Origin of the sequence: Hyphomonas sediminis (assembly GCF_019679475.1) — a bacterium.
In the GTDB taxonomy this organism is placed as follows: Bacteria; Pseudomonadota; Alphaproteobacteria; order Caulobacterales; family Hyphomonadaceae; genus Hyphomonas; species Hyphomonas sediminis.
The window spans coordinates 1,000,453-1,218,835 of record NZ_JAIEZP010000001.1; the positions used below are offsets into that span (position 1 = coordinate 1,000,453).

General features: G+C 61.6%; 231 protein-coding genes, 3 tRNA genes, 1 pseudogene and 1 riboswitch (2 of these 236 running past the window's edge). Of the genes and pseudogenes, 128 read left to right on the forward strand and 107 right to left on the reverse strand.

The features are described from left to right. Positions 1-1,402 carry the 5' portion of a formate--tetrahydrofolate ligase gene (locus K1X12_RS05075; RefSeq protein WP_220986544.1) on the reverse strand. 269 nt of this gene lie to the left of the window's left edge, so the window shows 1,402 of its 1,671 coding nt (coding positions 1-1,402); it begins with the start codon at positions 1,400-1,402; its stop codon lies beyond the left edge, outside the window. A gap of 88 nt (positions 1,403-1,490) precedes the next feature. Between K1X12_RS05075 and rph the strand changes: the two genes are divergently transcribed. Further along, positions 1,491-2,219: a ribonuclease PH gene (gene rph / locus K1X12_RS05080; protein ID WP_220986545.1), complete on the forward strand. Its 729-nt coding sequence runs from the start codon at positions 1,491-1,493 to the stop codon at positions 2,217-2,219. Positions 2,220-2,222: 3 nt separating this feature from the next. On the opposite strand, the gene K1X12_RS05085 is transcribed toward rph, so the two are convergent. Next, positions 2,223-2,462 (reverse strand): helix-turn-helix domain-containing protein, encoded by a 240-nt coding sequence (locus tag K1X12_RS05085; protein WP_220986546.1) that lies wholly within the window; start codon positions 2,460-2,462, stop codon positions 2,223-2,225. Between the two features lie 14 nt (positions 2,463-2,476). Continuing rightward, positions 2,477-3,007, reverse strand: a complete 531-nt coding sequence (locus tag K1X12_RS05090; RefSeq protein WP_225907877.1) for a DUF2975 domain-containing protein — start codon at positions 3,005-3,007, stop codon at positions 2,477-2,479. 143 nt (positions 3,008-3,150) lie between these two features. On the opposite strand from K1X12_RS05090, the gene rdgB reads away from it, so the two are divergent. After that, positions 3,151-3,750, forward strand: a complete 600-nt coding sequence (gene rdgB / locus K1X12_RS05095; protein ID WP_220986547.1) for an RdgB/HAM1 family non-canonical purine NTP pyrophosphatase — start codon at positions 3,151-3,153, stop codon at positions 3,748-3,750. Further along, positions 3,747-4,919 (forward strand): radical SAM family heme chaperone HemW, encoded by a 1,173-nt coding sequence (gene hemW / locus K1X12_RS05100; RefSeq protein WP_220986548.1) that lies wholly within the window; start codon positions 3,747-3,749, stop codon positions 4,917-4,919. Before rdgB ends, hemW begins: the two co-directional genes overlap by 4 nt. A gap of 6 nt (positions 4,920-4,925) precedes the next feature. Here hemW and K1X12_RS05105 read toward each other — a convergent pair whose 3' ends face one another. The 9 genes from K1X12_RS05105 to K1X12_RS05145 all read right to left on the reverse strand — a co-directional run bounded on the left by K1X12_RS05105 (position 4,926) and on the right by K1X12_RS05145 (position 8,993). After that, positions 4,926-5,825: a tyrosine recombinase XerC gene (locus tag K1X12_RS05105; protein WP_220986549.1), complete on the reverse strand. Its 900-nt coding sequence runs from the start codon at positions 5,823-5,825 to the stop codon at positions 4,926-4,928. A 43-nt stretch (positions 5,826-5,868) separates the two neighbouring features. Then, on the reverse strand, positions 5,869-6,279 hold the full coding sequence (locus K1X12_RS05110) for an SRPBCC family protein (protein ID WP_220986550.1): 411 nt from the start codon (positions 6,277-6,279) through the stop codon (positions 5,869-5,871). Further along, the gene (locus K1X12_RS05115) at positions 6,276-6,677 is read right to left on the reverse strand and encodes a DUF1801 domain-containing protein (protein ID WP_220986551.1); all 402 of its coding nucleotides are present in this window, start codon (positions 6,675-6,677) and stop codon (positions 6,276-6,278) included. The genes K1X12_RS05110 and K1X12_RS05115 overlap by 4 nt, the downstream gene beginning before the upstream one ends. Further along, a complete protein-coding gene (locus tag K1X12_RS05120; RefSeq protein ID WP_220988798.1) occupies positions 6,678-7,112 on the reverse strand; it encodes a DUF1801 domain-containing protein in 435 nt (144 codons plus the stop codon). Between the two features lie 217 nt (positions 7,113-7,329). Beyond that, positions 7,330-7,647 carry an ArsR/SmtB family transcription factor gene (locus K1X12_RS05125; protein WP_220986552.1) on the reverse strand — a complete coding sequence of 106 codons (318 nt, stop codon included), beginning with the start codon at positions 7,645-7,647 and terminating at the stop codon, positions 7,330-7,332. A gap of 56 nt (positions 7,648-7,703) precedes the next feature. Next, positions 7,704-8,156 (reverse strand): YcgN family cysteine cluster protein, encoded by a 453-nt coding sequence (locus tag K1X12_RS05130; protein WP_220986553.1) that lies wholly within the window; start codon positions 8,154-8,156, stop codon positions 7,704-7,706. Positions 8,157-8,163: 7 nt separating this feature from the next. After that, a complete protein-coding gene (locus K1X12_RS05135; protein WP_220986554.1) occupies positions 8,164-8,442 on the reverse strand; it encodes a GNAT family N-acetyltransferase in 279 nt (92 codons plus the stop codon). Continuing rightward, entirely contained in the window at positions 8,439-8,681 is a 243-nt protein-coding gene (locus tag K1X12_RS05140; RefSeq protein ID WP_220986555.1) for a hypothetical protein, read from the reverse strand. The genes K1X12_RS05135 and K1X12_RS05140 overlap by 4 nt, the downstream gene beginning before the upstream one ends. Before the next feature lie 24 nt (positions 8,682-8,705). After that, the gene (locus tag K1X12_RS05145) at positions 8,706-8,993 is read right to left on the reverse strand and encodes a GNAT family N-acetyltransferase (RefSeq protein WP_220986556.1); all 288 of its coding nucleotides are present in this window, start codon (positions 8,991-8,993) and stop codon (positions 8,706-8,708) included. Between the two features lie 105 nt (positions 8,994-9,098). Between K1X12_RS05145 and mnmC the strand changes: the two genes are divergently transcribed. Continuing rightward, entirely contained in the window at positions 9,099-10,910 is a 1,812-nt protein-coding gene (gene mnmC / locus K1X12_RS05150; RefSeq protein WP_220986557.1) for a bifunctional tRNA (5-methylaminomethyl-2-thiouridine)(34)-methyltransferase MnmC2/FAD-dependent 5-carboxymethylaminomethyl-2-thiouridine(34) oxidoreductase MnmC1, read from the forward strand. Between the two features lie 5 nt (positions 10,911-10,915). Here the strand turns inward: mnmC and K1X12_RS05155 are convergent, their stop codons facing one another. From K1X12_RS05155 to K1X12_RS17050, 5 genes are all read right to left on the reverse strand, one after another. Further along, entirely contained in the window at positions 10,916-11,101 is a 186-nt protein-coding gene (locus K1X12_RS05155; protein WP_220986558.1) for a hypothetical protein, read from the reverse strand. Between the two features lie 48 nt (positions 11,102-11,149). Continuing rightward, positions 11,150-11,569: an envelope stress response membrane protein PspC gene (gene pspC, locus K1X12_RS05160; RefSeq protein ID WP_220986559.1), complete on the reverse strand. Its 420-nt coding sequence runs from the start codon at positions 11,567-11,569 to the stop codon at positions 11,150-11,152. Positions 11,570-11,582: 13 nt separating this feature from the next. Next, positions 11,583-11,840 carry an envelope stress response membrane protein PspB gene (gene pspB, locus K1X12_RS05165; protein ID WP_220986560.1) on the reverse strand — a complete coding sequence of 86 codons (258 nt, stop codon included), beginning with the start codon at positions 11,838-11,840 and terminating at the stop codon, positions 11,583-11,585. A 122-nt stretch (positions 11,841-11,962) separates the two neighbouring features. Beyond that, complete coding sequence (gene pspA, locus K1X12_RS05170; RefSeq protein ID WP_220986561.1) at positions 11,963-12,643, reverse strand: phage shock protein PspA; 681 nt, start codon at positions 12,641-12,643, stop codon at positions 11,963-11,965. A gap of 26 nt (positions 12,644-12,669) precedes the next feature. Then, positions 12,670-12,801 carry a hypothetical protein gene (locus K1X12_RS17050; RefSeq protein ID WP_255563915.1) on the reverse strand — a complete coding sequence of 44 codons (132 nt, stop codon included), beginning with the start codon at positions 12,799-12,801 and terminating at the stop codon, positions 12,670-12,672. A gap of 211 nt (positions 12,802-13,012) precedes the next feature. On the opposite strand from K1X12_RS17050, the gene pspF reads away from it, so the two are divergent. After that, complete coding sequence (gene pspF, locus K1X12_RS05175) at positions 13,013-14,125, forward strand: phage shock protein operon transcriptional activator (RefSeq protein ID WP_220986562.1); 1,113 nt, start codon at positions 13,013-13,015, stop codon at positions 14,123-14,125. 9 nt (positions 14,126-14,134) lie between these two features. On the opposite strand, the gene K1X12_RS05180 is transcribed toward pspF, so the two are convergent. Next, a complete protein-coding gene (locus K1X12_RS05180) occupies positions 14,135-14,335 on the reverse strand; it encodes a VOC family protein (protein ID WP_220986563.1) in 201 nt (66 codons plus the stop codon). Positions 14,336-14,716: 381 nt separating this feature from the next. Between K1X12_RS05180 and hpf the strand changes: the two genes are divergently transcribed. Next, a complete protein-coding gene (gene hpf / locus K1X12_RS05185; protein ID WP_220986564.1) occupies positions 14,717-15,316 on the forward strand; it encodes a ribosome hibernation-promoting factor, HPF/YfiA family in 600 nt (199 codons plus the stop codon). 26 nt (positions 15,317-15,342) lie between these two features. Further along, positions 15,343-15,810 (forward strand): PTS sugar transporter subunit IIA, encoded by a 468-nt coding sequence (locus tag K1X12_RS05190; RefSeq protein ID WP_220986565.1) that lies wholly within the window; start codon positions 15,343-15,345, stop codon positions 15,808-15,810. Between the two features lie 115 nt (positions 15,811-15,925). On the opposite strand, the gene K1X12_RS05195 is transcribed toward K1X12_RS05190, so the two are convergent. The 5 genes from K1X12_RS05195 to K1X12_RS05215 form a co-directional block, all read right to left on the reverse strand. Then, positions 15,926-18,103 carry a M3 family metallopeptidase gene (locus tag K1X12_RS05195; RefSeq protein WP_220986566.1) on the reverse strand — a complete coding sequence of 726 codons (2,178 nt, stop codon included), beginning with the start codon at positions 18,101-18,103 and terminating at the stop codon, positions 15,926-15,928. A 128-nt stretch (positions 18,104-18,231) separates the two neighbouring features. Beyond that, positions 18,232-19,170 carry an NAD(P)H-dependent flavin oxidoreductase gene (locus K1X12_RS05200; RefSeq protein WP_220986567.1) on the reverse strand — a complete coding sequence of 313 codons (939 nt, stop codon included), beginning with the start codon at positions 19,168-19,170 and terminating at the stop codon, positions 18,232-18,234. 87 nt (positions 19,171-19,257) lie between these two features. Then, a complete protein-coding gene (locus tag K1X12_RS05205; RefSeq protein ID WP_220986568.1) occupies positions 19,258-19,605 on the reverse strand; it encodes a DUF3088 family protein in 348 nt (115 codons plus the stop codon). Positions 19,606-19,645: 40 nt separating this feature from the next. Continuing rightward, complete coding sequence (locus tag K1X12_RS05210; RefSeq protein ID WP_220986569.1) at positions 19,646-20,083, reverse strand: CBS domain-containing protein; 438 nt, start codon at positions 20,081-20,083, stop codon at positions 19,646-19,648. 292 nt (positions 20,084-20,375) lie between these two features. Next, entirely contained in the window at positions 20,376-21,014 is a 639-nt protein-coding gene (locus K1X12_RS05215; RefSeq protein ID WP_220986570.1) for an exopolysaccharide biosynthesis protein, read from the reverse strand. Positions 21,015-21,146: 132 nt separating this feature from the next. On the opposite strand from K1X12_RS05215, the gene K1X12_RS05220 reads away from it, so the two are divergent. From K1X12_RS05220 to K1X12_RS05265, 10 genes are all read left to right on the forward strand, one after another. Then, the gene (locus K1X12_RS05220; protein WP_220986571.1) at positions 21,147-21,959 is read left to right on the forward strand and encodes an enoyl-CoA hydratase/isomerase family protein; all 813 of its coding nucleotides are present in this window, start codon (positions 21,147-21,149) and stop codon (positions 21,957-21,959) included. 54 nt (positions 21,960-22,013) lie between these two features. Next, positions 22,014-22,091, forward strand: a riboswitch (SAM riboswitch). A gap of 81 nt (positions 22,092-22,172) precedes the next feature. Continuing rightward, on the forward strand, positions 22,173-23,090 hold the full coding sequence (locus K1X12_RS05225; RefSeq protein WP_220986572.1) for a homoserine O-succinyltransferase: 918 nt from the start codon (positions 22,173-22,175) through the stop codon (positions 23,088-23,090). A gap of 14 nt (positions 23,091-23,104) precedes the next feature. Next, on the forward strand, positions 23,105-24,265 hold the full coding sequence (locus tag K1X12_RS05230; protein WP_220986573.1) for an acyl-CoA dehydrogenase family protein: 1,161 nt from the start codon (positions 23,105-23,107) through the stop codon (positions 24,263-24,265). Next, positions 24,265-25,152, forward strand: coding sequence for a lysophospholipid acyltransferase family protein (locus tag K1X12_RS05235; RefSeq protein WP_220986574.1), 888 nt, complete (start codon positions 24,265-24,267; stop codon positions 25,150-25,152). The genes K1X12_RS05230 and K1X12_RS05235 overlap by 1 nt, the downstream gene beginning before the upstream one ends. A gap of 16 nt (positions 25,153-25,168) precedes the next feature. Then, entirely contained in the window at positions 25,169-26,272 is a 1,104-nt protein-coding gene (locus K1X12_RS05240; protein ID WP_220986575.1) for a DUF3667 domain-containing protein, read from the forward strand. Then, entirely contained in the window at positions 26,269-26,616 is a 348-nt protein-coding gene (locus tag K1X12_RS05245) for an MmcQ/YjbR family DNA-binding protein (RefSeq protein WP_220986576.1), read from the forward strand. Before K1X12_RS05240 ends, K1X12_RS05245 begins: the two co-directional genes overlap by 4 nt. A gap of 142 nt (positions 26,617-26,758) precedes the next feature. Beyond that, positions 26,759-28,435: an amidohydrolase gene (locus tag K1X12_RS05250; protein ID WP_225907879.1), complete on the forward strand. Its 1,677-nt coding sequence runs from the start codon at positions 26,759-26,761 to the stop codon at positions 28,433-28,435. Continuing rightward, on the forward strand, positions 28,432-29,598 hold the full coding sequence (locus K1X12_RS05255; protein WP_225907880.1) for an acyl-CoA dehydrogenase family protein: 1,167 nt from the start codon (positions 28,432-28,434) through the stop codon (positions 29,596-29,598). Before K1X12_RS05250 ends, K1X12_RS05255 begins: the two co-directional genes overlap by 4 nt. Positions 29,599-29,671: 73 nt before the next feature. After that, positions 29,672-30,649, forward strand: a complete 978-nt coding sequence (locus K1X12_RS05260; protein ID WP_220986577.1) for a retropepsin-like aspartic protease — start codon at positions 29,672-29,674, stop codon at positions 30,647-30,649. A 68-nt stretch (positions 30,650-30,717) separates the two neighbouring features. Next, the gene (locus K1X12_RS05265) at positions 30,718-31,920 is read left to right on the forward strand and encodes an FAD-dependent oxidoreductase (protein ID WP_220986578.1); all 1,203 of its coding nucleotides are present in this window, start codon (positions 30,718-30,720) and stop codon (positions 31,918-31,920) included. Here K1X12_RS05265 and mutM read toward each other — a convergent pair. Next, a complete protein-coding gene (gene mutM, locus K1X12_RS05270) occupies positions 31,911-32,756 on the reverse strand; it encodes a bifunctional DNA-formamidopyrimidine glycosylase/DNA-(apurinic or apyrimidinic site) lyase (RefSeq protein WP_225907881.1) in 846 nt (281 codons plus the stop codon). The genes K1X12_RS05265 and mutM overlap by 10 nt on opposite strands. 46 nt (positions 32,757-32,802) lie before the next feature. Between mutM and K1X12_RS05275 the strand changes: the two genes are divergently transcribed. Beyond that, complete coding sequence (locus K1X12_RS05275) at positions 32,803-33,591, forward strand: class I SAM-dependent methyltransferase (protein WP_220986580.1); 789 nt, start codon at positions 32,803-32,805, stop codon at positions 33,589-33,591. Between the two features lie 11 nt (positions 33,592-33,602). Here K1X12_RS05275 and K1X12_RS05280 read toward each other — a convergent pair whose 3' ends face one another. After that, the gene (locus K1X12_RS05280) at positions 33,603-33,779 is read right to left on the reverse strand and encodes a hypothetical protein (RefSeq protein ID WP_220986581.1); all 177 of its coding nucleotides are present in this window, start codon (positions 33,777-33,779) and stop codon (positions 33,603-33,605) included. A 113-nt stretch (positions 33,780-33,892) separates the two neighbouring features. On the opposite strand from K1X12_RS05280, the gene K1X12_RS05285 reads away from it, so the two are divergent. From K1X12_RS05285 to K1X12_RS05315, 7 genes are all read left to right on the forward strand, one after another. Continuing rightward, positions 33,893-35,386, forward strand: a complete 1,494-nt coding sequence (locus tag K1X12_RS05285) for an AarF/UbiB family protein (RefSeq protein WP_225908057.1) — start codon at positions 33,893-33,895, stop codon at positions 35,384-35,386. 56 nt (positions 35,387-35,442) lie between these two features. Continuing rightward, positions 35,443-35,886, forward strand: coding sequence for a GFA family protein (locus tag K1X12_RS05290; protein ID WP_220986582.1), 444 nt, complete (start codon positions 35,443-35,445; stop codon positions 35,884-35,886). 128 nt (positions 35,887-36,014) lie between these two features. Continuing rightward, a complete protein-coding gene (locus K1X12_RS05295; RefSeq protein WP_220986583.1) occupies positions 36,015-36,344 on the forward strand; it encodes a hypothetical protein in 330 nt (109 codons plus the stop codon). Between the two features lie 117 nt (positions 36,345-36,461). Further along, the gene (coaBC, locus tag K1X12_RS05300) at positions 36,462-37,694 is read left to right on the forward strand and encodes a bifunctional phosphopantothenoylcysteine decarboxylase/phosphopantothenate--cysteine ligase CoaBC (protein WP_220986584.1); all 1,233 of its coding nucleotides are present in this window, start codon (positions 36,462-36,464) and stop codon (positions 37,692-37,694) included. Positions 37,695-37,735: 41 nt separating this feature from the next. Next, entirely contained in the window at positions 37,736-38,191 is a 456-nt protein-coding gene (dut, locus tag K1X12_RS05305; protein ID WP_220986585.1) for a dUTP diphosphatase, read from the forward strand. A 110-nt stretch (positions 38,192-38,301) separates the two neighbouring features. Next, positions 38,302-38,505 carry a hypothetical protein gene (locus K1X12_RS05310; protein WP_220986586.1) on the forward strand — a complete coding sequence of 68 codons (204 nt, stop codon included), beginning with the start codon at positions 38,302-38,304 and terminating at the stop codon, positions 38,503-38,505. Between the two features lie 60 nt (positions 38,506-38,565). Continuing rightward, on the forward strand, positions 38,566-38,796 hold the full coding sequence (locus tag K1X12_RS05315) for a hypothetical protein (RefSeq protein ID WP_220986587.1): 231 nt from the start codon (positions 38,566-38,568) through the stop codon (positions 38,794-38,796). A 12-nt stretch (positions 38,797-38,808) separates the two neighbouring features. Here the strand turns inward: K1X12_RS05315 and K1X12_RS05320 are convergent, their stop codons facing one another. The 5 genes from K1X12_RS05320 to K1X12_RS05340 form a co-directional block, all read right to left on the reverse strand. Continuing rightward, complete coding sequence (locus K1X12_RS05320; RefSeq protein ID WP_220986588.1) at positions 38,809-40,146, reverse strand: ATP-dependent DNA helicase; 1,338 nt, start codon at positions 40,144-40,146, stop codon at positions 38,809-38,811. Between the two features lie 4 nt (positions 40,147-40,150). After that, positions 40,151-40,570, reverse strand: a complete 420-nt coding sequence (locus tag K1X12_RS05325) for a GNAT family N-acetyltransferase (protein ID WP_220986589.1) — start codon at positions 40,568-40,570, stop codon at positions 40,151-40,153. Positions 40,571-40,733: 163 nt separating this feature from the next. Next, positions 40,734-42,137: a dihydrolipoyl dehydrogenase gene (gene lpdA, locus K1X12_RS05330; RefSeq protein WP_220986590.1), complete on the reverse strand. Its 1,404-nt coding sequence runs from the start codon at positions 42,135-42,137 to the stop codon at positions 40,734-40,736. Positions 42,138-42,230: 93 nt separating this feature from the next. After that, positions 42,231-42,593, reverse strand: coding sequence for a hypothetical protein (locus tag K1X12_RS05335; RefSeq protein WP_220986591.1), 363 nt, complete (start codon positions 42,591-42,593; stop codon positions 42,231-42,233). A gap of 80 nt (positions 42,594-42,673) precedes the next feature. Then, positions 42,674-43,345: a hypothetical protein gene (locus tag K1X12_RS05340; RefSeq protein WP_220986592.1), complete on the reverse strand. Its 672-nt coding sequence runs from the start codon at positions 43,343-43,345 to the stop codon at positions 42,674-42,676. 154 nt (positions 43,346-43,499) lie between these two features. Between K1X12_RS05340 and K1X12_RS05345 the strand changes: the two genes are divergently transcribed. After that, positions 43,500-44,273, forward strand: coding sequence for an SDR family oxidoreductase (locus tag K1X12_RS05345; protein ID WP_220986593.1), 774 nt, complete (start codon positions 43,500-43,502; stop codon positions 44,271-44,273). Between the two features lie 147 nt (positions 44,274-44,420). Further along, a complete protein-coding gene (locus K1X12_RS05350; protein WP_220986594.1) occupies positions 44,421-45,152 on the forward strand; it encodes a hypothetical protein in 732 nt (243 codons plus the stop codon). A 6-nt stretch (positions 45,153-45,158) separates the two neighbouring features. On the opposite strand, the gene K1X12_RS05355 is transcribed toward K1X12_RS05350, so the two are convergent. Further along, positions 45,159-46,406 (reverse strand): MFS transporter, encoded by a 1,248-nt coding sequence (locus K1X12_RS05355; RefSeq protein ID WP_225907882.1) that lies wholly within the window; start codon positions 46,404-46,406, stop codon positions 45,159-45,161. 159 nt (positions 46,407-46,565) lie between these two features. On the opposite strand from K1X12_RS05355, the gene K1X12_RS05360 reads away from it, so the two are divergent. From K1X12_RS05360 to K1X12_RS16895, 4 genes are all read left to right on the forward strand, one after another. Next, positions 46,566-46,859: a YggT family protein gene (locus K1X12_RS05360; protein ID WP_220986595.1), complete on the forward strand. Its 294-nt coding sequence runs from the start codon at positions 46,566-46,568 to the stop codon at positions 46,857-46,859. 31 nt (positions 46,860-46,890) lie between these two features. Then, entirely contained in the window at positions 46,891-47,196 is a 306-nt protein-coding gene (locus tag K1X12_RS05365) for a DUF167 family protein (protein WP_220986596.1), read from the forward strand. Continuing rightward, positions 47,177-48,064, forward strand: coding sequence for a bifunctional methylenetetrahydrofolate dehydrogenase/methenyltetrahydrofolate cyclohydrolase FolD (gene folD, locus K1X12_RS05370; protein ID WP_220986597.1), 888 nt, complete (start codon positions 47,177-47,179; stop codon positions 48,062-48,064). The genes K1X12_RS05365 and folD overlap by 20 nt, the downstream gene beginning before the upstream one ends. A gap of 86 nt (positions 48,065-48,150) precedes the next feature. Then, on the forward strand, positions 48,151-48,309 hold the full coding sequence (locus K1X12_RS16895) for an HNH endonuclease (protein ID WP_225907883.1): 159 nt from the start codon (positions 48,151-48,153) through the stop codon (positions 48,307-48,309). Positions 48,310-48,389: 80 nt separating this feature from the next. Here the strand turns inward: K1X12_RS16895 and K1X12_RS05380 are convergent, their stop codons facing one another. From K1X12_RS05380 to sdhC, 5 genes are read right to left on the reverse strand one after another with little or no spacing between them, the layout of a single operon-like run. Beyond that, the gene (locus K1X12_RS05380; RefSeq protein WP_220986599.1) at positions 48,390-49,172 is read right to left on the reverse strand and encodes a succinate dehydrogenase iron-sulfur subunit; all 783 of its coding nucleotides are present in this window, start codon (positions 49,170-49,172) and stop codon (positions 48,390-48,392) included. A 4-nt stretch (positions 49,173-49,176) separates the two neighbouring features. Next, positions 49,177-49,506 carry a hypothetical protein gene (locus tag K1X12_RS05385; protein WP_220986600.1) on the reverse strand — a complete coding sequence of 110 codons (330 nt, stop codon included), beginning with the start codon at positions 49,504-49,506 and terminating at the stop codon, positions 49,177-49,179. A gap of 31 nt (positions 49,507-49,537) precedes the next feature. Next, the gene (gene sdhA, locus K1X12_RS05390) at positions 49,538-51,325 is read right to left on the reverse strand and encodes a succinate dehydrogenase flavoprotein subunit (protein WP_220986601.1); all 1,788 of its coding nucleotides are present in this window, start codon (positions 51,323-51,325) and stop codon (positions 49,538-49,540) included. A gap of 25 nt (positions 51,326-51,350) precedes the next feature. Beyond that, the gene (gene sdhD / locus K1X12_RS05395; protein WP_220986602.1) at positions 51,351-51,743 is read right to left on the reverse strand and encodes a succinate dehydrogenase, hydrophobic membrane anchor protein; all 393 of its coding nucleotides are present in this window, start codon (positions 51,741-51,743) and stop codon (positions 51,351-51,353) included. 15 nt (positions 51,744-51,758) lie between these two features. Further along, positions 51,759-52,157, reverse strand: coding sequence for a succinate dehydrogenase, cytochrome b556 subunit (gene sdhC, locus K1X12_RS05400; protein ID WP_220986603.1), 399 nt, complete (start codon positions 52,155-52,157; stop codon positions 51,759-51,761). A gap of 96 nt (positions 52,158-52,253) precedes the next feature. Here sdhC and K1X12_RS05405 point away from each other — a divergent pair, with 96 nt between their 5' ends. From K1X12_RS05405 to K1X12_RS05420, 4 genes are all read left to right on the forward strand, one after another. After that, a complete protein-coding gene (locus K1X12_RS05405) occupies positions 52,254-54,002 on the forward strand; it encodes a DUF885 domain-containing protein (protein ID WP_225907884.1) in 1,749 nt (582 codons plus the stop codon). A gap of 59 nt (positions 54,003-54,061) precedes the next feature. Continuing rightward, positions 54,062-55,930, forward strand: coding sequence for an ABC transporter ATP-binding protein (locus tag K1X12_RS05410; RefSeq protein WP_220986604.1), 1,869 nt, complete (start codon positions 54,062-54,064; stop codon positions 55,928-55,930). Further along, on the forward strand, positions 55,930-56,643 hold the full coding sequence (locus tag K1X12_RS05415) for a glutamine amidotransferase-related protein (RefSeq protein ID WP_220986605.1): 714 nt from the start codon (positions 55,930-55,932) through the stop codon (positions 56,641-56,643). The genes K1X12_RS05410 and K1X12_RS05415 overlap by 1 nt, the downstream gene beginning before the upstream one ends. Positions 56,644-56,782: 139 nt before the next feature. Continuing rightward, positions 56,783-58,300, forward strand: coding sequence for a phosphomannomutase/phosphoglucomutase (locus K1X12_RS05420; protein ID WP_220986606.1), 1,518 nt, complete (start codon positions 56,783-56,785; stop codon positions 58,298-58,300). A 15-nt stretch (positions 58,301-58,315) separates the two neighbouring features. On the opposite strand, the gene K1X12_RS05425 is transcribed toward K1X12_RS05420, so the two are convergent. Further along, complete coding sequence (locus tag K1X12_RS05425) at positions 58,316-58,939, reverse strand: glutathione S-transferase family protein (RefSeq protein ID WP_220986607.1); 624 nt, start codon at positions 58,937-58,939, stop codon at positions 58,316-58,318. Between the two features lie 152 nt (positions 58,940-59,091). Between K1X12_RS05425 and K1X12_RS05430 the strand changes: the two genes are divergently transcribed. The 4 genes from K1X12_RS05430 to K1X12_RS05445 all read left to right on the forward strand — a co-directional run bounded on the left by K1X12_RS05430 (position 59,092) and on the right by K1X12_RS05445 (position 62,820). Continuing rightward, a complete protein-coding gene (locus tag K1X12_RS05430) occupies positions 59,092-60,402 on the forward strand; it encodes a UDP-glucose dehydrogenase family protein (RefSeq protein ID WP_220986608.1) in 1,311 nt (436 codons plus the stop codon). Positions 60,403-60,434: 32 nt separating this feature from the next. Beyond that, positions 60,435-61,085, forward strand: a complete 651-nt coding sequence (gene fsa / locus K1X12_RS05435; protein ID WP_220986609.1) for a fructose-6-phosphate aldolase — start codon at positions 60,435-60,437, stop codon at positions 61,083-61,085. A gap of 7 nt (positions 61,086-61,092) precedes the next feature. Next, positions 61,093-61,911: a bifunctional hydroxymethylpyrimidine kinase/phosphomethylpyrimidine kinase gene (gene thiD / locus K1X12_RS05440; protein ID WP_220986610.1), complete on the forward strand. Its 819-nt coding sequence runs from the start codon at positions 61,093-61,095 to the stop codon at positions 61,909-61,911. Between the two features lie 87 nt (positions 61,912-61,998). Next, on the forward strand, positions 61,999-62,820 hold the full coding sequence (locus K1X12_RS05445; RefSeq protein ID WP_220986611.1) for a PhzF family phenazine biosynthesis protein: 822 nt from the start codon (positions 61,999-62,001) through the stop codon (positions 62,818-62,820). A gap of 43 nt (positions 62,821-62,863) precedes the next feature. Here K1X12_RS05445 and K1X12_RS05450 read toward each other — a convergent pair. The 5 genes from K1X12_RS05450 to hemC form a co-directional block, all read right to left on the reverse strand. Further along, positions 62,864-62,939: transfer RNA gene (locus K1X12_RS05450), tRNA-Thr, on the reverse strand. Between the two features lie 70 nt (positions 62,940-63,009). Then, entirely contained in the window at positions 63,010-64,446 is a 1,437-nt protein-coding gene (locus tag K1X12_RS05455; RefSeq protein ID WP_220986612.1) for a heme biosynthesis protein HemY, read from the reverse strand. 4 nt (positions 64,447-64,450) lie between these two features. Beyond that, on the reverse strand, positions 64,451-65,527 hold the full coding sequence (locus K1X12_RS05460) for a COG4223 family protein (protein ID WP_220986613.1): 1,077 nt from the start codon (positions 65,525-65,527) through the stop codon (positions 64,451-64,453). 69 nt (positions 65,528-65,596) lie between these two features. Next, a complete protein-coding gene (locus K1X12_RS05465) occupies positions 65,597-66,310 on the reverse strand; it encodes a uroporphyrinogen-III synthase (RefSeq protein WP_220986614.1) in 714 nt (237 codons plus the stop codon). Beyond that, positions 66,307-67,272, reverse strand: a complete 966-nt coding sequence (hemC, locus tag K1X12_RS05470) for a hydroxymethylbilane synthase (RefSeq protein ID WP_220986615.1) — start codon at positions 67,270-67,272, stop codon at positions 66,307-66,309. The genes K1X12_RS05465 and hemC overlap by 4 nt, the downstream gene beginning before the upstream one ends. Positions 67,273-67,374: 102 nt before the next feature. Between hemC and K1X12_RS05475 the strand changes: the two genes are divergently transcribed. Both K1X12_RS05475 and K1X12_RS05480 read left to right on the forward strand, forming a co-directional pair. Continuing rightward, positions 67,375-69,243: a DUF885 domain-containing protein gene (locus K1X12_RS05475; RefSeq protein WP_220986616.1), complete on the forward strand. Its 1,869-nt coding sequence runs from the start codon at positions 67,375-67,377 to the stop codon at positions 69,241-69,243. Positions 69,244-69,388: 145 nt separating this feature from the next. Next, on the forward strand, positions 69,389-70,552 hold the full coding sequence (locus K1X12_RS05480) for an acyl-CoA dehydrogenase family protein (RefSeq protein WP_220986617.1): 1,164 nt from the start codon (positions 69,389-69,391) through the stop codon (positions 70,550-70,552). Positions 70,553-70,556: 4 nt separating this feature from the next. Here the strand turns inward: K1X12_RS05480 and K1X12_RS05485 are convergent, their stop codons facing one another. Together K1X12_RS05485 and K1X12_RS05490 are read right to left on the reverse strand one after the other, a co-directional pair. Beyond that, positions 70,557-71,075: a disulfide bond formation protein B gene (locus K1X12_RS05485; RefSeq protein ID WP_220986618.1), complete on the reverse strand. Its 519-nt coding sequence runs from the start codon at positions 71,073-71,075 to the stop codon at positions 70,557-70,559. Between the two features lie 49 nt (positions 71,076-71,124). Then, positions 71,125-71,766, reverse strand: coding sequence for an exopolysaccharide biosynthesis protein (locus K1X12_RS05490; RefSeq protein WP_220986619.1), 642 nt, complete (start codon positions 71,764-71,766; stop codon positions 71,125-71,127). 76 nt (positions 71,767-71,842) lie between these two features. Between K1X12_RS05490 and K1X12_RS05495 the strand changes: the two genes are divergently transcribed. The 3 genes and pseudogenes from K1X12_RS05495 to K1X12_RS17280 form a co-directional block, all read left to right on the forward strand. Then, positions 71,843-71,926 (forward strand) — tRNA-Leu (locus K1X12_RS05495). A gap of 204 nt (positions 71,927-72,130) precedes the next feature. Next, the gene (locus K1X12_RS17160; RefSeq protein WP_225908058.1) at positions 72,131-72,331 is read left to right on the forward strand and encodes a helix-turn-helix transcriptional regulator; all 201 of its coding nucleotides are present in this window, start codon (positions 72,131-72,133) and stop codon (positions 72,329-72,331) included. Between the two features lie 159 nt (positions 72,332-72,490). Beyond that, positions 72,491-73,888 (forward strand): annotated as a pseudogene (locus K1X12_RS17280) (SNF2-related protein); the annotation flags it as partial. Here K1X12_RS17280 and K1X12_RS17170 read toward each other — a convergent pair. From K1X12_RS17170 to K1X12_RS05515, 3 genes are all read right to left on the reverse strand, one after another. Beyond that, positions 73,781-74,272 (reverse strand): Arm DNA-binding domain-containing protein, encoded by a 492-nt coding sequence (locus K1X12_RS17170; RefSeq protein ID WP_369426153.1) that lies wholly within the window; start codon positions 74,270-74,272, stop codon positions 73,781-73,783. The pseudogene K1X12_RS17280 and the gene K1X12_RS17170 overlap by 108 nt on opposite strands. Positions 74,273-74,440: 168 nt before the next feature. Further along, on the reverse strand, positions 74,441-75,001 hold the full coding sequence (gene thpR, locus K1X12_RS05510) for an RNA 2',3'-cyclic phosphodiesterase (protein WP_220986622.1): 561 nt from the start codon (positions 74,999-75,001) through the stop codon (positions 74,441-74,443). Between the two features lie 74 nt (positions 75,002-75,075). Then, complete coding sequence (locus tag K1X12_RS05515; RefSeq protein ID WP_220986623.1) at positions 75,076-75,408, reverse strand: DUF2853 family protein; 333 nt, start codon at positions 75,406-75,408, stop codon at positions 75,076-75,078. Positions 75,409-75,785: 377 nt separating this feature from the next. Between K1X12_RS05515 and K1X12_RS05520 the strand changes: the two genes are divergently transcribed. From K1X12_RS05520 to K1X12_RS05545, 6 genes are all read left to right on the forward strand, one after another. Continuing rightward, a complete protein-coding gene (locus K1X12_RS05520; RefSeq protein WP_220986624.1) occupies positions 75,786-76,553 on the forward strand; it encodes a Bax inhibitor-1/YccA family protein in 768 nt (255 codons plus the stop codon). A 198-nt stretch (positions 76,554-76,751) separates the two neighbouring features. Further along, positions 76,752-77,714, forward strand: a complete 963-nt coding sequence (gene mdh / locus K1X12_RS05525; protein WP_220986625.1) for a malate dehydrogenase — start codon at positions 76,752-76,754, stop codon at positions 77,712-77,714. Positions 77,715-77,723: 9 nt separating this feature from the next. Next, entirely contained in the window at positions 77,724-78,026 is a 303-nt protein-coding gene (locus K1X12_RS05530; protein ID WP_220986626.1) for a putative quinol monooxygenase, read from the forward strand. 88 nt (positions 78,027-78,114) lie between these two features. Beyond that, positions 78,115-78,567, forward strand: a complete 453-nt coding sequence (locus tag K1X12_RS05535; protein WP_220986627.1) for a hypothetical protein — start codon at positions 78,115-78,117, stop codon at positions 78,565-78,567. Beyond that, positions 78,567-79,136: a GNAT family N-acetyltransferase gene (locus tag K1X12_RS05540; protein ID WP_225907886.1), complete on the forward strand. Its 570-nt coding sequence runs from the start codon at positions 78,567-78,569 to the stop codon at positions 79,134-79,136. Before K1X12_RS05535 ends, K1X12_RS05540 begins: the two co-directional genes overlap by 1 nt. 69 nt (positions 79,137-79,205) lie before the next feature. Then, complete coding sequence (locus tag K1X12_RS05545) at positions 79,206-79,829, forward strand: hypothetical protein (protein WP_220986628.1); 624 nt, start codon at positions 79,206-79,208, stop codon at positions 79,827-79,829. A 60-nt stretch (positions 79,830-79,889) separates the two neighbouring features. Here the strand turns inward: K1X12_RS05545 and K1X12_RS05550 are convergent, their stop codons facing one another. Next, entirely contained in the window at positions 79,890-80,210 is a 321-nt protein-coding gene (locus K1X12_RS05550) for a PepSY domain-containing protein (protein ID WP_220986629.1), read from the reverse strand. 179 nt (positions 80,211-80,389) lie between these two features. Between K1X12_RS05550 and K1X12_RS05555 the strand changes: the two genes are divergently transcribed. From K1X12_RS05555 to K1X12_RS05580, 6 genes are all read left to right on the forward strand, one after another. Then, on the forward strand, positions 80,390-80,947 hold the full coding sequence (locus K1X12_RS05555) for a hypothetical protein (protein WP_220986630.1): 558 nt from the start codon (positions 80,390-80,392) through the stop codon (positions 80,945-80,947). A gap of 39 nt (positions 80,948-80,986) precedes the next feature. Further along, positions 80,987-82,204, forward strand: a complete 1,218-nt coding sequence (locus tag K1X12_RS05560; protein ID WP_220986631.1) for a murein hydrolase activator EnvC family protein — start codon at positions 80,987-80,989, stop codon at positions 82,202-82,204. 32 nt (positions 82,205-82,236) lie between these two features. After that, positions 82,237-83,583, forward strand: a complete 1,347-nt coding sequence (locus tag K1X12_RS05565) for a S41 family peptidase (protein WP_220986632.1) — start codon at positions 82,237-82,239, stop codon at positions 83,581-83,583. A gap of 125 nt (positions 83,584-83,708) precedes the next feature. After that, complete coding sequence (locus K1X12_RS05570; protein ID WP_220986633.1) at positions 83,709-84,983, forward strand: divergent polysaccharide deacetylase family protein; 1,275 nt, start codon at positions 83,709-83,711, stop codon at positions 84,981-84,983. Further along, on the forward strand, positions 84,980-85,495 hold the full coding sequence (locus K1X12_RS05575) for an RNA pyrophosphohydrolase (RefSeq protein WP_220986634.1): 516 nt from the start codon (positions 84,980-84,982) through the stop codon (positions 85,493-85,495). Before K1X12_RS05570 ends, K1X12_RS05575 begins: the two co-directional genes overlap by 4 nt. 20 nt (positions 85,496-85,515) lie before the next feature. Beyond that, entirely contained in the window at positions 85,516-86,268 is a 753-nt protein-coding gene (locus K1X12_RS05580; RefSeq protein WP_220986635.1) for an alpha/beta hydrolase, read from the forward strand. A gap of 70 nt (positions 86,269-86,338) precedes the next feature. Here K1X12_RS05580 and folE read toward each other — a convergent pair whose 3' ends face one another. Next, on the reverse strand, positions 86,339-86,956 hold the full coding sequence (gene folE / locus K1X12_RS05585) for a GTP cyclohydrolase I FolE (RefSeq protein ID WP_220986636.1): 618 nt from the start codon (positions 86,954-86,956) through the stop codon (positions 86,339-86,341). 361 nt (positions 86,957-87,317) lie between these two features. On the opposite strand from folE, the gene cysS reads away from it, so the two are divergent. The 8 genes from cysS (at position 87,318) to K1X12_RS05625 (ending at position 95,164) form a co-directional block, all read left to right on the forward strand. Next, the gene (gene cysS, locus K1X12_RS05590) at positions 87,318-88,703 is read left to right on the forward strand and encodes a cysteine--tRNA ligase (protein ID WP_220986637.1); all 1,386 of its coding nucleotides are present in this window, start codon (positions 87,318-87,320) and stop codon (positions 88,701-88,703) included. Next, a complete protein-coding gene (locus tag K1X12_RS05595; protein WP_220986638.1) occupies positions 88,688-89,266 on the forward strand; it encodes a SixA phosphatase family protein in 579 nt (192 codons plus the stop codon). Before cysS ends, K1X12_RS05595 begins: the two co-directional genes overlap by 16 nt. Continuing rightward, positions 89,263-89,883 (forward strand): exopolysaccharide biosynthesis protein, encoded by a 621-nt coding sequence (locus tag K1X12_RS05600; RefSeq protein WP_220986639.1) that lies wholly within the window; start codon positions 89,263-89,265, stop codon positions 89,881-89,883. Before K1X12_RS05595 ends, K1X12_RS05600 begins: the two co-directional genes overlap by 4 nt. Before the next feature lie 184 nt (positions 89,884-90,067). After that, entirely contained in the window at positions 90,068-90,511 is a 444-nt protein-coding gene (locus tag K1X12_RS05605; protein ID WP_220986640.1) for an iron-sulfur cluster assembly scaffold protein, read from the forward strand. Then, complete coding sequence (gene yidD, locus K1X12_RS05610; RefSeq protein WP_220986641.1) at positions 90,511-90,831, forward strand: membrane protein insertion efficiency factor YidD; 321 nt, start codon at positions 90,511-90,513, stop codon at positions 90,829-90,831. The genes K1X12_RS05605 and yidD overlap by 1 nt, the downstream gene beginning before the upstream one ends. 273 nt (positions 90,832-91,104) lie before the next feature. Then, positions 91,105-93,087: a threonine--tRNA ligase gene (gene thrS, locus K1X12_RS05615; RefSeq protein WP_220986642.1), complete on the forward strand. Its 1,983-nt coding sequence runs from the start codon at positions 91,105-91,107 to the stop codon at positions 93,085-93,087. Between the two features lie 42 nt (positions 93,088-93,129). Further along, complete coding sequence (locus K1X12_RS05620; RefSeq protein ID WP_220986643.1) at positions 93,130-94,365, forward strand: O-antigen ligase family protein; 1,236 nt, start codon at positions 93,130-93,132, stop codon at positions 94,363-94,365. Next, positions 94,358-95,164, forward strand: a complete 807-nt coding sequence (locus tag K1X12_RS05625) for a glycosyltransferase family 2 protein (protein WP_220986644.1) — start codon at positions 94,358-94,360, stop codon at positions 95,162-95,164. Before K1X12_RS05620 ends, K1X12_RS05625 begins: the two co-directional genes overlap by 8 nt. Positions 95,165-95,240: 76 nt before the next feature. On the opposite strand, the gene rpmE is transcribed toward K1X12_RS05625, so the two are convergent. Beyond that, on the reverse strand, positions 95,241-95,459 hold the full coding sequence (rpmE, locus tag K1X12_RS05630) for a 50S ribosomal protein L31 (RefSeq protein WP_011648164.1): 219 nt from the start codon (positions 95,457-95,459) through the stop codon (positions 95,241-95,243). Positions 95,460-95,633: 174 nt separating this feature from the next. Between rpmE and K1X12_RS05635 the strand changes: the two genes are divergently transcribed. Further along, positions 95,634-97,466, forward strand: a complete 1,833-nt coding sequence (locus K1X12_RS05635) for an ABC transporter transmembrane domain-containing protein (RefSeq protein ID WP_220986645.1) — start codon at positions 95,634-95,636, stop codon at positions 97,464-97,466. Between the two features lie 6 nt (positions 97,467-97,472). Here K1X12_RS05635 and K1X12_RS05640 read toward each other — a convergent pair whose 3' ends face one another. The 3 genes from K1X12_RS05640 to K1X12_RS05650 form a co-directional block, all read right to left on the reverse strand. After that, complete coding sequence (locus K1X12_RS05640) at positions 97,473-97,634, reverse strand: hypothetical protein (RefSeq protein WP_220986646.1); 162 nt, start codon at positions 97,632-97,634, stop codon at positions 97,473-97,475. Positions 97,635-97,911: 277 nt separating this feature from the next. After that, the gene (locus K1X12_RS05645) at positions 97,912-98,475 is read right to left on the reverse strand and encodes a hypothetical protein (protein ID WP_220986647.1); all 564 of its coding nucleotides are present in this window, start codon (positions 98,473-98,475) and stop codon (positions 97,912-97,914) included. A 244-nt stretch (positions 98,476-98,719) separates the two neighbouring features. Continuing rightward, complete coding sequence (locus K1X12_RS05650; RefSeq protein ID WP_220986648.1) at positions 98,720-100,219, reverse strand: flavin-containing monooxygenase; 1,500 nt, start codon at positions 100,217-100,219, stop codon at positions 98,720-98,722. A 159-nt stretch (positions 100,220-100,378) separates the two neighbouring features. Here K1X12_RS05650 and K1X12_RS05655 point away from each other — a divergent pair, with 159 nt between their 5' ends. Together K1X12_RS05655 and K1X12_RS05660 are read left to right on the forward strand one after the other, a co-directional pair. Further along, a complete protein-coding gene (locus tag K1X12_RS05655; RefSeq protein WP_220986649.1) occupies positions 100,379-100,861 on the forward strand; it encodes a hypothetical protein in 483 nt (160 codons plus the stop codon). Beyond that, on the forward strand, positions 100,861-101,106 hold the full coding sequence (locus K1X12_RS05660) for a helix-turn-helix domain-containing protein (RefSeq protein ID WP_220986650.1): 246 nt from the start codon (positions 100,861-100,863) through the stop codon (positions 101,104-101,106). Before K1X12_RS05655 ends, K1X12_RS05660 begins: the two co-directional genes overlap by 1 nt. On the opposite strand, the gene K1X12_RS05665 is transcribed toward K1X12_RS05660, so the two are convergent. Next, entirely contained in the window at positions 101,103-101,924 is an 822-nt protein-coding gene (locus K1X12_RS05665; protein WP_220986651.1) for an inositol monophosphatase family protein, read from the reverse strand. The genes K1X12_RS05660 and K1X12_RS05665 overlap by 4 nt on opposite strands. 171 nt (positions 101,925-102,095) lie before the next feature. Between K1X12_RS05665 and K1X12_RS05670 the strand changes: the two genes are divergently transcribed. Beyond that, a complete protein-coding gene (locus K1X12_RS05670) occupies positions 102,096-102,395 on the forward strand; it encodes a DUF4282 domain-containing protein (RefSeq protein ID WP_220986652.1) in 300 nt (99 codons plus the stop codon). Between the two features lie 9 nt (positions 102,396-102,404). Here K1X12_RS05670 and thiE read toward each other — a convergent pair whose 3' ends face one another. Beyond that, positions 102,405-103,082 carry a thiamine phosphate synthase gene (gene thiE, locus K1X12_RS05675; RefSeq protein ID WP_220986653.1) on the reverse strand — a complete coding sequence of 226 codons (678 nt, stop codon included), beginning with the start codon at positions 103,080-103,082 and terminating at the stop codon, positions 102,405-102,407. 108 nt (positions 103,083-103,190) lie between these two features. On the opposite strand from thiE, the gene K1X12_RS05680 reads away from it, so the two are divergent. Next, positions 103,191-103,463, forward strand: a complete 273-nt coding sequence (locus K1X12_RS05680) for a DUF2798 domain-containing protein (protein WP_220986654.1) — start codon at positions 103,191-103,193, stop codon at positions 103,461-103,463. 19 nt (positions 103,464-103,482) lie between these two features. Here K1X12_RS05680 and K1X12_RS05685 read toward each other — a convergent pair whose 3' ends face one another. The 6 genes from K1X12_RS05685 to gap all read right to left on the reverse strand — a co-directional run bounded on the left by K1X12_RS05685 (position 103,483) and on the right by gap (position 109,652). Further along, positions 103,483-103,713: a DUF1272 domain-containing protein gene (locus K1X12_RS05685; RefSeq protein WP_220986655.1), complete on the reverse strand. Its 231-nt coding sequence runs from the start codon at positions 103,711-103,713 to the stop codon at positions 103,483-103,485. A gap of 6 nt (positions 103,714-103,719) precedes the next feature. Beyond that, a complete protein-coding gene (locus K1X12_RS05690; RefSeq protein ID WP_220986656.1) occupies positions 103,720-105,810 on the reverse strand; it encodes a M3 family metallopeptidase in 2,091 nt (696 codons plus the stop codon). 132 nt (positions 105,811-105,942) lie between these two features. Beyond that, positions 105,943-106,236, reverse strand: a complete 294-nt coding sequence (locus K1X12_RS05695) for a TFIIB-type zinc ribbon-containing protein (protein ID WP_220986657.1) — start codon at positions 106,234-106,236, stop codon at positions 105,943-105,945. 109 nt (positions 106,237-106,345) lie between these two features. After that, on the reverse strand, positions 106,346-107,239 hold the full coding sequence (locus tag K1X12_RS05700; protein WP_220986658.1) for a fructose bisphosphate aldolase: 894 nt from the start codon (positions 107,237-107,239) through the stop codon (positions 106,346-106,348). A gap of 91 nt (positions 107,240-107,330) precedes the next feature. Further along, the gene (locus K1X12_RS05705; RefSeq protein WP_220986659.1) at positions 107,331-108,527 is read right to left on the reverse strand and encodes a phosphoglycerate kinase; all 1,197 of its coding nucleotides are present in this window, start codon (positions 108,525-108,527) and stop codon (positions 107,331-107,333) included. A gap of 114 nt (positions 108,528-108,641) precedes the next feature. Further along, the gene (gap, locus tag K1X12_RS05710) at positions 108,642-109,652 is read right to left on the reverse strand and encodes a type I glyceraldehyde-3-phosphate dehydrogenase (RefSeq protein ID WP_220986660.1); all 1,011 of its coding nucleotides are present in this window, start codon (positions 109,650-109,652) and stop codon (positions 108,642-108,644) included. A 196-nt stretch (positions 109,653-109,848) separates the two neighbouring features. Between gap and K1X12_RS05715 the strand changes: the two genes are divergently transcribed. Then, entirely contained in the window at positions 109,849-110,790 is a 942-nt protein-coding gene (locus K1X12_RS05715; protein WP_220986661.1) for a DMT family transporter, read from the forward strand. A 128-nt stretch (positions 110,791-110,918) separates the two neighbouring features. On the opposite strand, the gene K1X12_RS05720 is transcribed toward K1X12_RS05715, so the two are convergent. Continuing rightward, positions 110,919-111,320, reverse strand: a complete 402-nt coding sequence (locus tag K1X12_RS05720) for a hypothetical protein (RefSeq protein ID WP_220986662.1) — start codon at positions 111,318-111,320, stop codon at positions 110,919-110,921. Between the two features lie 116 nt (positions 111,321-111,436). Continuing rightward, a complete protein-coding gene (secA, locus tag K1X12_RS05725) occupies positions 111,437-114,190 on the reverse strand; it encodes a preprotein translocase subunit SecA (protein WP_220986663.1) in 2,754 nt (917 codons plus the stop codon). Positions 114,191-114,370: 180 nt separating this feature from the next. Between secA and K1X12_RS05730 the strand changes: the two genes are divergently transcribed. Genes K1X12_RS05730 through K1X12_RS05745 form a run of 4 tightly spaced genes read left to right on the forward strand, consistent with a single transcriptional unit; the run spans position 114,371 to position 117,120 of the window. Beyond that, a complete protein-coding gene (locus tag K1X12_RS05730; RefSeq protein WP_220986664.1) occupies positions 114,371-115,282 on the forward strand; it encodes a peptidylprolyl isomerase in 912 nt (303 codons plus the stop codon). Beyond that, the gene (gene argJ, locus K1X12_RS05735) at positions 115,279-116,529 is read left to right on the forward strand and encodes a bifunctional glutamate N-acetyltransferase/amino-acid acetyltransferase ArgJ (RefSeq protein ID WP_220986665.1); all 1,251 of its coding nucleotides are present in this window, start codon (positions 115,279-115,281) and stop codon (positions 116,527-116,529) included. Before K1X12_RS05730 ends, argJ begins: the two co-directional genes overlap by 4 nt. Continuing rightward, positions 116,526-116,984 carry an 8-oxo-dGTP diphosphatase MutT gene (gene mutT / locus K1X12_RS05740; protein ID WP_220986666.1) on the forward strand — a complete coding sequence of 153 codons (459 nt, stop codon included), beginning with the start codon at positions 116,526-116,528 and terminating at the stop codon, positions 116,982-116,984. The genes argJ and mutT overlap by 4 nt, the downstream gene beginning before the upstream one ends. Next, a complete protein-coding gene (locus tag K1X12_RS05745) occupies positions 116,941-117,120 on the forward strand; it encodes a Flp family type IVb pilin (RefSeq protein ID WP_220986667.1) in 180 nt (59 codons plus the stop codon). Before mutT ends, K1X12_RS05745 begins: the two co-directional genes overlap by 44 nt. A 5-nt stretch (positions 117,121-117,125) precedes the next feature. Here the strand turns inward: K1X12_RS05745 and K1X12_RS05750 are convergent, their stop codons facing one another. Continuing rightward, positions 117,126-118,049 (reverse strand): methyltransferase domain-containing protein, encoded by a 924-nt coding sequence (locus K1X12_RS05750; RefSeq protein ID WP_220986668.1) that lies wholly within the window; start codon positions 118,047-118,049, stop codon positions 117,126-117,128. Here K1X12_RS05750 and K1X12_RS05755 point away from each other — a divergent pair. From K1X12_RS05755 to K1X12_RS05780, 6 genes are all read left to right on the forward strand, one after another. Beyond that, a complete protein-coding gene (locus K1X12_RS05755; RefSeq protein WP_225907887.1) occupies positions 118,048-118,818 on the forward strand; it encodes a ComF family protein in 771 nt (256 codons plus the stop codon). The genes K1X12_RS05750 and K1X12_RS05755 overlap by 2 nt on opposite strands. Before the next feature lie 68 nt (positions 118,819-118,886). Then, positions 118,887-119,147, forward strand: a complete 261-nt coding sequence (gene grxC / locus K1X12_RS05760) for a glutaredoxin 3 (protein ID WP_220986669.1) — start codon at positions 118,887-118,889, stop codon at positions 119,145-119,147. Positions 119,148-119,162: 15 nt separating this feature from the next. Beyond that, a complete protein-coding gene (locus tag K1X12_RS05765; protein ID WP_220986670.1) occupies positions 119,163-119,615 on the forward strand; it encodes a DUF1178 family protein in 453 nt (150 codons plus the stop codon). Positions 119,616-119,703: 88 nt separating this feature from the next. Then, positions 119,704-120,006: an aa3-type cytochrome c oxidase subunit IV gene (locus K1X12_RS05770; RefSeq protein ID WP_220986671.1), complete on the forward strand. Its 303-nt coding sequence runs from the start codon at positions 119,704-119,706 to the stop codon at positions 120,004-120,006. A 109-nt stretch (positions 120,007-120,115) separates the two neighbouring features. Continuing rightward, positions 120,116-121,084: an ABC transporter ATP-binding protein gene (locus K1X12_RS05775; RefSeq protein ID WP_220986672.1), complete on the forward strand. Its 969-nt coding sequence runs from the start codon at positions 120,116-120,118 to the stop codon at positions 121,082-121,084. Then, positions 121,084-122,487, forward strand: coding sequence for an ABC transporter permease (locus K1X12_RS05780; RefSeq protein WP_220986673.1), 1,404 nt, complete (start codon positions 121,084-121,086; stop codon positions 122,485-122,487). The genes K1X12_RS05775 and K1X12_RS05780 overlap by 1 nt, the downstream gene beginning before the upstream one ends. On the opposite strand, the gene K1X12_RS05785 is transcribed toward K1X12_RS05780, so the two are convergent. Both K1X12_RS05785 and rpsU read right to left on the reverse strand, forming a co-directional pair. Continuing rightward, positions 122,484-124,196 carry a M61 metallopeptidase family protein gene (locus tag K1X12_RS05785; protein WP_220986674.1) on the reverse strand — a complete coding sequence of 571 codons (1,713 nt, stop codon included), beginning with the start codon at positions 124,194-124,196 and terminating at the stop codon, positions 122,484-122,486. The genes K1X12_RS05780 and K1X12_RS05785 overlap by 4 nt on opposite strands. Positions 124,197-124,267: 71 nt before the next feature. Then, on the reverse strand, positions 124,268-124,522 hold the full coding sequence (rpsU, locus tag K1X12_RS05790) for a 30S ribosomal protein S21 (RefSeq protein WP_367179257.1): 255 nt from the start codon (positions 124,520-124,522) through the stop codon (positions 124,268-124,270). Between the two features lie 90 nt (positions 124,523-124,612). On the opposite strand from rpsU, the gene K1X12_RS05795 reads away from it, so the two are divergent. The 3 genes from K1X12_RS05795 to K1X12_RS05805 all read left to right on the forward strand — a co-directional run bounded on the left by K1X12_RS05795 (position 124,613) and on the right by K1X12_RS05805 (position 126,328). Then, on the forward strand, positions 124,613-125,230 hold the full coding sequence (locus tag K1X12_RS05795) for a COQ9 family protein (RefSeq protein ID WP_220986675.1): 618 nt from the start codon (positions 124,613-124,615) through the stop codon (positions 125,228-125,230). Positions 125,231-125,497: 267 nt separating this feature from the next. Continuing rightward, on the forward strand, positions 125,498-125,833 hold the full coding sequence (locus tag K1X12_RS05800; RefSeq protein ID WP_220986676.1) for a DUF2794 domain-containing protein: 336 nt from the start codon (positions 125,498-125,500) through the stop codon (positions 125,831-125,833). Between the two features lie 153 nt (positions 125,834-125,986). Then, a complete protein-coding gene (locus K1X12_RS05805) occupies positions 125,987-126,328 on the forward strand; it encodes a hypothetical protein (RefSeq protein ID WP_220986677.1) in 342 nt (113 codons plus the stop codon). Between the two features lie 43 nt (positions 126,329-126,371). Here the strand turns inward: K1X12_RS05805 and K1X12_RS05810 are convergent, their stop codons facing one another. Continuing rightward, entirely contained in the window at positions 126,372-128,195 is a 1,824-nt protein-coding gene (locus K1X12_RS05810; protein WP_220986678.1) for a DUF885 domain-containing protein, read from the reverse strand. A 166-nt stretch (positions 128,196-128,361) separates the two neighbouring features. Here K1X12_RS05810 and K1X12_RS05815 point away from each other — a divergent pair, with 166 nt between their 5' ends. From K1X12_RS05815 to K1X12_RS05835, 5 genes are all read left to right on the forward strand, one after another. Further along, on the forward strand, positions 128,362-129,150 hold the full coding sequence (locus K1X12_RS05815) for a SapC family protein (protein ID WP_220986679.1): 789 nt from the start codon (positions 128,362-128,364) through the stop codon (positions 129,148-129,150). 169 nt (positions 129,151-129,319) lie between these two features. Next, a complete protein-coding gene (locus K1X12_RS05820; protein WP_220986680.1) occupies positions 129,320-131,461 on the forward strand; it encodes a protein-disulfide reductase DsbD family protein in 2,142 nt (713 codons plus the stop codon). A 49-nt stretch (positions 131,462-131,510) separates the two neighbouring features. Then, the gene (locus K1X12_RS05825; protein ID WP_220986681.1) at positions 131,511-132,158 is read left to right on the forward strand and encodes a redoxin domain-containing protein; all 648 of its coding nucleotides are present in this window, start codon (positions 131,511-131,513) and stop codon (positions 132,156-132,158) included. 132 nt (positions 132,159-132,290) lie between these two features. Then, the gene (locus tag K1X12_RS05830) at positions 132,291-133,280 is read left to right on the forward strand and encodes an alpha/beta fold hydrolase (protein ID WP_220986682.1); all 990 of its coding nucleotides are present in this window, start codon (positions 132,291-132,293) and stop codon (positions 133,278-133,280) included. Between the two features lie 97 nt (positions 133,281-133,377). Beyond that, a complete protein-coding gene (locus K1X12_RS05835) occupies positions 133,378-134,232 on the forward strand; it encodes an ion transporter (RefSeq protein WP_220986683.1) in 855 nt (284 codons plus the stop codon). On the opposite strand, the gene K1X12_RS05840 is transcribed toward K1X12_RS05835, so the two are convergent. The 4 genes from K1X12_RS05840 to ggt form a co-directional block, all read right to left on the reverse strand. Then, entirely contained in the window at positions 134,233-135,054 is an 822-nt protein-coding gene (locus K1X12_RS05840; RefSeq protein WP_220986684.1) for a ferredoxin--NADP reductase, read from the reverse strand. It abuts the gene before it with no gap. A gap of 91 nt (positions 135,055-135,145) precedes the next feature. Beyond that, a complete protein-coding gene (locus tag K1X12_RS05845) occupies positions 135,146-135,694 on the reverse strand; it encodes a rhodanese-like domain-containing protein (protein ID WP_220986685.1) in 549 nt (182 codons plus the stop codon). 111 nt (positions 135,695-135,805) lie between these two features. Continuing rightward, the gene (locus K1X12_RS05850; protein WP_220986686.1) at positions 135,806-136,393 is read right to left on the reverse strand and encodes a thymidine kinase; all 588 of its coding nucleotides are present in this window, start codon (positions 136,391-136,393) and stop codon (positions 135,806-135,808) included. A gap of 28 nt (positions 136,394-136,421) precedes the next feature. Then, complete coding sequence (ggt, locus tag K1X12_RS05855; RefSeq protein ID WP_220986687.1) at positions 136,422-138,203, reverse strand: gamma-glutamyltransferase; 1,782 nt, start codon at positions 138,201-138,203, stop codon at positions 136,422-136,424. Positions 138,204-138,361: 158 nt separating this feature from the next. Here ggt and K1X12_RS05860 point away from each other — a divergent pair, with 158 nt between their 5' ends. From K1X12_RS05860 to K1X12_RS05880, 5 genes are all read left to right on the forward strand, one after another. Beyond that, positions 138,362-139,345 carry a P1 family peptidase gene (locus K1X12_RS05860; RefSeq protein WP_220986688.1) on the forward strand — a complete coding sequence of 328 codons (984 nt, stop codon included), beginning with the start codon at positions 138,362-138,364 and terminating at the stop codon, positions 139,343-139,345. 12 nt (positions 139,346-139,357) lie between these two features. Continuing rightward, positions 139,358-140,482: a serine protease gene (locus K1X12_RS05865; RefSeq protein ID WP_220986689.1), complete on the forward strand. Its 1,125-nt coding sequence runs from the start codon at positions 139,358-139,360 to the stop codon at positions 140,480-140,482. 54 nt (positions 140,483-140,536) lie between these two features. Then, positions 140,537-140,613, forward strand: a tRNA-Arg gene (locus K1X12_RS05870). Between the two features lie 108 nt (positions 140,614-140,721). Beyond that, a complete protein-coding gene (locus K1X12_RS05875; protein WP_220986690.1) occupies positions 140,722-141,492 on the forward strand; it encodes an SDR family NAD(P)-dependent oxidoreductase in 771 nt (256 codons plus the stop codon). Between the two features lie 168 nt (positions 141,493-141,660). After that, positions 141,661-142,197: a hypothetical protein gene (locus K1X12_RS05880; RefSeq protein WP_220986691.1), complete on the forward strand. Its 537-nt coding sequence runs from the start codon at positions 141,661-141,663 to the stop codon at positions 142,195-142,197. Between the two features lie 403 nt (positions 142,198-142,600). Here K1X12_RS05880 and K1X12_RS05885 read toward each other — a convergent pair whose 3' ends face one another. Continuing rightward, positions 142,601-143,152: a sigma-70 family RNA polymerase sigma factor gene (locus K1X12_RS05885; RefSeq protein WP_220986692.1), complete on the reverse strand. Its 552-nt coding sequence runs from the start codon at positions 143,150-143,152 to the stop codon at positions 142,601-142,603. A 348-nt stretch (positions 143,153-143,500) separates the two neighbouring features. Next, positions 143,501-144,073: an elongation factor P gene (gene efp / locus K1X12_RS05890; protein WP_220986693.1), complete on the reverse strand. Its 573-nt coding sequence runs from the start codon at positions 144,071-144,073 to the stop codon at positions 143,501-143,503. Between the two features lie 135 nt (positions 144,074-144,208). Here efp and epmA point away from each other — a divergent pair, with 135 nt between their 5' ends. After that, complete coding sequence (gene epmA, locus K1X12_RS05895; protein WP_225908065.1) at positions 144,209-145,246, forward strand: EF-P lysine aminoacylase EpmA; 1,038 nt, start codon at positions 144,209-144,211, stop codon at positions 145,244-145,246. Then, on the forward strand, positions 145,243-146,292 hold the full coding sequence (locus K1X12_RS05900) for a lysine-2,3-aminomutase-like protein (RefSeq protein WP_220986695.1): 1,050 nt from the start codon (positions 145,243-145,245) through the stop codon (positions 146,290-146,292). Before epmA ends, K1X12_RS05900 begins: the two co-directional genes overlap by 4 nt. A 13-nt stretch (positions 146,293-146,305) precedes the next feature. Here K1X12_RS05900 and K1X12_RS05905 read toward each other — a convergent pair whose 3' ends face one another. Beyond that, positions 146,306-147,511 (reverse strand): hypothetical protein, encoded by a 1,206-nt coding sequence (locus K1X12_RS05905; protein ID WP_220986696.1) that lies wholly within the window; start codon positions 147,509-147,511, stop codon positions 146,306-146,308. A 232-nt stretch (positions 147,512-147,743) separates the two neighbouring features. Between K1X12_RS05905 and K1X12_RS05910 the strand changes: the two genes are divergently transcribed. The 5 genes from K1X12_RS05910 to K1X12_RS05930 all read left to right on the forward strand — a co-directional run bounded on the left by K1X12_RS05910 (position 147,744) and on the right by K1X12_RS05930 (position 152,312). Then, positions 147,744-148,634, forward strand: coding sequence for an acyl-CoA desaturase (locus K1X12_RS05910; RefSeq protein WP_220986697.1), 891 nt, complete (start codon positions 147,744-147,746; stop codon positions 148,632-148,634). A 124-nt stretch (positions 148,635-148,758) separates the two neighbouring features. After that, positions 148,759-149,451: a vWA domain-containing protein gene (locus tag K1X12_RS05915; protein ID WP_220986698.1), complete on the forward strand. Its 693-nt coding sequence runs from the start codon at positions 148,759-148,761 to the stop codon at positions 149,449-149,451. Positions 149,452-149,611: 160 nt separating this feature from the next. After that, positions 149,612-150,370, forward strand: a complete 759-nt coding sequence (locus K1X12_RS05920; protein ID WP_220986699.1) for a vWA domain-containing protein — start codon at positions 149,612-149,614, stop codon at positions 150,368-150,370. A 180-nt stretch (positions 150,371-150,550) separates the two neighbouring features. Beyond that, a complete protein-coding gene (locus K1X12_RS05925; RefSeq protein ID WP_220986700.1) occupies positions 150,551-151,018 on the forward strand; it encodes a MaoC family dehydratase in 468 nt (155 codons plus the stop codon). A gap of 250 nt (positions 151,019-151,268) precedes the next feature. After that, positions 151,269-152,312: an aspartate-semialdehyde dehydrogenase gene (locus K1X12_RS05930; protein WP_220986701.1), complete on the forward strand. Its 1,044-nt coding sequence runs from the start codon at positions 151,269-151,271 to the stop codon at positions 152,310-152,312. A gap of 72 nt (positions 152,313-152,384) precedes the next feature. On the opposite strand, the gene K1X12_RS05935 is transcribed toward K1X12_RS05930, so the two are convergent. From K1X12_RS05935 to K1X12_RS05945, 3 genes are all read right to left on the reverse strand, one after another. After that, entirely contained in the window at positions 152,385-153,560 is a 1,176-nt protein-coding gene (locus K1X12_RS05935; protein WP_220986702.1) for an acetyl-CoA C-acetyltransferase, read from the reverse strand. A gap of 101 nt (positions 153,561-153,661) precedes the next feature. Next, positions 153,662-154,339: a nitroreductase gene (locus K1X12_RS05940; protein WP_220986703.1), complete on the reverse strand. Its 678-nt coding sequence runs from the start codon at positions 154,337-154,339 to the stop codon at positions 153,662-153,664. A gap of 135 nt (positions 154,340-154,474) precedes the next feature. Then, complete coding sequence (locus K1X12_RS05945) at positions 154,475-155,257, reverse strand: SDR family NAD(P)-dependent oxidoreductase (RefSeq protein ID WP_220986704.1); 783 nt, start codon at positions 155,255-155,257, stop codon at positions 154,475-154,477. A gap of 67 nt (positions 155,258-155,324) precedes the next feature. Here K1X12_RS05945 and K1X12_RS05950 point away from each other — a divergent pair, with 67 nt between their 5' ends. The 7 genes from K1X12_RS05950 to K1X12_RS17115 all read left to right on the forward strand — a co-directional run bounded on the left by K1X12_RS05950 (position 155,325) and on the right by K1X12_RS17115 (position 163,366). Continuing rightward, on the forward strand, positions 155,325-155,726 hold the full coding sequence (locus K1X12_RS05950; RefSeq protein ID WP_220986705.1) for a YkvA family protein: 402 nt from the start codon (positions 155,325-155,327) through the stop codon (positions 155,724-155,726). A gap of 5 nt (positions 155,727-155,731) precedes the next feature. Beyond that, complete coding sequence (locus K1X12_RS05955; RefSeq protein WP_220986706.1) at positions 155,732-156,385, forward strand: lysoplasmalogenase family protein; 654 nt, start codon at positions 155,732-155,734, stop codon at positions 156,383-156,385. 153 nt (positions 156,386-156,538) lie between these two features. After that, on the forward strand, positions 156,539-157,699 hold the full coding sequence (locus tag K1X12_RS05960; protein WP_369426154.1) for a phosphoserine transaminase: 1,161 nt from the start codon (positions 156,539-156,541) through the stop codon (positions 157,697-157,699). Positions 157,700-157,794: 95 nt separating this feature from the next. Further along, a complete protein-coding gene (gene serA / locus K1X12_RS05965) occupies positions 157,795-159,390 on the forward strand; it encodes a phosphoglycerate dehydrogenase (protein ID WP_220986708.1) in 1,596 nt (531 codons plus the stop codon). A gap of 95 nt (positions 159,391-159,485) precedes the next feature. Then, complete coding sequence (locus K1X12_RS05970; RefSeq protein WP_220986709.1) at positions 159,486-160,064, forward strand: acyloxyacyl hydrolase; 579 nt, start codon at positions 159,486-159,488, stop codon at positions 160,062-160,064. 87 nt (positions 160,065-160,151) lie between these two features. Next, positions 160,152-161,444 (forward strand): adenylosuccinate synthase, encoded by a 1,293-nt coding sequence (locus tag K1X12_RS05975; protein ID WP_220986710.1) that lies wholly within the window; start codon positions 160,152-160,154, stop codon positions 161,442-161,444. A gap of 251 nt (positions 161,445-161,695) precedes the next feature. Then, positions 161,696-163,366, forward strand: a complete 1,671-nt coding sequence (locus K1X12_RS17115) for an OmpA family protein (protein WP_304608253.1) — start codon at positions 161,696-161,698, stop codon at positions 163,364-163,366. Between the two features lie 24 nt (positions 163,367-163,390). Here the strand turns inward: K1X12_RS17115 and K1X12_RS05985 are convergent, their stop codons facing one another. Together K1X12_RS05985 and ccrA are read right to left on the reverse strand one after the other, a co-directional pair. Further along, positions 163,391-163,753 carry a nuclear transport factor 2 family protein gene (locus tag K1X12_RS05985; protein WP_225907888.1) on the reverse strand — a complete coding sequence of 121 codons (363 nt, stop codon included), beginning with the start codon at positions 163,751-163,753 and terminating at the stop codon, positions 163,391-163,393. Beyond that, positions 163,753-165,024: a crotonyl-CoA carboxylase/reductase gene (ccrA, locus tag K1X12_RS05990; RefSeq protein WP_220986711.1), complete on the reverse strand. Its 1,272-nt coding sequence runs from the start codon at positions 165,022-165,024 to the stop codon at positions 163,753-163,755. The genes K1X12_RS05985 and ccrA overlap by 1 nt, the downstream gene beginning before the upstream one ends. Positions 165,025-165,178: 154 nt before the next feature. On the opposite strand from ccrA, the gene K1X12_RS05995 reads away from it, so the two are divergent. Further along, entirely contained in the window at positions 165,179-166,069 is an 891-nt protein-coding gene (locus K1X12_RS05995) for an aminotransferase class IV (protein ID WP_220986712.1), read from the forward strand. On the opposite strand, the gene K1X12_RS06000 is transcribed toward K1X12_RS05995, so the two are convergent. After that, positions 166,009-166,407, reverse strand: coding sequence for a SemiSWEET transporter (locus K1X12_RS06000; protein ID WP_225907889.1), 399 nt, complete (start codon positions 166,405-166,407; stop codon positions 166,009-166,011). The genes K1X12_RS05995 and K1X12_RS06000 overlap by 61 nt on opposite strands. After that, positions 166,388-166,894: a hypothetical protein gene (locus tag K1X12_RS06005; protein ID WP_220986713.1), complete on the reverse strand. Its 507-nt coding sequence runs from the start codon at positions 166,892-166,894 to the stop codon at positions 166,388-166,390. Before K1X12_RS06005 ends, K1X12_RS06000 begins: the two co-directional genes overlap by 20 nt. 163 nt (positions 166,895-167,057) lie before the next feature. Between K1X12_RS06005 and K1X12_RS06010 the strand changes: the two genes are divergently transcribed. After that, a complete protein-coding gene (locus K1X12_RS06010; protein WP_220986714.1) occupies positions 167,058-169,052 on the forward strand; it encodes a methylmalonyl-CoA mutase family protein in 1,995 nt (664 codons plus the stop codon). Positions 169,053-169,120: 68 nt separating this feature from the next. Here K1X12_RS06010 and K1X12_RS06015 read toward each other — a convergent pair whose 3' ends face one another. Next, entirely contained in the window at positions 169,121-169,768 is a 648-nt protein-coding gene (locus tag K1X12_RS06015) for a hypothetical protein (RefSeq protein WP_220986715.1), read from the reverse strand. A gap of 90 nt (positions 169,769-169,858) precedes the next feature. Next, positions 169,859-171,115 carry a multidrug effflux MFS transporter gene (locus K1X12_RS06020; protein ID WP_225907890.1) on the reverse strand — a complete coding sequence of 419 codons (1,257 nt, stop codon included), beginning with the start codon at positions 171,113-171,115 and terminating at the stop codon, positions 169,859-169,861. Positions 171,116-171,325: 210 nt separating this feature from the next. On the opposite strand from K1X12_RS06020, the gene K1X12_RS06025 reads away from it, so the two are divergent. Next, entirely contained in the window at positions 171,326-172,912 is a 1,587-nt protein-coding gene (locus K1X12_RS06025) for a PQQ-dependent sugar dehydrogenase (protein WP_220986716.1), read from the forward strand. A 29-nt stretch (positions 172,913-172,941) separates the two neighbouring features. Here the strand turns inward: K1X12_RS06025 and K1X12_RS06030 are convergent, their stop codons facing one another. From K1X12_RS06030 to K1X12_RS06050, 5 genes are all read right to left on the reverse strand, one after another. Then, positions 172,942-173,505 carry a CC0125/CC1285 family lipoprotein gene (locus K1X12_RS06030; protein WP_220986717.1) on the reverse strand — a complete coding sequence of 188 codons (564 nt, stop codon included), beginning with the start codon at positions 173,503-173,505 and terminating at the stop codon, positions 172,942-172,944. A gap of 130 nt (positions 173,506-173,635) precedes the next feature. Beyond that, positions 173,636-174,625: a tetratricopeptide repeat protein gene (locus K1X12_RS06035; RefSeq protein ID WP_220986718.1), complete on the reverse strand. Its 990-nt coding sequence runs from the start codon at positions 174,623-174,625 to the stop codon at positions 173,636-173,638. Between the two features lie 95 nt (positions 174,626-174,720). After that, on the reverse strand, positions 174,721-176,151 hold the full coding sequence (locus tag K1X12_RS06040; protein ID WP_220986719.1) for an aldehyde dehydrogenase family protein: 1,431 nt from the start codon (positions 176,149-176,151) through the stop codon (positions 174,721-174,723). Between the two features lie 130 nt (positions 176,152-176,281). Further along, the gene (locus K1X12_RS06045; protein ID WP_220986720.1) at positions 176,282-176,485 is read right to left on the reverse strand and encodes a hypothetical protein; all 204 of its coding nucleotides are present in this window, start codon (positions 176,483-176,485) and stop codon (positions 176,282-176,284) included. Further along, the gene (locus tag K1X12_RS06050; RefSeq protein ID WP_220986721.1) at positions 176,482-178,008 is read right to left on the reverse strand and encodes a helicase HerA-like domain-containing protein; all 1,527 of its coding nucleotides are present in this window, start codon (positions 178,006-178,008) and stop codon (positions 176,482-176,484) included. The genes K1X12_RS06045 and K1X12_RS06050 overlap by 4 nt, the downstream gene beginning before the upstream one ends. A 167-nt stretch (positions 178,009-178,175) precedes the next feature. Between K1X12_RS06050 and K1X12_RS06055 the strand changes: the two genes are divergently transcribed. From K1X12_RS06055 to K1X12_RS06065, 3 genes are all read left to right on the forward strand, one after another. Further along, entirely contained in the window at positions 178,176-179,264 is a 1,089-nt protein-coding gene (locus K1X12_RS06055; protein ID WP_220986722.1) for an AI-2E family transporter, read from the forward strand. Positions 179,265-179,642: 378 nt separating this feature from the next. After that, positions 179,643-184,367: an NAD-glutamate dehydrogenase gene (locus tag K1X12_RS06060; protein ID WP_220986723.1), complete on the forward strand. Its 4,725-nt coding sequence runs from the start codon at positions 179,643-179,645 to the stop codon at positions 184,365-184,367. Between the two features lie 65 nt (positions 184,368-184,432). Further along, positions 184,433-184,891 (forward strand): hypothetical protein, encoded by a 459-nt coding sequence (locus tag K1X12_RS06065; protein ID WP_220986724.1) that lies wholly within the window; start codon positions 184,433-184,435, stop codon positions 184,889-184,891. A gap of 8 nt (positions 184,892-184,899) precedes the next feature. Here the strand turns inward: K1X12_RS06065 and K1X12_RS06070 are convergent, their stop codons facing one another. Beyond that, the gene (locus K1X12_RS06070) at positions 184,900-187,635 is read right to left on the reverse strand and encodes a M1 family metallopeptidase (protein ID WP_220986725.1); all 2,736 of its coding nucleotides are present in this window, start codon (positions 187,633-187,635) and stop codon (positions 184,900-184,902) included. Between the two features lie 115 nt (positions 187,636-187,750). Between K1X12_RS06070 and fzlA the strand changes: the two genes are divergently transcribed. The 5 genes from fzlA to K1X12_RS06095 all read left to right on the forward strand — a co-directional run bounded on the left by fzlA (position 187,751) and on the right by K1X12_RS06095 (position 191,907). Continuing rightward, positions 187,751-188,434 (forward strand): FtsZ-binding protein FzlA, encoded by a 684-nt coding sequence (fzlA, locus tag K1X12_RS06075; RefSeq protein ID WP_225907891.1) that lies wholly within the window; start codon positions 187,751-187,753, stop codon positions 188,432-188,434. After that, a complete protein-coding gene (gene queG / locus K1X12_RS06080) occupies positions 188,415-189,557 on the forward strand; it encodes a tRNA epoxyqueuosine(34) reductase QueG (protein ID WP_220986726.1) in 1,143 nt (380 codons plus the stop codon). The genes fzlA and queG overlap by 20 nt, the downstream gene beginning before the upstream one ends. Next, positions 189,554-190,672, forward strand: coding sequence for a monofunctional biosynthetic peptidoglycan transglycosylase (gene mtgA, locus K1X12_RS06085; protein ID WP_220986727.1), 1,119 nt, complete (start codon positions 189,554-189,556; stop codon positions 190,670-190,672). The genes queG and mtgA overlap by 4 nt, the downstream gene beginning before the upstream one ends. A gap of 75 nt (positions 190,673-190,747) precedes the next feature. After that, positions 190,748-191,191 (forward strand): hypothetical protein, encoded by a 444-nt coding sequence (locus K1X12_RS06090; RefSeq protein WP_220986728.1) that lies wholly within the window; start codon positions 190,748-190,750, stop codon positions 191,189-191,191. 302 nt (positions 191,192-191,493) lie between these two features. Further along, positions 191,494-191,907, forward strand: a complete 414-nt coding sequence (locus K1X12_RS06095) for a hypothetical protein (RefSeq protein WP_220986729.1) — start codon at positions 191,494-191,496, stop codon at positions 191,905-191,907. Between the two features lie 81 nt (positions 191,908-191,988). Here K1X12_RS06095 and K1X12_RS06100 read toward each other — a convergent pair whose 3' ends face one another. Next, positions 191,989-192,906, reverse strand: coding sequence for an SDR family NAD(P)-dependent oxidoreductase (locus K1X12_RS06100; RefSeq protein ID WP_220986730.1), 918 nt, complete (start codon positions 192,904-192,906; stop codon positions 191,989-191,991). 111 nt (positions 192,907-193,017) lie between these two features. Here K1X12_RS06100 and K1X12_RS06105 point away from each other — a divergent pair, with 111 nt between their 5' ends. From K1X12_RS06105 to K1X12_RS06115, 3 genes are read left to right on the forward strand one after another with little or no spacing between them, the layout of a single operon-like run. Continuing rightward, complete coding sequence (locus K1X12_RS06105; RefSeq protein WP_220986731.1) at positions 193,018-193,668, forward strand: HAD-IA family hydrolase; 651 nt, start codon at positions 193,018-193,020, stop codon at positions 193,666-193,668. After that, positions 193,655-194,248 (forward strand): hypothetical protein, encoded by a 594-nt coding sequence (locus K1X12_RS06110; protein WP_220986732.1) that lies wholly within the window; start codon positions 193,655-193,657, stop codon positions 194,246-194,248. The genes K1X12_RS06105 and K1X12_RS06110 overlap by 14 nt, the downstream gene beginning before the upstream one ends. Beyond that, positions 194,249-194,542 (forward strand): 4a-hydroxytetrahydrobiopterin dehydratase, encoded by a 294-nt coding sequence (locus tag K1X12_RS06115; RefSeq protein ID WP_220986733.1) that lies wholly within the window; start codon positions 194,249-194,251, stop codon positions 194,540-194,542. Positions 194,543-194,545: 3 nt separating this feature from the next. On the opposite strand, the gene K1X12_RS06120 is transcribed toward K1X12_RS06115, so the two are convergent. Genes K1X12_RS06120 through K1X12_RS06135 form a run of 4 tightly spaced genes read right to left on the reverse strand, consistent with a single transcriptional unit; the run spans position 194,546 to position 198,585 of the window. Further along, a complete protein-coding gene (locus K1X12_RS06120) occupies positions 194,546-196,087 on the reverse strand; it encodes a carbon-nitrogen hydrolase family protein (RefSeq protein WP_220986734.1) in 1,542 nt (513 codons plus the stop codon). Positions 196,088-196,118: 31 nt separating this feature from the next. Next, positions 196,119-197,414, reverse strand: coding sequence for an ATP-binding protein (locus tag K1X12_RS17175; protein WP_220986735.1), 1,296 nt, complete (start codon positions 197,412-197,414; stop codon positions 196,119-196,121). A gap of 6 nt (positions 197,415-197,420) precedes the next feature. Beyond that, complete coding sequence (locus K1X12_RS06130) at positions 197,421-198,110, reverse strand: response regulator (protein ID WP_220986736.1); 690 nt, start codon at positions 198,108-198,110, stop codon at positions 197,421-197,423. A gap of 10 nt (positions 198,111-198,120) precedes the next feature. Continuing rightward, positions 198,121-198,585: a MarR family winged helix-turn-helix transcriptional regulator gene (locus K1X12_RS06135; protein WP_220986737.1), complete on the reverse strand. Its 465-nt coding sequence runs from the start codon at positions 198,583-198,585 to the stop codon at positions 198,121-198,123. A 53-nt stretch (positions 198,586-198,638) separates the two neighbouring features. Here K1X12_RS06135 and K1X12_RS06140 point away from each other — a divergent pair, with 53 nt between their 5' ends. After that, entirely contained in the window at positions 198,639-199,523 is an 885-nt protein-coding gene (locus K1X12_RS06140) for a branched-chain amino acid aminotransferase (RefSeq protein WP_220986738.1), read from the forward strand. A gap of 16 nt (positions 199,524-199,539) precedes the next feature. Here the strand turns inward: K1X12_RS06140 and K1X12_RS06145 are convergent, their stop codons facing one another. From K1X12_RS06145 to K1X12_RS06155, 3 genes are all read right to left on the reverse strand, one after another. Then, positions 199,540-200,454: a DMT family transporter gene (locus tag K1X12_RS06145; protein ID WP_220986739.1), complete on the reverse strand. Its 915-nt coding sequence runs from the start codon at positions 200,452-200,454 to the stop codon at positions 199,540-199,542. A 4-nt stretch (positions 200,455-200,458) separates the two neighbouring features. Further along, complete coding sequence (locus tag K1X12_RS06150) at positions 200,459-201,415, reverse strand: calcium/sodium antiporter (protein WP_220986740.1); 957 nt, start codon at positions 201,413-201,415, stop codon at positions 200,459-200,461. Between the two features lie 112 nt (positions 201,416-201,527). Continuing rightward, a complete protein-coding gene (locus K1X12_RS06155) occupies positions 201,528-202,169 on the reverse strand; it encodes a peroxiredoxin (protein ID WP_220986741.1) in 642 nt (213 codons plus the stop codon). A gap of 122 nt (positions 202,170-202,291) precedes the next feature. Here K1X12_RS06155 and K1X12_RS06160 point away from each other — a divergent pair, with 122 nt between their 5' ends. Then, positions 202,292-202,813, forward strand: coding sequence for a SixA phosphatase family protein (locus K1X12_RS06160; protein ID WP_220986742.1), 522 nt, complete (start codon positions 202,292-202,294; stop codon positions 202,811-202,813). 108 nt (positions 202,814-202,921) lie between these two features. Here the strand turns inward: K1X12_RS06160 and K1X12_RS06165 are convergent, their stop codons facing one another. From K1X12_RS06165 to K1X12_RS06175, 3 genes are all read right to left on the reverse strand, one after another. Beyond that, a complete protein-coding gene (locus tag K1X12_RS06165; RefSeq protein WP_220986743.1) occupies positions 202,922-203,227 on the reverse strand; it encodes a UrcA family protein in 306 nt (101 codons plus the stop codon). Positions 203,228-203,302: 75 nt separating this feature from the next. Then, positions 203,303-203,488: a hypothetical protein gene (locus K1X12_RS06170; RefSeq protein ID WP_220986744.1), complete on the reverse strand. Its 186-nt coding sequence runs from the start codon at positions 203,486-203,488 to the stop codon at positions 203,303-203,305. 281 nt (positions 203,489-203,769) lie between these two features. Further along, positions 203,770-205,377 (reverse strand): FAD-binding domain-containing protein, encoded by a 1,608-nt coding sequence (locus K1X12_RS06175; RefSeq protein WP_220986745.1) that lies wholly within the window; start codon positions 205,375-205,377, stop codon positions 203,770-203,772. A 332-nt stretch (positions 205,378-205,709) separates the two neighbouring features. Between K1X12_RS06175 and K1X12_RS06180 the strand changes: the two genes are divergently transcribed. The 3 genes from K1X12_RS06180 to K1X12_RS06190 all read left to right on the forward strand — a co-directional run bounded on the left by K1X12_RS06180 (position 205,710) and on the right by K1X12_RS06190 (position 209,613). Continuing rightward, the gene (locus tag K1X12_RS06180; protein WP_220986746.1) at positions 205,710-207,050 is read left to right on the forward strand and encodes a glycosyltransferase family 2 protein; all 1,341 of its coding nucleotides are present in this window, start codon (positions 205,710-205,712) and stop codon (positions 207,048-207,050) included. 151 nt (positions 207,051-207,201) lie between these two features. After that, positions 207,202-208,416 carry an acyl-CoA dehydrogenase family protein gene (locus tag K1X12_RS06185; protein WP_220986747.1) on the forward strand — a complete coding sequence of 405 codons (1,215 nt, stop codon included), beginning with the start codon at positions 207,202-207,204 and terminating at the stop codon, positions 208,414-208,416. Positions 208,417-208,476: 60 nt separating this feature from the next. Further along, entirely contained in the window at positions 208,477-209,613 is a 1,137-nt protein-coding gene (locus K1X12_RS06190) for an acyl-CoA dehydrogenase family protein (protein WP_220986748.1), read from the forward strand. 83 nt (positions 209,614-209,696) lie between these two features. On the opposite strand, the gene K1X12_RS06195 is transcribed toward K1X12_RS06190, so the two are convergent. The 6 genes from K1X12_RS06195 to K1X12_RS06220 all read right to left on the reverse strand — a co-directional run bounded on the left by K1X12_RS06195 (position 209,697) and on the right by K1X12_RS06220 (position 212,836). Further along, positions 209,697-210,071, reverse strand: a complete 375-nt coding sequence (locus K1X12_RS06195; RefSeq protein ID WP_220986749.1) for a DUF2853 family protein — start codon at positions 210,069-210,071, stop codon at positions 209,697-209,699. Between the two features lie 173 nt (positions 210,072-210,244). Further along, entirely contained in the window at positions 210,245-211,117 is an 873-nt protein-coding gene (locus K1X12_RS06200) for an SIMPL domain-containing protein (RefSeq protein WP_220986750.1), read from the reverse strand. A 98-nt stretch (positions 211,118-211,215) separates the two neighbouring features. Beyond that, the gene (gene bfr / locus K1X12_RS06205) at positions 211,216-211,701 is read right to left on the reverse strand and encodes a bacterioferritin (RefSeq protein ID WP_220986751.1); all 486 of its coding nucleotides are present in this window, start codon (positions 211,699-211,701) and stop codon (positions 211,216-211,218) included. 195 nt (positions 211,702-211,896) lie between these two features. Next, complete coding sequence (locus K1X12_RS06210; RefSeq protein ID WP_220986752.1) at positions 211,897-212,097, reverse strand: (2Fe-2S)-binding protein; 201 nt, start codon at positions 212,095-212,097, stop codon at positions 211,897-211,899. Between the two features lie 58 nt (positions 212,098-212,155). After that, positions 212,156-212,383 (reverse strand): helix-turn-helix transcriptional regulator, encoded by a 228-nt coding sequence (locus tag K1X12_RS06215; protein WP_220986753.1) that lies wholly within the window; start codon positions 212,381-212,383, stop codon positions 212,156-212,158. 3 nt (positions 212,384-212,386) lie between these two features. After that, positions 212,387-212,836, reverse strand: a complete 450-nt coding sequence (locus K1X12_RS06220) for a hypothetical protein (RefSeq protein ID WP_220986754.1) — start codon at positions 212,834-212,836, stop codon at positions 212,387-212,389. Between the two features lie 159 nt (positions 212,837-212,995). Between K1X12_RS06220 and K1X12_RS06225 the strand changes: the two genes are divergently transcribed. Then, a complete protein-coding gene (locus K1X12_RS06225) occupies positions 212,996-214,588 on the forward strand; it encodes a lysine--tRNA ligase (protein ID WP_220988811.1) in 1,593 nt (530 codons plus the stop codon). A gap of 62 nt (positions 214,589-214,650) precedes the next feature. Further along, complete coding sequence (locus K1X12_RS06230) at positions 214,651-214,983, forward strand: DUF6726 family protein (RefSeq protein WP_220986755.1); 333 nt, start codon at positions 214,651-214,653, stop codon at positions 214,981-214,983. An 85-nt stretch (positions 214,984-215,068) separates the two neighbouring features. Here the strand turns inward: K1X12_RS06230 and K1X12_RS06235 are convergent, their stop codons facing one another. Further along, a protein-coding gene (locus tag K1X12_RS06235; protein WP_220986756.1) for an indolepyruvate ferredoxin oxidoreductase family protein crosses the window boundary here: on the reverse strand, positions 215,069-218,383 show its 3' portion. The gene runs 147 nt beyond the window's last position; only the last 3,315 of its 3,462 coding nucleotides appear in the window; the start codon falls outside the window, past its right edge; its stop codon occupies positions 215,069-215,071.

Genomic DNA, 218,383 nt, shown 5'->3' on the forward strand with positions numbered 1-218,383 from the left:
TTACGGCGCGCGTGGCCTCTACACGGTCTGCCCGGTAGATGGACTTTGCCACTGTCTCGATCTTTTCCAGCAGAGAGAGATTGTCCGGGTAGAGAGGTTTGAAGGCGGCCGTGCCCTGTTCGATCAGCTGGACAACGCCGCGGGCGAGATCCTCAGTGCCCTCGCCGCCCTCTGCCCAATGCGTGCAGAGAGAGACCGGAACGGCGAGCTTTTCGCAATATGCCTGAAGGGCGTGGACTTCGCCTTCTGTATCCGTGTTGAAGCGGTTGATGCCCACGATGACGGGCAGGCCATAGCTGCGCAGATTCTCGATATGGCGAGCAAGGTTAGCAAGGCCCTTTTCGAGCGCCTCATAGCTGACCTTGCCGAGTTCGTCCTTGGCCAGGCCGCCATGCATCTTCAGGGCACGGATCGTGGCAACCAGGACGACGGCATCGGGCGCAAGGCCCGCCTGGCGGCATTTGATGTCCAGGAATTTCTCTGCGCCAAGGTCTGCGCCGAAGCCGGCTTCGGTGACGACATAATCCGACATTTTCAGCGCCGAGGCCGTGGCGATGACGGAGTTGCAGCCATGAGCGATGTTGGCGAAAGGGCCGCCATGCACGAGGCAGGGGTTGTTTTCCAGCGTCTGGACAAGGTTTGGCAGCATCGCGTCGCGCAGGAGGGCCATCATGGCGCCGGTGGCTTTGATGTCAGCAGCGGTGACGGCAACCTTTTCGCGCGTATAGCCGACGATGATGCGGGAGAGGCGGGCTTCCAGATCCTCAGCATCGGCGGCGAGGCAGAGGATGGCCATGACCTCGGAGGCGACGGTGATGTCGAAGCCGGTTTCCGACGGAGATCCATTACCGGGGCCGCCGAGGCCGGAGACGATATTCCTCAGGCTACGGTCGTTCATGTCCATGACGCGGCGCCAGCTGGTGCGCACGGTTTCGAGCCGGGGCTCGCCGCCCCAATGGATGTGATTGTCCACCATGGCGGAGAGGAGATTGTGGGCCGAAGTGATGGCGTGGAAATCGCCCGTGAAATGCAGGTTGATGTCTTCCATCGGCACGATCTGGGCGAGGCCGCCGCCGGTGGCGCCGCCCTTCATGCCGAAGCAGGGACCAAGGGAGGGTTCGCGCAGGCAGAGCAGGGTCTTTGCGCCGATCCGGTTCATCGCATCGGCCAGGCCGATGGAGGTGGTGGTTTTGCCTTCGCCCGCCGGGGTAGGGTTGATCGCGGTGACGAGGATCAGCTTGCCATTTGGCCGGGCTGCCTGACGGGCAAGGAAAGTCGCCGACAGCTTGGCCTTGTCATGGCCATAGGGAATGATGTCTTCGGCGCCCGCGCCGATCCGTTCGGCAATCTTCTGGATCGGGAGTTTCTTCGCCGCGCGGGCAATCTCGATATCGCTGGCCATACGTGTCGTTTCTCCCCTTGGCAGCACCGGTGTAGACAGCCAGCGCAAAACCCGCAAATCAGGCCCTCAGCTAGAAGGATTCCCGAAGATGCCAAATCTTGTTCGCCCCTCGGGCCGCGCTTTTGACGAGCTGCGCCCGCTTTCAATGGAAACCGGTGTGACGCGCTATGCCGAAGGCTCCTGCCTGGTCAAGTTCGGCCACACCCATGTGCTGTGCACCGCCAGCTGGGAGAAGGGCGTGCCTGGCTGGATGAAGGGCAAGGGCGAGGGCTGGGTGACAGGGGAGTACGGCATGCTGCCGCGCGCCACCCATACGCGTGGCCGCCGGGAAGCGGCCGCCGGCAAGCAATCTGGCCGCACGCAGGAAATCCAGCGCCTGATCGGGCGCTCCATGCGCTCGGTGGTGAACCTGGCGGCGTTGGGCGAAAACACGCTCACCATCGACTGCGATGTGCTGCAGGCCGATGGCGGCACGCGCACCGCGTCGATCACTGGCGGTTTCGTCGCCCTGGCGCTCGCCTGCCGTTATCTGCAGACCGAAGGCGTCATCAAGGCCGATCCGATCATGAAACAGGCGGCGGCTATTTCCGTCGGTCTCTTCCAGAACGCGCCGGTGCTGGACGTTGACTATCCTGAGGATTCGTCGGGCGAAGCCGACATGAATGTCGTGATGAGCTCCGATGGCGGCTTCATCGAAGTGCAGGGCACGGGCGAAGCCCGCCCGATCGCGCGTGATGAGCTGAGCGAGATGATGCGCCTGGCCGAGAAAGGCTGCACGGAGCTGTTCGCCGCGCAGCGGGCTGCGCTGGGGCTTTGAAGGCTATTCAGCCGCGACCTTGCGTTCGTCTTCTTCGCCTTCGGTGTCGAAGACGAGCAGGTCGCCCGGCTGGCATTTGAGTTCGCGGCAGAGCGCTTCCAGCGTGGAGAAGCGGATCGCCTTGGCCTTGCCGGTCTTGAGGATCGACAGGTTGGCAAGGGTTACCCCGACACGTTCGGAAAGCTCTGTCAGCGACATGCGCCTTTCCAGCAGAACTCGGTCGAGGGTCACGCGAATGGTCATGTCCGGATGGCTCCTCAAATCGTCATCTTCTCTTCGTCGCGCAGGCGCGTGCCTTCCCGGAAGACTTGGGAAAGGATGAACAGCGCCGCCACGGAAATCCACAGTATTAGCTGCGTCGACAGTTTGGGTGGGGCATCGCCAACGAGGCTGGGCAGGGCCCGCACAACAAGAAGCGTCGCGATGCGAATAAGTTCCATCACGGCAATGGCAATGCCGATGCGCGACAGGCGGCCGGCATTTTCCGGCACGAAGGGGTCGCCCTCAACCAGCGTCAGCAGGATGCGCCGCATCTGGATGCAAATGAAGATCACGCCAGGCACAATCACGCAAAGCAGACCGAGCGCGATCACGAAGCTGCCAGGGGAAACGCCTTCTGCCAGCGCTTCAATCCCGGGCAGGGACGCAGCGCCATTCGAGAGGCTGGCGATGAGGCCAAGCGAGAGAACAGGGATGCCGATGATGCCGAACGCGCCAGCAATCCACATCGCGACAGTGACCAGCACTGTCATCGCTTCTGCCATGGAATTCCGGCCTGTCTTTGTCATACTCGGCCTTTTCACCCTGCTTGGTTGATGGTTTATGAAGCGGAACTTTGCCAGCGCGCTGTCCCGTTATTACCGAATAACGATATATAACTTTGCACACAAAGCAAGATTGGAGCCACATACCTGTGACGAATGCGTCAGCCATGCCCCGCCTTGAGCCCGGTAAACTCGTGGCAGCTACACACAACAGAGGCAAGGTCTCTGAACTCAAGGATCTCTTCGAACCCCACGGTTTCGAGGTTATTTCAGCCCTCGAGCTCGGTCTGGATGAACCTGATGAAACCGAAGATAGCTTTTCGGGCAACGCACTGCTGAAAGCGCGCGCTGCAGCGCGTGCTACAGGCGCGCCGGCGCTGTCCGATGATTCGGGCCTGTCGGTGACGGCTCTTGGGGGTCAGCCTGGCATCTATTCGGCGCGTTGGGCTGGAGAGCCGCGTGACTTCTACAAGGCAATGGAGCGGGTCGAAGCGGAACTGAAATCCTCAGGCTCGACCGACCGGTCTGCGAAATTTGTCTGCGCCCTGGCAGTCGTCTGGCCGGATGGTACAGAGGCTGTCTATGAAGGCGAAGTCCATGGCGAGCTGGTCTGGCCGCCGCGCGGCGAGAAAGGGTTTGGTTATGACCCGGTTTTCGTCGCCGATGGTGAAACGCTCACCTTCGGGGAGATGGACCCAGCGCGCAAACATGGCATGAGCCACCGGGCTAGGGCGGTTGAAAAACTGCGCGCGGCGCTGCTGCCATGACCCAGGTTTTTGCGCCGTTCGGCCCGCATTTCGGTTTTGGCCTGTATGTGCACTGGCCCTATTGCACGCGGGTTTGCCCGTATTGCGATTTCAACGTCTATGCCGCGAAGGATCGGGTGACCGAGCCGCTGGTCTCCGCCATCGCTGACGATATTCGCGCACATCGCCGCAAGCTGCCCCAGCACGGCACGTTGGACACTGTTTATTTCGGCGGCGGTACGCCGGCGCTGCTGCGGCCTGAACAGGTGGCGGAAATCCTCAAAGCTGCGTCTGAAACTTTCGGGATCAGCGAAGGGGCCGAAATAACACTGGAAGCAAATCCCAACGATGTTCTGAGGGCGGATATTGCCGGCCTGCGGAGCGCGGGCGTAACGCGACTGTCGGTGGGTGTCCAATCTTTGCGGGACGCCGCGCTGGCCTTCCTCGGCCGCGACCATGACGCCGATGCGGGCGCCGAGGCCGTGCGTCGCGCGATGCGTGTTTTCGATTCGGTCTCGATGGATCTGATCTATGCCCGACCGGGCCAGTCCCCGGCGAACTGGGAAGCGGAGCTGGCCGATGCATTGGCGCTCGGAGCGCCGCACCTGTCGCTCTACGAGCTGACATTTGAGCCCGCGACAGCTTTTGGAAAGGCTGCGGCGCGTGGCGATATCACTCCGATGCCAGACGATTCGCAGGCTGATCTTTACGAGCTAACGCAACAGATGACATCCCGCGCCGGACTCCCCGCCTATGAGGTTTCCAATCATGCGGTTTCTCCCGCCCATCAATCGCGGCACAATCTCGTCTATTGGCGGGGCGGGGACTGGATCGGGGTTGGGCCCGGCGCGCATGGACGGCTCACAGTTTCGGGCAACCGTTACGCAACCGAAGCCGAGCGCCGGCCGGAAGCCTATATTGCCGGCGTGCAGATGCTGCAGGAAGGCTGGGCCGATGCGGGCAAGCTGGAGCCAGTCGAGGTTGCGCGCGAAATCCTGGCGATGGGTCTGCGTGCCGCCGAGGGTGTGGATCTGCGCCGGGTGGAGCTGGTTTCAGGCAAGTCCATATCGCGCGACAAGATCGGCGTCTTTGCCGAGCAGGGTTGGGTGAAGATGCAGGGATCGGAGCTCTCGCTTACCGAGAGCGGCCGATTGCTGGCGGACGCTTTGACGGCGCAGCTCGCCCCCTGAGGCTCTTCAGGCGCGCGGGTGAGCGGCGGCATGGGCCTCGCGCAAGCGCGACGCGTCAATGCCGGTATAGACCTGCGTAGTGGACAGGGAGGCATGACCCAGCAGCGTCTGGATCGCGCGCAGGTCGGCCCCGTTTGCCAGCAGGTGCGTCGCGAAGGCGTGGCGCAGGGCGTGGGGTGTCGCGGTGTCCGGCAGGCCGAGATAGCCGCGCATTTTCTGCATCAGCCCCTGAATGAGGCGCGGATTGAGCGCGCCGCCCTTGGCGCCCCGGAAGAGCGGTTGATCCCGCGTGAGCGCCCAGGGGCAAATTTCCGCATACGAATTGATGGCGTCGCGCACCGCCGGGATCAGCGGCACGAGGCGCACCTTGCCGCCCTTGCCCTTGATGCGCAGACGGTCGGGCGCGGGCTGGTCTGCGCCGGTCAGGCTGAGCGCTTCGGAGATACGCAGGCCTGCGCCATAGAGCAGGGAGAGGACGGCCGCGTCTCGCGCGTTGATCCAGGGCTCCTGATCGGGCTCGTTTTCGGCTTCGGAAATCAGGTCGCGCGCCGCATCGATGGAGACGGGCCGGGGCAGGCGCTGGGGCCGGCGGGGGCCTTGAAGGTAGCCGACCTCGGCATTGTTGATGCCATGGGCGCGGTCAGCCCAACGATAAAGCGCCTTGATCGAGGACAAAACGCGCGCGACGGAAGCGTCCGACAGGCCTTCCCGGCGGCGCTCGGCGAGATAGGCGCGGATGTCGCGCGCGCGCACATCGCCCAGAATCTTTAGCGACGGCTCGCCGCCCATATGCACGCGCAGGAAGGCAAGAAAAAACGAGAGGTCGCTGCCATACGCTTCCACCGTTTTGGCCGCCATGCGGCGCTCACGAGTCAGGTGGTCAAGGAAAGCGGGCAGAACGTCCATAGGCTGCAGGGTGCCACGGCGCCGTTAAGGATGGCTGAAAGGATCAGGCCGCGCGGGCGGCGACAGCCTCAAGCGCATCTATCATGCGCGGCCAGCCTGCCATGGCGCCGCCATAATAATGCGGCTGGCCTTTCCGGAAGCCGCTTTGTTCCATGCGCAGGCGGGTGCCGGTCGGCGTTGGCGCGAGGGTCCAGATGACGGTGCTGCGCAGGCCGGTCGCGTCGTCGCCAGCATTCCAGCTATAGGCGAGCGTGCGGCCTGGCTCGACGGTCAGAACTTCGCAATCAACGGTGCCCCAGTCGGCGCGCAACTGGAACCGGTGGCCGGTGATGGGTGCAAACTCGTTCTTCATCAGCCAATCCTCGATCAGGTGGGGCGTTGTCAGCGCGCGCCAGATTTTTTCGGGCGGGTGGGCAATATCGCGTTCGATGACGATGGAGCGTGTTTGAGTCATTTCTTCTTTCCGGAGGCGTTCAAATCTGCGGCAGCCCGGATGAGCGCGGTGAAGGCTTTGGCGTTCAGATTGTCGTCCTTGTAGAGATCAATGGCGCGGCGCGCATTTCCTTCCAGGCTGGCATTGAAGAGGCCCTGCGGATCTGGCAGCGCCGCGCCCTTGGCGAAGGTCAGTTTGACCTTGTCCTTGTAAGTCTCGCCTGTGCAGAGGAGGCCGCCCTTTTCCCAGACTGGCACACCACGCCATTTCCATGCTTCGGTGACGCCCGGCAGGGCAGCATGGATCAGACGGCGGGCCTCGGCGAGCTTTTCCCCGCGCCAGTCTGCCAATTCGGCAATCCGTGCGTCAATCCGTTCGGAGGCTGTGGCCTCATCGTTGTTGTTCTTTGAGTTCGGCATCTAGAGCTTTTCTCCGGGCAGGCGGCTCGCCTGTCTGACCCAATCTGTGAACTGATCTTCGTCAAGTTCGTCTTCATATATGTCCAGATAGCGCACTTCGGGGTGTTTGGAGGTGCCCTTCGGGACGGGGACGAGCGATGTGCCGCGGAAGAAGGTGACTTTGATGTATTTGGTGAAGCAATGATAGCTGAGAAACCAACTGTCTTTCTCCAGTCCGTAGAAGGGCGAATTCCATTTCACCGCCTTCTCAACACCGGGCACGGCCCGTTCGATTAGCGCGTCCAGCCGGTCGCCGGTCTCGCTTTTCCAGCACGGCATGGCGGCGATATAGGCCTTGACTGGGGCGTCGCCATATCCCTTCGGAATCTGGGGGTTGCCGCCTGACAACAGCTTTGGTGATGCCTTTTCCGAGGATGACGACGGTTTGCCTGGCATGTTCACGCCTTTCTTCTGGCTGACCACCGCGCCGTATGGGGCAACGCGAAGAGGTATAGCCCGGAGAGTATCAGCAGCAGAAGCGGCAGCAGGGGTGTGAAGAATGCCCATTCGGGTGGTTCATGGCCGAGGCCCTGACTCAGGAGCAGGCCAGAGATAAGCAGTACAAAGAAAATTGATACCCAGCGGTGACCCTGACGGACAAATCTGCTCCAGTTCATTGGTCCATCCTGTTCAAGAGATCTTCGAGACTGTCGAGGCGGCGCTCCCAGAAGGCGCGCATTTCCTGGGTCCAGTCGATCAGCGGTATCAGCGCTGTGATCTCGGCATGGTAACGAGTTTCGCGGCCTTCCTGGTGGCCAGAGACAAGGCCGGCCTGCCTTAGAATGCCGAGATGCTTCGAAACTGCGGGCTGGGAAATGCCCGCCTCCGCTGTCAGCGCATGAACCGATTGATCGCCCTGCCGGCAGAGGCGTTCGAACAGCGCCCTGCGGGTTGGGTCTGACAAGGCCCGGAAGATGTCGCTGTGTTCCATCACGGGAAACCCATAACCGGATGGATATGGGTTGTCAATGATTTATAACTGATTGGTTATGGTTCGGTGCCTTCCCAGTCGATCACCCAATCGATCTCATCTTCCTCGAAGACGGTGTCTTCCGAAACCGTTTGTCCCTGGACGGAGTGTCCAAGCTCGTGAATGCGATGGCGGTCGCCGCAGACAAGATGGTGCCAGGCGGGAAGGGGTTTGCCCTCGTCGATGAGGCGATAAGCACAGGTGCGCGGCAGCCAGTCGACCTGCTCAACCACCACTGGGGTAAGCTGCACGCAGTCCGGCACGTGTGTCTTGCGGTTTGCGTAATCCGAACACTGGCAGGTGGCGCCATCGAACAATTTGCAGTGAAGGCGGGTGTAGGCAAGCGCGCCGGTCTCTTCGTCCTCGAGCTTTACGATACAGCATTTGCCGCAGCCATCGCAGAGGCTTTCCCACTCTTCGGGGGTCATCTCTTCGAGTGTCTTGGTTTCCCAGAAGGGCTTCTTTTTCATCGCGCTTTCAGGCCTTCAGCGAGGCCCATTCGGGGGTCTTGTCGATCAGGGCGCTAGCGTACCAGCAGGAGGAGAGTACACGCTCGCCGCTCGCTTTGATGTCGTCGATTGCGCGGGCAACGAGGCGTTTGCCAAGGCCGCGCCCACCGATCGCGTCCGGAACGATCGTGTGGGTGATTTTGCGGATGCCGGGGCTTGGGCGTTCATAGGTGAGGTAGGCTTCGACGCCCTCGACGATCAGACTGTAGCGCTGACGGGTGGCGTCGTGGGTAATTTCGGAACTCATGAAAAAATATCCGTTTTGTGCGAGCTGAGCTGTTTACGGATCCAGCCCGGCAACAGGAAGAAGGCAATGCCAGTGAGCCACACGGGCGTAAGCACCAGTCCGGCGCCAATGACTGTGCCGATGTTGTAGGCGGTGCTGGCTGTGCTGTTGGCCGCGATAGCGCCAAGGGCGGCGGCTGCCGTGACCAGCAGTCCGCCAAGTATCCAGAGAATGCCGACAATTCTCAAAAGGATGCCCATTGGTCTGTCTCCTGTGTGCCGCGATCAGGCGAGCACGTCTTGCCATTCGGGATGTTTGGCGATTTGCGCCTTGGCGAAGGGGCAGAGCGGGATGATCTTGATGCCGGCTGCGCGTGCCTCTTCCACTGCCTGCTTGACCATTGCCTGGCCGGCGCCCTTGCCGCGCAGGGCATCTGGAACGCCGGTATGGTCGATGATGAGGCGGCTGGTGCCCGCCTTGGAGTAGGTCATTTCGGCCGTCTGGCCATCAATGGTCACAAGGTAGCGTCCGCCCGTCGGACCATCCTCGCGCTTCACTTTCAGATCGCTCATGACTGGCTTCCTCTTGGCAGTGGTTCCTGAAAGTGGGGCAGGCGCGGCAAAAGCGCAATGCCCGGCCCGGTTCCCATTTCTGTGGCGGCAGGCTAGGGCAGGCACATGACACGGCTGCTGACCCATCCTGAGATCGAGTGGCGGGAGGATGGCACTCCCGTCGCGAAGGCTTTTGGGGATGTTTATTTCTCCGTCGAGGATGGGCTTTCGGAGACGCGGACAGTTTTCCTCAAGGGCTGCGGACTGCCGGAAGCCTGGGCCGGGCGGCGCCAGTTCACGGTGGCGGAAACAGGTTTCGGGACGGGGCTGAACTTTCTGGCGTTGTGGCAGATGTGGCGCAGCCACCGCCCAGGCCCGGCGGCGCGGCTCAGTTTTGTCAGCTTTGAAGCTTTCCCTTTGAGGGCTGAAGATGCGGCCCGGGCGTTTGAAGCCTGGCCGGAACTTCGTCCGTTCTCGGATCAGCTTCTCGCGCGCTGGCCGGGGCCGGTCCGGGGTGTGCGCCATATTGCATTCGATGAAGACGGGATCGAGCTGATCCTGCATCTGGGCGATATTGCTGAGACGTTGCCCGCCTCCCGCTTTGCGGCGGACGCCTGGTTTCTGGATGGTTTCAGCCCGGCGAAGAATACCGGGATGTGGGCGGGCGACATCTTTCCGCTGATCGCGGCGCGGTCTGCGCCGGGTGCGCGGGCCGCAACGTTTACGGTCGCCGGTGATGTGCGCCGGGGGCTGGCTGCGGCTGGTTTCGATGTGCGCAAAGCAGAAGGGCATGGCCGGAAGCGGCAGCGACTGGAAGCTGTGTTGCCGGGTGAGGGGCAGCAGGCGGGTGCTACTTCACGGGTTGCCATACTCGGCGCCGGCATAGCAGGGGCGACGATTGCGGCGCGGCTTGCGCGCGCGGGCATTGAAGCCGTCGTGTTTGATCCGGCGCCAGGGGTGGCCAGTGGCGCAAGTGGCAATCCACTCGCCCTGATGATGCCGCGACTGGATGTTGGGGAAACGGCGGAAGCAAAGCTGTTGATTGATGCTTATCTCGCTGCGCGGGAATTCTATGCCGGCATGCCAGGCGCCGAGATGACAGATGTTCGCCAGGCGCCGCGCAATGAAGCGGAGGTGAAGCGGTTTGCAAAACTGCTTGCTGATCCGCCGCTACCCTTGGAAGACCTCGAGGCGATTTCCGGCGGCGGACTTTTGCACAAGCGGGCGCTGATCCTCCGCCCAAGGCAGATTGTTGAGGGCTTGCTACAAGGCGCGAACCTTCGCCTTGGTTCGGGTGTGACGGTCGATCTGGCGCAAAGGCGGGTGAATGGCGAAGCTTTTGACGCAATCGTGCTTTCGGGCGGGATGGCGATCCGGAACCTGCTTCCCGGAGTTGAGCTGACTGGCCGGCAGGGGCAGGTGGAGCACCTGACGGGCGCGGTGACTGCGCCGCCCTCGGCGATGGCGTCGGGCACCTATGCGATTGCTTTGGGAGAGGAGCGCCTGTGGGGCGCAACGTTTGAGCCCGCAGGCCCTGAAGATTCCAGCGAAGTTTCGGATGCTGCCCGAGCAGAAAATCTGAAAGGGCTTGAAATGCTGAACCCCTGGTGGGTGCATGAAGCCCGACGTGGAGAAGCAGTGTCGCGTGCATCTGTGAGGGCGACGACGCCGGACCGCCTGCCGCTGATCGGACAGGCGCCGGATGCCGGCGCAATTGAAAATCTGTGGGATGGAAAATCAGAACGGGACGTCTGGCCGGCCCTGCCGAATGTGTATGTCGCTGGCGGTTATGGAAGCCGGGGCTTTACCTGGGCGCCCTGGGCCGCTGGCGCCATATTGGCGGAGCTGTTGGGGGCTCCGTTGCCGGCCGATCTGCCATCCTTGCGGGCTGTTGATCCCGCGCGGCAGATCCTCCGGCGACTGAGGAAGGGACGGTAGGCGCCTCAGGGCGCCTGCACGAAGAAGACGCGGAGCCCGCCATTCTCATGGCGTTCGAGGCTCATGGAGACTCCAGCGACTTCCATCGAGACATTGCCAGCAATGGTGCTGAAGATTGCGGTGACTGCCAAGACCATGACGGCAAGTCCGCCGAGTAGCCAATTGTTGTTCACGAGATGCCCCTGTTTCATCTGTCCGGTCCTTTGAGCGGAGTTTGGTGTTGGTGGGCGGTTGCCCGGTCAGTTGCCTTTTTCGAGGTCGCGGAATTCCTGGCGCAGGCGCCATTCGTCGGAAGTGACGGCTCGTTCCAGATTCTTCAGGCGCTCGTCGAGGTCCATGAAGGTGTATTTGATGGTGCCGAAAGTCGCGCGTGGGCGATCCTGAACACCGCGCCAGAAGGCGTCCTCATCGGCGCTCATTGTTCCAAAGCCCAAAGGGGTCCGGGGGGTAATCATCCATACGACCATATAAGTCACAATGGCGATCGGTCCGAGGCCGAAGAGCGTTGCCAGAACCAGCAGCACACGGACGAGGATGGGTTCCCAGCCGAAGCGTTCGGCGAGGCCGCCGCAAATGCCGGCGATGACGCTGTCCTGGCGCGAACGGTAGAAACGCTTGGGGTTTGGGGAATGGTAGGGGTCGTAAGAACTGCGGGACATGGGGGTAGTGTCCTTATTCGTCAAATGTGGAGCGGTGCGGGCGGGGCGGGCGGCGGTGTGCCTCCGCATCGCGCGCTTCGAGGAGGGATTCGAGGGTCTCTATGCGGCGCTCCATGGCTTTCGCGGAGCGCCAGAGATCCTCCAGCATCCGCTCATCGTCCGGCTGCAGCGTCTTCTGGCGGCGCCAGAGCGTGATGTAGTGAAACACCATGCCTGGCAGCACCACGAAGAGCGACAAGATTGCGATGAGCGGAATAAGCGCGTCGGACATGATTACTCCTTGCCGGAAGCGATGGCCGCTGCGGCGCGCTCTTCACGCGCTTGTGCAATCAGGCCTGGCGTGCAGATCACGGCGAGGAAGCCCAGCAGGCAGATCAGCGAGAATACCATGGATCAGCCCTCCGACTTCTTCGTGGCCGGCTTCGCCTTGCGGGCTTTCAGCGCGGCAAGTTCCTGCTCGATGGCATCGTTCTGCTCAAGCTCTGCGAATTCCTGCTCCAGGCTCGGCTCGCGGCCGCGGATGGCGTCAGCATAAGCTTCCATCTCGTCGACCTTGCGCTCGAGGTTTGCGTAGCGGGCAATCGCTTCGTCTGCGCGGCCATCATACATTTGCGTCCGCATGCGGATGCGTTGTTCGGCGGCTTCGCGGCGCATGACGAGGGCGCGATGCTTGGCTTTGGCTTCGTCGAGCTTGGCTTGGAGTTTTGTCAGGTCGTCCTGACGGCGCTCGAAGGCTTCTTCAGCGACGGTCATCGCGTGCTTGCGGCGTTCGATTTCCGTGTCCGCCTTTTGCTTGGCGATCAGGGCGCCGCGGGCAAGATCCTCGCGGCCCTTGTCTATGGCCAGCTCTGCCTTGGCGGCCCAGTCGTCACGGCTGGTGGTGAAATGGACGATTTCGCGCTCCATCTCTTTTTTGTCAGCCATGGCGCGGGCGGCAGCCGTGCGCACTTCAACCAGCGTGTCTTCCATTTCCTGGATGATCAGGCGGGCAATTTTTTCTGGGTTTTCAGCGCTGTCCAGCATCGCGTTGATGTTGGAGTTGATGATGTCGCCGAGACGGGAGAAGAGACCCATGGGGTTTGTCCTTTCGTAACTGGAGATCAGAAGAAGAAGCCGCCGAGGAAGACGCCCACGGCGAAGAACATCCACGTCTCCGCCCGGCGCGTCTTGAGCCAGCGGCCAAAGCGGCCAGCGTCCGTGCGGGGGCTGTAGTGATCGTCCTGGTAGCTCATTTTCTGTTTCGTCCTTGGTTCAGTTGGTTGGCAACGCCCGTCGCCCTGATGGCAACTAGATTTCAAGACCCGTGCCAGTTCGAAATTAATTTCATACCACCTTGTAAAATAACAATAAAAAAGTTTTTCCAGGCGATTCGTTAAGGAGTTGCAGGCTAATACAGCCAAAAGATTGATGGATTTGGCCAATCAAATTGGCTAAAAATGCTTCATGGAACAGAGGGCAACTCAACTGATTGGGGAATCTGCGGCCTGGCTCAGCGCGCTGGAGCAGGCGAGCCGGCTCGCGCCGCTCGACCGTTCGGTGCTGGTGATCGGGGAGCGGGGGACGGGTAAGGAGCTGGTGGGCGAGCGGCTGCACTTCCTGTCAAAGCGGTGGGAAGGCCCGTTCGTGAAGGTCAATTGCGCGGCCCTCTCCGAAACCCTTCTGGATTCAGAATTGTTCGGCCATGAGCGCGGCGCCTTCACCGGGGCGACCGAGATGCGCCGGGGCCGGTTCGAGCTGGCCGACGGGGGCACGATCTTTCTCGACGAGATCGCAACCGCGTCCCAGCAGGTGCAGGAAAAGCTGCTGCGGGTCGTAGAATACGGGGAATTTCAAAGGGTTGGCGGCTCCAAAGTGCTGACCACCAATGTTCGCATCGTGGCGGCAACGAATGGCGATCTGCCGTCGATGGCGGACGCCGGGGCGTTCCGGTGGGACTTGCTGGACCGGCTGTCCTTCGATGTGATCACGCTGCCGCCGCTCCGCGCCCGGCATGGCGACAAGACCCTGCTGGCGCAGTTCTTTGCGCGGCGTATGGCCGTTGAAATGGCTCAGGATTTTCCCGGATTTGCGCCTTCGGCGCTGGAGGCGATCGAAGCCTATCACTGGCCGGGCAATGTCCGCGAGCTGCGCAATTTCGCCGAAAGGCTCGCCCATCGCGCGCTGCTGTCTGCGCCCTATGAACCGGTCCGGTTCGAGCCGGCGGCGCTTGATCCGTTCGCCTCTCCCTGGCGCCCGAAAAGTGGCCTGAAAGGGGGCGCAAAAAACTCCAACCATTCCTCCAACGAGCCGGGCAAAAACTCCAACGGCGCATCCATTCCGGTGGCCCTATCTGCGCCGCCGGAGCCGCCTGCGCTTGAGCCGGCCGACCGGCCCGCCGGCCCGGCCCGGACGTTCGAGGAAGCGATCCGGCTGACCGAGATGCAAATGATCGACGACGCGCTGGCGCGCGCCGCCGGCCATCAGGGCCGGGCGGCCGAAGCCCTTGGCCTCACCTACCACCAGCTCCGCGGCCTCCTCAAAAAGCATGGCTATTCGAAGAGGGCGGAGGAGGCGTAGGGCGACCGCCTAAAGGGCGAAGCTGGCGTGGCCTTCGGCATTGATCTGCCAGGCTGGGTTCCAGGTGCCCATCACATGCCCGTTCATCTGATAGAGGAGGATCTTCTCACTCTCGAAGGCCGGCTGCCGGCCAAAGCCTTCGGCATAAAAGCGGCGTGAACGGAAAATATCGGCAATGCCGAGTGTGATAACGGAAATCTGAAGTTGCATGGTGTGACCTTTCGCAGGCGCCGGCGCGGATTTGCGGCGGCGTGACAAGGTCGTGACAAGGTTACGGGACACAAGGATCACCAGAAGTGACGGTCAGGACCCGCGTTCGCGGGGGCCGGGCTAACCCGCCACAGCCTCTCCTTTTCTGACCCGGCAATGCTAATCAATCGCCCGGTCGCAATCAACCGAATTTGGCCCGCTTGCCGGGAACCGACTCCGCCCTTCCGGATTACTGCGTATGGCCGGGCGCGGGGCCATTAACACATTAGGTTTCAGACACATCGGACAACTTCGATCGGATTAGAGTCGCCACTGGAAGGTTCCTGAGGCATACTTATCTCAAAGAAGGGGTCCTAAAGGCTAACCGCAAAGGAGACGTCCATGCAGATTCAGATCACCGGCAAGCATATGGTACTGGGTGAGGCGCTGAGAGGGCGGATCGAGACGGGTCTCGAAGCCGCCGTATCGAAGTATTTCAGCCGCACGGGAGACGCGAACGTTTTTGTATCCCAGCAGGGTCCGTTCGTCGAAGTCGACTGTAATGTCCATTTGCCGTCCGGGATCATTCTCCAGTCGACTGGCAAGGCGGACGACCCCTATGCCGCGCTGGAGGCAAGTCTCGACAAGATGGAAAAACGGGTGCGCCGCTATAAGCGCCGCCTGAAGGACCATCATACCAATGGCCAGCCCGTCCTGCCGGCAGAGTTTGCCGCAGAAACCCTTATCCGGGCCACAGATGACGAGGAAGCAGACGATTCTGTTGATACGGGCGTGGAGGTCGGCGACGCTCCCCTTACGGTTGCCGAAACCCAGGTCCAGATCCGGACGATGTCCGTTTCCGAGGCGGTGATGCAGCTGGAATTGCAGGATGTTCCGGCACTGATGTTCAGAAACGCTAGCCATGATGGCCTGAATATGGTCTACCGCCGCCCCGATGGGCATATTGGCTGGGTTGACCCTGCCAATACCCCCCGGAATTAATGCGACGCGCTACGGAAAGTAGTTTGATGGCCACCGATTTGAGTGCTCTGCTGCAAGGTGGAGTCATTATCCCCTACCATGAGGCAACCAGCCGGAAGCAAGCCATTCATGTGCTTTGCGAGGCCCTCAGCGAGGCGACCCGGATTGGTGCGCGCACGATTGAGGATGCTGTCATGGAGCGGGAACGGCTCGGCTCAACCGGCGTCGGGGAGGGGGTTGCGATCCCGCATGCCCGCCTCGCCGGTCTGAGTGCGCCGGTTGGCGGCTTCCTGCGCCTGGCTCATGGCGTAGACTTCGAAGCCATCGATGACCGCCCCTGCGATCTCATCTTCATGCTGCTGGCGCCAGATGGCGCCGGGGCGGACCACCTGCGGGCCCTGGCCCAGGTCAGCCGTTTCTTCCGCCAGACCGCCGTGCGCGAAGGCCTGCGGAAGGCGCGCAATGAAGACGAAATTCGTGCGCTGATCTGCAAGGACCCGGTTGTCGGCGGCTAAGCCCCCGATACGGAGCTTCCGGATACAGAAAACCCCGCCTCGGCCGAGGCGGGGTTTTTTGTTTGGCCAAAGAGCCGACTGCCCTCTCCCGCATGGCGGAAGAGGGCGCGCCAGATCAGCCTTCTGCCGGCGAGGGCTCGGCGAAGCCGCGATTGCGCAGCAGTGGCTCAATGCCGGGGTCAGAACCGCGGAAGTTGCGGTAGAGCTCATCGGTCTCGCGCAGGCCGCCGGATTCGAAGACCCATTGTTTCAGCTTCGCAGCGACTTCCGGATTGAAGATGTCGCCGGTCTGCTTGAAGGCGTCGAAGCCGTCTGCATCGAGGATCTCCGCCCACAGATAGGCGTAGTAGCCGGCTGCATAGCCGCCCGCAAAGATGTGGGAGAAATAGGTCGAGCGATAACGCGGCTCGATGATCTCCGGAATGCCGTACTTTTCGAGGACGGATTTTTCGAAGGCGCGCGCATCGGTGATCTTCGCGGCTTCTTCAGAGGAGAGCATGTGCCAGTGCAGGTCGATCAGGGAGGCGGCGATGTATTCGGTCGTCTTGAAGCCCTGATTGAAGGTTGAGGCCTTGTTCATCTTGTCGACAAGATCCTGCGGCAGCGGCGCGCCGGTTTCGTAATGCTTGGCATACATTGCCAGCACCTGCGGCTCGGTTACCCAGTGTTCCATGATCTGCGAGGGCAGCTCAACATAGTCCGGGCCGCCATAGACGCCGGAGAAGCTGGCGTAGCGGATCTGCGTCAGCAGGCCGTGCAGACCGTGGCCGAACTCGTGGAAGAGGGTTTCCACTTCGGTCGGCGAGAGCAGGGCCGGCTGGCCGGCGGCCGGCGTGACCAGGTTCATGTTGTTGGTGATGATCGGGCGGATGCGCTCGCCATCAACATCGGACGCCGACTGATAGGTGCTCATCCAGGCGCCGCCGCGCTTCGTTTCGCGGGCGAAGTTGTCGATCATCAGAAGACCAAGATGCTCGCCGGTGGCGTTGTCGGTCACTTCATAGGATTTCACGACCGGGTTCCAGCCATCGACCGGAACTTCCTTGAAGGAGATGTTGAAGAGGCGGGAAGCCACTTCGAATGCACCTTCCGTGGACGCACCAAGTTCGAAATAGGGGCGCAGCTGGTTTTCATCGAAAGCGTAGCGGTCGGCACGGACTTTTTCAGAGTAGAACCACCAGTCATGTCCGAGGATCTCGTGACCGGCGATCTTTTCCATGTCTGCCTGCTCTTCAGCGGCGCGTTCCAGGGCAGGCTTAAGAACCTTTTCCAGGAATTCGACGGCAGCTTCCGGCGTGTGGGCCATGCGCTGCTCAAGCACATAATGCGCATGGCTCTTATAGCCCATCAGTTCGGCGCGCTTGGCCCGAAGCTGGGCGAGCTTGATGGCGAGCGGGCCGTTGTCATACTCGCCGGAAGAGGCAACCAGGCGGTAGCCGTCGAAGAGTTGCGAGCGCAGATCGCGGTCTTCCGCGCTGGACATGAAGCCTTCGAAGAAGGAGCGGCTGATGCCGACGCGCCATTTGTCTTCACCGTCCACCTTGATGGCGTTCTTGAAGTCGTCCGACAGGCCGCCGAGGCGGGCCGCATCGTTGATTTCCAGTTTGAAGGCGTTGGTGGCGTTGAGCAGGTTCTGTCCGTACTCGGTCGTCAGGCCGGAGATTTCAGCGTTGAGCTTGGCGACTTCCGCCTGAACATCCGGCGAGAGGTTTGCACCAGCACGGACGAAGTTGCGGTGGGTCAACTCCAGCAGGCGTGCGTCCTGCTCGTCGAGGCCGAGGCGGTCTTTCTGGTCGTAGACAGCCTGCACGCGGGCGAAGAGTTTCGGGTTGAAGGTGATCGCATCCTGCTCACGGGTGAGCATCGGATAGATTTCGCCTTCCAGGGCGTTCAGCGCGTCATTGGTGTCGGTATTGGTGATATTGCCGAACACGCGGACTGCCTTGTCGAGCGACTTGCCCGAAGCCTCCATCGCCAGGATGGTGTTCTCGAAGGTCGGCTCTTCAGGATTGTTGACGATGGCGTCGATCTCGGCGCGCATCTCGAGGATGCCCTTCTTGACCGCCGGCATGTAGTGCTCGTTCTTGATCTCGGCGAAGGGCGGAACGCCATACTCGCCGGTCCATTCGGCGCGGAAGGGGTTTCCTTCGAGCTCTGCATCGGAAACGGTGATTTCGGGCAGTTCGATCTGGCTGGTGACTTCCGATTCAGGCTTGGCCGCTTCCGGAGCGCCGCAGGCGGCTGTGGCGGCAAGAACAAGAGCGGCGGCGCCGCCCTTCAGGGCTTCGGTCATTTTCATCATGCTTCCTCTGGCAACGAAGATTGCAGAGGGTTTAGACAGCTGAGGCGGAGATTTCCAGAGAAACGGGCAGGAAGGGGCGATTTCGTGCGAGAATTGCCCCGAATGCCGGAAATTTCCGTTCAGCGGGGCAGGCGGGAGACCACCTGGTGGTATTCTGCAAGCGTTTCCTCGAAGACCTGGGCGACCGGTTTGACCTCCTTGATCCGCCCGGCGACCTGACCTGTAAGGGCGATGCCGGCCTCCAGGTCTCCCTTGAAGTAGACCGCCTGCGTGCCGGCGAATTCGCCGAAGATGTTGGGGCTGCCTTCTTTCTCGAGGCGCGTGGTGCGTTCGGTACGCAGGGCGCGCAGGGCCGGGCCGGGGCCTTGCCGGTTAAGGAACACGGTGTCGGTCGCGTCGGCGCCCACGATGGCGTCTTTCCAGTTCGGATGGACCGGGCTTTCGGCGGAAGAGAGAATGCGCGTGCCCATCAGCACGCCTTCAGCGCCGAGGGCGAAGGCGGCTGCCATGCTGCGTCCATCCGTGATGCCGCCGGCAGCGACGACGGGCACATCGACCGCTTCGCAGACCTGCGGGATCAGGACCATCGAGGCGACATCCTTGGCATTCTTGAAGCCGCCGCCTTCGCCGCCCTCCACGATCAACCCGTCGACACCTGCCTCAATGGCGCGCAGCGCGCCGGACAGGGAAGGGACCACATGGAAGACCGTTAGCCCGGCTTCTTTCAGGGTTGCGGTGTATTTCATCGGGTCGCCCGCCGAAGTGGTGACGAATTTGATGCCCTGATCGATGATGAAGGGGATGATATCCGGATCGCGCACGAAGGCCTGGGCGACGTTCACGCCGAAGGGCTTGTCCGTCAGGGTTTTCATTTTCCGGATTTCGTCTCGGATCGCGTCCAGCTCGCCCGAAGACGTTTCGATGATGCCCATGCCGCCGGCATTGGAAACAGCCGAAGAGAGCTGCGAGCGGGCGATCCAGCCCATGGCCGCCTGGATGATTGGCTTCTCGATGCCGAGCATTTCAGTGATGCGGGTCTTGATGGGCGGGGCGGGCATGGCGGTTTCCTCCGGTCGGTGTCTTGTTATCGCGGGAAAGATAGGGGCTGCTGACGCAGCGGGAGGCAAGGGCCGCTGCGCGTCCGGTCAGCTGCCGCGCGGATGGGCGGTGCCGTGGAGGGCGGCAAAGTGCCGGGCGATCAGGCGGGCGGAGGGCAGGTAGGCATGGCCGCCGGCTTCGGAATAGGGAATGCCGGGCGCGCGCGGGCTGGCGGCGGCCAGCACGAGGGTCGGCGCATTGTGATTGCCAGGGCCAAGTAGATCCACGATGGGCGCGCGCGGATGGTCGATGCCGACATATTCAATGTCGAGCGCCTCTTTCAATGCAGGATACCAGGCGAGCACGCCCCAGATCTCAGCGCATTCGGGGCAGAACTCCCGCCGCCCATTGGCTTCGAAACCGGGCGGCAGGATGAAAAGCGTGTCTCGGGTCATCGGCGGAAACTCCTCGTTTCCGCGAGCCCTAGCGGGTTTCCTAGCGTCTGGCGACGGCCATGTCCCGAAGGACGTGGATTTCCATCTCCTTGATTTCCTGCAGCTTGGCGAGGATGGCGCGCACGCCGACCACGGCGAGCGGTTTGCCGTTCTCATCCGTCACGATGACGTGGCGAATGCGGTGGTGGCCCATCATGCCGAGTGCGTTGGAGAGGCTTGTGTCTGGCGTGACGGTGACCACGGGGCGGGTCATCCAGTCTTCGGCGCGCGCTTTGCCAAGTGATCCGTGTCCAGCATTTATGGCGCGCACGATATCGTGATCCGTCAGGATACCGACGAGTTGGCCGGAGGGACCGGTGACGGCAACGGCGTTGGACGCGGCGCCGATAAGAAGATGAACGGCAGTGGTCAGCAGGTCGTCGGGTTTGCAGGAAAGCAGCGCGGTTTCACCGCTGCTCAACAGGGACTGGATGGACATAGGCAGAGTGCCTCCTTCAGGTGCAGGTTCGCATGGGCCGTGACTGGCCGCAGGCGTGGCTGGCGAAGGAGATGTGAGGATCGCAGTAAACGGCTTGGCCGCCCATATGGGCCCCGCGCCGACCTGTCCTGTGCGGTCCTGCGCGCCTTGGCTTTCACCTTGCGCGCTCACCATTTCTGGCGCTCATCTCCGCGGAGGGAGGCTGGCGTCCCGACGGCTGTGCCGGGGGATCTGCGCGGGCCTTTCCGCTACCCTCAAAGCTGCCACCAGTGGGACGTGCTGGCAAGGGGGATCAGCTGCCGAGGAGGCCGGAGACACCCTGGCCTGCCTGGACCATCAGCCAGACCAGAATGCCAAGATAGATCAGCGTAGCAACAATCAGCAGATAGGAAACGATGACGACGAGCCCGTCGCGCTGGGTCATGCCGATGGACATCAGAAGGATGGCAAAGGCGGGCAGCGTGTTGGAAAATGGGATCAGGCCGAACGGCGCCATCAGCAGGATCGCCGCGAAGATCAGGGCCGCGCCATTGATCCGCGAAGGGATGCCAGCCGCAGTCAGGCCCTTGAAGCGGGGACGTATGAACCGTTCGATCCGCCCGACAAGGCCGAGGCCGCGCGACAGGGTCTGTTTGATCTTTTCGGCATCAAGCTCCTTCCGCATCAGCCGCTTCGGCAACCAGGGGAGGCGGTTGGCCGTGATGCCAGCCGCGATCAGGATGATGGCGGGGCCGAAGATGGAGCTGAGCCCCGGAATCGAGATTGGCAGCAGGAACGGGATCGCCAGCATCGCGCACAGGAACAATAAACCCTGCTCACCAATCAGATCGAACAGATGGCGCAGCGTGATCTTCGGCGTGTCGATTTCCGCCAGCGTCTGCCGGAGGGTTTCGCTCAACGAGCCGGATGTGTCTTCAAAGTCTGTGATCACGAAAAAACTGAACGCCTGCGCGGTGACTTGGTTCCAACGCTCGGGGGTGTGGCGGGGCGCTGGGGCGGATTTATGGCCTTGCGGGGAAGGGGGCGGCAGATAGGGTGCAGGGCAAAGAATTCAGGAGGAAACATGAGCGCGGCCTATGACATTACCCAGGACAAATGGGAACGCTTCACATTCGAGCGGAAGGGCCGCGTGCTGACGGCGTATATCACGTCCGACCATCCGGTGAATGGCGTGGACGAGCAGATGCATACCGAGCTGGCACTGGTGTTCAATTGCCTGCAGCGGGACGCAGAAAGCGACCTTATCATTCTTTCGGCCAAGGGGCGCGCCTTTTGCGCGGGTGGGGATTTTGACTGGTTCGAGGAGCAGATTGCCCATCCCGAACGTTTCCGCGCCATCGGCTGGGACGCAAAGCAGATCGTCGTGACGCTGCTGCAGATGGAAAAGCCGATCCTCTGCCGGATGAATGGCGCTGCCGCCGGGCTCGGCGCGACGATTGCGCTGCTGTGCGATGTGATCATTGCCGACGAAACGGCAAAGATCGGCGACCCGCATGTGAAGGTGGGCCTGGTGGCCGGGGATGGCGGCGCGGTGATCTGGCCGCAGCTGATCGGCTTTGCCAAGGCGAAGGAACTGCTGATGACGGGCGACCTGCTGAGCGCGCCGGAAGCCAAGGCGCTCGGCCTGATCAATTATGCCGTGCCTGCCGCCGAACTCGACGCAAAGGTGGACGAAATCGCCGGCAAGATCATGGCCAACCCGAAATGGGCCGTGCGGTGGACGAAGACCGCCGCGAACATTCCGCTGCGCGCGCTGGCCGCGCAGATGATGGATGCCAGCATCGGCTGGGAAAGCGTTTCCAACTATCTGGGCGACCGGAAAGAAGCCGTGGCCGCCTTCAAGGAGCGCCGCCCGCCGAAGCTGACGGGGGAGTGAGACGCGCTTTGCCGAAAGGGCTGACCGTTTGACGCCGCCGCCAAGGCGTACTAAATCCCCCTCCGTGGTGATTTGGCCGGCCGGCTTGCAGCCACGTTAAACAAGTCGCTAAAGGGCCGAGAAGCAGGAACACCCCGCCCTTCGGGCCTGCCTTCCCCCCTTTTTCGGCATTGTTTATTGGACCTGAAGCGGGCCGAAGAGGACGTTTGAGCCATGCCGATCCGTATTCCAGATACGCTGCCCGCGCGCGAAACCCTGTTGAAAGAGGGCGTTGCGGTGATGCGCGAGTCTGACGCTGTGCGTCAGGACATCCGCCCGCTGCAGATCGGCCTTCTGAACCTGATGCCCAACAAGATCCGCACGGAAACGCAGATTGCGCGCCTTCTGGGCGCCTCGCCGCTGCAGATCGAGCTGACGCTGGTGCGCGTGGGCGGACACACGCCGAAGAATACTTCGCAGGAACACCTGATCAGCTTCTACCAGACCTGGGAAGAGCTCCGGGAGCGGAAGTTTGACGGCTTTATCGTGACTGGCGCGCCGGTCGAAACGCTGCCCTTTGAAGAGGTAACCTATTGGGAAGAGCTGGCGCAGATATTCGACTGGACGAAGACGCATGTCCATTCCCCGCTCTATATCTGCTGGGGCGCGATGGCGGCGGCCTGGCATTTCCATGGCCTGCCGAAATATGAGCTGGAGGCCAAGGCCTTCGGCGTGTTCCGGCACCGCAACCTTGATCCGGCCTCGCCTTATCTCTCCGGCTTTTCCGATGATTTCTCCATTCCCGTTTCCCGCTGGACCGAGGTGCGCCGCCCCGATGTGCTGGAGCGGCCTGCGCTCCGCCTGCTGATCGACAGCGATGCAACTGGCCCCTGCCTGCTGGAGCATAAGGAGAGCCGCAGCCTCTTCATGTTCAACCATGTTGAATATGATTCCTTCTCCCTGAAGGAAGAGTTTGACCGCGACCGCAGCCAGGGCAAACAGATCCAGGTGCCGTTCGGCTATTATCCCGAGGACGATCCGAACCGTCAGCCGCTTAACCGCTGGCGCAGCCATGCCCATCTGCTGTTTGGCAACTGGATCAACCAGACTTACCAATCCACCCCGTTCAGCCTTGACGAAATCGGCGGATAGAAGAGAACTGCGGCATGACCAGTTTTGCCGCAGAGCCCGATCACGTTACTGAAATCCGCCGACAGCTTTCCCGCTGGGTGGCGGAGAAGATGCCGCGCGAGAAGCGCCGGCAATGGGACCGGGAGGCGACCTGGGACCGCGCGCTGTTCCGCGAGATTGCGGAGATGGGCCTCATAGGCCTGACTATTCCGGAAGAATATGGTGGGCAGGGCGAGGATATTTACGCCGCCGCCGCTGTCATCGAAGAGCTGTGCCAGGGCGGGCCGTCGATGGCCGGACCTTTTATTCACGCGGCCTTTTATGGTGGGCTCAACATCTCCGAGAACGGATCGAAAGCGCAGAAGGAAGAGTTGCTACCAAAGCTCGCGCGCGGGGAGCTCTTCCTCGCCTATGGCCTGTCCGAGCCGAATGTGGGCGGGGATTTGCCGAGTGTTGAAACGCGCGTGGAACGCCAGGGCGGCGAGATTGTCATCAAGGGTGCCAAGCGCTGGTGCACGGGCGCAGATTGGGCGGACTATATCTACTGCCTCTGCCGATCGGGCGAGCCGGGCGCGCGTCATGGAAACCTCACTTTCGTCCTTGTGCCCACAAAGGCGGAAGGCGTCACCATGGCGCCGATCGAGCATGCCAATCTGCGCTACACCCATTCGATGGATGTGTTCCTCGATGATGTGCGCCTGCCGGAAAGCGCCATCGTCGGCGGGCCGGAGAAATGGAACAAGGGCTGGGAGGCGCTCGCCGGCCGCGCGCTGGACGTGGAGAAGATCGAGATTACGGCGGTCGCCTTCGGCCTTGCCCGCGCGGCACTGGAAGAGGCCTGGCGCTATGCCGGGGAGCGCGAGCAGTTTGGCAAGCGCATTGGCCAACATCAGGCGATTGCCCATAAGCTTGTGAACGCGCGCACCAAGCTCGCCGCCTGCCGCCACATGCTGTATCACGCCGCCTGGCTGGCGGGCACGGGCCAGCCCTGCTCAGCAGAGACGGCGATGGCAAAGCTATATGTGGCCGATACGGGCGTGGAGATCGGCCTTGCCTGCCAGCAGGTGATCGGCGCCTATGGCCTGTCGGATGCCTATGACATCGAGCGCAATCTGCGAGATCTTCTGGGCATGCCGATCGTGGGCGGATCATCCGACATGCAGAAGAACAACCTCGCGCGGATGTGGCGGCTCTGATGGACACTGTCGCCGCGCCGGAACTTTCCTATGCGGCGTATTTCCACGACCCGCTGAAGCGGGCGCTGGTGCGCGCGGTGGAGCGGGCGACAGGGCAGCCGAAACTGGCGCGCCTTTATGAGCGCTACCGCGCCGGGGAGCTGGGCGAGACGGGGTTTTTCGATGCGGCGATCCGGCTGCTGGATCTGACCGTGCTGTTTGATAGCGCGCGGCTGGCCGATCTGCCGGCAGAGGGGCCGCTGGTGATCGTGGCGAACCATCCTTTCGGCGTGCTCGATGGGCTCGTCATCAGCTGGCTGGTGGGCCAGCGGCGGCGTGACTTTCGGGTGCTGACGAATTCGGTGCTTGATGCGGTGCCTGAGGCGAGGCCGTTTCTTTTGCCGGTAGACTTTGCGGCCACGCGGGAGGCGGTGTCGGCCAACATTGCCATGCGCAAGGCGGCGCTGGCGCATGTGAAGGCGGGCGGCTGTGTGATCGTGTTTCCGGCGGGCGGGGTCTCCACCACGCCGGGGCCGTTCGATCCGCTGGCGGTGGATGACGACTGGAAACCGTTTGCGGCCAAGCTTATCACGCATGGCCGAGCGGCAGTGACCCCCATCTTCTTTGAGGGGCAGAACTCCCGCCTCTTCCAGATCGCTTCGCATCTGTCGCTGGAGCTGCGGCTGGCGCTGGTGTTCCGGGAGGTGCGGCGCCGGATGGGTAGGCCTTTAAGGGTCGGGATTGGTGAAACTTTGAGCCCGGCGATGCTGGAAGCGGCCGGAAAACGGCACGATCTGATGGCGTATCTGCGGGGGCGAACCTATGGGCTTGCGCCGGAGGGGCGCGCTTTGCGATACCACGAAGCGACGCGGCGTTTCATGGCGAGGAAGCCGAGAATATTCCGCTGACTCAATGGGAGGGACTATGAGCGATTCATTCGGAGATGCTGCGGGGGCCGCGATGGAGCATGCGGCAGCCGATGCGGCCGCCGGACTTGCCGGGCCGAAAGGTGGCAGCAGTCCCGATACCCATTGCCGAAATTGCGGGGCCGAACTGGCAGGCGAGTTTTGTCAGCATTGCGGGCAAAGCGCCAAAAGCATGCGGCGGCCTTTCTGGTCGCTGATCGGCGAGGGGGTGGAAACGCTGTTTTCGGTTGATGGCCGCATCGCGCGCACATTGCCCGCCCTGCTGATCCGTCCGGGGCGGATGACCAAGGCTTATCTTGATGGCCAGCGGGCGCGGTTCATTCCGCCCTTCCGCCTGTATGTTCTGGCGTCGCTGATTTTCTTCGTCGTGCTGCCGCTGGTGACCGGGCAGGGGTTCAATATCGTGCCGGATGGCGCGCAGAATTTCGGGGAAGCGCGCGCGGAAATCGAAAGAGCCTATGCTGCAGGCGAGATGACGGATGAAGAGTACCGTGGTGCGCTGGATGGCATCAATGAGGTCGAGGCACTCTGGCAGAGCGGGCCGGATGCCTTCATTCCCGATCCGCCCGCCAAGCCGGGCGAAGAGCCTGCCTCTCAGACGGGTGAAGGCGAATGGGTAGGCTTTATGCCGAAAGAAGCACTGGACTCAGTTCGCCAGGCTGGCAACGAGGGCGACGCTGAAGCCGCCCGCTTCGCAGAGGTGATGGACAATCCCGGACGCCTGGCTGAGAAAACCCAAGAATGGATTCCGCGCCTGATGTTCGTCATGCTGCCGGTCTACGCTTGTCTTCTGGCACTCGTGTATCTCTGGCGGCGTAGGTTCTTCTTCTTTGATCACTTCATCGTGTCGCTGCATTTCCATTCAGCGCTCTTCTTTGCGATGACGATCGGCGTGATCCTGTCCTTCCTCATCGGGGGAGGCTGGGTGACGCTGGCCCTGCTGGTTTATTCCAACTGGTATCTCTACCGGCTCAACCGTGTAGTTTACGAGCGGGGGGTATTTAGCTCGATCCTGCGGGTCATCACGCTCGACGGCATTTATTTCTGTATCCTGATTACGGCGCTTACGACGGCTGTGGTGCTTGGGGCGCTGTCGATATGATCAAGCCGGAAAAGCTGCGCATGGAAGCGCTGCGGTTGCCCCGCACGATTGAGCGACCGCACTTTGACTGGACGAGTTTTCGGGTGGACGCGCCGAAGGGAAAGATCTTTTGCACCCTGCCGCCGCATCATGAATTTTCGAACGTTTTCCTCACCGTCGATGAGCAGCAGATGCTGTGCGAAGCAGAGCCTGAGATATTCTTCCCTGTTCCCAACAAATGGGGAGAGAAGGGTGCCACATCGATCCGCCTGGTGAAATGTGATCTGACAACACTGCGCTCTGCGCTTACCCTTTCCTGGCATCATGCGGCGCCGGAAAAGCTGCGTGTGCTACTCGAACAATAGGCCACTCGATTTGTAAGGCTTGCCAGAGACCGTCGGTTTGGCCGATGGTTCCCCAAAACAAGTAATAATATGGGGAAGGAAGTCTGTGTCAGTTTCAGCAGTGAACAGGATTCGGGTTGCAGCCGCCGCGTTCGGCATCAGCTTGACCGCATCATGCAGCGGGCCAACTTCGCCGCAGCCAGATGGCACCGGCACGCTGGTTCTGGTTGACGCCGACATCGTCACAATGGACGACGCGATCCCAGCGGCCGAAGCGGTTGCCATTCGCGACGGACGTATTCTGGCGGTTGGGCCGCGTGAGGAAGTGCTCCTGCAGGCAGGCAAGGGCGCAGAACTGCGCAGCCTTGGAGGCGCGGCCCTGCTGCCTGGTTTCATCGATACACATGGCCACTTTGCCATGATGGCGCAGGCTGCGGCGATGGCCAATCTTCAGCCGCCGCCAGCAGGCCCTGTGCGCGATATGACGGAGCTGCAGCAGGTGTTGCGCGACTGGGCCGACGCCCATCCCGAAGCCCCCTGGATCACAGGGTGGGGATATGACGATTCTCTGCTTGCGGAGCAACGCCATCCCGTTCGCGGTGACCTTGACGCGGTGTCTTCGGAAAAGCCGATCCTGCTGATGCACACCTCTGCGCATCTTGCCTCCTGCAACACACCCTGCCTTGCCGCACTGGGAATTACCCCGGAGACTCAAGACCCGCCCGGCGGCGTGATCCGGCGCGAAGCGGATGGGAAAACGCCGAGCGGTGTTCTGGAAGAGGCGGCGCTTTACTTCGTGTTCCAGAAGATGCCACAGCCTGTCGAGAGCCAACGCCTGTCGGGCATTGCTGAGGTACAGAAACTCTACGCGTCTTACGGAATCACCACGGTGCAGGAAGGCGCGGCGCGACCCCAGCAGATAGAAGACTTACGTAAAGTGGCCGCCGCCGGCGACCTTTATCTCGATGTCGTCGCCTACCAGCATTTTTCGAACGGCGCTTCGATTGGCGAGGATTTTACGACGTCGAAAAGCTATGACGGTCATTTCCGGGTTGGTGGGATCAAGCTGGTGCTGGACGGGTCGCCGCAAGGAAAAACAGCCTGGTTTACCCGTCCCTATGTCGTGCCGCCGCCTGGGCAGGGGAGCGATTATTCCGGATATGCCATTTATTCCGACGAGAGCGTGGCGTCGCTGATTGACCAGGCATTCGCGCGGGGGATCCAGGTGATCGCGCATGCCAATGGCGACCGCGCTATTGACCAGTTTCTGGACATCGCAGTGCCGGCGATTGCCGATTATGCGGAGGTAGATCTGCGGCCGGTTATTATTCATGCCCAGACCGCGAGGCAGGACCAGTTGGAGGAAGTGGCGGCAGCCCGTATAATTCCTTCCTTCTTTGCCGCTCATCCCTTCTTCTGGGGCGATTGGCACCGGGATTCGGTGATGGGGCCTGACCGGGCATCCTTCATCAGCCCTATGGCGGCTGCGGCCGATCTTGGAATTCCGTATACGATCCATAATGATGCGCCCGTTGTGCCGCCGGACATGATCCGACTGCTCTGGGTGGCGGAAAACCGGGAGACCCGTTCTGGCGCCGTGCTGGGGCCTGATCAGCGCGCAACCCCGCGCGACGCGCTCAAGGCGATTACCGCGAATGCGGCCTATCAATATTTTGAAGAGGGACAGAAAGGATCGATCTCGCCCGGCAAGCTTGCCGATCTTGTGATCCTGTCGGCCAATCCGCTGAGCGTGGACCCTGCTTCACTGAGAGACGTCCGGGTCGTCGAAACCTTCAAGGACGGGATCAGTATTTACCGCGCTGGCGAGGGGGGCGAATGATCATGCCGCGAGAGGTGGTCCCGATGGAGAGACTGGTGCCCCTTCTGCCGGAGCTCGCCGCCCGGGCCGCGGAGATGGAGGTGGCGCGGCGACTGCCGGCGGATCTGGCGGCCAAGCTGGCGGCAACCGGCGTCTTCCGGATGGTGACACCCAGATCCCTGGGGGGGCTTGAATGCTCCCCGCGAGAGATTGTCGAGGTGACTGAAGCGGCCTCGGCCGCCAATGCAAGCGCGGGTTGGTGCGTGATGATCGCTGCAACGACGGCGCTCAATGCGGCCTATATGTCCGCGGAAAACGCGCGCGACGTATATGCCGATCCAATGACGATCACCGGCGGCGTGTTTGCCCCGATGGGGCGCGCTGTGGTCGAGGGGGATCACTACCGCGTCTCAGGCCGTTGGCAGTGGGGGTCGGGTTCGGCCAACTGCACCTGGCTGTGCGGCGGATGCACGATCTGGGAAAATGGCGAGATGAAGCGCCTGCCTTCCGGCGCGCCCGACGCCCGGATGATGGTGTTCCCGGCAAGCGAGGCGATCTTGCATGACACCTGGCATGTGATGGGCCTGAAGGGGACGGGCTCCGGCGATATCGAGGTGAAGGACATTCTGGTCCCCAAAGGCCGGTCGGTTTCCCTCGTGGCGGACATACCACGGGAAAGCGGGGCGCTTTACAAATTTCCGGCGTTTGGCTTGCTTGCGCTCGGCGTCTCCGCTGTCGCCATGGGGAACGCGCGTGGCAGCCTTGAAGCATTTGCGGACCTGGCGGGCGCCAAGAAAAGCCAGGGTTCAGCCAAAACGCTCAGTGAGCGGCATATCATTCAGGCGGAGTATGCCCGCTGTATGGCGGATTGGCGCGCGGCCCGGGCTTATCTTTTCGCCGAGATTGACCGTGTCTGGCAGATTGCCCTTAGCGACGGCGAAATACCGATAGAGGCGCGGGCGGACCTGCGCCTCGCCTGCACGCACATGACGAGGACAGGCGCGGATATTTGCCGGACGCTCTACGATCTGGGCGGCGGCGCTGCCTTGTTTGAGGCGAGCGACCTGCAGCGCCGGTTTCGCGATGCCCACGCCATCACCCAGCATATCGTCACTGCGCCTGCAACGCTGGAGCTGACGGGCCGCGTCCTGCTGGGCCTGCCAACGGACGGCGGTATGGTGTGACGCTTCTGGCGAAAGGCGCCGGAATGTGGCATGCTCGCCGTCAAGTGCCGGGAAGATACGGGAGGATCTGCCGATGCACAGTAAGCGTATAAATCAAAAGCGATGGCTTCCGGCTGTCGGGCGACTGGTCTGCATTCTGATCGTCTTCTGTGGCTTGCCGACATTTGTCTTCGCATCTGTCGGTCAGAACCCGATTCCGCTGCAACGCAGCGAGGCAGGCTATTTTACGGCGCGAGTCAGCGTGAATGATGCTCCGGCAATTGACGCAATCATCGATACTGCAGCTACGGCGGCAATGATCCATCAATCCGTCGCTGACGAGGCGGGCATCGGGACGCCGGTCGCGACTGCAGGGCTGGTGCCGGTATTCGGCCTGCTCGGAGAGCGGGAGTTTCCGTTGATCGAAATTGGCCATGTCAGTGTCGGCACCGTCCGGCTGAACAAGCTGGCCGCGGCCTACAATGATCGGGAGCAGATGCCGGGCGCGCCGCTCGTCATTCCGGCGGCAGCTTTCGGCAGTGATGTGCTGGATTTTGATTTTCCCAGCGCGCGCTTCTCAGCCTATGATGGGCGCCCCGAGGGTGACCATGGAAATTCCGGGCGCGGAAACCTGATCGTTGAGAATGGCCTGTTCTTTACTGAGGTGCGGGTGAATGGCGTCCGGGGAAGGGCGCTGATCGACACCGGGTCGCCATTCACCTTCATCAATTCCGAAATGGCAAAGGCGTCCGGGGCAAAGCCTGAAGATGAGCTGACCCAGCAATTGATTGGCGCCACTGGTGGCCGGCTGGAAGTGTCGATATCTTCGGTAAAGCGGCTCTCCGTAGCAAAGTTCAGCGTCAGCAAATTGAACATGATTGTTGTCGATCCGCCCCTGTTCGAGGATCTCGGTCTTGCAGGCGAGCCCGCAATGCTGATTGGGTTGGACCTTCTGTCGATGTTCCGTGTGCAGATTGATATTCGGCGCAGATATATCATCCTGACGCCAGAGTCGAGCCGCCGCAATGTCGGGATCAATCTCAACGCGCGCGACACCCGCATTCCGCAATGATGTCGCAGGCCTTGCGTTTGGCGCCCGCATTCTGAATGGTTCTGTAACTGGCGGCGCGGGGGCACCACATGGCGCAGAACTATCATATCGGCATAGCCGGGGCCGGGATTGGCGGGCTGGCGGCAGCCATCCTGCTGGCGCGCGCCGGGCACAGGGTCACCCTGTTTGACCAGTTTGACGTGGCCGGGCCCGTCGGCTCTGGCCTGATGCTGCAGGAAACGGGGCTTGCCGTGCTCGGCACCCTTGGCCTGAGGGAGGATGTTGAAGCGCTCGGCTCACCCATTGCGCGCCTGTGGGGCATTTCAGTGGACACGGGCCGGTCGGTGCTGGACGTGCGCTATGCGGCGCTGCGGGCGAGCCTCTCCGGCCTTGGCATTCAGCGCTCGGTGCTGTTCGGCGTGCTCTACGCCGCCGCCAATGCGTCCGGCGCGCGGCTTGTGACGGGCACGCGAATTACGACGGCCAATCCTGAAAGCGGTATGCTGGTTGATGCTGCGGGCGGTGCGCATGGGCCATACGGCCTCGTGGTCGACGCGCTTGGCGTGCGCTCGCCGCTCTCCTCGGCGCCGCGAAAAGAGCTGGCCTATGGCGCACTGTGGGCCACGCTGCCCTGGCCGGAGGAAAGCAACTTTGACCGATTGGCGCTGGAGCAGCGCTATGAGGCGGCCCGGAAGATGGCCGGTGTCATGCCGTCTGGAAGGCTGGCGCCCGACGCGCCGGAAAGCCTCACCTATTTCTGGTCCATCCGGGCAGATCAGTATGAGGGCTTCCGCGCCGCGCCGCTCAATCACTGGAAAGATGCGGCCCGCCGCCTCTGGCCGGAGACGCAGCTGCTGCTCGATCAGATTACGGATCAAGACCAGCTCACCTTCGCCCGTTATCGCCACCGCACGCATTGGCCGGTCACCGAGGGCCGCCTTGTCCATATGGGCGACGCCTGGCACGCCGCCAGCCCCCAGCTTGGCCAGGGGGCCAATATGGCTCTGCTGGATGCCTACGGTTTGCTCATTGCGCTGACGGGCGCAGAGGATGTCAGCGCGGCGCTCGCCCGTTTCCGGCGCCTGCGGGCGCGGCATATCCGGCTCTACCAGCTGATGACCTGGGCCTTCACGCCGGTTTACCAGTCGGACGACGCCGTCATGCCCTGGCTGCGCGACCGGCTCGCGGCGCCATTGCTCCGTCTCTGGCCCGCGCCGCCGCTCCTGGCTGGGCTGGTCGCTGGCGGCTTCGGCGCGCCGCTTAATTCGCTGGGGCTGAAACCCTATCGCTGACAGCTCGGGCAATAGAATGTGGAGCGTCCGGACTGGACGATCCTTCGGATTTCCGTGCCGCAGCGTTTGCAGGGCGCGCCCTCGCGGTCGTAAACGTCAAAACGGTGCTGGAAATAGCCGAGCGCGCCATCGGTCGCCGCAAAGTCGGAAATTGACGAGCCGCCCGCCTCGATTGCCTCGGCAATCACGCTGTTGATCGCGGGCGCCAGCCGCGCCGCCCGCTGGCCGGGAATCGATTTCGACAGCCGCTTAGGCGAAATCCCCGCCCGGAACAGCGCCTCGCAGACATAGATATTGCCCAGCCCCGCAATCACTTTCTGGTCCAGCAATGCTGCCTTGATCGGAGCGGCCTTTCCGGCGAGTGCTTCATCGAGATAAGCAGGGGAGAAGCGGTTCGAGAGGGGCTCGGGCCCCATCGCCGTTAACCTTGGATAAGCCATGAATTCTGCGGTTGGCCAGAGTTCCATAAAGCCGAACCGGCGGGGATCGTTATAAGTCACCGTCTCGCCGCCCTCCATGTGGAAGATGACATGGTCATGCGCGGCAAGGCCGGCGGGGGCGTAATGGAACTCTCCCGGCATCTGGCCGGAAATGGTGAACCGCCCCGTCATGCCCAGGTGCATCACCAGCACTTCGCCGGTGGAAAGGTAGGCCGCCAAGAATTTCGCCTGCCGCGCGAGCCGCTCGATCCGCGCGCCGGACAGCCGCTCTACGAACCGGTCGGGCAGGGGAAATCGCAGGTCTGCCCGCCGCTGTTCGGCACGCAGGATCACCCGGCCCTCCATCACGGGGGCCAGTCCGCGGCGAACTGTCTCGACTTCAGGTAATTCAGGCATCGTTATCGCATATACGCTAAGGCAAACGCGGTTAAGATAGGCGCCCATGACAGATCAGGACAGCAAAGAACGCATCGTCTCCTTCGGCTTCGAAGATGTGACGGAATCCGAGAAGGTTGCCCGGGTGAAGGGGGTCTTCCGCTCGGTTGCGTCCCGCTATGACGTGATGAATGACCTGATGAGCGCGGGCGTGCACCGCCTCTGGAAGCATGACGCAATGAACCGGCTGAACCCGCAGCCCGGCGAGCGGCATCTCGATGTAGCCGGGGGCACGGGCGAGCTTGCGCGCGCCTTCCTCGATCTTGCCGACAAGGCAGGCCGCCGCCGCGGCGATCCGCGCGAAGCCACCGCCATCGTGTCGGATATCAACGACGCCATGCTCGAAGCGGGCAAGGCGCGCTCTGACAATGCCAAATGGGGCGACCGCCTCAACTGGGTGTGCGCCGATGGGCAGAACCTGCCCTGGGCCGACAAGACCTTTGACGCGGTGACCGTTTCTTTCGGCATCCGGAACTTTGCAGACCGCGTGGCGGGCCTGCGGGAATTCCGCCGCGTGCTGAAGACTGGCGGGCGCCTGGCCGTGCTCGAATTCAGCCACATGACAGTGCCCGCATTGCAGCAGGCATATGACGCCTACAGCTTCTCGGTCATTCCGCGCATGGGCGAACTCGTCGCCGGGGACCGCGAAAGCTATCAGTATCTGATCGAATCCATCCGCAAATTCCCCGATCAACAAACCTTCCGGTCAGAGATCGAGGGCGCTGGCTTCAGCCAGGTGTCTGTCACGAACTATTCGGGCGGCATTGCGGCCCTGCACTTTGGCTGGGCCGTCTGATGCTGCCGGGGTCAGTCGCCATCAATCTTGATGCCGTCATCGCTGACGGAAATCTCAAGGCTGGCCTTGTCTTTGGCGCCGCCACCCTCGGTGAAGTAATAGATGCCGAACGCAGCCGCGCCCGCAACGATGGCGCCGATAATGAAGTAAAGCAGTCCGTTGCCGGAAGAACCGGTCGAGTTGGCCATAACAGCCTCCCTGAAAGTGTTTCTGTGCGGTATCAACGCGCCAGCATCGTTTCTGGTTCCGCAGGCCGGGTGGGCGCGCCGTGCTGAAAGCGTTTTCCGACTATCGCCGCCTGATGCGCGCGGGCACCGCGCTTGCCCGTCACGACGTGATCCTGCCGGGGGAATACCAATCGCGCCTGCCATTGCCGGCCCGCATTGCGGGCGGCTTTCTCCGGGTGTTCGGCGGCGGCGCCAAGGGCCGCCCTGGCGAACGTCTGGCCCACGCGCTGGAACGGCTTGGCCCCGCCTACATCAAGCTTGGCCAGTTCCTGGCAACGCGCCCGGACGTGTTCGGCTCGGAAGTCGCCGGCGACCTCTCCCGCCTCAAGGACAAGCTGCCGCCTTTTTCAATGAAGCAGGCCCGCGCCGCGCTCGTTGCCGAGTTTGGTCCGGCTGAAGCAGCCCGGCTCTTCCCGGACCTGGCGGAGCCTGTGGCGGCCGCGTCCCTTGCGCAGGTGCACCGGATGAAGCTGGCGGACGGCGACCGCGCGGTGAAGATCCTGCGGCCCGGCATCGAGCGCCAGCTGGAGCTTGAGCTGTCTGCCATGCGCCGCGCCGCGCGCACGATCGAGGGCGTCTCTTCCGAAAGCCGCCGCCTCAAGCCGGTCGCGTTCACCGAAACGATCGCCAGCGCCATGCTGCGGGAGACCGACCTTCGCCTTGAAGCGGGCGGGGCGGACGAGATGCGTGAGATCTACGCAAAAACCGGTTTCTTCCGTGTGCCGAAGGTGGACTGGGAGCGGACCGGCAAGCGCGTACTCACCGCCGAATGGATCGAGGGCACGCCGCTGACCACCGCCGGCGTTCTGGACCAGCCGGGCCTCGACCGGAAAAAGCTCGCCAATGACATCACGCAAGGCTTCCTCGCCAGCGCGATCAATTACGGCGTTTTCCATGCCGACATGCACGAAGGCAACGCCATCCTCACGCCGGATGGCCAGATCGCCCTGGTCGATTTCGGCATCATCGGGCGGATCGGCATTGTCGAGCGTCGCTTCCTCGCTGAAATCCTCTGGGGTTTCCTGAAGCGCGATTATCACCGTATTGCCGAGGTGCATTTCGAAGCGGGCTATGTGCCCCCGCACCAGTCTGTCGGGGATTTTGCCCAGGCGCTGCGCTCGATCGGTGAGCCGCTGTTTGGCCGGCCCGCTGAGGAAGTTTCGATGGGCCGCGTCCTGCTGCAGCTATTCGACTACACGCACACCTTCGGCATGGCCCTGCGGCCAGAGCTGGTGTTGCTGCAGAAAACCATGGTGCAGGTCGAGGGCGTCGCGCGTGCTATCGACCCCAGCCACAATATCTGGAACGCGTCCGAGCCGGTAATCGGGGACTGGATGCGCCGGAATTTCGGCCCCGAAGGCGCCGCGCGCCTTGTCGCCGAGAATGTCCGTGAAGTGACAAACCGCCTGAAGCGCCTGCCCGAGGTTATGGACCGGTTCGAGAAAAGCCTCGATGCGGAGCCCGCGCCGCCGCCTGCAAAAGAGCGTTTTGCGCCCTGGTGGGGCTGGTTCGGGCTGGTCGTAGCCCTCGCCGGTATCGCCGCCTGGGTTGTTCTGGAAGTCAACTGACCCTCTTGCCGGTGTTCTTGGCCAACGGCATGTTGCGCGCAACACCGGAGGATCAGATGTCACATTCAGGCGGCTGTCAGTGCGGAAAATATCGCTATGAAATGGATGTGCTGAAAAGCGGCCATGTCTGCCACTGCCGCATGTGTCAGCGGGCGACCGGCGGCCTCTTCGCGGCGCTGGTCGGCGCCCCGAAGGACCAGTTCCGCTGGGTTGGCGAGGCGCCGCCCGTGTTCTGGAGTTCCAATCTGGCGGCCCGCGCCTTCTGTCCCGATTGCGGCACACCGCTCGGCTTTCTCTATGATTGGGAAGGGGCAGCGCAATACGTCACCATCGGCAGCCTCGATCATCCCGAAGAGGTTGTTCTGGAAACCCAATTCGGCGTTGAGTCGAAGCTTCCATTCGTGGAGTTCTGCGAAAACCTTCCCAAGAAAGCCACCGGGGAAGGGCAATCGGCAGAAGGCCTGGCCTTCCTCGCGCAACTGAAACCAAGACAGGCCTGAGATCAGGCGAATTTCTCGCGGGTGTGGCGCGTCCTTCCCTGTGAGGTTCCCGTCAGGGGCGTAAGCGCTTCGCAGCCTTAAGACTTCGGTTACCTTTCAGGCTCCGCCGCCAGAAGGGAGCCGGACCGATGAAATACGCCGCTATTCTTGCTGTTGGCCTTTTCCTGGCCACGCCTGCGCAGGCAGAAACGCTCGCCGGGGGTAATTGCGACAGCCCCGTCCTCTTGAGTTCGGGCGCCAGTTCCCGCGATACCCTGATCGTCATCCAGGGAAGCTGCGCGTCATCGGAACGCCGAAGCCAGGTGATCCACACTTTCGGCGATGATGGCTCGGCCTCGACCACGGTCGTCATCCGGCGCACCGGTAAGGCCAGTTCGCCTGCCCGCGTGATCAAGGTGGAAAACCGTGATGGCTTCAGCAAAGGCACGGCAGCCAAACTGATCCGCGTCGGCGAATGATCCGTCCAAACCTTGCCGGAAGGTTGAGGTCATCCTCGCATTCGAGGGGTTTTGATGGGGCCGCATCAAGGTTTTTACGCTAGAAACAGGGCAGGTCAGACCCGATATAGCGGCTAAATGAGTTCCAAACGCATCCTCCTCATCATTGGCGGTGGCATTGCCGCCTATAAGAGCCTTGAGCTGATCCGCGAGCTTGGCCGCCGCGGGATCGCTTCGCGTGTCATCGTCACGAAGGCGGGCACGGAGTTCGTAACGCCGCTCTCGGTCGCCGCCCTGTCTGGCGACAAGGTCTATACCGAGTTGTTCAACCTGACGGACGAAACCGAGATGGGCCATATCGAGCTTTCCCGCTCGGCCGATCTGCTCGTCGTCTGCCCGGCAACGGCGGACCTGATGGCGAAGGCCGTGCATGGCCATGCCAATGATCTCGCCTCCACGACTCTTCTGGCGACGGACAAGCCAGTGCTGATGGTGCCCGCGATGAATGTGCGCATGTGGGGTCATGCCGCTACGCAGCGCAATGTCGCCCAGCTCCGCGCCGATGGTGTCACCGTGATGGAGCCGGATGAAGGCCCGATGGCCTGCGGCGAGTTTGGCCCCGGCCGCCTGCCGGAAGTCTCCCGCATCGTCGCGGAAATCCAAGCGATGCTTCGTCCGCCTGCAGATAAGAAACGCCTCGCGGGTGTCCATGCGCTCGTCACCGCCGGGCCGACGCGCGAACCGCTCGACCCCGTGCGCTACCTTTCAAACCACTCCTCTGGCAAGCAGGGCTATTCCATCGCCATTGCGCTCGCCGCCGAAGGTGCCCGCGTCACGCTTGTCTCTGGTCCTGTCTCGTTGCCCGCCCCGGAAGGGGTTGACCTCGTAAAGGTCGAAACGGCGCGCGATATGCTCAAGGCTTGCGAGGACGCGCTTCCCGCAGATGTCTTCGTCTCCGTCGCCGCGGTCGCGGACTGGCGCCCCGTCAAGACGGCCACCCAGAAGCTGAAGCTGAAAGGGAAGGGCGCCGCGCCCGCCATCGAGCTGGCCGAGAATCCGGACATTCTCCGCACGCTTAGCAACAAGAAGAAAAAGCGCCCCGGCCTCGTCATAGGCTTCGCCGCCGAGACTGAAGAGGTCGAGCGCCACGCGAATGAAAAGCTCGCCCGCAAGGGGTGCGACTGGATCGTTGCGAATGATGTGTCCGGCGATGTCATGGGCGGCCTCGAAAACGAGATCGCCCTGATCACCCGCGATGGCGCAGAACGCTGGCCCCGCATGCCCAAGGAACAGGTCGCCGCCCGCCTCGCCGCGCGCATCGCCGATCAAATCTCGGGGCGTGACGACCCGCAGAAGCTCGCCGCCGAATAGGCCGCTTGACTCCTCGCCAGAGTCTCCCCACGCCTCGGCCCATGACCGATGTGACCGTTCAAGTTCTGCCGCTGGCCCATTTCGAAGGGCTCGATCTTCCCGCTTATGAAACGGCAGGCTCTGCCGGTATGGACGTGCGCGCCGCCGTGCCGGTCCGCGAGCCGGTTGTGCTGGCGCCCGGCCAGCGCGCGATGGTGCCCACCGGTCTCTCCGTGGCGATCCCCGAAGGATACGAGATACAGGTGCGCCCGCGTTCCGGCCTCGCGGCCAAGCATGGCCTCACCTGCCTCAACACGCCCGGCACGATCGACAGTGATTATCGCGGTGAAATCAAGGTCATCCTGATCAATCTCGGCCAGGAGCCTTTCACCATCCAGCGCGGCGAGCGCATCGCCCAGCTCGTCCTCGCGCCAGTCACGCGCCTTGCCTGGTCTCAGGTGGAGGCGCTGGATGAAACGGCGCGCGGCGCTGGTGGCTTCGGCTCGACCGGGCGTTGACCGGCACCTGGAAGCCCGCCCTCAAAAAAATTGACCCCCTGCGATCAAATTTTCTTGAACAGGGGGCCATCCTCCCCACATATTGAATATCAATAAGGAGGGAGATGCCCATGTCGGCAGCTTTTTATATCTTTCTGGGCGGCTTCATCGTCTGGCTTGCCCTCCGCTCAAGTGCGCGCCGCGCCGAGCGTGAAGCCCGCTACAATCCCAGGGACGACGAGTTCGAGCGGCTGAGCCGCCGGGTTCGCACGCTGGAACAGATCATAACCGATCGCGACTGGCGCCTGCGCCGGGATATCGATGGTCTCGGCTGATACTGGCCGGGCCTGTCATCGCACGATATAAACTCCAGATCCGCACCCAAGGAGGCGCTTATGGATCCGTTTACAATGGTAGTCGCCATCGTTGCCATCGCCATCGGCGCGGGCGTCATCAACAATTACATCAAGGCCCGTTCGCGTGAACCGGTGGACCTTTCCTCTCGCGCCGAATTCGTCGCGATGCGTGATGATGTGGCTCGCCTGAAGGAGCGTGTCCGCGTTCTGGAAAAGATCGTGACCGATCAGGAACGCCAGCTTTCGGACGAAATCCGCCGTCTCGCCTGAAGTGGCGCGCGCTTACAGCAGTGCCCCCTCATCCTTCCGGAATTTCGCCAGAAGGTAGGCGGGCGTCTCGTCGATCTTTTCCAGCTCGCCGAAGGCGAAGGCTTCCCGGTCCAGCACAAGGTCGCGCGGGCGCAGGGGGCGCGAGATTTCCAGCCCTTCCAGCGTGCGCGCTCGCGAAAAGGCCACATAGGCTTGTCCGTGGGCAAACATTCCGGAATCGAAGTCGATGAATACCTTGTCGAGCGTCAGGCCCTGCGCCTTGTGGATGGTCACCGCATAGGCAAGGCGCAGCGGCACCTGCTTGAACGTGCCCACCACTTCGCGCTTCACCTTCTTGGTGTCCATCTCGAAATCGTAGCGGTATTTTTCCCAGGCCGCCGGCTCGATTTCATAGACGCTGCCGTCGATCTCCACGATCACCGCGCGAGAGCTGAACCCGGCGACATGCGCCAGCGATCCGTTCACCCAGCGGCCTTCCGGATCGTTGCGGATCATCATCACCCGCGCGCCAACCTTCAGTTCAAGGTCGAGTTCGGTGGGATAGCTCTTCTCGTCAAACTGTCCCTGCACGGTCGCCGGGAACACTTTGCGTTCGCCCTTGAGGCTCGCGAGGCGGGACTGGTTGATGCGGAAAGCGTTGGCATTGTTGGGCGTCAGCACGACATGCGTGTCAGAGGCGTCCGAGGCCGAGCGGCGGGAAACGAGGCGTTCCAGCACCAGCTCATCGGCCGGTGTCACGCGGCCCGTGCGCAGTGCGCCGAGCAGGGCGAGGAAGCGCGGGTCTTCCTGCCGGAATACATGCTTCAGGGCCAGCAGCGAAAACTCCGCCTCGCGGAAGGCGGGCGCGTTGAAGAAATAGCTGCCCCCGAACCGCTCCTGCAGGATTGGCCCTTCATCGGCCGAAACCACCGGCGGCAACTGGTGCAGGTCGCCTGACAGGATCATCCGCACGCCGCCAAACGGGCGTTTCGATCCCCGGTTCAGTTTCAGGCTGCGGTCGATCGCGTCCAGCATGTCGGCGCGCACCATCGAGATCTCGTCGATGACAACCGTTTCCACTGCACGCACCACGCGGGCATTCGGCAGGCGGCGCACGTCCTGCGCCTCCACCAGCCTTGGCGGCAGTTTGAAAAAGGAATGGATGGTTTGGCCGCCGGCATTCATGGCCGCCACGCCTGTTGGCGCCAGCACGACGGCTTTTTCGCCGGCGTCGCTCAGGAATTTGCGCAGAAGGGTGGTTTTGCCCGTTCCGGCGCGCCCGGTCAGGAACAGGTTTCCCTGCGCTCCTGCGCCCCGGGCTACCCATTCAGCAGGCGCGGCGTAGACCGTATCCGGGGTGGAGAGTGTCATCCCCTCAGGGGCCGACGAGGCGCATCTGGCGCGCCCGTCCGGCGCCGCCTGTGCTCGCCACAACCTGCCACCCCAATGCCTCATAGGCGCGGCGGGCAGTCATGTTTTCGGTATCCACATCAAGGCTCAGCGTGCCGCCCGCTTCCAGCCGCGCCACGTCCAGCAGGCCGCGGGCCACGCCGCAGAAGCGCCAGTCGCGGTCAACGAACAGGTGGTCCACATAATCGGCCGGTGTCTGCAGGGTCAGGAAACCGATGATGCCGGCATTGGGTTCTTCGGCCACCCAGGCAGGCTGGGTTTCCAGGGCGCGGCGCAAGGCAAGATGCTGGCCGCGATGGCGTTCCCGCCAAGGCATGTCCATCAGGCAATCCGTGAAAATATCACGGCATTCAGGGATGTCCGCTGCTTCCAGCGGCCTGATCATCCATCCGGCTCCGAAGTGAGTATACATTGCGCCAAGTTAGGAGGCCGGGGCGGCCTCGTCCAGCAGTGACGCATGGGAAAATTCAGTCGCCGCTGCACTATGTTGGCGCCTGTGCAGGGCAGGGGCCGGAACCTCCCTTGGGCAGGAGGCTCCGGAAAGGGAATTACATTTGCATCGTCCAGCCTTCGACGCCCATCGCCGCCTGGCGAACGGCTTCTGAAAGCGTCGGGTGCGCATGGCTCGTGCGGGCGATGTCCTCGGAAGCGGCACCGAACTCCATTGCCACGCAGACTTCGGCAATCATCTCGCCAACGCCGGTGCCGATCATGTGCGCGCCAAGGATGCGGTCGGTGCCTTTTTCGGCGAGGATTTTCACGAAACCGAGGGTCTCATGGTTCGTCCGGGCACGGGAGTTCGCCATGAAGGGGAACTTGCCTTTCTTGTATTCGATGCCGGCGGCCTTGAGTTCTTCCTCATTCTTGCCGACCCAGGCGATCTCCGGATTGGTGTAGACCACGCTCGGTACCAGATCGTAATTCACATGGCCTGCCTTGCCGGCGATGAGTTCGGCCACAGCCGTGCCATCGTCTTCGGCCTTGTGGGCCAGCATCGGGCCGGGGATACAGTCGCCAACCGCCCACACGCCATCGGACACCTTGAAGTGATCGGTCACTTCGATCACGCCGCGCTTGTCGGTCTTTCCGCCCACGGTTTCCAGGCCCAGGCCCTCCGTGTACGGCTTGCGGCCGATGGCAACGATCACGACATCGGCGTCGATCGTCTCGCTGTCGCCGCCCTTGGCCGGCTCCACCGAAACTTTGAGCTTGGTCTTCTGCTTTTCGATGCCGGTCACCTTGGTGCCCAGCTTGAAGGTGAGGCCCTGCTTCTTGAAGGTGCGCTCCGCTTCCTTGGCAACTTCAGCGTCAGCCGGCGGCAGGATGCGGTCCAGATATTCCACCACCGTCACTTCCGAGCCGAGGCGCGCCCAGACCGAACCCATTTCAAGGCCGATTACGCCCGCGCCGATCAGCACCAGCTTCTTGGGAACCGATTTCAGGCTGAGGGCGCCGACATTGGAAACAACGCGCTCTTCGTCGATCTCGATGCCGGGCAGGGTGGTCGGCTCGGAGCCCGTCGCGATCACGATGTTCTTGGTTTCGAGCGTCTGTGTGCCGCCATCCGCCAGCGTGACTTCCACCTTGCCCTTGCCGAGGATCTTGCCGCGGCCCTTGATGTAGTCGACCTTGTTTTTCTTGAAGAGGAATTCGATGCCCTTGGTCAGTCCGTCCACAGTGTCGGCCTTCTGCGCCATCATCTGGTCGAGGTCGACTTCCAGCTTGCCAGTCTTGATGCCCAGCGAGGCAAAGTCATTCTTCGCCGCGTCATAGAGGTGGGAGGCGTGCAGCAGCGCCTTGGAAGGGATACAGCCGACGTTCAGGCAAGTCCCGCCGAGCGTGCCGCGCATCTCGATACAGGCGGTTTTCAGGCCGAGTTGGCCGGCGCGGATTGCGCAATTGTAGCCGCCGGGGCCGCCGCCGATGATGACGACGTCATAGGTCTCTGCCATGGGAAAATATTCCTTTGAGAAGGCTGGTCCGAATCTGGCGCCAACCTATGCATTCTTCTCCCAAAATCAATCTGCAAAGGCCGGAAACTGGACCTAGCTTCTGCGTATAAACAGGAGAATTGCCGTTGCGGCACTCATGGCGCCTGCGCCAACGGCTTCATCCATCCATAAACTCGAATCTGTACCTGACAGGATGAAGGCTGCGGCCAGGCCGATGAACAGCAGGCTTCCGATAAGGGCGAGCACGGCGCCGAAGCGCAGGTTCAGCGCCGCCATCAGGCCGCCGATCCCCGCAAGGGTGGCTGCGGCAATGCGCCAGATCACAATTGCGTCGAGCGCGTCGGCCAGCGGGCTGCCACGAGAGGTCAGCACCAGAACGCCGTGCAAGCCCTGCCAGGCGAGCCAGCCGGCAATTCCCATCAGCGCCAGACCGGCAATACGGCGAACAATCTGCATCAAAGCCTCCCCACGGGCCATTTGTCTGCGGGAAAGCCTAAAGCCAGTTGCCGATCGCCGCAACGGCGCGCGAATTCGGCCTAGGTTTCGATGTCCTCGTCGTCGGGTTCTGCTGCGCCCCGGCGGCGGGCGATTGCGGCGGCGCGGCGTTCCTGTTTGCGGCGCGCCTGCGCCAGGAACATCGCGCGCTGGCGCTGCACCACCACATCGGAGACAAACACCGGCGGGCGGCGCTTGCGCACGGCGGGCACGGCCACAGCGGCGGTCGGCTGGTAGACGACCGATTGCTGCGGCGCCGCTTCCAGCATCTCGCGCTCTTCGGCGATCTCTTCGGGCGAGCGATAGCGCAGTTCCCAAACAGCGATCAGCAGCAGCGCTGCCGCAGCCGCGAGCCCTGCCATGGCGCCTTCGCCCGCGCTCGGGTCCAGCCACCATTCAGGGTCAAAATGCACGAGGAAAATGGTCGGGATCGAGGCCGCCATCCCCATCACATACCAAAGCACGGCGCCCGGCTTGCGCGCGGCAATCGTGGCGGCGGCGGCGTAATAGCAGAGCGCGGCGAGGAAATAGGCGCCGCCATGGGTAATGCCCAGCTGGCGCCAGTCGACCGAATTCAGGCCCCCGGCCACATTGTCATTCACGATCCAGCCCATCACCATCACGATGGATGGCCAGCGCACAGCTGTCATCGCGCCAAAGGCAAAGGCGATGGCAAGCGCTGTCAGGAGCAGGGAAATGAGGCGGCGCGGCATTCCGCCTGCCTATCACGGGTAGGGTAAGTGCCCGCTGAACGCGTTGTTTTGAATTTGATCGATTGGCGCGCCGGGGATGAAGCAAGGCGCCCTTTGCGGCCTTGAATTCTGGCTGCTAAGGCTGGCGCGGATAAAATCATCAGGAGGAAAGCTCATGGGCCGCGTTTCAGGTAAGATGGCGCTCATCACGGGCGGGGCGCAAGGCCTCGGCGAGGCAACCGCGCGCATGTTCGCCCGCGAAGGCGCCAAGGTCACGGTAACCGACATCAATGGCGCGGGCGCTGCCAGGGTCGCCGCCTCGATCAACGAAGCCCACGGCGCCGGCACCGCCTTTGCGTTCGAACATGACGTGACCAGCGAGCAGGACTGGCAGGACGTTGCCCAGAAAGCGCACGACGCGATGGGCGGCCTCAATATCCTCGTCAACAATGCCGGCATCGGCGGTCTCGGCTCTGTGGAAGACGAAACCTATGAGCGCTTCAAGAAAGTGCAGGCGGTGGATGTCGATTCCATCTTCCTGGGCTGCAAATACTCCATCCCGCTGATGCGCGCGCATGGCCTTGGCTCGATCGTCAACATCTCGTCCATCGCGGGCATCATCGCCAGCGCCAACTATGTGTCCTACAACACGGCAAAGGCCGCTGTGCGCCACATCTCCAAATCGATCGCGCTGCATCTTGCAAAAACCGGCGGGCAGATCCGCTGTAACTCCGTCCACCCCGTATTCATCAACACGCCTATTCTCGATGGCATCAAGGAGATGTTCGGGGAAGAGAAGGGCCTTGAGAAGCTCGCCCGCCAGGTGCCGCTCGGCAAGGTGGGTGAACCTGACGACATCGCTTACGCCGTGCTTTATCTGGCCTCGGACGAATCGAAACTTGTCACCGGGGCCGAGCTGAAAGTTGATGGCGGCATCAGCGCCATGTAGGTAAGGGCCGCGCGGGCAGTGAGGCTGCCCGCGCCCGCCTGTCCGGCGACCGGAACCACTGCCCCTCCAGCGCGTTATGGACAGATCGGCGGCTTTGCCTGAAGATCGCCGCGTATCGGTCTCTGCCGGGAAGGGGGATCTGTCGCCATGAAGAAATCCGCATATCTGATTGCAGGCCTGATGCTGGCAGCCTGCACGACGCCGCCGGCTGAGGCACCCGTCGAGCCTTCTTCGGCGTCTATTGCGGCCTCCGATGAACAGCCTGTTTCCTGCGAAGCGCCCTATGGCTATGGCGGCTATGCCTTCTGGATCGAGGCGCCCGCAGTTCCGCCCGGCGCCACCCTTGTGCTCCAGCCCTGGTATATGTCCCAGCCCGGCGTGATGGACCCTGTTCCGGCGTCCTGCCTCGAAGGCGTTGAAATTTCCGGCCCCGGCTCACTCGGCGAAGATGGCCGCACGGTCGTCGTGGATGCCGATGCCGGCGCGGGCGCGGCCATTCATGTGCGCGGCAAGGTGGGCGATGCCGGCATTTCAGGCCGCATCCTTGTATTCCATGAGGAAACCCAGCCCCTCGTCGGTGTCTGGCACCAGCCCGAAGAGGCCTGCGCGGGCACCACGCCCGTCCGGGAACTGATCTTTGATCCCGATGGCCGCTTCTCGCTCACCTGGACCCCGTTTGAGGTCTACAAGGATTATTGGGGTGGCTACACCTTCAATGATGGCCGGCTCGCGCTGAAGCCCGATGGCGGCAACCATACGCCGACCGACGCAAGCTTTGTGGGCGATGTCCAGCTCGATTCCGATACGCTGGTGATCAGCCCGGAACAGTTCGGCAATCCGTCCTCGGGCCTTTCATGCAGTGCGACCTTCCAGCGCTGAACATCTCTATTCGTTTGGAGTTAGCGGGCGGCGCGCGGTCACCAGAAGGGAATAGACCGCGAGTGCCCCGATCATGGCGGATGCCCCAAGCAATGGCAGGGCGTGGTTCACTTGATAAAGCCAGGCACCGATGATTGGCCCGAAGATGAAACCTCCGGGCGGGGCGACTGCCAGCAGCGCCGCTGCGCCGCCCTGTTCCTCGCGACTTACCGAAAGACTGCCCAGCGCGTTGGCAGACGGGATGGCCAGCGCCGCGCCCGCGCCCACCACAAGGAAGCAGGCGTAAACGACATAGAGTTCGTGAAAAATGTCCGCAAACAGATAACCGGCCGACACCATCACCAACCCGATGGGCAGCACCTTGCGCGGATCGGGTCGCACCCGGTTGATATAGCCGAACTGCACGATCAATGAAGCGATCGCGTAGCAGGCAAAGGTGATGCCGGTATAGAGTACGGCGGCCTTGCCTGCCTCGTCGCCCAGCCGCTCGGTAAGCTGGTAGCGGTCCTCGATGAACCAGGCGAGTGTCTGCTGCATCATGCCGATGGCGATGAAATAGGTCAGCAGGAACAGGAGGTGGGGGCGCATCCGCGTGTCCATAAGCGACAGCGGCTTTGGCCGCGGCGCATTCCGCTCTCGCTTCACGGTTTTGGGCAGGGTGAAGCCCACCAGCACACCCACCACCAGGCAGAAAACAATCGTGCCCCAGAGCGGGGCCAGCGCGCCGAACGGGGCCAGCACGGCGGCGCCCGCCGGCCCGATGATGGAGCCAATCGCCATCGCTGCGCCGATCATGCCAAGGCCGGCGGCCCGGTTCACTGGCGTTGTCGCGTCCGTCATTGCCGCCATCGCTGCGGGTTGCAGGCCGGGCGCCAGCAGGCCGAACCACGCGCGCACGAAGATCAGGAGGAATAGCAGAGAGGTTCCCGCGACCAGTCCGGCAAGGCCAGCCTCCAGCGCAAACAGGAATGCCATATTGGTCAGCGCCGTCGCAAAGAGGGAGAACACCATCACCCGCTTGCGGCCCACCCGGTCGGCGATCCGCCCCCAGACCGGGATCATCACGGCAAACAGGACCGTGGAGAGGGTCATGATCGCGGCCACTTCCATCTCGCCCAGGCCCGCCTTGCGGGTCAGCGGTGTGACAACCACGAAGTTGATGCTCATGCCCGCGCCTACGGCCACCGTCGCCAGCATCAGCATTCCCTGCTGGAACGCCGATAGCGGATGCAGCGGTGTTTCGTGTGTGCTCATTCTCGGCGCCCCTTAAAAGATATACCAAACTAGGGCGCCCCGACGCCCTTGCCAAACCCCATCTTCAGATCGGGGCGCGGCACTGGTGCGCTTGCCTCAAACGGCGGCGCCCCCTAAGTCTCGGGCCAAAGCCCTAACGCCGCATGGAGGCAAAGGCCAATGGCCGCCATTCTCGACGTCATTCTGGTGATCCTGAACATCATCACCTGGATCATCATCATCCAGGCTGTGCTCTCCTGGCTGGTTGCATTCAATGTCATCAGCCTGCACAACCCCACCGTCCGGTCCATCTGGTCCGGGCTCGAGCGGATGACCGAACCAGTCTACCGCCCCATCCGGAATATCCTTCCGCCGATGCAGGGGCTCGACCTGACTCCGATGGTCGTCCTCCTGATCATCTTCTTCCTGCGGCAGGTGATCGCGCGGTACGCTTACGGCCTCGTTCCGTTCTGATTTGTCCTCAAACGTACTCAAAAATACACTGATGCGACACAGATTGACCGTTCGCGTCCAGCCAAAGGCATCGTCTGACCGTCTCGACGGCTGGGCGCGCGATGATGCCGGACGGTCCTTCCTGAAGCTCCGCGTCCGCGCGCTTCCGGAGGAGGGGGCGGCCAACGCCGCCGTCGAAGCCCTTGTGGCAAAAGCGCTCGGCCTGCCGAAGTCTGCGGTGAAGGTGGTGACGGGCGGCAAGAACCGCCTTAAAGGCCTCGACATCGAAGGGCCGGATGAGCTCGCGGCCCGGATCAGCGGACTTGCGGGTGGCAGTGATGGCAGCAGTGAAAATTGACGGAAACGCCGTAGCGGCAGATGTGAAATCTGCAGTGGCCGCAGCAGTGTCCACTCTTCCCGGAAAACCCTGCCTGGCCGTTGTGCTGGTCGGCGAAGACCCCGCCAGCGAGGTCTATGTCCGCAACAAGGTGAAATCCACCGAAGCGGCGGGCATGGTCTCTATCCACCACCGGCTGCCCGCCACGGCCACGCAAGACGAAGTCGAACGCCTCATCGAAAGCCTGAACGCCGATCCGGAAGTCGACGGCATCCTGCTTCAGCTGCCGCTACCCAAGGGCCTCGACGCTGATGCGGCCATCGAAAAGATCAATCCTGACAAGGATGTGGACGGGCTCACCGAAATCTCTGCCGGGCGCCTCAGCCTCGGTAAGCCGGGCCTGCGCCCGTGCACGCCGGTTGGCTCCGTCATCCTCGCCAAACGTGCGCTTGGCCCTGATCTGACAGGGAAAAATGTCGTCGTCATCGGCCGCTCGATCCTCGTCGGCAAGCCCGCCGCGCTGCTCTTCCTTGCCGAAAACTGCACCGTCACTATCGCCCACAGCAAGACGGCCGATCTACCCGGCCTCTGCCGCACGGCCGACATTCTGGTGCCCGCCGTGGGCCGGCCTGAAATGGTGCGCGGCGATTGGGTGAAGCCCGGCGCGACGGTGATCGATGTGGGCATTAACCGCATTCCCGCGCCGGAAAAGGGCGAGGGCAAGACGCGGCTGGTGGGCGACGCACACTATGAAAGCTGCGCGGCAGTGGCTGGGTTCATCACGCCGGTGCCGGGCGGCGTTGGCCCGATGACAATCGCCTGCCTCCTGCGCAATACGGTGCTGGCGGCCTGCGCGCGGCGCGGCTGGTCTGTGCCAGCCGGGCTGTGAGCCAGAGCCATTCCCCGCCAGAGTCGGGACAATTCCGGACACTTTGGGACAAACAGGGCGGTCTTTGCGCCCTTTGTGGTCAGCCAATGCCACAACACCGCTTCGAAGTGGCCCATGCCACCCTCTGGAAGAAGTGCCGGCCGAGCTTTGACCATATCCGTGCCCGCGCGCGCGGCGGATCAGACAAGCCGGAAAACCTCCAGCTCGCCCATGCCGAATGCAATTGGCGGAAGGGCCGGGGCTAGCCCCGGAAAAGACAAGCCCCCGAACCTTTCGGATCGGGGGCTTGCGGAAACTTCGAGAGGCACCGTCCTGGCCGGATGGCTTACGCCTGGCGCTCGACCATCATGTGCTTGATGCTGGCGATGGCCTTGGCGGGGTTGAGACCCTTCGGGCAGACCTGCGCGCAGTTCATGATGGTGTGGCAGCGATAGAGCTTGAACGGATCTTCGAGCGCGTCGAGACGTTCGCCGGTTGCTTCATCGCGGCTGTCGATCAGCCAGCGGTAAGCCTGCAGCAGGGCTGCCGGGCCGAGATACTTGTCGCCATTCCACCAATAGGATGGGCAGGAGGTGGAGCAGGACGCGCAGAGAATGCACTCATAGAGGCCATCGAGCTTCTCGCGGTCCTCAGCCGACTGGCGCCATTCCTTCTCCGGCGTCGGCGTAGCCGTCTGCAGGAAGGGCTGCACATAGGCGTGCTGGGCGTAGAAGTTGGTGAGGTCCGGGATGAGGTCTTTGACGACCGGCTGGCTCGGCAGCGGGGCGATGACAACTTCACCGGAGGGGAGCTCCTCGAAGCCCTTGGTGCAGGCGATCGTGTTGCGCCCGGCAATGTTCATCGCGCAGGAGCCGCAGACGCCTTCACGGCAGGAGCGGCGGAAGGCGAGGGTCGGGTCGATGTTGTTCTTGATGTAGATCAGAACGTCCAGGATCATCGTCCCGGCTTTGTCCATGTCCACCCAATAGGTGTCCCAGCGCGGATTGCCGCCTTCTTCAGGGCTGAAGCGATAGATGCGGAAGGGGCGCAGATTGGTCGCGCCCTGAGGCTTCGGCCAGGTCTTGCCTTTTTTGACCTTGGAATTCTGGGGCAGGGTAAGCTGAACCATCTCTCTATTCTTTCCCTAGGCTGTGCGTGCCGTTCTCGTCTGTTGATCTCAGGCGCGCCGTAATCACCGCGCCATCCGTAATACTGAAGCCGAAACCGTATCCACCCTGGCTCATGACACCCTTTTCCGAATGGCCGCTGACGGACGGCAGTATGGAAATGATGTCGTAGCCTTCCTCGTGCAGCGAGTTGCAGGCGGCCTCGATCAGGGTGGAGAGTTCGGCAAGATCTGCATGATGCGGATCGTCGACCAGTTTCTTGCCCCGTCCGAGGAGTTTCTTTTCTTCCTTCTTTTGCCGTCCGGCGCGAACCCAGACTGTCTTGTAGTGGCTCATCTGGGCACCGCGCCGGTTGCTGTTTCCTTGATCAGTATACCCGTGCTTTCGGCTTGATATACTCGATCTCGTTGGAGAGCGTGTATTCGTGCACCGGACGGTAATCGAGCGTGACGTTGCCCGCCGCATCGCACCAGGCGAGCGTGTGCTTCATCCACTTCTGGTCATCACGGTCTGCGAAGTCCTCGCGGGCATGAGCGCCGCGGCTTTCTTCGCGCGTGACAGCCGAGTTCACCGTGACGGCGGCCTGGCAGATCAGGTTTTCAAATTCGAGCGCTTCGACGAGGTCGGTGTTCCAGACCATGCCGCGGTCTTTCACATCGATGCCAGGCACCTTCTTGTAGACTTCGGCGATGGCTTCGACGCCTTCCTTGAGAACCGGGCCGGTGCGGAAGACGGCGCAGTCGGACTGCATGGCCTTCTGCATTTCGAGACGCAACTTGGCGACTGGCTGGTCACCGGTTGCGTTGCGCATCTTGTCGAAGCGGTCGAGGTGCTTGTCGGTCGAGGCTTTCGGCAGCTCCGGCTGGCGGGCGCCAGCTTCGGTGGTCTCGCCGCAGCGGATGCCGGCAGCGCGGCCGAAGACGACGAGGTCGATCAGCGAGTTGGAGCCAAGGCGGTTTGCGCCGTGCACGGACACGCAGGCCGCTTCGCCCACCGCCATCAGGCCGGGGACGATGGCGTCCGGGTTGTCACCCTTCTTGGTCAGCACTTCGCCGTGATAGTTCGTCGGGATGCCGCCCATATTGTAGTGAACGGTCGGCAGAACCGGGATCGGCTCTTTCGTGACGTCCACGCCGGCGAAGATTTTCGCCGTTTCCGAGATGCCCGGAAGGCGCTCGTGCAGGGTGGCGGGCGAGAGGTGGTTGAGGTGGAGGAAGATGTGATCTTTCTCCGGACCCACGCCCCGGCCTTCGCGGATTTCCATCGTCATCGCGCGCGAAACGACATCGCGCGAGGCGAGGTCTTTGGCCGACGGGGCATAGCGCTCCATGAAGCGTTCGCCTTCGGAGTTCGTCAGATAACCGCCTTCACCGCGGGCGCCCTCGGTGATGAGGCAGCCTGAGCCGTAGATGCCGGTCGGGTGGAACTGGACGAATTCCATGTCCTGCAGCGGCAGGCCGGCGCGCAGCACCATGCCGCCACCATCGCCCGTGCAGGTGTGGGCCGAGGTGCAGGAGAAGTAGGCGCGGCCATAACCGCCGGTCGCCAGAATGGTTTTCTGGGCGCGGAAGCGGTGGAGCGTGCCATCGTCGAGTTTCCAGGCGGTCACGCCGCGGCAGACGCCATCGTCATCCATGATGAGGTCGAGGGCGAAATACTCGATGAAGAATTCGGTCTCTTCACGCACGCACTGGCCGTAAAGCGTGTGCAGCATCGCGTGGCCCGTCCGGTCGGCGGCGGCGCAGGTGCGCTGCACCGGGCCTTCGCCGAAATTGCGGGTCATGCCGCCGAAGGCGCGTTGGTAGATCTTGCCTTCCTCAGTACGAGAGAAGGGCATGCCCCAGTGTTCCAGCTCGTAAACGGCCGCCGGAGCGTTGCGCACGAGATATTCGATCGCGTCCTGGTCGCCGAGCCAGTCGGAGCCCTTGACGGTGTCGTACATGTGCCACTGCCAGCTGTCCTCGGACATGTTGCCGAGCGAGGCGGCGATGCCGCCCTGGGCGGCGACCGTGTGGGAGCGGGTGGGGAAGACCTTGGTGATACAGGCCGTGCGAAGGCCGGCCTGCGCTGCGCCGAGGGCTGCGCGAAGACCGGAGCCGCCGGCGCCGACCACGACAACGTCGTAGGTGTGATCAATCCAGTTATAGCTGCTCATTGTGCGTGTCTCTTCTTCGCGTGTCTCAACCGGCCGTCCAGATGCGCAGCACCGACACGACAACCACGACGAACAGCGCGGTGGTGGCGAAGGTGTTGAGGATCAGGAGAGCGGAGCGGGTGCCGGACTTGGCGATATAGTCTTCGATCACGACCTGCATGCCGAGGCGCATATGAAAGAAGGCTGTGCCGGCGGTCAGGATCAGGAGGATGGCGTTCAGGGGGCTCGCGATCCACTCGAGGGCGCCTTCATAGCCGCCGCTGACGGCGCAGATGATGGCGTAGAGGAACCAGGGCACCAGAAAGGCAAGCGCGATGGCGGACACGCGCTGGCGGATGTGGTGCATCGTGCCGGATTTGGCAGAGCCGAGGCCGCGTGCGGCTTTGATCGGGGTGAGGAACTCGCCGTTGGAGGACATTGGACTTTCTCCCCGTTAAACGCCGGACGTCACGAAGATCAGCACAGCTGCGCCGATGATCGCAAAAGCGTAGTTGAAGATCGAAACCTGGCTGGCAAGCTTCGGCGAGAAGCCGATACGCGGGCCATCCCACAGCATGTGGCGGATGCCGTTTGCGAAGTGGAAGAGAACCGCAAAGGCCCAGAGGAACAGGACGATCTTCCCGAACAGGGAGGTGATGATCCCTTCCACATAGCCATAGGCCTCGGGGCCGGTGGCGAGCGCGATCAGCCAGGCGGCGATCAGGAAGGTTCCGAGATAGAGCCCCACGCCGGTGATGCGCTGCGTAATGGAAGCAAGCATGGTGGCATGGAAGCGCCACACCTGAAGGTGTGGGGACAAGGGGCGCGTGGCGGCGCGCTGCGGTCCGGACATTGGGATTCCTCGCGTGCAAATGGATGCTGGGTGCTGGCATCCGCTTCTACGAGCCTCTAGGGTCGTGTCAACGCAGGTGCAATGAGGAGCGACAATATGAGACCAGCTATTTTCGCGCTCCTGCTATTCGCGGTGCCTGCCCTTGCCCTTGCGCAAACGCCCGATCCGCTGGACGCGCTGGTCATCGAATATGAGGCGCATGTGCGCCAGTCAGACCCCGATCAGGCCGCACATAGCGCCGATCTGGAGCCGCGGCACTGGCGGGATGTGGCGCCGGAAACGATCGCCGTCCGCGCCGGGGCGGCCCGGACGCTGCTGGCCAAAGTCGAGGCAGCAGAAACTGAGCGAAAAGTCGACAAGGCCATCCTGACGCGCCTGCTGAATGACGAAATCAATGATTTCCGCTTTGATTCGGCCCGCATTCCCTTCACCGGAGACTGGGGGTTCCAGGCCGAGCCGCTGTTTGCGGCCATGCGCCTGCGCATTCGCACCGTGGAAGAGGCAGAAGCCTGGATCGCGCGCCTGAACGACGTGCCCCGATATTTTGCCCAGAACCGCGAGAACATGATGCGCGGCATCGCCACCGGCTGGACGGCGCATGCAGATCCGCTGGGCACCATGCGGGCGCAGATCGCGGCGCAGGTGGTCGATGATGTGGCGCAGAGTGAGCTTTACCGGCCTTTCCTGGAAATGCCGGACAGTATCGACCCAGAGTCCAGATTAAGGCTTCAGGCGGCCGGGCTCGAAGCTGCGGGTCGCGCCATGACGGCCTACCGCGAAACACTTGAGTTCATTGACGGGACTTATGTGCCGGCAGCGCGCAAGGGTGCCGGCATCGCTTCGCTGAAAGATGGCCGGAAGGTCTACGCCTCGCTGATCGAAGCCCACACCGCCGGGGCGGGCTATTCGGCCGAGCAGATCCACGCGATTGGCCTGGAGGAGGTCGCCCGCATTCGCGCGGCCATGGAGGCGATCATCGCCGATACCGGCTTTGAAGGCAGCTTCGCCGACTTCCTGGTGTTCCTGCGGACCGATCCGCAATTCTATGCCCAGAGCGACGCAGAGCTGATGGCGGCAGCGCGGGAGATTTCAGCCCGGTTGGACGCGATCCTGCCGGATTATTTCAACCACCTGCCGCGCCTTGGCTACACGGTCGAGCCGGTGCCCGCCTCGATTGCGCCGGGGTATACGTCCGGGCGGTATATGTCGGGCGACCCCTCCGAGGGGCGGACGGCTGCCTATCTCGTCAACACCTTTGCGCTGGACCAGCGGCCACTCTACGAACTGCCGGCCCTGTCGGCGCATGAGGCCGTGCCGGGCCACCACCTGCAGATCGCGCTCGCACAGGAAATGGCGGGCCAGCCCTGGTTCCGGCAGAATTATTACGCGACCTCCTTTGGCGAAGGCTGGGGCCTTTATGCTGAATACCTCGCCAGCGAAGCCGGGCTGATGCAGGCGCCGTATGAGCAGTTCGGCGCGCTCTCGATGGAGATGTGGCGGGCTTGCCGGCTGGTCGCGGATACAGGCCTGCACTGGTATGGCTGGACGCGCGAAAAGGCTGAGGCGTGTTTCAAGGAAAACACCGCACTTGCTCCGCTGAACATCCAGACCGAGGTGACCCGCTATATCGGCTGGCCGGGGCAGGCGACGGCCTACAAGATCGGTGAGCTGAAAATCCGGGCGCTGCGGGCGGAAGCCGAAGCCGCGCTGGGAGACGCGTTCAACATCCGCGCTTTCCATGATGTCGTGCTGGGGCAGGGCGCGGTGCCGATGGATGTTCTGGACATGCAGGTGAAGGGGTGGGTTGCCGCGCAGGTGCCTGCCGAAATGCCGGCGGCGCCCTAGGCTTTAATTGACAGCCGGAGCTTGTTCTTTCCAGCGCGCCTCTCCAAATGGGGCGGGCCATGTTCCAGTTCTTTGAACGCCGTATCGAACCGTTTCCGGAGACGTCTCAGGAAGCGCCGCCCAGGGGCTTCTGGCCCTTTATCTGGTATTATATCCGGCCCGCTGCCCCGTGGCTGATCCTTATGTCGATGTTCACGGCGCTGATTGCGGCCGGGGAAGTAGCGCTGTTCGGTTTCCTGGGCGGCATTGTCGACTGGCTCGCCTCAGCAGACCGGGAAGGCTTCCTGCAACGCGAAAGCGGCACGCTGATGCTGATGGGCGCAGTGTTGCTGGTGGGCCTGCCGCTGGCGACTTTGGTGCAGGGGCTGATCGTCTATCAGGGCCTGATGGGCAACGTGCCAATGAGCGCGCGCTGGCGGATGCACCGTCAGATGCTGGGGCAGTCCATGGGTTTCTTCGGCAACGAGTTTGCCGGCCGGGTTGCCACCAAGGTGATGCAGACGGCGCTGTCGGTCCGCGAAGTCGTCATGAAAGTACTCGACGTTTTCGTCTTCGTGGCAGTGTATTTCATTTCAGCGCTGGTGCTCGTCGCCTCGGCGGATCCCTGGCTGATGGCGCCGTTCATTCTGTGGGCGGTGGTTTACGGTTTCATCATGCGCTGGTTCGTGCCCCGCCTGGGCAAGATCGCCGAGGCGCAGGCCGACGCCCGTTCGATCATGACGGGCCGGATCGTCGATTCCTACACCAACATCCAGACAGTGAAGCTGTTCGCCCACTCCGGGCGCGAGGAAGAATACGCCAAGGGCTCGATGCACGGCTTCCTGGAGACCGTGTATCGCCAGATGCGGATGGTCACGAGCCTCAACGTCATCGTCTATCTCAACAACTCGCTGCTGGTGTTCCTGGTGGCGGCGGGTGGCATCTATCTCTGGATGGGCAATCTGGTGGGCGCGGGCGCCGTGGCGGCGGCAGTCGGCCTCACGCTGCGCATAAAATCCATGTCGCAATGGATCATGTGGGAAGTTGCCGGCCTCTTCGAAAATATCGGTGTCGTCTATGACGGCATGTCGATGCTGCAGAAGCCGGTGGCGGTTTCCGATGCGCCGGGTGCGGAAATTCTGTCGCGGGTTGCCGGGGAGGTCGCCTTCGATGGCGTAACCTTCCATTATGGCAAGGGCGCAGGCGTCATCGAGAAGCTCGACCTCAAGATCCGGCCGGGCGAGAAGATCGGCCTCGTCGGGCGCTCGGGTGCGGGCAAGACGACCCTGACCAGCCTGCTGCTGCGCTTCTACGATGCCGAGAGTGGCCGCATCCTGATCGATGGGCACGACATTGCAACGGTCACGCAGGATTCCCTGCGTGCGCAGATCGGCATGGTGACGCAGGATACGTCGCTGCTGCACCGCTCCATCCGCGAGAACATCGCTTACGGGCGGCCTGAGTCGAGCGATGAGGAGATCCGCATCGCGGCAGGCAAGGCCGAATCCTTGCCCTTCATCGACAGCCTTGAAGACTCCAAAGGCCGCAGCGGCCTGAACGCGCATGTCGGTGAGCGCGGCGTGAAGCTTTCCGGCGGCCAGCGGCAGCGGATCGCGATTGCGCGCATCTTCCTGAAAGACGCGCCGATCCTCATCCTGGACGAGGCGACCTCGGCGCTCGATTCCGAAGTCGAAGCGGCGATCCAGGACAATCTTTTCCGCCTGATGGAAGGCAAGACCGTGATCGCGATTGCCCATCGCCTGTCCACCATCGCGGCGATGGACCGTCTGATCGTGCTCGACAAGGGCGTGATCGTGGAGCAGGGCACGCATGACGAACTGGTGGCGGCCGGCGGCCTTTATGCTGAGCTTTGGGCGCGCCAGTCCGGTGGCTTCCTCGTGGAGCCTGAACCCATTGAGTCCGATCAGGTGGCGGAGCCTGCAGAATAATGAAGCTGACAATTGTCGAAACCGGGTTGGCGCCCCCCGCGATCCGGGACCGGTTCCCGAGCTATCCGGAAATGTTCCGGCAGATGTTTGCTTCCGTCGATGCCGGCTTCGAGTTTGAGACTGTTTCCATCGTGAAGGGCGAGCCACTGCCCGACCCGGCAGGGGCGGGCGCGTTGCTCTATACCGGCTCGCCGGCAGGCGTTTACGATAACGAACCCTGGATTGCGCCTCTGATGGAGTTCATCCGCCAGGCAGGCACGGCGAAAACTCCGCAGGTTGGCATCTGCTTCGGGCATCAGATCATGGCCGAAGCGCTGGGCGGAAAGGTTGTGAAGTCTCCCAAAGGCTGGGGCATTGGCCGCCACACCTACGCCGTCGCCGGAACCCCGGGCTGGGAAGGCGCCGCGCCGCCGGAAATGAGCATTGCCGTCAGCCATCAGGATCAGGTGGTCCTGCGCCCGCCGGGCGCGCAGACGATTGCCTGTTCCGATTTCACCGAGTTTGCAGGGTTGAGCTATGCCGGTTTTCCGGCGCTCAGCTTCCAGTGCCACCCTGAGTTCGAGCCCGAATTTTCTGCTGCGCTTTATTCGGCCCGCCGCGGCGCGACGCTGGAGGAGGGGATAGCCGACGCGGCAGTCGCCTCGCTGGGCGACGGCGGCGACCGGCAATTCCTGGCCGCCTGGATCGCATCCTTTCTGCGGGCTAATATCTGACACAAATGGGCGGTAACGCCGCTCCTGAAACCGGGCTCGGTTCGGGCGGTCTTCCCCTGTGGCGCGAAAACTGCACTAACTCGCCTCAAGAGAAGCGTGCTCCGCAAGGCGCGCCCCAAACTGTTTCACGGAGACACAGATGCTGCCGAAACCGCTCGCCAATATTGCCCCCAACACGCTCGAATTCGAGATTCTGCCGCTGGTGAAGCCGACCGGTTTCCGGGAATACGACGCGCGCTGGTGGTTCAATGGCATCGGCCACGCGAAAGCGCCCGAGCTGAACCTGACGGGCGTGCAGGCCCTTGGTCTCGGCATGGCGACCCTGTTTCACGAACTTGGCGTGAAGCCGACCGTGGTGACCGGCCATGATTTCCGCTCGATCAGCCAGCCGATCAAGAATGCGCTGACCCTTGGTCTCGTCGCTGGTGGCTGCGAAGTGCTCGATATCGGCCTGGCCCTCTCGCCGATGGTTTACTGGAGCCAGTTCGAACTTGACGCGGCCTGCTGCGCCATGGTGACGGCTTCGCATAACGAGAATGGCTGGACCGGCGTAAAGATGGGCGCCAACCGCCCGCTGACCTTCGGCCCGGAAGAAATGGGCCGCCTGAAAGAGATCGTCATGAACGGCAGGTTCGTGACGCGCGAAGGCGGCAAGCACACCCGCGTTGACGGCATCCGCGAGAAATACATCAAGGCCATCGTTGGCGATTCCAAGCTGTCGCGTAAGCTGAAGGTTGTGGCTGCTTGCGGCAACGGAACGGCCGGCGCCTTCGCCGGTGACGTGCTGCGCGGCCTCGGCGCCGAAGTGATCGAGATGGATTGCAATCTCGACATGACCTTCCCGAAATACAATCCGAACCCGGAAGACCACGAAATGCTGCACGAGATGTCTCTGGCAGCCAAGGAACATGGCGCCGATGTCGTGCTCGGCTTTGATGGCGACGGCGACCGTTGCGGCGTGGTGGACAATACCGGCGAGGAAATCTTTGCCGACAAAATCGGCCTGATGCTGGCGCGCGACCTTTCCAAACACTATCCGAACGCCAAATTCGTCGTCGATGTGAAATCGACGGGGCTTTACAAGACCGATCCCGTGCTCAAGGCGAATGGCGCCACGGTTGACTATTACAAGACCGGCCACTCCTACATCAAACGCCGCACGACCGAGCTCGGCGCGCTGGCGGGCTTTGAAAAGTCCGGCCACTTCTTCTTCCGTCCGCCGATCGGCCTTGGCTATGATGATGGCCTGATTGCCGCCAAAGCCGTGCTGGAAATGCTGGACCGCAACCCCGGCAAGACGATGGCGGACCTGAAGGGCGAACTGGGCGTTGCCTACACCTCGCTGACCATGGCCGCCCATTGCGGCGATGAAGTGAAGTATGACGTCGTGGACCGGATGGTCGCCGAATATGAAGGCATGAACGGCAAGGAAATCCTTGGGCGGAAGGTTGTTGAGGTGAACACCGTCAACGGCGCCCGCGTCACGCTCGAAGACGGCTCCTGGGTGCTGGTGCGCGCTTCCTCCAACAAGCCGGAACTCGTTGTCGTGGTCGAATCCATGGCGTCGGACGCCGACATGCGGGACCTCTTCCACAAGGAAGTGAAGCCGCGTCTGGGCAAGCACACCGAAGTCGGCGCCTACAATCAGGAAATCTGAGGCCGTCTGCGGCCCTCAGCTTTGAGGGCCGTATTCCGGAATGGCCGCATCATCCAGTTCCACGCCTCGCCGCGCGGCGGGGCGTGACTGTATCCGCCCCAGATACGCCTCGATCCTCGGCGACGAGGGGACTGAGCCGAACTGAATGGCCCAGCCGATATGGGAGCCGACATACACGTCGGCTGCCGAAAACCTGTCACCCAGCAGATAACCCGAATCAGGCACCGTGCTGAGCAGCACGTCGAGCGCGCGCTCGAATGTGCCATATCCGGCCATGCGCGATTGTTCGGCTGAAACTGAAACGCCGAGTGCGGCGTTCACATTGGCCTGCTCCCATGGACCGGCCGCAAACATCATCCAGCGATAATAGTCTGCCCGCTCCATCGGAGGAGGGGCTAGGCCGGCTTCCGGAAAAGCGTCGGCCAGGTAAAGGCAGATGGCGCCGCATTCGGTAACCACCCGGCCATTGTGCACAATGGCGGGCACCTTTTGCATGGGATTGACCGCAGTATAGGCCGGGCTGGACATCTCCTCCCCATAGCGCAGGAAGCGTGTTTCATAGGCCGCGCCTGTCTCCTCCAGCATCCAGCGGATGATCCGACCGCGCGACATAGGGTTGGTATAAAAGATCAGGCTCATCGCAGGCTCCCTCGTTCTTGCTTTGATCCTTTCCCGCCAGAGGCGCTGCGTCAAGCCGGGGAACCCTTTGCGGCAATCTTCTCTTGATTCTGTGGCCTAAAAAATGCACCCCGCCATGGTCTGCCTCGCTTCAAGAGTATTGAGGGAATCCCATGCGTGTCGCGATTATCGGTACGGGCTATGTAGGCCTCGTTTCCGGAGCCTGTTTTGCCGATTTCGGCCATACCGTTACCTGCGTCGACAAGGACGCAACCAAGATCGAGAAGCTGAAGAATGGCATCATGCCGATCTTCGAGCCCGGCCTCGACACGCTGGTCGCCAGCAACGTGAAAGAGGAACGCCTGTTCTTCACGACCGATCCGGCAGAAGCCATCAAGGGCGCTGATGCCGTTTTCATCGCAGTTGGCACGCCTTCCCGTCGCGGAGATGGGCACGCTGACCTTTCCTATGTCTACGGCGCCGCTGAAGAAATTGCCCAGCTTATGGACGGCTTCACCGTCATCGTTACCAAGTCGACCGTCCCGGTTGGCACGGGCGATGAAGTCGAAGAAATCATTCGCAAGACCCGGCCCGATGGCGAATTCGCCGTTGTTTCGAACCCGGAATTCCTGCGCGAAGGCGCAGCCATCAAGGATTTCAAACTTCCCGACCGCGTGGTCGTCGGTACAGACAATGAGCGCGCCCGTGAAGTGATGACGGAACTTTACCGTCCGCTGTTCCTGAATGAGACACCGATCCTTTTCACATCTCGCCGGACCTCGGAACTGATCAAGTACGCGGCCAATGCCTTCCTCGCCGTGAAGATCACCTTCATCAACGAGATTGCCGACCTTTGCGAAAAAGTTGGCGCGAATGTTCAGGAAGTGTCGCGCGGCATCGGTCTTGATGGCCGCATCGGCGCCAAGTTCCTGAATGCCGGCCCCGGCTATGGGGGGTCCTGCTTCCCGAAAGACACGCTCGCGCTTACCAAGACGGCCAATGAGTATGAAAGCCCGATGCGGATTGTGGATACTGTCATCGAAGTCAACTCCAGCCGCAAGAAGGCCATGGCTAACAAGGTCATCGCCGCGATGGGCGGGGACGTGAAGGGCAAGACCATCGGCGTTCTCGGTCTCGCCTTCAAACAGAATACGGACGATATGCGCGATGCGCCGTCGCTCGACATTCTGCCGGCTCTTACTGAGGCCGGCGCCAGGGTCGTTGCGTTTGATCCTGAAGCGATGAAGGAAGCAGCGCACCTTATCAAGGACATCACCTACGCCGAAAGCGCCTACAAGGCTGTGGACGGCGCCGATGCCATGGTCATTATCACCGAGTGGGACCAGTTCCGCGCGCTCGACCTTGGCCGGATCAAGACGGCGATGAAGGGTAATGTGGTTGTCGATCTGCGTAACATCTACAGCCCGGAAGACATGGTCAAACGTGGCTTTGCTTACACTTCCATCGGCCGTCCGGCGAACTGATCCCGACGTCATTCTTATCTGGAAAGACACAAATGAAATTCTTCGTTGATACCGCAGACACCAAAGACATTGCAGACCTCGCCGCAACCGGTCTGATCGATGGCGTAACGACCAACCCGTCCCTGATCGCCAAATCCGGCCGCCCCTTCGCTGAAGTGATTGCAGAAATCTGCTCTCTGACGGATGGGCCGGTTAGCGCCGAAGTGGTCGCCACTGACGCAGACGGCATGATCAAGGAAGGCAAGACGCTGGCAAAGATCGCCGAGAATGTTGCGGTCAAACTGCCGCTGACCTGGGACGGTCTCAAAGCCTGCCGCACGCTCGCGGATGAAGGCATTCCGGTCAACGTCACGCTGTGCTTCTCGGCCAACCAGGCCTTGCTGGCCGCGAAGGCGGGGGCAGCGTTTATTTCGCCTTTCATCGGCCGTCTCGACGATATCCATCTCGACGGCATGGAGCTCATCCAGGAAATCCGCCAGATCTACGACAACTACATGTTCGAGACGGAAATCCTCGCGGCGTCGATCCGCAGCCCCAACCATGTGAAGCTCTCGGCGCTGGCCGGGGCCGACGTGATGACCGCGCCGCCTTCCGTGATCCGCAGCCTTGTGAACCATCCGCTGACGGACAAGGGGCTGGAGATCTTCCTCGCCGACGCGAAGAAGGCCGGCATCAAGGTCTGAGGCCGCCATGGCAGAGGCAGAAGGCCCGCGCGGCCGGGTGCTGATCATTGCCGGCTCCGATTCCGGGGGCGGGGCAGGCATTCAGGCCGATATCAAAGCTGTTACCATGATGGGTGGTTTCGCCATGACGGCGGTAACCGCCATCACGGTGCAGAATACGCTCGGCGTGCAGGGCGTCTGGCCGGTGCCTGAAAATGCGGTGACCGACCAGATGAAGGCCGTCCTGTCGGACCTTGGCGCGGACGCAATCAAGACTGGAATGCTGGGAACGGCGCCGCTGGTCGAGGCGGTCGCCGAGACGCTTTCCGAGCATGCCTTTGGAATGGCCCGGGTGATTGATCCTGTGATGATTTCCACCTCCGGCCACCGGCTGGTGGATGACAAGGCCGTTGGGGCGATCCGGTCGGAACTTGTGCCGCGTGCGCGCCTCGTCACGCCGAACGCTCCGGAGGCGGAAGTCCTGACGGGCAAGGCCGTGGAAAATCTCGATGGCCAGCGCCGCGCTGCTGAGCGCCTTCTGGAGCTGGGCGCCAATGGCGCGCTGGTCAAAGGCGGACACATTCCCGGCCGGGTCATCCATGATGTGCTGCAGACGACGACAGGTGAGTGGATCTTCGAAGGCCCGCGCATCGATACGCAGGCAACTCACGGCACGGGCTGCACGCTGGCGTCCGCCACGGCGGCGCTGCTCGCCTTCGGCGTCAGCCTGCCAGAGGCGATCGAGCGCGCGCGCGCGTATCTTGAAGGCGCCATCCGGAATGCCCAGGGCTTCGGGAGTGGCCATCATCCGGTCAATCATGGCTGGGTGCTGAAGGCGGATGAATAGTCCCGCTTAACGATCCCTCAGAAATCTTCATTTTACGGGCGTTGCGCCGCGTGCAAGACATTGGGCTCATTTTCAGGAGCCCAGTTCATGCCCGTCTACCCATTCTATCAGGTTGATGCCTTTGCCTCTCGCCCGTTTGAGGGCAACCAGGCGTGCGTCATGCCGATGGAGGCGTTCCTGGCAGATGATGAGCTCCTGAGGATCGCTGCAGAAAACAACGTTGCCGAAACCGCCTACCTTGTTCCGAAGGCGGAGGGTGTCTGGGCGCTGCGCTGGTTCACGCCCGCGGTTGAAGTTCCCCTCTGCGGCCACGCCACGCTGGCCTCGGCCCATGTGCTGTTCGATGCGGGCGGCTTTAGCGGCGATGTCATTCATTTCGATACGGTGAAGTCCGGCCGCCTCAGTGTGCGGCGCCTGGAGGATGGCCGGCTGGAAATGGATTTTCCGTCGGCTCCCATCCGGCCTGTTCCGGTAACGGACGAAATTGCCGCTGCGCTCGGCGCCCGTCCGCTCGAAGCCTGGGGCGGCATGTTCTACGCGGCCCGGTTCGAGAGTGCTGAAATCGTTCGCGGCCTGACACCGGATGTGCGCGCGCTCAAGGTTCTGGGCGCGGATGGCGATGGTTGGGACCGGGGCAATTTCGGCTGCTTTGCGCTGGGCGGAGAGCCCGGCCTGCATGCCACCAGCCGCTTTTTCGCGCCCGGCTCCGGCATCGATGAAGACCCAGCCACAGGCAGCTGGCACACGATGCTGTCGCGCATCCTGGGAACGCATTTCGGCCTGCCGGAGGCAAGCTGCTGGCAGGCCTATCCTGGCCGGGGCGCGCAAATTGATGTGAAGTTGGAAGGCGACCGGGTGAAGTTGGTCGGTCGCGCGGTAACCGTCATTGAGGGCCAATTCCGGCTCTGAGGCGCCAGCGTGCGCTGCTGCATTGAACCGGGAATGAGGGAAATGGTGCCGCTTAGGTGACTTGAACACCTGACCCCATCATTACGAATGATGTGCTCTACCAGCTGAGCTAAAGCGGCGTGCCGTTTCGGGCAGGCCCCGCATATACTGGCAGGGCCCGGCCCATGCAAGCCGGTTTTGCCTCTAAGTTCAGTCGTCGTCCGGGGCGTAGTCCAGCGGCTGCGTCAGCGGGCGCTGCGGGGGCTTGGGCGGGCTTTCCGGGCCGTCGTCGGGCTGGTGGGGCAGGGCCAGCACGCGGCCTGCTTCCAGTTCCCGGCCATAGCTTTCATAGCGCGGGTGGATCAGCTCGCCGACATCACCAAAGGCGTAGACAAGCCGGGCCCAGCCCTGCCGGTCAAAGTCGAACGCGGCGCCCTTGGGGTCGATATCGGACCAGTCCGCCTCGCGCGAGGCGGAAACCGCCATCCGGCCCCAACGCTGCGCCTCGCCCATGTCGCCATAGCCTTTCAGGGCGCGCTCCATCAGCAGGCAGAGGCGGGCAGTCGGGTTTTCTTCCACCAATAGGGCCAGTGTCTTGATCGCTTCCACCCAGTCGGCGGTGTCCATCAGCAGCTCTGCCGAAAGTATGCGGCTTTCGCGGTGACCGGGATTGGCATCGACCAGTGCCTTCAGGCGCGCGGCGATGTTCTCGCGGCTGTCCTGCGGCACAAGACGGCGGGAAAGCTGGGCGAGGGCCGGGTGTGGGCGTACTTTCCAGCCAAGCTCGAGCACGCCCTGGGCGGCTTTCGCCTTGCCATCCATCATCAGGAAGCGGGCGCCGTGATAGGCAGCCGGCGGAAAGTCGGGTGCCGAGCGAATGGCATCGGCGAGGGATTTCTGCGCGGCAGGCTTCTCCGTCACCGGCAGGGCGATCGCGCGCGCTGTGTGCAGCACGGCGCGGCGGCGCTTCAGGCTCACGCCTTCCACCAGCCCGCGCTTCTCGCCCATCGCCAGGGTTTCCAGCGCCTTGTCCCAGTCGCCTTTGGAAACCTGCAGGTCGAACAGGGAGTTGAACGGCCAGTCCGCATCGGAGCGCAGCTCCAATGCTTCGCGCGAACGCGCTTCGGCGGTGAGCTGGTCGCCGCGCTCGGACGCGGCTGTTGCCGATCCACGCAGGCCGGCCAGCTGCCCGCCTGGCAGGCGCGTCAGCAGGCTCCAGGCGCGCTCGGCGCCGGCCCAGTCATCATTGGCCTCGGCGGCGCGCGCTTCCAGCAGCAGTTTCAGGCGCTCGTCCTCAGCATGGCGCATGGCTTTTTTGGCGAGGCGCAGCGCGGCTTTGGAATCCCCGCCTTCTGCCGCCAGAAGGCCTTCGGCCAGCGCCGCATTGGCCTTGCGCGTGCGGGCCGCCCGCTGGGCCTTGGAAATGCGGCCGGGCAGCACAAGAATACCGGTCGCCAGCCACCAGACCAGCGCAATCAGGCCGCCGAAGACCAGCAGCAGGATGGCCGCCACCCCCGTCCGGACAGAGACGATCTCCTGCCCCACGGGGAAGGTCACCTCACCGGGAAGGCTGAACGCCCACCAGGCCAGCACCGCGCCGACGGAAATCAGTAGAAGGACGAAAATGAATAGGAAAAACCGGCTCATGTTTTTAGTTCTCCGGCTCGATCAGGCTAAGCCTGACATCCTCGAGCACTGCCTCCAGCGTGATGCGACGGTTCGCTTCGCGGGTCCAGTCCTGCGTGGCGCGGCCCGCTTCGCCCTGCAGGCCGTTCAGCGCCTTGACGCTCGCAGAAAGGTCTCCCGCCGCCAGCGCCTTGGAAGATGCCTCAAGAGCTGTGGCGACCGGGTCTTCGCGCTTGTGCGCCGGGCGCACGGTCACTGCGTCGCCGAAGGCGCGGTTCAGCCAGGAAAGCTGGCTCTCAGTCTGTTCAGCGGCCGCGTCTGTCTTGGCGGCGGCGGTCACGGCGGCGCGCATCGGCGTAAAGTCTGCCTGCAGGCGGGCAATGGTTGGCACGCCGCTGACATAGGGCGCCAGCCGGCGCACGGTCTGGTTGGAGGGCAGGGCAGCGCGCAGGGTGCGGTAATCGGCTTCAAAGCCTGCGCCCTTGCGGGCTGCACTCTCGATGGCGGAAAGGGCAAGGGCCGCTTCGGCCTGCCGGTCTTCCTTTTCCGGTTCCGGCGTAGGCTTTGCAGGGGCGGTTTCGGTCGCAACGGGGGCTGCCGTGGCGGCGGTTTCAAGGTCCATGATGCGCGCCTCGAGCGCTGCGATGGTGCGTAGTGCTTCGGCAGGTGTTGCGCCCTTGGTGTCGACGCGCTCCAGCGTCTCGATCCGCGCCGTCAGGCTCTCCACTGCCGGAATGCCCGCGCCGCTGGCGAGCAGTTCGCTCAGCTTGCGTGAATTGCTGCTCACTTCGCCAACAAGGCTTGAGAGTTCATCGGAGGCTTCCGGCATTTCGGTGATGCGCCGCTCGAACTCGGCCTGCTGGGCTTCCAGGTCAGCGATCTGCTGTTTCAGCGCGGCAGACTGCCCCGGCAGGATCAGGTCCCGCCCGAATATTCCGCCGGCAGCTCCCACTAGCGCGGCGGCGAGCGCGGCAACGGCCACGCCGCCCCAGCCGGGCTGGCCAGCGGTCTGCTTGACGGGCAGCGGTTCGGGCGCCGGTTCGAACTGCGCGTCGATCGGCTCCTCGTTGGGGGCCTGTCCGGGGAAGTTGGTGTCAGTCATGTATCCGTCGGTGGTTCAAATATTGGGCGTGAGTGTGGCACAAGCCGCAGCTGCGGCAAAGCGAGCCGGTCAGGCGCCTGCCGCCGCGCTGAGCGCTTCCATTAGCGCGTCCTCGTTCGGGCGTCCCGCAATGTGCAGCCCCGCTTTGGGAATATCGGTCAGGGGCGCCGCCGCCGTTTCGGAAATGGCGATCAGCACGGCGCAGCAGAGATCGGCACCAGATGCGGCAATCGCCGCGGCGCCTTTCGCCGAGTGAATTAGCAGGAAAACGGGCGCGTGTAGCGCCGCCAGCGCTTCCTCCGTCAGCGCTGGGGCCGCTTCGGTATTATATGGCGCCGCAAAGCGGGCATCGAGCCCGGCAGTCTTCAGTCCGGCCACCAGGTTTCCGGCGGCGGCGTCATTGGCAATGTGCAGCAGCGGCCCGAGAAGTTCGGATCGCGCTGTCACGATCAGCCGCGCCAGATCCTCTGCGTCGCCATCGCCCTCCACAACGCGCCCAAAGCCGACCTGCCTTGCCGCCTCTGCCGTCGACGGGCCAACGCACCAGGCTGTCAGCTCTGCCGGAGAAGCGCCCGCCAGCGCGAAAGCGCGCACGCCATTGGCGCTGGTGAACACTATATCGGCCACCCCATCGAGCAGGGTAGGGGCGAGCCCCGTCTGCACAATGCGTAGCATTGGGGAAACAATCGGCGCGAAGCCAAGCGCTTTCAGGCGGGCGGCTGTTTCGTCCGCGCCAGGCTGCGTGCGTGTAACGATCACCGCCCGGCCCGGTATTGGGGTCACCGCTCGTCCCCGAATACCGGCAGGGCTTCCTTCGCCGCAAAGATGATTTCCTGGGCAACGGCGCGGCCCAGCAGCACAAGCTGCGCTTCGCTCGCCTCCTTGCTGCATACCCCGTCGCCGCGCCAGCGTGCTGCGCCGCCGGGGCTCAGCACTTCGCCCACCAGTCGCCACTCATCGCCATTGTCGAAAAGGTGCGCGGCAATCGGCGTGCGGCAGCTGCCGTCGAGCTTCTCAAGGAAGGCGCGTTCGGCAGTTGCCGCCGCCCGGCTCTGGGCGTGGTTCAGCGTGCTCAGTGCGTCCAAAAGATCCGGATCTGCATCTTCGCGGACAACCACGCCGATGATGCCTTGCCCTGCTGCTGGCAGCATGTCTTCCAGCGGAACGGGCGTTGCCACATCTGCCATGCCAAGGCGTGTCAGGCCGGCCATCGCCAGGAAAGTGGCGTCGGCCAGTCCTTCTTCCAGCTTGCGCATACGGGTGGCGACATTGCCGCGGAAGGTGACGACCTGCAGGTCCGGGCGCAGCGACAGCACCTGCGCTTCCCGGCGCAAAGACGCGGTGCCGAGCTTGGCACCCTCGGGCAGTTCCTGGATCGACTTGACGGTGTGCGAGAGGAAGCCATCGCGCGGATCTTCCCGTTCGGGGAAGGCCGCGAAGAACTGTCCCGGTGGAAGCACGGTGGGCACGTCCTTCAGGCTGTGCACAGCCAGGTCCAGCTCGCCGCGCGTCAGAGCATCGTCCAGCTCACGCGTGAACAGGCCTTTGCCGCCGGAATTGATCAGCCGCTCGGTCGTCAGCTTGTCGCCGGTGGTGGTGAATGTGACGATCTCGGCGTCCAGCATGCCGCCGGACGCGGCGCGGAGGCCGTCTGCGATCTGGTGGGCCTGCGCCAGCGCCAGCGGGGAGCCGCGCGTGCCAAGCCGAAGGCGCTTCGCGCCGGATTTGGGTTGAATATCAGTCATGAGCCTCCCTAGCGGCTGTGGCGGCGCTTGCCAATTGACGCGGGAGACGCAGGGCGGTACCTCTTCATATCGTTTTACGGCAAATTCCCCGGAGGATTCCCCATGCTTCGCAGTGCTGTTTCGGCTCTTGCTCTTGCTTTTGTGCTTGGTGCCTGTGCGCCAGACACCCCCAAACAGGCCCCTTTGGCCGAACTCACAACTGAAGAACAGGCTGCGCTTAGCGAAAGTCTGAACGCCTGGTTCGACGCCAAATACGAGGAACAGCTGCAGGAAAGCCCATTCCAGCTCACCTTCCTTGGCCGAAAGGAGAAGAACGACCAGCTCGATTGCGTGACGGTCGCCTGTCAGGACGAGCAGCTGGCAAAGGCCAAGGCCGCTGTCGATGAGCTGAAGGCCACCTTCAACTACGACCAGCTTTCGCCCGCCGACAAGGATTCCTACGATCTCTGGGTGTTCCAGTATGAGCAGGCCGCAAAGGCGGTTCAGTACCGGGACAACGGGCTGGTCTTCAATCAGATGAGCGGGACGCACACCTTCGTGCCAACCTTCCTGATGCAGTTCCACACAGTCGATGAAGAAGCCGACGCCGCGGCCTATGTGAAGCGGATTTCCGCGGCAGGCGGTCTCCTGCGCGAGCTTTTGAGCCAGGCCAAGGACAAGGCAGGCAAGGGCGTTCACGCGCCGAAATTTGCCTATGATGCCGTTGCTGAAGAGTCCCGCAAGATCATCACCGGCGCTCCGTTTACGGATGGGCCTGACAGCGTGATCCTGGCGGATTTCAAAGCTGATGTTCAGCAGCTTGTCGACGGTGGCAAGACAGCGCCTGAAACGGCCGCCCAGCTGGTCGCCGACGCAGAAGCCGCGCTGAAGAATGACTTCCAGCCCGTTTATGAAGAAATCATCGCCTTCGTGACCGAAGATTCGGCCAATTCGCCTGACGTCTCCGGCCCGCAGGGACTCAGCACGCAGCCCAATGGCGGCGCCTATTATGATTTCATGCTGTCGCAGATGACGACGACGGACATGACAGCAGACGAAATTCACAATCTTGGCCTGTCGGAAGTTGACCGCATCCATGGCGAGATGGAGGCCATTAAGGCCCAGGTTGGCTTTGAGGGCACGCTGAACGAATTCTTCGCCAGCATCCGCGACGACAAGGGCAATCCACAGCACTACTATCCCGATACGGATGAAGGCCGTCAGGCCTATATCGATGACGCGACTGCTGCCATTCAAAAGATCAAGGCAGTGTTGCCGGAATATTTTGGCCTGCTGCCAAAGGCGGATCTCGTGGTCAAGCGGGTGGAAGCCTTCCGCGAGCAGCCTGGCGCCGCCCAGCATTACTATCCGGGCACGCCGGACGGTTCGCGCCCCGGCGTCTACTATGCTCACCTCTCGGACATGAAAGCCATGCCGAAGGGCGAGCTGGAAGTGATCGCCTATCATGAAGGCCTTCCGGGTCACCACATGCAGATCTCGATTGCCCAGGAGCTGACCGGCGTGCCGCAGTTCCGCACGCAAGCCGGTTTCACGGCCTATTCGGAAGGCTGGGGCCTTTATTCTGAAAAGCTCGCCAAGGAAATGCCAGGCACCTACACCGATCCGTATTCGGATTTCGGCCGTCTCGGCTCCGAAATCTGGCGCGCCATCCGTCTCGTTGTCGATACCGGCCTTCACTCCAAAGGCTGGACCGAAGACCAGGCCGTGCAGTATTTCCTCGACAATTCGGCCATCACTGAAGCGCAGGCTCGGTCTGAAGTGCAGCGCTACATCGTCATTCCCGGACAGGCGACCGCTTATAAAGTCGGCATGATCGAAATCCAGCAGATGCGCGCCCGCGCAGAAGCTGAGCTTGGCGACAAGTTCGACATCCGCGCCTTCCATGACACCGTTCTGGGCGGCGGCGCGCTGCCGCTGGCAATGCTGAACGCCAAGATCGATCGCTGGATTGCTGGCGTGAAAGCCTCGTAAAGCCACGAGGCATCTGAATCTGAGAAGCCCTCTCCGGAAACGGGGAGGGCTTTTCTTTTGCCCTGCCTTCTGCCGCGTTTGCCTCTGCGTAACCCCTTGCCGGGGTTGTCCGCCCGCCTATCGTCAGTGGCGGAGGAACATCGCCATGGATCTTGTTTTCCCGCCGCATGTCGAGGACTTTCGCCGTGAAGTGCGCAGCTGGTTCGCGCGTGATTTTCCGGCCGATATCATCGCAAAATACAAATCCGGCCAGCCGCTGACGACCGCTGAAGTGCGCCGCTCGGAAATGGCACTGGGTGCAAAGGGCTGGCTCGCGTCTGCCTGGCCGAAGGAGCATGGCGGTCCCGGCTGGAGCATTGAGGAACAGTATGTCTTCGATGAGGAGCTGGAACGCGCCGGCGTGCCCACTGTCACGCCGATGGGTGTCGTCTATGTCGGGCCGGTCATCTACACTTTCGGGTCCGAAGAGCAGAAGGCCCGCTGGCTGCCGGGTATCCGCGATGGCTCGGTCGGTTGGGCGCAGGGGTATTCCGAGCCGGGCGCGGGTTCAGACCTTGCCAGTCTGGAGTTTTCTGCCGAGCTGAAAGACGGCACCTATGTTCTCAACGGCCACAAGATCTGGACCTCTTCTGCTCAGCATGCGGACTGGATTTTCCTCCTCGCCCGCACCAGCCGCCGCGAGAAGAAGCAAGAAGGCATCTCCTTCATCTGCTGCCCCACCAATGCTCCCGGTGTCACGGTAAAGCCCATCGTCACCATCGATGGCGCACATGTGCTCAATGAAGTCCTTTTCGAGAATGCAGAGGTGCCCGAGGCCAACCGGATCGGGGAAGAAGGCAAGGGCTGGACCTATTCGCAATACCTGCTCGGCTTTGAACGCACCTCCTATGCCCGCATCGGTGGCAAGCGCGCGATGCTCCGCCATGTCCGCGCGCTGGCGAGTATCGGCTCTCCGGCCAGCAATGAACGCCTGATGGATGATCCGGGGTTTGCCATGCGGCTGGCGTCGGCAGAGATTGCGGTCGATGGGCTGGAAATGACGGTCTTCCGCATCCTGTCGGCTGCGGCGTCAGGCGGGTCACTGGGGGACGCTGCCTCGACCGTGAAGATCCTCGCCACAGAAACCCATCAGCGGATCACGGAGCTTTTTCTTGATGCTGCAGGCGCCTTCATGGGCCACCGGGGCGAGAGCGCCGGCACCGCGCCGCGTGACGTTGCCAGCTATTTTGCCGGCCGCGCCCAGTCGATCTATGGCGGCACCAACGAGATCCAGAAGAACATCATCGCCCGCAAGGTGCTGGGTCTCTGATCCTTCAGCGTGTTCGATAGGTCCGGAAGGTCACTGCGGCGGCAACAAAGCTGATCACCGCAAGTGCGGCCGAGATGACGCCGTTCCATCCGGCCATCGACAGGCCAAGAATGTAGAAGGGCGCGTCGTTGCAGGCGGGCAGGTCGAATGACTGGTCAAGGTTGCCGATGGCAAACGGGTCGACCGCCGGTCCGGCGGAACAGCCCGCAGGCGGCGGAAAAATCGCCCATTCGACGCCCGCATGGTAGGCCGCCACGATGACGCCGACGATGAAGACCAGCCCGATCAGTACGTTCAGGGCTACCAGGAAGCGCCGTTTCGGCATGAAGCGCCACCAGGTGAGGCCGGTCAGCGTCATCGCGATCAGCGCCCAGTAGACTTCCCTCTGCCGCAGGCACAGCGGGCAGGGGGCAAGCCCCCCGAGGGATTCAAAAGCATGGGCCGCGGCCAGCATCAGCGCCGAGGCGCCAAGGGCAAGGGCGGGCCAGCGCCAGCCTGAAAGGGCGGAAGTTATCAGCTGCATGTCGCAGACCTTCGGCGCCAAACCGGGGGACGCGCAATGCGGCGGCGTGTCACGAGCCGAGAATGGCCGTCGAAATATGCGTGATGACATTCACGCCCAGCAGGGCGCCCGTGATCAGCGCGCCAACCCAGAGCGTCCCGAGGATGACGCCACCGGTCACGGCCAGCCCGTCCTTCTGCATCAACCCGAATGCCGTCACGGCCACCGCCATGCCAGGGACGGTGTTGGTCAGCGGCAGCGGTACAAGGATGGAGCTGCAGAAAACAAACAGGAACAGGCCGATCACGCGCTCGGAGCGTCGCCCGGTAATCACGCTGAAGCGGGGCCGGATGATTCGCTCGATCCAGCCGAACCATTTGCGCCCGCCGGTCGCCATCTGCGTCAGGCCCTTGCGATCGATCTTGCGCGCAGCAAGGCCCGAAGGCAGCCAAGGCTCCTCCCGCCCGATCACCATTTGGAAGGCCAGGGCCAGCATCGGCAGCGCCACCACCTGCGGTACGCCATAAAGGAAAGGGATGCAGCAGGGCAGGGCCAGCAGGAACAGGCCCGCGCCAAAGGCGCTCTCGTCCAGCCGGTCGAAAATCTGGCGCAGCGAATATCCTTCTTCCGGCGCGCCGGCTGCCAGGTCTTCGATAATCTGCAGAAGGGTGCGCTCGCGGGAGCTGTCAGGCTGGGTCATGGGCTCGCTCATATCATGGCTCAGCTAGCAGTGAGAGATTGACATATCACTTCCCGGTACGGCAGGAGGACATCCGTCCTTCACGGGCGCCCCTGTGGTGAAATGGTAGACGCGGCGGATTCAAAATCCGCTTCCGCAAGGAGTGCTGGTTCAAGTCCGGCCAGGGGCACCATTTTTCGATATAACTAGTTGATTGTATTGAAAAATTTTGGGGCTATGGATTCCGGCCCACCCTTCAAGCCACCCTCTTCGATGCGAAACTATGTTCCGCTAAGTTGCGGAGTGACTCACTCATTTCGCTGCCGTATCATCCTCAACGCCTAGGTACGTCGTAACCCAGGGCATCGCGATGCTCTTCATTCGTGGAGACATCGAGATGCGGATACTCTCAAAGCGCCAGTTGAAGGAGCTGGTTTTGTACTCACCCCAACACGTCGCCAGACTGGAGAAGGCCGGCCAATTCCCGCAACGGGTACAGCTCGGTCCGAACCGTGTAGGCTGGGTGGAGGCGGAAGTGCTGGACTGGCTACAGCAACGACTGGAGGGCCGCGAAGCGCCCACCCGACGCTCCTCCTAGAGGAGTTCGAGCGGCTGGCCGTGCACAGGTCAGCCGCTCATTTCACTTTCGAGGCAAAGGCGGAGAAAATGTGTATGATTAAGGGCGAACCCTTAATCACTTTCTTGGACATGCAATCGCAACCCAAAGGAATAATCCAAAGCGGAAATCAGCGCAAAAATGCTTCTAGATAATAAGAGCCACGGCAAGGTCATCGATGAGCTGCGCGCTTCCGTGAGGACCGGCTCCAAATTGGCAGTTCTGACTGCTTGGTTTTCGGTGTTTGGTTTCTCAAGCTTGCGAAGCGAGCTAGAAAAGATCGATGAGCTTCGTCTCCTGCTCGCCAACAGTGATGCAACCGACGCGCTCAAGTTAGCCGGTACGTTTGAAGAGATCGCTCTCAAGAATGAGCTCAACCTCCAGCATGTTGCATCCGAGTGCGCTGACTGGGTTCGTAAGAAGGTTCAGGTTCGGCAGCTGACGGGTGTGCCAATCGCTCAGAACATCTTCCACTCCGAATCTGAAACAGGCGACGCAACCGCAATCTCGGGAACATCTGCCTTTACAGCAGCAGGGCTTGGATTGGTTCGTTCCGACAGCTTTGCAATGAACACGGTGGCAAAAGACCCAGAGGCGACCAAGCAGCTTCGCAACTGGTTTGAGACGATTTGGAATGATCCGACGGCTGTCCGAAACGCCAAAGATGCCGTGCTTGAGAGTCTCGATTTCCTCGCCTCAGACAAGCCTGCGAACCTTCTCTACTTCATCACTCTCTTCAATATCTTCAGAGACTTCATCGAGGAAATCGATGAGGAGAGCATCATCCGGTCCAAAACCGGCTTCAAAGACACGCTGGTCTGGAACAAGCTTTACAAGTTCCAAAAGGATGGAGTTCTCGGCGCCATCGACAAGCTTGAACGCTACAACGGCTGCATCATCGCGGACAGCGTCGGTTTGGGTAAAACGTTCGAAGCTCTTGCAATCATCAAATACTACGAGCTTCGCAACGACCGCGTTCTTGTACTCGCCCCCAAGAAACTCCGGGAAAACTGGACGGTCTACACGGTTAACGACAAGCGCAATCTTCTAGCGGCAGATCGTTTCAACTATGACGTTCTGAACCATACAGACTTGAGCCGCGAGACCGGCCGATCCGGCGAGATCAATTTGGAGACTCTGAATTGGGGCAACTACGACCTCATCGTTATCGACGAGTCCCACAATTTCCGAAACAATAATCCGAGTAAGGATAAAATCACTCGCTATCAGCGTCTGATGGAGGAAGTGATCCGGAAGGGCGTTAAAACGAAAGTTCTTATGCTCTCTGCTACCCCGGTGAACAATCGACTGAATGACCTCAAAAATCAGGTCGCGTTCATTACCGAAGGACAGGACAAGGCGCTTGCCGACGCGGGCATTCAGAGCATCGAAGTGACGCTTCGCCGTGCGCAAACGCAATTTAATGCCTGGCTAAAGCTTCCGACCGAGAGCCGCACGACTGAAGGCCTGCTCGAAAGTCTCAATTTCGGCTATTTCAAACTGCTCGATCTGCTCACCATTGCTCGTTCTCGGCGGCATCACATGATTCCGAAGTGGCGACATCCAGCGCCCGGCGTTGCCGTCTTCTTTGAGTTCCGCCTGCCGGGCTCGGAAGCAATCATTGATCGCTTCCTCGACGGTGAGCCGCTTCGGCTGGAATTTGATCTTCGCCCGCTCGGTAATGGGGTCAAAACCGTCCCGCACCTGTCTGCGTGCCTTGGCGGCCTTTTCACGAGCTTCAGAGATGGAAACATCAGGCCAACGTCCGAGCCCCATCTCTCGGCGATTTCCGGTTATCACGAGCCGGACAATCCATTTTCCGGATTCTGCCGACGACTTGCATAGCCATAGCCCCTCACCATCGGCATACTTGCCGGGTCCGAGCTTCTTGGCTTCCATGAAGGTGAGGGAGTGGCGCTTCATAGTCCACCTTTACGCCCACCTTTTCGGGTGCGCAACTATGTTCAGCGTTGGTATGTCTGTTGGTATCGGGATTCAAAAAACACAAAATAAACCACGTAGTACGTTGATCTATGAGAAGCTATGGAGTGCCGGTTTGGGTCCGGCCAGGGGCACCATTCCTCTCTTCCGTCAGTCAAAGCCGGCCGTCAGGTCGCGCAGCGGATAGTCGGCCATTGGATCGTAGCGAGAAGGGCCGCCGCCTTTGCGCGCCACGCTGGCATAAAGATGGAACAGGCGGGCGCGGAAGGGCTCGCTGCGGTGGCCTTGGTGAGCCTGCGTCCAGTCGCGTGCAGTGTCCAGCGGCGTGCCGCTCAGATACGCCAGTGTGATGTGCGGCGTGAACGGGTGCTTCTCCAGCGCAATGCCAAGGCGGCGCGCGGCGCGTTCGCACTGGCTCGCCAGCGCCCGCAATTCATCGCTCTCCCGGATGCGTGCCCACACGGCGCTCGGCTCCCGCCGGCCAAACCAGCCCATCCCCTCGACCTGCAAGTCAAAGGCATCGGCATCGATCTCACCGAGCAGTTCATCAAGGTCGCGGGCGCGATTATCGCTCAGCTCGCCATAGAAGCAGAGCGTCACATGGAAATTCTCTTCCGGCCGCCAGCTCGCGCCGGGCAGATCTTTCTGCAGCTTGCGCAGGGGCGTGGAGACTTCCGGAGGGACGGGCAGGGCAGCAAACAGGCGGTACATCCCGCCTGTTCACCACACTGTCGCGGTCAAGAAAACCCGGCTTTCAAGGCTTGCCCGGTTTCTGAGAGGGCATTTCAACCGGCGAGCGCATCCAGGCGGCCGAAATGTTCGGCAATCAGATAATAGAAAGTCACGCGAGATTTCTGGCCCCCTTCAGCCTTCATCTTCTCGCAGACGGCCTGCAGGGCGGCGTCGAGTTCCTGTTGCTTTTCTGCCAGGCCGAGCTTTCCGCGGCACCATTTTTCGCGAACCCGATCGAGTTCACCTGAATCTGAGCAGGCGACGATAGAGCTGTCCTTGTTGCGCAAAGCAATTCCAAGATGACCGACAATTTTCTCGGCGGCAGCCTGATTATATCCTTTGGCGTATTTCTTGATGTTCTCAGCATATGCAGAAGCATCAGCCATGAGTTTCCCCTTCTCACTTTATGGCGCGCCTCCTGATGGAGGCTCTCCACACGGAGAGGTTTAACCCTCGCCCGTGCCGAGTCAATGATACTTAAAGGCGGGACGCGGCTACATTTGGACAAAATCGGGCTGGATTGAGGCAGTGTAATGTAAATGCAAAAGTAATTATACTGTATTTTGATAAAGCAAGAATAGTTGCCATTTATACTTGAATTCAGGTTGCGCTGAATGCCTCCCGAGAGACTTCGGATAGCTGCGCAATTGCTAAACTAACGCGTTCCTCCCGGTTTTTGTTGCGGACACCAGGGGAAATGCCCATATTTGGGCCAGACCGGCACCTTCGGGTTGCCGGGTTCACAGGAAAGGACTTGAAAAACATGAACGAATTCAACCGGGGCTTCGGCGCGGTCGATGTTCGCTCGATGGACACTTCGGTGAATGTGGGTCTGCGGACCTTCATGCTGGGTGTATATCAGAAGCTGGCGCTCGGCATTGCTTTGTCGGGGGCTATCGCTTTCGCGGTCGGCACATATCAGCCGCTCTTCGCTGTCATCTTTGGCACACCTCTGATCTATCTCTTCCAGTTCGGCCCTCTGGTGCTGATCCTGGGCTCGGCCTTCCTGATGAAGAATCCCTCGCCGCTGGCGACTGGCATTCTTTATTGGGCGATCGTCGTCATGCTCGGCGTCTGTCTGTCGATCTGGGTCGCCATGGCGTCTGCCGGCGCTTCGGGCGCAACCCGCGCCGGAACGGTCCTCACGCCGACCTTCTTCACCATGACCAAAGCCTTCCTGCTGACCGCCTCTGCCTTCGGCGCGCTCAGCCTGTGGGGCTATGTCACCAAGGCAAACCTGCAGCCTATCGGCGTGTTCCTCGGCTTTGCGCTGTGGGGCGTGATCGGCGTCTCGCTGCTCAGCTTCCTGTTCCCGCCCTCGGGCATGTTCGAGATCCTGATCCAGGTTGCCGTCCTCGGCATCTCGGGCGTTCTCGTCGCGGTCGACACGCAAAACCTGAAGCAAAGCTACTTCGCCTTTGAAGGCGACGAGCGCAGCCTCGCCGTGATGACCAACTACGGCGCGCTGAACTTCTTCATCCTCTTCTACAACATCTTCACGATGCTTATGTCGCTGCTCTCGCGCGACTGAGAAGAGTAGGGAAGACCTTACATAACGCCCCGCGAGCCCGCCTCGCGGGGCGTTTCACATTTTGGCCGCATTGCAACACGCGCGCGCCTCGGCTAAAGCGGCGTCCGGAAAGCGGAGGCGGCTTTTCCGGCAAAACGCCGAGAGAATTCAGGGGCCTCCGCCTGCTTGTTTTCACGCCTAATTTCCAAGGAGAAACACATGGCCCGCAAGAAGATTGCCCTCATCGGTTCCGGTATGATCGGCGGCACGCTCGCCCACGTCGCAGCCCGCGAAGAACTGGGCGATGTGATCCTGTTCGACATCGCCGAAGGTCTGCCGCAGGGCAAGGGCCTCGACATCGCTGAATCGACCCCCGTTTACGGCGCGTCGGTCGATCTCAAAGGCGTCAACGACTATGCCGGCATCGCTGGCGCAGATGTCTGCATCGTCACCGCCGGTGTGCCGCGCAAGCCGGGCATGAGCCGCGACGACCTGCTCGGCATCAACCTGAAAGTCATGAAAGCCGTTGGCGAAGGCATCAAGGCCCACGCGCCTAACGCATTCGTGATCTGCATCACCAACCCGCTCGACGCGATGGTCTGGGCGCTCCAGAAATTCTCCGGGCTTCCCACCTCGAAAGTGGTTGGCATGGCCGGCGTGCTCGACAGCTCGCGCTTTGCCTACTTCCTCTCCGAGAAAACCGGCGTCTCGGTTGCCGACATCCACGCCTGGACGCTTGGCGGCCATGGCGACGACATGGTGCCGATGGTGCGCCACTCCACCGTTGGCGGCTTGCCGCTGACCGAACTCGTGAAGCAAGGCTGGATGACCCAGGCTGAGCTTGACGCCATCGTCGAGCGCACCCGCAAGGGCGGCGGCGAGATCGTCAACCTGCTCAAAACCGGCTCGGCCTATTACGCTCCGGCTGAATCGGCCATCGCCATGGCAAAGTCCTACCTTGCCGACCAGAAGCGCGTCCTGCCGGTCGCCGCTTACCTCTCCGGCCAGTACGGCCTGAAGGACATGTATGTCGGCGTGCCGACCCTGATCGGGGCTGACGGCGCTGAAAAAGTCGTCGAGTTCGACTTCAACGACGCTGAAAAAGAAATGTTCGCCAAGTCGGTCGCTTCGGTGAACGGCCTGATCGAAGCCTGTAAAGGCATCGACCCGTCGCTGGCCTAAGCCGCGCGGGTGGTTATTGTCGAAGGCTATGTTCGTTTTGCGGATGCGGGGGATTTCTCCCGCATCCGTGAGGCGGCCTTCGCCCAGATGAGCGCCAGCCGGGCCGAGCCTGGCTGCCTCGACTACACATACGCCCTCGATGTCGCCGATCCCTGCCTGATGCGGGTTCTGGAGCGGTGGGAAAGCTGGCAGGCTCTGGAGGCGCATTTCGCCCGGCCGCACATGCTGCCCTGGCGCGCGGCGCTGGCATCTGTCTCGGTCACTGAACGTAATCTCCACGCGCACGAGGTCGCTGCCACACGCAAAGTGTGACGGAAGCTTCACGTCTTTGGTCTCTTTCCCGCGAGCGCCCGACTGGTCTAATCTTCGTCAACAGATTTGCTCCAAGGGGTTCTTGAATATGCGTTCGATTCTGACTGCTTTGCTTGTTGCCGGGCTGGCTGCCTGTTCTGGCGCCGCGCCGCCGGAGTTGACCGCAACGCTGCAGCCCTCCGCGCCAGGCCCCGGTTACCAGCTTGGCGGCAGCATCGACAGCATCACCATCGATGACGCAGCCGGCACGGTCACAGTGCAGGGCTGGAACATGTTCACGCCTAAAACGCGAGAGCAGGAACTGAAGGTCTTCGCCAGCAACGCGGCGGCGATCGAGAGCGTCACACGGAGCGAGCGTCCCGACGTGGTCGAAGCCATCGGCAATGAAGATCTCCTTCATTCCGGCTTCGTCCTGGTGCTCAAAATGCAGCCGGATGCAGAGCTGACCCAGCTCTGCATCACCCAGTCGGACAAGCATTATGGCGACCGTCTGCTGATGTCCTATGTGGGCGTCACGCCGACCTGCTTCTCCGAAGGCTGATGCTGGCCGGGCCCCGGATCGAAACGCCGCGCCTCCTCCTGCGGCCGCCCCAGGCCGAAGACTTTGAGGGCTTCTGCGCGCTGGCGGCTGATCCGGAAGCCTCCCGCTTCATCGGCGGTGTCCAGCCGCGCGAAAATGTCTGGCGGTCCCTCTGCACCATTACCGGTGCGTGGGTGATCAATGGGGCGTCGATGTTTTCGGTCATCGAAAAGGAAACCGGCCAGTGGATCGGCCGGCTCGGTCCCTGGCATCCGGTCGGCTGGCCGGGTACGGAAGTTGGCTGGGGGCTGCTGAAGTCTGCCTGGGGGAAGGGGTATGCCGGCGAGGGCGCCGCCGCCGCGATGGATTTCGCTGTGGACCAGCTCGGCTGGCAGGAGATCATCCATTGTATCGAGGCGGAGAATACGCCCTCCATCCGGGTTGCTGAGCGGCTCGGTTCGCGCAAGCTGCGGCAGGTCCCTGCGCCGCCGCCCTTCAAGGATGTCGTCTGGGACATCTATGGACAGTCTGCGGAGGAATGGCGCGCCCGCAGTCGAACGCGACAGGCACCCTCTGAACCGGCCCCCTGAATCGGGGGGATCGGGCCCCGCAGGGCGCCTGCTAGTCTTTGCCGGAATGGGAACAAGCGGAGGATGCCCATGAGACGATCAATCGCCGGGCTGGCGGTTCTTGCAGCCCTTGCAGTTGGCGTGCTGCCAGCGGCGGCTGACTGTGCGCTTTTCAACACGCTGGTGAAGGAAGCGGAGAATGGAAAGGGCTTCACAAATATTGTTCCGTTCCGCTCTGGATGGGACCTGCGTGATGAGAAAGATAAGGTACCAGCGCAATTTGCCTATGCTGGCTTCGATGTCTGCTGGATCGAGGACAAGGTATGGACGCCGGCAAACGGGAAATATGGCGACCCGCGATACACCTGCCGTGTCGAGACAAAGCCGGACAAGGACAATACGGTTGCCTTCGGCAGTCATGTGGCGCAGGTCCGCGCCATGGGGGAGCTGGCGGCTGCGTTGCGGGTTTGTGTGCAGGCGGATGAACGCTTCAAGGTGGATGCTGAAACCTCCATGGGTGTGCGGTATATGATGAAGCCGGAACTGACGGAAATGCGAGGGCTTTATGAAAATCCGCGTGTCTGGATAGAGGCGTCCGAGATGGACGATCCGCCTTATGTCGAGGAGGTTCCGCCCGGCGCTCCGCTCGCCATGGCGACGCCGATGCGGCTTACTTTCACGGTGTTTGGATTGGCTCGGGATCTCAGCGATTAAGGCCGGCAAGAAAAAGGCGCGCCGGTTTGGCGCGCCTCAACCTTGTTGGAATAGGCCGGATCAACGGCAGTCAGCATCCCAGCGATCATCGTCGATCTCGATCTTCACGATGTCGCCGGTGCGTGCATCCACATCGATCTCGATTTCACGGGATTGCGCGTCGCAGCCTTCCAGTTCCCAGCGGCCATCATCCCGCTCGGCTTCGTGCAGCTTTACGAGGCCCTGCGTGCGGGCAATCGCGACGGCTTCATCCTTGGACACCTTGTAAACCGGCGCTGCAGGGCCACGCAGGACCGCGCTGTCGTCGATCTGCGCGGTGGCGACCGGGATGGCAACTGCCGTAGCGAGGAGGGCGAGAGAGGCAATCGTCAGGGTTTTCATTCTGTCAGTCCTTCTTTGCTCGTCGGGCTTGCTGTTGGAGTGTTGCCCGGACTGGCCCGGTTTTTGTCATGGGCGCGCTGAGCCGCCCCTGACAGGTCCTGTCAGGGCGTTGTCAGTTTGGGGCGGGAGAAATGCGAAGGGCTTGCGCCCCGGCGCCGCGCCTGCAACTCAGGCAGGCGATGGATACAGATCGCCCGTTCAGCCACGATCCGCGCACCCGCATTGCCGACGCGCTGGAAGCGACCCTTGAAGCGCTCCGCCTCGCGCGCCGGGAACTCGCCGGCGCAAGGGCCGAACCCGAGCGCTGGCGCTGGGTTGCTCTCGGTCTCGTCAGTGCGGTTCAGGCCGGCCTGATCGCGGCCCTGTCAGGATACGCGTCTGCCCGGCATGAGGATGTCGCCAATCCCTCCCAGCCGGACCGGGTTGCGCCCGTCTCACTGCTCTTGCGCCGCGCGCGTTCGACCGAACATCTCAACGCGCCCGAACGGCTCGATCTCACCGGCGCGCAGGTGCGCGATCTCGAAGCGCTCGTCGCCATGCGCAACGCCGCTGTCCATGGTCTCGGTTTCCAGGTGGCAGATCATCCCGTGCATCTCGTCCGGACGGCGGCGGAAATCCTGCGTCATCTCCTGAAAACCCATCCGGCGTTCGATGTGTCCCAATTCGTCCTCGTTTTGACACTGATTGACACGGAACTGACTCGAATCGTCACTGAGACGACACCGAATGATCCTTGATTAACGCCAAAGTGACGCCTCGTGGCGCATGCCTGTCGCATGCGATTTTTCCGCCCGTTTGTCCTCTCAATGCTGGCACTCGCGCTGACGGCGGCGGGCCCGGATACCTTTACCCGGCAGGACCTTGAGGCGCTGGAAAAGGAAAAAACCGCAGCCGAAAAAAAACTCGAGCAACTTCAATCCTCTGGCCGCGAGACAGTCCGCGATCTGGAAACCCTCGATCAGGACCTGCTGGCCGCCGCCGCCGAAGCCCTCCGGCGCGAGGAACAGGCCGTGACTGCAGAACGCTCCCTCATCGATCTTTCTCTGAAAAGGGAGGAGGCGTCAGCCCAACTCCTTGAAAATGAAGGAGCTTATGAGGACCTGATCGCCGCGCTGGCCGCGGCCAACCGGCGCCGTCCGCCCGCACTTGTCGTCTCACCCGGCCAGTCCGGCACCGCCATCCGGCGTGCCTTGCTTATGCAGGCAACGCTGCCTGAGCTGAACGCGCGCGCCGAACGGATTTCAGGCGAGATCGCGGCCCTCAACAAGCTGGAAGATCAGATCCGGACCGAGCAGGCACGGCTCGACGCTGCTGAGGCCACTATTGCCTTGAAAAAAGAGGAAATTGAACGCCTCGCCGCTACCAAGCGCAGCCAGTATGAGGGCCTCGCGGGTGACGTTGCGAGCCTCAAGGCGCGCGCCGACAAGCTCGGCAAGGAAGCCGCCACCTTACGCGAGTTGCTGGCCGCGCTCGAATCGGATGCGCCGTCCGCGCCGGGTGCCAAGCCGAAGCAGCGTCCCCAACTCGCCGTTCTGAAACCTGCGCCCAAATCGACCAAACCCAGCAAGAGCACGCCGCAAAAAACTGTTTCAAAACCGCTGGGTAAGTCAGCGCTTGGTGGGCTTATCCAGCCGGTATCAGGTTCGGTTACCAATCGTTTTGGTGACAAGCTGCCCGGCGGCAGTACAGCTGAATGGATCGGTTTTGAAACGCGCTCGGAAGCGCAGGTGGTCGCGCCTGTATCCGGCACCGTTGAATATGCCCGTCCCTTCCGCAGCTATGGGTCCATGCTGATTTTGCGCACAAGTGACGGATATAATGTTATTCTGACAGGGATGAGCAAGATCTACGTGTCGGAAGGCCAGTCCGTGACGGCTGGAGAGCCGGTGGGGTTGATGCCGGACCGCACCGACCCGCCGCCTGAACTTACTCTGGAATTAAGGCTTGGCGACCGGGTGCTTAATCCTGCAGAGTGGATGGCACGAGGCGGCTGATCTGCCGTGTGAGGACGAAGATGGAGTGGAATATGCGTTCATTGCTTACCGGAACAGCCTTGGGTGGAGTTCTGGGGGCGTTGGCGGTTGGCTTTGCAGCGATGGCCTGGCCGCAGGGGCAGGACCAGAAGCCGCCGGAAGATCCGCGCGTTGCCACTTATCAGCAGATTGAACTCTTCGCGGAGATCTTTGCCCGCGCACAGCGCGATTACGTGGTTCCCATTGATGAACGCGAAGCGATGGAGGCTGCCATCAACGGTATGCTGACCTCGCTCGATCCTCATTCCAGCTACATGAACCCTGAGGACTTCCGGTCCCTTCAGGTGCAGACTTCCGGTGAATATGGCGGCCTTGGCATTGAGGTGACAATGGAAGATGGCTTTGTGAAAGTCATCTCTCCCATCGATGATACGCCTGCTCAGCGCGCCGGCATTCAGCCTGGCGACTACATCACTGAAATCGATGGCAAACCGATCATCGGCCAGACGCTCAACGACGCCGTGAAGGAAATGCGCGGCGAAAAGGGCACCGAGATCGAAATCACCATTCTCCGCGAAGGGGTTGATCCCTTCCAGGTGACGCTGATGCGCGACACGGTTCAGCAGAAATCGGTCACCTGGAAAAAAGAGCCCGACAATATCGCCTATATCCGCGTGTCTACCTTCAATGAGCGCACCGGACTGCTTCTGGAAGAAGCCATCCAGGGTATCAGCCGCGACATTGGTTCGCGCCCGGCTGGCATCGTGCTGGACCTGCGCAACAATGGCGGTGGCCTGCTCGATGAGGCTGTGAAAGTCTCCGATTATTTCCTCTCCGGCGGCGAGGTCGTCTCCACGCAGGGGCGCCGCCCGATCGACGTTGAGCGCCGCAATGCGGACAAGGCAGAAGTGTTCAAGGGCGTGCCGATGATCGTGCTGATCAATGGCGGTTCGGCTTCAGCGTCCGAAATTGTTGCCGGCGCGTTGCAGGATCGTGGCCGCGCACTCGTTGTCGGTACCACCAGTTTCGGCAAGGGGTCGGTCCAGTCGGTCATTCCGCTGGGGGCAGATCGCGGCGCTATCCGCCTGACCACGGCGCGGTATTACACCCCGGCTGGCCGTTCCATCCAGGCGCTTGGCATCGAGCCGGATGTGATGATCACGCCGGTTCGCCTGACCGAGGAAGAGCTGGAGAAAATCCGCCGTTTCTCCGAAGCCGACTTGCCGCATGCGCTGGCGAACGAATCAGGTGCAGAGCGTGCCAAGATGCGGATGCCGGATGAACAGCCGCCTGAAGATTATGAAGGCGAGGACTTCCAGCTGGAGCGCGCCATGCAGCTTTTGCGGGAGGGGCAGGCGTCCTCATCCCGCCTCGCGATGAAAGCTGATAAGGCTGGTTAACGAATTCCACTGCAATTGACCGGTTTTACAGGGGCAACGGTAAGCATCCGTTTGCCTCCTGTTAACCCTGCGCGGCGATCCTGAAAGCTGATTTTCCCGCAGCCGATGGATAAAAGGGTCGATACATGGGTCACCGGCATTCCGAGCCGTCGCCGATCAAGACCGGCCTTTTGCATGCTGGCATGAGCCTTGGCGTTTTTGGCGGTCTCGCCGTTGCCCTCGGAACCGGTATCCATATCACGTCAGATCCGGCCGCCGCTGGCCCGCGCCATACGATCGCTCTGTTCGGCGGCGCCGCACCCGACGCGGACGAGCACCCCGCCCAACTCGCCGCGATCTACGCGGCGGACTATGAAGAAGATTACGCGGCGACGGACTATGCCCAATCCAGCGATCAGGCCTTCACCTATACCGAGCTTGACGGTGATGGCATGCGCATCGACATCACCGGCGGGCAGGGCGGCCCGGCAGTTGCGCCTGCGGCCGGTATCCGCATCAATGGCCGCCTTGTTCAGCCAGGCCAGTCTTTCGGCGAAGTCAGCTCCGGCACTTCGGAGGCTGCGCCCGCGACCCTGAACGCTGCGGCCAAGCCTGCCAGCAAGGCGCCAGCCGATGTCTATGCCCGGCCGTTTTCCAATCCTGAAGGCCGCCCCATGGTGGCGCTGGTGATCGGCGGCCTCGGCATTAACTCTACGCAGACAAAGCTCGCCATCGACAGCCTCCCGGCGGACGTGACCTTGTCGTTTGCGCCCGATGCCAGCCGTCTCGACTACTGGGTCAAGACTGCGCGCGCCGATGGACATGAAGTGCTGATCGAAGTGCCGATGGAGGCCTACGAATACGGCCGCCTTCGGATGCACCCCGACACACTGACAGCCGCTGCCGACAAGAAAGCAAACCTGGCCAAGCTGAACCAGGTTCTGAGCCGTGCCAGCGGCTATTTCGGCGTCATCAACTATCAGGGCGCCAAGTTCGCGTCTGAGGCTGGCCCGGTTGAACCGGTGTTCGATGTGCTCGCCAATCGCGGCCTCGCCTTTATCGATGATGGCTCGGTGCAGAAGACGTCCTTCGGCAAGGTTGCTGACACCAAGGGCGTGCGCTTTGCCCGCGCTGCCGGGCCGATTGACACCCGGCAATCGCCTCAGGACATCGCCGCCGAGCTGATGGAACTCGAAACCATCGCCCGTGAACATGGCGGCGCCATCGGCGCGGGCTTTGCCTTCCCGGTGACCCTCGAAGCAGCGTCGCTCTGGATCGACACGCTGGATGAAAAGGGCCTCGTGCTGGCCCCGGTCTCTGCGCTGGTGCCAAAGACTGCCGCGCCCGCGCCCGAGATGGCGCAACGTCTCGAGCTTCGCACTGGAAGCCCCGCCAAGGCTGGTCTAAAAACCGGCGGGTGACCCAGAACAAACTCGATCCGAATCTTTATCGCGCCAATGTTGGCCTCGCCATGTTTTCCAAGGCGGGCCATGTCTTCATCGGCAGGCGCATCAATGGGCGTGGCCCATTCCAGTGGCAGATGCCGCAAGGGGGCGTCGACGCAGGCGAAGATGCGATGACCGGCGCCCTGCGCGAGCTGGAAGAAGAAATCGGCGTCCCCGCCAAGCTTGTTGATGTGCTCGAAGAGACCAGCGACTGGCTCTACTATGATTTTCCGCCAGATCTGAAGCGCCGCATGAACGGGCCTTATCTGGGACAGCGCCAGAAATGGTTCGCTTTCCGGTTCAAGGGCTCTGACAGCGACGTGCGGCTGGACCGGCATACGCCGGAGTTCGACGCCTGGCGCTGGGCGCGTCTGGATGAGACGCCCGACCTGATCGTGCCGTTCAAGAAGCCGGTTTACATGGAAGTCGCGCAATGCTTCCAGCGCTGGACCGAGCCAGTTTTGCCGGGGCGTGTCCCGCAAGGATAATCACGAGAAGGGGGAAGGGAATGGGACATCTTCTGATGATCCACGGGATCGGCTGCGACGGATCTGCCTGGGACCGTATGAAGCCGATGTTCGAAGCGGCAGGCTGGACCTGCCATGCGCCGAGCCTGTTTCCGGACCGGCGCGTAAAGGAGAACCCGCCCGCCAATCTTTCAGAACTTGGGCTTGCTGACTACATCGATGCGATGAGCGCCGAGGCCCGGCGGATCACAGCGGAAACCGGCGCCCGGCCTGCCGTGATCGGACATTCCATGGGCGGCCTCATTTCGCAGGTTCTGGCCGAGCGCGGCGATGTTTCACGCGCCGTGTTCCTGACGCCTGCGCAGACGAAGGATTGCGCCGCGCTGGGTCTGCCGGTGGTGTGGACGTTCTTCAACGTCCTCCTCTCGCAAGACCGCAAGAAGGCGCAAAAGGTCTGGAAGCGCGGTTTCAGCTACGGCGTGCTCAACTGTGTGCCCAAGGCCCGCCATGACGAGATCTATGCTGGCGCGCTCTACGATTCTGGTCGTGTCTATGGCGATATTGCCGATGGCATCGAGATCGATGAGGCGCAGGTCAAGATCCCTACGCTGACGATTGCTGCGACGCAGGACCGCGCAACGCTTGCCAAGGCTGTGCGCAAGGTTGCCGCCAAATATGCCCGCAGTCCCGTGCCGGGTGACTTCATCGAGTATCCAGACCACGCTCACTGGATTGTGGATGAACCGGGAACAGAAAAGGTCGCCGCCGACATCACGGCATGGCTCGCCCGGTAGAATGGTCTTCCAAAACGAAAACGCCCCGCCGCCAGGGCAGGGCGTTTTTTAAAACTCAGAGAACTGAAATTCAGTCCTGCTTGCACATGCCGAGGAAACGGTTGCGCAGGTCAGCATCGGATTTGAACACGCCGGTGAACTGGGTCGTGATCGTCGTCACATGTTTGTGGTGCACGCCGCGCGTCGACATGCACTGGTGTTCGGCTTCAATGAACACCGCCGTTCCCATGGGGGCGAGACTCTCCGTGATGGCGTCACATATCTGCGCCGTCATCGTTTCCTGGGTCTGCAGGCGTTTGGAGAAGATCTCCACCACGCGGGCAAGCTTGGAAATGCCCACCACAGCGTTGGAAGGCTTGTAGGCCACGTAGGCCTTGCCGATGAACGGGGCGATATGGTGCTCGCAATGGCTCTCGACCTCGATATTGCGGAGCATGACGATGTCGTCATAGCCCTGCACATCTTCGAAGGTCCGGCTCAGATATTTGACCGGGTCTTCGCCATAGCCTTCAAACCATTCCTTGTAGGCGTTCACGACGCGCTTGGGCGTGTCGATCAGGCCTTCACGGGCCGGATCGTCACCTGCCCAGGCAATGAGCGTGCGGACGGCTTCTTCGGCCTCTTCCTGGGTGGGACGGCGGACGGAATCCGCGCGCAAAATATCTTTCTTCGGAGTAACGGCGTCCATAGCCAATTTTATTTCCTTCACTGAGGGACGGGGGTCGAGCCGGGGCATCCCTTGAGGGTCTTGAAGTGCCCTCTTGCCCGGACTTAACGCCCGCCCGGAGTTGATACCCTCAGGGCGATAGAAGGTTACATAGGCCCGCATGACCCCTGTTTCCAGCGCTTTCTACGGGGAAACCGGAGCGCTGGATTATAGAATTCTTGGCTTTCCCTGCGGAAGGTGATAGCCAGCCCGGCATGTCGAGAGCCGCTTTTGCATGTCCCGCCTGCCGTTCCTGTTGCTGCTGAGCCTGCAACGGGCCATAGGGCTGGCCAAAGCAAAGCCCTCGCGCTGACCTCACGACATTCCTGACCCAAGAGACAAAATGACCCTCCGAATCTACGACACCGCCGCGCGCGCCAAGCGCGTCTTCGAGCCTCAGGACGCGAAGCGGATCACCATGTATGTCTGCGGCCCGACGGTTTATAACTATGCCCATATCGGCAATGCCCGCCCGCCGGTGGTGTTTGATGTGCTGCGCCGCGTGCTGATGGCGAAGTATGGTGAAAGCGCCGTGGTTTATGCCCGCAACATCACCGATATCGAAGACAAGATCATCGCGGCCAGCCTGTCGACCGGCGAGCCCATCGAAGCGATCACGAAGAAATACGCGGAAATCTACAATACCGATGTGGCGGCGCTGAACGTCATTCCGCCAACTATCGAGCCTTGGGCGACTGGCCATGTGGGCGAAATGATCGAGATCATCGAGAAGTTGGTGCGCAAGAAATACGCCTATGTCGGCGAAACGGGCGTCTGGTTCTCGGTGCCATCGATGCCCGATTATGGACGCCTCTCGGGCCGCAAGCCGGAAGACAATGAAGCTGGCGCACGCGTGGCGGTCGATCCGGACAAGCGTGATCCGGCAGACTTCGCGCTCTGGAAGTTTGCAAAGCCCGGCGAGCCGGAAGACGCGATCTGGGACAGCCCCTGGGGCCGCGGCCGGCCTGGCTGGCATATCGAATGCTCCGCCATGGCGGCCAAGCATCTGGGCAAGACGATCGACATTCATGGCGGCGGCATTGACCTGTCATTCCCCCACCATGAGAACGAGATCGCCCAGTCCGAATGTGCCCATGGCGCAGAGCTTGCCCGTTACTGGATGCACAATGGTTTCCTCGACATGGGCGGGGAAAAAATGTCGAAATCGCTCGGTAATGTGGTGACTGTGCACGACCTGCTGAAAAGCTGGCCGGGCGAAGTGCTCCGCTTTGCCCTGCTGACCGCGCATTACCGCGCCCAGCTCGACTGGACCGAGGACCTGCTGAAGCAGGCCAAGACAACGCTTGACCGGATCTATGGCGCTCTGCGCCGCGTATGGGACGCTGAAGGTGGTCAGGCGCGCGACACTGGCGTCCTGCGGGCTCTGGAAGATGACCTTGGCACGCCCGACGCGCTGGCGGAGCTTTCGCGCATCGCTGGCGAAGCCAATACAGCGGCTGACCAGAAGGACGGCCCTGCGATGGCGAATGCGCGGGCAAACCTGCTCGCCGCCGGAAAACTGCTTGGCCTGCTCACCAAAACACCCAAGGAGTGGGAGCAGGGCGGCGATACGGATGAGAACAGCCGGATCGACGGTCTCGTGCAGGCCCGTGTTGCCGCGCGCGTGGCAAAGGACTGGGCCGAGGCGGACCGGATCCGCAAGGCCCTCGCAGAAGAGGGGGTCGAGATCATGGATGGTCCGGCAGGCAGCACATGGCGGCGCATCTGATCCGTCGCGGCTTTCTCGCGCTTCTGGCCGTCGGCCTGCTTTCAGCCTGCATGGCATCGCCGTCACCGGCGCCCGTCGAGGCCCCCGCGCCTGAGGCGTCGGCAGAGGTTTCCCGCCTCTTCCTTGTGCGCCATGGCGAGAAGGAAACCGGAGCTGACCCGGCGCTGACTGCCGAGGGTGCTGCCCGTGCGCAGGTTCTGGCGGAACGCCTGGCAGGCGAGGGCGTTACGGAAGTATGGTCCACCGCAACCCGCCGCACACAGGAAACCGCGCGCCCGCTTGCGCAGGCGCAGGGCCTCACCATTCAGACTTATGATGCTTCTGCCCTTCCGACATTCGCAAACCAGCTTGCAGAGACGCCCGGCGTGAAGCTCGTGGTCGGGCATTCTAATACGACCGACGCCCTCGCTGCGCTGCTGGGCGCCGATCCCGGCCCGCCGATCGATGAGGCGGGCGAGTTCGATCGGCTGTATGTGATCACGGTGTCTGACACGTATCAGGTCGGGTCGGAGATCCAGCGTTATGGCGCCCCGTTTTCGGGTGGAGAAGATACCACTCAATGAACCGCCAAGGCACCAACGTTCCGGTTACCAACCTGCGCACGATGTTGCGCTCTCTCGTTCTGAATACGGATGGCGACGAGGTCACGGTAGACGAGCTGCTCCATGCCATCGGGCGGCGGGCGCATGGTCCGGTCTTCCTTCTGCTGGGGTTTATCGCCGTCAGCCCCCTGACGATCATTCCCGGCGCGAACTGGTTCATTGCGACGGTAATTCTGGCTTTTGCCCTGCAGGTTGTGTTCGGCCTCCGTCGCCCGTGGATGCCCAAGGGGGTGACCGAGTTCAAGTTCAAGCGGGACCACCTCGTCCAGGGCGTGGCCGTCAGCGAGCGCTATGCGCATATGGTCGACGCGCTGGTGAAGCCCCGACTGACATTCCTCACCGAGGCGCCTTTTATCCAGCTGGTTGCCCTGATCTGCGTGTTCGCCGCGCTGATCACCTATCCGCTTGGTTTGGTGCCGTTCGGCCCATTGCTGCCCAGCCTTACAGTGTTGCTGTTCGGCCTTGCCCTGACAGCGCGCGATGGCGCAGTCCTGTTGCTGGCGGCCTGTGCGTTTGGCGGCGCAATTCTGCTGATGGTGAAGCTCGCGCCGCGCCTGATGGCGCTTCTGCCGTTCTGAGGCGGCGAAGTCTCTCCAATCATTAAGTTGACCTAGCGTTATGCGATCGGCATCGACGCGGCATGGCCATCCGGCCTCATTTCTCCACTTTCGCAATTGCGCCCGTCCGGCCTGCTGATCTTGTCAGGCCGGACGGCTTTTTGCCCCCTTGTTCCCGGTCGCGCGCCGGGCCATCTAACGGGCCATGAGCGAGCTCTATCACAATCGCATCCTCGAACTGGCCGCCGACATTCCCAATGTCGGCCAGTTGGGCAACCCTGAGGGCGAAGCCCTCAAAGTGTCCCGAGTTTGCGGTTCAACCGTGCATGTTTCCATCATCCTCGATGAAACAGGGGGGCAGGTGAAAGAAATCGCTGTCGATCCAAAGGCTTGTGCGCTTGGTCAGGCGGCAACGTCGATCCTTTCCTCCAATGCGGTTGGAGCAACCGTTGGAGAAATTCGGGCGGCCTTTGAAGCGCTCCGCGCCATGCTGAAAGAGGGCGGCCCGCCACCTGAAGGGCGCTTCTGGGAGCTGCGCCATCTGGAACCTGTGGCTGACTATCCGCCTCGCCACGCCTCGACACTGCTGGCCTTCGAGGCTGCCGTTGCTGCAATTGACCAGGCGCTGGCGGCAAGGGCGGCAACCTGATGAGCCTGCGCCGGTCAGCCGCCTACGTGCTCCTGGCCATCTACAAGCATGGCCCCAGCCAGATGTTCCAGCTGTTCGGCGCCCGCTGCCAGCATACGCCCACCTGCAGTGAATACGGCGCTGAATGCGTGGCGCGTCATGGCTGGTGGCCGGGTGGCTGGATGACGCTCGCCCGGTTCATTCGCTGCCGTCCAGGCGGCAGTTACGGATATGATCCCGCGCCGGAAGCAAAGCCCTCCGTTCCGTTCTGGCAGCCCTGGCGCTATGGCGATTGGGCGTCTGGCCCTCGAGGCGCAGTTGAATCGTCGCCCGATGCGTGACATATGAGCCCCATGAACGCAGGCTTCTTCCTCACCGGGCTCACCCCGCGAACTCGTCAGGGTGCATGACGCACTCCTGAAGGCGCCCTGATGCCTGCATCGCGCGCTCCGTTCATGCACCCGCACAAGTAAGCCGACCCGGCTGCCCCTGAAAACGGGGTAGGATTTCCGGTAAAGCCGCGTTAATCACGGCCCGCCAGAACCTTAGCCGGATTCCCAGATTTTCCCTGCGGGAACATGCCGTTCCGCAGCCCGCCAAAGAAACATAGACCCATGATCCAAGTTACGCTGCCCGATGGCTCGAAACGCGAATACCAGGATGGCGCCTCGCCGCTGGACGTTGCCGAGTCGATCTCCAAATCCCTCGCCAAGAAGGCACTTGCCGCCAAGGTGGATGGCCAGATGTGGGATCTCGTCCGCCCGCTCGATGGTGATGCCGAAGTGGCCATCATCACGGACCGCGACCCCGAAGGCCTTGAGCTGATCCGCCATGACGCCGCCCACGTTCTCGCCCAGGCGGTCCAGGAGCTGTACCCAGACGCCCAGGTGACGATCGGCCCCGTCATTGACGATGGCTTCTATTATGACTTTGCCCGCAAGGAGCCGTTCTCCACGGAAGACTTCGAAAAGATCGAAGCCAAGATGCGTGAGATCGTCGACGCTGATTATCCGATCATCCGTGAGGTCTGGCAGAAAGAGCAGGCCATCGAGACGTTCAAGTCGATCGGCGAGGACTACAAGGCCCAGATCATCGACGACATCATTCCTCCGGGCGAGGCCATCACGGTGTATCGCCAGGGCGACTGGTATGATCTCTGCCGCGGTCCACATCTTCCGTCCACGGGCAAACTGCCCAAGGCGTTCAAGCTGATGAAGCTCGCCGGTGCCTACTGGCGCGGCGATCATCGCAACGAAATGCTGCAGCGGATGTACGGCACGGCCTGGGCGAATGAGAAAGATCTCAAGGCGCACCTTCACCGTCTTGAAGAGGCCGAGAAGCGCGACCATCGCAAGCTGGGCGCGCAACTGGACCTGTTCCATCTCGACGGCATCGCCGCTGCCGGCTCTGTCTTCTGGCATCCCAATGGTTTCCAGATCTGGCGCCAGATCGAAGCCTATATGCGCCGCCGCCTCGATGCGTCGGGCTATGAGGAAATCAAGACGCCGCAGCTGATGGATTCGGTCCAGTGGGAGAAATCCGGCCACTGGGGCAAGTATCGCGAAAACATGTTCATCGTTCCCGATTTCATTCCGGAAGGGGATGAAGGCGTGGAAATCTCCGTGCCCGAAGACGCCCGCCTGATGGCCCTGAAACCGATGAACTGCCCGGCCCATGTCGAGGTGTTCAAGTCCGGCCAGAAATCCTATCGCGACCTGCCGCTGCGCCTTGCCGAGTTTGGCTGCTGCCACCGCAACGAGCCGCACGGCGCCATTCATGGCATCATGCGGGTTCGTCAGTTCACGCAGGATGATGCCCACATCTTCTGCCGCGAAGATCAGATCGTCGAAGAGTCGATCCGGTTCTGCCGCCTGCTGGAAAGCGTGTATCGCGATTTTGGCTTCGAGAGCATCGCCGTAAAACTCTCCACGCGGCCGGATGTGCGCGCGGGCGACGACGCCACTTGGGACCGGGCAGAGAAAGGCCTGAAGGATGCCGTCGATGCGGCGGGCCTGCCTTGCGAGATCCTTCCCGGCGAAGGCGCCTTCTATGGTCCGAAACTGGAATTCCAGCTGACAGATGCCATCGGCCGCGTCTGGCAATGCGGCACGCTGCAGCTCGACTATGTGCTACCCGAGCGTCTGGGGGCGGAGTATACGGCGTCTGACGGCTCCAAACAGCGCCCCGTCATGCTGCACCGCGCGATCCTCGGATCGATGGAGCGGTTCATTGGTATCCTGATCGAGGAGTTTGCCGGCGCGTTCCCGCTCTGGCTGGCGCCGGTGCAGGTCGTCGTGGCCGCGATTTCGGATGATGCTGCCGGCGAGTATGCTGAAGAGGTGGCTGCTGAGCTGCGCAGCATCGGCCTCCGCGCTGAGGTCGACCGCCGCAATGAGACGATCAACTACAAGGTCCGCGAACATTCCCTGCAGAAGGTTCCCGTGATCGCCGTGGTTGGCGCGCGTGAAGCAGAAGAACGCAAGCTGGCGCTTCGCCGGCTTGGCTCGAATGGGCAACAGATCATCTTGCTCGACGACGCCAAGCAGCAGCTGGTGGATGAAGCCCTTCCGCCAGACCTGAAGCGTGCCCGCAGCTAGTCTGAGATGACAAGCCCGCCGGGATTGGCCAGAGTAAGTGGCATGGCATACGGACCCGTCTTTGCCGGACTGCTGCTGCTCTGGCCGCTTCTTGCCGTCCTGGGCACGCTGGGCTTTGCGCCGCTTCTGGGCCTGACGGGTATTGCCGCGCTGTTGTTGGCGCGCCCCCGCATGCCGCCGCCGGTCTACTGCCTGTTTGCGATTGCCTTTGTAGGATGGGCGGCGATCAGCGAGCTTTGGTCTCCTGCTTCGAAAGGCCTGTTCAGCGGCAATTTGCTTGAGGGCAATTTCGCGATCAAGGCGCGCAGCGTGATCGTCGTTCTCACGGCGCTTTTTGCGATGCTGACACTTGCCGGTGCGTTGCGCTCGCAGCTGACCCCGCGCACACGTCGCTGGATTTATGGCGCACTGATTGTGCAGGGCGTGCTCGTGTTCCTTTCGGCGGTTGCTGCCGGGCCGGTTCTCGCGCTCATCTATGGCACTGACCCGAATATTGCGGATGGTGTGCAGAATGTTGGGCGCAACACGAACGCATTCGCGGTTGTTTTGCCAATTCTGGCGGCTGCGCTCGGTGCACAGGGAGACCGGCGGGGCATTCTTGCGGCCTGCAGTCTTGTGCTGTTGACACTGCTGGCAGCGCTGATGATGGACAATCACTCAACCGTCTTTGCCATCGTCGGAATGATTGGAGCGGTCATGCTGGTCCGCTTCCTGCCAAATCTTGGCTTCCGCTGGTTGTTCGGCCTTATCGGGGCGAACATAGCTGCCGCGCCGCTTGTGATGAGCCTTATCATCCGGGGGCTGTCGAGCATCGACGCGTATCTTCCCGCCTCATTTCGTTCCCGTGTTGCGGCCTGGGAACTTGTCATGTCGCGGGTCGGTGAGTCGCCCTATGTCGGCCATGGCCTCATGGCGAGCCGAACTTGGCGAGACAGTTATTCGGATTTTCCCGCTCTTGCTGCGAAGTTCCCTGAAACTTGGGCCCTATATCCTGTCGTGCCAGGCCATCCGCACAATATGCCTTTGCAGATCTGGGCGGAAACCGGTCTGATCGGCGCAATGCTGGCCGCCTTCGCTGTAATGACGTTCGGTTTCCGGTTGCCGCGGCCGGCAGATTTCTCGCCTGCGACGCGTTACGCCATCGCCGGAATGGCGGGCGCGGTGTTCAGTATCTTCAACTTTTCCTACAGCGTCTGGAATGAAGCGTTCTGGTCTGGTCTGGCTCTTTCTGCTGCCATGCTGATCCTGCTGGACCGGTCGCGGAGACAGCATGACTGACCGTGTGGCGGCGTTGGTGGTCACCTATCACACCGGCCCGCGCCTTCTTGAATGTCTCTACGCTCTGAAGGCCGAACCGACGGTTTCGGAGATCATCATTGCGGACAATGGCAACCCAGCGGCAGTGCAGGCATGGCTGAAGGCGTTTGCGGACGCCGCCCAGGGCAGGGTGAAGCTTCTGTGCTTGCCAAATCCCGGATTTGGCGCTGGCGTGAACCGCGCTGCTGAAGAGACCGACGCGGAGCTGCTGCTGGTTATCAATCCGGACTGCGTGTTGCGGCGTGGTTCAGTTCGGCAGCTTTCTGACGCGCTAGGCGGCGCGCCTGCACCGGCCATTGTTGGCGGGCGTATCTTTGGGGTCGACGGCATTGAGCAGCGCGGCGCGCGGCGCAATACGCTGACGCTGGCAACTGCTCTGGGGCTTTCGCGCTGGACATTGGAGACAGATCCGCCGCCCTCGGGACCGATCAGGGTTGGGGCGATTTCCGGCGCGTTCTTCCTGATGCGGCGGGCAGACTTTGAAACCTTGGGCGGTTTCGACGAAGGTTACTTTCTGCATGTCGAGGATGTGGACCTCTGCCGGCGCGCCATCGATGCAGGTGGCGCAGTGATTTACCAGCCAGCGGCTGGAGCATTGCATTATACTTCCACATCGAACGCGCCGTCTGACTTTGTGCGAGGCCACAAGGCGAAGAGCCTGGCACGATATTTCCGCAAGTTTGCCAGAGGTCCGATTGAGCGGGCGCTGGTGGAGCTGACCGTTCCGTTCATGGCGCTTGCCTTGAAAATGCGCCGCTGAAAGGCTGCGGAACGAAAAAACCCCGGTCCGAAGACCGGGGTTTTTCACGCAACGCATCGCGTTAAGGCGAGAAGCCTTACACGAAGCCTTTGAACTTGTCTTTGAAGCGCGAAACGCGGCCGCCGCGGTCAAGGCTCTTGCCTTCGCCGCCGGTCCAGGCCGGGTGCACTTTCGGGTCGATGTCGAGAACCATGCGGTCACCCTCTTTGCCCCAGGTGGAGCGGGTCTGGTACTCGGTGCCGTCCGTCATCACCACGGTGATGAAGTGGTAGTCGGGATGCCCTTCTTTCTTCATGGACTGGGCCTCTCTCTCATGTGCCGTGTCATAATGGGTTGACGCATTCGGGTGCGCTGGCATGTCTCAGCCGGAATTCGAAGAGGGCCGTATAAGGGAAAGGCCCGGCCCCCGCAAGGGGCGCTGACAGGGATTCGGCAACAGTCGGACCAAACAGGGAGAAATGCCGGGCATATGGCCGATTCCAGCGCCAATATCGTTGACGATCGTCGCACCACCCTGCCGGAAGGCGGGGAGGCGATGAGCCGCCCAAAGGCACGCAGCCTGAAGCCGCTGGCGCTCTTGTGGCCTTATGTGCGCAAGCATTGGATCACGGTTTCGGTCGCGCTGCTGTTCCTTGTGGCCGCCGCCGCTGTCAGCCTGATGATCCCGATGCTGCTGGGAATGGCCGCAGATGCGGGGCAGAAGGCTGGGCAAGACCCTGCGCGCCTCAAGGCGCTGATTGACCAGGCGTTTCTGTGGGTGTTTGCCGCTGCCGTCGGTTCCGGCGTTCTGGGCGCGATCCGCTTCTATTTTGTGTCGCGGTTTGGCGAACGTATCGCCGCCGACCTGCGGCGGGATCTTTATTCTCACCTGCTGAAGCTTTCCCCGGCCTACCACGCAAACATGCGTTCGGGTGAGGCGGTATCGCGGCTGACGGCGGATGTGACGCTGATCGAGACGTTTCTGGGCTCTTCCGCCTCGCTGGCGGCCCGGACGCTGATCACGACGACCGGCGCGCTGGGCATGATGCTGGCGGTGAACTGGAAACTTGGCCTGACCCTGCTGGCGATGCTGCCGATCGCCATTCTGCCGGTGATGGGCATCGGGCGGGTCATCCGGCGGATGTCCAATGTGGCCCAATCGCGCCTGGCCGATGCCGGCGCCGAAGCGGCTGAGACGCTGGACGCCATCGAGCTGGTGCAGGCTTATGGGCGTGAGCGCGGGCAGCTTTCGGCATTCCAGACGGCGATCGAGGCGACCTTTGCGGCCGCCATGCGCCGGACGGGCGCGCGGGCGATCATGATCGTGCTGGTATCGGTGCTTCTGTTCGGCGGCTTTACCGGCGTGCTGTGGATGGGCGCGCGGGCGGTTGCCACCGGGGAGATGAGTTTCGGCGACCTGGCGGCGATGGTGATGTATGCCGCGTATGCCGGTTCGGGTTTTGGCATGCTGGCGGAAGTTTACGGCGAAGTGATGCGCGCGGCAGGCGCGGCAGACCGGGCTGCCGAAGTGCTGCGCGCCGTGCCGGAGATTGCGGCGCCGGCGAGGCCCAAGGCGATGCCGGAGAAGGGTGACGGCGCGTTGCGGTTTGACAATGTTTCCTTTCGGTATGGCGAGGCTTCGACTTCGGCGCTTGAGAGCTTTTCGCTGGATGTGAAGCCCGGCGAGTTCGTGGCGCTGGTCGGCCCCAGCGGGGCGGGCAAGACGACCGTGTTCCGGCTGGCGCTGCGCCTGTTTGATCCGCAGGCGGGCGATATCCGGCTGGACGGGATTGGTTCGACCGAGGCTGAGCCAGGCGATTGGCGGAGGCGGTTTGCCTATGCGCCGCAGGAAGCGGCGCTGTTTACCGGAACGGCCGCGGAAAATATCCGTTTCGGCGATGCGTCGGCGGACGATGCTGTTCTGGAGCAGGCGGCGCGGATGGCCGAGGCCATGGGCTTTCTCAATGAGAAGGAAGGACTCGCGACGGAACTAGGCCAGAAGGGGCGCAGCCTTTCAGGCGGGCAGCGCCAGCGGATTGCGCTGGCGCGCGCGCTGGTGCGCAACGCGCCGGTGCTGCTGCTGGACGAGGCGACCTCAGCGCTCGATTCCGAAAGCGAGGCCGCCGTGCGCCGGGCGATCGAGAATGCGGCGACCGGGCGCACGACACTGGTGATTGCCCACCGCCTGTCCACCGTCCGCCGGGCCGACCGGATTATCGTGATGGAACACGGCCGGATCGTGGAAGAGGGCACGCATGAAAGCCTGGTGGCACAAGGCGGCCTTTATGCCCGGCTGGCAGACCTTCAGTTTGCGGAAGGCTGAAAGGCGTCAGGCCTTCTTGCGATCCCGCTTGAAGGCGCCGTCCAGCGTGACCGAGAAAGCCAGCGACAGGATCAGCGGCACCCAGATGGGCAGATTGCCGAGGCCGGGCGTTTCCAGCGCTGCGGCCAGATGATCGTCGACACACCACCAGAGAAGCCAGAGCCACATGAGAGACCTCCTTTGTCTTGAGGGAGTGAGTCTAATCTGTAGGCGAGGGGAGGGCTATGGTCTTCATTTGGTGTCTTCTTGCGTTTGTCACCCTCGATGCGCGGGAGCGCATCTGAGGGCCCATCTCCTGATCCTTCTCTCTGCGCCTGCTTCACGGTCTGAAGCTGGGCCCTCAGATGGCCTTTGGCCATCGAGGGTGACGAGGCGTATAGTCCAGCACCTTCATCCTCCCCTGCGAAGCGGGGGAGGTGCTGAGCGTCAGTGAAGCGGAGGGGGGCTAGGAACTGTTGAGCCCCGCCCAAGCCTTTGGCCGCGCTTCTTCATCGAGGCGCAGGATCAGCGCGTCGGTCCATGGCGCGAGGCGGCGGAGGATGTGGGCCGGGACGGGAATGTCTTTCAGGCTTGCGCCTTTCCGCCTGCGGAGGAGACGGGCGAGGCGTTTGGCATGTTTCTCGGGATCATTGAGCACGAGGGCGAGGCGGCGCGCGGCCTCCAGCATCATCGCCCATTGGAGGAAGGGCGGGTCTGCGGTTTCGGATTTCGATGACCTCGAAGGCGCGCAGGCTTCTTCGATGAGGCGGAAAAGCGGGTCGCGGCGCGCTTGGAGTTTCCCTGGAGTTTCGTTGGAGTTTTTTGCGGAAACGCCAACGGCGCGATCCGGAAGCATGATCTCTGCGGCGAGGACATGGATGTAGCGACGGATGAGGGCGGCAGCGGCGGCAAGATGCGCGCGGGCCTCGCTGGCGATGCCGGTGAAGTGTTCGGGCACCACCCTGCGCAGGAGCTGGCGCAGGGCGCCGAGCACGGCGGCGATGCGGGTCCAGAGTTCCGGGCGGGGCATGTGATCGAACATGACCGCGAGGATGGGGAGACGGGAAGCCGGGCGGATAAGGTGTACCGCGAACGCAACAGGCCGTCTTCCCGGTTTCGCCGCAGGCGAAGACCGGGATCCAGGGAGAGCCTTGTTTGCGGGACTTTCTGGGGCCCGGACATTTGCTCTCGCAAGTTCCGGGAAGACGGACGGAGGGGTGCAGGGTGTTGGACAGGGCTTTGCCTGTCCAACACCTGCTCGCGATTTTGCGAACCTACTCGGCGGCTTGTAGGGCGGGTTTTGCCGCGGCGGCCTTGGCCGGGACGTGGAACTGGATGACGCCGTCTTCGATTGGCAGTTCCCGGAGGTTTTTCTTGTCGGTGAAGTAGCTCTGATGGAGCTTCCACGGGGCCTCGGTGTGTTGGCGGGGGAACTGGTCCATCACGCGCTGGAAATAGCCCGAAGAGAAGTCCACGAAGGGCTCTGTCTCATTCGGGAAGGCGGCGAGATAGGGCATGGCCGAGGTCGCGCCCTTCTGGTCCATCAGGTTCAGCAGGCGGCAGACATATTCGCTCGTCAGGTCTGCCTTCAGGGTCCAGGAGGCGTTCGTGTAGCCGAAGGTGACGGCCATATTCGGCACGTTCGACAGCATGACGCCTTTATAATTCAGCAGACGGCCGGGATCGACCTTTGCGCCATCCAGGCTGACATTGACGCCGTTCATGAAGACGAGGTTCAGGCCGGTGGCGGTGACGATGATGTCGGCTTCCAGCTCCGTGCCCGATTTGAGCAGGATGCCTTTTTCCGTGAAGCGCTCGATATGGTCTGTCTCGACGCTGGCCTTGCCCGATTTCAGGACTTTGAAGAGATCCGAATCCGGAACGAGGCAGAGGCGCTGTTCCCACGGATTATAAGTGGGCGTGAAGTGTTTCTCCACGTCATAATCCGGCCCCAGCTCCTCGCGCACCATGCCGAGCAGGCGCTCGCGCGCCTTTTGCGGGTTCTTTCTCGTCTGGCCGAAGAAGAATTGCTGGAAGGCGACGTTGCGCCAACGGATCAGGTTGTAGGCCCATTGGTCGGGCAGGATGGAGCGCAGGAAATTTGCCATCTTGTCGACCGCCGGGCGGGAGACGACATAGGTAGGCGAGCGCTGCAGCATGGTAACATGGGCGGCCTTGTCGGCCATCGACGGCACCAGCGTCATCGCTGTGGCGCCCGAGCCGATGACGACGACTTTCTTGCCCGAATAGTCGAGATCTTCCGGCCAGTGCTGCGGGTGGATGATCTGGCCACTGAAGGCTTGTTCATTCGGGAAATCGGGGCGGTAGCCCTCATCGTAGCGATAATAGCCGCCGCACATGAACAGGAAGCGGCAGGTGGTTTGTTCCTGAGCGCCGGTTTTCACGTTCTCGGTCGTGACCGTCCACATCTGGTCGGCGTCCGACCAGTCGGCCGCGACGATCCGGGTGCTGAAATGGATATGCTGGCGGATGCCGTATTGGTCTGCCGTCTGGTTCACATATTTCCGGATCGAAGGGCCGTCGGCGATCGCCTTGGCTTCTGTCCAGGGTTTGAAATTGTAGCCCAGCGTGTGCATGTCCGAATCCGAGCGGATGCCCGGATAGCGGAAGAGATCCCATGTGCCGCCGATGCCTTCGCGCGCTTCATAGATGCGGTAGCGCTTGCTGGGGCAATGCTTGCCAAGATGAACGGCTGCGCCAATGCCCGAAAGGCCGGCGCCGATGATGAGAACGTCTGTGTCGAGCTGGGTCATGGGCGGCAGACTACGCGAATTTGGCTGAATGGAAATACGTGACGCGCGCGTCACCTTGAGTCGGCTGGCATTTGCCGTGCCAATAGGTTTGAAAAATGCCCATTGATTTAAGTAAGACCTAAAATTATTTAGGTCTTAGTTGGAACAATGGGTGTATCGATGAACTTGTCCCCTAAATTGCGTGGCCGGATTGGCCTTGGCACCAAAGTGCTGGTTGTTGTCCTGACACTGGCGCTGATCAGCGACAAATCCGGCGAGCTTCGCAGCCTCGATTTCACTATGGGCGACCTCTGGGCAAATCTTGGCGCGATCTTCGGCTTCTGGGTCTCGATCCTGGCGCCTGGCTTTTATCTCTGCGCGTTGTGGGCGCTGGGCGCGTTTTTCAGCAAGTCCGCTGAGGACGAGGAGTTTGGCGCGGCGATGGTGAAAAGCCTTAGGGAAGTGGGGCAGAACCTGCTGATTGGCGCGGTGGCCGCGATCCTCATCCATCCGACTTTGACGGTGTGGATGGATATCGGCTTTCGCGGCGTGCGGATCACGACCGACATTGCCGCCATCACCATCGGTCTCATCGGGATTGCGCTCTACCTGTTGGCCGAGACGGGCAAGCGGCTGCGCTTCGAGCTGGAGCAGTTCATCTGATGCCAGTGAAGGTCACGATTGATGTGATGCTGGCGCGCCGGAAGATGACCGCGCGGGACGTGGCCGCGCGGATCGGGCTCAGCGAGACGCAGCTGTCGCTGCTGCGCACGGGCAAGGTGAAGGGGATGCGGTTCGAGACGCTGGCGCGGCTGTGCTATGTGCTCGATTGCAAGCCGGGCGAGCTGATCGATTATGACATGGACCCGGCAGACCTGAACGGCCCGGGGGAGGGCAGCGGGGACTAGACCTTCGCGGCGCGGCCGAAGGAGGCGGCGTGGCGCAGCTGTTCCTTCACGCCGGCGAGGATGTCTTCATTGCCGGCCACGATGTCGCCGGTTTTCAGCACGTCGCCACCATTGATTTCCTCAACGATGCCGCCTGCTTCGCGCACCAGAACCATGCCGGCGGCAACATCCCAAGGCTTCAGGCCGTGTTCCCAGAACCCGTCGAAACGGCCAGCGGCAACCCAGGCGAGGTCCAGCGCGGCAGAGCCATAGCGGCGGATGCCGGCGGTGGCGGGCGTCATGGCGGCCATTTCGCGAGCGAAGGTGATGTGGCTTTCCTCGCTGCGACCCATCCAGGGCGTGCCGGTGGCGATGACGGCTTCGCCCATCTTCTTGCGGGCGGCGACGCGCAGCTTGCGCTGTTCCAGCCAGGCGCCGCGGCCGGTTTCGGCCCAGAAAATCTCGTTCTTGGCAACGTCGAACACGACGCCTGTGAGCAACTGGCCGTCGCGCTCCAGGGCGATGGAGACGGCATAGTGGGGCTGGCCGTGGAGGAAGTTCAGCGTGCCGTCGAGCGGGTCGACGATGAATTTGTTGGATTTGTCAGTGCCTTCGACGATGCCGCGCTCTTCCATCACGAAGCCATAGCCGGGGCGGGCCTTGGTGAGGCTGGTGTAGATGATCTCTTCGGCGCGCATGTCCGCATTGGTGACGAAGTCTGCCGGGCCCTTGCGGGAGACCTGCAGGTTCTCGACTTCACCGAAATCGCGGGCGAGGCTACGGCCGGCAGCGCGGGCTGCGGCGATCATGACGGTGCCAACAGGTGAGGGTTTCGACATGGGAACGGCTCGTCTCGGATACGGATTTCGGGCGGGAGCGGGCGGCGTAAGCCTTTGAAGCCTCAGGGTCAAGGCGCGGGGGCATAATCACCCGCCAGCCTTTCTGAGAGGTTGCCGTAGAGGTCAACTCAATTCAATCTGGACTTCCACGAATGGAAAAGGGCTGAAATCATGATCAACTACTTTATTGGCTTCGACAAGCTGATCGGCACCAAGCTGATCACCATCCTTTATTATCTGGGTCTGCTTGGCATCGCGCTGGGCATCATTGCCGGGGTGCTCAGCGGCCTTGGAACGATGGTGAGCTACAGCTTCTTCGGCGGCATTGGCCTGGTGATCGGCTCGATCATCGGCGGTGTGCTGGCGGTGCTGTTCTGGCGCTTTATGTGCGAGCTGTACCTGCTGTTCTTCCGCATGGCGGAAGATGTCCGTGAGATCAAGAACGGCAAGACGACAGCTACGACCTTCTGAGGCGCGCTTTTATCGAGGCGCTTCGGCAAGCTGATCGAAGATCTGGTTGAAGGCCCTGACCGCTGTGGCAGGGCCTTCTTCATGCGCCCAGACACCGGAAGACACAGCCAGGAAATCTGCCCCGGCGGTGACCAGGGGAGCAGCATTGGCGACCGTAATGCCGCCAATGGCAACGCAGGGGATCAGCATGGCGGCCTGCCAGACGGTGAGCAGCTCTGCCTCGGCAGGCACGGTGCCTTCCTTGGTGGTGGTGGGATAGAAGGCGCCAAAGGCAACATAGTCAGCGCCGTCTTCGCCTGCCTGCATGGCGCGGTGATAGGAATTCTTGGCGGTGGCGCCGACGATCGCATCCGGTCCGAGCAGAGTGCGGGCCGCTTTGACGGGCATGTCGTCCCAGCCGACATGGACGCCGTCTGCGCCAAGCTCGCGGGCAAGCTCGGCCGAGTCGTTGATCAGCACGGCGACACCCGCTTCCTGGGCCATCTCAGTCACGGCGAGACCGACTTCCCTTGTGGCCTGCATATCTATCATGCCGTCAGCGCCCTTGAGGCGCAGCTGCAAAGAGGCCACATCGCCCGCGCCGAGGGCGTCCTTCAGCGACTTTCCGAAGGCCTGCATATCCGCAATCTGTGGCGGGGTGATGAGGTAGAGGCGCGTGCGGGCGCGAGGCGGTGCTTTGTCGGTCATGGCAGCTGCCTGTGCTGTGGCCGGAGAGGGAAGTCAACGCAGGGTGTGGGCCTCTTGTCAGACTATCATAAAGTTCCATAAAGGAACTAACATCTCAACGGAGACTTCATGTCCAGGAAACTGCCTGTCCGCCTTTTTCAGCCTCTGTTCGGCCTGTTCATGGCGTTTTTCATGAGCTTTCTCATGTCCGGCGCGATCACTGCGATCAATATCGGCTTTCCGGCAGACTTCGCCAGCCGCTGGATGCACTCCTGGGGGCTGGCTTTCATGCTGGCCTATCCGGCAATCCTGATCGTGGCGCCAATTGCCCGGCGCCTGACACTGAAACTCGTCGAGTCGCCGTTTGCGCCTTCGGTTCCAGTCGCCGGCACCGAAGGCTGAAAGCGGGGAGAGGGGCGTTTCAGCCCTTCTTCGGCACTCGTTGGACGCTGGCAGGATTTTTCGCCAGTGCCGCCCCCCGGCGCATCGGCCGGGGCTCCAACTCCCCCCGGCAATTGGGGCACACGCCGTCAAGCTCACCATCGGCGCACTCGTCGCAGAAGGTGCATTCGAAGGAGCAGATGAACGCGCCGGGTTCATCGGGCGGAAGATCCCGGTCACAGCATTCACAATTGGGGCGCATCTCAAGCATGGCGGCCTATTTCGTTCCCTTGTCGCTGGCTGCGTTCAGCAGCAGCTGTTCATAAGCTTCCGGCGACCAGTCGCGGCCTAGGAAGTCGTGGATCAGCTCAGCGGCCGGTTTTGACGAGCCGGGCGCCAGCACAAGATCGCGATACCGCGCTGCCGTTTCCGTGTCACGCAGGCCGTTCTGCTGGAATTGGGAGAAGAGGTCCGTCGAGATCGCGAGCGACCATTGATAGGTGTAGTAGATCGCCGAATAGCCGTCGAAATGGCCGATGCTGGCATAGGGATGAACATCGGGCACCTGTTCGAAGGGGCTGAGGCGGTCCGAATGGCCCTTCATCACGCCGAGAAGATCCACCTCCGATGGGGGCAGGTCGTAATAGTCGAGTGATGTGTTTGCGATGACCAGCTGGCGAAGCGTGCCCACGCCTTTGCCGAAATTGCGGGCGGAGTTCATCTTGGCCACCAGTTCGGGCGGGATCGTGTTGCCGTCGGCATCAACGGCGAACTTCGACAGGGTTTCATAATCCCAAACCCAGTTCTCCAGCATCTGAGACGGGGCCTCGATGAAATCCCATTCAATGGTGCCCATGTTCAGGCTGGCATAGTCGGGCTGGCCGGAGAACATGACATGGATGAGGTGTCCGAATTCATGCAGGAAGGTTTCAACCTGGATATGCTCCATCAGCCCGGTTGAATGATCCCCGGCGGGGAAGTTGCAGACGAGGGCGGCCACGGGCACGCCGTCGCTTGTCGGGCCAAGGCGGACGGGGAAGGCGGCGGCGTGTTTGAACTTGCCTTCGCGCGGATGCATGTCGAGGAAGAAGCGCCCGATCAGAACGCCGTCCCTGAGCATCTCATGCGCCGTGACGCTTTCATGCCAGACAGGCGCATCGGTCCAGTCGCGGACTTCCACGCCGAACAGATCCTCTACCAGTGAGAATATCCCTTCACGGACATTATTGTAGGCAAAATACTGGCGTACTTCCTGAGAATTCAGGCCATAGTCTGATTGGCGGATCTGTTCAGCCAGATAGGCGCGGCTCCAGTCTCCGATGGCTGTGGCATCCGGCTCGGTTTCATGCTTCTTGGCAAGCAGGCGGGCGAACTCGATTTCCGATGCATTGCGGGCGGCAGCTTCCACTTCGCTCAGGAAGGTGCGCACGGTTTCCGGCGAGCCGGACATCTTGTCTTCGGTGATATAGGCCGCGTAGTTCGGGTAGCCGAGCAGGCTGGCCAGCTCATAGCGCTTCTCCAGCAGGCCGCGCAGCGGGGCAACGTTTTCCGGATATGCCCGCAGCCCGTTTGCGCGGGCGAGCTCCTTCTTCATTTCATCATTCGGGGAATAGGTGAAGACTGGTTGGGTGTCGGGATAGTCCGTGGTGAGGGTGACGAGCCCATCGCCGCCGGGCGCGTGGGCGTCGATATAGTCCTGCGGCATGCCGGCGAGGGCTTCGGGCGCGACTTTGATGGAGCCCTGGATTTCCCGGAGGTTTCGGTTGAACTCGGTACTGATTGCCGTCAGTTCCGCGTTCAGGGCGACAATCTTTTCACGGGTGGCGTCATCCTCGTCGACGCCAGCGCGCCGGTAGTCGCGTAATGTGCGCTGCAGCAGCCATGCAGAGCGGGAATCCAACGCGGAAGCATCGATTGAAGCGAGCCTGTCATAGATGGGCCGGGAGAGGGCGATCCGGGTTGTCAGGTTTGCCGCCTGCTGCTGGCAGGTTTCTCCGGCGGATCGGATGTCCGCATCCGGATTTGTTTCGGCGATGAGGCCTGCTTCGCCCAGGCCGACGGAGTAGACGAGATTGCTCAGCAGATCGAGATCCTGAAGGTCTGCGATGCCCGCATTGCCAGCGCGCCCTTCCAGATCGGTGAGTATCCGTTCACTGAGGCCAAGGCCGCCCGTGCAGCGGGCTGCAAACTCGGCCGCCGAGGCCGGATTGGTGTCGATGTCTGCGATCATCAGAAGCGCTGTTTCACGCAGTGCGGGCTCTTCTGCGGCAGGCACAAGCTCCGTTGCGGGCGTGCTGGTGGCGCAGGCGCCCAGCAGGATGAACCCGGCGAGGGCGGCTGAAGCAAGCAGGCTGTTTCTGGTGTTCATGACATGTCCCCTTGTCCTGGCAACGGGCTGTCATGCCCGCGTGGCATTGGGGGAGTATGGCTACGCGAACCGGGCGAAGTCCAGAATTCAGTTTACGTACCGTTGTGCATCGACCGCACGCGGCAAGGGCGATCAGAAGTCGAACAGGTCGCTCAGGAAGCTGTCGCGCCTGTGGCGCTTGCCTTTCCGGTATTTCCAGTCGTCGTCATCGTCATAGCGATGGCTGCGGTCTTCATCGCGGTAGTGTTCCGGGCGGTGGGCTTCTGGATGTGGCGCCGGGGCGGGGATGACGGTAGCGGCGCGGTCAATGATCTTGTCGAGTTCGCCGCGGTCCAGCCAGACGCCGCGGCACTTCGGGCAATAGTCGATCTCGACGCCATTGCGCTCAGCCATGACCAGGGTTTCATCATCGACGGGACATTTCACGGGCAGCCGGCTCCTTCAGGCATTAAAAAGGCGCAGCGGACAGGCCGCTGCGCCTTCTGAAATGGGGCTTCCTTCCGCGCCCTCAAGAGGCGGGGCGGCGGAAAGGCGATCAGCCGGCCTTGGAAGCTTCGCAGATGCAGTCGATCGTGTCGGCGAGCACGGCATCAAAATCGCTGTCAGCCTGCTGGGCGGAGAGACCTTCGGTCAGCGCGCGCGAGAAGGAGGCGATGATGCCCGTGTTCGCGGCGAGCTTGTTGTTGGCTTCTTCGCGGCTGTAGCCACCCGACAGGGCGACAACGCGCATCACGCGGGGATGGTCGACCAGCGGCTTGTAGAGGTTGGCTTTGGTCGGCAGCGACAGCTTCAGCATGACCTGCTTGTCATGGCCAAGGGCGTCGAGTTGTTTCAGGATCTCAGCGAGGAGAATCTCTTCGGCTTCAGCCTTGTCGGCGATGGTGATGGTCACTTCCGGCTCGATGATCGGCATCAGGCCATGGCCGAGAATCTGGCGGCCGACATCGAATTGCTGAGCGACGACAGCAGCAATGCCTTCGGCGTTTGCGGCGTTGATGACCGAGCGCATCTTGGTGCCGAAGATGCCTTTGGCAACGGCGCGCTCGAGCAGGGCGTCCAGCTCAGGCATCGGCTTCATCAGCTGCACGCCGTCTTTCTCGTCGGCGAGGCCTTTGTCGACTTTCAGGAAGGGAACAACGTTGCGCTTCGTCCAGAGATATTCAGCGGTCGGAATACCGTCGATCTCGCCATCCATCGTGCGCTCGAACAGGATTGCGCCGACGACTTTCTCACCGGTGAAGGCCGGCGATTTGATGATGCGGGCGCGCATCTGGTGGATGAGGGCGTACATTTCCTCGTCGTTGGAGTAGGCGTCTTCCTGAACGCCGTAGAGGCGCAGGGCTTTCGGCGTGGAGCCGCCCGACTGGTCAAGAGCTGCGATAAAGCCAGGCTTTTCGGCAACCTGCTTTGCCATGTCTGCGTTTGTCATGTCTGTCCCGGTAAATGCTTGTGTTGATCTGTGTGATGGGGCTGGTGAGTTGGTTGCGGCGCCCCTTGCAAGAAGTGCGCCGCATCCGAAACTATTTCAGGAGCGCCTCAACGCCCGGCAGTTCCTTGCCTTCCATCCATTCGAGGAAGGCGCCGCCGGCGGTGGAGATGAAGGTGAAATCGCCGCTGACACCGGCATGGTTGAGGGCTGCGACCGTGTCGCCGCCGCCGGCGACCGCGATCAGCTTGCCGCTCTTGGCGAGGCTGGCGGCCGCTTCAGCGACTTTCACCGTTGCCGTGTCGAAGGGCTGAAGCTCGAAGGCGCCCAGCGGGCCATTCCAGATCGCCGTTTTCGCGCGGGCGAGGGCGTCGGAGAGATATACGATGGTTTGCGGGCCGGCATCGAGCACCATTTCATCGGCGCCGATTTCACCCAGGCCGCAGACGCGATTGTCCGCATGCGCCTTGAACTCCTTCGTCACGACGACATCCTTGGGTAGAAGGATTTCGCAGCCGGCAGCCTTGGCAGCGGCCTGGATCTCGCGGACAGTCGGGGCCAGGTCATGCTCACAGAGCGACTTGCCGACATTGACGCCATCTGCGGCGAGGAAAGTGTTGGCCATGCCGCCGCCAATGGCGAGCATGTCCACCTTCGAGACGAGGTTTTTCAGGAGGTCGATCTTGGAAGAGACCTTCGCGCCGCCGACAATCGCCATCACCGGGCGCTGGGGCGCGCCAAGGGCTTTGTCGAGTGCGTCGAGTTCGGCTTCCATCGTCACGCCTGCATAGGCAGGCAGGATCTCTGCCAGAACCGCAGTGGAAACGTGGCGGCGGTGAGCGGCGGAGAAGGCGTCGTTGACGTAGATGTCGCCAAGAGCAGCGATTTCCCTGGCCAGCTCGGGATCGCCTTTTTCCTCGCCTTTATAATAGCGGGTGTTTTCCAGGAGGATCACGCCGGCGGGCGGCAGGTCGGCAATGGCCTGTTTGACGTGATCACCCTTGCAGTCTGCGATGAAGCTGACATTGGCGCCGAGCACCTTGGAGAATGCGCCGGCGACGGGCGCCAGGCTCATTTCGGCAACGCGCTCGCCCTTGGGGCGGCCGAAATGGGCGAGCAAGGCCACCTTGGCGCCTGCTGTGCGCAGGGACTGAACTGTATCGACGGCAGCCCGCAGGCGCGTATCGTCAGTCACCAGACCATTTTCCATGGGGACGTTGAAGTCGACACGAACGAGCGCAACCTTGCCAGTGAGGTTGCCTGCGTCGGCGATACGTTTGAACGAGGGCATTTCAATTCTCCGCTGTCCTCCGCATCGGAACGGAGGGCTCGTGAAGCCATGTTGAAGTGCCGCCGCAGGCGCCCCCGCCAGTCGCAGGAGGCGCGAGCGGCGGGGGAGGGCAGATCAGATCAGCTTCGCAAGCGCGATGGCGGTGTCGGCCATACGGGTCGAGAAGCCCCACTCGTTGTCATACCAGGTCATGATGGAGACGAAGTTTCCATCCATCACCTTGGTCTGATCGAGGTGGAAGATCGAAGAGCGGTTGTCGTGGATGAAGTCGACCGAGACGTTCGGAACTTCGGTGTAGCCGAGGATGTCTTTCAACGGGCCGGCGTCAGCCGCTGCCTTGATGGCAGCGTTGATTTCTTCGACGGTCGTGGCCTTTTTGGCGACGAATTTCAGGTCGACGACCGACACGTTCGGCGTGGGTACGCGGACGGAAATGCCGTCGAGCTTGCCTTTGAGTTCCGGCAGAACGAGGCCGACAGCCTTGGCAGCGCCGGTCGAGGTCGGGATCATCGAGAGCGCAGCGGCGCGGCCACGGTAGAGATCCTTGTGCATCTGGTCGAGCGAGGGCTGGTCATTCGTGTACGAATGGATGGTCGTCATCATGCCTTTTTCGATGCCGACGGCCTTGTGCAGGACAGCGGCGACCGGGGCGAGACAGTTCGTGGTGCACGAGGCGTTGGAGACGACCATGTGCTCTTTCTTGAGCTTGTCGTGGTTCACGCCGTACACGACCGTCAGGTCTGCGCCGTCAGCGGGGGCCGAGACGAGCACGCGCTTTGCGCCAGCAGCAAGGTGAGCCGAAGCCTTGTCCTTGCTGGTGAAGATGCCGGTGCACTCCATCGCAATGTCTACGTCGAGTTCGCGGTGGGGCAGGTCTTTCGGGTCGCGGATCGCGGTCACGAGGATCGGCTTGCCGTTGATGACAATCTTGTCACCGTCGACCGTCACGTCTGCGGGGAAACGACCATGGATCGAGTCAAAACGCAGCAGGTGCGCATTGGTCTCAACCGGGCCCAGATCGTTAATGGCCACGACTTCAATGTCGGTACGGCCGTGCTCGATAATCGAGCGCAGAACCAGACGGCCAATGCGGCCGAACCCGTTGATTGCAACACGAACGGTCATCTTTATTTCTCCTCTCGGGCGAGCAAATTCACAGCTTTGCGCCCCTTTAAATGGGTGTGGTTGCCCCGTCCACCCCGCACTGTGCGGCACCGCGACGCGAAACGGGACAAAACGGATTTCTGCCTTGCTGCTTGCAAGCTGCGTGCTAGTCCGGAGGTGTTCAAGGCCGGGACTGACAACCAGCGGGAGGACAACGATGACAATGCCCTCGACGCCGGCGGTCGCAGCATCCCGGCGCCCCGCAATCGTCTGGCTAATCTTCATCGCGCTGACGATCCTGTGGGCGGGCGCCTACGGCCTGACCCGGATTGCCGTGGGCAAGGACACGGGCGCCGGCCTGCCGCCAGAATGGGTGTTGCCCGGCCGGCTGACCGGGGGCGCCATCTTCCTGCTGCTCCTGATGCTGGCGACGGGAAAACGCCTGCCGCCACTCAGCGACCGGCGCCGCTGGGGCGTCATCGTGGCGATGGGGATCGCCGGATCGCTGGTCCCGTTCTTCCTGATTACCGTGGCCCAGCAGAGCGTCGATTCGAGCCTGGCGGCCCTCTACACGGCCGCTGCGCCGGTCTTTGTGGTGCTGGGGGCAACCTTTTTCTTCGCCGATGAACGGATGACGCGGAATACCGGCCTCGGAATTCTCTGCGGTTTTGCCGGGGTGGTGGCCCTGTTCGGGCCAGAAGCCGTGCAGCATTTCGGATCGGCCAGCATGACAGCGCAGCTGCTGCTCCTCATGGCGACACTGTCCTTTTCGGCCAGCACGCTGATTGCGCGGGCAGCCCCGACGATGGACGCGATCCCGATGGCGGCAGGGTTTGTCTCGGTTTCGGCAGTGCTTTCCTGGCCGCTCGTGTTTACCGTGGATAAGGCCGCCGTTTCAGCCGATTGGCACCATTGGCTGGCCGTGGCGGGTCTGGGGCTGGGCCCGTCTGGCATCGCCCAGGCGCTCTACATGGCCCTGATTGCCCGGGCAGGGGCAACGTTCCAGTCGCTGACGGGCTATTCTGTACCTGTGGCAGGCGCAGCGTTTGGCTGGCTGTTCTTCCGCGAGACACAGAGTTGGAATGCCGCGTTGGCCTTCGGGCTGATCCTGGGCGGTGTCTGGCTTGCGCGGCGGGGCGGACGGGGCCGACAGGGCTGAACTTATCCACGGGATAGGCACTCGCCTGTCAGGGGAAAAAATTGAGGCCGCCCGACCGAAAAAGCTCAAAAAATGCTCCAAGGAAAACTCCAACGGCGGGGCGAAAAACTCCAACCGTCCTCCAAGGATTACTCGGTCAGCGCCGGGCAGCGGGTCCATTGTTTGGCGCGCGCCCAGTCCGAGCGGATGCCGGAGGCGTCCTTGCCAGCGAGCAGGAACGCATCGTCTCGCACCCAATCGGTGACCAGCGTGGCGCCATCTTCGCGCCACCAGGGGAAGCGGCCGTCGAAGGCCTTCACATCCCAATTGCCCATATCGCCGCCGGGCGTGCGTACATGGATCGTGTCTTCATCGACCGCTTCGATGATCGCCGGATTATCGCAGCTGACCTGCGGGACGTTGACGATGACATCTTCCCCGTCCGGAAAGGCGATCTGGTAGCGACCGACAAAAGGCGCGGCGTCGGCGGGCTCCACATCGGCAAGGGCTGGGAGGGCGAAAAGGGCGGCGAGGCCGAGAAGGGGGAGCATCTGTTTCATACAGGCACGGTAACGCGCGCCAGCGCGCGCGGCTTCCCCCTGAAACGGGGTACGCCCCGCCTTGAGGGGCGGGGCGCAGCAATTTCTCTCAGCTCTCAGAGTGCCGATCAGGCTTTCTGGGGGACGATGGCGCCGTGGCAGTATTTGTACTTCTTGCCCGAGCCACAGGGGCAGGCGGCGTTGCGCGGCGTGTTCGACCAGTCGTCTTCAGCCTGATGGAGTGGCTGGCCGGGCGGGGTCGAGGTATCGTCCGGGTCCATCTCGTTGACGCCGGTATCGGGATCGAGCTTGGTCTCGTGCATCTGCTGGGGCGGCGGCGCAACCGGCGCAGGACGCGGCGGCGGCGCGGTGGCTGGCTGCTGCGCCGGAGCCTGTTGCACGCGGATGTGCATCAGCGAGCGGGTGACGGTGGCGCGCAGTTCGTTCAGCAGGCCATCGAAGAGGTTGAAGGCTTCGCGCTTGAACTCGTTAAGCGGGTCACGCTGGCCATAGGAGCGCAGGTGGATGACCGAGCGGAGCTGGTCGATCTGCTGCAGGTGTTCGCGCCAGCGCAGGTCCAGCACCTGAAGCAGGAACTGCTTTTCGATGCGGCGCATCTGGGCTTCGCCCACCATGCCGATGAGGTCAGTATACTGCTTGTTGACAGCTTCGCGAACGCGCGCGGCGATTTCTTCGTTAGCCACGCCTTCTTCGGCAGCCCATTCGCGGACGGGAAGCTCGATGGCGAAATCGGTTTTCAGGCTCTCATCCAGGCCGGCAATATCCCACTGCTCGGCATAAGCCTTTTCTGGCATCGTGCGGGCAATGAGCGAATCGATCACGCTGTCGCGCATATCTTCGATCACATCGGAGACATCGTCGGAACGCAGGAACTCCAAACGCTGTTCGAAGATGGCCTTCCGCTGATCGTTGATCACGTCGTCATATTTGAGGACGTTCTTGCGGATCTCGTAATTGCGTTCCTCGATCTTGCGCTGCGAGGTTTCCATCGCCTTGTTCATCCAGGGATGGGTGATGCCCTCATCTTCCTTGATGCCCAGGCGGCGCATGACGGCGTCCATCCGGTCTGCTGCGAAAATACGCATCAGATCGTCTTCGATCGAGATGTAGAATTTCGACTTGCCGGGGTCGCCCTGGCGGCCCGTGCGGCCACGCAGCTGGTTGTCGATCCGGCGGCTTTCGTGACGCTCCGTGCCAAGAACATACAGGCCGCCGGCGTCCAGCGCCTGCTTTTTCTTGACTTCGATGTCGGCCTTGATCTGGGCCGACAGCAGCGAGATTTCGCCTTCCGAGAGTTCGTGGCCAAGGGCTTTTTCCTTGGCGGTTTTTTCCTGCTCGAGGCGCATTTCGAAGTTGCCGCCGAGCTGGATGTCAGTACCGCGGCCCGCCATGTTGGTGGCCACGGTAACGGCGCCGGGAACGCCGGCTTCGGCGACGATGAAGGCTTCCTGCTCGTGGTGACGCGCGTTCAGCACCTTGTGCGGAATGCGCTGCGCGGTGAGCAGGTGGGAGATGAGTTCGGATTTCTCAATTGAGGCAGTGCCCAGCAGGATCGGCTGGCCCTTGGCGTTGGCGGCGCGCACTTCCTTAATGATCTCGGCGTACTTTGCCTTGGCGGTACGGTAGACAACATCGTCCTCGTCGATCCGGAGAACAGGTTTGTTCGTGGGCAGATCAACGACTTCCAGCTTGTAGATGTCTGCAAACTCGGACGCTTCGGTCAGCGCCGTGCCGGTCATGCCGGCGAGCTTTTTGTAGAGGCGGAAATAGTTCTGGAAGGTGATCGAGGCGAGCGTCTGGTTCTCGGGCTTGATGTCGACCTTTTCCTTCGCCTCGATGGCCTGATGGAGGCCTTCGGAGAGGCGGCGGCCTTCCATCATCCGGCCAGTGAACTCGTCAATGAGCATCACCTGGTCGTCTTTGACGATGTAGTCCTTGTCGCGGCTGTAGAGCTTGTGAGCGCGCAGCGCCTGATTTGAATGGTGAACCAGGGTGATGTTGGACGGTTCCCAGAGCGAGCCTTCGAGCAGGCCCATTTCCAGCAGCCAGTTCTCGATCTTCTCGGTGCCGTTTTCGGTGAACACGACCGAGCGCTGTTTTTCGTCGAGTTCGAAATCGTCGGCCTCAAGGCGCGGGATCAGGCCGTCGACAGCGATGTAGAGCTCCGAGCGGTCGTCGGTCGGGCCGGAGATGATCAGCGGGGTGCGCGCTTCGTCGATGAGGATCGAGTCGACCTCGTCGGTAATGGCGAAGTGGTGTCCACGCTGGGCCATCTGGTCCAGCGAGTATTTCATGTTGTCGCGCAGGTAATCGAAGCCGAATTCGTTGTTCGTGCCGTAGGTGATGTCGGCAGCGTAGGCGGCCTTGCGCTCTTCATCGCTGATGCCGTGGACGATGATGCCGGTGGACATGCCGAGGGCGGCGTAAATGCGGCCCATCCACTCGCCGTCGCGGCGGGCGAGATAGTCGTTGACGGTGATGACGTGCACGCCTTTGCCCTCGAGGGCGTTGAGATAGGCGGCCAGGGTGGCGACAAGGGTCTTGCCCTCACCGGTGCGCATTTCGGCGATGGCGCCGGAGTGGAGGATCATGCCCCCCATCAACTGCACATCGAAGTGGCGCATGTTGTTGGTCCGCTTGGCAGCTTCGCGGACAACCGCGAAGGCTTCTTCAAGCAGGCTGTCGAGGCTGGCGCCGTCGGCCAGGCGTTTGCGGAACTCGGCCGTTTTGCCCTTCAGCGACTGATCGGAGAGGGCCTCCATGATCGGCTCAAGCGCGTTGATCCGGTTTACACGGGCCCTGAGCGGCTTGATCTTGCGCTCATTGACGGTTCCGAAAATCTTGCGGGCTATGGAAAGCATATAAGTAGCACCAACTAATTCGGGTAAAATTTCTAATCCTGACAGACATCTTACAGGACTTTTCCGGGTTCTCCCACCGCGCCTTTACCGGATGAAACCACTCGACCAGCGCGCGGGGCAGACTTAAGAACGCCGCCATGGGGTGTCAATGCGGTGGCGTCAGCCCGGGAGGACAGTCAGATGATCCGGATGAGTGCTGATTTTTCAGTCATTTGCGTTTCGATCGCAGCGCTTGCGCTGGGGGCGTGTTCGGATTCGGGCTTTCGGGTGGAACAGCCCCGGGAGGTGAACCGGGAAGTCGCCGCAACGGTCAATGGTGAGGCAATTTACACCTCGGATGTCGAATTGGAGGCAGTGGCGCGGGGGCTGGTGATCTCCGGCGCGGCGCTGAAGGTCGAGGATGAGGCCTATAAACAGGTGCTCGACCAGCTGATCGACCAGAAGCTGATGGCGCAGGAAGCCCTGCGCCGGGATCTCGACCGCGACCCGGCGGGCGTGCGCCGGCTGGAAATGGCGCGCGAGCGGATCCTCGGAAACCTGCTGGTCGAAAGCGTGGTGGCCTCGCAGGTCACTGACGAGATGATCGACAAGATGTATTCCGAACAGGTGCGCCTGCAGCAGGTGAACGACCAGGTGTCGGTGGCGCATATCGTGACGGAGACCGAGGAAGAGGCCGAGAAGGTCTGGCTGCGCATCCAAGCGGGAGAGACGTTCGAGAGCCTCGTGTTCAACAATTCCAAGGATAGCGCTACCCGAATGGAGAATGGCGACCTTGGCTATGTGGCGCCCAACAACCTGCCTGAGCCTTATCCGGTGATGATCGCCAATACGGCGGTGGGGGAGGTCTCCGCACCGTTCCAGGCGCCTGAAGGTTGGGTCATCCTCAAAGTGAAAGACCGGCGCACTGAGCCGCCCAAGACACGTGAGGAAATGCGCCCCGAAATTGCGACCTTCCTGACACTCAGCGAAGTCAGCCGCGTGCTGCGCCGGCTGCGCACCGAAGCGGTGATCGAGCAGGGGACAGGCAAGAACTACAGCCCGGCAAGCGATCCTGCCGTGCCGGGCAACCCCCTTACCGGAGACGAATTGTGAACCTGAAACCATCGCCCTTTGCACCGGCAACCTTTCCGAAGCTTCCCGATGTTCGCGGCCTGAGGGCGGTGGCTGGCAGCCGTGGGTTCTATGCGCGCCGGGGTATAGAGCGCGATGACGTGTTCCTGGTGGCGTTCGATCCGGGCACGACTTGTGGCGGGGTGTATACGCGATCGCTGACGGCGTCGGCGGATGTGCGCTGGTGCCGTGAAGCGCTGGAAAAGGGCGGCGGGAAGGCGGCGGCGCTGGTCGTCAATTCCGGCAATTCCAACGCATTCACTGGCCCGAGAGGCGTGCTGAAGAATGAAGCGACGCTGGCAGCCATGGTCGAAACGCTTGGCGTGGCGAAGGAAGAGTGTTTCCTGGCAGCTACCGGTGTGATCGGCGAACCGCTGGCCGATCCCAACTATGTCGGCGCGTTCGTCCCGGACCTTGCCTTGAAGCTGGATAAGCCGGACTGGGAGAAACTCGCCCGCGCCTTCATGACGACGGACACCTATGCCAAGGGCGCCGGGCTGACCGTAGACCTCGCCGGCGTGCCGACGAACTTTGCCGGGATTGCCAAAGGCTCCGGCATGATCGCGCCGAACATGGCGACGATGCTGGCCTATGTGTTCACCGATGCGCCCATCGCGCCAGCGCTGTTGCAAGACATCCTTGAGGACATCACCGACGAGACGTTCAACTCGATCACCGTAGACGGCGACACCTCGACCTCCGATACGCTGATGGTGTTCGCCACCGGCGCGACGGGCGACATTCCGATCGAGAGCCGCGAAGACCCGCGCTTCCCGGCCTTTGCCCATGCGCTGAAGACAGTGTGCCTCGACCTCGCCCATCAGATCGTCAAGGACGGGGAAGGGGCAAGCAAGTTCGTGACCATCCGTGTCGAAGGCGCCGTGGCGCACCTGTCAGCCAAGATCGTGGCGGAATCGATTGCAAACTCGCCGCTCATCAAGACGGCAATTGCTGCGGGTGACGCGAACTGGGGCCGGATCGTCATGGCGGTCGGCAAGGCGTTCGAGCCGGTCGACACCGAATATCTCGCCATCTGGTTTGACGATGTGCAGGTGGCCAAAGATGGCGCGCGCGCACCGGACTATGACGAGGCCGCCGCCAGCGCTGTCTTCGCCAAGGATGAATTCACGATCCGGGTCGACCTCGGCGTGGCGGGCATGGCCTGGACGGTTTGGACCTGCGATCTCACGCATGGATATATCGATATCAACGGTGCCTACCGGACATGAGCCACAAGTTGCTTCTGGTCGTTGCGGCCGCGCTGGTTGATCCCGGCGGGCGTATCCTGCTGGCGCAGCGGCCGGAAGGAAAGCAGCTGGCGGGCCTCTGGGAGTTTCCCGGCGGCAAGATTGATCCGGGCGAGACGCCAGAGGCCGCGCTGGTGCGCGAGCTGGCCGAAGAGCTGTCGATTACGGTTAAGGAAGAGGAACTGAAGCCGCTGACATTTGCGAGCTTCACTTACCCCACCTTTCACCTGTTGATGCCATTGTACGGGTGTGAAAGCTGGACCGGGGACATCCACCCGCGTGAAGGCCAGGCAATTGCCTGGGTGGAGCCCGAAAAGCTGCGAGAGTATCCGGCGCCACCGGCAGATATTCCTCTGTTCGACTGGCTTCTGGAGCAAGCGGAAAAGACCAAAGATGCGCCTGCTGTCCCCCCTTCTGCGCCGCTGGAAGCGCGATGATAAAGGCAGTACCGCTGTCGAATATGGTTTGATCGCCGCGCTGGTGGTGCTGGCTGTGGTCGGGGGCATGAGCTCCGTGGCAAGCGCCAACGACGATGTTTACTCGACAATTGAGGATAATCTGGTCGGCCTCTGAGCCTGTCAGGATTTCTCGTCAGAAGATCCGGCGCGACGCACAGCGTCCGCCATGCTTGCTTTGGCACTACCCGGCCGCAAGGGCTGAGGCTGGCCGGGGCCGGGTGCCCAACCAGACAGATGCACGATCTCGAAGGTGGCGCGCAGACGGCCATCGGGTTCGACGTAGCGTTCCTGATATAGCTCCATCGCGCGAAACAGCACGCGGCGCGGCAGCGGGCGGCCGACGCCCCGGGCGAAGGCGGCCCGCTCACCCATGCCTTTCAAGTCTTCAAACAGCTTTGCCGCCGACCGGTAGCGTACGGTGACGGTGTCCCTGTCCGCGACGGGCAGGGCAAAGCCTGCGCGCTGGAGCAGGCCCGCCATATCCCGCAGCCCTGGCAGAGGGGAGAGGCGGGGGCTCAGGCCGCCGGCAAGTTCGGCTTCCGCCTCGCTGAGAACGTCGCGAAGTTCAGCCAGCGTGCCCGCGCCAAAAAGGGCGCCGAGAAACAAGCCGTCCGGTTTCAGAGCGCGCCGGATCTGCATCAGCGCGCCGGGCAGATCGTTCACCCAGTGCAGCACGAGAGGCGAGACGATGAGGTCGAACTGACCTGCCTCGAACGGCAATGCTTCAGGATCTGCCTGGACGGTTTGCAGGCCGCGTTGGCGGGCAAGACCGAGGAAGGCGTCCGAGGTATCCCCGGCGACCATGCTGGCGGCCTTGCCCTGTGCCATGAGCGCTGCCGACAGGCTGCCGTCAGCGGCGCCAAGTTCAAGCCCGGCCTCGAAGCGGCGCGGCGTATCGGCCAGCCGCGCCTCAAGATCGCTCGACACCCGCTGCCTGAGGAAGTCATAGTCGTCAAACCGCTGGGCAAAGACCTGCCGGTGTTGCCGCAGCCGGGCTGCGTCAAAGATCTGGGGCGGAGCAGGAGCCTGAGAGGAGGGGAGCATGAGCGGGGATATGCAGGCTGGCCGCCTCGCGGCCAAGGGACTTTTGCGGCAGGCCCGGGATTTCCTCTGGCCGCCCAGGTCTCTGATCAGTGGGGATCGTGGCGAGGGCGCTGGCCCGCTGAAGCCCGAAGAGTTCCAGAAGATACGTTTCCTGACCGATCCGGTGTGCAACTGGTGCGGCGTGCCGCTCGACTATGATATTGGCCCCGAAGCGGAATGCCCGGCCTGTATCGCGCGGCCGCCGCGTTGGGACCGGGCGCGCGCGGCATTCGTGTATGATGAGGTTTCCCGGAGGCCAGTGCTGGACCTGAAGCGCGCGGGCCGCCGTGACGGGCTGGAAATCCTGGCAGGCTGGATGGCGCGTTCGGGCAGCCAGCTTCTGGAAGAAGCGGATCTGATCGTGCCAGTGCCGTTGCACTATACCCGGCTGATTAAGCGGGGCTTCAACCAGTCCGCCTGGTTGGCGCAGGCTGTCGGCAAAGGGACGGGCAGGCGAGTTTGTGTGGACGCGCTGAAACGTACCCGGCGGACACCGAGCCAGGCGGGCCTTTCCAACCGTGCGCGGCGGCGCAACGTGACCGGCGCGTTTGATGTGCGCGCCAGCCGCCACAAGTTGGTTGAGGGAAAGCGCATCTTGCTGATCGATGACGTGCTGACGACTGGCGCTACCCTGAACGCCTGTGTGCGCGCCCTGAAGCGGGCAGGAGCGCGGCAGATCGACGTTCTCGTGCTGGCGCGCGTTGTCCGCGAGGTGGACGTAACCATATAATCGTTTGGCGAGACCTCCGGCGCCAGTATATGCCGAGTGGTCCCGATGATATGAAAGGATTTGGCGCCATGGCGAAGGTGACGATTTATACCCGAGCGTTCTGCCCCTACTGTACGCGGGCTGTTCAGGTGCTGAAGGAGAAGGGCGTCGAACTCAACGAGATCGATGCCGGGATGGACCCGAAGCTGCGCGAGGAAATGATCCAGCGCTCCAATGGCGGGCGGACCTTCCCGCAGATTTTCGTGGGCGACCAGCATATCGGCGGTTGCGACGACATGATCGCGCTCGACCGGGCGGGCAAGCTCGACCCAATGCTCGCCAGCGCGTGAAGGGACTGCCCCGCAGTGATTCTCTACGCCCTTGCCTGCCAGGATTGCGATCATGAGTTTGAGGGCTGGTTTGCCAGCTCCGAAGCCTTTGAGCGTTTAGCCAAGCGGCGCCAGATCGATTGTCCGGAATGCGGTGGCCACAAGGTGGGCAAGCAGATCATGGCGCCGGCTGTGCGCCCATCTGATAAGGCATTGCCGGCGCGGGCCGAAGAGGAAGCGGCGCTGAAAGAGTTCGTGCGCAAGGCGCGGGAACATGTGTCGAAGAACTTCGACTATGTGGGCGACGATTTCGCCGAAGAAGCCCGCGCGATGTATTATGGCGAGCAGGAAGACCGCCCGATTTGGGGCGAGACAACGGCCGATGAGCGCGAAGCGCTGGCCGAGGAGGGCATTGCCGCCCTGCCGCTGCCGGCCCCCTTTGCGCCCAAGCCGCCGAAGGCCGCCAAGCGGAAACAGCCTCTAAATTGAACCCCGCGCGCTTTGCCGCGCTTGAACGCCGGGAGCGCCTTGGTTAGAAGGCGGGCGACCTGTAATTCCAAGACGTGGAGGGGCCCTCATGGCGAGCCAGGAATATCATCGCGGTGAAATGGACATCCACGCCCAGAAGGCGACTTGGGATGGCTTTATGGTCGGCTCCGTCTGGGGGTCGCTGATCATCATCATGACGTTGGGCTACGCTGCCCTGGCCATCGCAATCGGCTTGCACTGGGTTGTTGCCCTCGGACTGATGGCGATCCTCGGCTTTGGCGCCGGCATCTTCATGAACCTGGGCGGCCGCTGGATGGCCACAGTGGTGGTGATGATCGTCCTCGCGCTGATCGTGCAGGGCTTTATCTGGCTGTTCAACGTCTTCCTTTGAGGAATTCGGCGCGGGGTTAACCCGGTCGCAAAGCCTTCTTCGGCATACCTCTTGAACTTTATCGAAAATCGCTAAAGTTCTAGACGATGCCGATTTCAGGAGGCCGCCTTTGAGCGACGCGCCACTCACCCTTTCCAATGCAACCAAGCGATTCGGCGGTTTTACCGCCGTCAGCGGGCTTTCGTTTGAAGTGCCTGCCGGACAGATCGTTGGCTTTCTGGGCCCCAACGGGGCCGGGAAGTCGACCAGCCTGCGCATGTCTCTGGGGGTTATGGCGCCGGATGAGGGCGAGGTGCGCCTGTTCGGCGCGGCGCCGGAGCTGAAGAGTCTGAAGCGGGTCGGCTTTCTTCCGGAGGAGCGCGGGCTCTACAAGAAAATGACCGCGCGCGACACGATCACCTATTTCGCGCGCCTGAAGGGCATGAGCGCCAGTGATGCGCGGGCGCGGGCTGATGAGCTGCTTGAGACCACGGGGCTCGGCAAGTTTCGCACAACCCGCATTTCGAAGCTCTCCAAAGGGATGGCCCAGAAGGTTCAGATCCTGTCGACGCTGGCTCACCGGCCGGACTTCCTGATCCTGGACGAGCCGTTCTCCGGCCTCGACCCGATGAACCAGCAGACGCTGGAAGACCTGATCCGGGCGGAACACGCCCGCGGGGCGACGATCCTGTTTTCCACCCATGTGATGGAGCACGCTGAGCGGCTGTGCGACCGGATCGTGATGCTGGCGCGGGGCCGAAAAGTGCTCGATGGGACGCTGGACGAAGCCTATGCGACGCTGGGCAGCGGCGCGCGGATCACGCTGGAGCCGGGCTTCGATCTGATCGCGGCGCTGACGCCAAAGGGATTTGAAGTGCAGCGCGCGGCCGATAAGGGGCCGGGCGAGGCCTGGCGGGTGGAACTTGCGCCGGGCAGGGGCGCGCAGGATGCCCTGCGGGCCGTGCTGGAAGCGGGCGCGCCGGTGATCGGCTTCCAGCCTGAAGAAGCGCGTTTGCGTGATGTGTTCGTTTCACTGGTGGGGGAGGCGGAAGCCGCCTCGCTTGATGTGCCCGTGGCCGCCCAAGGGGAGACTGTGTGATGCGGAACATCTATCTGATCTTCCGGCGCGATTATCTTGGCTATGTCAAAGCCTGGGGCTTCTGGCTGAGCCTTGCGGCGGTGCCGATCTTCCTCGTGATCGGGGCAAGCTTTGGCTATTTCGCGGCAACGGCATCGCCGGTGCGCTATTACGCCGTGGTCGAACCATCGGATGTGTATGCCGGGGCCATCGAAGGTGAGTTCCAGCGCCGCGCAGAGGAAGCCGTCAAGGAAGCAAGGGCGCTGGCCGAGCAGATGAACATTCCGCTCGATGAGGCACAGCATCAGATTGAAGACGCGACGGGCGGACGGAAGTATTTCGCGGTGCCTCCGCCTGCGCAAACGCTTGAAGAGCTGCGCCCCTGGCTGACCGGCGAGCGCACTGTTGCAGGCCCGGCGGGCGAGAAGCCGCTATTTGCCGTGTTCATCCTTTCCGAAGATGGCCGCCAGCTCGAATATTGGAGCAATGACGTCAACATCGACTCGCTGCGCAGCGCCGCGGAGATTGCGATGCGGGACCTCGGCCGGCGCGACGCGCTGGCGGCGGCTGGTCTGGATGCGGATTTCCTGAGGCAGGCAGATGAAGGGGCCGTACAGGTTCCCGCCTTCCGTCTGACAGCGACCAAGGCCGGCGAAAGCGGCGCGCAGGTGACCATGGCAGACCGGGCGCCGGCGATTGTCTCGGCCGCGCTTGCCTATTTCCTGTGGCTGATGGTGTTCTCGATCATCCAGTACCTGCTGATGGGGACGATTGAGGAACGGTCCAACAAGATCTTCGACACGCTGCTGACCTCGGTTCAGCTGCCGCAATTGCTGGCGGGCAAGCTGCTCGCCGTGTTTGCAGTAACCTCGACCATGATGCTGTCCTGGTCACTGTTCGGCATCGTCGGTTCAGCGATTTCGGCAAGCCAGGTGCCGGGCATGGCCGACATGATCCAGCCATTCATTGCTGCGGCGACAGATCCGAAGCTTCTTATCCCAGCTCTGGTGAGCTTTGTGCTGGGGTACATTCTCTATGGCGTGCTGTTCATGGCGCTGGGGTCGCTATGTGACACGATCCAGGAAGCCCAGACGCTGCTCAGCCCGATGATGATCCTGCTGATGCTGCCGATGTTTGCTATCTTTGTGGCGTTTCAGGACCCGGGCTCACCTATCGTGGATATTGCAGCCTGGGTGCCGATCTTTACGCCGTTCCTGCTGATCCTGCGGATGCCGCATGACCCGCCGATGTGGGAAGTGCTGGCGCAGATGGGGTTGATGATACTGGTGACCGCGCTGGCGGTCTGGCTGGCGACCAAGGTCTACCGAGCCGGCGCCGTGCATGGCGCCGGGATCGGAGAACTGGGCGGCATGGTGAAGCGCGCCGTCGGCCTGAAAGGCAAGCCGAAAGCGACTCAGCCTTAAAGGCCTGCCAATCGCTTGCGGCACCCGTCGGCCGCTTCCGGCGAGAGGTCTTCAAAGATTTTCAGACGACGGACGGGCCGCGGCTCGGCGGCGATGGGTAGCCAGGTGATGTCGGCACTCGTTCCGGCCAGGCTTACGGTTGCAGTTTTCTCGGTCGGGTTAAGCCTGTCCTGGCTGGTTTCGGACCAGTTGGTGATGTGCATGCCATTGCGCAGGCCAGCCGCCCAGGCGGCACTGTTGCGTTTGACCCCCTGGATAATCCAGCCGGCGCGGCGCGTTGCTTCGAAATTGAAGCCGCGCTCCCAAACGGGTTTGGATTCCGTGATGATTACCCCGCAAGGGGCAAACGTGTCTTCCGCCAGCGGGATATCGTTGCCAGCTTCCGCCATTTGCTCAATGGCGCTGCGTGCATCCCATCCGCTTTCTTCAAGCAGAGCCGCCAGCAGGAGGTCCGTGGCCTGAGCATTTGGCGCTGCGCGGGAAGCGGCCTGCATGGCAAGCAGGATGTCGTCGAAATCCTTGTTGCCCTGTGTCCGCGCGCGTACCCCGGCGTCCAGCCATGTCGCAATCAGCATGCCGCGCTGATAGGGAAGGTCGCCGATCTCGGGGGTGGTCCAGAAGTCACGGATGATCGCCGTGTTGGGGGCATTGCGATAATCTGACAGGTCGTAAGCAGACAGTGACCGGTTGAATCCTTCTGCAAATCGCTCCGGCGACCAGTGCCCACCGCGCGCGAGTGTGCGAAAGGTTGTCCAGTCCGTGAAGCCTTCAGACAGCCAATAGGCGCCCGCGTCGTTCTCTTCAGGCATACGGCCGATGCGGCCAGGCACCCAGCTGTGAATCATTTCATGCGCGATAACGGGCAAGCCGGTATCAAGGTCCATATTCTGCGAGACGAAAAGGGCGAAGGCGTCGCCAAGCCCCGTGCCGCCAATAGACATGGCGCGCGGGCCCATATCGGATGCAATGACCGTCACAAGGAAGGGTTCGTCCTCGGTCTGCCAGTAGGCGCGCTGATCGGCCGAGATGTGGACGAATGAGGATTTCCATTCTTCGTCGGTGATGTGGTCCAGCTTTCCGGTGAGGGCGAGGCGGCCACCATTGCCTGCGTCGATGATGCGGATGCCGCCGCCGAACAGAACGCTGGAATGCAGGTCTCCGAGATCCATGGCGCGGCCATGGGTGCCATGCTCAAGATCGGAAACGAAGGGTATGCCGCTCTGGCTGAAGGCGGTGAGATCCATCCTGACCGGTGTGTCATCGGGGAGGTGTTCCGGGCGGATGAGCACCGTGTGGCCGAGAAGGAAAAAGTAGTCGGAAGAGAATCGCGGTCGGTAATCGTTTCCGCGTCCTTGCTTGCTGTCGGGCGGGCCTTTACCCGCGCTGGGCACTTTCCAGTGAAGGGTGATCTGCGCGCCGGGCGCGTGATGAAGGATCAGCCCGGCGGGGGAGGAGGCGGGCAGGATTTCCCCGCCCTCCGCCGTGATAGCATCGAGGCCGAGATAGAGCTGAGCTTCGCCGCCCCACCTGTCGGGCAGGCTGAGGGCGGTTTCGCCATCTTCATCGCCAGGAAAGGTGAGGGTCAGGTCCAGCCCGGTGACCGCGCCGGACGAGAGTTGCGGCGCGATTTGCCACAAAACAGTTTCGCCGCGAGCGATTCCCGGAAGGAATGCGATCGCGGCGAACAGAAGAAGAGCCCTGAAAGTCATAAATCCCGCCTTTTCAAACCGTACGCTTTTTATAAAAGCGCAGGGCGGGAATGACTACAAGTGTAATCTTATTAAACGATGCCTTCGCGCTGAGCGCGCTTGCGAGCAAGTTTGCGGGCACGGCGCACGGCTTCAGCGCGCTGGCGGGCTTTCTTCTCGGAGGGCTTCTCGAAGTGCTGACGGGCCTTCATTTCCCGGAACAGGCCTTCGCGCTGCATCTTCTTCTTCAGAGCGCGCAGGGCTTGTTCAACGTTGTTATCGCGGACGACGATCTGTACTATGGGACTTCTCCATCGGGTTCTTTCGGGCGCCAGGCACCCTGGAATTCGTTAATTACGGGCCTGACAGCCTAAGAAGCGGCGCCTATATCACGGGGAAATGCCTTTAGCCAAGCCCCTCGCGCCGGGATTCGACACATGACGACACCGCCTTCCGTTCTGCTTCGCCGCCGTTGGCTGGAAGCCCTCCTGCCGGAGGTCGTTTTTGAGGGGTGGAGCGAGGTTGCGGCCGTAGCAGCAGCCGAAAAGGCCGGTTTGACCGAGGGCGAAAAAGCGCTTGCCGCGCCGCGGGGCGTGATCGACCTGATCGATGGCTTTTTCGACGAGGCAGAGACTGCGGCCAAGGCGGCTCTTGAAGGGGAAGATTTTGAGGGTCTGCGCGTGCCTGAAAAGGTGAAATGCGGCGTCCTCGCCTGGCTCGAAGCGCTCGAGCCGCACCGGGAAGCTGTTCGGCGGGCCGCGAGCCGCGGCTTCCTGCCCTGGGGCGCGGGGCCTGCATTGCAGCGCAGCTGGAAAGTTGCCGACATGGTCTGGACAGCGGCAGGTGATGCCTCGGAAGATTATAACCGCTTCTCCAAGCGAGGCCTGCTCGCCAGCGTCATTCCCGCCATCGTGCTGCACTGGGCCGATAATCCGTCAGCGGAAGACCTTGAGTCGTTTATTGATCGTCGTCTTTCACATGCGTCCGGACTCGGACGAACCGCCGGGCGATTCGTTAAACCGTTCCTTGACCGGCTGCCACAAAAGCACGCGTAAGCGTGCCGCCACGACCCAAGTTAAAAGTCTTTATTTTCAGGGGAGTAAGGTGTCGGACGGTGGCTCTACAAACACCCCAGGGGGCTGGGGGGGCTGATGGGTCCGGGGCGCTTGTCAACGTCCTCCGTCCGACAAGGCCAAGATGGCTGCCCGATGCGGCGTGCACAAGGCCGAATTGCGGTGAAAAAGCGGAAGCGGGATTAATTCTGCGTAAGTTGCGCGAGGGGCTGGACGCGGCGCTCAAGCTGTGACGAAACTGTAATCGATATGACGGATTCTTTCCACAGGAAATCTGCGCCGGAGCCGGTGGTCGCCTTCCAGAAGGCCGAACTCCAGCCCATCTTGGATGTCTATGGTCGGCTCGTGATTGCGGGCGAGGCGCGCGACTACGCTATTGGTATGGATACCGATGTGGCGACCTTCGCAATCTTCCGGCGGCACGCTGAAAGTCCAACCTGGCGAATCGAGAAAGAGCCGGCATTGGCGAATCGGCAGGGGCAGTATGCGGTATACGGATCTGCCGGTCAGGTGTTGCGCCGGGGGCGAGAGCTGAAGCAGGTTTTGCGGGTGTTCGATACCCGCCGCTTCTCGATTGTGCGTTAGCGCAGTCCCCACCTTTTCCACAGCCTGTTCACACCCTCTGAAGCGGGAATTGGTTAACTCTGCGGTATCCAATTAACTCTTTGTTTACTAAAAACTTCTTGCGAACCAAAATGGAACATTATAGGAACAACTCATTGGGAACGGAGCAGGAACATGTTCGGTCAAGTGAGCTTTCGCGGTAGGTCTGGTAAAGCGTGGAAATTCCAGCGGACGGCGGCAGATGCCCCTTGGGCACGTAGTGCTGGCGTTGTTATCTTTGCGGCGCAGGATGCCTGTGGCTGGCGTGTTTACCGGGTCATGGAACTGACCGGGCGTCCGCACGACATCCAGCCCATCTGGGCCTTGGCCGAAGCCGAGCGCTATGGTGCCAATGCGGTCTTCCTGGCGATGGAATTTGACGGCGCGGCGCGTAAGTCGATGGTGGCAGATCTGGAGGCCGGTTTCATGCCGGTGTGCCGCGCTCCGCAGGAACCAGCCGTGCGCCTGGCAGCTTGAACACATTCTCTCCCGCCGGGGGTATGCCGCGCAGGGCGGAGGCTTAGTTCTCCACCTGCGCGGTGTACCAACGGGTGACATCATCTTCGACCATTCTGAGTGGGCGTGGGCCGCCCGTCAGGATGATGCGGTGAAACGCCTTGGCGTCGAATCTCGGGCCAAGTACGCGGATTGCGCGCTCCCTCAAGTCCAGAATCCGTTCGCGGCCTAGCCAGTAGGCGGCCGCGTATCCCGGCCGCACGGTGTAGCGGTCAACTTCATCGGCGCATTCTTCCGTGCTGAGGCCTGTAGTCTCTGTGAGATAGGCAATTGCTTGGTCGCGGGTCCAGCGCTCGCTGTGGATGCCGGTATCAACGACGAGACGGGCCGCCGCGAGCAGCGTAGACTGGAGATAGCCTATCCGGCTCAGGGGATCTTCTGAATACAGACCAAACTCGTCCGCGATCGTTTCTGCATAGGCGGCCCAGCCTTCGCCGTAAGCCGCGTTCCAGATCAACTGGCGGGCGAGGGGGAGGTTTCCTTCTGTGTGGGCGACACTGCCTTCGAGGTGGCGGCCGGGCACAAGCTCGTGAAACGCAGTCGCCGCGAGAGAGAAATCCGGCCAGTCGGCCATGCGGGTTAGATTGATTTCAATACGGGCCGGTGCAGTTTCATCCAGCGCCTGGGGCAGATAGGTCGTCGCCGGAAGGTAGCCCGCGAAAGCCGGCGGAACGGCGCGTACGCCTGCCGGTTCGGGGGCAGCAAAGTCGAACTCTTCGGACAGGACCGCCCTTGCGCGGTCGGCATGTGTGATAAGCTGGCCAATCAGGGCGGCGCGGCCTTCTTCCGTGTCAGGATAGATTTGTTCCGGTTGCGCGGCGAGAAAGGCAAGGCGCTCTCCGACGCTGCCGCTGGTCAAGCCCAGCGCCGCAAGGGCTTTGTCGGTTTCTGACAGGAGCGCTGTGACTTCGCGCTTGCCCCGTTCATGCAGGCCGGCGGGAGATGCGTCATCGCCGGTATAGGCTTTGAGAGCGGCGGCGTAGTAGGCCGATCCCTCCGGCAGCTGCCAGACGCCAGGCAGTTCGGGGGCTGTATTGGCAAGCTTGTTCACGCTCTCGGCAAAGGCCTGATAGGCGGGCTGCACATTACTTGCGGCGATGCGGCGGACATCTGCGATCAGCCTCGCGCGCTCGTCTTCGTCTAGGCCATCAATGCCCGCCACAAGATTTTCGAATGTAACGACGGGGGGGCTCAGGTCTGACGGTGCAGCTGCGGCTGCTGATGCCAGTTCAAACATTCGACGCAGAACCGGAGCAGGCGGCACGGCGCCGGCCTGCGCGTCGGCTTCCAAACGCCGCCGGTCATCCTCGATAGCGTCTGCGAATTGGGCCATTCGGTCTGCAAAGTCGCGCGCGTCTGCCGGCGTTCGCAGCGGGTGATAACGGGCCAGCAGATCGGGCACTTCGAGATAGGCGCCCCGTGTATGGTCGGCGACATAGGGATAGGAGGCCGTCAGGTTCGAGGTGCCGTGGCCAGCCATGAAAAGCGTTTCAGCCATCTCGTGGGCCGTGATGACCGTGTCGAGGTCACGCGCGAGAGCGCTGCCGCGAGCCGGGCGTGTGACGCGTATAAGCAGATCGCGCGTTTCCAGCCTTGAAAGGCGAGTACGCTCGTACGCGGCCTGGGAGCGATCGGTCAGATAGCGGTTGTAGGGAAATCCCGCTGCCTCGGGCGGAATTCCAAGGCGCGTTCCCAGTTCGGGATCGCGGGTCAGCTCATTCTGGGCAACAGTTGTCAGCGTCCGCTCTATCTCTCGTGCGACGCGGCGAGGCGTGCCTTCCGGATCGGCGCGCGGCGTGCAGGCAACAGGCAGGACAGCAAAAATCAAGGCTGCACAAAGTCCAGCCGGGAACAGTTGGGCAGTTCTGCGTCTGTTTACGGCTGGCATGACACTTATATTACTCGGTTTTCACTGCAATTGAGCCTGTTTCGGGTGTTGTGGCCATAGTTTATTTCCGTTACTTCTCCGGCAAAATTTCGAGGAGCCACTTAACGTGACAACGCCTATTCAGACTGGCGGCCAAACCGCACTTTCCGGTCAAGTTCTGTTCTACAAGAACCCGCAACCGCTCTCGGCCGAAGAACACGGCGGTCTCGGCGTAAAACAGATCCCGCAGCCGTTCAGCTTCCTGCGTGAAGCGCACGCTGTTCCGGTGACGGTTACCGAGTTCGGCATCGCTGGCGCTTCCTACCCGGTGATCTTTGTGGGCGAAGACCGCACACCGGTTGCCGTCATGGGTGTTCGCCAGGGGCAGAACCTCTATGTGAACGAGCAGGGTATGGTCCTTGAAGACTATTACATCCCGGCTTTTGTTCGCCGTTACCCGTTCGTCTTTGCCGCTGACGAAGGGTCCGATCGTCTGCTGTTGTGCGTCGACCGCGCTGCGCCAATGGTTTCCAACCAGCCGGAGGTGCCGTTCTTCCAAAACGGCCAACCGACCCAGTTCACCAGCGATGCTATCGAGTTCTGCAAAGAGTTCGAGCGTCAACGCCGTGCCACGATGGAATTCGTGAAGCTCATTCGGGACATGGACCTGTTCGAGCAGAAGTCGGTGACCTTCCAGCCGCGTGATCAGCAGGGCAATAATACGGGTCCAGTGCAGAAAGTGGCAGACTACTGGGCAATTTCCGAAGAGCGCCTCAGCGCGCTGGATCCGGAGAAGTTCCTCGAGTTGCGCAACAATGGCGCCCTTGGCGCCTGTTATGCCCACCTCGTCTCGCTGCTCAACTGGTCGAAAGTGGTCAACCGCGCTGTGCGGACGCCGCCGGTCGGCGAAGCCTGAGCTAAGCGGCTGTCAGCAAGACCATGCGGCCCTCCCTGTCCGGGAGGGCCGTTTGTTTTTGCGGCAATACCCACCTCCGCGGCATCACGAACCGGCGAGCGGGGGTTTCCCGTCTGCCAGCAGCAGCGCATATGAAGCAGGACTTGTAATTCTGAAGGAGCGGTTGCGGATGACAGGTTTGTTCCGGCGCCTCGCCATAGCGGCTTGTGGCCTATTTCTGGCCGCCGGCCTTGCGGAGGCGCAGATGGAAGATCGCCGCGCTGAAGGGGTGCTCATCGCAGACCATGTCAGCGTTGCGCCCGGAAGCAGGGTCTACGCGGCCCTGAAGATGACGATGGATGAAGGCTGGCACATTTACTGGCGCAATGCCGGCGATGCTGGACTACCGCCGCAGCTGATCCTCAAAGAAGGAACGACACTGCCGGACGGTGCGGTCGGCGATTTTCTCTGGCCGTTGCCTCATGTGATCCCCGTCGTGGAAGGCGAGATCATGGACTATGGCTATGATGACGAAGTTGTCTTCGCATTCCCGGTAACCGTGCCTGCGGATGCCAGTGGAGAGATCCGGATCGTTGCCGAAGCCGACTATTTGATCTGTGAATCGATCTGCATCCCTGAAACGGCGGATGTTTCGCTTTCGCTGCCGGTTGGTGAGCCTATCGAAGATGCCGCAGGCGGCGCCGAGATTGGCCAATGGATAGCGCGTGTTCCGGCTGCTTTCGGCGGCGAAGCGAGATTTGACGACGCCGTGACGCCCTGGACGCTTTCATTGCGCCAGCCGGGCGGATTTCCTGAAGGCGCGCAGATACGTTTTTTTCCGTTTGGCCACGAAATCAGCCATCCGGCCCCCCAGCACCTGCGCGCAGGGCCGGAAGGAGCAACGCTTTCTCTCACGCCCGACCAGTTTGGCCAGGTTGAGGAAACGCTGGCAGGGGTGATCCGGATAGACGCGCCCGGCGCAGAACCGGTCGGCTATGAAATCGCTGCGACACGGGGAGAGGTTTTCGCCGGAACCGCCGACAAAGATATTCCGCTGGCACCCACCAGTACGGGGGCAGGTTCCAGCGCCGAAGCAGGGGACCCGGCGGCTCTCGGCTGGGAACGGATTGCGACATTGGCTTTCTTTGCCTTCATTGGCGGCCTGATCCTCAATCTCATGCCTTGTGTCCTGCCGGTGCTTTCAATGAAGGCAATCGGCATGGTGCAGGCGGCGGCCACCGGCCACGCCGGAGAGCTGAAATCCCATGGCGTGTGGTATACGGCAGGTGTGCTCGTTTCCTTTCTTGCGCTGGGCACGGCTCTGCTCGCGGTCCGTCAGGCGACGGGCTTTGCGACACTTGGCTTCCAACTGCAGCATGCGCCAACGGTGGCCGTGCTGGCGCTCGTCATGTTCGCGGTGGGCCTCTGGCTTATGGGCTTTTTTGAGCTTGGTATGTCCGTTCAGAATCTGGGCGGCGGCCTGGCCGCCAAGAGCGGCGCTGCGGGGGCTTTCTTTACCGGTGTATTGGCCGCTGTCGTGGGCGCGCCTTGCGTTGGACCATTTCTGGGCGCTGCCCTGGGGGCAGTGATCAGCCAGCCTGCGCCAGCCGTTATCGCTGTGTTCCTGGCGATGGGCTTTGGTATGGCGCTGCCCTTTCTGGTGCTCAGCTTCGTACCTGGCTTGCATCGCCTGTTGCCCAAGCCTGGCAAATGGATGGACACGCTGAAGCAGGCGTTCGCGTTCCCGATGTTTCTTACTGCGGCGTGGCTCCTTTCCGTGGTGGCGGGGTTGGCGGGAGCTGGCGCCGCTGGCTGGACCCTGGCCGGGGCGACTGCGCTTGTCTTTGCCGTCTGGCTTGGCCGGCAGGGCGGGGCCGTTCGGCGCGGCTTGGCGATTGTCGCGCTGGGCGCTGCATTTATCTATCCGGCGGTTCAGGCAAATGTGCCTGAGGCAGCCATATCCGGTAGTAGCCAGGCGGCGTTTACCGGGACCTATGGCGAAGCTGCCTGGAGCCCGGAGACAGTCGTCGAAAAGCTGGCTGAAGGCCGCCCGGTGTTTGTGGACTTCACCGCGAGCTGGTGCGCGAGTTGCCAAGTGAACAAGCTTACGACGCTTAAGACCCGCAAAGTGCAGGAAGCGTTCACGAATGCCGATGTGGCCTTCCTGGTGGCGGATTTCACGCAAAAGGATCCGCTGATCTCAGAGGAGCTGAAGCTGCGCGGACGCGCGGGTGTACCCATGTATCTCTGGTACCCCGCGGGGGCGAGCGAACCGCAAATTCTTCCAGAGCTGCTCACTCAAGAACTTGTCATTGGACTTGTCGAAGGCTGACGCACCTATATTTCCCTAACAACAATTCTCGACGAGACCGGAGACCAAAATGATCCTTTCCCGCCGCAATTTCAGCCTCGCTGCCGGCATGGCCGCGGCCGTTGCCCTCACGGCTGGCGCCTTGATCGCTTCAACTGCCGAAGCCGCTCCATCGGCCGCACCTGGATCGATGGCCCCTGCATTCACCGGCAAAACGTCTGATGGGGAAACCATCTCGCTCAAGGATTTTGCCGGAAAGACGGTGGTTTTGGAGTGGTCCAATGATGGCTGCCCCTTCGTGAAAAAGCACTATTCGGCGCCGCCTTCGAACATGCAGTCGCTGCAGAAATCAGCAGTGTCGAATGATATTGTGTGGCTGACTGTTATTTCCTCGCGCCCTGGATCGCAGGGGCACGTTTCTCCTGAAGAGGCAAATGAACTGACCGCGTCGCGCGATGCTGCGCCGTCGCATGTCATTCTCGATGAAAGTGGCGACATCGGCCGCCTTTATGGGGCAAAGACGACGCCGCACATGTTCGTCGTCACGCCTGAGGGCGAGTTGGCTTATGATGGCGCGATCGACTCCATCGCATCGGCCCGTGTCAATGACATTGCCAAGGCAGACAATTACGTCACCGCCGCGCTGGCCAATCTTGCGGCGGGTGAAGCGGTCGCGACGCCTGTGACCAAGCCATATGGCTGCGCTGTCAAATACTGAGGTTGGCAGCTTCATCGGATACATTCGAGGCCGGCGGTAAACGCCGGCCTTTTGTTTGGCCGCTTCTGACGTAGCGGTAGGCTTGCCGCGAGGCGGATATACCTTCAAATTTGATATTTGGAGGAGACGCTGATGAGCAAAGACAAGAGCCCCATCGTCAAGGACCAGCCTGTCGAGATGCCGTCTGAGGGCGGTCCGCTCGCCGAGTATGGTGGCGCGTTGCCGCCATCGCCCGCCTGGTTCCGAGAAGCTGTCGCCGTGCCTTACGAGACGGGCAGCGTCATTGTGAAGGGCGCTGAAGTTACCTATCAGCGCTGGGGCAAGAAGGGGGCTCCCGGGCTTTTGTTCGTGCACGGAAATGGCGCGCATGCGCATTGGTGGGATTTCGTCGCGCCCTACTTTGCCGAGCATTACAATGTCGCGGCGCTGACTTTCTCGGGCATGGGCGATAGCGCGTGGCGTGAAAGTTACGACATGGAGACTTTCTCGTTGGAGGAAGTTGCTGTCGCAGAAGCTGCCGGACTCTTCGATGGGCCATGCAAGCCTGTCATTGTGGCACATTCCTTTGGCGGCTTTGTAACCTTGGTGACCGGCGCGTCCCATGGCAGCCGGTTTGAGGGGATGGTGATCGTCGATAGCCCGGTGAACCCGCCGGAGCGTCCGCGTGGCGGGCCCTCAAGAGCTAGCCGTCCGCACAGGATCTATCCTGATCTTGCCGCCGCGCTGGCCCGGTTCCGGCTTGCTCCGCCGCAGCTGTGTGAAAACCACTACGCCATGGATTACATCGCCCGGTGGAGCCTGAAGCGCGCAGACGGCGGCTGGACCTGGAAGTTCGATCCGATGATCTGGACCCGGTTTGAGGCAGGCAATGATCCGGCAGAACTGCTGAAGGCCGCGCAATGCCGAGTTGCCATTATTCGCGGCGAGGAAAGCGCGCTGATGCCAGATGATGTCGGTGACTATATGCGCAGCCTTATGGGGTATCAGGTGCCGTTTGTCTCCGTGCCCCACGCGCGCCACCATGTGATGCTGGACCAGCCAATTGCCTTCATTTCGACGTTGCGAATGCTGCTGGCCGAATGGGACCATTCCGATCCGCATCGCAGCGTTTCTGGCAAATAGCGATCAGGCGCGCCGGCAAAACTTCTGCCACATTCCTTTTGCTTGATCGGTCCGGCAGGGGGGCTAAGGCTCGCCCGGATAGCGAATCGAGGGGACAATGAAACAGGGTACGCTTGACCTGAATACGCATACTTCTGCGCCGGAGCGTTTCATCGAACGGCCGATTGTGCGTGATGCGATTATGGTGCTGATCGTTTTGAATGCGATCGTGCTGGGGGCTCTGACCTATTCCGAACACCTGCCCAAATGGCTGGTGACTGCGCTGAATGTGTTTGATTCTGCAGTGACACTGATCTTTGCTGCAGAGCTGGCGCTGAAGCTCGCGGTCTATCGGTTGAATTTTTTCAAGCTGGGTTGGAACTGGTTCGACTTCATCGTCATCGGCGTTTCGCTTGTGCCGGGCGGATCGGCGTTCTCTGTCCTGCGGGCATTACGCGTGCTGCGCCTTTTGCGCCTGCTGCACTTCATTCCAACGATGCGTCGCATCACCGAAGCGCTGTTGACCGCGTTGCCGGGAATGGGCGCGATCCTGATGATCCTTGGCCTCGTATTCTACGTCAGCATAGTGATGGCGACCTATCTGTTCAGCGGTTCGCAGAACACGGAAAACTTCTCTACCCTGACGGCTTCTGCGCTTACCATGTTTGAAGTGCTCACCATGGAAGGCTGGAATGGCCATATGCGTGACCTGCTGGCGGAATATCCGTGGGCATGGGCGTTCTTCATCCCCTTTATCCTGTTCACCGTGTGGGCAATCCTGAACCTCTTTACGGCGGTGATCGTCGATTCCCTTCAGGACAGCGCCATCGAAACGGTTCTGGAGAAGGAACAGGAGATGGATGCTGAAATGGAGGCGCACGACATCCGGCGCCACAATGAGCTGATGGCGCTCATACAGGAACTCCGCGCTGAAGTTCAGGAACTGAAGAAGGGTAGCGGCGAAGCGGGCTGATCAGCCCGCAAACGCTTTCTCGATCACGAACTCTGCCGGCGCTGCATTCGAACCTTCGGTCAGGCCACCTTTGAGCATCAGCGCTTTCACGTCCTGGATCATTTCCATGGAGCCGCAGATCATCGCGCGGTCTGTCGCCGGATCGAGCGCGGGGACACCCAGATCCTCGAACAGCTTGCCATTTTCTATAAGGGTGGTGATGCGGCCCATGCGGTCGTGCTGTTCGCGGGTGGTCGAAGTGTAGAGCTTCAGCTTGTCGCCCACCATCTCGCCAACCAGCGGATCGTCCTTGAGGCTGTCGATCAGTGTGCGGGAGTAGGTGAGCTCACCGACATCGCGGCAGGTATGAGTAACAATCACCTCTTCATAGCGCTCATAAGTGTCAGGATCGCGCACCAGGCTGGCAAACGGTGCAAAGCCCGTCCCAGTGGAGAACATGTAAAGCCGTTTGCCAGGCGTCAGCGCATCAAGAACAAGCGTTCCGGTGGGTTTGCGGCCGAGCAGAACTTTGTCGCCTGGCTGGATCTTCTGGAGCCGAGAGGTCAGTGGACCATCTGGAACCTTGATGGAGTAAAACTCCAGTTCCTCATCCCAAGCGGGGGAGGCGATCGAGTAGGCGCGCAAGAGTGGTTTGCCATCATCCTTGTAGAGTCCGATCATCACGAACTCTCCGGACCTGAAGCGGAAGCTCTGCGGCCGGGTCAGGCGGAAGCGGAACAGCCTGTCAGTGTAATGCTCCACAGCGAGGACAGTTTCCTCGGTGGGACCATTCGGATTTACCTTGACCGGTGCTGCTTGCCCGGCGGATGCGTCGGCGCTCATGCCCCAAGACCTCCAAGTCTTTCGTGTTCCGGCGTCAGTTGACGTGGGCCCGAAGCAAAAGCAATGCGTCAGATGAACGATTTAGTTTTACTCAACCTTCCGAGGTCACCCATCCGATGCGTGGATCATCTAGGGAATACGCGCCATCAAGCTCATAAAGGTTCTGATAGCCGTATCCGTAAAGGTTCACATAGGTCGCAATATTCAACGCCAGCGGCGCGCTTTTCAGCATGACGGGCGCGATGTCATCGGTGAAGTTGTTGTTGCAATAAATCAGGACGCGACGGTCCTTGTTGCCGATAATGGCAGCCAGCTTTTCTTCGGTGAAGTCTGAGAAGTTCAGGTTGATTGCGCCTTCAATATGTCCCGCTTCGAAGGCGGACGCACTGCGTGCGTCGATCAGAAGCGTATCAGGATCGGACCGCAATTCGTTGAACGCGTTTATATCGACGAGGCGATTTACGCGATGTGGACCAGCTTCGGCAGTGAGGGAGACAAAGCCTTGATAGTCGATCTGGCCTGCAGATTCCTGCGCCGAGGCGAGGCCGGGCTTCATCAGGCCGATCAGGATGAAGGTGAGCGCCAGGGCCGCCACGCCGGCAGCGATTGGCAGGTGAGGTCTGTTTGCAGGGGTTCGCATCGTGATGCCCTCCATTCCTCAGGCATCATCGAGGCTAGGCCCGACGTGCGGCTGAAATATGCGTCAGTTCGGGCAGAACATGCGAATTTTGTGCCGGTTTCGGGGCAGCGGTCAGATGCCGGTCTCGCGTCCCATGCGTTCTTCCCAGTGGCGCCGGCAGACGGAAAGGTAGGTCGCCTTTCCAATCGAGATCTGTTCGCCCTCGGTCAGTGCCTTGCCGTCAGGGCCGAGCCTTACGACCATAGTCGCTTTGCGCCCGCATTCGCAGATTGTGCGGACTTCTCGAAGCTCATCTGCGAATGCCAGCAGGGCTGAGGACCCTTCGAACAGTTCGCCCTGAAAGTCTGTGCGCAGGCCGTAGGTCAGCACCGGAATGCCCAGATGGTCAGCGACGCGGGCGAGTTGCCAGACCTGATCCTTGGTGAGGAACTGCGCCTCATCCACAAAAATTGCGTCAAGCTTGTGTTCGGATAGCTGGGATTGGACGACGGCTAGAAGGTTCGTCGCGGCGGTATACAGCGTTGCTTCTGCTGCAATGCCGATTCGTGAGCTGATGTGTCCGTCATCTGCGTCGCGATAGAGCGCCGAGGTCATCAGAAGGACTTCCATCCCCCGCTCGCGGTAGTTGTAGGCCGCTTGCAGGAGGATGGTGGATTTGCCGGCATTCATGGCGGCGTACGAGAAGTAGAGTTTCGCCATGACGGACCTGAGCGGGAAGGATGGGAAGTTACCGAAGCGAGAGAGCGACGCCTTCGCGGCGCGGATCGGCGCCGCCTTCGAGGCCCTCATCGCGCACGACGATGAGGTGAAGTCCCGAATTCTCACCGGTGCGCTCTTCGACCGTATACCCCATATCACGTAGGGCTTCGGCTGCCTGCGGACCGCCGGCGATGTCGATCTCGACGCCAATCGTATCGCCGCGAGCGATCACGTTGGGAAGCGCTGCGGCTTCCTGAGCCGACTTGCCCCATTCAAGCACACCGACCAGTGTCTTGGAGACATAGGCGATGATCGAATTGCCGCCTGGCGAGCCAGTCACCATGAAGAGTTTGCCGTCCGGATCGAACACAAGCGTTGGCGACATGGACGAACGGGGGCGCTTGCCCGCAGCAACTGCGTTAGCGACGGGCTTTCCGTTCTTTTCCGGGATGAGTGAGAAGTCTGTCAGCTCGTTATTTAGCAGGAAGCCGCCGGTCATGCGGGACGAACCGAAGGCCGCCTCAACCGTTGCGGTCATGGAAACGGCGTTACCGTCCAGATCGATGATGGAGATATGTGTGGTGCCTGCGCCAGGCGTTGTCGGGTCTTCCCCCCACATTGGACGCAGCGGCGCGCCACCTAGAACCACGCCGGGATCTCCCGGGAATACTTTGCCATCGGGCGCGAACGCTTCTTTCGCGCGCGCCTCAATGTAGACCGGATTGATCAGGTCTTCCGTTGGCACCGTCACATGGTCTGCATCGGCAACGTAGTGATCGCGGTCGGCATAGCCAAGGCGCTGAGCGTCCACATAGGCTTTCAGGTATAGGCTCTCATCCGCATTCACACCTGCAGCAGGTTTCAGGTGTTCGTAGAGTCCCATGATCAGATTTTGTGCAACGCCGCCAGAGCTGGGCGGGGGCGCAGAGCAGATCTTGTATCCCGATTGAAGTGTGCCGCACACGGCAGAGCGGACTTTCACCTCGTAGCTGGCAAGGTCGTCCAGCGTCATGTTTCCGCCGTCCGGGCCTTCATTGACGGCGTTCACGATCTCGGCTGCGGTTTCGCCGCGGTAGAAGGCATCGGGGCCTTCATTCGCGATCGATGCGAGGGTCGCAGCATAGGCCGGATTGGTGCGGCGGAAGCCGGCCGCCAAAGGCTGGCCATCGGGGTAGAAGTACGCCGCCGTCACCGGATTGTCGTCGAGACGGATAATGGCGCGCAGGCGCTCTGAGGCGAGCACTTCAGCAAGGCGCGGCGAAACTTCAAAACCGTCTTCGGCGAGTTCAATAGCGGGCTGAAACAGGCTGGCCCAATCTGCGCGTCCAGCAGCTTCGTGGGCTGTTTTATAGAGCGCGATCTGTCCAGGCACGCCAACAGAACGGCCTGACTGCCAGGCCGTCACGAAGTCCATCGCCTGTCCGTCTTTGAAGAACCATTCCGGGCCTGCGGCAGCTGGCGCGGTTTCGCGTCCGTCGAATACAGTGATTTCGTCATGTGCACGGTCGTAGTAGACCATGAACGCGCCGCCTCCGATGCCGGAGCTTTGCGGCTCAACCAGTCCGAGTACGGCATGAACGGCGATGGCGGCATCGACTGCGTTTCCGCCTTCCCGCAAAACTCGAAGTCCGGCTTCAACCGCCCGCGGATCCGCCGCGGCGACCATGGCGCCCTTCGTCCAGGAAATGTCGCCAAGCGCTTCAGTCTCCGACGCCTTGGGCGTTTCACTTTCTGGCGGCGCAGATGCAGACGGCGCGCAGGCGGCAAGCAGGAGTGTGGTGGCGGTGAGGAGAGACGTGCGGATCAGCATATCGGGAGCACCTTCGGTCTTTTTATGAGTTAGCGCCGGTTTAAACCTGCTCTTCCCGCAAGTCACCCTTTGTCGTGCAAGCGAGGCCGCCATCCTTGTTGGTGCAAGGCCAAGCGCCTATGACACTGCAACGCCGAAACAGAAGGGGCCTTCACAGAATGGCAAAACCGGGGCTGCGCAATCTGATTACGGATGTGGACGGTGTGTTGGTTGGGCAGGCCGAAGACCTTCAGGCCTGCACGGGCGTTACCGTGATCGTGCCGGATCGTCCCGTCATGGGGACTGTGTGTGTCGCCGGTGGTGGGCCGGGAACGCGCGAAAGCGATGTGCTGTCCGCCGGGCGGCTTGTGTCAGACAGTATTGATGCCATTTGCCTTTCAGGCGGGTCTGCTTTCGGGTTGGCGGCTGCCGATGGGGTCATGGCGGGGCTGAAAGCGGAGGGGAGGGGCTTTGCCCTTGTGCCGCGGCCGGGTGTGCCGGCGACCCCCATCGTGCCCACTGCAATCCTCTACGACCTGGCTAATGGCGGCGACAAGGAATGGGGCGATGTTGCGCCTTATGCTGCTCTTGGCAGGAATGCGTTCGATAGCGCCGGAAAGGGCGTTGTACTCGGTAAGGCTGGTGCCGGTTTGGGCGCTCAGGCTGGTGCGGCACCGGGCGGTACAGGTTCGGCGAGCATCGTAACGAACGACGGCCTCACGATCGGCGCCATCGCGGCGGTCAACAGCTTTGGATCTGTCCGCATTCCCGGCTCAGATGCCTTCTGGGCGTGGCCGTTTGAAATAGCCGGAGAGTTTGGCGGCGCGCGCCCTGGCGCTGACACGATGTTCGATCCCGAGGATTGGGGCGCAGCGAAAGCAAATCCGACCCCGCGTGAGAATACGACCATTGCCTGCATCGCCATCGATGCCATGGTCAGCCATGATGAGTTGCAACGCATTGCCCAGATGTCGCTTGCCGGCATGGCGCGGGCGATCCGGCCTGTCTTCGCACCAACAGATGGCGATGTTGTGTTCGTCATTTCAACGCAGGCACGGCCCGTTGAGGGCAGTCGTCCCCTCGCCATCGCGCGGCTCGGCGAACTTGCGGCCGGAACTCTCGCCCGGGCTATCGCGCGTGGTGTATATGAGGCGGAGCGGTAGGAGGGACAACCGATGAACAGATACATCAAGCTGGCGGTGGGGGCCGCCATACTCTCCGCGCTCGGCAGCTGTATGGTTGCCGGTCGGGACGCCGACATCGAAGACTGGCCAGGCATGGCCTCTTTGCAAACTGTAGCGGGCAGCCGGATTTATCATGAGTGCGGCGCAACGATGATCGCGCCGGAATGGGCACTCACGGCGGCGCATTGTGTTGAAAGCGCGCGCATGGAGGCCAGTGGCCGCGCGGCGCAATATATGGAGGGCGACGACGGCCAGATGAGCCGCTTCGGAACTCTTGCGGTCGCGGTGGGATTGGGTGACCTGACTATCGTGCCGCGTGATTCCGTGTTCGCCGTGCGCCAGATTGTTGTTCATCCCGGTTATCGCGCCGGGGAACCAGAGCGTGGATATGATCTCGCGCTCCTGCGTATCGCTGGTCAATGGGACGGGCCCACCATGCCGATTGATGGCCTGACCGGCGTCGCCGGTGACTTGATGCGCCCTTATGCGGATATTCTGGCTGCTGGATACGGAAAGCTGGGCGAGACGGCTCAGGGACAGGAAGGCACCGGGCGAGGGGGCCGCCATGTGCGAGCGCCGTCTCTGGTGCTGCAGGAAGGATACGTCCCGGCGGTCGATGTCGGCGTCTGCAACCAGCAGGTCCGCGCGCGCATCAATGAGGCGGGCCTTGCAGCTGTCTATCCCGGCGTGAGCATCGATCCGGAGATGCAGCTGTGCGCCGGCATCGGCGGGTCGGATGCGTGTCAGGGCGACAGTGGCGGTCCGCTTGTGATCCGCGACGCGACGCGCAAGCCAGTTCAGGCTGGCATTGTGAGTTGGGGCATGGGGTGCGCACGCCCGGAAAGCCCGGGCGTATACATGCGCGTGTCGGCTTTTTCCGAATGGATCAGCGACGTGACGGGGCTCGAGCCTGCCAGTCCGCCAGCCGATGTCGTCTCCACAGAGCCGGAAAGTCAGCCCGAGATTCCAGCTGACGAGGCCGTGACCGATCCTGAAAATGCTGCTGAGACGCCTGAACCTGCTGCAGAAGACGACGATGCGGCAGATGGTGGTGACGCGGCGCCATCCCCTTCAGAACCAGCAACTGAAGAGACTGCACAAGATACCGGTAATTGAGGCTTGCAAGGTCACAAACCCGACTGTATGTGTCCCGCTTCTTCAAGTGGCCAAGCACCCGTAGCTCAGCTGGATAGAGCACCAGACTACGAATCTGGGGGTCAGGAGTTCGAATCTCTTCGGGTGCGCCATTTTTCTGAAAATTGATCGACGCCTGCGCTCTTTATCGGTTGAGGGGAGTTGGATTGCGCGTCATTGGCCGTAACATTCACCGGATAAGCTCCGGGAAGGAAACGGCTATGGATCTGAATTTGAAGGGCAAGAATGCCATAGTTCTTGGCGGAACGCGGGGCATCGGGCGCGCGATCGCGGACACGCTTGCCGGGGAGGGGACCAATGTCGCGATTTGCGCTCGCAATGCGGAGCAGGTAGCTGCTGTAGTCACCGAACTTGCGGCGCTCGGCGTGAAAGCAATCGGTGCGTCTGTGGATGTCACCGATGGTGCGGCGCTGAAGGCCTGGATTGCTGACGCCGGCACGCAATTCGGCGGTATCGACATGCTGATTTCGAATGCTGGCGCCATGGCCCAAGGAAATGATGTTGCCTCCTGGGAGCAGAACTTCCAGCTTGATGTGCTTGCTGCGGTGAACGCGTTTGATGCGGCTCAGCCTTTCCTCGCCAAAGCGGGGCAGGCGAACGGCGACGCAGCCTTTGTGATCATTTCATCGGTTTCTGCAGCGCAGGCTGACCGCGCAGATTCCTATGGCCCGATGAAGGCCGCGCTCATCCACATGGCAAAAGGCCTGGCACGGCAATACGCTAAGCAGCGCATTCGCGTGAATGTCGTTTCACCGGGCATGGTGTTCTTTGAAGGTGGTGTCTGGCACATGGTCAAGACCAATGCGCCGGACTTTTTCGAGCAGGCTAATGCGCGAAATCCCACCGGCAGATGCGCAACGCCGCAGGAAATTGCCAATGCGGCTGTTTTCCTGGCGAGCCCAGCTTCTTCCTACACAACAGGTTCAAACCTGATCGTCGATGGCGCCGTTTCAAGCCGGGTGAATTTCTGAATTTTGACAGAAACCGCTGACCATGTGGTTGAGTTTCGGGCGATAATCGTAAGGCCGGGTGGCTTTGACAACAAATCATTATCAGGGTTGCTATGAGCGCGGCATCAATTGAAGCTTTGAGGCAGTTCGGAAACTTTGTCGTAGCAATTGGTATGTTCTTTGGCTGACATGGAAAAGAGCGTCAAAGTTCAGAGACCTGAGATGCCAGACGAGTATGTCGAACTGGAGTATGACCAGCAACGGCTCGCGGCGAGCCGGGGCGTTCTCGAGCTCGCCGTCCGGCAATTGCGAGCATTCGCGCGTTGCGCCACGGGGAGCGTCAACGAGGCGGATGAGCTGGTTGAAGACGCGTTGATGCTGTTTTTGGCTGAGGATCGGGTCGTGGATGAAGCGGGAGCCTGTTTCGCCGAGCTTCTGCGCATGTTCAGAACGGCCTATGAGCGGAATGATGCCCTTCTGGCGGGGCGTGTTACCCCGGACGACCAGTTGGCGACCTTGATGCAGCTTACGCTTCCGGAGCGGGAAATCGCTGCGCTTTGCCTGGGCGCTGGCATGACCGCTGAACAGGCTGCAACCCTGCTCGAAATTCCGAATGAAGATGCCATGTGCCTGCTGGAAGGCTGCCGCAGTAAATTGCGCGTTCAGGACATTCCCGAGTGGCCATTCACGCCGGCCCCGAATTATCACGGCGATTACTTGTTATAGGTTAGCGCACGCCTGATGGCGAGGCTTCCGGCATTGGTAATCTTTGGAGCTTTCGGAGTTAACATGAGTGAAGCTTTCATCTCCACATTTCGGGGCTGATAGACGGAACGGATTCTTGGCTTCCGCGTATAGGTAGGTGAAGCCGGAAGGGGGTGCAGTGATCTCAGCGTCCTCCAGCAGCGGGGCGCAAACCTGCCTTCCTTCCGGCGTCCCTGCTTCGCTTCAGGTCCCATCCCTTTGAATGCGAAGACTGTGGTCTGGTTGCCAGTCGTTCCGGCTGTGCGCACCTGACCCAAACACTGGCGCAGAAGCGCTAGCTGATGCGGATATCGGACGCGTGGTCGTCGCCGCAAAGCTCCGGGTTTCCCCAGAACGGGGAGGCTCGGAGTTCTCAGTCCGGGTTTCAGGCGGCTTTAGGGCTTTCAGGAGCGGCGGCCTGCGGCTCAGAAGTCGGATCCATTTGAGGGCGGGCAGGCGCATTCATAATGCTGGCCAATGCTTCACGACCCCGGCTGACGCGGCTCTTCACGGTTCCTTCGCTGCAGCCCAGAATGTGTCCTGCCTCTTCGTAGCTGAAGCCAGCGACGAGAACGGTCAGTACCGCATCTATTTGCGTATCTGGCAGATGCTGCATTGCTTTCTGCATTGTCTGGAAATCGCAGGCCCATTCCTGATTTGCAGGGACAACGAGCGCATTTTCAGCGCCAGCAGGATCAAGCTGCGTGGAGCGCCACGCGCGCCGCCAATGCTGTGCATGGGCATTGCGAAGAATACGAAACAACCAAGGCTTCATGGGGGCGCCGTCGACAAATCGTTCCCGTGCTGACCAGGCTTTAAGGCAGGTTTCCTGCACCAGATCATCGGCGAGGTCGTCTCCCTTGCAGAGCTGTCGCGCGAATGCGCGCAGATGCGGGACCATGGCTTCCAGCTGGGCAACAAACTCCGCTTCGTTCATGCTCTATGTCTCATCATCGCCAGACCGGGGGGCTTTCAACGGGGGCTCCTCTCTGCAGCTGACTGCCGCCCAATTTGCAGACGAGGAAAGTGTACCACCTGGCGGCGCCCGGCGTGATCCATCTTTCGTGTAATGCAATCGACGCGAGTATCCGGGCGCGGAGTTAACGACTTGTTTTCAACCCGTTGGCTGTCGCCCTTGTAACGAAGGGATGTTTGGCAAAAAAAAAAGAGCCGGCGCGATCGGCGCCGGCTCAGGGTACAAGATAGATGGCATAGCAACTGGTGCTACAAACATCCGTACGCGTGAGAACCGATTGCAGTTCCCAGCTATTTCATTGCTTTTCGTTCAGTCTTTGGCGCGCTCTAGATAGCTTCCGTCTTCCGTATTGACGACAACACGCGTTCCAACGCCGACATGCGGTGGAACCATGATGCGAACACCATTGTCGAGGATTGCCGGCTTGTAGGAGCCCGAGGCCGTCTGGCCTTTGACCACTGGCTCGGTCTCGACGATTTCAGCGGTAATGCGCTGGGGAAGGGTGATGGACACCGCCTCGCCATTGAACATCTGCAGGCTAACGGTCATGTTTTCCTGCAGGTAAGGCGCGCCGTCGCCGACCATGCCGCCGGGAACAGTAACCTGCTCGTAGTTGCCGCTGTTCATGAAGACGTAGTTGTCGCCTTCGGGATAGAGATAGGTGTGTTCGACTTCTTCGACGAAGGCCTTCTCGAGCTTGTCCGAGGTCTTGAAAGTATTGACGACTTTGATGCCATCGGAGATGCGGCGCATCTCGATGGTGGTCGTCGGTGTACCTTTGCCGGGGCGGAAGGATTCCGCTTTGAGGACAACATAAAGTTGGCCGTCGGTGTATTCGATGATGTTGCCTCTGCGGATATCCGCTGCGATTTCAACGGCCATGGAGTGTTCCTGAGTTGCGAGAGCGAAAGCGCCGCTATATACCGCCTCCGCGCCGTTTGGCCAGCCGCAACCTGCGGGTTTTCCGCCTTGCCCAGGCGTTCCCCTCCTTTCCCGAAGGCCTGTATTCTCATGGAAATGCCCCCCTGGTGGACACCTGAGGCTCATGCGCGCCGGCGTGGATACCTGCTGGCGAGGGGGCGGATAAAGTCTGCGATACGCGGTTGGTTTGAGGGGCAGGGGTTTCTGGAAACCGAGTGCGGGGCGTTGGTGTTTTCGCCGGGCAATGAGGCTCATTTACAGGCATTTCAGACGCATTTTGTGTCAGAACGGGGACAAACAGGGACGCTTTACCTCCATACATCGCCCGAATTTGCCATGAAGAAGCTCCTGGCAGCGGGCGAGCGGCGGATTTTCGATTTTGCGCGGGCCTACCGGAATGGCGAAGCGGGGCTGCGCCATTCGCCGGAGTTTACCATGCTGGAATGGTACCGGGCCGAAGAGCCGATCGAGACTGTGATGGCAGATTGTGCCGCCCTGACGCGGGCCGCTGCTGAGGCTGCCGGCATGTCCGAACTGGTCTGGAAGGGACAGGTGTGTGACCCGTTTGCAGAGCCAGAATTCCTGACGCTGGTTGAAGCCTTCCGGCGCTATGCCGGCATCGAGCTGGAATCGTATTTCAATGACGCCGAGGGGCTGCGCGCGCAGGCCCAGTCGAGCGGGATCGGCATACCCAAAGGGGCGAGCTGGACGGACGTGTTTTCCGCGATCCTCGTGACGAAGATTGAGCCCGAGTTGGGGCAGGGGCGGCTGACATTCCTGCATCGCTATCCGATCAGCGAGGCGGCGCTGTCGCGTCCGGCGCCGGATGATCCGCGCTTTGCCGAGCGGTTTGAGCTTTATGCCTGCGGCGTTGAGCTGGCCAATGGGTACCGGGAGCTGACGGACGCAAACATTCTGGAAGCCCGTCAGCGTGCCGAGATGGACCTCAAGGAGGCGCTTTATGGCAACCGGTATCCTCTCGACCCAGACTTCATCGCGGCAACCGCGGCGATGCCTGAGGCGAGCGGGGTGGCGTTGGGGTTTGACCGACTGGTGATGCTGGCGAGCGGAGCGCGCCATATCGAGGATGTGCTCTGGACGCCGCCTGTGCTGCCGCCGGGAGTGCGCCGATGAAACCCGTGACCCACAGAAGTGCGAATGACCTTCTTGCCGCAGGCCTGATCGGCGCCGATGACTTTGAGATGGTTTCGAAAATTGCCGAGCAATACGTCATCGCGGTGCCGGAGCGGCTGGCTGGATTGATCGATGCCAATGACCCCCAAGACCCTATCAGCCGCCAATATATTCCGGCAGCGAATGAACTTGAGACATTTCCGGGCGAAGACACCGATCCAATTGGCGACAATGCGCACAGCCCCGTGCCGGGCATTGTGCACCGCTACCCGGACAGGGTGCTGCTGAAGATCACCTCCACATGCCCGGTCTATTGCCGTTTCTGTTTCCGGCGGGAAATGGTTGGGCCGGAGAAAGGCGACGCGCTTAGCAAGGCAGATGTTGATGCGGCCATCGACTACATTGCCGGTCATCCGGAGATTTTCGAGGTAATCCTCACCGGCGGCGACCCGATGATCCTGTCACCGGCACGCGCAGGCGAACTGATGAGCCGCCTGGAAGCGATTGAACACCTGCGGGTGGTGCGCTGGCATACGCGTGTGCCGGTCGTCAGTCCGGAACGGGTAACGCCGGAATTTGTCGAGGCAATCCGGGGGCGGACAAAGGCTGTTTTTGTGGCGATCCACGCCAACCACGCGCGGGAATTCACGCCTGATGCGTTGGCATCTATCCGGCGCCTTGCGAATGCTGGCATTTCGCTGATTTCACAGTCCGTGCTGTTGCGCGGCGTGAATGACAGTTTCGAGGCGATGGCGGACCTGATGCGCGCTTTCCTGTCGGCGGGCGTAAAACCTTACTATCTGCACCAGTTGGACGCGGCGCCGGGAACGGCGCATTTCCGCGTGCCGGTGGAGGAAGGGCAGGTGCTGGTCCGCCAGCTGAGGGATGAGCTGACGGGGCTGGCAACGCCGTATTATGTTGCTGACATTCCGGGCGGCGTTTCCAAAGCGGTGATGAACCTTTCGGACATTGAGCAACGTGGAGACACCTTCCGCCTGCGTGGACGCGATGGGCTGGACTATCCGGTGCCGGGACAAGGCGGCTGAGCCACGCCCTGGATCAGGCCTCCATGCGCCGCGGGCCGCTGCTCAGAAGCAACAACGCGACAAGTCCGATCGAGGTCGCCTGACTGGAAAAAAGCTCCAGCAGCGCGGCAAACAACCAGCTGGGAAGCGAGGCACGCTTGTCCGCCTGCAGAAGGATGTTGCCGGTGCCCTGGCCCAGCAATTCGGCATTGGCCGCCTCAATCCGGGCCGTCAGCTCATCGCGCCGCCGGGCGAGACCCAATTCATTCTGCGCATCGCGATAGGGCTTTTGCTCAGTGCGGCCGACCCGTTCGACCTCGGCAATATAGGCTTCCAGCCCCTCAACAGAGCGGGTTTCAGGCGGAATGCCTTCCAACTGGCGGCGCCAGTCTGCAATCTGAGATTCAAGCACGGACCGGTTGCTGCTGGCGGTTTCCACTGCCGCGATGGAGGCCTCGGCGTTGCTGCGGATGTAGATCTCCGTACCGAGGATGGAGGCGCCCGCGCCGACAAAGGCGAAGACCAGCGCGCGCAGGGCTTCTTTCATGCGCCGGTTGGCGGCGTGCCAGTAGACGAATGTGAAGCCGCCAAAGGAGATGACGGCGGCGATGACGCCCGCCCAGCCCCAGATGCGCCCTTGCACGGGGTCGGACACGGTTGAAGAGAAAGCCTGATAGTTGGCGAAGGCAGAGAGGCCGGCGGCGGCAAGGCCGGCGATCAGGAACACCAGCGCAAGCACACCGATGATCAGCCTTTCATTGCGGCCTTTGCTTTTTTCCGCTTTTTCGGCGCGCAGGGCGGCGAGGCGTTCTTCGCGGTCGGCCTGGATCTCTTCAGGCGTCGGCAGGCGCTGTTCCGGCTTCAGTTGCAGCACTTTGGGCTCGGTTCTGAGAACAGGGTTTGTTGCCCGGCTGACTTCAGAAAATTCTGCGTCGATTGGGACAGCGTTCAGCGGTGGCGGCTCAGGATCTGCTTCCCGAAGGGCCGGGACGAGGGCGCCGCCGCGTTGGCTTTCCAGCTGCCGGACAAGATCCCGCAGGGTGCCACGCTCGCCTGTGCCGATGCAGGCGTAACTGCTGCGCTGCCAGTTGAGCACCAGATTGTTGTCGCCTGAGGCAACGCACTCTTCATGCAAGGGGCAGGGAAGGCGGGCTTCAGCAGAATCCTGGCTGACATCGCCGTCCAGGCCCAGAAGCTCGCTGGTCCGCTGTATTTCCTGCAGGCGGCGTTCGTCGGTCATGTCAGCTCTATTCCCCTGCCGGATGGCATAGCGGCGCCAATCCAAGCCGTCACCTCTCTTGCGGCATTCCGATCACATCCGGATTACCTTTGCAGTTGAGAGGCAATTACAACTTTAACCGGATCGTGAGACACCTTAATCAGGTCTTAAGGCAGCCGAGGCGAGAGTTGCCCTTACATACAGGGGAGCGCCGCACCTGAATTCCGGCCGGCAATATGAGGACTGAAATGAGATGATCCCGCGTTCCATCGCGATCCCGAAGACCTGGAAGACTTTCGACATGCCGAGCTTTTTCTCGGCCTTTGGCTATCCCGCCATCGGGGTGGCCCTTTTTGTGACCATGGTGCTGCTGGGCATCTTCGTTAGCCAGCTGACCTTCCATTGGTGGTACATGCTGGTGGCGCTGGCGGTCATCGCCTTCTCGGTATTCTGGTGCAACCTCGGCATTGGCCCGATGCACCGCATCCTGCAGCACCGCGCCGGCGAGATGAAATGGCCCGCTCAGGTGCTGACCATGATCAACATCATGATCGCCATGCAGGGCCGCCTGCGCGACTGGGTGAACTATCATTCCCAGCACCACCGCTTTGCAGACCAGCCCGGCGACCCGCACAACCCCTTTGAGTCCAAACGCTGGGCCTGGGTTGGCTGGATCCTGTTCCGAGACCGCAAGGATGTTGAGCGCCCGATGGCTGGCTGGCTGAAAAACCAGCCCGTGATCATGTGGATGGACCGCTTCTATAACGAGATCAGCCTGGTCATCCACTTCGTCATTCCGGCGGTGATCTATCTGATCGTCTGGGCGGCGGGCGGATCGCTCGTGCTGACGGCGCTGCTGCACGCCAGCGTCATCATCGGCCGCGCGATCCAGTTTCACGCGACGACCTATGGTATCAATGTGCTTGGCCACCTGAAAACGCCTGTGTGGGCCGATCACATGATGGCGCTGCTGACGGGCGGAGAAGCGTTCCACGACCATCACCATGATGAGCCGCAAAGCGCGCTGCACCGTCCGCGTAAGGGCATCTGGAACCGGATCGTCGACTATAACGGCACGGTGCTGTTGCTGCTGGAAAAGATCGGCTGGGTGAAGAACCTCAAGATCGCGCCGCAATTTGCCTGAGGCGGCCGGCCAGACCGTTCGCACTCACACAATTGAAAAATTCCGGAAGCGCCCCCTTTAACAAGCGGGGCGCTTTCCCATTTTGGGTAAACGGGCGTGGGGGCGCTTCCGAGGAGGACGACCCATGACCAACACACAAGCTGATACAACGCGCCCGGCACTTTCCAGCCACGCCTATATCCTCCTCGACCGGACAGGCTCCATGTCCTCGATCTGGGAGGAGGCGCTGGGGTCTGTGAACGCCTATGCCGACGGATTGGCCCAACCTGCGGGCGGGACCCCTCCGGGGCCGGACGACAGGATTACGCTTGCCGTGTTCGACCATCAGGCGCGGTTGCAGTTCGATGTTCTGCGGGAAGCTGTGCGGGCCGGCGAGTGGCGGCCTGTGACGAGCGCAGAGGCGAGCCCGCGCGGGATGACGCCGCTATTTGACGCCATTGCCCGGATGATCGCGCTGGCCGAGGCGGATAACCCGCAGCGGGCGATCATCGTCATCATGACCGATGGGGCGGAGAACGCGTCGCAGGAAGTCACCCGGGAAGGCGTCAAGGCGGCGCTGGAGCGGGTGCGCGCGAAAGGCTGGGAGGTGGTTTTCCTGGGCGCGGAGTTTGCCAAGTTCAGCGATGCCGACGCCATTGGCGTAGGCGCCGGACAGCAGATGGCGATGTCCAAGGACGGCCTGAAGCGCTCCATGCGGAGCCTTGCCGCCAAGAGCCGGCAATACTTCGAATCCGCAGCACCCGCGCCGGTGGCTTTCAATGAGGCTGACCGGGCTGAAGCCGGCGAAGCGGACGTCCAGCGGCGCAAGGGCAGCTGATCCGTCTCCGGATGAGCGAAGTCTGAACGCCTGTTCAGTTTCAGAGAAGGGCCGCCCTCAAAGGTGGCCCTTTTTCTTTTCCTTTCCCGATTCATGTCACAGACGTGCCGCAATCGGGGCGCAGCTTTTCCTCACGCAGCAACAGGGAAGGGACGCCCAAATGAAACTCATCCATACGATCGCCGCGCTTGCAGCCGGCGCCGCGCTCGCCGCAACGGCTTCGGCAAAAGTACTGCCAGTCAAACCGAAATCGGAGACGGTTCAATCCTACATCCTGCTGGACCGGACCGGGTCCATGTCGAACATCTGGGATGAGGCGCTTTCTTCGGTGAACGCCTATGCAGACAGCTTTGCCGAAGATGCTCCGGGGGCTGAGATTGCAGGGGACGACATCAAGACGGCCGTTACGGTCGCCGTGTTCGATTACCAGGATGGCATGCAGTTCGATATCCTGCGCGACAAGGTCGTGCCGAAGAACTGGAAGGAAGTGACAGACGATGAGGCCAATCCTCGCGGTATGACCCCGCTGTTCGATGCCATCGGCAAGATGGTTGCCCGCGCTGAAGCGGACAATCCGGAGAAAGCGGTTATCGTGATCATGACGGACGGTCTTGAAAACTCCTCGCGCGAATTCACACGGGACGGCGCAAAGGCTGCGCTTGAACGGGCCGAAAAACGCGGCTGGGAGGTGATCTTCCTGGGGGCTGAGTTTGCGAGCTTCGGCGATGCTGAGTCCGTTGGCGTGACCGCTTCCCAGACAATGGCTGTTGGCCAGGGCCGGATGAAAGACTCGATGGATACGCTGGCCCAGAAAGCGCGTGCATACGGCAAGGGCGCCGCCCCGTCGGTTGAGTTCAATGCCGAAGACCGTGCAGCCGCAGATGAAGAAGGCGTGAAACAGCGTACCGGCAACCAATAGGTCTCCCGTTGCCGGATTTCTCCTGAAGTTCAGGCCGGCTTCCCACGGACCAGACATCAGAGAGAGGCGGCCCGTCCCATCCCCAGGGGCGGGCTCAGCCTTTTCCGCCGCGTCAGCCTTGCTTTCCTTGCCGCTACCCGCTTCACGACAAGTGAGTACCAAGCGCGCGGGGAGTGGCCGATGAAATACTATGAGGATCTGGTTGTCGGCACAGTGAGCCGCTCGTCCATGACCTACAAGGTTACACGCGAAGAGGTCATCGACTTTGCCTCCAAGTATGATCCCCAACCCTTCCATCTGGACGACGACGCAGCGGCGAAAACCCATTTCGGGCGCCTGTCGGCCTCTGGCTGGCATACAGGCGCCATGACGATGCGGATGATGGTGGAAGGCTGGAAACATCAGGAGCCGACTGCAAGTCTGGGGTCGCCCGGCATTGACGAGTTGCGCTGGGTGAAACCGGTTTATCCGGGCGATGAACTGACCGTTGAAATGGAGCTGATCTTCAAGCGCCGGATGAAAAGCCGCCGTGATATGGGCATCTCAAAGTCCCGGCAGACGGTTTATAATCAGAATGGCGAGGTCGTGATGACGATGGTCTCCAATGGGCTCATCCAGGTTCGCGATCCCGAAGCCGATACCGAGTGACCGCCTGCGGCGTACCGTCCGTATTCTGACCGCGAAATCTCTTTACTTCTGACAGGGCCAGCCTTAAGCGTGCGCCCCGATGCTGAAGAAAACGATCATTATTAGCACCAAGACGACCCGCTTTTGCGGGACGTTGCGGGTGCGTGCGATCTGAAGCAGCAACCTCGAACAACGTCCCCGCAAAGGCGCGGGACGGCCATTCTGAGGAAACAGGCTCTCCCGCTCCAAAGTCCCTCACTGGAGAAGAGCCATGCAATCCAAATTCTCACGATCTAACCCGCCCCATGTCGGTGTTGTCGGCGCGACCGGCCTTGTCGGCAGCCTCATGCGAGCGCTGCTCGAAGAGCGCGGCTTCCCGCTCGCGTCCCTCCGGCTGTTTGCATCCGCCCGTTCGGCGGGAAAGAAAGTGGCGTTTCGCGGCGCGGAAGTGACCGTCGAAGATGTTGAGAGCGCCGACGTGTCAGGGCTGGACATTGTGTTCTTCTCTGCGGGCGGTGACACGTCGCGTCAGCACGCGCCGCGCTTTGCGGCCGCGGGCGCAATCGTCATCGACAACTCGTCTGCCTGGCGGAAGGATCCTGAAGTTCCGTTGGTGGTGGCGGAAGTTAATGCGCAGACGCTGACCGCGCTGCCCAAGGGGATTATCGCCAATCCGAACTGCACAACCATGGCAGCCATGCCTGTGCTGAAGCCCCTGCATGATGCCTGGGGCCTGAAGCGCCTGTTTGCCAGCACGTATCAGGCCGCCTCCGGCGCCGGTGTTGCGGGAATCGAAGAGCTGGCCGGGCAGGTGAATGCGGCTGCTGCGGGTGATTTCCAGGGGCTGGCCCAGAAGGGCGGCGCTGTCGAATTTCCTGCACCCTCAAAATGGCAGGTGCCGCTCGCGTTCAACGTTGTGCCGCTGAACTATGTGCTCGGGCCGGACGGTTACACGGATGAAGAAGCAAAGCTGCGCGACGAAAGCCGGAAGATCCTCGGCGTTCCCGGCCTGCTGGTGTCGGGCACCTGCGTCCGCGTGCCTGTGATGACGGGCCACAGCATTGCCCTGCATGCCGAGTTTGAGCGGCCGGTATCGGCCGAGGAGGCCGTAAAGCTGCTTTCCGGCGCGCCGGGCGTTGAGCTTGATGATGTGCCCAACCCGCTGGCGATCACGGGCCGCGATCCTGTGGTTGTTGGGCGCATTCGCAAGGACGCGGCCTTTGAAAACGGCCTTGCCATGTTTGTGGTAAGCGACAATCTCCGTAAGGGCGCTGCGCTGAACGCGGTTCAGATCGCAGAAGTTCTGCTGGGCTGATTTGCAGACACCTCAAATGAAAAGGCGCCGGACCCGTAAAGGTCCGGCGCCTTGTTTTCGTCCGCTAACGGATCAGAGCGCTTCGATGATCGTGACGTTGGCGACGCCGCCGCCTTCGCACATCGTCTGCAGGCCCCACTTCTTGCCGCGGGCGTGCAGCGCGTGGACCAGCGTCGCCATCAGCTTGGTGCCCGACGCGCCGAGCGGGTGACCCAGCGAGATGGCGCCGCCATTGACGTTCAGTTTCGACGGGTCAGCGCCGGTGTGCTGGAGCCAGGCGATCGGAACAGGGGCGAAGGCTTCGTTGACTTCGTAGAGGTCGATGTCGCCGATCTTCATCCCGGCGCGCTGCAGGGCGCGGTCGGTCGCAAACAGCGGCTCTTCCAGCATGATCACAGGGTCGCCAGCAGTAACGGTGACGTTGTGGATGCGGGCGAGCGGGGTGAGGTTGTGCGTTTTCAGGGCCGCTTCGGAAGCGATCATGACAGCCGACGAACCGTCGCAGATCTGGCTGGCATTGGCGGCAGACATGACGCCGTCTTCCATCAGGATCTTGAGGCTTGCCATGGCTTCCATGCTGGCATCGTAGCGAATGCCCTCATCCTTATCGTGCATCACTTCGGCGCCTTCGCCGTTGCGGCCCTTGATGACAACCAGTTCCTTGGCGAAGGCGCCGGCTTTGGTAGCGGCGGCTGCGCGGCGGTGACTTTCAACGGAGAAGGTATCGAGCTGCTCTTTGGTATAGCCATATTTCTTGGCGATCATTTCAGCGCCAGTGAACTGGTTGAAGTGCTTGATACCGAACTTCTCTTTCACCGATTGCGGGGTCGGGTCGGTCGGGATGTCGAACACCTTGCCGGCGCGGGCGTTGATGCCCATCGGGCAGCGCGACATGCTTTCGACGCCGGCGGCGATCACGAGATCCTGCGTGCCGGACATGACGGCCTGGGCCGCGAACTGGATCGATTGCTGGGACGAGCCACACTGGCGGTCGATGGTGACGGCGGGCACCGAGTTGGGCAGGTTCGACGCGAGAACGGCTGTGCGGCCGATCTGACCAGCCTGCTCACCGGCTTGCGAGACGCAGCCCATGATTACGTCTTCAATTGCCTTCGGGTCGACGCCGGTCTCAGCCACGATGGCGTTGAGCACCTGGGCGCCAAGGTCGCCGGGATGCCAGTCGGCAAGGGCGCCGCCCTTGCGGCCGCCGGCCGTACGTTTTGCTGCTACGATATATGCGGTCGCCATGGTCATGGTCCTCCTGACAGTGTGAGGCGAGTTTAATGGTCATTTAGCGAAGCGCCAGCGCTCACGCTGGGGCAGGTTTGTGTGGGGGAGGCCCAGTTTCTTCAGTCCTCGAACCCCAGGAAGGTGGCCGCCTCATCGACGGATTTCCGGAGGGAAACGACCGCGTTGGCGGGAAAGGCGTCGTCCGGCCAGCCCATGGCGACGCAGGTCTGGATCACCTGATCGTCTGGAATGCCGGCTTCAGCGCGCACGACAGGGCTCTGCATGATGCCCTGAGAGTTGATCACGCAGCCAAGCCCCCGGTTCCAGGCGGCGTTGACGAGGCAGTTCACGACGCCGCCGCAGTCAAAGGGCGGAATGTCCCCGCCATGCAGGTCCTTGTCGTAGGTGACGACAATGGAGACCGGCGCGTCGAACTGGCGGAAACCGCGCAACACCCAGTCCATCCGGGCGTCCTTGTCTTCCCGCGCGATACCCATCGCCGAGAAGAGCTGTTTGGCGATTTCGACCTGCCGGTCGCGGTGGACGCCTGCATAGGCCGGACCCATGCGGAACTCCCGGCTGTCGGGGACGCCGGCGACATTGCGCTCGACATTACCCTTGCGGATCCGGTCGAGCACCTCGCCAGTCACCACATAAAAATTCCAGGGTTGCGAGTTGAGCGAGGTGGGCGCCCGCATCGCGATCTCAAGGATCTCGCGGATCAGCGCTTTGGGAACAGGCTTCTTCTGGAAGCCGCGAATGCTGCGCCGACTGCGCACGACGTCGTCAAATTCCATGGCAGGGACCCTCCCGATCCTGATTTTGCAGCCGTTTCTAGCGAACTTTCCGAAGCTGACATCCCCTGCCGCCGGGGCAAAGAAAAAGCCCGCACCTAGGGGGCGCGGGCTTCTGCTTCATAATTTGCGGTCGCCTTAGCGCGGGGCCATCCGGATGGCGCCGTCGAGGCGGACATCTTCGCCGTTGAAGTAGTTGTTGCGGCACATTTCGGTAGCCAGCGACGCATACTCTTCCGGGTTGCCGAGGCGCGGCGGGAACGGAACCTGCGCGCCGAGGGCTTGCTTCACCGGCTCCGGCGCAGCGGCCAGAAGCGGGGTGTTGAAGATGCCCGGCAGGATCGTGTTGACGCGGATGTTCTCGCGCGACAGGTCGCGCGCGATCGGGAGGGTCATGCCGACAACGCCGCCTTTGGAAGCGGAGTAGGCCGCCTGGCCGATCTGGCCGTCTTCAGCCGCAACCGAAGCTGTGTTGACGATGGCGCCGCGGTCGCCGCAGGGCAGCGGGTCGAGGCTCATCATGCCAGCAGCAGATTTCGCGATGCAGCGGAAGGTGCCAACCAGGTTGATCTGGATGATCAGGTTGAACTTATCCAGCGCGAAGTGGCTGATTTCGCCGGTGTTCTTGTCACGGCTGGCGGTCTTGATGGCGTTGCCGGTGCCGGCGCAGTTGACCAGGATGCGCTCCTGACCGATCGCTGCGCGCGATTTGGCAAAGCCGGCATCGACGGAGGCTTCATCGGTGACGTTGACATTGCAGAAGACGCCGCCAAGCTCTTTCGCGAGTGCTTCGCCTTTTTCGGCGTTCAGGTCGAACAGGGCGACTTTAACGCCGTAGCTGGCCAGTTTGCGTGCGGTTGCTGCGCCAAGACCCGATGCACCACCGGTGATGACGGCCGAAATGTTAGAATTGAGTTCCATTGGGGCACTGCCCTCCCTACTTTTCGAGAACTGGGGTCTTCAATTATAATGCCCCTAGGAGAGCGCAATGTCTGACGCCACGGAAATCATAAACACGGTCAAGGGGCAGGGGGATGTCTACCTGCCGAAGACGATCCAGCGCAATGAGCGGCTGGCCAGGGGGCTTGTGCCCAAGCTTGTCCGGCTGGCGGGAAAGCTGCCTTTTGCTGACGATCTGGCCGCCGCCTATTACGCTGCGCGTGATCCGCTCACGCCTGTAAAAGCGAAGGCGGTGCTCTTTGGCGCTGCGGCCTATTTCGTCATGCCCGCCGATCTGGTGCCGGATGTGGTGGTCGGTCTCGGTTTTACTGATGATGCCACCGTTCTGGCCACTGCGCTGAGTGTTGTGGGCATGCATGTGAAGGATCGTCACCGGGCGATGGCTCGCAGGCTGCTTGGCTTGCCCGAGCCGGTGAAAGATCCAGGCTGACGATTATGGCAGCGGGGGCAGGGGTATTCATTGCATCGATGGTTCTGGGCGCCGCCTATTGGGCGGTGTGGTGCTATCGTGAGAAGGGGCCGGCCGGCCTGCTGGTGAAGACCGGTTCTGTCGCGCTGCTGGCGATCTGGGCGTTTCTGATGGGCGGACCGCTGCTTCTGGTGGCTGCGCTGGCGCTCAGCGCGGTGGGGGATGGGTTTCTTGCCGGCAAGGCGGAACGCTGGCTGCTGCCGGGCATGGCGGCCTTTTTCCTCGCCCATGCGGCTTATGTGCCGCTTTTCTGGCAGATGGGCGAAGCTGGCTGGACCTGGCCCGTTAAGGCAGGGCAGGTGGCGCTGGTGGTTGGCGGCGTTCTGTTCGCTCGCTGGCTGTTGCCGTCGGTTGAGCCGAAGATGCGCCTTCCGGTGATGCTTTACACCGGGGTGATCCTGATGATGGGGGCCGCGGCCATTGCGTTGCCTGGCGTCTACTGGCTCGCCACTCTTGGCGCCCTGATGTTCATCGCTTCAGATGTCATTCTCTCCTTTCTCCTGTTCCGTCACCCGAAGGATCGGCCCGCAAATGTCCCGGCTTCGCTTGCAGTCTGGGGGCTCTATTTCGGCGGGCAGGTGCTGATTGCGCTGGGGATCATTGGCAGCGTGCCCGTCTGAAGCGGCTCTGGCCAAGGGTTAAGCGGCCCCTCTCTCACCCTTCATAAAAATGCCACTGGCAGGGCGCGCGGAAATATGCGACAGACGCGGCGGGCCAGGCGCCCCCAACGGCGCCCAGCCTATCTGTGAGGATAGGAGTAAAAACAGATGACAGTGACCACCGCCAAGCCGGTCGTGCGCCCCGCTTGCCCGCATTTTTCGTCGGGCCCCACCGCAAAATATCCCGGTTTCTCGCTGCAGAACCTCGTCACCGCCGCTCTCGGTCGGTCGCACCGTTCTGGCGACGCGAAGAAAAAGCTTAAAGCGGCGATCGACCGCACCAAGCTGATCCTCGGCATTCCTGACGACTACCGCGTTGCCATAGTTCCGGCGTCCGATACCGGCGCTGTCGAGATGTGCATGTGGTCGATGCTCGGCGCCAAGCCGGTGGACGTGTTCGCCTGGGAATCCTTTGGCCAGGACTGGGTGACGGATGCGGTCAAACAGCTGAAACTTGCCAACTGCAACACCCACGTCGCCGAGTTCGGCGCGCTGCCGGACTTTGCCAAAGCGCGCGACGATGCCGACATCATCTTCACCTGGAACGGCACGACTTCTGGCGTGCGCGTCAAGGATGTAGACTGGATCAAGCCGAACCCGGACCGCGTTGTGATCTGTGACGCCACGTCGGCCGCTTTCAGCCAGGACATTGCCTGGGAAAAGCTCGATGTGGTGACCTATAGCTGGCAGAAATGCCTCGGCGGGGAAGCTGCGCACGGGATGCTCATCCTGTCGCCGAACGCCGTGAAACGTCTCGAATCTTTCACGCCCGACCGTCCGCTCCCGAAGCTTTTCCGCATGACCAAAGGCGGCAAACTCGACGAGGCCCTGTTTGAAGGCGCGACCATCAACACGCCGTCCATGCTGTGCGTTGAAGACTATCTTCAGGCGCTCGACTGGGTGGAGCGTCTGGGTGGCTGGAAAAAGCTGAAAGCCCGTTCGGATGAAAGCCTCGGCATCCTCACCGACTGGGAAAAGAAATCCGACTGGGTCGAATTCCTCTGCAAGGATGCGGCTGTCCGCTCCAACACCGGTGTGACTTTCCTGATCAAGGACGCCCGCATTGCCGCCCTCGATGAGGCCGGCCAGCGCGATTTCATCAAGAAGATGATGAAGCGTCTTGAGACGGAGAATGCCTGCTTTGATGCGGCCGGTTATGCCAAGGCCCCTCCGGGACTGCGCATCTGGGTTGGCGGTTCGGTTGAACCTTCGGACGTGAAAAAGCTTCTCCCCTGGCTCGACTGGGCCTTCCACGAAGAAGCCGCCAAGCTCTGATTTTGCATTGAACGCATCGGCGCCTTTGTCTGGTGGCAAAGGCGCTTGCGGCGCCGGCGCAGACGCAGGCGGCCGCGATAAAAGGAAAATCCAAAATGCCTAAAGTCCTTATTGCTGACAGCCTCAGCCCCGCCGCCGTCGACATTTTCAAGTCGCGCGGCATCGAGACCGACATCAAGGTCGGCCTCTCCAAGGATGACCTGATCAAGATCATCCCGGAATATGATGGCCTCGCTGTCCGCTCGGCCTGCAAGCCGGATGCGGATGTGATCGCGGCTGCGACGAACCTCAAAGTCATCGGCCGCGCCGGCATCGGTGTCGACAACATCGACATCAAGGCCGCGACCGCCAAGGGCGTCGTGGTTATGAACACGCCGTTCGGAAATGCCATCACGACGGCTGAACACGCCATCGCCATGATGTTTGCTGCGGCCCGCCAGATCCCGGCAGCGAACGCCGACACGCAAGCCGGCAAATGGCCGAAGTCGGGCTATATGGGCGTTGAAGTGTCGTTCAAGACGCTCGGCCTCATCGGGGCCGGCAATATCGGCAGCCGCGTGGCGGAACGCGCCATCGGCCTGAAGATGCGCGTGGTCGCTTACGATCCCTTCCTGACCGAAGAGCGCGCCATCGAGCTGGGCGTTGAGAAGGTGGAGCTGGAAGAGCTGCTGAAGCGCGCAGACGTGATCACGCTGCACGTTCCGCTTACGGACCAGACCCGCAACATCCTGTCGCGTGAGAACCTTGAGAAGACCAAGAAAGGCCTGATCCTCGTCAACTGTGCCCGCGGTGGACTTGTTGATGAAGCCGCCGTGGCTGATCTTCTGGAGTCCGGTCATCTTGCGGGCGCAGCGTTCGACGTGTTCGCCGTGGAGCCAGCAAAAGAGAATGTTCTCTTCGGCAAGAAAAACTTTGTTGCAACGCCTCACCTTGGCGCCTCGACCAATGAAGCGCAGGAAAATGTTGCCCTTCAGGTCGCTGAACAGATGGCGGACTATATCCTGACGGGCGCCGTTACCAACGCGCTCAACATGCCTTCGGTGACCGCCGAAGAGGCGCCGCGTCTCAAGCCATTCGCGGCTCTGGCCGAAAAGCTCGGCAGCTTTGCCGGCCAGATTTCCGATTATGGCTATGAAGAAGTGGTCATCGAATATGAAGGCGAAGTCGCTGACCTGAACCGCAAGCCGGTGACGGCGGCGCTGCTGGCCGGGCTGCTGCGCGCTTCGCGCGGCGATGTGAACATGGTGTCTGCGCCGGCTATCCTTGCCGAAAGCGGCGTCAAGCTGACCGAGACCAAGACCGAGAGCAGCCCTGTCTATGACAGCCTGATCCGTATCAAGGTGAAAACCAAGAAGACGAAGAACGCGCCCGAAGGCGGCTGGCGGACGCTGGCCGGCGCGCTGATCGCTGGCAAGCCGCGGATTGTCGAGGTCAAGGGCATGGGTCTGGAAGGCGATTTCTCGCCGGTGACGCTCTATGTGAACAACCTCGACAAGCCGGGTTTCATCGGTGCGCTCGGACAGATGCTGGGCGAAGCAAAGGTGAACATCGCGACCTTCCACCTCGGCCGCCAGGAAGCGGGCGGGGAGGCGATTGCCCTCATCGGCATCGATTCCACGCCGCCTGCCGCCATGATGGAAGCGCTGAATGCGCTTCCGCAGGTGCGGTACGCCAAGGTGTTGTCGTTCTGAGGCTTGAGGAAGGCCGGGCGTAACCGTCCGGCCACCCTTGACGCCAGCCACGCTGCAGCGGATGCCTGTGAACGAAATGTCATGAAAGGCACCCCATGCAACGCATCGCCCTGCTGACCACGGCACTTGCAGCCATTTCGGCTGCGGCTTCCGCGCAGATTGTTGACGAAGTTCGCCTCGGCGTTGTGGTGCACAATGTGTGCATCGCCAATTGCGACAACGCCAACAAGGAAGACGGCCCGAATATCAACGGCGAAATCGTCTTCAAGTCGCCTGACTTCCTGGATGTGATCTGGAGCCCGCGCCCTTATCTGATGGGCAGCGTGAATACGGCTGGGGATACGAGCTTTGGCGGCGCCGGCCTGCAGTGGAACTGGGTGTTTGCCGAAGGCTGGGGGCTGGAGCCGGGGGTTGGCTATGTGATCCATGACGGCGAGCTGACTTTTCCCTATCCGCAGGGTGATCCGCGCAACGACCCGATCTCGGAACACACCGTCTTCTTCGGCTCGCGCGATCTTTTCCGCACGAGCCTGTCCCTCAACAAGGATTTCGCAGGCCCCTGGGGTGTCCAGCTGATGTATGAGCATCTGAGCCATGGCCAGATTCTCGGCAGCGGCCGCAACCAGGGCCTTGATAATATTGGCGTGCGCGTGCGCTACGCATTTGGCGAATAGGCCTGCGGCGAGGGGTGGCAAAAGGCCCCTTGCAATTGCCTGCCGAATGCGGCCCATGTCGCCGCGGCTGAACAACGGAGCAGGTTCATGGCAGGTGTAGTGGTCGTCGGGGCTCAGTGGGGCGACGAAGGCAAGGGCAAGATCGTCGACTGGCTGTCGAGCCGGGCCGATGTGGTGGTGCGCTTCCAGGGCGGGCACAATGCCGGTCACACGCTGGTCATCGACGGGAAGACCTTCAAGCTGGCGCTGCTGCCGTCCGGGCTGGTGCGTGGCGGTAAGCTCTCGGTTATCGGCAATGGCGTCGTGGTCGATCCCTGGCACATGCTGACGGAAATCGACGGCATCCGCGCGCAAGGCATTGAAGTTTCACCGGACAGCCTCGTGCTGGCCGACAATGCTTCGCTGATCCTGCCCTGGCACAAGGACATCGATGCGGCGCGGGAAGGGGCCCTGGGCGCGGCCCAGATTGGCACCACCAAGCGAGGCATTGGCCCGGCCTATGAGGACCGCGTGGGGCGCCGGGCGATCCGCGTGGCCGACCTGGCAGACCCAGCCGCGCTGGACATGAAGATCGAGCGCCTCTTGGCCCATCACCGCCCGCTGCGTGCGGGTCTCGACCTGCCTGAGCCTGATGGCGCTGCACTTAAAGCTGCGCTTCTGGAGATCGCCCCGCAGGTGCTGGCCTATGCCCAGCCTGTGTGGAAGCTGCTGGACGAGAAGGTTCGCCGGGGTAGCCGCATCCTGTTCGAGGGCGCCCAAGGCGTGATGCTCGATGTGGACCACGGCACCTACCCGTTTGTGACCTCTTCCAACGTGGTGGCGGGCAATGCCTCGGCAGGTTCGGGCGTCGGGCCCGGCGCGGTGTCCTATGTTCTCGGCCTTGCGAAGGCCTATACGACGCGCGTGGGCGCCGGACCTTTCCCGACTGAGCAGGACAATGAGATCGGCAAGCGCCTTGGCACTGTGGGCCATGAGTTTGGCACCAATACGGGCCGGGCGCGCCGTTGCGGCTGGTTTGACTCGGTGATGGTGCGCCAGGCGTGCGCCACTTCGGGCGTCAATGGCCTGGCCCTGACGAAGCTGGATGTCCTTGATGGATTTGAAGAAATCAAGGTTTGCGTGGCTTACAAGCTGAACGGCAAGACGATTGACTATTTCCCCGCTGGCCTGACGGATCAGGCCGCTGTGGAGCCCGTCTATGAAACGCTGAAAGGCTGGAGCGGTTCGACCCGCGGCGCCCGCAGCTGGGCCGACCTGCCGGCTGAAGCGGTGGTTTATGTGCGCCGCCTGGAAGAGCTGGTGGGCAAGCCCTGCGCGCTCGTCTCTACCTCTCCGGAGCGGGAAGACGTGATCCTGATGCGCGATCCTTTCGAGGGATAAGGCGCACGCTTATCCCGTGGATAAGTGCCCGAAAAACTCCAACGGCACTCCAACGAGCGGCCCGAAAACTCCAAGAAAACTCCAACGCCGTTGGAGTTTTTTTGTTTGGAGCGGGCGCTCGTGATCCCGGTGCATCCGTGTGCTGTTCATATTTCAGAACTGGTGAGCATCAGCGCTATCGCCTCTTCTTTTGCGGCGGCCTCCTCTTTGTGAGATAAAAGTCCGGTTCGGCCTGACAGAAGGGGATTGCCATGCTGAAACGGACGATGGCCAGCGCGATGCTGGCGGTCATGCTGGTTGCCTGCAGCGCGGAGCAGGGGGCGGCGCCTGAGGCTGGCGCAGCGCAATCGGAAGCGGCTGAGCCCGTAGAAAATTCATCAGAGGGCGGCGGATTGGCGAGCGCGCAGGCGGGTGAGGAGCTTGAAGGGGCGCGCCGCAGTGATGCTGGGCAGGCGCCGACGGCGGGCGCCATGAGCGCCAATGAGGCGCTGATGGTGATTGCCGAGTTTGGCAGGCCCGGCATGGCGCTGACCGATGAGCAGGCCGCGAGGCTGCAGGCGGCCAATGACGTGCTTTATGGCGCCAAGGGATCGGGCAAGCGCGCCGCGATTGAAGACCGGTTGGGCGCCGCTGCCGAAGCGGCCCGGAGCGCAGCAGATGCCAAGGCGGGCTGGGAAGCGCGCCAGCCCGAAGACTGGAAACTGCCCCGCTATGAAGCGCGCGGCGGCGAGGCCGCCCTGATCGCGCGGACGGGAGACGTGGACAATCTGGGTTTCGGATGGCCGGCGGATTTTGATCCCTTCTCCGGCACCTCCACCCCGCCGCACACATTTCCCTTCCGCCCGGATTCCGGCGATCCGCAGGGGACGGACCGGATCATGGTGATCAGCGGGTATGAGCGGGAACGGGGCGACAAGACTGACGGCTACACCGAGCGCACGCGCCACCCCTCCAATGCCGTGAAGCCAATCACGCTGACCTATGACCCCAAGGGCATCAACTTTCGCCAGGCGCGCCTGCAGATATTCGTTGATGATTTCCAGGCCCCGAGCTTTGGCAATCGCTATGGCGTCTGGATCAATGGCGAGGAAATTCCCTACATGGCGGAGGTGCTGAACACGCTTCGCCAGAAGGGGCCAATCGGCAAGCTGGTGACATTCGAGATCCTGCCCGAGCATCTGCACCTGCTGGCTGGGGGCGAGGTGGAGATCCTGATTGATGATCCTTATACGGATGCCGGAGACGGGTTTGCCATCGATTTTGTAAGACTGCTCGTCAATCCCGCCGGGGTGACGCAAGCGGGCCTGATCGAGGGGACCGTGACCAGCAAGGCCGGAGGCAAGCCGCTGAAAGGCATTCTGGTCAGCGCGGCGGGCGTTGTGGAAGATGTGACAGGCGCGGACGGCGCTTACCGGCTGGAGGACGTGCCAGCGGGGCTGGCGGTGATCACGGCAAGCCAGGCAGATTACAAACCTGCCTCCGACAGCCGCGACCTGATCGCGGGCGAGACCGAGATTGTCGACCTTCAGCTGGAGCCGCGCGATGAGCAGGCCGAAGCGATCGGGCAGACGCTGGAGGAGGCGGGACGGATCGACCTTTACGGCATCCTGTTCGACACCAATGAAGCGACGCTGCGCCTGGAATCGGAGGAAACGCTGAACGCAGTTCTGGACGCGCTGAACGCCCGCGAGGGGCTGGCCGTGCGGATTACCGGGCATACGGATAGTGTCGGGTCCGATAGCGCGAACCAGACGCTTTCCGAGCGCCGCGCGCAGGCCGTTGTTGGCTGGCTGGTGGATCAGGGCATCGAGGCCAGCCGCCTCGGCGCCTCGGGCGCGGGGGAGGGGCGGCCAGCGGCGAGCAATGAGACCGAAGAGGGGCGCGCACGCAACCGGCGCGTGGAGCTGGCCGTGCGGCGCTGACGCCGGGCAGGCGCCAGCTTAACCTCAGCGGTAAACCGCGATGGAGCGGACGACCTTGCCTTCGGGGCCGAAGACGAAGGTTTCTGCCACCAGCTCGTCACGGTGGTTTGTGTAAAGAATGGTCAGCGCATCAGAGCCGATCAGCACTTCATCCAATTCGAAGAAGAGCTGGGGCGCGGCGCCCAGCGCTTTTGTCCAGTAGTCGCGCAGCGCCTGCTTGCCGAACACGCTGGCGGCTTCATTGCCCAGCACCTTTGCGATGCGGGGCGAATGGAAGATGATGTCCTCGCTATAGTGGGCGAGGATGCGCTCTATATCGCGGTCGTTCCAGGCGGCGAGCCAGTCACGCGCAAAGCCTTCGGCAAACGGCCGGGAAAGGGCTGTCATCAGCCCTGCCCGTTGATCGCAAGCACATCTTCCACCGTGCGCAGGCCCGGCTTGGGCGCGGTGACCAGAACGGCCATATTGCCGGGGAGGTGCTTGTTGTCGAGCATCTTCTCATGGGCAAGCGGAATATCCGCCCACGGAAACACTTCCGACATGCCGGGGTCAATGCGCCGATTGATGACGAGTTGGTTGGCTTCGGCGGCCTGCTTGAGGTTTGCAAAGTGGCTGCCCTGCACGCGCTTCTGCCGCATCCAGAGGAAGCGGGCGTCCATTGTCAGGTTGAAGCCCGACGTGCCCGCGCAGATGACGACCATGCCGCCGCGCTTCACCACGAACACCGAGACCGGGAAGGTGGCTTCGCCGGGATGTTCGAAGACGATATCGACATCCTTCTTGCCGGTGATGTCCCAGATGGCTTTGCCGAACTTTCGGCATTCCTTCATGTAATCGTTGAACTCCGGCCCGTTGACCTTCGGCAGCTGGCCCCAGCAATTGAAGTCGTTCCGGTTGATGACGCCCTTGGCGCCCAGGCTGAGCACATAATCCCGTTTGTCCTCGGACGAAACGATGCCGATGGCGTTCGCCCCCGCAATGGCGCAAAGCTGCACAGCGAAGGAGCCGAGACCGCCGGACGCGCCCCAGACGAGCACATTGTCTGCCGGTTTCAGGATATGCGGGCGGTGGCCGAACAGCATCCGGTAAGCGGTGGCGAGCGTCAGCGTGTAGCAGGCGCTTTCTTCCCAGGTGAGGTGTTTGGGGCGCGGCATGCACTGGCGGGCCTGCACGCGGCAGAACTGGGCAAAGGCGCCGTCCGGCGTTTCATAGCCCCAGATGCGCTGGCTGGGCGAGAACATCGGGTCGCCGCCATTGCACTCCTCATCATCGCCATCATCCTGATTACAGTGGATGACGACTTCATCGCCGGGCTTCACGCGGGTGACGCGTTTGCCCACGGCCCAGACGATACCGGCGGCGTCGGACCCGGCGACATGGAAAGGTTGTTTGTGAACGTCGAAGGGAGAGATCGGCTCGCCGAGCGCAGCCCAGATGCCATTATAGTTCACGCCGGCCGCCATCACGAGGACCAGCACTTCGTCGGAATCGATTTCCGGCACCGGCACCTGTTCGACCTGCATCGCCGTGTTCGGGCGGCCATGGCGATCGCGCCGGATCGCCCAGGCGTGCATCAACTTGGGAACGTGAAACTCCGGCGGGATCTCGCCCACCTCGTAGATGTCTTTCTGAACCCGTCCGGCCGTCTCTGTGGTCATGGACCTTCCTCCGTCTTGTGCCAGGGGTGGGCGCGCTCTTGTGGCGTCTTCACAGCCCCCTCCGGCGCGGGCACACTGGCAAGTGTTGTGTCGCTTCGCAAGGACTATGTTGCGCTGCACAATCGATGTTTCCCTTGCCTGAGGCTTTCCTGCAATGTCCCTTTGTCCGCTCGTTCACCTGAATGGCGCGCTGTTGCCCCTGTCTGACGCTCATGTTTCGCCGCTGGACCGGGGGTTCCTGTTTGCCCACGCCGCTTATGAGGTGACGGCGGTGTATGGCGGGAAATTTGTGGACCTCGACGGGCATATTGCGCGGCTGGAGCGGACGCTGGCCGGGATCGGCATTCCAAATCCGCATGACACAGGCGGTTGGGCGACGCTGCACAGCGACCTGATCGCGCGCAACGCGCTGGTCGAGGGGCTGGTTTATCTGCAGGTGACAGGCGGGGCCTATGACGCGCGCGACTTTGCCGGGCCGGAGACATTCACGCCGACCGTGTTTGCCTATGCCGATACCAAGGCGCTGATCGGGGCAGCGGCGCGCGACGGGATCGGCGCGGTGTTCCTCGATGACAGCCGCTGGAAGCGGCGGGACATGAAGACGACGCAGCTGCTTTCCCAGGCGCTGGCCTACCGGGCGGCAAAGGAGAAGGGGGCGGAGACCGCCTTCATGGTGGAGGACGGGTTCGTCACCGAAGCGGCCTCCGCCAATGCCTGGATCGTGACGCAGGGCGGCGAGATCATCACGCGGCAGCTTTCGCCGGCGATCCTGCCGGGGATCACACGCGCGGGCGTCATGGCGCTGCAGGCGGCGGGCGGATTTACCGTGACTGAGCGCGCCTTCACGCCGGAAGAGGCGATGGCGGCAGCAGAGATTTTCACGAGCTCGGCGGGCGCGATGGTGGCGCCGGTGGTGACGCTGGAGGGCAAGCCCGTGGGTGATGGCCGGCCAGGACCGGTCACGCGGCGCGTGCAGCGGCTTTACTATGAGGCGATGGGCGCAGATGTCGCCTCGGCGGCGGCGTTCGTCTTCGACCGGGACTGAAACACGGCCCGCGCCTTGAGCGTCACGATGACGAGCGAGAGGGCTAGCGTGACGATGTTCGAGAGGATCACCGGCAGGGAGCCGATGAGCAGGCCATAGGCCAGCCAGATGGCAACGCCGAGGGTGAACATCGAATACATGACGAGGGAGATGCCCTCGGTCTGGCCGGTGCGGAATATGTGGACCGCTTGCGGCACGAAGGAGAGCGTCGTCAGCAGGGCGGCGAGGAGGCCGATGGTCTCTGTCATGGGGGTAGCCTGAGCGAAGGGCAGGCTGAAGGCGTAGCGGGTTTCTGGCGCGCGCTCCAGAGGGCGTTTGCTACCTTTGCGGAGGCTCATCCGCGTCAATGATTTCGCCCTCGATGATCTCGCCGCCGGCGTCGGTTGCGCCGGGCTCAGGCTGGCGGGCGAAGGCGGCGGAAATTTCGGTCTGCGCGGCGGAGAATTCGCGCCGGGCGATGCGGGCGCTGATCTCGTTGGCGGCAAGCGCGATGCCGACCGGCAGGGCGATCAGGATGAAGTCTGTTCCGGCGAGTTCCCGAGCGAGCGAGGTGTCCCGGAAGAGGGCAAGAACGCCGACGGTGAGCACGAAGATCGCGATCAGCAGGCCGAGGCGGAAGGCAAAGCCGGTGAGCAGCGAGGCGCCATCAATCAGGCTCTGCGTGCCGGTGGCGCTGGCGAGGCGGCGGCGTTCGTAGAGGCTGACCGCGAGCATGGCGGCGGTCAGCAGCGCGAGCGCAAGCGGGCTGCGCTGGTAGATGGCCATCAGGGCCGCGCCGAAGGGAAACGCCAATAGAGAGGCCAGACGCAGCCATAAGGCGGTCACGAGAGACGTTTGAGGGTGTGGCACGGGCTCTGGCGGGCTCCTGTCATCTGGTGCAGGAGAAGTGGCGGCGATCAGGCCGGGCTGCAAGTGCGGCAGAGGCGCCGCTTGTCAGCCAAGCGGGGCTGGGTAATGCTGCGCCGCAACATTGGGGAGGCAGAAGAAAATGACAAAAGCCGCCGGAACATACCAGCACAAGGCCGATGAACCGTGGATTTTCCGCACCTATGCGGGGCATTCGACTGCCAAAAAATCCAATGAACTCTACCGGTTGAACCTGTCGAAGGGACAGACAGGCCTCTCCATCGCGTTCGACCTGCCAACCCAGACGGCGTATGATGCCGACCATATCCTCAGCCGCGGCGAAGTCGGCAAGGTGGGCGTGCCGGTGAAGCATCTGGGCGATATGCGCGAGCTGTTTGCCGAGCTGCCGCTCGAGCAGATGAACACCTCGATGACGATCAACGCGCCGGCCGCCTGGTTGCTGGCGCTGTATGTCGCCCTGGCCGACGAGCGCGGCGACAGCCGGAAGAAACTGCGCGGCACGACGCAGAACGACATCGTGAAAGAATATCTCTCGCGCGGCACTTATGTGTTCCCGCCGGAACCTTCCCTGCGCCTGATCGGCGATATGGTCAGCTGGTGCTATAAGGAAGTTCCAAAATGGAATCCAATGAATGTCTGCTCCTATCACCTGCAGGAAGCGGGCGCGACGCCGGAACAGGAGCTGGCCTATGCGCTGGCGACGGCAATTGCCGTGCTCGATACGGTGAAAGCGGGCGGGCAAGTTCCAGAATCAGACTTTGAGACAGTCTTCGGGCGTATATCCTTCTTCGTGAATGCAGGGGTTCGTTTCGTAACGGAACTTTGCAAGATGCGCGCATTCGTGGACCTGTGGGAAGAGATCGGCCGGGAGCGCTATGGCGTGACCGACCCCAAGGCGCTGCTGTTCCGCTATGGCGTGCAGGTGAACTCCCTTGGCCTGACCGAGCCGCAGCCGGAGAACAATGTCTATCGCATCCTGATGGAAGCGATGGCGGTGACGCTTTCCAAGCGCGCCCGGTGCCGCGCGCTGCAACTGCCGGCCTGGAACGAGGCGATGGGCCTGCCGCGCCCCTGGGACCAGCAATGGTCTCTCCGCCTGCAGCAGATCCTCGCCTATGAGACCGACCTTCTGGAGTTTGAAGACATCTTCGATGGCAGCCATGTGATCGGTTCGAAGACGGACGAGTTGAAAGAGAAGGCCCGCGCAACGCTCGCCGAGATCGACCGGATGGGCGGGGCGAAGGAAGCCATTCCCTTCATGAAGGAAAGTCTTGTTGGCGCGCATATCGAGCGTATCCGTGCGATTGAATCGGGCGCGCTGACTGTGGTGGGCGTCAACCGCTTCACCGAGACCGAAGAAAGCCCGCTAGGCGCGGGCGACGGCGCGATCCAGACGGTCGACCCGGCAGAAGAAGCCATGCAGGTGCGCGACCTTAAAGCCTGGCGCGCGGCGCGCGATGAAGCGGCCGCGCAGCAAACGCTGCAGGACTTGCGCGCCGCGGCCGCCGAGAACCGCAACATCATGGAGCCCTCCATCGCCTGCGCGAAAGCCGGCGTGACGACGGGGGAGTGGGGCACGGTGCTGCGCGACGTATTTGGCGAATTCCGCGCGCCGACCGGGGTGGCGCTGGTCGTCTCCAGCAGCGGCGAGGAAGACGTTGAGAAGGTAAAGGCAGAAGTTGCCCGCGTTTCGCAGGCGCTGGGCCGCACACTGACTTATGTGCTGGGCAAGCCCGGCCTGGATGGCCACTCCAACGGCGCCGAACAGATTGCCGCGCGTGGCCGGGAAGTCGGCATGGATGTGATCTATGAAGGCATCCGCTTCACGCCCGCCGAAATCGCTGCGCAGGCAAAAGCGGCGAACGCGCATGTGGTGGGCCTTTCCATCCTTTCGGGCAGCCATCTCGATCTCGTGCGCGAGACTGTTGCCGAGCTGCGCAAGCTGGGCCTCGACAATGTTCCCGTGGTCGTCGGCGGCATCATCCCGCCTGAGGATGGCCGGGCGCTGCGCCAGATGGGCGTGGCCGGCGTTTACACGCCCAAGGACTTCCGCATCACGGAAATCATGGGCGACGTGACCCGCCTTGTTGAAAAAGCCTGGCTTGTGAAAGGATAAGTCCGGGAGTCTGCAGGCAGGCCAAAGGAAAGCTCTAGGGCCGATACGGGCGGAAGAATTTTCCTGAACTAGGCCTTTTGGAGGTCGGGTTCGATGCTGGCATCATTCCGAGCAGAGTCAGCCGAATAGAGGTCAACGCCGAAATGGGCGCCTGATCGGAATCGGCCTTCCAGCAAACACCCTGCATCCAAAGAATATATCCGTTCAAAGATTTTCTTCACGCCTGAGACTGGGTGTTCAGATATTATGCGGAACCGGATCGACGTATTCCGAGAGATCTTTTCTTCCTCTTCTTTTCCAATTTTTGCGCTGAACACATAGACATTGGGATTTTCGCCAGGTCTTTTGTGATTCACGCGTTCAATGATCATCGGGCTTTCTGCGGCCAGGGGGATATTTTCAGCGATGTATCGCTCGCCAAGTTCAGCGATTGTGATGGCGTGAAGCGTTGCTCTAGGTTGAAGGATATCTGCGCGGGTCTGATTGATGACTTTCACAAAAATCCGGTTTCCGCCCCTGCGATCCTTACCGCGTACTATTACGTGTGAAATCCTCAGTTTGGGCTGCAAGTCATTGAGCAAAAGCAAGAAGATCACAGATGCCATGAGGCCGGATACAAGGCCGGTGACTACGGCAAGAAAAGTCGCGTGTGTGAAAAACAAGCTCGCGACGATCGCTGCACTACAAGATGAAACTGTAATTGCGCCTTTAAGCACGCCGATCGTCCCCCATCACCCTTGGGAAAGGTTGCGGGAAGTGGACTTTCTTGTCAACCGAAGCGGATAATTCCGGTGCTGCCCGTTCCGCTAGGTGCGGCTGAACAGGCGGCCTTTTTCCGTGATCAGAACGATCACGAGAGATCCGAGGCCGAGGCAGACGAAGCCGGTCGTCAGCGGAACAGTCGTGCCGTTGAAGTGCGATCCGATGGTCATACCGATGATGCTGGAGATCATGGTGGTGGCAAAGCCATAGGCGGCCGACGCTGTGCCCGCGATGCTGCCCAGCGGCTCCATCGCCAGGGCCGAGAAGTTCGAGCCCATCAGGCCGAAGCAGGCAAATGTCAGCGCAAACAGCGGGAAGAAGATCGCAAGGCTCTCGCCGAAAGTCATGGTGAGCAAGGTCAGCACCAGCGACGCGCTGGTGAAGATCAGAAGTGCAATGTGGCTTATGCGACGCATGCCCACGCGCTCCACAAGGCGAGAGTTCATGAAGTTGGAAACTGCCAGCGCGCCTGCAATCCCGGCAAACCAGTAGGCAAAGTTTTCACCCTGGTTGAACACCTGCCGAAACACCTGCTCGGACGAGGCGATGAACGCAAACAGCGCGCCGAAAACAATGCCCGAAGCGAGCATATAGCCAAAGCTGACCGGCGTGCGCGCCACCTGAAGGTAAGCGCGGCTGACGCTGCCGATGTCGAGCGGGCGGCGGGCGTCTTTCGGAAGGCTCTCGGGCAGGCGGAACCAGGTCCACGCAAACATCAGTACACCCCACACGGCGAGCACGATGAAGATGCCTTCCCATGGCGCGACATAAAGAATGAGCTGGCCGAGTGTGGGGGCGATGATGGGCACAATCATGAAGATCGTCATCACCAGCGACATGAAGCTCGCCATGCTGCGCCCGGCAAACAGATCGCGTACAACCGCGGAGGCGACAGTGCGAGCGCCGGACGAGAAGACGCCTTGCAGAAAACGCGCGGCCAGCAGCGCCGTGAAGCTGTGCGCCCAAATGCAAAGAAGCGAAGTGATGAAATAGCCGACGAGGCCAATAAACAGGGGCGCGCGGCGGCCAAAGCGGTCCGTCACAGGGCCCCAGATCAGCTGCGGCGCACCGAAGCCGAGCACATAGGCGAAAATGATGAGTTGCTGGCGGTTCTGATCGCCGCCTTCGGCCGTGAGGCCGGTTGCGCGCGCGATTTCGCTCAGTGCCGGTAGCATGATGTCGATTGCAATGGCATTGAGCGCCATCAGGCCCGCGACGATTGCAACGAACTCGACTTTGCGCATGCCTGTCGGCTGGGCCGCGTTCAGGCTTGGCGCCTTGCCCGCTTCACTACCATCCATGGGTTCGGTCTTCCCGCTATCTGGCCATCAGTGGGCCAATATCTGGCGCACACCCGGCGCGATCAACCGGTTGCCCGCTCACAAGCGGGCCTTTTGGACCCATCTTTCGCACTTGACCAGAGTCTGAGCCCACAAATTCGTGTTCACGGTTAGTCTCCTTGCCAAATGGTCACTTAAGAGGGTTTGGTGGGAGTGATAAGGAACGATGCCATGAAACAGAGTGTAATTCGAAACGGGAGCTGGGTTGCGCTTGCCGCTGCCAGCGTTGTCGCACTGCAGGCATGCGGAGGTGGCGGCGGGTCCGGTTCCTCTTCACCGCCTCCACCACCGCCACCCCCACCACCGGCGAACAGGGCGCCGCAGATCACTTCTGCCGCAAATGTCAGCATTGATGAGGGCGTTACTGGCGCGATCTACACGCTGACCGCAACCGATGCGGATGGAGACCCGATCACGCTTGCCACTGTGTCTGGCGGCGATGAGGGCGTGTTCAGCTTCAATCCAACGAGCGGCGTACTCTCGCTCAATACGGCGCTCGATTTTGAAGCGCCTCGGGATGCCGATCGAAACAACGTCTATGAGATCACTTTCCGTGCCAGCGACGGCCGGGGCGGCGAAACGCGCCTGACCTTGCGGGTTACCGTGCGGGACGTTGATGAAACTATCGCAAACATGGCGTTGCGCCGTGTTGGTACAGGATTCTCCGCACCACTTTATGTGGCGGGTATTCCGGGAACGGACCGAGTGGTTGTGCTCGAGAAGGGTGGTCGCGCCCGCGTGCTCAATCCGGAAACCGGAGTTATCGATGGTACCGACTTCCTGAATGTGACCGCAGACGTTGCGACCGCCGGCGAACAAGGCCTGGTGGGCATTGCCTTTTCGCCGTCCTTCGCCACCGATCGCAGGATCTACGTCAACCTGATCAACCGCTCCGGAAACACCGAAATCCGCCGCTACCAGGTTTCAGCGTCCAATCCGCTGGTTGTTGATACGTCGACTCGGGATGTCATCCTGACGATGAACCAGGTGGATGCCTATCATAACGGCGGCTGGCTCGGTTTCGGCAATGATGGCCTGCTGTATCTGGCGACGGGTGATGGCGGCGGCATTACTGCCGGTGCCGATCAGAGCGCCCAAAATACCAATTCCCTGCTTGGCAAGATCCTGAGGATCGATGTCTCCGGTGATGACTTTCCGGCCGATGCCAACCGTGACTACCGCATTCCGTCAGGCAACGCCTTTCCGGGAGGTGTGGGCGGCGCGCCGGAAATCTTCGCGCTCGGTCTGCGCAATCCCTGGCGGTCCAGCTTTGATCCAGTGACTGGAGACCTCCTGATTGCCGATGTGGGGCAGGGAGCCATCGAAGAGATCAACCGGATGCGGTCGAGCGATGCGGGTGCCAACTATGGTTGGGCGCAGAGGGAAGGGACGCAGCCTTATAATGGCGGCGCCAACTCACCGGCCTTCACGCCGCCGGTCGCGGAGTATTCCCATGGCACCGGCCCCACGCAGGGGCGCTCGATTACCGGCGGATATGTGTATCGCGGGAATATCGGGCCGATCCGCAACCACTATGTTTTCGGCGACTTCATCAGTGGCAATGTCTGGTCCGTGCCGCTGTCGTCGCTGGTTGTCGGGCAAACCCTTTCATCCAGCCAGTTCATTCGTCTCAACGATGACTTGGTGCCGGATGCGGGCACGCTCAGCCAGATATCCAGCTTTGGCATGGACAATGGCGGCGCGATTTACATCGTGTCCTATGGTGGCAGCATATTCCGGATTGAGGGCGCCCCTTGAGGCGCCCTCCAAATCTTCTTCACCGCTGATCAGGGGACCGGACGCTGAATCTGGCCTGCCAGGTTGAAGATCACCTGGTCTGCATCGAAGTAGGCGACATCGTCAGGTTTGGCGCCTTTGCCCATGACGATTTCTGCGCTGGCGACATAGCGGGTCTGTTCACGATAATCGACCGGGCCATCCCAGAACGGATCGTAGGAGCCGTAACGCAGCGGCCGCGCGTAGTCATAGAAGTAAGACGCCCGCGGACCGAAATAGCGATAGCGCAGATAGAAGTTGTCGTAGAAGGGCGAGTAGGTCGCGCCCGTCGGCACCAGGCGGCTGTTTGCGTCAGTATCCCGGCGGACGACACGGAAATGGTCGAAGCCATTCTGCTTGGTCAGCTCGGCCGCCCGGAACAGCAGATAGGTTTCCACCGTTTTGCGGTCGGTCAGCGAGTTACCCGAGAACTCCACCTGATAGCGGTTTTCCTCGATCTTCATTTCCGAGAAGCCGCGGTCCGATTGGGACGCGGGCTGGTATGGTGTGGCGGTAGCGCAGGCCGTCGTGATGGCGAGCGCCGCGATGGCAGCCGCAAGGCTAAGACGTTTCATGGCAAACAGCCTCCAGAAGTTTCCCTACACTATATAGTGTGGCGCCATGAAGATGAACGCCAGCCAACAATCAACTTCACATCTATGTGACGAACTGGCTAAGTGATGAATTTCCCGTGTAGGGGGCAGCCTATTCCTGCTTGAACTCCAAGGGAAACAAGACCGCCTGACGGGCAACGGGTTCGCCTGCCTCAGTCAGCGGAGCGAACTGCAGGTTACCGACAATTTTTTCTGCCAAGTCGGCTAAACTTTCTGGTGAACAGAATGGTAGCAGATCATACGCTCGCCCTTCGGCATCAATACTCAACTGAACGTCACAACGACCAATCAACTGGCTTTCTGTTTTATCTGAGGACGTTTTCCTTGAGGGTACTTCTGATGATCCTTCTCCGAGCAAGATTGGTCGGCTTTGTGGGTCACCACTGAAAATATAAGTGGCATCTGGATGCGGCCCTTTGGAGATGGCAAGAGCCCTCGCGATTGGCTTTGCCTTATCTGGATCGTTGGTCTGCTCATAGAGTATTAGCAACAACTCGAAGATGTCTGTTTCTAGGGTTCTATCCAGGGGGACATTTGGCTCTTTCAAGGCGCCTTCCGCCCAATGCACTGCAGTATCAAATTCATCCTGCCGCTCATGAAGAAGCGCGAGATTGTATTTTGTCTGCCGGTTGGTAAATGCGCCCTGTTCCATGCCCTGTGTCAGATAGGAAAGGGCTTCCGCATCATTTCCCTTGTGCATGTGGAAGTTCCCGAGAGACACCATGCTTCCGGCTCTCTGGGTAGGCGAGAGAATGTTCCTGTCGAGCGCTGCCGTCAGATCGGCGATTGCGCCATCAACGTCTCCTGATTCAAACCTGACAAAAGCTTTGAGCCTGATTGATGCTGCTTCCTCGTGGCAATTGAGTTTTCGAGCCTGCAGTTTGTCCAGCGCGGACAATGCCTTGTCATACTGCTCCGCAAACGCGTCCGTTTCCGCCTGCAGATAGAGGCTGCCATTCCTTTTTGTGAACGCGGTGTCTGTGCAGCCTTGTGCAATCGCGACCGATCCCAATGCGCAAAAGAGTGCAACGAGTAACGTATGTCTGAGTGGCCAGAGCGTGAGATCAAAGTGTGCGTGCATCTGGCGCCCCTAAAGTTTCTCAACTGCGGATAGCATGAAAAAGGCCCGGAGCAATCTTTGCTCCGGGCCTTCTGTTTTCGCAATCAAAAGCAGGATCAGGCTGCGGTGTAGCCCATCACGGCTTTGACCTCGAGGAACTCCTGGAAGCCATGCTCACCCCACTCGCGGCCATTGCCGGACTGGCCGAAGCCGCCGAAGGGGGCCGAGAAATCCGGACGTGCGCCGTTGACGTTGATCTGGCCAGCGCGAATGCGGTTGGCGACGGCATGGGCTTCCTCTGCCGGACCCTGAACATAGCCAGCGAGACCGTAGACGGTGTCGTTGGCCATTTCGACGGCCTGATCGACCGTGTCGTAGGGCAGGATGCAGAGAACTGGGCCGAAGATTTCTTCGCGCGCGATGGTCATTTCATTGGTGACGTTCGCAAACACGGTCGGGCGGGTGAAGTAGCCCTTGTTGAAACCTTCCGGACGGCCAGGGCCACCGGCGACGAGGGTCGCGCCCTCTTCGATGCCCTTCTGGATGAGGTCCTGGACCTTCTGGTACTGGTTGCCGTTCGAGATTGGGCCAATGGCGCCCGGAGGGGCGTCGGCAGGCATCGCGCATTTGATCGACTCGGCGGTAGCTTTCGCGATGGCGACAGCCTGATCGTGCTGGTCTTTCTGCACGAACATACGCGAGGGCGCGTTACAGCTCTGGCCGGAGTTGGTCATCATGTTCATGATGCCGCCAGCGACAGCCTTCTGAAGATCTGCCGTAGGCAGAACAATGTTCGGGCTCTTGCCGCCGAGTTCCTGGGCAACGCGCTTGACAGTCGGCGCAGCAGCCTGTGCCACCAGCACGCCGGCGCGGGTCGAGCCGGTGAAGCTCACCATGTCAACATCCGGGTGCGAAGAGATAGCGGAGCCAACGCCCGGGCCATCGCCGTTCACCAGGTTGAACACGCCTTTGGGTACGCCGGCTTCATGCAGCACTTCGGCGAAGATCATCGCGTCGAGTGGCGCAATTTCCGACGGTTTGAGAACCATGGTGCAGCCTGCGGCGAGCGCCGGGGCGACCTTGCAGGCGATCTGGTTCAGCGGCCAGTTCCACGGCGTGATGAAACCGCAGACGCCGATCGGCTCCTTGCGGAGCAGGGTGGTGCCTTTCACTTCCTCGAACTTGTAGTTCCGAAGAACCGAAGCGGTGATGGCGAAGTGGCCAATGCCCGCCGGCGCCTGAGCGGCGTTTGCCAGCCACATCGGGGCGCCCATCTCGTCGGAGATTGCCTTGGCGATTTCCGGCACGCGCTTCTGGAGGCCGGCTGCGATCTTGTCGAGCAGGTCTGCGCGGTATTCCACCGAGGTCTGGGAGAAGGATTTGAACGCGCGTTTAGCGGCGGCAACGGCCTTGTCCACATCAGCTGCGGAGCCGATGGAGATGACCGCGAAATTCTCTTCGGTTGCCGGGTTCTCGACTTCCAGCGTGCGCGGGGTAACCGGATCAACCCATTCGCCGTCGATATAGAATTTCAGGTACTGTTGCATGAGTAGTGCCTCCCTTGGGCGCAGCTTAATTCGCCATCTCCCTGACTATAGGAGAGGCGAGGCGCTTTCGCCACTCCTTACGCGGGGGGAAGAGCCGTCGCCGGGAGCGCGGGATACCGGCTGCCGCGGCCTACTTCTTCGGCTTCACCCAGCCCCGGCCTGCCATACAGGTAATGAAGTTGGCTTCGATGTTGTAGCTGATCTGTTGGCAGGCGGAGTAGGCCGTCTCGAACGGCTGGGCGCCGGTCGAGCCTTGCCATTGGCCCACCTGCCGGCTGGGCGCACAGGCAGCCAGGCCCAGCACCGCAACCAGCACTAGGAGGGAAGGTTTCATCGCTTCTTGTTCCCGAAAATGCCGCGCAGGATATAGCGGGTAATCTCGCGCCCGGCGGTGGAGGCGGCATTATTCATTGCCCGCTCGCTGGCCGACATGCGGCGGGAAGATGAAGCTTTTTTCTTTGGTGCCGCTTTGGCCTTGGCTTCGGCTTCTTTGGCCTTTGCCGCTTCTTTCGCGGCCTTTTCATCTTCTTTGGCCTTGGTGGCTTCCTTCTTCGTCAGCAGCTCGTGGGCCGACTCCCGGTCAATTGCCTTTTCATACTGGCCGAAGAGGGGGCTTGCCTGCTGGATCGCTGCGCGCTCGGCCTCGCTTACGGGGCCGAGCCGGGAGGAGGGAGGCCGGATCAGCGTGCGCTGCACGACCGAGGGGCGCCCCTTCGCGTCCAGCATCGAGACCAGCGCTTCGCCCACGGCCAGCTCCGTGATTGCATCCTCGGTCTTGAATGAAGGGTTGGGGCGGAAGGAAGCGGCGGCAGATTTAACAGCCTTCTGCTCCATTGGCGTGTAAGCGCGTAGGGCGTGCTGCACGCGGTTGCCCAGCTGGGCGAGGACCGTTTCAGGCACATCGCGCGGGTTTTGGGTCACGAAGAAAACGCCCACGCCTTTCGAGCGGATGAGGCGGACGACCTGTTCGATCTTCTGCAGCAGTGCAGAGTTGATGTCGGTGAACAGGAGGTGGGCCTCGTCGAAGAAGAAGACGAGGCGTGGCTTTTCCGGATCGCCTACTTCAGGCAGCTCTTCGAAGAGTTCGGAGAGAAGCCAGAGCAGGAAGGTAGAATAGAGTTTGGGGCTGTTGATCAGCTTGGTGGAGTCGAGAATGTTCACATAGCCGCGCCCGTCGCGGGTCGTGCGCATGAAGTCGGCCAGCTGCAGGGCAGGCTCACCGAAGAAGCGCTCGGCGCCATCACGCTCCAACACCAGCAGCTCGCGTTGCACAGCTGAGAGGGAAGCGGAGGCGACATTGCCATAAGTCCGGCTGACTTCCTCGCGCAGTTCCGCCTCGCCCAGATGGGCCAGCAGCTTGCGCAGGTCTTTCAGGTCGATCAGGGCAAGGCCGTTATCGTCTGCATACTGAAAGGCGACGTTGAGCACGCCTTCCTGCACAGCTGTCAGGCCCATCAGGCGGGAGAGCAGCACCGGGCCCATCTCCGCGATGGTGGCGCGCACGGGGTGGCCCTTTTCGCCAAACACATCCCAGAAAATCACCGGCGCGGCGTCATAGGTGAGCGCGCCCATGCCGATGCTCTCGGCGCGGCTGGCAAAGGAGGCGTGGTTCTTCTGCTCCGGGCTGCCCGCCATGGCGATGCCGGAGAGGTCTCCCTTCACGTCCGCCGCAAAGACCGGCACGCCGGCATCGGAGAAAGCCTGTGCCATCACCTGCAGGGTGACCGTCTTGCCGGTGCCCGTGGCGCCTGCGACCAGGCCGTGCCGGTTGGCCACCTTCAGGATCAGCGACTGGGCGTCGTCCGGCGTGCCCGAACCATCGGCGTCCGCGCCGCCCAGGAAAATCGTTTCGCTCATGTCGCTTGCCCCTTAGCTGCCGCGATTTGAATCAGGCGGGAGGCTAGCGTTTCCGGCGATTTGAGCAAGCTGGCGCTGGCAGGTATCTGCCGCTTGACGGTTGGGCTGGCCAATCCCACCCTGTGCCGGTCGGAGATGTTGGATCACGGCCAAGTTCGGAGCAGGGTATGGGTAGCGCCACAAAGACAGGAATTTGGATCATCGCAACCGGGGTGATCATTGCGCTGCTCTATCTGGGGCGCGAAATCCTGGCGACTTTCGCAATGGCAGTGTTCCTTTTCCTCATCATCGAGGGCTTCGGAAATGTGATCAACAATTCCTCGCGCCTGATCCAGATCGGACCAGCCAGAGTGCTGGCGGTCCTGCTCGTGGTTGGGGGATTTGTTGGCTACATGGCCCTGATCACCAATGGTCTTGCCGAGTTTGGCCGGGACGCTGGCGACTATGAGGAGAAGATCAACAGCCTGATCGTCGATGTATACAGCCTCGCCGGACTGCAGGAGGCGCCCAGCCTCACCCAGATGCTGTTCAATGAGGGGGGGCAGCGCTTCTTCGCCACGATTGCCAACTCTGTGAGCGGCCTGTCAGGCGACATCGTGCTGATCCTTATCTATGTCGCCTTCCTGTTCACCGCCCAATCGGGCTGGACGCACAAGCTCGACAACATCTTCCCGGAATCGCAGCAGCGCGAGCAGGTGCGCCGCATCGGCAATGATGCGCGCCTCGCCATCGAGACTTACCTGTGGACGCAGACCGTCATCTCGGCGCTAATCACTTTCCTGACCTATGTTTCGCTATTGTTGATGGGGGTCCAGAACGCACTATTCCTGTCGGCACTGATCTTCGTCCTGAACTACATCCCAACCGTGGGCTCTATTGTCGCAGCGCTGGTGCCGCCTCTGTTCGCGCTGGTTCAGCCGTCAATTCCCGGTTGGGTGCCCGCCTTGGCGCTGCAGGAATCCTATGTCTATGCGGCCGCGGTCTTTGCCGTGGTCAGTTTCTGGCAGTTTTCGATTGGCAATTTCATCCAGCCGCGAATGATGGGCGAGTCGTTGAACTTGTCGGCACTGGTCGTGCTTTTGGCGCTCGCGATCTGGGGGGTGATCTGGGGTATCCCAGGCATGTTCCTGTCGGCGCCGCTGACGGTTCTAATGATGATCCTTTTTGCTCAATCTCCGCACACCAGATGGATCGCGATCCTGTTGTCCGCAGATGGAAAACCGCAAGTCAGGGTTGCATCAGAGCAGGCGCCCTGAATCAGCATCAGGCTAGCCAATCTGTTATTGAAATGTTACATCGCGACTGGGTTGAGGGTGTCAGGCGAGTGATTCCCACTTGTCTTACTACCGAAAATTAAGGTTTGTGGCGGCGGATTGTGGTTGATTTGCCGACGTCATAATACGAAATAAAACAAGATCAGGCTTCCGCGTGCGTCCCCCCACCCAGCCTGCGGAATTTGCCTGTAGGGCCCGCTGGACATGTCCCCGTCTGGCGGGCCCGCTTGCTTTAGGGGTGGTTTTTTCCACAGCTTCGCCAAAGGCGGCAATTGTTTCCTTTGAAACATGTTCCTTGAAGGCTTCCCTTAGGGCGAGTAGACCCGTTTTTTGACCGGTTTTGCCGCGAGAGTCGTTTTCATGCCCCGTTCTACTGCCGCCCACGGACCTGCCAGCCAGGTACTCGATCAGATTCTACAAGAAGCCGCACGGGAGGACGTCTCAGGACTGAGCGATGCCGACATCCGGTCCATCGCGGAGCATCTGTGGAGATGCGCTGAGGCCGTTGCTGCCGGTGAGCGAGCTGTTCACGCACATGTGAAGTTCGAGGGCGCCGAAGGTATTCTCAGCCGGAGCGTTCTGGAGGTCATTGGCCCAGACATGCCGTTCCTCGTGGACTCGCTTCTGGGCGAGTGTGCCGCGCAAGGGCATGAGATCAAGACGCTGTTCCATCCCGTGGTCGCTATGGCCGATGGCCGGATGGTGTCGCTGATCCAGATCCACACCGCCTTGTTGACGCCGGATGAGGCACGCACGCTGGAAGCCGGCGTTCGGAGCGCTCTTGCCGAGGTCGAGCGTGCCGTCGCCGATCATGCGGCCATGCGGGCGCGGATGCGCGCCGAGATGAAGCGCATTTCGGCTTTGCACCATATTCAGTCTGCGGAGCGTGATGAATCTGTTGCCTTCCTGGAATGGCTGTCGCGCGAGCATTTCGTGTTCCTTGGTGCGCGCGAATATGATTTTGAAACCGACGCGCAGGGCGGGGTGAAACCTGCCGAGCCGCTGATGGTGGAAGGCTCCAATCTTGGCATTCTGCGTGACGAGGCGTTGAACGTCCTGAGCCGTGATAGCGAGCCTCTGGTGCTGACCCGCGAGATTGGCGAGTTCATCCAGTCGCCGGTGCCCCTGATCATTGCCAAGTCGACCCATACCAGCCGTGTGCACCGGCGCGTGCCGTGCGATTATATCGGCGTGAAGAAGTATGATGAGGATGGCCGCGTCAACGGTGAGGTCCGCTTCCTCGGCCTGTTCACTGCGGAGGCCTATGATGAAACGGCGCGCACAATACCGTTCGTTCGTCGCCGTGTGCAGAAGATCATGTCGGCTTCCGGCGCTGCGCCGGGCGGGCATACTGAGAAAGCGCTCGCCAATCTGATCGAAACCTGGCCGCGCGACGAGCTGTTCCAGACCCGCTCGACCGTGCTTGGCCCGATGATCATGGGCGCGCTGCATCTGATCGGCCGGCCTCGCACGCGCGTGTTCCTGCGCCGGGACGAGTTTGACCGGTTCGTGACGGCGCTCGTCTTCGTTCCCCGGGAGTCTTACGACACCTCGCTGCGTCAGCGCATCGCTGCGCTGTTGACGGAGGCCTATCAGGGCGACCTCAAGAGTTTCCAGCCCTATTTCGATTCCGGGCCGCTTGCGCGTGTTCATTTCGAAATCGCTCTGCATCCGGACCACCCCGAGCCAGATCCTGCCGAAATCGAGCGTCGCATCGTCGATCTTGCCCGCACCTGGGATCAGGGCTTCCGCGACGAATTCATGAAGTCGCATCTGACGGGAGAGGAGCGGGAAGGGGCACGCGCTTTCATCGGCGCTTTCAACGCTGCCTATCGGGAAGCCTTCCCGCCGCAGGAAGCGATGATGGACGTGACCTGCATGGCAGAGCTCAGCGCAGGCGAGCCGATTGTTGCGCGCGCCTATCGTCACGGCGCCGATGATGCGTCAAAAGTGCGCGTCAAGATCTATGCCCGCACCGGTTCCATCGCCCTGTCGCGCTGTGTTCCAGTGTTCGAGAACCTTGGCTTGTTTGTCGATTTCGAGACTGGCTATCCGGTCCGCCCACTGACCAAGCCGGTAGCTGATGCGCCGGATGTCTACTGGGTTCACTCCTTGTCGATGAAAACGGCGGACGGTTCCGCCCTCGATCTCGACACGATTGCGCATGATTTCGAGCAGGCCTTCCTCGCTGTTTGGGGGGGCAAGGCGGAGAATGATGGCTTCAACAAGCTCGTTCTTGTGGCCGGCGCAGATTGGCGCGAAGCCGCGCTCATCCGGGCGCTCGCCGCCTATCGCCGCCAGAGCGGTATGGAGCAGCCTCAGGAAGTGCAGGAAGCGGCCCTTGCCCGCTATCCGGCAGTCACGCGCCTGCTGCTCGACCTGTTCCACGCGCGCTTTGATCCGGATGCGCACAAGACGCTCGATGCCCGCCGTAAGGCGCAGGCCGCGATTGCTACCCGCTTCAATGACGCAATGAAGGATGTCGCCGGCCTTGCCGACGATATCGTGCTGCGCCGTCTTTTCTATCTCGTGGAGGCGATCCAGCGCACGAACTTCTATCAGGAAGACAGCGACACCGGCGCGCATCGTTCGTTCCTCAGCTTCAAAGTCGCTTGCCGCGAACTGGCAGACCTGCCGGAGCCAAAGCCCTTCCGTGAGATCTACACCTCCAGTCCGAAAGTCGAAGGTGTTCACCTTCGCTTCGGTCCGGTTGCCCGCGGGGGGCTGCGTTGGTCCGATCGTCCGTCAGATTATCGCACGGAGGTGCTTGGGCTTGTTAAAGCCCAGCAGGTGAAGAACGCGGTCATCGTGCCCGTCGGCTCCAAAGGTGGCTTCTATCCCAAGCAGCTGCCGGAGCGTTCCGATCCGGCCTGGTTCGAAACCGGCCGCGATGCGTACAGGGAATTCATCACCGCGCTGCTCGGGGTGACGGACAATATTGTCCATGGCAAGGTTGTGCATCCTCAGCGTACGGTCATCTGGGACGGGGAAGATCCCTATCTCGTCGTCGCTGCCGACAAGGGCACGGCGACCTTCTCCGACACTGCGAATGCGATCAGCATCGAGAGGGGGCATTGGCTGGGGGACGCCTTCGCCTCGGGCGGCTCTGCCGGTTACGACCACAAGAAAATGGGCATCACGGCACGCGGCGCCTGGGAAGCTGTCAAGCGCCACTTCCGCGAGATGGGGCGTGACATCCAGACAGAGCCCTTCACCGTAATCGGTGTGGGCGACATGTCGGGCGACGTGTTCGGCAATGGCATGCTGCTCTCACCGGAGATCCGCCTGGTTGCCGCGTTCAACCACATGCACATCTTCATTGATCCAGATCCAAAGGATTCGAAGAAATGCCTTGCCGAGCGCCAGCGCATGTTCGGCCTGCCGCGATCGAGCTGGGGCGATTATGATGCCAAGCTGATTTCCAAGGGCGGCGGCGTTTTCCCGCGGTCAGCCAAATCAATTGATCTGACCCCGGAGATCAAGGCGCTTACCGGTCTTGCGAAGGATGCGGTGACCCCGGACGAACTGATCAACGCCCTCCTCAAGGCGGAGACCGACCTCCTCTGGTTCGGTGGTATCGGCACTTATGTGAAGGCCAGCCACGAAACGAATGCCGACGCCGGCGACCGCGCGAATGATGCTATCCGCATCAATGGCCGCGATCTCAAGGCGAAGGTGATCGGGGAGGGGGCAAACCTCGGCATGACGCAGGCAGGACGCATCGAGTTTGCGCTTGCCGGTGGCCGCCTCAACACCGACGCTATCGACAACTCTGCCGGTGTCGACTCGTCCGACCATGAAGTGAACATCAAGATCCTCGCGGCCGAGGCCATCCGCCTTGGCGCGCTTCAGGAAGGTGATCGCAACGCCATGCTTGCGCAGATGACGGACGATGTCGCCCGCCTCGTGCTCACGCATAACTATGATCAGACGAATACGTTGACCCTGGCAGCCGCTACGGCTGGCGAAGACCATGAAGCGCTTGAGCGTCTGATGGTCTATCTGGAAGAGCGCGGCGTACTTAACCGTCCGCTGGAGGGGCTGCCCTCGACGCAGGAGATGCAGACCCGCGGCGCCGAAGGCCGCCCGCTCACCCGGCCGGAGCTTGCTGTGCTGCTGGCCTGGTCGAAGATCGTCCTGTTCGACGACATCGTTGCGTCCGACATTCCCGATGATGAGTTCTTCATCGAAGTGCTCAAGGGGTATTTCCCGAGCCCCATCGACGGGTTTGGCGAGGCGCTCGCCAATCATCGCCTGCGCCGAGAAATTATCGGGACGATCATTGCCAATCGCAGCCTGGATCTGGGTGGCCCGGTTGCCATCCTGCGCCTGCGCGAGCTGACGGGCGCTGCGCCCGCCACGGTTATTCGCGGTGTTGAGGCGGCCCGTGCTGTGCTCGACATCGCCGGCTTCCGCCGCGCAGTCTTCGATCTCGACACCAAGGTCGCCGCAGACCTGCAAACCGAGCTTCAACTCGAAGCGATCCAGGCCGTCAGCGAGGCGGCTGCCTGGTTCATCCGTACCCTGCCGGAAAAGACGGTCGGTGAAGCGGTGAAGCTCACGCGCGCGCCGCTGGACGAGCTCAAGGCGGCCCTCGGGGACATTCAGACCGGCTATCCGGCCTCCCGGATCGAGCGGGCAACGCGCGGTTTCGTCAAGCGCGGCGCGCCGGACGCCCTCGCGCGCTGGGCGGGCGCCATGAGCTATTTTGCGCAAGGCCTCGTCGTCACCGATCTTGCCGCTCGCAAAGGCAGTAAGATCGCAGATGCCGGCGCCTGCTTCTACCAGATCGGCGACGCCCTCCGGCTAGATCGGCTGCGCACCTCGGCGCGTGAGGGCCTTGCCGGCGCGCCTTATTGGGACCGGGTGGCGGGCCGCCGCCTGATCTCTGAACTCGTTCGCCTGCAGGCCAGCGTGTCGGAAGAGGCGCTGGTTGCCGGCGGTGCGGAGGCCTGGCTGGAGGCGCGCGCTGAGGGCCGCAAACAGCTCCTGGCGAGCCTCAGCACGCTCAGCAAGGACCGGGAGTGGTCCTTTGCAAAGTTTGCCCTTTCAACCGACGCTGTGCGTCAGTTCATGGGCCGCTAAGGCCGCGTTCAGGGAATATTCATCGTCCGGCCCCCTGTCTGATGTTCTTCAGGCAGGGGGCAGGCATGATAAGATTACTCTGTGCGGGACTGGCGGGTCTGGCGCTTGCCGGCTGTGCTGCGGATGGCGACGCGCCCAAAGAGCGGGCCGCGGCTGCCAGGGAAGTTGTCATCCCGAACTTCAATGGCATCATCGCGGGTAGAGAGAGTTACTTCTATCATCAGTTCTGGGGCGACTGTTCCGCGCTCGATCACGGTCATGGGCGCAACTATGTCTGGGGGCATTGGCGCATGCCTCTGGAAGCCGTCTCCTACAAGCTCCGCCCGTCGGAAGAAGGGGCGGGCTTTATGGTTGAATTCGTCTGCAAGAAAGGCGAAGCCTGCATCGAAAGCGGCTTCATGGAAGATCTGCCAGAGCGGATCAAATCCCACATTATCCCGTTCGAGAACACGGGCTACGCCAATGTTTACCTCTCTCGCGTGGAGGAGCTGAAGGCCGCCTGCAAGGCAGCCGCCGGAGGCTGACGCCTCAATTAACGCTCCGCCAGCGCCGCCGCCAGCAGGGGCATCTGCTGCGTCGCCAGCGCGTCACACAGCTTGGCCCGTTCAATCCCTTGCGCCAGGTTGCGCTCATAGCCGGCAATCAGGTCTGCCTTGCTTTCGATAAAAGCCTTGGCTTTGTCGGCATCGGCCGACGAGCAGAAGGCGGCTGTCAGCCCACTGATCTGTGGCCGGCGCACTTCCGGCATCCTGCCGACGATGGCGTCAAAGTTGGTTTCCAGCGCGGCCCACACTTTCTCAAACCCCTCTCCGGTACGGGTGGATCTCGCCGTGTCGGTGAAGGCGCCCGCCAGAATAGTGTAAACTTCAGATGTGGTAACTGGCAGCTCGGGCAGCTGGGTTAGCAGGTCGGCTGCGGTGTCGGCGTCCGCATTCAGTGCAATTGCGCGCAGGATAGCGCCGCGCTCCGACTGGTCTTCCGAGGCCAGCGCAAAGTCCAGCGCTGCGTCGGCAAAGGGCTTGCCTTCCTCGCGCAGCGCCGCGGCCACAGCCTGACCGATTTCCTGAGGTTTGAGCGCTTTGGCGTCGGCCTTGCGGCCAAAGCCGATATAGGCAATCGCCGCATCCCTCAAGCGAGCGCGGGTTTGCGGCCGGTTCCCGATTGATGTCAAAAGACCGTTCACGGACTCTTTCAGCAAGGTTTCGCGCACGGTCAGCGTCTCGCTCGGTCGTGCCTGCAGGCGGGTTGAAAGCGGGCCATAGGTCTTTTCGATCCAGGCGGAGAAGGCCGCGCGGTCAGCGGGCGCCAGACGCGCATAGTATTTTGTCAGCGCGCTGAAGGGTTGAGAGACAGCCGCCGCTGAGCCATTGGCGGAGGCTTCCAGTCCGCTCAGAAGCGTGTCTGCGCTCACATTGCCCGCTTCAAATCCTGCCACCAGCGAGTCGATGTAGGCCATTTGCTCGCCCGCACTGAGCTTCACGAAATTGTCGGAAAGTTTCTGCGCATAGGCGTCGTTCAACGAGAACCGCCAGTATCCGGCGCCGCCGGCATTGGGCATCACATAGTCAGGGCACTTCTGAAGATCGGCAGCCAGGCCGTTGGGCGAAAGCATCCAGGTGCGGGTCTCTTCGGTCTCGCCATAGCCGATACGGGCCGTGAAGGGGATCTGCCAGCTCGTTCCCTTGCGGGCGATTTCGGATCCCAGCGGCGCGTAGCGGCTCTGGCTCACATGCATCAGCCCGTTGCCGCCAGTTCGGCATTCAATTTCGACCGTCAGCATGGGAATGCCGGGCTGCTGCACGAAACTGCGGAAGCTCTCCACGATACCGGTATGGCCGGACCCCTCTGCAAGGCTCTGCATGAAATCGTCCACATCGGCAACGCCATCATGGAAGCGGCGCATATGCGTGCGAATGCCTTCGCGGAACTTCTCTTCGCCAAGATAGTTTTCGAACATGTTCAGCACACTGCCACCTTTTTGATAGGTGATGGCATCGAAGGCGTCCTCAATGTCGGCATTGCTGGCGATTGGATTGCGGATCTGGCGGGCGCTTTTCAGGCTGTCGGCCTGCATGGCGTGGAGGCCTGCCGCGATGGCATTGAGGTTCCACTCGCCGCCGGGATCGACGGCATTCATCGTCTTGTAGCTCATCCATGTGGCGAAGGCCTCGTTCAGCCAGATGTCGTTCCACCATTTCGGCGTCACCAGATTGCCGAACCATTGGTGTGCGAGTTCATGCGCATGGGTGGCATAGACGCCACGTCGCTGGATCAGCGTGGAGCGTTCGTTCAGTAGCAGCGTCGCCTCGCGGTAAACGATGGCGCCAGCATTCTCCATCGCGCCCCAGGCATAGTCTGGCGCGGCGATGAGATCGAGTTTTCCATAAGGGTAGGGTAGGCCGAAATACTCTTCCTGCCAGGTCAGGATCGGATGCGTGATGGCCAGCCCGTCTTCCAGCTGCGCACCTTTGCCTGCGGCTGCAAACCCCCGCAATGGGATCGGCGCAGGGCGGATCTGTGTCGGCGTCTCGATCCATTGCTGCTCGCTTTCGTCGTAAGGGCCGACAATCAGTGCAAGGAGATAGGTGGGCAGAGGCCGGGTCGGCGCAAAACTGTGTCGCAGCATGCCGCCGTCGACGGGGATTGCCTCGATCTCCGGGCTGTTGGCGATCACTTTCAGCTTTTCAGGCGCGGTGACCGAAACGGCCCACACCGTCTTGAAGCGCGGTTCGTCAAAGCTCGGCACCATCCGGCGAGCGTCAATCGACTGCATCTGGCTGACCAGATAGTCCTTGCCGTTCTGTGTCACCTTGTAGAGCCCGGCCAGCGCGAGATTGTAGGGCGCCTCATAGTCCATCACGAGCGTCACCTGCCCGGCTGGCAGCGGCGTCTCGAAGTCGAGACGCGAAACACCGCCCTCGGCAAGGCCTCCGGTGAAGGTTGCGGGCACCTCGGTGCCATCGGGCAGCCGGGCAAAAGCGTGGATCACATTCGGGCCCAGCGCATGCAGCCAGATCCGCGCATGCGGCGCGTCCAACGTCACGTCGATCTCCACGTCGCCGGTAAAGCCAGGGGCAGACGGATCCGTCACAAGGTTCAACCGGTACACGGTCGGCATTACTCCGGTCGGCAGTTGCCCGCCTGGCGGCTCTTCCAGCTGCACGATTTCCGGTTCGCTGCGGATCAGTCCGGGATTGGCGCCGCAGGCAGCCAGGACGGCGAAGGAAGCAGCGCCCGCAAGGGCAGCGGCGAGACGGGAACGGATCATGGAGGCCTTCCGGTTCGGCTGGGCGGAGTGCGTTTAGGACTAAACGCTCCTTTCCCCGAGGAAAAGGCACGGAAACAGCGCGCGCTCTACCGATCGTTTACGCCTGTTCTCCACAATGGCCCTCATGCTTCGCCTGTATCACTGGCCCCTTGATCCCGCCGGACGCATGGTCCGGCTCGCGCTCGCCGAAAAGGGCGAGCCTTTTGACGCTGTGCCCTCGCGTCCCTGGGCGCCGGAACTGGAGATTGCCTCCATCGCGCCGGGCGCTGTTGCTCCAGCCGTCGTCTCGACCCATGGCAGCTCGCCCTTTGCGGCCAGCGGCACGCGTGCCATCTGCGAGCATCTTGAGGAAGTCCGCCCGGTTCCGCCGCTGCTGCCCGATGATCTCTCCGAGCGCGCCGAGGCCCGCCGCCTGTGGTCCTGGGTCGAGGCCGGCATGGAGGAGGTCACCGACACCCTCCTCTCCGAGCGCGTCATCCAGTGGACCCATCGCGGCCGCCAGCCCGACTCGGAAAAGCTCCGCCGCGGGGCGCACGCCCTGCGCGGCCGGTTGACCTATCTCAACGCTCTCGCTGAAACACGCGGCTATCTCTCTGGCCGTCAGCTCTCCCTCGCTGACCTCGCCGCCGCCGCCCACCTCTCCGCCTACGACTATTTTGGCGATGTGCAGTGGGATGCCGTGCCAGATCTCAAGGCATGGTATATGCGGATCAAGTCGCGGCCCAGTTTCCGGCCGCTCCTTGCAGACCGTCTTGAGGCCGCCCGTCCCGCTCCCCACTATGCAGAGCTCGACTTCTGATCCTGAAGCCCGGCTGAAAGCACGGGCGCTTGCGCTGGGTTTCGATGCCGCCGGCATTGCGCGCGCCGATGAGGCCATCTGGGCGCCCGGCGCACGGCTGAAGGAATTCGTCGCCCTTGGCCGCCATGGCGAAATGGCGTGGATGGAAACGACGCTGGAGCGCCGCAGCGCGCCCACGGCCATGTGGCCCGGCGCCCGCTCGGCCCTTGTCGTGGCCATGAACTACGGCCCCGACCACAATCCCCTCGACACCCTCTCCGAAACCGAGACCGGCAACATCTCCGTCTACGCACGGGGGCGGGACTATCACGACATCATCAAGTCACGCCTCAAACAGCTTGCCGGCGAGGTCGCCCAGATCACCGGCGCGGAGGTAAAGGTCTTCGTCGATACCGCCCCCCTGATGGAAAAGCCGCTGGCCCAGCGCGCGGGCCTCGGCTGGCAGGGCCGCCACACAAACCTTGTCAGCCGCGATCTCGGCTCCTGGTTCTTCCTCGGCACGGTACTCACCAGTGCCGAATTGACGCCCGACCCGGAAGGGGCAGATCATTGCGGCTCCTGCCGCGCCTGCCTCGACATCTGCCCGACCAACGCGTTTCCCGCGCCTTACCAGCTCGACGCCCGCCGCTGCATTTCCTACCTCACCATCGAATATGGCGGGCCGATCCCTGCCGAGTTCCGTGCCCCGATGGGCAACCGCATCTATGGCTGCGATGATTGCCTGGCGGCCTGCCCATGGAACAAGTTCGCCGCCCATGCGTCTGAATCGGCATTGTTTGCACGCGCCGAACTGAAAGGACCTGGCCTGGACGAGCTTGCCGCCCTCGATGACGCGACCTTCCGCGAAGTCTTCTCGGGCTCCCCGGTTAAGCGCTCGGGCCGTGACCGGTTCGTGCGCAATGTCTGCATTGCCATTGGTAATTCGGGGGGCAATTCCGGGCAGGGGCGTCTTGTGGCCAGCCTGCTGCCGCTGTTGGGGGACGCTTCGCCCCTGGTGCGCGGCGCAGCCATCTGGGCGCTCGCCCGCCTTGATCCTGCCCGGTTTGCAGAGGAAAAGGCGCGCCGCCAGCCGTCCGAGCATGATAGGACGGTGACCGCAGAATGGGACGAGACGCCGGCATGAGCGACAGCATCTACGAACAGGCCCAAACTCAGGCCCCGCCTGCGCCCAAGCCGCAAAAGCCGCTCTGGCGCCGCATTCTCGTCGGCGCCGTGCTCGCCGGTGTCGCGGTCTTTGCGGCGTTCCATCTCTATGCGCTCATCCTGCGCTTTGCGCCCACGCCCGGCACGATCCTGATGACCCAGCGCGCGATGCAGGGCGAAGACGTGCGGCGCGATTGGGTCTCGCTCGACAAGATTTCCCCGCGCCTCGTCTATGCCGTCATCGCGGCAGAAGACGCAAAATTCTGCACCCATGGCGGCATCGACTGGGACGCCATCGAACAGGCGCGCGAATACAACGCCAGGAACCCCGGCAAGCGCCGCCGGGGCGGCTCGACCATCAGCCAGCAGACGGCCAAGAACGTCTTCTTCTGGAACGGCGGCGGCATGCCCCGCAAGGCCGGCGAAGCCTGGATGACCTATGTGATCGAAACGGTCTGGGGCAAGCGGCGCATCATGGAGATGTATCTGAATGTCGCCGAATGGGGCGATGGCCTCTTCGGGGCCGAGGCCGCCGCGCAGGCCCGCTTCGGCAAATCGGCAGCAGACCTGACAGAGCGTGAGGCCGCCCTGCTGGCCGCTGTTCTTCCGTCGCCGAACAAATGGAGCGCGGATAATCCGGGTCCTTATGTGCGCCGCCGGGCCAGCTCCATTCAGGGCCGTATGCGCGTCGTTGCCAATGAAGGCTATGCGGCCTGCGTGTTTGGCGGCGAGGTGCCCAAACTTCCGCCCGGCGAGCGTCCCTCCGGCGACACGCCCCGTCCGCCCCCTGTGCTCGAGGACATCCCCGAAGCGCCGGAAACCGGCGACGAGGCCCTCGAGACGCCCACGGAAGAAGAGGGGACAGACGTTCCGCGCAACGCCAATGACGAGCTGAACGATCTGCTGAACTCGGCTGACCAGACTTTCACCGGCGAGCCGCTACCGGAGCCGGCGCCCCCGTCAGAGGCTGCGCCGGAAACATCCGACGTTCCTGCTGCCGAGCCAGCTGCGGAGACTCCGGCAGACCCGGCACCAGCAGACCCGCAACCGGAACAGCCGTCTTCAGGCCCCGCCGAATTGCGCCCGCCGGAATAATCCCCCTTTTCAGGGGAGTGTGTGGCGCTACGCTTCAGGTCAGACTTAATGAAAGTCAGATCCCGGAGCCACGCCATGAAGCCTTTCACCGCCGCTGCGCTTGGCGCACTGTCCATCCTGTTCGTCTGCGGCGCTGCCAGCGCGCAGAGCGCCAAAAGCGTCAATGAGGCCTTTCAGGCAGGGCGCTCCCTTGGCGTCTCGCCGGTCACCGCTGATGAGATGACGCTCTGCGCGGCGTATTGGGAAGTGTGGCGCCAGAGCGCCGAGCGCGATTGGGAGCCGTCTTTCATCGATGCGCTCGATCCTGCCCTCACCGCAGAAGAGGCGGATTTCGCCAGCTACTATTGGGCCAATGAAGCGCAGGCGACTTATGAAGATCAGGATGGTGACCTCTCCGCCTACGAGCCGCAGGTGACGATCGCCGTCGATCAGGCAACGGAGGCATACGACCGCCTGATGCTGCTGATGCCCGAACCCCTCAAAATCTTCGAAACGCTTGGCACCTGCCAAATCCCGTAAGGGGTAGCGCTCCCGCGCCGTTGGAGGTTCGTTGGAGTTTTTTGGGAGTTTTCCGGAAAAAGCTCCAACGGGCCTTCCGCTCGCCCGCACCCCGTCATCCCGGAATTTGCGCAGCAAATATCCGGGACCCAGAACGCCCCAAAACACTCCCTCACTGGGTCCCGGACAAGCGCATTCGCGCTTTCCGGGAAGACGAACCTGGTCTCTCAGCGGCCCAACGCCGAGGAAACCCCGCGCCCTATCCAACACCCAATCCCCACACACGCAACAGATCCCGCCCCGCCTGTCCGGCAGGGCTGCCCATGCTCCATCCTCCGCCTATGGACTACGCCTTTTCCACCCCGCTGCCGGGCCTCAGCCTGCTTCAGCGCCTGCTCTGGCCGCTGATCTTTGTGCAGCTGATCGCCCTGCGCGATTGGGTGCGGGCCCATTATGGCCGCGGCGTGCCTTACTGGATCACCATTTCGAAGTTTGGCCGCGTGCGCCTGCGCCGTCTGCCTACGGATTCCACGCTGAGCTTCGCCGCGCCCGCCTCTTATGCGCCGGCCGGCTATGATTATGCCAGCGGCCTGACGCGCGCCTGTCTGTCTGATGCGTTCTGCGAAGAAGACGCCGCGTCCGTATTCGTATCTGTGCCCGTGCCTGTAGCGGGCATCGCGCCGATGCCCCAAACGCAATCGGGGCAGGCTTTGGCAGCCCGCCCCGACACGTCTTAGCTTTTTCTGCCGTCCCCGGATTACCGGGGAGACGCATTTTGCCGGGCAGCCCAAGGGCTGCGCCGGGCAAAGCTGCTGGCGTCAGATTGGCTCGTAGGGGAACACAGAGGTCGTCGCGCCCAGATCGGTAAAGTCGGGCGACATCGCCGGGAAGCATTGTGCCAGCAGCGACTCCGGGTTCCAGCCTTCCAGGCGGGCCACCGATTTCACCGGACGCGGCTGGTCGAACAGGACAACTTCATTGCCGCGGACGCCGAAGATCTGGCCGCTGACATTCGAGGCGCCATCCGAGCAGAGCGCGATGGCGACCTGTGCCACCTGATCGGCGCGCATGCCGTTTTTCATCCGCTCGACACGCTGGGCGGCGGCTTCGTCTTTCACCGGGATCGAGGCGATCATGCGGGTCCAGGCGAACGGCGCGATGATGTTGGAGCGAACATTCTTGGACGCGCCTTCCATGGCGATGATGCGCGAAAGGCCAGCAATGCCCAGCTTGGCGGCGGCATAGTTTGCCTGGCCGATATTGCCGATCAGGCCGGAGGTGGAGGTGAACAGCACATAGTTGCCGCGTTCCTGCTCGCGGAAATACTCGATTGCCGCGCGCGTCACATTGAACGAGCCATGCAGGTGAACGTCGATCACGGCTTTCCAGTCGGCTTCGCTCATCTTGTGGAACATGCCGTCCCGCAGGATGCCCGCCGGGTTGATGATCGAGTCGAGGCGGCCGAACGTGTCGAGTGCCTGCGTCACCATGCCGGAGACAGCCGCATAATCGGTCACGCTCTCGGAGTTGGAGACCGCTTCGCCACCGGCGGCGCGGATTTCCGCTGCGACAGCCTCCGCCGGGCCTGCATCGCCCTCATCGCCGCCCTTCAGGCCGCCGCCAAGGTCGTTGACGATGACTTTTGCGCCTTCGCGCGCTGCCAGAAGCGCACATTCCTTGCCGATCCCGTTACCGCCACCGGTTACCAGAACCACTTTGCCGTCTAGAACACCCATGAGTTCCTCCTTGTTTGTCGCGCCGGACACTACCGGCCAGAAGCTCCGCTGCAAGGGGCGTGAGAAAATCAAGATTTGAAATGCCTCGCCTGAGCGGCTAGCAAGCCGGTCATGACACGCACATTTCAGGCAGTAATCTGGGACTTCGGCGGGGTATTCACCTCCTCGCCCTTCGAGGCATTCAACCGGTATGAGGCCGAAAAAGGCCTGCCGAAGGACTTCATCCGCTCGGTCAATGCGGTCAATCCGCTGGAAAACGCCTGGGCCAAGCTCGAACGCAGCCTTGTTGGCGCCGACGAGTTCGACGGTCTCTTTCGGGCCGAAGCGGTCTCCATGGGCCATGATGTGCCCGGCAAGGATATCCTCGGCCTCCTGTCGGGCCATCTGCGCCCGCGCGTCGTCAATGCCCTCAAGGTCTGCAAAGGCCACGGCAAGGTCGGCTGCATCACCAATAACGCGCCCATCGGGAAGGGCGCTTCGATGACGAATGACGACAAGAAGGCCAGCGAGCTTGCCGCCGTCTTCGATCAGTTCGATCACCTGATCGAAAGCTCGAAGCTCGGCATTCGCAAGCCCGATCCACGCATCTACGCCCTGATGTGCGAAGCCCTCGATGTTGATCCCAAGAACTGCGTCTATCTCGACGATCTCGGCATCAACCTGAAGCCGGCCCGCGAAATGGGCATGGCAACTATCAAGGTGACCAGCGAAGAACAATTGCTGGCCGATCTGGAAGCCATCACCGGCTATGCGGTGCGCTAGCAGCATCCTCGCCCTCCTGCTGGGAACGCTCGCGGCCTGCTCGCAGGCCGAACCCGAGGTTGTGGTGCCTATTGGCCCTCCGGTGCCGTCCGAATCCCTGACCCAGGCGCCGCAAGTGCCGGAACCTGTCGAGCTGTCGACCGAAGCGGCCGACATGAAGGCGGAAATCCTGCGCCACGCCGAACGCGGCGCGCTGCGCAGCCTCGCGCGCCTCGCCGATAAGCAGGAAGGTTTCATCTCCAATGTCGGCGGCCAGGATCATTACGAGTTCTGGGATCTACTCCGCCGCACCGGCGTCGATCCCAACCGCAAGATCAGGGAACTCTTCCTGGAGCCCCCTGGTGAGCGCGAAGTCGATGGGGAAATCTGGTTTGTCTGGCCAGACCTTGCCGCCAAGGATTCCCGCGACCTGATCCCCGAAAAACTAACCTTTGTAGAACGCCGCCGCCTGCGCGAACTGATCGGCGAAGATGGCATTGCCCGCATCCGTGCCGGCGAAGGCTATCCCGGCATGCGCGCGGCGATATCGGCAAACGGCCGCTGGATCTATTTCGTCCTCGGCCAGGATGGAGAAGATTGAATGACGCTGAAGATCGGTGCAGATGCCGCCCTCAAAGCCCTGCGCGGCTGGACCAGGATGGAAGGGGAGCGCGACGCGATCCAGAAGTCCTACCGCTTCGCCGACTTCAAATCGGCCTTCGCCTTCATGTCGGCCACGGCGCTCAAGGCCGAACAGATGGATCACCATCCCGAATGGTTCAACGTCTACAACAAGGTAGACGTTATCCTGACGACGCATGACGCCGACGGCGTAACGCAAAAGGATCTGGAACTTGCCGGCTTCATGGACCAGCTTGCTTCGCGGCTCGGCTAGGCCTTACTTCCAGGCGACCCGATAGAGGTCAAACCGGCGATCCTTGAGGTTCTGCACCGCTCCGGACTGACGGGCGGTAAGCAGGTCCGACAGGGAAAGGTCGGCAATCGCGACCGTTTCGGTGTTGGGCGCTGTGTCAGCGGCAACGCCGTCGCGGGCGAACGGGAAGTCCGACGGGGTAAGGATGCAGCTTTCCGCGTAGTGAATGTCCATATTCTCGACATTCGGAAGGTTTCCAACGACGCCGGAGAGAACGACGTAGCATTGGTTCTCGATGGCTCGGGCGGCGCAGCAATACCGTACACGGAGATAGCCGCGGCGCTCGTCGGTGCAGAACGGAACGAACAGCATCAGCGCGCCCTGATCGACGAGATGGCGCGCGATCTCCGGGAATTCGGAATCGTAGCAGATCATCACGCCAATCGGACCGCAATCTGTCTGGATGACGGAGTTGCCCTCGCCGCCCTTGATGTTCCACCAGGTGCGTTCCGAGGGCGTCGGATGCAGCTTCTGCTGGGTGTGAACGGAGCCGTCACGCAGGAAGATGTAAGCGACGTTGTGAATGTCGCCGTCTTCCATCCGGGAAGGGTGAGAGCCGCCGATGATGTTGATGTTGTAGGAGACCGCCAGCCGCTCCATGAAGGCAATGAAGCGCGGCGTGTATTCGGAAATCTTTTCAATTGCTTCCACGGGGCCGAGCGGCTTGCTCTCAAGCGAGAGCAGCTGAAGCGTAAACAGCTCCGGGAACGTCACAAAGTCCGCCCGGTAGTCCGATGCGATATCGACGAAATATTCCACCTGCTGCTCGAAATCATCAATCGAATTGATGCGGCGCATCTGGAACTGTACCGTAGCAACGCGCACCCGCTCAGGTAGGGCAGTGTCACCGAGGCTGGGCTTTGCCTTGATCGTTTCCTGGGCTAGGGGATTGCGCCAGAACATCTGGGTGGCATGGCCGCAGGATTCAAAATCCTCTGGCATGTAATTTCTCAGTATACCCACGAGCTCAAATCCCTGGCGAAGCTGAAAGCTCAGCACCGGGTCGCGCAGCTTCGATGATTTTACGGCTTCGACATAGTCGGCAGGGTTTGGATACTCCCTTTGATGGCGCTGATAGCCCGGAATGCGGCCGCCAAACAGGATGCCCTTCAGCTCCAGCCACTGGCATAGATCCTGGCGGACTTTGTAAAACCGTTGGCCAATGCGTAGGCGGCGGAACTCGGAATCGACAATGACATCCATGCCGTAGAGCATGTCGCCTTCCGGATCGTGCCGGGCGGCAAAGCCGCCGCCGGTGATCTCGTTCCAGGTGTGCGGCGCCAATGCGGTGGATGAGTTGATCATGAATGTGACGCAGTGACCAACGATCTGGCCTTCGAACTCGGCAACGAATTGGCCGTCCGGAAACTTGTTGATCTGTCCGGCAATCTGATCGGCCGTATAGCCATAGGCGACGCCATAAACCTTTTCATACAGCGGAAGGATTGCCGGAATGTCTCTCGGCTTGGCGTTTCGGATGACAAGTTTCGTGCGTGTGGCCGTCATGGTTTCTCCGATGAACTTCCTGCGCTTTTATTTAGTGTGGCAATCTTAAAATTGCGCGTAGCCCTCCCAGTGGACTCTGCGCAAGACGCACGTCACCGCCATGAAGCCGAGCGGTATCGCGGGCCAGCGTGAGGCCCAATCCGGAACCAGCCGCATTCTGGGTGCGTGCCTCGTCTAGTCGCGAGAAGGGGCGGAACGCCTCTTCGTGGCGTTCTGGCAATATGCCGGGACCATCATCATCGACGACGATTTCGACCCAATGGGGGCCGTCGAGGACCGTGATCTGTGCGCTGGTAGCGTACTTCAGCGCATTTGAAACCAGGTTGGAAATCGCTCGCTTCAAGGCGAGCGGCCGCCCGCGGATGACAAGATTATCCGGACCGATCACCGGGACATTCCGTCCAAAACCTGCCGCGATTTCGTGCGCGAGGCTGACAATGTCGAAGTCGGTTGTCTCGTCTCCCTCTTCGCCGCGCGCAAAGGCGAGGTACTCGTCGAGCATCATGGCCATGTCATCAAGGTCGCGCTTGGCTGCCTTAAGATCGTCCGTTTCCGGCATAAGCGCGAGGGTGAGCTTCAGGCGGGTAAGCGGTGTGCGAAGATCGTGGCTCACGCCTGCCAGCATAGCGGTGCGTTGTTCGGCAAAGGCCGTCAGGCGGTTTTTCATGTCAATGATCGCACGGGCGGCGTCGCGCACTTCGGTTGCCCCCGATGGACGGAAACCGTCTAGATCCCGCCCTCGACCGAAGGCGCGTGCGGCTTCCGATAGGCGGATGATGGATCGAACCTGCTGGTTCAGGAATCCGATCGCCAGAGCGACCATCAGCAGGGAGAAGAAAATCACCCACACCATGAAAAAGTGGGAATTGATAACGAGTGCGCGTTTGCGGTCGACAACGATCTCGCCGATTTTGTCATTCACTTCAAACCGGATGTGGAGCTTTGTATTGTCCGGCGCCTGACCAATATACATACCCGTTCCGAGGCGATTGACGAGCTCGCCCCGAAGAATATGGCTGTAGGGGAAATCAGCCTTGAGGAGGCTTCTGGGAACAGCATTCGGCTTCAGATCACAGTGAAACTCCGTTTCCAGAACATACTGGATGCGAGCATAGTCGGTCGGACCGTAATCCGGGTCGAGGCATGCGCTGCGGATCAACGCCGCATCCCGCCCGATGCCTTGCCCGAGCTTGCGGTTCACCTCCGCGATGTGGCTGGAATAATAGTACCAGGTCATGAGGCTGAGGATCAGCAGGACCGGCGCCAGTATCAGCAGCAAGCTGCGGGCATATAGGCCACGGGGGGTAATGTCGCGAAGGCGGGCCACGGCCGGTCAGTCCGGCATCAGGCGGTAGCCGATGCCCCGCACGGTCTGAATATGGATTGGCTCTTTGGGGTTTGGTTCGATCTTCCGGCGCAGGCGCGTGACCTGCACATCTACAGACCGCTCCAATCCTGCCGAGGTTAATTCGGCCAGGTCTTCCCGGCTTATCGCTTCGCCCGGCGCATGGGCGAGTATGGTCAGCAGCTGGAGTTCGGCGTCGGTCAGGCGAATACGCTGGTCGCCCGCTTTCAGTTCGCCGCGTTCGACATTGAACACCAGGCCGGACATCTCGATCTCTTCAGGGGGAGGGGCGGGCTTTTGCGAGCGGCGCAGGATGGCTTCGCATCGAAGCGCGAGTTCTTCAGGTTCGAATGGCTTGGCCAGATAGTCGTCTGCACCGAGGCGCAGCCCCTCGATCCTGTCGCGGGCTTCCCCGCGGGCGGTCAGAAGCATGACTGGCGTTGCCTTTGCCGGGCTGGACCGAATGCGTTCAAGCAGCTCGAGACCGGTCTCGCCCGGCATCATGATATCCAGAACGGCGAGATCGAAGGTCATGTTGTCCATCAGGCGGCGTGCGCCGGCTGCGTCCGGGGCGCCGGTGACGCGATAACCCTTCATTGTCAGAAAGCGTTTGGTGAGATCACGGATGCGATCATCGTCGTCAACGATCAGGATATGGGCAGGTTCACGAGTGCTCATGCTGGCTGCCTCACTTCACCAGCGCCTCAAGCAGGAAGCGCGCGCCGGCGACTGCTTCAGGGCCACACGCCCGGAATGCCAGCCGGAGGCGCTCGCGCAATTCGATCGCGATGGGGGTGGTCAACGTCGTTCCTGCATCTGAAAGGACCAGCTTGCGGCGTCGGCCATCGCTCCCTTCCCGCTCCCTTTCGATCAGCCCGCGCGTGTCCAACTGGCCGATGATCCGGGCAAAAGTCGGCACAGTCATCCCCAGCTGGTTCCGCAACTGGCTCACGGTCAGGCCTGGCCGGTGTCGAATGGCCATGAGAATCTGCATCTCAGACTTGCTCAAACCAGCCTTTTTACGGGCCTCTTCAGCAGCGCGCATAAGCTCATCTGCCCCTGAAATCAGGAGACCTGCGCCTCTGTCGAGTTCCTGATCGATCAGGAAGAGGCGGGGATCAAATGGGCGGTTCAGGTTGACGGATTGGGCCATAAGTCGGAAATGAACGCGAACCTAACCAAAAGTGCAAGCGAGGAGCGTACTCAATGGCTGCCATCCCTTATGATGACCGTGACGGATACATCTGGATGGATGGGTCTTTTGTACCCTGGCGTGACACCAAAGTGCACGTCCTGACCCATGCGCTTCACTATGCTTCTTCGGTGTTTGAGGGGGAGCGGGCCTATAGCGGCAAGATTTTCCGCTCGCTTGACCATTCCAAGCGGCTGCACAATTCGGCAAAGATTATGGGCTTCGATATTCCTTTCAGCGTTGAGGAAATCGAGCGCGCGAAAAAGGAGGCTTTGGAGAAATCCGGCCTCGACAGCGCCTATGTGCGCGCAGTCGCGTGGCGTGGATCCGAAATGATGGGTGTTTCGGCGCAGAACAATACCATCCACCTGGCCGTGGCTGTCTGGCATTGGGGCGACTATTTTGCCGACAAGATGAAGGGCATCCGCCTGACCCATGCCGAATGGCGCCGCCCGGCGCCGGACACTGCGCCCTGCCATGCCAAGGCTGCCGGCCTCTACATGATCTGTACCCTTTCCAAGCATGCGGCAGAGAAGGCCGGCTATCAGGACGCCCTGATGCTCGATTATCGCGGCCAGATTGCCGAGGCGACCGGGGCGAATATCTTCTTCGTGCGCGATGGCGCCCTGCATACGCCGACGCCTGATTGCTTCCTGAACGGCCTGACCCGCCAGACGACGATTGCGCTGGCCAAGGCACGCCAGATCGACGTGGTTGAACGGGCGATCTTTCCCGATGAGCTCTCGACCTTCTCCGAGTGCTTCATCACCGGGTCGGCCGCCGAGATCACGCCGGTCGCGGAGATTGGCGTGCATCGCTACACGCCGGGCCAGATCAGCCTTTCGCTGGCGGAAGACTATTCCAACCTCTGCAATGGCAAGCTTGAACTGGCGCTTTGATCTTTCACGCTTTAGGTCAGGTCAGAATATCGCTCGCTGGCAGCTTAGCTTGCCGGCGGGCAACGAAGTGTGTTTCGAAAGCAACGACCAGGCAGGCGGCAATGATGATCGCGGCACCTGCCCAAACGCGCCAGCCGGGGATCTCCTGAAAGAAGGCGTATCCAATCAGGGCGGACCAGATCAGTCCGGTATATTCGAACGGTGCCAGCGTTTGCGCTTTCTCTCGGGCATAGGCCATCGTCATCAGCCACCAGATGCCAATACCGAATAGCGAGGCGCCGATAAGAGGCGACCAGGCAGCGGCATTGATTGGAAGTGGATCTGAAAACACAAACATGAATGGCGCCAGGAACAGCGCCGGGAAGATGTTCATGAAGGTGACAAGCGTCAGGCTGTCCTCTTCCTTCGTCCGCAGGCGAAGTAAAACGATGTTCAGGGCGTACAATACTGCCGAGCCAAGCACGGCAATCGTTCCATAAAGCCGGTTGCCGTCTGCGGGCGCGCCGGCCGTCTCTGCAGTCGCTGCCAGAGCGGCGCCGCAAAAGCCGATCAATGAGGCGCAGATCGTAACCGGGCTCATCTTCTCGCCGAGTATCACGCGGGCAATTGGCGCGATCATGAGCGCTGCGGTGAAGCCCATCACCACGGCTTCTGCCAGCGCGATCTGGGTCAGCGAGTAGAAAAAGCAGAAGGCGGAAATCACCTGTGCAAGTGATCTCAGCGCATGAAAGCGAATTGCCGGCAGCGATGGGAATGGGCGGCGGGAAGCCGCAAATAGTGCGGTCATGATGATGGCGCCGAGCGTGTAGCGCCAGGTGGTCGCCGTGATCACGCTGGTGCCGCTCTGCATGACGTACTTCATCATCGCGTCGATGCCGCAACCGAAAAGGACACCAAAGCAGACGAGCAGAATTGGGTGAGGTGTGCGCATACGTTCAAGCCGCCGCGTTGAGGGCGAGCCAGCCAACATAAGCGCCGTAAGCAGCCAGCATGATTGCGCCCTCGATGCGTGTTACCTTCCAGCGCGACGTGGCGGCCACGAACAGCAGTGCGGAGGCGGCGAGCATGACCCAGATGTCAAGCTGGATGATTTCAGCGGGTACCGGGATGGGTTTGACAATGGATGTGACGCCAAGGATGCCCAATACATTGTAGATGTTGGAGCCTACAATATTGCCGAAAGCAATGTCGCCTTGCTTTCGCAGGGACGCCATCACCGAGGTGATCAGTTCCGGGAGGGACGTGCCGACTGCGACAATGGTGAGCCCGATGATCGTCTCGGAAATCGAGAACATTCTGGCGAGATCGATCGCGCCGCTCACCAGGAACCGTGCTCCGAGCATCGTCATGACAAGTCCGCCGGCAACGAAAGCAAGGTCAATGGCGATTGCGCCGGCGCTTGCCTTTGGCGCTGGCGCCGGCCGGCCGGTCCCGACGGCGACGGTGGAGGTCTTGCGATCCTGCTGAAATGCAAACCAGATATAGCCCGCAAGCGTCAGCACAAAGAAGATGCCCATCCAGCGCGTCAATTGCCCCAGCAAAACGGCGGAGGCGCAAAACAGCATGGCGATGGCCAGGACGATGCCGTCTCGCTTGAACGTGTCCTTTGCGACAGCGACCGGCGCAATGATGGCTGCGGCGCCAAGGATCAACAGAATGTTTGCGGTGTTGGAGCCAACCACATTGCCGACCGCGATGCCCGGAGAGCCGGCAAAGGCGGCTTGCAGGCTGGTGACGAGTTCGGGTGTTGAGGTGCCGAAGCCAACCAGAGTGAGGCCAATCAGCAGCGGTGATACGCTGAACTTTTCCGCCAGCTTGACGGCGCCTCTGACGAGGCATTCGCCACCAGCCACGAGCAGAACAAGGCCGAGCACGAGAGACACAAAAAGCATGGATGAATTTCCCCGAAGGCACATCGCCGGCCGAGGATTTGGCCTATCCGAGAGCTTTGAGGAAGATGACGTCTGAAAAATATTCTTCGCTAGGCGCGGTCGCGGTGTCGGATCAAGCCTTGTTGGGCTGTGGCGTCAGACGGAGGTAAGGTTTCACCGTCTTGTAGCCTTTCGGGAACAGCCGCTGCATCTCGGCGAAGTCTTGGAGGGAGGGCGCGATGATAACATCTTCACCATCTTTCCAGTTCACCGGCGTGGCGACCTTGTATCCATCTGTCAGCTGCAGTGAATCCAGCAGTCTCAGGATTTCATCAAAATTTCGGCCGGTGCTCGGCGGATAAATAATCGAGGCGCGGATTTTCTTGTCTGGATCAACGATATAGACCGCCCTCACTGTGACCTTAGCGTCCGCGCCGGGGTGGATCATGTTGTAAAGGGTCGCAATCTTCTTTTCCGGGTCCGCGATGATGGGAAAGTTGACCGCAGCACCCTGCGTCTCCTCGATGTCGCCAATCCAAGCGCGGTGTGACTCGAGAGTATCGACCGAGATCACGAGCGCCTTTGTTCCGCGCCGCGAGAGTTCTCCTTTGAGCTTCGCCGTGTAGCCAAGTTCGGTTGTGCATACCGGCGTAAAGTCGGCGGGGTGCGAAAAGAAGATGACCCAATCCTTGCCGGCCCAGTCGTGAAACCTGATGCGGCCCTCGGTTGTCTCAGCTTCGAAGTCAGGTGCGACATCACCGATCAGAAGGCTCATCTTTTCGTCTCGCTGCTATTGATTTTCCTTGTATTAGTAGTGCCTAAGAACCGGCAGACCAATTAAGAGCCCCTGATTCAGTCCATGAGAATTCCTCTTCAGTTCAAGGTGTGGACCAAGGCATGAAACGCCTGGTCCTGATGCGCCACGCCAAGACCGAACCCTGGAGTGAGGGGATCGATGATTTCAGCCGGGCGCTGACGCCGCAGGGGCATGCGGACGCAACGCGCATGGCAGAAGAGATTGTTGCGATGGGGTGGAGTCCTGAACGCATTCTCGTTTCCAGCGCCCGCAGGGCCCGGGAGACCTGCTCAGAAGTTGCCAAGGTGGTGACGGGAGAGAGGGTCCGCCCCATGGAGGCGCTTTACCTTACAGGCGTGAGAGGCTTGACCGAGGCGGTCACCCAGAATGACGGCGCCAAGGTTCTGATGTTGATCGGACACAATCCGGGTCTCCATGATTTTGCGCTGAGCATCCTGAGGGAAGGTGGCTCAATGGACCATGCCGCCGCATTGCGCCTGCACGAGAAGTTTCCGACCAGCTGTGCTGCGCTTTTCGAAACAGAGGAAGACGGAGCTTTTGTGCCGGCTCATTTCAAGCTTGCGCATGTCTTGCGTGCCAAGGATTTCCGCGACGCTGACTGACAAAAAAACCGCCTCCGCCCAGATGGGCAGAAGGCGGGAGGAGCCACGGTTCCGTGGAGGGTCAGGGCTGAGAGGCTCGGGGATCAGGAACCGTGATTTGCGCACCGCTTAGCGGTGTTCTGCGTGCACAGCGGTCAGCTGCGGATTGTCAATCGAGAGGACTGTGCGATCCATGGTTTTGCTAATGCAGAATGTTCGCGCGTAGCCGCCTGCGAAGATCCGATCAGTCATTTCTGCTTTGCAGCGCTCAGCGACTTGCTGGCGAATGCTGTCGTATTCTGCTTCGGCGCCGCTGCGCGTCGTCAGGTTCTCGGCTGTGTATGCAACTTCCATTTTGAAAGTATCTGAGGCGGCAAGCGCAGGGGCTGCGATTGTTGCTGCGGCGAGGGCGGTGGCGATGATGAAGCGTTTCATGGGCGTTTCCTGAGGGGTTGGCGTTTCTAGGGGGGGCAGCCGAGCCAGGGGAGAGCCCGGCTGCTCTTTAGCCGCTTAGTTGCGGGCTTCGCGGCGGTTGAAACGGCGGCGGCGTGCGACCAGAAGGTTGCGGCGGCCCTCCTTGCCAACGTCGTTCGCTGGAATGGACCGGAAGTCGGCATCGCCGGAGACGAGGCCGTAGGCCAGGACACCTTCGAACACCATGGGTCCGTTGTCGCTGAGACGGGCACGGGGGGACATAACTTGATACTCCTTCTTGTTGGTCGGTTTGTCCGTTCTTCTCGTTGGCGGGCTCTTCCCGCCGCCGATGAGAACTAGATAGATCAGATATTATTGTTTTTCAATATTAAATTATCGAAAAAAAATAAATCATAATAAAAACAAGGACATAATTTCATCGAAAAACGATAATTTCGGCTTTTGACGAAGAAGCAGGATTTATCGCAAGCCGATAATCCTGGAATCGGGGATTTCCCGGCCAAGCGTGCCGTGTTCCGCATTGCGTGCAGACCGGGTGGCGCTCAGGAAATCCTGATTTGAGGCGCCGCTCCGAGATCAAAGCTCAGCTGCAAAGGGTCTGGCGCCTTTTCAGGGCGCGGTTTGGCCAGCGGGCGCCGTTGTCCCCGCGTGGGAATACCAGCGGCCTTGCCGCCATGGCGTGCATCGATTCCAGCGGCGCGGGTGGCATGCCTCGTCTTGCGGCGCAGGGCGAAGATGCGGCTGCGCGCCTCTTCCGCCGCGGCGAGATGGTCAACAATTCGCATCGGATAAGTCTGGCCGAGAACAATGCCCGCGCGCGCGCGGACCGAAGCCGGCGCGTCCCATGGCGCATGGATCCATTCCGTCGGCATTCCTGCCAGCTCCGGCAGCCAGCGCCGGATGAAAGCGCCTTCGGGGTCCTGATCTCTGGACTGCTTCACCGGATTACAGATGTGCGGCGTGTTGGTGTCTGTGGTAGCCGCTTGCATCTGAGCCTGCGGATAATGGATGCCGGGCTCGAAATCCGTAAAGAGCGCGGCCAGCCGTTCGGCGGGACGTTTCCAGTCGAGCCAAAGATGATGGCTCGCGAACGCCATCATCATCGCCCGCATCTGGAAGTTCAGCCAGCCGGTCGCCTTGAGGGAGCGCATGCACGCGTCAAGGAATGGGAAGCCGGTGCGCCCCTCGATCCACGCCGTCAGACGTGGGTCATCTGCTTCCGGCACGGGCTGGAGACCGTCATAAGTCGGGCGCAGGTTACGGTTTTCAATCAGGGTTTGGTCTTCAAGTTTCTGAATGAAGTGACAGTGCCACTGCAGACGTGCGGTGAAGCTTCCGATTGAGACGGCAAACTCGCGATCACCTGCGGAGGTGTGAGCATCCTGCGCACGCCGCGCCGCCTGCCATGCTTCCCTTATTGAGACTGTACCAAAGGCAAGATGTGGCGAGAGCCGCGAACATGCGTCTACTGCTGTCAGCGGGCTAGACATATCGCGTTGATAAGTGCGGCCTCTGCATTCCAGGAAGCTGCGCAAACATTCAACGCCATGCGAGCGGCCGCCCATTTGCCGGTCCGGGCAGTCGTCCTGTCCAAGGCCGAAGTCCTGGGGAAGGGGGGAGTCTTCGGAAGCAATACCCGCAGAAATCAGACTGTCCGGTGCAGTAATCCGTGGGCGGCGCATCATGGATTCCCAATCGTCAGCCCAGCCTTCGCGGTGTGGCCGGCCCCGCTGGACGCCATGTTGAGCCTGTTCCCGGAACGAAATACCGGCATTGCGGGCCCAGCGCCGAACAGATTTGTCCCGGTCGAAGGTCCATTGCAGCCCGGTTTCCTCATGCACGTGAATGGCAGCGATCCCATGCTTGCGATGGATGTCTGAGAACACATCAATTGCATTGCCGGTGCGCACGACCAACTGTGCGCCGCGCGCCTGGAGCGCTGCGTCCAGTTCTTCGAGTGCTTCCTTGATAAAGTCGAATTGCCGGCGCGAGTGTTCCGGCAGCGCCCAGTATCCCGGCTCAAAGATATAAAGCGGCAAAACGGGCGCACCGCTCGCCGCAGCGGCGGCAAGCGCGGCGTGATCGTGAACACGCAGATCTCGTTTAAACCAGATGACATGCACACCAGACATAGAACAAATATGGAACAAAAGTTCGCTTCCCGCAAGAGGTGAAGTGTTTGCATGGCCGCGCATCGTTGAGGGGGATGGCTTTGCGGCGGTGCGTTCGATGCAACGGCCCGAACAGTTCGTTGCGATAGTGAAACGAGTGTGATTTAAGGTTTAAAGGTTGATGGGCATGTTCCGGGAGATGGGGGATGGCGGCAGACGGAGAGTCGGCCAGGCAATTGTTGTTGCCTCTGCTAGGGGGCGGTATTCGGGAGCCCGCGCCAGACGAGCGCCAAGCAAGTCTTGCAGCTTTTGCGCTGGCGGAACATCAACCCAGGGATTCAGCAATCCGGACCCTGACGAAGGGGCAGACAGTGGTTTTGTCGATAGGCGCCATCCTGCTTGTTGTCGCCTTGCTGCTGCTTCCAGGTACCTTGTTTCAGATTGCAGCTAGCGCTGTCTTCAGCGTGTTCGCTGCTGCGTTGGTGTTTCGCGCCGCAATATACATCTGGGGCGCACATGTGGTGGAGGGGCGGCCTGTCTCCGCGTCTGTTGTAAACGACGAAGAATCGGTTTCCTGGCCCGTCTACACCTTGCTGATTGCTCTGAAAGACGAAGCTCAGACTGCGGCGCAATTGGCCCGCGCGATCTGTCGGCTCGATTATCCTCGCGACAGGCTGGACGTAAAGCTTCTCATCGAAACTGGAGATGAAGCGACCCGTGAAGCGCTTCGAATGCAGGATTGGCCCAGAGGGACAGAGCTTCTTGTGGTGCCGCCAGGAATGCCACGGACAAAGCCGCGCGCGCTGAACTATGGCCTGCTGGCCGCCAAAGGTGAATTTGTTGTCGTCTACGATGCTGAAGATAAGCCGAGCCCGGATCAATTGAAGGCGGCGGTCAGGGCTTTCCGGTCCGGTGGACCATCGCTTGCCTGCGTGCAGGCGCCCTTGGTAGGTGCGGGTGACAGAGGCTGGATCGCCGGGCAATGGGCCCTGGAGTACGCTGTGCAGTTTGGCCGACTTCTTCCTGGGCTCGCTGCATTGGGTATGCCGATACTGCTCGGGGGAACCAGCAATCATTTCCGCCGATCTAGGCTCGAAGCTGCCGGTGGATGGGATGCTTGGAATGTAACGGAAGATGCTGACCTCGGCCTGCGCTTGGCGCGGCGCGGTAACTCTGTTGGTGTAATTGCGCCGCCAACGTTCGAGGCGCCGCCGGAGCAGCCGATGATTTGGCTGTCGCAGCGGTCCAGGTGGCTCAAGGGCTTCCTTCAGACCTGGCTAGTAGCCATGCGTCAGCCCATTCGCGCAGTCCGGGAAATGGGCGCGATTAATTTCCTCGCGCTTCAATTGACGCTTGGCGCCTCCATCCTGTCTGCTCTGGTGCATGGGCCATGGGCCATCTGGTTGCTTCTGGCGTTTGTGCTGCCGGGGGTAGCTGTCGCCCCTTTCTATCTGGCTTTTGCAGGCATCGCTTACCTGTCAGGTCTGCTGATGGCGCTGCTCGCGCCAGGACGTAAGGACTTGCGGCGCCTGCTTCTGGTCCTCACATTGCCCGCCTACTGGCCGCTTCAGTCGATTGCCATGATACGGGCAATTTATGGGCTGATCCGGCGTCCCCACTATTGGGCAAAGACGCCCCATCCCGGCGACCTGGCGCCGGTTTGTCCTGGCGGCTCTGCACGCGACACGCGATTCAGCTCGCCTGCCTGTTGAGTTGTTCCGAAGTCGAAACGTTCCGTCTGTGTTCGCCAGTGAAACCGGAGGCGGCGCTTTGCTCAAACTCTGACGCCGCGTGAATGCTTGGCGACGGCAGGGGAGAGGCCTAGGGTGACCTAGAGACATATATGCCCCAGGGAGCACTGACATGGCTTATGACAATGCCGAGCAGCTTGAAGAGTTTCGCCTAGCGGCGCGCAAGTGGCTTGAAGAGAACTGCCCGCCCTCCATGCGTACACCGATGCTGGATGATGAGATTGTCTGGGGTGGCCGCAACGCAACCTTCAAGAACCCCGATTCCAAGGTCTGGCTCGATCGTATGGGCGAAAAAGGCTGGACCGCGCCGGAATGGCCCAAGGAATATGGCGGCGGAGGGCTCTCCCGCGGCGAAGCACGCGTGCTTGAGCAGGAGATGCGCCGTATCAAAGCGCGCCCGCCTCTCTTTTCATTCGGCCTCTGGATGTTCGGCCCGGCGCTGCTCGAGTTTGGTAATTACGAACAGAAGCTACGCTTCATCCCGGACATCGTGAAGGGCAAGATCCGCTGGTGTCAGGGCTATTCCGAGCCGGGCGCAGGTTCCGACCTTGCAGACCTGCAGACGCGCTGCGAAGACAAGGGCGACCACTATCTGATCAATGGCCAAAAGGTTTGGACCTCTTACGCCGACAAAGCCGATTGGATCTTCTGTCTCGTGCGCACCGATACGAGCGTGAAGCATGAAGGCATCAGCTTCATCCTGTTCGACATGAAGAGCCCCGGCGTGGAAGCGCGTCCGATCCAGCTGATTTCTGGTGAAAGTCCTTTCTGCGAAACCTTCTTCACGGACGTGAAGGTTCCCAAGGACCAGCTGGTCGGCCGGCTGAATGGCGGCTGGGATATCGCCAAGCGACTTCTGCAATTTGAGCGCTCGTCCATTTCGGCCGGCGGCTTCGGCGGCACCGGCGGCTCCGGTATTCTCGGGCCGGAAGACTATGCAAAGCAACACGTGGGCACTGACGAAGCCGGTCGCATTGCCGATGGTGACATGCGAGGCCGCATTACCGATCACAAGATGTATGTGAAGGCTTTCTCGCTGACGGTTCAGCGTCAGGCCGAGCAGGCGAAAGCCGGTCAGGCGGTTGGCCACACCGCATCCATCCTGAAATACGCCGCCGCCAAGATGAACCAGGACCGTCACGAGCTTCTGATTGAATCGCTCGGAACAGAAGGTCTCGGTTGGGAAGGCGAGGGCTTTGACCGGGGCGCGAAGAAGGCGACCCGCCAATGGCTTCGCTCGAAGGGCAACTCGATCGAAGGCGGAACTTCGGAGATCAACCTCAATGTCGTCGCCAAGCGCGTGCTTGGCCTGAAAGAGCATCAGTAAGCGCCGGAAACGGCCGCTTCGCCCCTACGACCACACAGATTTGAATAAGGTGTCAGAGTAATGAGCTTTGTGCTGACTGAAGACCAGGAAATGCTGCGTGAAACCGCTACGGCTTTTGCGCGTGATGAACTCTCTATCGCCCACCTTCGCGCGATGCGCGATGCAGGTGCCAACGGCAAGGATTCTGCCACCCGCCAAAAGCTTGCTGAGCTTGGTTTCTTTGGCGTGATCATTCCCGATGAGCCGGGCGCAGAAACTTTCGGGATGGCAGGACTTGGCCAGATCCTGGAAGCACAGGGGCGTACTGTCGCGGCGACGCCGCTTCTGCAAACGGCGCTGATCGCCGCGTCCACGCTCCAACTGGGTGGCTCGGCTGCGCAGCAGGCAGCATGGCTTCCGAAAATTGCCGCCGGCGAAAAAACCTTTGCACTCGCGCTCGACGAGTCGGCGCACTTCTCGCCGTACAACGTTTCGACCGAGGCAGAGCGCAACGGCCAAGGCTACACGATCAACGGCCTCAAGAAATACGTGCCGGATGCCCATCACGCAGACATGCTGATCGTCGTCGCGCGCACTTTTGGTGAGGCGGGGGATCGTCACGGGCTGAGCCTCTTCCTCGTGCCCGCAGATGCAAAAGGCGTCTCCATTGCGGAACTCAAGACCGTCGACAGTCACGGCGCCGCGCATGTTACATTCGATGGCGTCAATGTTCCGGAAAGCGCGCTGATCGGCCCCGCGGACGAAGGCGCCGATATTCTCGATCCGGTGCTCGACCGGGCCGCCATCGGCCTCGCCGCCGAAATGCTCGGTTCCTCTCAGGCCGCATTCGACATGACGCTGGAATACCTCAACACCCGCAAACAGTTCGGCCAGCTGATCGGCTCGTTCCAATCGTTGCAGCACCGCGCCGCGAAGATGTTTGTCGATCTGGAGATGACACGCTCGTGCGTCATGGCGGCGCTTTCTGCCGTAGACGAGGGCAAGGCCGATATTGCCGAGCTTGCCAGCCTTGCCAAGGCGCGCGCAGGTGAGCTGGTTCACCTTGTCTCCAACGAGTGCGTGCAGATGCATGGCGGCATTGGCATGACCGATGCTGCAGAACCGGGCTTCTACATGAAGCGCGCCCGCGTGCAGGAAGCCCTTTATGGCTCGGCGAGCTGGCACCGCGACCGTTATGCCCGTCTTGGCGGCTACTGATCGATTAGCTGATTGACATAGAATAAAAAGCCGCCGCTCCGGTTCTCGGGGCGGCGGCTTTTATTTGGCCTTCAAGTCTGAAATCAGGCGCTCTTGAGAGCAGCAGCTTTTTTCAGTTCCTTGGCGATGAGGTAGTAGACAACCGGGCGGTGCTTGGCGCGCACGCTGCGGCCATACTTCTCGATGGCGCCCTTGATGGCGGCGTCGGCTTTGGCTTCATCGGTGACGCCAAGGCGCTTGGCGATGAAATTCATCTTTACACGCGCAAGCTCTTCTTTGTCGGAAGCGGCAACGGTTGCCGAGTCAGCTTTATAGATTGCTGGGCCGCACGCTTTCACGCAAGCATCGAGAAGGGCAAGGTCCGGGCGGGTTTCGCCGACTTTTTCCTTCAGGTCTGCAACGTACTTCTCAACGAGCACTTCTTTGGCGCTGGGCGCCTTGGTGGTGGCTTTTGCCATTTTTGATTTCCTTCCTTGGTCCACTCCAGCGCAGAAAGGCGAAGCGGATAGTGCCATAGGGATTGCGAAGGAGGCCTGATGCCTCAACGGCATGTAGACCTCGCTTCGCAAGAAGGATCAAGAAGAAATGCACAGGCTGTGCATTTCTGTCTCAAGCGTCAGTGTAAGGATTATTATTTCCCGAGCGCGTAAATCATGCAGACGCTGGCGGAAATTTGCTGCGGTTTGTCATCAGAGGGCAGATTGAGGGTATCGATATCAGCCTGTGTGATGGTTATCTGGCGACCGCCGACCATACCGGCAGCAACTGGTGCTGGCGGTGGAGGTGGGGATGGTGGAGCCATGGCGGCTGGAGCGGAGCGGTAATAATCGTAGTCGCTGCCAGCCATGGAAGACCACTGGCCGAGGCAGGGACCGGTACCCTCTTGAACCACCATCAGCTTTCCGATGACTGCGCCGCTCGCTTCAGCCGTTGCTTTTGCGCGCGCCGTCCCATCTTCGACTGCGGCTTCATAGGCGGCGCGGTTCATATCCGTCGTGCGTTCAAGATAGGTGGAAAGGCCGGTAGAGTTTTCCGGCGCAAGAGCAAGTGCGCCCGCGCGCGCAGCGCCTGCCTTGGAAACCTGGTCCACAACGATGCTCAAGGAGACGCGCGCTTCATATGCGCGGATCTTGTCGGAGCGCTCATTGTCGATCCGGTTGCCGTCCTTGTCTTTGTATTGCTCGTAAAGCGCTGTGACGTTGACGGAAGATTGGATGCGCGCGCTTTCACCTGCCGTCTTCTTGATCGTGTCATAGGCGAGGCGCCCACGCTCCACTGCCAGCTGCATCGCTTTCTTTGAATCCTTGTCCGTCTCCAGATAGGTCACGGAGAAGGAGGCGCGGTTCGGAGCGACTTCCATATTCGCCCGGCCGAGCACTTCGATGACCGGAACGCGCGTCCAGTAGGGCGTAACGAAAGCTTCGTTCTGAAAGTCAGGTACGCTCTGCGCTGCTGCCGGAAGGGCGAGGCAGAGGGCTACTAGGCTGCTGGCTAGGCGGTGCATGTTTGTCCCCTTGAAGGTCTGGATGTGAAAACGGCCCGCAGCGTTGCTGCAGGCCGTTAGAACTATCCGTCGCTTAATGTGGCGGCACAATGACCGGATTAGTCCCCTTTTTCGTTCGCTTCCGACTGGAGCAGCGTATAGCGCTCGATGCCGATGCGTTCGATCAGGGCGAATTGGGTTTCGAGATAATCGACGTGCTCTTCCTCATTGTGGAGGATCTTGAAGAACAGGTCGCGGCTGCCATAATCGCGAACTTCTTCGCAATACTGGATCGCGTCACGCAGCAGCGGAATGGCGATGTTCTCAAGCTTCAGGTCGCATTCGAGGATTTCCTGAACGCTCTCGCCGATGTGCAGCTTGCCCAGGTCCTGAAGGTTGGGAAGTCCGCCCAGGAACAGGATGCGTTCGATCAGCCAGTCAGCGTGATGCATCTCCTCGATCGACTCTTCATGCTCTTTCTTGCCGAGCTTGGAGACGCCCCAGTCGTTGAGGATGCGGGAGTGCAGGAAATACTGGTTGATCGCGGTCAGCTCGTTCTTGAGGGCCTGGTTCAGGAAGTCGATGACCTTTTTGTCGCCTCTCATTGGAAAGCTCCTGTGCAATGGAATTAGGTGAATCTACATAGCCGTATAAGCGACGATTCCATGCGGATCAAACAAAAAATCCAATAAAATCAATTGAGTATGATAGTGAGACACAGTTGCAATGGGGGTAGTCCTGCTCCGCGCGGGCGCTGGGAGCATGCAAGCTGTTGAGTTTTCAGGAAGAATGCCGGTGGCTTATTCAGCCGCCAGCAGCGGAGCGGTGCCTGCCGCTGCATCCATCTTTTCGGAAATGATCTCGCCGATGGCGGTCGAGCATTTGCCGCAATTGAATTTGCATCCGTGGTGAGCCTGCACGGCCCGCGGGCTGCGTGCGCCGCCATCGACGGCTTCGCGGACACCCCGGCAGTTGATGCGATTACAGACGCAAATGATCATGAGAACCATTTGCATCAATTGAGAATGAGTGTCAATCGGAGTTTTGCGCTGGCCCTGCTCATTCGGCAGCGGGCGCATCCCAGCCAAAAACGTCTTCGATTCCAAGGCCGAATACCCGTGCGATCCGGAACGCGCTTTCCAGAGAAGGGGAGTATTTTCCAAGCTCGATCGCAATCACTGTCTGCCGGGTGACGCCAATGGAGTCGGCGAGTGCTGCCTGGCTCATATTGCCATGGGATTCGCGCAACTCGCGGATGCGATTGGAAATTGGGGGTGCCTTTGCCATCGGTCAGACGCCGCGCCGGTAAAGAATGATCTGGAACACATATTCGGCAATTTGCGAAACCATCAGGCCGGCAAATACCAGGTGGAACAGCATGTTTCCATCGCCATCGACCGAGAAGTTGAGGAGGGCGCCAAACGCCGCAAAGGCGAGCATGTAGCCTGACCAGTGGCCGGCCTTGTCCTGAATTTGCCGCTCCCGTTCGTCGGCGGGAGCTTCGGCTTCCCGGGCAGATGAAGCGGCCAGTGCAGACATCAGGATGATGGACCCGATGATGATCAGCACAACATAAGCGATCACGAAGCCGATGATTGGCGGCGCTGTTTCCCCCAGCGCGCGGGATAGGCTCACCACCTTGTCGAAGTAAAAGATACCGCCTGCCGTCAGCAGGGTGGCCATCGCCCATGCGGTTTTTTCACGGAATGGCATCTCACGGATGGATGTGAACAGGGACAAAGCGTTCTCCAGTCATGTCAAAAATTCTATACACCAGCGGATAGTCTAATATTTTTGACATGTCAAACATGTTTTACAAATCATGGTGCATTGCCTTGACGCTTTCCGGCGTGGCCTCTAGGTCCGGCCAACCAATAATCTCCAATGACTGATGATCCGATGACCGACCTGTCCACTCTCGCCCAATCTGCCAAGGCCTGGCCTTTCGAGCTTGCCCGCGCGCTGGAAAAGCGCGTTGAGGATCAGATGAAGGGCGGCCAGCGCAAGGCCGACGATCCGGTCATCTTCGAAACCGGCTATGGTCCATCGGGCCTGCCGCACATCGGCACATTCGGCGAAGTCGTTCGCACCACCATGGTGCGCCATGCTTTTGAAGTGCTGACAGCTGGAAAATACACCACCCGCCTGATCTGCGTATCTGACGATATGGACGGTATGCGGAAGGTGCCTGACACGGTGCCCAACCCCAAATCGCTGGAAGAATATCTGCAGAAGCCGCTGACGTCAGTGCCCGATCCGTTCGGTACACACGCTTCCTACGGCGCACATATGAACTCACGCCTGTGCGCCTTCCTTGATCAATTCGGTTTTCAGTACGAGTTTCTCTCGGCCACCGATTGCTACAAGTCCGGCCGGTTCGATGCGATGCTGCTGCGCGCGGCGGAGAAGTATCAGGACATCATGGATGTCATGCTGCCGACGCTTGGAGACGAGCGCCGCGCCACCTATTCGCCCTTCCTGCCGATCAGCCCCAGCACGGGCCGCGTCCTCTATGTGCCGATGAAGCATGTCGATGCGGCGCGCGGCGAGATCACCTTTGCGGACGAAGACGGCCGCGATGTGACGCTTCCCGTCACTGGCGGCGCTGTGAAGATGCAGTGGAAGCCTGATTTCGGGATGCGCTGGGCCGCGCTCGGCGTGGACTTTGAAATGTTCGGTAAGGACCATCAGGCCAACGCCCCGATCTATTCCAAGATCGCGCGCATCCTCGGCGCGCGTCCGCCCGAACAGTATGTCTACGAACTGTTCCTGGATGAAAAAGGCGAGAAGATCTCGAAAACCAAGGGCAACGGCATCTCGGTCGAGCAATGGCTCACCTACGCGCCGGACGAGAGCCTCGCGCTCTTCCAGTTCCAGAAACCGCGCGTTGCCAAGAAGCTCTATTTCGATGTCATCCCCAAAGCGGTCGACGAATACCTGACCTTCCTGGAAAAATATCCGCAGGAGGCTCCCGCCGCGCAACTTGAAAATCCTGTCTGGCACATCCATTCCGGCCAGCCGCCGCAATGGTCGAGCCCGGTCAGCTTTGCGCTGCTGATGAACCTCGTGGCCGTGGCAAACCCGACGGACGTGTCCCAGCTCTGGGCCTATATCACGCGCTACGCGCCGGAAGCGTCGCCGGAGAGCCATCCGCTCCTGAACGATCTCGCCGGATACGCCATGCGGTACTATCGCGACTTCGTTCTGCCGGCGAAAACCTTCCGTGCGCCGAGCGAGCAGGAGCGCGCCGCGATGGTGGATCTCTCCTCCCGCCTCAGGGCGTTCAGCGACGAGCCGACCGGAGAGAACCTGCAGACGCTGACTTTCAGCGTCGGCAAGGATCACGGCTTCGAAAATCTCCGCGAGTGGTTCAAGGCGCTCTATGAAGTGCTGCTGGGGCAGGAGCAGGGGCCGCGTTTCGGCAGCTTTGCAGCGCTCTATGGCGTGGCCGATACCGCAACGCTGATCGACGAAGCGCTCGCGCGCGACTGAGCTCGTAAGCAGACGGTAACGCAAATCAGGGCTTAAAGGGGGCTTCCAGAGGAGGCTTCCCCATGCGCACGTTCATTCTCGCCGCGACTGTCCTGGTCTTGCCGCTGACAGGCTGCGTGGCGACCAAGATCGTCACAGTCCCGGTAAGCCTGGCGGGCGACGCGCTTGAGGGCGCTGCCAAAGGCGTTGTGTTCGTTGGGGGAACCGCTGTGCGGGTCACCGGCGACGCGCTGGACGGCCCTGATGAAATGGTCCGGCTCGAAGTCACCTACAAGAAGGGCAAGGGCACGCGCACCGAAACACGCGAAGTCAAAGCCAAGCATGTCGAGCGCGAAATCGAGAAGATGAGCAAGAAGGGCAAGGTCGTCGACGTGGAAGTCTCGCCGCTCCACTAGACCTAAAAACGATCACACCCAGCCTGCTTGCGCGGGCCGGGTGTGATTTTTCCCTGAGCGGGCGAGCAGCCGGTAAGCGGCCAGGCTACTCAGCAGCGGCGATAAGAGAGACCTTTGCTTTCGGCAGTTTGCCGGTGGGCCAGCCGGCCCAGAGTTCTGTTTCGCGGGCGGCGGCCTTTTCGACGGCGGCTTCCTTCACATGGCCAAAGCCGCGGATTTCGTCCGGCACGCGGGCGATCTCGACGGCCAGCGTGTGGTTTCCGGTCGTCAACTCGGATGCAATGCGGCGCATGTTGGCGAGATAGGTGTCGCGCAGGCCGCGCTCCATCTTGCGCTCTTCGGTGCGGCCGAAAATATCGAGCTTTGTGCCGCGAAGGCCCTTGAGCTTGGCAAGCACGCGGAAGCCGGTGAACATCCAGGCGCCGAAATGCTTCTTCTCCAGATGGCCGTGCACATCTTTCTTCGCGATGATCGGCGGGGCGAGCCAGAAGCGGAGCTTGCCGCCCTTGAACTGGCTGGCGAGCTGCTTGGCGAACTTCCCGTCCGTATAGAGGCGGGCGACTTCATACTCATCCTTGTAGGCCATCAGCTTGTAGGCATAGGTGGCCACGGCGCGCGTCAGGTTCTCGCCGAGTCCGGCAGCTGTTTCGGCCGCGCGCACTTCGCTGACGATTGCGCGGTATTGATCGGCATAGGCGGCGTTCTGATAGGCCACGAGGCGCGTTGTACGATCCTCGATCAGCTCATTCAGGGATTTCTGCTCCACATGGCCGCGGGGATCGTGCTGGGGCGCCAGGCGCTCCGGCGCGGCGGCGGCAAGGCGGCCAATATTGAACGCGGACATATTGTCTTCGACCTTCGTGCCGTTCAGCCGGATTGCGCGGTAAAGCCCGCGCAGGCTGACAGGCACTTTGCCTTTCTGCCAGCTGTAACCCACCATGATCATGTTGGTGTAGATCGCGTCGTGCAGATAGCCGACCGCGAGGGCTTCCGCGTCGAATGCGCCAAACTCAGCCGACTGGCGTTTCACCCGCGCGGAGAGAAGATCGCTCTCGAAGCGCTTCGACCGGTTGCGGATGAATTCCGAAGTCGGCGTCACGTCAGAATTCGCGTAGGCCGCGGTGCGCTGCGGGTCCATCAGGTTCAGCGCGTCGCCGGCAGCGGCCACGACAAGATCGCAACCGATGATCAGGTCTGCGCTGGCCGGCGGCACGCGGCCGGTGGAGATCATTTCCGGCTCGCGCGCAAAGCGCACATGGCTGAGCACCGGGCCACCTTTCTGGGCAAGGCCGGTCATGTCCAGCGTGCAGGCGGCATTGCCATCCACATGCGCGGCCATGGCCAGCACGGCGGCAACCGTGGTCACGCCCGTTCCGCCAACGCCCGTAAAGAGGACGTTCCAGGGCTGGGCGAGGCTCGGCGTTTCAGGCAGAGGCAGGCCATCTGCATCGAAAGTCAGGCGCGGCTGGTCTTCCCAGGCGGGCTCGCCATCCTGAATGGTCATGAAGCTCGGGCAGAAGCCCTTGAGACAGGAAAGATCGGTGTTGCAGCTTGACTGGTTGATCCGGCGCTTGCGGCCAAGATCTGTTTCCACCGGCTCGACCGAGAGGCAGTTCGATTTCACTGAGCAGTCACCACAGCCCTCGCAGACTTCGGTGTTGATGATGGTGCGCACGCGGTCCGGCTTGATCATGCCGCGCTTGGAGCGGCGGCGCTTTTCCGTCGCGCACATCTGGTCATAGATGATGACCGACACGCCGGGCGTTTCGCGCAGTTCCATCTGCACGTCTTCAAGGTCGTCGCGGTGATAGATCTTCACGCTGCGGGGCAGGCCGCGCACAGCGGCATAGCGTGTGGGGTCTTCCGTCACGATACGGATGGTGCGGACGCCTTCGGCCTCCACCTGCTGGGCGATCTGCGCAGGCGTTTGGCCAGATTCCACATGCTGACCGCCAGTCATGGCCACGGCGTCGTTGTAGAGGATCTTGTAGGTCATGTTGGCGCCGGAGGTGACGGCGGCGCGAATGGCGAGGGAGCCGGAATGGGAATAGGTGCCATCGCCAAGATTGACGAAGACATGTTTCTCATCGGTCGCCCAGTGCTGGCCAACCCAGGCAATGCCTTCGCCGCCCATCTGGCTGGTCATGTCGGTTTTCCGGTCCGGCATGAAGTTCGCCATGTAATGGCAACCAATGCCGGCCAGCGCGCGGGAACCGTCGGGCACGTTGGTGGACGTATTGTGGGGGCAGCCCGAGCAGAAGTGAGGAGAGCGCACGGTCGGGGAGGCGTTGGTGCGCGCGGCTTCGCTCGCGCTGCCCACACGGTTAAAGTAGGCCTCCGCGCGGGAGGTGTCCCAGCCTGACGGGACGATCCGCATCAGGGCGTTGGCGATTTCCGGAATGCTAAGGGAGGCAATATCCGAGAGAAGAGGGAGGCCCTCCGCGTCAAACTTGCCTTCGATGATGGGTCGGCGGCTTTCGGGCAGATCGTAGAGGGCGGCTTTGAGCTGCGCTTCGATCAGCGGGCGTTTGTGTTCGATCACTACGACCCGCTCAAGGCCCGCGCAGAACTCACGGATGCCTTGCGGCTCCAGTGGCCAGGGCATGGCCACCTTGTAGATGCTGAGGCCAAGGCGGCCTGCGTCTTCCGCAGAGAGGCCAATGGCCGCGAGCGCTTCGAACACGTCCCGCGCGGCCTGACCTGTGACGATCACGCCGATGCGTGGATTGGGTGATGGCAGGATGACATGATCCAGGCGATTGGCACGGACATAAGCCTGGGCGGCGGGCAGCTTGATCTGGCGCAGGCGCGCTTCCTTGCTGAGGGGGATGTCGCCCCGGCGCATATGAACACCGGCTTCTGGCAGCTGGAAACTTGGTTTCTGGATGGAGAGGCGGCTCAACGTCACGTCAACGACGGAGCCGGAGTCCATCGTGTCGGCGAGGGCCGTGAGGCCGACCCACGCGCCGGAGAAGCGGCTCATTTCCCAGCCATGGATGCCATAGTCCAGCACGTCCTGGATGGAGGCGGGATTGAGGACCGGGATTTCGGCGTCTGCCATCGCATATTCCGATTGCGAGGGCAGGGTGGAGGATTTGCAGTTGTGGTCATCGCCGACGACGGCGAGGACGCCGCCCAGGGGCGAGGTGCCGGCGGCGTTGGCGTGCTTGAACACGTCGCCTGTGCGGTCAACGCCGGGCGCCTTGCCGTACCAGATGCCGAACAGGCCATCGAGGCGGGCGCCGGGGAACAGGCCGAGTTGCTGGGAACCCCAAACGGCGGTGGCGCCGAGGTCTTCGTTGAGGCCTTCCCAGAATTTGATGTCGTGGGCGTCCAGCAGTTTCTGGATGGCCCGCAGCTGCTGGTCGTAGCCACCCAGCGGAGAGCCGCGATAACCCGA

Excerpts from the sequence above, each read along its gene's own strand:
- rph (WP_220986545.1), top strand. The coding sequence starts at position 1,491 with ATGCCAAATCTTGTTCGCCCCTCGGGCCGCGCTTTTGACGAGCTGCGC.
- K1X12_RS05085 (WP_220986546.1), bottom strand. The coding sequence starts at position 2,462 with ATGACCATTCGCGTGACCCTCGACCGAGTTCTGCTGGAAAGGCGCATG.
- K1X12_RS05090 (WP_225907877.1), bottom strand. The coding sequence starts at position 3,007 with ATGACAAAGACAGGCCGGAATTCCATGGCAGAAGCGATGACAGTGCTG.
- rdgB (WP_220986547.1), top strand. The coding sequence starts at position 3,151 with ATGCCCCGCCTTGAGCCCGGTAAACTCGTGGCAGCTACACACAACAGA.
- hemW (WP_220986548.1), top strand. The coding sequence starts at position 3,747 with ATGACCCAGGTTTTTGCGCCGTTCGGCCCGCATTTCGGTTTTGGCCTG.
- K1X12_RS05105 (WP_220986549.1), bottom strand. The coding sequence starts at position 5,825 with ATGGACGTTCTGCCCGCTTTCCTTGACCACCTGACTCGTGAGCGCCGC.
- K1X12_RS05110 (WP_220986550.1), bottom strand. The coding sequence starts at position 6,279 with ATGACTCAAACACGCTCCATCGTCATCGAACGCGATATTGCCCACCCG.
- K1X12_RS05115 (WP_220986551.1), bottom strand. The coding sequence starts at position 6,677 with ATGCCGAACTCAAAGAACAACAACGATGAGGCCACAGCCTCCGAACGG.
- K1X12_RS05120 (WP_220988798.1), bottom strand. The coding sequence starts at position 7,112 with ATGCCAGGCAAACCGTCGTCATCCTCGGAAAAGGCATCACCAAAGCTG.
- K1X12_RS05125 (WP_220986552.1), bottom strand. The coding sequence starts at position 7,647 with ATGGAACACAGCGACATCTTCCGGGCCTTGTCAGACCCAACCCGCAGG.
- K1X12_RS05130 (WP_220986553.1), bottom strand. The coding sequence starts at position 8,156 with ATGAAAAAGAAGCCCTTCTGGGAAACCAAGACACTCGAAGAGATGACC.
- K1X12_RS05135 (WP_220986554.1), bottom strand. The coding sequence starts at position 8,442 with ATGAGTTCCGAAATTACCCACGACGCCACCCGTCAGCGCTACAGTCTG.
- K1X12_RS05140 (WP_220986555.1), bottom strand. The coding sequence starts at position 8,681 with ATGGGCATCCTTTTGAGAATTGTCGGCATTCTCTGGATACTTGGCGGA.
- K1X12_RS05145 (WP_220986556.1), bottom strand. The coding sequence starts at position 8,993 with ATGAGCGATCTGAAAGTGAAGCGCGAGGATGGTCCGACGGGCGGACGC.
- mnmC (WP_220986557.1), top strand. The coding sequence starts at position 9,099 with ATGACACGGCTGCTGACCCATCCTGAGATCGAGTGGCGGGAGGATGGC.
- K1X12_RS05155 (WP_220986558.1), bottom strand. The coding sequence starts at position 11,101 with ATGAAACAGGGGCATCTCGTGAACAACAATTGGCTACTCGGCGGACTT.
- pspC (WP_220986559.1), bottom strand. The coding sequence starts at position 11,569 with ATGTCCCGCAGTTCTTACGACCCCTACCATTCCCCAAACCCCAAGCGT.
- pspB (WP_220986560.1), bottom strand. The coding sequence starts at position 11,840 with ATGTCCGACGCGCTTATTCCGCTCATCGCAATCTTGTCGCTCTTCGTG.
- pspA (WP_220986561.1), bottom strand. The coding sequence starts at position 12,643 with ATGGGTCTCTTCTCCCGTCTCGGCGACATCATCAACTCCAACATCAAC.
- K1X12_RS17050 (WP_255563915.1), bottom strand. The coding sequence starts at position 12,801 with ATGAGCTACCAGGACGATCACTACAGCCCCCGCACGGACGCTGGCCGC.
- pspF (WP_220986562.1), top strand. The coding sequence starts at position 13,013 with ATGGAACAGAGGGCAACTCAACTGATTGGGGAATCTGCGGCCTGGCTC.
- K1X12_RS05180 (WP_220986563.1), bottom strand. The coding sequence starts at position 14,335 with ATGCAACTTCAGATTTCCGTTATCACACTCGGCATTGCCGATATTTTC.
- hpf (WP_220986564.1), top strand. The coding sequence starts at position 14,717 with ATGCAGATTCAGATCACCGGCAAGCATATGGTACTGGGTGAGGCGCTG.
- K1X12_RS05190 (WP_220986565.1), top strand. The coding sequence starts at position 15,343 with ATGGCCACCGATTTGAGTGCTCTGCTGCAAGGTGGAGTCATTATCCCC.
- K1X12_RS05195 (WP_220986566.1), bottom strand. The coding sequence starts at position 18,103 with ATGACCGAAGCCCTGAAGGGCGGCGCCGCCGCTCTTGTTCTTGCCGCC.
- K1X12_RS05200 (WP_220986567.1), bottom strand. The coding sequence starts at position 19,170 with ATGCCCGCCCCGCCCATCAAGACCCGCATCACTGAAATGCTCGGCATC.
- K1X12_RS05205 (WP_220986568.1), bottom strand. The coding sequence starts at position 19,605 with ATGACCCGAGACACGCTTTTCATCCTGCCGCCCGGTTTCGAAGCCAAT.
- K1X12_RS05210 (WP_220986569.1), bottom strand. The coding sequence starts at position 20,083 with ATGTCCATCCAGTCCCTGTTGAGCAGCGGTGAAACCGCGCTGCTTTCC.
- K1X12_RS05220 (WP_220986571.1), top strand. The coding sequence starts at position 21,147 with ATGAGCGCGGCCTATGACATTACCCAGGACAAATGGGAACGCTTCACA.
- K1X12_RS05225 (WP_220986572.1), top strand. The coding sequence starts at position 22,173 with ATGCCGATCCGTATTCCAGATACGCTGCCCGCGCGCGAAACCCTGTTG.
- K1X12_RS05230 (WP_220986573.1), top strand. The coding sequence starts at position 23,105 with ATGACCAGTTTTGCCGCAGAGCCCGATCACGTTACTGAAATCCGCCGA.
- K1X12_RS05235 (WP_220986574.1), top strand. The coding sequence starts at position 24,265 with ATGGACACTGTCGCCGCGCCGGAACTTTCCTATGCGGCGTATTTCCAC.
- K1X12_RS05240 (WP_220986575.1), top strand. The coding sequence starts at position 25,169 with ATGAGCGATTCATTCGGAGATGCTGCGGGGGCCGCGATGGAGCATGCG.
- K1X12_RS05245 (WP_220986576.1), top strand. The coding sequence starts at position 26,269 with ATGATCAAGCCGGAAAAGCTGCGCATGGAAGCGCTGCGGTTGCCCCGC.
- K1X12_RS05255 (WP_225907880.1), top strand. The coding sequence starts at position 28,432 with ATGATCATGCCGCGAGAGGTGGTCCCGATGGAGAGACTGGTGCCCCTT.
- K1X12_RS05260 (WP_220986577.1), top strand. The coding sequence starts at position 29,672 with ATGCACAGTAAGCGTATAAATCAAAAGCGATGGCTTCCGGCTGTCGGG.
- K1X12_RS05265 (WP_220986578.1), top strand. The coding sequence starts at position 30,718 with ATGGCGCAGAACTATCATATCGGCATAGCCGGGGCCGGGATTGGCGGG.
- mutM (WP_225907881.1), bottom strand. The coding sequence starts at position 32,756 with ATGCCTGAATTACCTGAAGTCGAGACAGTTCGCCGCGGACTGGCCCCC.
- K1X12_RS05275 (WP_220986580.1), top strand. The coding sequence starts at position 32,803 with ATGACAGATCAGGACAGCAAAGAACGCATCGTCTCCTTCGGCTTCGAA.
- K1X12_RS05280 (WP_220986581.1), bottom strand. The coding sequence starts at position 33,779 with ATGGCCAACTCGACCGGTTCTTCCGGCAACGGACTGCTTTACTTCATT.
- K1X12_RS05285 (WP_225908057.1), top strand. The coding sequence starts at position 33,893 with ATGCGCGCGGGCACCGCGCTTGCCCGTCACGACGTGATCCTGCCGGGG.
- K1X12_RS05290 (WP_220986582.1), top strand. The coding sequence starts at position 35,443 with ATGTCACATTCAGGCGGCTGTCAGTGCGGAAAATATCGCTATGAAATG.
- K1X12_RS05295 (WP_220986583.1), top strand. The coding sequence starts at position 36,015 with ATGAAATACGCCGCTATTCTTGCTGTTGGCCTTTTCCTGGCCACGCCT.
- coaBC (WP_220986584.1), top strand. The coding sequence starts at position 36,462 with ATGAGTTCCAAACGCATCCTCCTCATCATTGGCGGTGGCATTGCCGCC.
- dut (WP_220986585.1), top strand. The coding sequence starts at position 37,736 with ATGACCGATGTGACCGTTCAAGTTCTGCCGCTGGCCCATTTCGAAGGG.
- K1X12_RS05310 (WP_220986586.1), top strand. The coding sequence starts at position 38,302 with ATGTCGGCAGCTTTTTATATCTTTCTGGGCGGCTTCATCGTCTGGCTT.
- K1X12_RS05315 (WP_220986587.1), top strand. The coding sequence starts at position 38,566 with ATGGATCCGTTTACAATGGTAGTCGCCATCGTTGCCATCGCCATCGGC.
- K1X12_RS05320 (WP_220986588.1), bottom strand. The coding sequence starts at position 40,146 with ATGACACTCTCCACCCCGGATACGGTCTACGCCGCGCCTGCTGAATGG.
- K1X12_RS05325 (WP_220986589.1), bottom strand. The coding sequence starts at position 40,570 with ATGATCAGGCCGCTGGAAGCAGCGGACATCCCTGAATGCCGTGATATT.
- lpdA (WP_220986590.1), bottom strand. The coding sequence starts at position 42,137 with ATGGCAGAGACCTATGACGTCGTCATCATCGGCGGCGGCCCCGGCGGC.
- K1X12_RS05335 (WP_220986591.1), bottom strand. The coding sequence starts at position 42,593 with ATGCAGATTGTTCGCCGTATTGCCGGTCTGGCGCTGATGGGAATTGCC.
- K1X12_RS05340 (WP_220986592.1), bottom strand. The coding sequence starts at position 43,345 with ATGCCGCGCCGCCTCATTTCCCTGCTCCTGACAGCGCTTGCCATCGCC.
- K1X12_RS05345 (WP_220986593.1), top strand. The coding sequence starts at position 43,500 with ATGGGCCGCGTTTCAGGTAAGATGGCGCTCATCACGGGCGGGGCGCAA.
- K1X12_RS05350 (WP_220986594.1), top strand. The coding sequence starts at position 44,421 with ATGAAGAAATCCGCATATCTGATTGCAGGCCTGATGCTGGCAGCCTGC.
- K1X12_RS05355 (WP_225907882.1), bottom strand. The coding sequence starts at position 46,406 with ATGAGCACACACGAAACACCGCTGCATCCGCTATCGGCGTTCCAGCAG.
- K1X12_RS05360 (WP_220986595.1), top strand. The coding sequence starts at position 46,566 with ATGGCCGCCATTCTCGACGTCATTCTGGTGATCCTGAACATCATCACC.
- K1X12_RS05365 (WP_220986596.1), top strand. The coding sequence starts at position 46,891 with ATGCGACACAGATTGACCGTTCGCGTCCAGCCAAAGGCATCGTCTGAC.
- folD (WP_220986597.1), top strand. The coding sequence starts at position 47,177 with ATGGCAGCAGTGAAAATTGACGGAAACGCCGTAGCGGCAGATGTGAAA.
- K1X12_RS16895 (WP_225907883.1), top strand. The coding sequence starts at position 48,151 with ATGCCACAACACCGCTTCGAAGTGGCCCATGCCACCCTCTGGAAGAAG.
- K1X12_RS05380 (WP_220986599.1), bottom strand. The coding sequence starts at position 49,172 with ATGGTTCAGCTTACCCTGCCCCAGAATTCCAAGGTCAAAAAAGGCAAG.
- K1X12_RS05385 (WP_220986600.1), bottom strand. The coding sequence starts at position 49,506 with ATGAGCCACTACAAGACAGTCTGGGTTCGCGCCGGACGGCAAAAGAAG.
- sdhA (WP_220986601.1), bottom strand. The coding sequence starts at position 51,325 with ATGAGCAGCTATAACTGGATTGATCACACCTACGACGTTGTCGTGGTC.
- sdhD (WP_220986602.1), bottom strand. The coding sequence starts at position 51,743 with ATGTCCTCCAACGGCGAGTTCCTCACCCCGATCAAAGCCGCACGCGGC.
- sdhC (WP_220986603.1), bottom strand. The coding sequence starts at position 52,157 with ATGTCCGGACCGCAGCGCGCCGCCACGCGCCCCTTGTCCCCACACCTT.
- K1X12_RS05405 (WP_225907884.1), top strand. The coding sequence starts at position 52,254 with ATGAGACCAGCTATTTTCGCGCTCCTGCTATTCGCGGTGCCTGCCCTT.
- K1X12_RS05410 (WP_220986604.1), top strand. The coding sequence starts at position 54,062 with ATGTTCCAGTTCTTTGAACGCCGTATCGAACCGTTTCCGGAGACGTCT.
- K1X12_RS05415 (WP_220986605.1), top strand. The coding sequence starts at position 55,930 with ATGAAGCTGACAATTGTCGAAACCGGGTTGGCGCCCCCCGCGATCCGG.
- K1X12_RS05420 (WP_220986606.1), top strand. The coding sequence starts at position 56,783 with ATGCTGCCGAAACCGCTCGCCAATATTGCCCCCAACACGCTCGAATTC.
- K1X12_RS05425 (WP_220986607.1), bottom strand. The coding sequence starts at position 58,939 with ATGAGCCTGATCTTTTATACCAACCCTATGTCGCGCGGTCGGATCATC.
- K1X12_RS05430 (WP_220986608.1), top strand. The coding sequence starts at position 59,092 with ATGCGTGTCGCGATTATCGGTACGGGCTATGTAGGCCTCGTTTCCGGA.
- fsa (WP_220986609.1), top strand. The coding sequence starts at position 60,435 with ATGAAATTCTTCGTTGATACCGCAGACACCAAAGACATTGCAGACCTC.
- thiD (WP_220986610.1), top strand. The coding sequence starts at position 61,093 with ATGGCAGAGGCAGAAGGCCCGCGCGGCCGGGTGCTGATCATTGCCGGC.
- K1X12_RS05445 (WP_220986611.1), top strand. The coding sequence starts at position 61,999 with ATGCCCGTCTACCCATTCTATCAGGTTGATGCCTTTGCCTCTCGCCCG.
- K1X12_RS05455 (WP_220986612.1), bottom strand. The coding sequence starts at position 64,446 with ATGAGCCGGTTTTTCCTATTCATTTTCGTCCTTCTACTGATTTCCGTC.
- K1X12_RS05460 (WP_220986613.1), bottom strand. The coding sequence starts at position 65,527 with ATGACTGACACCAACTTCCCCGGACAGGCCCCCAACGAGGAGCCGATC.
- hemC (WP_220986615.1), bottom strand. The coding sequence starts at position 67,272 with ATGACTGATATTCAACCCAAATCCGGCGCGAAGCGCCTTCGGCTTGGC.
- K1X12_RS05475 (WP_220986616.1), top strand. The coding sequence starts at position 67,375 with ATGCTTCGCAGTGCTGTTTCGGCTCTTGCTCTTGCTTTTGTGCTTGGT.
- K1X12_RS05480 (WP_220986617.1), top strand. The coding sequence starts at position 69,389 with ATGGATCTTGTTTTCCCGCCGCATGTCGAGGACTTTCGCCGTGAAGTG.
- K1X12_RS05485 (WP_220986618.1), bottom strand. The coding sequence starts at position 71,075 with ATGCAGCTGATAACTTCCGCCCTTTCAGGCTGGCGCTGGCCCGCCCTT.
- K1X12_RS05490 (WP_220986619.1), bottom strand. The coding sequence starts at position 71,766 with ATGAGCGAGCCCATGACCCAGCCTGACAGCTCCCGCGAGCGCACCCTT.
- K1X12_RS17160 (WP_225908058.1), top strand. The coding sequence starts at position 72,131 with ATGCGGATACTCTCAAAGCGCCAGTTGAAGGAGCTGGTTTTGTACTCA.
- K1X12_RS17170 (WP_369426153.1), bottom strand. The coding sequence starts at position 74,272 with ATGAAGCGCCACTCCCTCACCTTCATGGAAGCCAAGAAGCTCGGACCC.
- thpR (WP_220986622.1), bottom strand. The coding sequence starts at position 75,001 with ATGTACCGCCTGTTTGCTGCCCTGCCCGTCCCTCCGGAAGTCTCCACG.
- K1X12_RS05515 (WP_220986623.1), bottom strand. The coding sequence starts at position 75,408 with ATGGCTGATGCTTCTGCATATGCTGAGAACATCAAGAAATACGCCAAA.
- K1X12_RS05520 (WP_220986624.1), top strand. The coding sequence starts at position 75,786 with ATGAACGAATTCAACCGGGGCTTCGGCGCGGTCGATGTTCGCTCGATG.
- mdh (WP_220986625.1), top strand. The coding sequence starts at position 76,752 with ATGGCCCGCAAGAAGATTGCCCTCATCGGTTCCGGTATGATCGGCGGC.
- K1X12_RS05535 (WP_220986627.1), top strand. The coding sequence starts at position 78,115 with ATGCGTTCGATTCTGACTGCTTTGCTTGTTGCCGGGCTGGCTGCCTGT.
- K1X12_RS05540 (WP_225907886.1), top strand. The coding sequence starts at position 78,567 with ATGCTGGCCGGGCCCCGGATCGAAACGCCGCGCCTCCTCCTGCGGCCG.
- K1X12_RS05545 (WP_220986628.1), top strand. The coding sequence starts at position 79,206 with ATGAGACGATCAATCGCCGGGCTGGCGGTTCTTGCAGCCCTTGCAGTT.
- K1X12_RS05550 (WP_220986629.1), bottom strand. The coding sequence starts at position 80,210 with ATGAAAACCCTGACGATTGCCTCTCTCGCCCTCCTCGCTACGGCAGTT.
- K1X12_RS05555 (WP_220986630.1), top strand. The coding sequence starts at position 80,390 with ATGGATACAGATCGCCCGTTCAGCCACGATCCGCGCACCCGCATTGCC.
- K1X12_RS05560 (WP_220986631.1), top strand. The coding sequence starts at position 80,987 with ATGCGATTTTTCCGCCCGTTTGTCCTCTCAATGCTGGCACTCGCGCTG.
- K1X12_RS05565 (WP_220986632.1), top strand. The coding sequence starts at position 82,237 with ATGCGTTCATTGCTTACCGGAACAGCCTTGGGTGGAGTTCTGGGGGCG.
- K1X12_RS05570 (WP_220986633.1), top strand. The coding sequence starts at position 83,709 with ATGGGTCACCGGCATTCCGAGCCGTCGCCGATCAAGACCGGCCTTTTG.
- K1X12_RS05580 (WP_220986635.1), top strand. The coding sequence starts at position 85,516 with ATGGGACATCTTCTGATGATCCACGGGATCGGCTGCGACGGATCTGCC.
- folE (WP_220986636.1), bottom strand. The coding sequence starts at position 86,956 with ATGGACGCCGTTACTCCGAAGAAAGATATTTTGCGCGCGGATTCCGTC.
- cysS (WP_220986637.1), top strand. The coding sequence starts at position 87,318 with ATGACCCTCCGAATCTACGACACCGCCGCGCGCGCCAAGCGCGTCTTC.
- K1X12_RS05595 (WP_220986638.1), top strand. The coding sequence starts at position 88,688 with ATGGCGGCGCATCTGATCCGTCGCGGCTTTCTCGCGCTTCTGGCCGTC.
- K1X12_RS05600 (WP_220986639.1), top strand. The coding sequence starts at position 89,263 with ATGAACCGCCAAGGCACCAACGTTCCGGTTACCAACCTGCGCACGATG.
- K1X12_RS05605 (WP_220986640.1), top strand. The coding sequence starts at position 90,068 with ATGAGCGAGCTCTATCACAATCGCATCCTCGAACTGGCCGCCGACATT.
- yidD (WP_220986641.1), top strand. The coding sequence starts at position 90,511 with ATGAGCCTGCGCCGGTCAGCCGCCTACGTGCTCCTGGCCATCTACAAG.
- thrS (WP_220986642.1), top strand. The coding sequence starts at position 91,105 with ATGATCCAAGTTACGCTGCCCGATGGCTCGAAACGCGAATACCAGGAT.
- K1X12_RS05620 (WP_220986643.1), top strand. The coding sequence starts at position 93,130 with ATGGCATACGGACCCGTCTTTGCCGGACTGCTGCTGCTCTGGCCGCTT.
- K1X12_RS05625 (WP_220986644.1), top strand. The coding sequence starts at position 94,358 with ATGACTGACCGTGTGGCGGCGTTGGTGGTCACCTATCACACCGGCCCG.
- rpmE (WP_011648164.1), bottom strand. The coding sequence starts at position 95,459 with ATGAAGAAAGAAGGGCATCCCGACTACCACTTCATCACCGTGGTGATG.
- K1X12_RS05635 (WP_220986645.1), top strand. The coding sequence starts at position 95,634 with ATGGCCGATTCCAGCGCCAATATCGTTGACGATCGTCGCACCACCCTG.
- K1X12_RS05640 (WP_220986646.1), bottom strand. The coding sequence starts at position 97,634 with ATGTGGCTCTGGCTTCTCTGGTGGTGTGTCGACGATCATCTGGCCGCA.
- K1X12_RS05645 (WP_220986647.1), bottom strand. The coding sequence starts at position 98,475 with ATGCCCCGCCCGGAACTCTGGACCCGCATCGCCGCCGTGCTCGGCGCC.
- K1X12_RS05650 (WP_220986648.1), bottom strand. The coding sequence starts at position 100,219 with ATGACCCAGCTCGACACAGACGTTCTCATCATCGGCGCCGGCCTTTCG.
- K1X12_RS05655 (WP_220986649.1), top strand. The coding sequence starts at position 100,379 with ATGAACTTGTCCCCTAAATTGCGTGGCCGGATTGGCCTTGGCACCAAA.
- K1X12_RS05660 (WP_220986650.1), top strand. The coding sequence starts at position 100,861 with ATGCCAGTGAAGGTCACGATTGATGTGATGCTGGCGCGCCGGAAGATG.
- K1X12_RS05665 (WP_220986651.1), bottom strand. The coding sequence starts at position 101,924 with ATGTCGAAACCCTCACCTGTTGGCACCGTCATGATCGCCGCAGCCCGC.
- K1X12_RS05670 (WP_220986652.1), top strand. The coding sequence starts at position 102,096 with ATGATCAACTACTTTATTGGCTTCGACAAGCTGATCGGCACCAAGCTG.
- thiE (WP_220986653.1), bottom strand. The coding sequence starts at position 103,082 with ATGACCGACAAAGCACCGCCTCGCGCCCGCACGCGCCTCTACCTCATC.
- K1X12_RS05680 (WP_220986654.1), top strand. The coding sequence starts at position 103,191 with ATGTCCAGGAAACTGCCTGTCCGCCTTTTTCAGCCTCTGTTCGGCCTG.
- K1X12_RS05685 (WP_220986655.1), bottom strand. The coding sequence starts at position 103,713 with ATGCTTGAGATGCGCCCCAATTGTGAATGCTGTGACCGGGATCTTCCG.
- K1X12_RS05690 (WP_220986656.1), bottom strand. The coding sequence starts at position 105,810 with ATGAACACCAGAAACAGCCTGCTTGCTTCAGCCGCCCTCGCCGGGTTC.
- K1X12_RS05700 (WP_220986658.1), bottom strand. The coding sequence starts at position 107,239 with ATGACAAACGCAGACATGGCAAAGCAGGTTGCCGAAAAGCCTGGCTTT.
- K1X12_RS05705 (WP_220986659.1), bottom strand. The coding sequence starts at position 108,527 with ATGCCCTCGTTCAAACGTATCGCCGACGCAGGCAACCTCACTGGCAAG.
- gap (WP_220986660.1), bottom strand. The coding sequence starts at position 109,652 with ATGACCGTTCGTGTTGCAATCAACGGGTTCGGCCGCATTGGCCGTCTG.
- K1X12_RS05715 (WP_220986661.1), top strand. The coding sequence starts at position 109,849 with ATGACAATGCCCTCGACGCCGGCGGTCGCAGCATCCCGGCGCCCCGCA.
- K1X12_RS05720 (WP_220986662.1), bottom strand. The coding sequence starts at position 111,320 with ATGCTCCCCCTTCTCGGCCTCGCCGCCCTTTTCGCCCTCCCAGCCCTT.
- secA (WP_220986663.1), bottom strand. The coding sequence starts at position 114,190 with ATGCTTTCCATAGCCCGCAAGATTTTCGGAACCGTCAATGAGCGCAAG.
- K1X12_RS05730 (WP_220986664.1), top strand. The coding sequence starts at position 114,371 with ATGATCCGGATGAGTGCTGATTTTTCAGTCATTTGCGTTTCGATCGCA.
- mutT (WP_220986666.1), top strand. The coding sequence starts at position 116,526 with ATGAGCCACAAGTTGCTTCTGGTCGTTGCGGCCGCGCTGGTTGATCCC.
- K1X12_RS05745 (WP_220986667.1), top strand. The coding sequence starts at position 116,941 with ATGCGCCTGCTGTCCCCCCTTCTGCGCCGCTGGAAGCGCGATGATAAA.
- K1X12_RS05755 (WP_225907887.1), top strand. The coding sequence starts at position 118,048 with ATGAGCGGGGATATGCAGGCTGGCCGCCTCGCGGCCAAGGGACTTTTG.
- K1X12_RS05750 (WP_220986668.1), bottom strand. The coding sequence starts at position 118,049 with ATGCTCCCCTCCTCTCAGGCTCCTGCTCCGCCCCAGATCTTTGACGCA.
- grxC (WP_220986669.1), top strand. The coding sequence starts at position 118,887 with ATGGCGAAGGTGACGATTTATACCCGAGCGTTCTGCCCCTACTGTACG.
- K1X12_RS05770 (WP_220986671.1), top strand. The coding sequence starts at position 119,704 with ATGGCGAGCCAGGAATATCATCGCGGTGAAATGGACATCCACGCCCAG.
- K1X12_RS05780 (WP_220986673.1), top strand. The coding sequence starts at position 121,084 with ATGCGGAACATCTATCTGATCTTCCGGCGCGATTATCTTGGCTATGTC.
- K1X12_RS05785 (WP_220986674.1), bottom strand. The coding sequence starts at position 124,196 with ATGACTTTCAGGGCTCTTCTTCTGTTCGCCGCGATCGCATTCCTTCCG.
- K1X12_RS05795 (WP_220986675.1), top strand. The coding sequence starts at position 124,613 with ATGACGACACCGCCTTCCGTTCTGCTTCGCCGCCGTTGGCTGGAAGCC.
- K1X12_RS05800 (WP_220986676.1), top strand. The coding sequence starts at position 125,498 with ATGACGGATTCTTTCCACAGGAAATCTGCGCCGGAGCCGGTGGTCGCC.
- K1X12_RS05805 (WP_220986677.1), top strand. The coding sequence starts at position 125,987 with ATGTTCGGTCAAGTGAGCTTTCGCGGTAGGTCTGGTAAAGCGTGGAAA.
- K1X12_RS05820 (WP_220986680.1), top strand. The coding sequence starts at position 129,320 with ATGACAGGTTTGTTCCGGCGCCTCGCCATAGCGGCTTGTGGCCTATTT.
- K1X12_RS05825 (WP_220986681.1), top strand. The coding sequence starts at position 131,511 with ATGATCCTTTCCCGCCGCAATTTCAGCCTCGCTGCCGGCATGGCCGCG.
- K1X12_RS05830 (WP_220986682.1), top strand. The coding sequence starts at position 132,291 with ATGAGCAAAGACAAGAGCCCCATCGTCAAGGACCAGCCTGTCGAGATG.
- K1X12_RS05835 (WP_220986683.1), top strand. The coding sequence starts at position 133,378 with ATGAAACAGGGTACGCTTGACCTGAATACGCATACTTCTGCGCCGGAG.
- K1X12_RS05840 (WP_220986684.1), bottom strand. The coding sequence starts at position 135,054 with ATGAGCGCCGACGCATCCGCCGGGCAAGCAGCACCGGTCAAGGTAAAT.
- K1X12_RS05845 (WP_220986685.1), bottom strand. The coding sequence starts at position 135,694 with ATGCGAACCCCTGCAAACAGACCTCACCTGCCAATCGCTGCCGGCGTG.
- K1X12_RS05850 (WP_220986686.1), bottom strand. The coding sequence starts at position 136,393 with ATGGCGAAACTCTACTTCTCGTACGCCGCCATGAATGCCGGCAAATCC.
- ggt (WP_220986687.1), bottom strand. The coding sequence starts at position 138,203 with ATGCTGATCCGCACGTCTCTCCTCACCGCCACCACACTCCTGCTTGCC.
- K1X12_RS05860 (WP_220986688.1), top strand. The coding sequence starts at position 138,362 with ATGGCAAAACCGGGGCTGCGCAATCTGATTACGGATGTGGACGGTGTG.
- K1X12_RS05865 (WP_220986689.1), top strand. The coding sequence starts at position 139,358 with ATGAACAGATACATCAAGCTGGCGGTGGGGGCCGCCATACTCTCCGCG.
- K1X12_RS05875 (WP_220986690.1), top strand. The coding sequence starts at position 140,722 with ATGGATCTGAATTTGAAGGGCAAGAATGCCATAGTTCTTGGCGGAACG.
- K1X12_RS05880 (WP_220986691.1), top strand. The coding sequence starts at position 141,661 with ATGGAAAAGAGCGTCAAAGTTCAGAGACCTGAGATGCCAGACGAGTAT.
- K1X12_RS05885 (WP_220986692.1), bottom strand. The coding sequence starts at position 143,152 with ATGAACGAAGCGGAGTTTGTTGCCCAGCTGGAAGCCATGGTCCCGCAT.
- efp (WP_220986693.1), bottom strand. The coding sequence starts at position 144,073 with ATGGCCGTTGAAATCGCAGCGGATATCCGCAGAGGCAACATCATCGAA.
- epmA (WP_225908065.1), top strand. The coding sequence starts at position 144,209 with ATGCCCCCCTGGTGGACACCTGAGGCTCATGCGCGCCGGCGTGGATAC.
- K1X12_RS05900 (WP_220986695.1), top strand. The coding sequence starts at position 145,243 with ATGAAACCCGTGACCCACAGAAGTGCGAATGACCTTCTTGCCGCAGGC.
- K1X12_RS05905 (WP_220986696.1), bottom strand. The coding sequence starts at position 147,511 with ATGACCGACGAACGCCGCCTGCAGGAAATACAGCGGACCAGCGAGCTT.
- K1X12_RS05910 (WP_220986697.1), top strand. The coding sequence starts at position 147,744 with ATGATCCCGCGTTCCATCGCGATCCCGAAGACCTGGAAGACTTTCGAC.
- K1X12_RS05915 (WP_220986698.1), top strand. The coding sequence starts at position 148,759 with ATGACCAACACACAAGCTGATACAACGCGCCCGGCACTTTCCAGCCAC.
- K1X12_RS05920 (WP_220986699.1), top strand. The coding sequence starts at position 149,612 with ATGAAACTCATCCATACGATCGCCGCGCTTGCAGCCGGCGCCGCGCTC.
- K1X12_RS05925 (WP_220986700.1), top strand. The coding sequence starts at position 150,551 with ATGAAATACTATGAGGATCTGGTTGTCGGCACAGTGAGCCGCTCGTCC.
- K1X12_RS05930 (WP_220986701.1), top strand. The coding sequence starts at position 151,269 with ATGCAATCCAAATTCTCACGATCTAACCCGCCCCATGTCGGTGTTGTC.
- K1X12_RS05935 (WP_220986702.1), bottom strand. The coding sequence starts at position 153,560 with ATGGCGACCGCATATATCGTAGCAGCAAAACGTACGGCCGGCGGCCGC.
- K1X12_RS05940 (WP_220986703.1), bottom strand. The coding sequence starts at position 154,339 with ATGGAATTTGACGACGTCGTGCGCAGTCGGCGCAGCATTCGCGGCTTC.
- K1X12_RS05945 (WP_220986704.1), bottom strand. The coding sequence starts at position 155,257 with ATGGAACTCAATTCTAACATTTCGGCCGTCATCACCGGTGGTGCATCG.
- K1X12_RS05950 (WP_220986705.1), top strand. The coding sequence starts at position 155,325 with ATGTCTGACGCCACGGAAATCATAAACACGGTCAAGGGGCAGGGGGAT.
- K1X12_RS05955 (WP_220986706.1), top strand. The coding sequence starts at position 155,732 with ATGGCAGCGGGGGCAGGGGTATTCATTGCATCGATGGTTCTGGGCGCC.
- serA (WP_220986708.1), top strand. The coding sequence starts at position 157,795 with ATGCCTAAAGTCCTTATTGCTGACAGCCTCAGCCCCGCCGCCGTCGAC.
- K1X12_RS05970 (WP_220986709.1), top strand. The coding sequence starts at position 159,486 with ATGCAACGCATCGCCCTGCTGACCACGGCACTTGCAGCCATTTCGGCT.
- K1X12_RS05975 (WP_220986710.1), top strand. The coding sequence starts at position 160,152 with ATGGCAGGTGTAGTGGTCGTCGGGGCTCAGTGGGGCGACGAAGGCAAG.
- K1X12_RS17115 (WP_304608253.1), top strand. The coding sequence starts at position 161,696 with ATGCTGAAACGGACGATGGCCAGCGCGATGCTGGCGGTCATGCTGGTT.
- K1X12_RS05985 (WP_225907888.1), bottom strand. The coding sequence starts at position 163,753 with ATGACAGCCCTTTCCCGGCCGTTTGCCGAAGGCTTTGCGCGTGACTGG.
- ccrA (WP_220986711.1), bottom strand. The coding sequence starts at position 165,024 with ATGACCACAGAGACGGCCGGACGGGTTCAGAAAGACATCTACGAGGTG.
- K1X12_RS05995 (WP_220986712.1), top strand. The coding sequence starts at position 165,179 with ATGTCCCTTTGTCCGCTCGTTCACCTGAATGGCGCGCTGTTGCCCCTG.
- K1X12_RS06000 (WP_225907889.1), bottom strand. The coding sequence starts at position 166,407 with ATGAGCCTCCGCAAAGGTAGCAAACGCCCTCTGGAGCGCGCGCCAGAA.
- K1X12_RS06010 (WP_220986714.1), top strand. The coding sequence starts at position 167,058 with ATGACAAAAGCCGCCGGAACATACCAGCACAAGGCCGATGAACCGTGG.
- K1X12_RS06020 (WP_225907890.1), bottom strand. The coding sequence starts at position 171,115 with ATGGATGGTAGTGAAGCGGGCAAGGCGCCAAGCCTGAACGCGGCCCAG.
- K1X12_RS06025 (WP_220986716.1), top strand. The coding sequence starts at position 171,326 with ATGAAACAGAGTGTAATTCGAAACGGGAGCTGGGTTGCGCTTGCCGCT.
- K1X12_RS06030 (WP_220986717.1), bottom strand. The coding sequence starts at position 173,505 with ATGAAACGTCTTAGCCTTGCGGCTGCCATCGCGGCGCTCGCCATCACG.
- K1X12_RS06035 (WP_220986718.1), bottom strand. The coding sequence starts at position 174,625 with ATGCACGCACACTTTGATCTCACGCTCTGGCCACTCAGACATACGTTA.
- K1X12_RS06040 (WP_220986719.1), bottom strand. The coding sequence starts at position 176,151 with ATGCAACAGTACCTGAAATTCTATATCGACGGCGAATGGGTTGATCCG.
- K1X12_RS06045 (WP_220986720.1), bottom strand. The coding sequence starts at position 176,485 with ATGAAACCTTCCCTCCTAGTGCTGGTTGCGGTGCTGGGCCTGGCTGCC.
- K1X12_RS06050 (WP_220986721.1), bottom strand. The coding sequence starts at position 178,008 with ATGAGCGAAACGATTTTCCTGGGCGGCGCGGACGCCGATGGTTCGGGC.
- K1X12_RS06055 (WP_220986722.1), top strand. The coding sequence starts at position 178,176 with ATGGGTAGCGCCACAAAGACAGGAATTTGGATCATCGCAACCGGGGTG.
- K1X12_RS06060 (WP_220986723.1), top strand. The coding sequence starts at position 179,643 with ATGCCCCGTTCTACTGCCGCCCACGGACCTGCCAGCCAGGTACTCGAT.
- K1X12_RS06065 (WP_220986724.1), top strand. The coding sequence starts at position 184,433 with ATGATAAGATTACTCTGTGCGGGACTGGCGGGTCTGGCGCTTGCCGGC.
- K1X12_RS06070 (WP_220986725.1), bottom strand. The coding sequence starts at position 187,635 with ATGATCCGTTCCCGTCTCGCCGCTGCCCTTGCGGGCGCTGCTTCCTTC.
- fzlA (WP_225907891.1), top strand. The coding sequence starts at position 187,751 with ATGGCCCTCATGCTTCGCCTGTATCACTGGCCCCTTGATCCCGCCGGA.
- queG (WP_220986726.1), top strand. The coding sequence starts at position 188,415 with ATGCAGAGCTCGACTTCTGATCCTGAAGCCCGGCTGAAAGCACGGGCG.
- mtgA (WP_220986727.1), top strand. The coding sequence starts at position 189,554 with ATGAGCGACAGCATCTACGAACAGGCCCAAACTCAGGCCCCGCCTGCG.
- K1X12_RS06090 (WP_220986728.1), top strand. The coding sequence starts at position 190,748 with ATGAAGCCTTTCACCGCCGCTGCGCTTGGCGCACTGTCCATCCTGTTC.
- K1X12_RS06095 (WP_220986729.1), top strand. The coding sequence starts at position 191,494 with ATGCTCCATCCTCCGCCTATGGACTACGCCTTTTCCACCCCGCTGCCG.
- K1X12_RS06100 (WP_220986730.1), bottom strand. The coding sequence starts at position 192,906 with ATGGGTGTTCTAGACGGCAAAGTGGTTCTGGTAACCGGTGGCGGTAAC.
- K1X12_RS06105 (WP_220986731.1), top strand. The coding sequence starts at position 193,018 with ATGACACGCACATTTCAGGCAGTAATCTGGGACTTCGGCGGGGTATTC.
- K1X12_RS06110 (WP_220986732.1), top strand. The coding sequence starts at position 193,655 with ATGCGGTGCGCTAGCAGCATCCTCGCCCTCCTGCTGGGAACGCTCGCG.
- K1X12_RS06115 (WP_220986733.1), top strand. The coding sequence starts at position 194,249 with ATGACGCTGAAGATCGGTGCAGATGCCGCCCTCAAAGCCCTGCGCGGC.
- K1X12_RS06120 (WP_220986734.1), bottom strand. The coding sequence starts at position 196,087 with ATGACGGCCACACGCACGAAACTTGTCATCCGAAACGCCAAGCCGAGA.
- K1X12_RS06130 (WP_220986736.1), bottom strand. The coding sequence starts at position 198,110 with ATGAGCACTCGTGAACCTGCCCATATCCTGATCGTTGACGACGATGAT.
- K1X12_RS06135 (WP_220986737.1), bottom strand. The coding sequence starts at position 198,585 with ATGGCCCAATCCGTCAACCTGAACCGCCCATTTGATCCCCGCCTCTTC.
- K1X12_RS06140 (WP_220986738.1), top strand. The coding sequence starts at position 198,639 with ATGGCTGCCATCCCTTATGATGACCGTGACGGATACATCTGGATGGAT.
- K1X12_RS06145 (WP_220986739.1), bottom strand. The coding sequence starts at position 200,454 with ATGCGCACACCTCACCCAATTCTGCTCGTCTGCTTTGGTGTCCTTTTC.
- K1X12_RS06150 (WP_220986740.1), bottom strand. The coding sequence starts at position 201,415 with ATGCTTTTTGTGTCTCTCGTGCTCGGCCTTGTTCTGCTCGTGGCTGGT.
- K1X12_RS06155 (WP_220986741.1), bottom strand. The coding sequence starts at position 202,169 with ATGAGCCTTCTGATCGGTGATGTCGCACCTGACTTCGAAGCTGAGACA.
- K1X12_RS06160 (WP_220986742.1), top strand. The coding sequence starts at position 202,292 with ATGAAACGCCTGGTCCTGATGCGCCACGCCAAGACCGAACCCTGGAGT.
- K1X12_RS06165 (WP_220986743.1), bottom strand. The coding sequence starts at position 203,227 with ATGAAACGCTTCATCATCGCCACCGCCCTCGCCGCAGCAACAATCGCA.
- K1X12_RS06170 (WP_220986744.1), bottom strand. The coding sequence starts at position 203,488 with ATGTCCCCCCGTGCCCGTCTCAGCGACAACGGACCCATGGTGTTCGAA.
- K1X12_RS06185 (WP_220986747.1), top strand. The coding sequence starts at position 207,202 with ATGGCTTATGACAATGCCGAGCAGCTTGAAGAGTTTCGCCTAGCGGCG.
- K1X12_RS06190 (WP_220986748.1), top strand. The coding sequence starts at position 208,477 with ATGAGCTTTGTGCTGACTGAAGACCAGGAAATGCTGCGTGAAACCGCT.
- K1X12_RS06195 (WP_220986749.1), bottom strand. The coding sequence starts at position 210,071 with ATGGCAAAAGCCACCACCAAGGCGCCCAGCGCCAAAGAAGTGCTCGTT.
- K1X12_RS06200 (WP_220986750.1), bottom strand. The coding sequence starts at position 211,117 with ATGCACCGCCTAGCCAGCAGCCTAGTAGCCCTCTGCCTCGCCCTTCCG.
- bfr (WP_220986751.1), bottom strand. The coding sequence starts at position 211,701 with ATGAGAGGCGACAAAAAGGTCATCGACTTCCTGAACCAGGCCCTCAAG.
- K1X12_RS06210 (WP_220986752.1), bottom strand. The coding sequence starts at position 212,097 with ATGATCATTTGCGTCTGTAATCGCATCAACTGCCGGGGTGTCCGCGAA.
- K1X12_RS06215 (WP_220986753.1), bottom strand. The coding sequence starts at position 212,383 with ATGGCAAAGGCACCCCCAATTTCCAATCGCATCCGCGAGTTGCGCGAA.
- K1X12_RS06225 (WP_220988811.1), top strand. The coding sequence starts at position 212,996 with ATGACCGACCTGTCCACTCTCGCCCAATCTGCCAAGGCCTGGCCTTTC.
- K1X12_RS06230 (WP_220986755.1), top strand. The coding sequence starts at position 214,651 with ATGCGCACGTTCATTCTCGCCGCGACTGTCCTGGTCTTGCCGCTGACA.